This window comes from Paenibacillus polymyxa (assembly GCF_015710975.1).
GTDB classification, from domain to species: domain Bacteria; phylum Bacillota; class Bacilli; order Paenibacillales; family Paenibacillaceae; genus Paenibacillus; species Paenibacillus polymyxa.
Map to the genome: position 1 here is coordinate 1107844 of NZ_CP049783.1, position 230686 is coordinate 1338529.

199 protein-coding genes, 3 tRNA genes, 3 rRNA genes and 6 pseudogenes (1 of these 211 cut by a window edge) are annotated in these 230686 nt (G+C 45.3%); 63 read left to right on the top strand and 148 right to left on the bottom strand.

Going from position 1 to position 230686, the window contains the following annotated elements:
* The 5 genes from G7035_RS05045 to G7035_RS05065 all read right to left on the bottom strand — a co-directional run.
* On the bottom strand, positions 1-57 hold the 5' end (the start) of the coding sequence (locus G7035_RS05045) for an ABC transporter substrate-binding protein (RefSeq protein WP_019686098.1). The gene continues 1224 nt to the left of window position 1, outside the view; 57 of the gene's 1281 nt are visible here — the first part of the coding sequence; the start codon lies at positions 55-57; its stop codon lies beyond the left edge, outside the window.
* 110 nt (positions 58-167) lie between these two features.
* A complete protein-coding gene (locus tag G7035_RS05050) occupies positions 168-1235 on the bottom strand; it encodes a response regulator transcription factor (RefSeq protein WP_019686097.1) in 1068 nt (355 codons plus the stop codon).
* Positions 1232-3031 (bottom strand): sensor histidine kinase, encoded by a 1800-nt coding sequence (locus G7035_RS05055; RefSeq protein WP_019686096.1) that lies wholly within the window; start codon positions 3029-3031, stop codon positions 1232-1234. The genes G7035_RS05050 and G7035_RS05055 overlap by 4 nt, the downstream gene beginning before the upstream one ends.
* Before the next feature lie 132 nt (positions 3032-3163).
* Positions 3164-5170, bottom strand: coding sequence for a beta-galactosidase (locus G7035_RS05060; protein WP_019686095.1), 2007 nt, complete (start codon positions 5168-5170; stop codon positions 3164-3166).
* A 100-nt stretch (positions 5171-5270) separates the two neighbouring features.
* A complete protein-coding gene (locus G7035_RS05065) occupies positions 5271-6665 on the bottom strand; it encodes an MFS transporter (RefSeq protein WP_019686094.1) in 1395 nt (464 codons plus the stop codon).
* Between the two features lie 173 nt (positions 6666-6838).
* Between G7035_RS05065 and G7035_RS05070 the strand changes: the two genes are divergently transcribed.
* On the top strand, positions 6839-7753 hold the full coding sequence (locus G7035_RS05070; protein ID WP_016819399.1) for an AraC family transcriptional regulator: 915 nt from the start codon (positions 6839-6841) through the stop codon (positions 7751-7753).
* Between the two features lie 153 nt (positions 7754-7906).
* On the opposite strand, the gene G7035_RS05075 is transcribed toward G7035_RS05070, so the two are convergent.
* Positions 7907-8995, bottom strand: coding sequence for a site-2 protease family protein (locus G7035_RS05075; RefSeq protein ID WP_019686093.1), 1089 nt, complete (start codon positions 8993-8995; stop codon positions 7907-7909).
* 333 nt (positions 8996-9328) lie between these two features.
* On the opposite strand from G7035_RS05075, the gene G7035_RS05080 reads away from it, so the two are divergent.
* Positions 9329-10279, top strand: coding sequence for a macrolide 2'-phosphotransferase (locus G7035_RS05080; RefSeq protein ID WP_019686092.1), 951 nt, complete (start codon positions 9329-9331; stop codon positions 10277-10279).
* A gap of 165 nt (positions 10280-10444) precedes the next feature.
* A complete protein-coding gene (locus G7035_RS05085; RefSeq protein WP_019686091.1) occupies positions 10445-13813 on the top strand; it encodes a DEAD/DEAH box helicase in 3369 nt (1122 codons plus the stop codon).
* A gap of 114 nt (positions 13814-13927) precedes the next feature.
* Here the strand turns inward: G7035_RS05085 and G7035_RS05090 are convergent, their stop codons facing one another.
* From G7035_RS05090 to G7035_RS05100, 3 genes are all read right to left on the bottom strand, one after another.
* Positions 13928-14887 carry a ring-cleaving dioxygenase gene (locus tag G7035_RS05090; protein ID WP_019686090.1) on the bottom strand — a complete coding sequence of 320 codons (960 nt, stop codon included), beginning with the start codon at positions 14885-14887 and terminating at the stop codon, positions 13928-13930.
* Positions 14888-14925: 38 nt separating this feature from the next.
* Positions 14926-15552, bottom strand: a complete 627-nt coding sequence (locus G7035_RS05095) for a nitroreductase family protein (RefSeq protein ID WP_019686089.1) — start codon at positions 15550-15552, stop codon at positions 14926-14928.
* A gap of 119 nt (positions 15553-15671) precedes the next feature.
* A complete protein-coding gene (locus G7035_RS05100; RefSeq protein WP_019686088.1) occupies positions 15672-16043 on the bottom strand; it encodes an MmcQ/YjbR family DNA-binding protein in 372 nt (123 codons plus the stop codon).
* A 477-nt stretch (positions 16044-16520) separates the two neighbouring features.
* Between G7035_RS05100 and G7035_RS05105 the strand changes: the two genes are divergently transcribed.
* The gene (locus G7035_RS05105) at positions 16521-17450 is read left to right on the top strand and encodes a ketopantoate reductase family protein (protein ID WP_029514822.1); all 930 of its coding nucleotides are present in this window, start codon (positions 16521-16523) and stop codon (positions 17448-17450) included.
* A gap of 91 nt (positions 17451-17541) precedes the next feature.
* Here the strand turns inward: G7035_RS05105 and G7035_RS05110 are convergent, their stop codons facing one another.
* Positions 17542-18102 carry an NADPH-dependent FMN reductase gene (locus G7035_RS05110; RefSeq protein ID WP_019686086.1) on the bottom strand — a complete coding sequence of 187 codons (561 nt, stop codon included), beginning with the start codon at positions 18100-18102 and terminating at the stop codon, positions 17542-17544.
* Positions 18103-18436: 334 nt separating this feature from the next.
* On the opposite strand from G7035_RS05110, the gene G7035_RS05115 reads away from it, so the two are divergent.
* The gene (locus G7035_RS05115) at positions 18437-19324 is read left to right on the top strand and encodes an EamA family transporter (RefSeq protein WP_019686085.1); all 888 of its coding nucleotides are present in this window, start codon (positions 18437-18439) and stop codon (positions 19322-19324) included.
* A 177-nt stretch (positions 19325-19501) separates the two neighbouring features.
* Here the strand turns inward: G7035_RS05115 and G7035_RS05120 are convergent, their stop codons facing one another.
* The 6 genes from G7035_RS05120 to G7035_RS05145 form a co-directional block, all read right to left on the bottom strand.
* On the bottom strand, positions 19502-20509 hold the full coding sequence (locus tag G7035_RS05120) for an AI-2E family transporter (RefSeq protein ID WP_013369319.1): 1008 nt from the start codon (positions 20507-20509) through the stop codon (positions 19502-19504).
* Between the two features lie 55 nt (positions 20510-20564).
* Positions 20565-20981: a phosphate-starvation-inducible protein PsiE gene (gene psiE / locus G7035_RS05125; RefSeq protein WP_016819410.1), complete on the bottom strand. Its 417-nt coding sequence runs from the start codon at positions 20979-20981 to the stop codon at positions 20565-20567.
* An 88-nt stretch (positions 20982-21069) separates the two neighbouring features.
* Positions 21070-21564: a DedA family protein gene (locus tag G7035_RS05130; protein ID WP_016819411.1), complete on the bottom strand. Its 495-nt coding sequence runs from the start codon at positions 21562-21564 to the stop codon at positions 21070-21072.
* A gap of 22 nt (positions 21565-21586) precedes the next feature.
* Entirely contained in the window at positions 21587-22096 is a 510-nt protein-coding gene (gene pssA, locus G7035_RS05135) for a CDP-diacylglycerol--serine O-phosphatidyltransferase (protein ID WP_025363970.1), read from the bottom strand.
* 24 nt (positions 22097-22120) lie between these two features.
* Positions 22121-23890: a sensor histidine kinase gene (locus tag G7035_RS05140; RefSeq protein WP_017425751.1), complete on the bottom strand. Its 1770-nt coding sequence runs from the start codon at positions 23888-23890 to the stop codon at positions 22121-22123.
* The gene (locus G7035_RS05145; protein ID WP_016819414.1) at positions 23887-24567 is read right to left on the bottom strand and encodes a response regulator transcription factor; all 681 of its coding nucleotides are present in this window, start codon (positions 24565-24567) and stop codon (positions 23887-23889) included. The genes G7035_RS05140 and G7035_RS05145 overlap by 4 nt, the downstream gene beginning before the upstream one ends.
* 213 nt (positions 24568-24780) lie before the next feature.
* On the opposite strand from G7035_RS05145, the gene G7035_RS05150 reads away from it, so the two are divergent.
* From G7035_RS05150 to G7035_RS05160, 3 genes are all read left to right on the top strand, one after another.
* Entirely contained in the window at positions 24781-26124 is a 1344-nt protein-coding gene (locus G7035_RS05150) for a glycoside hydrolase family 30 protein (protein WP_017425752.1), read from the top strand.
* Positions 26125-26287: 163 nt separating this feature from the next.
* A complete protein-coding gene (locus G7035_RS05155) occupies positions 26288-26683 on the top strand; it encodes a winged helix-turn-helix transcriptional regulator (protein ID WP_016819416.1) in 396 nt (131 codons plus the stop codon).
* Positions 26684-26953: 270 nt separating this feature from the next.
* Positions 26954-27400 (top strand): hypothetical protein, encoded by a 447-nt coding sequence (locus tag G7035_RS05160; RefSeq protein WP_017425753.1) that lies wholly within the window; start codon positions 26954-26956, stop codon positions 27398-27400.
* 108 nt (positions 27401-27508) lie between these two features.
* On the opposite strand, the gene G7035_RS05165 is transcribed toward G7035_RS05160, so the two are convergent.
* Complete coding sequence (locus tag G7035_RS05165) at positions 27509-28000, bottom strand: phenolic acid decarboxylase (protein WP_019686084.1); 492 nt, start codon at positions 27998-28000, stop codon at positions 27509-27511.
* A 161-nt stretch (positions 28001-28161) separates the two neighbouring features.
* Between G7035_RS05165 and G7035_RS05170 the strand changes: the two genes are divergently transcribed.
* Complete coding sequence (locus G7035_RS05170) at positions 28162-28710, top strand: PadR family transcriptional regulator (RefSeq protein WP_016819419.1); 549 nt, start codon at positions 28162-28164, stop codon at positions 28708-28710.
* Positions 28711-28785: 75 nt separating this feature from the next.
* Here G7035_RS05170 and G7035_RS05175 read toward each other — a convergent pair whose 3' ends face one another.
* The 3 genes from G7035_RS05175 to G7035_RS05185 are packed head-to-tail and all read right to left on the bottom strand — an operon-like array spanning position 28786 to position 32799.
* Positions 28786-29985: a Ger(x)C family spore germination protein gene (locus tag G7035_RS05175; protein WP_017425754.1), complete on the bottom strand. Its 1200-nt coding sequence runs from the start codon at positions 29983-29985 to the stop codon at positions 28786-28788.
* The gene (locus G7035_RS05180) at positions 29982-31076 is read right to left on the bottom strand and encodes a GerAB/ArcD/ProY family transporter (RefSeq protein WP_196478892.1); all 1095 of its coding nucleotides are present in this window, start codon (positions 31074-31076) and stop codon (positions 29982-29984) included. The genes G7035_RS05175 and G7035_RS05180 overlap by 4 nt, the downstream gene beginning before the upstream one ends.
* A gap of 22 nt (positions 31077-31098) precedes the next feature.
* The gene (locus G7035_RS05185; RefSeq protein WP_019686083.1) at positions 31099-32799 is read right to left on the bottom strand and encodes a spore germination protein; all 1701 of its coding nucleotides are present in this window, start codon (positions 32797-32799) and stop codon (positions 31099-31101) included.
* Positions 32800-33044: 245 nt separating this feature from the next.
* Here G7035_RS05185 and G7035_RS05190 point away from each other — a divergent pair, with 245 nt between their 5' ends.
* From G7035_RS05190 to G7035_RS05200, 3 genes are all read left to right on the top strand, one after another.
* Positions 33045-33386: a phage tail protein gene (locus tag G7035_RS05190; RefSeq protein ID WP_016819423.1), complete on the top strand. Its 342-nt coding sequence runs from the start codon at positions 33045-33047 to the stop codon at positions 33384-33386.
* Positions 33387-33435: 49 nt separating this feature from the next.
* Positions 33436-37326, top strand: a complete 3891-nt coding sequence (locus G7035_RS05195; RefSeq protein WP_019686082.1) for an immunoglobulin-like domain-containing protein — start codon at positions 33436-33438, stop codon at positions 37324-37326.
* A 211-nt stretch (positions 37327-37537) separates the two neighbouring features.
* The gene (locus G7035_RS05200) at positions 37538-39238 is read left to right on the top strand and encodes an exosporium glycoprotein BclB-related protein (protein WP_019686081.1); all 1701 of its coding nucleotides are present in this window, start codon (positions 37538-37540) and stop codon (positions 39236-39238) included.
* A 68-nt stretch (positions 39239-39306) separates the two neighbouring features.
* On the opposite strand, the gene nirD is transcribed toward G7035_RS05200, so the two are convergent.
* Together nirD and nirB are read right to left on the bottom strand one after the other, a co-directional pair.
* A complete protein-coding gene (gene nirD, locus G7035_RS05205; protein ID WP_017428677.1) occupies positions 39307-39636 on the bottom strand; it encodes a nitrite reductase small subunit NirD in 330 nt (109 codons plus the stop codon).
* 39 nt (positions 39637-39675) lie between these two features.
* A complete protein-coding gene (nirB, locus tag G7035_RS05210) occupies positions 39676-42105 on the bottom strand; it encodes a nitrite reductase large subunit NirB (RefSeq protein WP_016818403.1) in 2430 nt (809 codons plus the stop codon).
* A gap of 318 nt (positions 42106-42423) precedes the next feature.
* Between nirB and G7035_RS05215 the strand changes: the two genes are divergently transcribed.
* The 3 genes from G7035_RS05215 to G7035_RS05225 are packed head-to-tail and all read left to right on the top strand — an operon-like array spanning position 42424 to position 46401.
* Complete coding sequence (locus G7035_RS05215) at positions 42424-44079, top strand: spore germination protein (RefSeq protein WP_019686080.1); 1656 nt, start codon at positions 42424-42426, stop codon at positions 44077-44079.
* Positions 44080-44105: 26 nt separating this feature from the next.
* Positions 44106-45209 carry a GerAB/ArcD/ProY family transporter gene (locus G7035_RS05220; protein WP_019686079.1) on the top strand — a complete coding sequence of 368 codons (1104 nt, stop codon included), beginning with the start codon at positions 44106-44108 and terminating at the stop codon, positions 45207-45209.
* Positions 45202-46401, top strand: a complete 1200-nt coding sequence (locus G7035_RS05225) for a Ger(x)C family spore germination protein (protein WP_017428680.1) — start codon at positions 45202-45204, stop codon at positions 46399-46401. Before G7035_RS05220 ends, G7035_RS05225 begins: the two co-directional genes overlap by 8 nt.
* A 121-nt stretch (positions 46402-46522) precedes the next feature.
* Here the strand turns inward: G7035_RS05225 and treR are convergent, their stop codons facing one another.
* The 4 genes from treR to G7035_RS05245 all read right to left on the bottom strand — a co-directional run bounded on the left by treR (position 46523) and on the right by G7035_RS05245 (position 52004).
* Positions 46523-47272, bottom strand: a complete 750-nt coding sequence (gene treR / locus G7035_RS05230) for a trehalose operon repressor (RefSeq protein WP_019686078.1) — start codon at positions 47270-47272, stop codon at positions 46523-46525.
* 75 nt (positions 47273-47347) lie between these two features.
* A complete protein-coding gene (treP, locus tag G7035_RS05235) occupies positions 47348-49312 on the bottom strand; it encodes a PTS system trehalose-specific EIIBC component (protein ID WP_019686077.1) in 1965 nt (654 codons plus the stop codon).
* Between the two features lie 105 nt (positions 49313-49417).
* Positions 49418-51145 carry an alpha,alpha-phosphotrehalase gene (treC, locus tag G7035_RS05240; RefSeq protein ID WP_019686076.1) on the bottom strand — a complete coding sequence of 576 codons (1728 nt, stop codon included), beginning with the start codon at positions 51143-51145 and terminating at the stop codon, positions 49418-49420.
* A 277-nt stretch (positions 51146-51422) separates the two neighbouring features.
* Positions 51423-52004, bottom strand: a complete 582-nt coding sequence (locus G7035_RS05245; protein ID WP_016818396.1) for a LysE family transporter — start codon at positions 52002-52004, stop codon at positions 51423-51425.
* A gap of 112 nt (positions 52005-52116) precedes the next feature.
* On the opposite strand from G7035_RS05245, the gene G7035_RS05250 reads away from it, so the two are divergent.
* Positions 52117-52671, top strand: coding sequence for a helix-turn-helix domain-containing protein (locus tag G7035_RS05250; RefSeq protein ID WP_019686075.1), 555 nt, complete (start codon positions 52117-52119; stop codon positions 52669-52671).
* A 121-nt stretch (positions 52672-52792) separates the two neighbouring features.
* On the opposite strand, the gene G7035_RS05255 is transcribed toward G7035_RS05250, so the two are convergent.
* From G7035_RS05255 to G7035_RS05270, 4 genes are all read right to left on the bottom strand, one after another.
* Positions 52793-53362, bottom strand: coding sequence for a sugar O-acetyltransferase (locus G7035_RS05255; protein WP_019686074.1), 570 nt, complete (start codon positions 53360-53362; stop codon positions 52793-52795).
* Between the two features lie 13 nt (positions 53363-53375).
* Positions 53376-54572 (bottom strand): MFS transporter, encoded by a 1197-nt coding sequence (locus tag G7035_RS05260; protein WP_019686073.1) that lies wholly within the window; start codon positions 54570-54572, stop codon positions 53376-53378.
* 297 nt (positions 54573-54869) lie between these two features.
* Positions 54870-56555, bottom strand: a complete 1686-nt coding sequence (gene lpdA, locus G7035_RS05265) for a dihydrolipoyl dehydrogenase (RefSeq protein WP_029514813.1) — start codon at positions 56553-56555, stop codon at positions 54870-54872.
* Positions 56556-56615: 60 nt separating this feature from the next.
* Entirely contained in the window at positions 56616-57056 is a 441-nt protein-coding gene (locus G7035_RS05270; protein ID WP_016818391.1) for an OsmC family protein, read from the bottom strand.
* A gap of 156 nt (positions 57057-57212) precedes the next feature.
* On the opposite strand from G7035_RS05270, the gene G7035_RS05275 reads away from it, so the two are divergent.
* Positions 57213-57680, top strand: a complete 468-nt coding sequence (locus G7035_RS05275; protein WP_230877829.1) for a MarR family winged helix-turn-helix transcriptional regulator — start codon at positions 57213-57215, stop codon at positions 57678-57680.
* Between the two features lie 257 nt (positions 57681-57937).
* Here G7035_RS05275 and rrf read toward each other — a convergent pair.
* The 8 genes from rrf to G7035_RS05315 all read right to left on the bottom strand — a co-directional run bounded on the left by rrf (position 57938) and on the right by G7035_RS05315 (position 69935).
* A 5S ribosomal RNA gene (gene rrf, locus G7035_RS05280) occupies positions 57938-58054 on the bottom strand.
* A gap of 151 nt (positions 58055-58205) precedes the next feature.
* Positions 58206-61131 (bottom strand): 23S ribosomal RNA (locus G7035_RS05285).
* Positions 61132-61524: 393 nt separating this feature from the next.
* Positions 61525-63078: ribosomal RNA gene (locus tag G7035_RS05290) — 16S ribosomal RNA — on the bottom strand.
* The 16S, 23S and 5S rRNA genes sit together here, the layout of an rRNA operon.
* A 723-nt stretch (positions 63079-63801) precedes the next feature.
* Entirely contained in the window at positions 63802-65085 is a 1284-nt protein-coding gene (locus tag G7035_RS05295) for an MFS transporter (RefSeq protein WP_019686070.1), read from the bottom strand.
* A gap of 121 nt (positions 65086-65206) precedes the next feature.
* Entirely contained in the window at positions 65207-65872 is a 666-nt protein-coding gene (locus tag G7035_RS05300; protein ID WP_019686069.1) for an ArsR/SmtB family transcription factor, read from the bottom strand.
* Positions 65873-66027: 155 nt separating this feature from the next.
* Complete coding sequence (locus G7035_RS05305; protein WP_182096034.1) at positions 66028-68370, bottom strand: glycoside hydrolase family 2 TIM barrel-domain containing protein; 2343 nt, start codon at positions 68368-68370, stop codon at positions 66028-66030.
* 81 nt (positions 68371-68451) lie between these two features.
* Entirely contained in the window at positions 68452-69246 is a 795-nt protein-coding gene (locus G7035_RS05310; protein WP_019686066.1) for a Nif3-like dinuclear metal center hexameric protein, read from the bottom strand.
* A gap of 125 nt (positions 69247-69371) precedes the next feature.
* Complete coding sequence (locus G7035_RS05315; RefSeq protein WP_019686065.1) at positions 69372-69935, bottom strand: 5' nucleotidase, NT5C type; 564 nt, start codon at positions 69933-69935, stop codon at positions 69372-69374.
* A gap of 496 nt (positions 69936-70431) precedes the next feature.
* On the opposite strand from G7035_RS05315, the gene G7035_RS05320 reads away from it, so the two are divergent.
* Positions 70432-71415 (top strand): glycoside hydrolase family 5 protein, encoded by a 984-nt coding sequence (locus tag G7035_RS05320; RefSeq protein ID WP_019686064.1) that lies wholly within the window; start codon positions 70432-70434, stop codon positions 71413-71415.
* 157 nt (positions 71416-71572) lie between these two features.
* On the opposite strand, the pseudogene G7035_RS27795 reads toward G7035_RS05320, so the two are convergent.
* Together G7035_RS27795 and G7035_RS05330 are read right to left on the bottom strand one after the other, a co-directional pair.
* Positions 71573-73928, bottom strand: a pseudogene (locus G7035_RS27795) (beta-galactosidase).
* Positions 73929-74006: 78 nt separating this feature from the next.
* Positions 74007-75293, bottom strand: coding sequence for a cellulase-like family protein (locus G7035_RS05330; RefSeq protein ID WP_029514811.1), 1287 nt, complete (start codon positions 75291-75293; stop codon positions 74007-74009).
* A gap of 249 nt (positions 75294-75542) precedes the next feature.
* On the opposite strand from G7035_RS05330, the gene G7035_RS05335 reads away from it, so the two are divergent.
* Together G7035_RS05335 and G7035_RS05340 are read left to right on the top strand one after the other, a co-directional pair.
* Positions 75543-76424, top strand: a complete 882-nt coding sequence (locus G7035_RS05335) for an AraC family transcriptional regulator (protein WP_019686061.1) — start codon at positions 75543-75545, stop codon at positions 76422-76424.
* Positions 76425-76508: 84 nt separating this feature from the next.
* On the top strand, positions 76509-77483 hold the full coding sequence (locus tag G7035_RS05340) for a bile acid:sodium symporter family protein (protein ID WP_019686060.1): 975 nt from the start codon (positions 76509-76511) through the stop codon (positions 77481-77483).
* Between the two features lie 69 nt (positions 77484-77552).
* Here the strand turns inward: G7035_RS05340 and G7035_RS05345 are convergent, their stop codons facing one another.
* The 4 genes from G7035_RS05345 to G7035_RS05360 form a co-directional block, all read right to left on the bottom strand.
* Complete coding sequence (locus G7035_RS05345) at positions 77553-77981, bottom strand: MarR family winged helix-turn-helix transcriptional regulator (protein WP_017427986.1); 429 nt, start codon at positions 77979-77981, stop codon at positions 77553-77555.
* 132 nt (positions 77982-78113) lie between these two features.
* Positions 78114-78848, bottom strand: a complete 735-nt coding sequence (locus tag G7035_RS05350; RefSeq protein WP_016819566.1) for an SDR family NAD(P)-dependent oxidoreductase — start codon at positions 78846-78848, stop codon at positions 78114-78116.
* A gap of 384 nt (positions 78849-79232) precedes the next feature.
* Positions 79233-79742 (bottom strand): hypothetical protein, encoded by a 510-nt coding sequence (locus tag G7035_RS05355; protein WP_019686059.1) that lies wholly within the window; start codon positions 79740-79742, stop codon positions 79233-79235.
* 343 nt (positions 79743-80085) lie between these two features.
* A complete protein-coding gene (locus tag G7035_RS05360) occupies positions 80086-81096 on the bottom strand; it encodes a quinone oxidoreductase family protein (protein WP_019686058.1) in 1011 nt (336 codons plus the stop codon).
* A 253-nt stretch (positions 81097-81349) separates the two neighbouring features.
* On the opposite strand from G7035_RS05360, the gene G7035_RS05365 reads away from it, so the two are divergent.
* On the top strand, positions 81350-81784 hold the full coding sequence (locus G7035_RS05365) for a MerR family transcriptional regulator (protein ID WP_016819563.1): 435 nt from the start codon (positions 81350-81352) through the stop codon (positions 81782-81784).
* 39 nt (positions 81785-81823) lie between these two features.
* Here the strand turns inward: G7035_RS05365 and G7035_RS05370 are convergent, their stop codons facing one another.
* The 7 genes from G7035_RS05370 to G7035_RS05400 all read right to left on the bottom strand — a co-directional run bounded on the left by G7035_RS05370 (position 81824) and on the right by G7035_RS05400 (position 89320).
* A complete protein-coding gene (locus tag G7035_RS05370; protein WP_017427991.1) occupies positions 81824-82675 on the bottom strand; it encodes an aldo/keto reductase in 852 nt (283 codons plus the stop codon).
* Positions 82676-82762: 87 nt separating this feature from the next.
* Positions 82763-83743 carry an aldo/keto reductase gene (locus tag G7035_RS05375; protein WP_019686057.1) on the bottom strand — a complete coding sequence of 327 codons (981 nt, stop codon included), beginning with the start codon at positions 83741-83743 and terminating at the stop codon, positions 82763-82765.
* A gap of 409 nt (positions 83744-84152) precedes the next feature.
* Positions 84153-85409: a nucleoside permease gene (locus G7035_RS05380; RefSeq protein ID WP_017427992.1), complete on the bottom strand. Its 1257-nt coding sequence runs from the start codon at positions 85407-85409 to the stop codon at positions 84153-84155.
* Positions 85410-85700: 291 nt separating this feature from the next.
* Positions 85701-86891, bottom strand: a complete 1191-nt coding sequence (gene deoB / locus G7035_RS05385) for a phosphopentomutase (protein ID WP_017427993.1) — start codon at positions 86889-86891, stop codon at positions 85701-85703.
* 154 nt (positions 86892-87045) lie between these two features.
* Positions 87046-87507, bottom strand: a complete 462-nt coding sequence (locus G7035_RS05390) for a nucleoside deaminase (protein WP_017427994.1) — start codon at positions 87505-87507, stop codon at positions 87046-87048.
* A gap of 54 nt (positions 87508-87561) precedes the next feature.
* Positions 87562-88464 carry an EamA family transporter gene (locus tag G7035_RS05395; RefSeq protein WP_102998372.1) on the bottom strand — a complete coding sequence of 301 codons (903 nt, stop codon included), beginning with the start codon at positions 88462-88464 and terminating at the stop codon, positions 87562-87564.
* 37 nt (positions 88465-88501) lie between these two features.
* Positions 88502-89320 carry a purine-nucleoside phosphorylase gene (locus G7035_RS05400; RefSeq protein ID WP_019686056.1) on the bottom strand — a complete coding sequence of 273 codons (819 nt, stop codon included), beginning with the start codon at positions 89318-89320 and terminating at the stop codon, positions 88502-88504.
* Between the two features lie 365 nt (positions 89321-89685).
* On the opposite strand from G7035_RS05400, the gene G7035_RS05405 reads away from it, so the two are divergent.
* The gene (locus G7035_RS05405; RefSeq protein WP_016819555.1) at positions 89686-90900 is read left to right on the top strand and encodes an ROK family protein; all 1215 of its coding nucleotides are present in this window, start codon (positions 89686-89688) and stop codon (positions 90898-90900) included.
* A 261-nt stretch (positions 90901-91161) separates the two neighbouring features.
* Here G7035_RS05405 and G7035_RS05410 read toward each other — a convergent pair whose 3' ends face one another.
* Both G7035_RS05410 and G7035_RS05415 read right to left on the bottom strand, forming a co-directional pair.
* Positions 91162-91980, bottom strand: a complete 819-nt coding sequence (locus G7035_RS05410; RefSeq protein ID WP_017427996.1) for an alpha/beta fold hydrolase — start codon at positions 91978-91980, stop codon at positions 91162-91164.
* 1029 nt (positions 91981-93009) lie between these two features.
* Positions 93010-94032 carry an MBL fold metallo-hydrolase gene (locus G7035_RS05415; protein WP_017427997.1) on the bottom strand — a complete coding sequence of 341 codons (1023 nt, stop codon included), beginning with the start codon at positions 94030-94032 and terminating at the stop codon, positions 93010-93012.
* A gap of 165 nt (positions 94033-94197) precedes the next feature.
* Here G7035_RS05415 and G7035_RS05420 point away from each other — a divergent pair, with 165 nt between their 5' ends.
* Entirely contained in the window at positions 94198-95208 is a 1011-nt protein-coding gene (locus G7035_RS05420; protein ID WP_019686055.1) for a fumarylacetoacetate hydrolase family protein, read from the top strand.
* A gap of 93 nt (positions 95209-95301) precedes the next feature.
* Positions 95302-95883 carry a TetR/AcrR family transcriptional regulator gene (locus tag G7035_RS05425; RefSeq protein ID WP_019686054.1) on the top strand — a complete coding sequence of 194 codons (582 nt, stop codon included), beginning with the start codon at positions 95302-95304 and terminating at the stop codon, positions 95881-95883.
* A 219-nt stretch (positions 95884-96102) separates the two neighbouring features.
* On the opposite strand, the gene G7035_RS05430 is transcribed toward G7035_RS05425, so the two are convergent.
* From G7035_RS05430 to G7035_RS05450, 5 genes are read right to left on the bottom strand one after another with little or no spacing between them, the layout of a single operon-like run.
* The gene (locus G7035_RS05430; protein ID WP_019686053.1) at positions 96103-97422 is read right to left on the bottom strand and encodes an ABC transporter permease; all 1320 of its coding nucleotides are present in this window, start codon (positions 97420-97422) and stop codon (positions 96103-96105) included.
* On the bottom strand, positions 97415-98317 hold the full coding sequence (locus G7035_RS05435) for an ABC transporter ATP-binding protein (RefSeq protein ID WP_019686052.1): 903 nt from the start codon (positions 98315-98317) through the stop codon (positions 97415-97417). Before G7035_RS05435 ends, G7035_RS05430 begins: the two co-directional genes overlap by 8 nt.
* Positions 98314-99279, bottom strand: a complete 966-nt coding sequence (locus G7035_RS05440) for an ABC transporter ATP-binding protein (RefSeq protein WP_019686051.1) — start codon at positions 99277-99279, stop codon at positions 98314-98316. The genes G7035_RS05435 and G7035_RS05440 overlap by 4 nt, the downstream gene beginning before the upstream one ends.
* A 5-nt stretch (positions 99280-99284) precedes the next feature.
* A complete protein-coding gene (locus G7035_RS05445) occupies positions 99285-99686 on the bottom strand; it encodes a GntR family transcriptional regulator (protein ID WP_019686050.1) in 402 nt (133 codons plus the stop codon).
* 41 nt (positions 99687-99727) lie between these two features.
* Positions 99728-100447 carry a hypothetical protein gene (locus G7035_RS05450; RefSeq protein WP_019686049.1) on the bottom strand — a complete coding sequence of 240 codons (720 nt, stop codon included), beginning with the start codon at positions 100445-100447 and terminating at the stop codon, positions 99728-99730.
* Between the two features lie 238 nt (positions 100448-100685).
* Here G7035_RS05450 and G7035_RS05455 point away from each other — a divergent pair, with 238 nt between their 5' ends.
* Both G7035_RS05455 and G7035_RS05460 read left to right on the top strand, forming a co-directional pair.
* Positions 100686-100913 carry a DUF1858 domain-containing protein gene (locus tag G7035_RS05455; RefSeq protein ID WP_017428003.1) on the top strand — a complete coding sequence of 76 codons (228 nt, stop codon included), beginning with the start codon at positions 100686-100688 and terminating at the stop codon, positions 100911-100913.
* Between the two features lie 14 nt (positions 100914-100927).
* The gene (locus G7035_RS05460) at positions 100928-102193 is read left to right on the top strand and encodes a DUF438 domain-containing protein (protein ID WP_019686048.1); all 1266 of its coding nucleotides are present in this window, start codon (positions 100928-100930) and stop codon (positions 102191-102193) included.
* On the opposite strand, the gene G7035_RS05465 is transcribed toward G7035_RS05460, so the two are convergent.
* From G7035_RS05465 to G7035_RS05475, 3 genes are all read right to left on the bottom strand, one after another.
* Positions 102185-102694 (bottom strand): GNAT family N-acetyltransferase, encoded by a 510-nt coding sequence (locus G7035_RS05465; RefSeq protein ID WP_019686047.1) that lies wholly within the window; start codon positions 102692-102694, stop codon positions 102185-102187. The genes G7035_RS05460 and G7035_RS05465 overlap by 9 nt on opposite strands.
* A gap of 184 nt (positions 102695-102878) precedes the next feature.
* Positions 102879-103661: a type I methionyl aminopeptidase gene (gene map / locus G7035_RS05470; RefSeq protein WP_016819542.1), complete on the bottom strand. Its 783-nt coding sequence runs from the start codon at positions 103659-103661 to the stop codon at positions 102879-102881.
* 105 nt (positions 103662-103766) lie between these two features.
* Complete coding sequence (locus tag G7035_RS05475; protein ID WP_007428354.1) at positions 103767-103955, bottom strand: hypothetical protein; 189 nt, start codon at positions 103953-103955, stop codon at positions 103767-103769.
* Positions 103956-104318: 363 nt separating this feature from the next.
* Here G7035_RS05475 and G7035_RS05480 point away from each other — a divergent pair, with 363 nt between their 5' ends.
* From G7035_RS05480 to G7035_RS05500, 5 genes are all read left to right on the top strand, one after another.
* On the top strand, positions 104319-105356 hold the full coding sequence (locus G7035_RS05480; RefSeq protein WP_019686046.1) for a serine hydrolase domain-containing protein: 1038 nt from the start codon (positions 104319-104321) through the stop codon (positions 105354-105356).
* A gap of 43 nt (positions 105357-105399) precedes the next feature.
* On the top strand, positions 105400-106551 hold the full coding sequence (locus G7035_RS05485) for an MGDG synthase family glycosyltransferase (RefSeq protein ID WP_016819540.1): 1152 nt from the start codon (positions 105400-105402) through the stop codon (positions 106549-106551).
* Between the two features lie 29 nt (positions 106552-106580).
* Positions 106581-106862 carry a hypothetical protein gene (locus G7035_RS05490; protein WP_019686045.1) on the top strand — a complete coding sequence of 94 codons (282 nt, stop codon included), beginning with the start codon at positions 106581-106583 and terminating at the stop codon, positions 106860-106862.
* A 443-nt stretch (positions 106863-107305) separates the two neighbouring features.
* Positions 107306-107989: an MOSC domain-containing protein gene (locus G7035_RS05495; RefSeq protein ID WP_019686044.1), complete on the top strand. Its 684-nt coding sequence runs from the start codon at positions 107306-107308 to the stop codon at positions 107987-107989.
* 141 nt (positions 107990-108130) lie between these two features.
* Positions 108131-108469: a DUF4870 domain-containing protein gene (locus tag G7035_RS05500; protein ID WP_019686043.1), complete on the top strand. Its 339-nt coding sequence runs from the start codon at positions 108131-108133 to the stop codon at positions 108467-108469.
* A gap of 56 nt (positions 108470-108525) precedes the next feature.
* On the opposite strand, the gene G7035_RS05505 is transcribed toward G7035_RS05500, so the two are convergent.
* Together G7035_RS05505 and G7035_RS05510 are read right to left on the bottom strand one after the other, a co-directional pair.
* Complete coding sequence (locus tag G7035_RS05505; protein WP_019686042.1) at positions 108526-109482, bottom strand: sigma-70 family RNA polymerase sigma factor; 957 nt, start codon at positions 109480-109482, stop codon at positions 108526-108528.
* Positions 109483-109499: 17 nt separating this feature from the next.
* A complete protein-coding gene (locus G7035_RS05510) occupies positions 109500-109943 on the bottom strand; it encodes a carboxymuconolactone decarboxylase family protein (RefSeq protein ID WP_016819535.1) in 444 nt (147 codons plus the stop codon).
* 151 nt (positions 109944-110094) lie between these two features.
* Between G7035_RS05510 and mscL the strand changes: the two genes are divergently transcribed.
* On the top strand, positions 110095-110589 hold the full coding sequence (gene mscL / locus G7035_RS05515) for a large conductance mechanosensitive channel protein MscL (protein WP_013369231.1): 495 nt from the start codon (positions 110095-110097) through the stop codon (positions 110587-110589).
* An 84-nt stretch (positions 110590-110673) separates the two neighbouring features.
* On the opposite strand, the gene G7035_RS05520 is transcribed toward mscL, so the two are convergent.
* Together G7035_RS05520 and G7035_RS05525 are read right to left on the bottom strand one after the other, a co-directional pair.
* On the bottom strand, positions 110674-111375 hold the full coding sequence (locus tag G7035_RS05520) for a histidine phosphatase family protein (protein ID WP_013369230.1): 702 nt from the start codon (positions 111373-111375) through the stop codon (positions 110674-110676).
* Between the two features lie 76 nt (positions 111376-111451).
* Positions 111452-111745 (bottom strand): hypothetical protein, encoded by a 294-nt coding sequence (locus G7035_RS05525; protein WP_016819532.1) that lies wholly within the window; start codon positions 111743-111745, stop codon positions 111452-111454.
* A gap of 173 nt (positions 111746-111918) precedes the next feature.
* On the opposite strand from G7035_RS05525, the gene G7035_RS05530 reads away from it, so the two are divergent.
* Positions 111919-112551 (top strand): NUDIX hydrolase, encoded by a 633-nt coding sequence (locus tag G7035_RS05530; RefSeq protein WP_019686041.1) that lies wholly within the window; start codon positions 111919-111921, stop codon positions 112549-112551.
* Between the two features lie 8 nt (positions 112552-112559).
* On the opposite strand, the gene G7035_RS05535 is transcribed toward G7035_RS05530, so the two are convergent.
* Both G7035_RS05535 and G7035_RS05540 read right to left on the bottom strand, forming a co-directional pair.
* Positions 112560-113348, bottom strand: coding sequence for a TrmB family transcriptional regulator (locus tag G7035_RS05535; protein ID WP_029514808.1), 789 nt, complete (start codon positions 113346-113348; stop codon positions 112560-112562).
* Between the two features lie 65 nt (positions 113349-113413).
* Complete coding sequence (locus G7035_RS05540; protein ID WP_019686039.1) at positions 113414-114259, bottom strand: zinc ribbon domain-containing protein; 846 nt, start codon at positions 114257-114259, stop codon at positions 113414-113416.
* A 312-nt stretch (positions 114260-114571) separates the two neighbouring features.
* Here G7035_RS05540 and G7035_RS05545 point away from each other — a divergent pair, with 312 nt between their 5' ends.
* On the top strand, positions 114572-117007 hold the full coding sequence (locus tag G7035_RS05545; protein WP_019686038.1) for a UvrD-helicase domain-containing protein: 2436 nt from the start codon (positions 114572-114574) through the stop codon (positions 117005-117007).
* A 211-nt stretch (positions 117008-117218) separates the two neighbouring features.
* Positions 117219-117980, top strand: a complete 762-nt coding sequence (locus tag G7035_RS05550; protein WP_019686037.1) for an SDR family oxidoreductase — start codon at positions 117219-117221, stop codon at positions 117978-117980.
* Positions 117981-118093: 113 nt separating this feature from the next.
* On the opposite strand, the gene G7035_RS05555 is transcribed toward G7035_RS05550, so the two are convergent.
* The 3 genes from G7035_RS05555 to G7035_RS05565 all read right to left on the bottom strand — a co-directional run bounded on the left by G7035_RS05555 (position 118094) and on the right by G7035_RS05565 (position 120582).
* Positions 118094-119428 carry an SMI1/KNR4 family protein gene (locus G7035_RS05555; protein WP_019686036.1) on the bottom strand — a complete coding sequence of 445 codons (1335 nt, stop codon included), beginning with the start codon at positions 119426-119428 and terminating at the stop codon, positions 118094-118096.
* A 71-nt stretch (positions 119429-119499) separates the two neighbouring features.
* Positions 119500-119700 carry a hypothetical protein gene (locus G7035_RS05560; protein WP_230877408.1) on the bottom strand — a complete coding sequence of 67 codons (201 nt, stop codon included), beginning with the start codon at positions 119698-119700 and terminating at the stop codon, positions 119500-119502.
* An 87-nt stretch (positions 119701-119787) separates the two neighbouring features.
* Positions 119788-120582 (bottom strand): GNAT family N-acetyltransferase, encoded by a 795-nt coding sequence (locus tag G7035_RS05565; RefSeq protein WP_019686035.1) that lies wholly within the window; start codon positions 120580-120582, stop codon positions 119788-119790.
* A gap of 444 nt (positions 120583-121026) precedes the next feature.
* Between G7035_RS05565 and G7035_RS05570 the strand changes: the two genes are divergently transcribed.
* Complete coding sequence (locus G7035_RS05570; RefSeq protein ID WP_019686034.1) at positions 121027-122997, top strand: glycosyl hydrolase; 1971 nt, start codon at positions 121027-121029, stop codon at positions 122995-122997.
* 231 nt (positions 122998-123228) lie between these two features.
* On the opposite strand, the gene G7035_RS05575 is transcribed toward G7035_RS05570, so the two are convergent.
* From G7035_RS05575 to G7035_RS05600, 6 genes and pseudogenes are all read right to left on the bottom strand, one after another.
* On the bottom strand, positions 123229-124908 hold the full coding sequence (locus G7035_RS05575) for an ABC transporter substrate-binding protein (RefSeq protein WP_017428012.1): 1680 nt from the start codon (positions 124906-124908) through the stop codon (positions 123229-123231).
* Positions 124909-124950: 42 nt separating this feature from the next.
* Complete coding sequence (locus tag G7035_RS05580; RefSeq protein ID WP_016819521.1) at positions 124951-125889, bottom strand: carbohydrate ABC transporter permease; 939 nt, start codon at positions 125887-125889, stop codon at positions 124951-124953.
* 14 nt (positions 125890-125903) lie between these two features.
* Positions 125904-126860 carry an ABC transporter permease gene (locus G7035_RS05585; RefSeq protein ID WP_016819520.1) on the bottom strand — a complete coding sequence of 319 codons (957 nt, stop codon included), beginning with the start codon at positions 126858-126860 and terminating at the stop codon, positions 125904-125906.
* Between the two features lie 86 nt (positions 126861-126946).
* Complete coding sequence (locus G7035_RS05590) at positions 126947-128497, bottom strand: response regulator transcription factor (protein ID WP_016819519.1); 1551 nt, start codon at positions 128495-128497, stop codon at positions 126947-126949.
* The gene (locus G7035_RS05595; RefSeq protein ID WP_019686033.1) at positions 128494-130275 is read right to left on the bottom strand and encodes a cache domain-containing sensor histidine kinase; all 1782 of its coding nucleotides are present in this window, start codon (positions 130273-130275) and stop codon (positions 128494-128496) included. The genes G7035_RS05590 and G7035_RS05595 overlap by 4 nt, the downstream gene beginning before the upstream one ends.
* A gap of 131 nt (positions 130276-130406) precedes the next feature.
* Positions 130407-132589: pseudogene (locus G7035_RS05600) on the bottom strand (alpha-galactosidase).
* A gap of 239 nt (positions 132590-132828) precedes the next feature.
* Between G7035_RS05600 and G7035_RS05605 the strand changes: the two are divergent.
* Entirely contained in the window at positions 132829-133668 is an 840-nt protein-coding gene (locus G7035_RS05605) for an AraC family transcriptional regulator (RefSeq protein WP_019686031.1), read from the top strand.
* A gap of 67 nt (positions 133669-133735) precedes the next feature.
* Here G7035_RS05605 and G7035_RS05610 read toward each other — a convergent pair whose 3' ends face one another.
* The 3 genes from G7035_RS05610 to G7035_RS05620 are packed head-to-tail and all read right to left on the bottom strand — an operon-like array spanning position 133736 to position 135884.
* Positions 133736-134617 (bottom strand): MetQ/NlpA family ABC transporter substrate-binding protein, encoded by an 882-nt coding sequence (locus tag G7035_RS05610; protein WP_019686030.1) that lies wholly within the window; start codon positions 134615-134617, stop codon positions 133736-133738.
* 29 nt (positions 134618-134646) lie between these two features.
* Positions 134647-135417, bottom strand: coding sequence for an SDR family NAD(P)-dependent oxidoreductase (locus G7035_RS05615; protein ID WP_019686029.1), 771 nt, complete (start codon positions 135415-135417; stop codon positions 134647-134649).
* Positions 135418-135422: 5 nt separating this feature from the next.
* Positions 135423-135884, bottom strand: coding sequence for an S-ribosylhomocysteine lyase (locus tag G7035_RS05620; RefSeq protein ID WP_013369209.1), 462 nt, complete (start codon positions 135882-135884; stop codon positions 135423-135425).
* A 277-nt stretch (positions 135885-136161) separates the two neighbouring features.
* On the opposite strand from G7035_RS05620, the gene G7035_RS05625 reads away from it, so the two are divergent.
* Positions 136162-136962, top strand: a complete 801-nt coding sequence (locus G7035_RS05625; RefSeq protein WP_016819513.1) for a GTP pyrophosphokinase — start codon at positions 136162-136164, stop codon at positions 136960-136962.
* A gap of 156 nt (positions 136963-137118) precedes the next feature.
* Here the strand turns inward: G7035_RS05625 and thrS are convergent, their stop codons facing one another.
* A complete protein-coding gene (gene thrS / locus G7035_RS05630; protein WP_019686028.1) occupies positions 137119-139032 on the bottom strand; it encodes a threonine--tRNA ligase in 1914 nt (637 codons plus the stop codon).
* Between the two features lie 412 nt (positions 139033-139444).
* Here thrS and G7035_RS05635 point away from each other — a divergent pair, with 412 nt between their 5' ends.
* Complete coding sequence (locus G7035_RS05635) at positions 139445-140002, top strand: DUF3995 domain-containing protein (RefSeq protein WP_230877410.1); 558 nt, start codon at positions 139445-139447, stop codon at positions 140000-140002.
* A 14-nt stretch (positions 140003-140016) separates the two neighbouring features.
* Here G7035_RS05635 and G7035_RS05640 read toward each other — a convergent pair whose 3' ends face one another.
* A complete protein-coding gene (locus G7035_RS05640) occupies positions 140017-141240 on the bottom strand; it encodes an MFS transporter (RefSeq protein WP_019686026.1) in 1224 nt (407 codons plus the stop codon).
* Positions 141241-141430: 190 nt separating this feature from the next.
* Between G7035_RS05640 and G7035_RS05645 the strand changes: the two genes are divergently transcribed.
* A complete protein-coding gene (locus tag G7035_RS05645; RefSeq protein ID WP_017428022.1) occupies positions 141431-142009 on the top strand; it encodes a TetR/AcrR family transcriptional regulator in 579 nt (192 codons plus the stop codon).
* A 170-nt stretch (positions 142010-142179) separates the two neighbouring features.
* Here the strand turns inward: G7035_RS05645 and G7035_RS05650 are convergent, their stop codons facing one another.
* Positions 142180-142602, bottom strand: coding sequence for a MarR family winged helix-turn-helix transcriptional regulator (locus G7035_RS05650; RefSeq protein ID WP_017428023.1), 423 nt, complete (start codon positions 142600-142602; stop codon positions 142180-142182).
* A 164-nt stretch (positions 142603-142766) separates the two neighbouring features.
* Between G7035_RS05650 and G7035_RS05655 the strand changes: the two genes are divergently transcribed.
* Positions 142767-144236 (top strand): MFS transporter, encoded by a 1470-nt coding sequence (locus G7035_RS05655; RefSeq protein ID WP_019686025.1) that lies wholly within the window; start codon positions 142767-142769, stop codon positions 144234-144236.
* A 49-nt stretch (positions 144237-144285) separates the two neighbouring features.
* Here the strand turns inward: G7035_RS05655 and G7035_RS05660 are convergent, their stop codons facing one another.
* The 9 genes and pseudogenes from G7035_RS05660 to G7035_RS05700 form a co-directional block, all read right to left on the bottom strand.
* A complete protein-coding gene (locus tag G7035_RS05660; RefSeq protein ID WP_019686024.1) occupies positions 144286-145362 on the bottom strand; it encodes a Gfo/Idh/MocA family protein in 1077 nt (358 codons plus the stop codon).
* 199 nt (positions 145363-145561) lie between these two features.
* Positions 145562-145975 (bottom strand): DUF350 domain-containing protein, encoded by a 414-nt coding sequence (locus G7035_RS05665; RefSeq protein ID WP_016819503.1) that lies wholly within the window; start codon positions 145973-145975, stop codon positions 145562-145564.
* Positions 145976-146046: 71 nt separating this feature from the next.
* A complete protein-coding gene (locus tag G7035_RS05670) occupies positions 146047-147480 on the bottom strand; it encodes a glutathionylspermidine synthase family protein (RefSeq protein WP_019686023.1) in 1434 nt (477 codons plus the stop codon).
* A gap of 1 nt (position 147481) precedes the next feature.
* The gene (locus G7035_RS05675; protein WP_019686022.1) at positions 147482-147820 is read right to left on the bottom strand and encodes a hypothetical protein; all 339 of its coding nucleotides are present in this window, start codon (positions 147818-147820) and stop codon (positions 147482-147484) included.
* Positions 147820-148014 carry a hypothetical protein gene (locus G7035_RS05680; protein ID WP_016819501.1) on the bottom strand — a complete coding sequence of 65 codons (195 nt, stop codon included), beginning with the start codon at positions 148012-148014 and terminating at the stop codon, positions 147820-147822. Before G7035_RS05680 ends, G7035_RS05675 begins: the two co-directional genes overlap by 1 nt.
* Before the next feature lie 451 nt (positions 148015-148465).
* Positions 148466-149371, bottom strand: a complete 906-nt coding sequence (locus G7035_RS05685; RefSeq protein ID WP_016819500.1) for a M15 family metallopeptidase — start codon at positions 149369-149371, stop codon at positions 148466-148468.
* Between the two features lie 151 nt (positions 149372-149522).
* Positions 149523-150248, bottom strand: coding sequence for a hypothetical protein (locus tag G7035_RS05690; protein WP_017428028.1), 726 nt, complete (start codon positions 150246-150248; stop codon positions 149523-149525).
* A gap of 20 nt (positions 150249-150268) precedes the next feature.
* Positions 150269-153393, bottom strand: a pseudogene (locus tag G7035_RS05695) (DEAD/DEAH box helicase).
* Positions 153394-153534: 141 nt separating this feature from the next.
* Positions 153535-154479: a helix-turn-helix transcriptional regulator gene (locus tag G7035_RS05700; RefSeq protein ID WP_017428029.1), complete on the bottom strand. Its 945-nt coding sequence runs from the start codon at positions 154477-154479 to the stop codon at positions 153535-153537.
* A 103-nt stretch (positions 154480-154582) separates the two neighbouring features.
* Here G7035_RS05700 and G7035_RS05705 point away from each other — a divergent pair, with 103 nt between their 5' ends.
* Positions 154583-155122 carry a dihydrofolate reductase family protein gene (locus G7035_RS05705; RefSeq protein WP_017428030.1) on the top strand — a complete coding sequence of 180 codons (540 nt, stop codon included), beginning with the start codon at positions 154583-154585 and terminating at the stop codon, positions 155120-155122.
* 84 nt (positions 155123-155206) lie between these two features.
* On the opposite strand, the gene G7035_RS05710 is transcribed toward G7035_RS05705, so the two are convergent.
* Genes G7035_RS05710 through G7035_RS05720 form a run of 3 tightly spaced genes read right to left on the bottom strand, consistent with a single transcriptional unit; the run spans position 155207 to position 158268 of the window.
* Positions 155207-156502: an ABC transporter substrate-binding protein gene (locus G7035_RS05710; protein ID WP_017428031.1), complete on the bottom strand. Its 1296-nt coding sequence runs from the start codon at positions 156500-156502 to the stop codon at positions 155207-155209.
* A 47-nt stretch (positions 156503-156549) separates the two neighbouring features.
* Entirely contained in the window at positions 156550-157386 is an 837-nt protein-coding gene (locus tag G7035_RS05715; RefSeq protein ID WP_016819492.1) for a carbohydrate ABC transporter permease, read from the bottom strand.
* Positions 157387-158268: a carbohydrate ABC transporter permease gene (locus G7035_RS05720; protein WP_016819491.1), complete on the bottom strand. Its 882-nt coding sequence runs from the start codon at positions 158266-158268 to the stop codon at positions 157387-157389.
* Between the two features lie 208 nt (positions 158269-158476).
* On the opposite strand from G7035_RS05720, the gene G7035_RS05725 reads away from it, so the two are divergent.
* A complete protein-coding gene (locus G7035_RS05725; RefSeq protein WP_016819490.1) occupies positions 158477-160291 on the top strand; it encodes a sensor histidine kinase in 1815 nt (604 codons plus the stop codon).
* Between the two features lie 7 nt (positions 160292-160298).
* A complete protein-coding gene (locus tag G7035_RS05730) occupies positions 160299-161951 on the top strand; it encodes a response regulator (protein ID WP_019686020.1) in 1653 nt (550 codons plus the stop codon).
* On the opposite strand, the gene G7035_RS05735 is transcribed toward G7035_RS05730, so the two are convergent.
* From G7035_RS05735 to G7035_RS05745, 3 genes are all read right to left on the bottom strand, one after another.
* Positions 161881-162468 (bottom strand): GNAT family N-acetyltransferase, encoded by a 588-nt coding sequence (locus G7035_RS05735; protein ID WP_019686019.1) that lies wholly within the window; start codon positions 162466-162468, stop codon positions 161881-161883. The genes G7035_RS05730 and G7035_RS05735 overlap by 71 nt on opposite strands.
* Positions 162469-162577: 109 nt before the next feature.
* Positions 162578-163702 carry an NADH-dependent flavin oxidoreductase gene (locus G7035_RS05740; RefSeq protein ID WP_019686018.1) on the bottom strand — a complete coding sequence of 375 codons (1125 nt, stop codon included), beginning with the start codon at positions 163700-163702 and terminating at the stop codon, positions 162578-162580.
* 250 nt (positions 163703-163952) lie between these two features.
* Positions 163953-164903: a bile acid:sodium symporter family protein gene (locus tag G7035_RS05745; protein ID WP_019686017.1), complete on the bottom strand. Its 951-nt coding sequence runs from the start codon at positions 164901-164903 to the stop codon at positions 163953-163955.
* A gap of 296 nt (positions 164904-165199) precedes the next feature.
* On the opposite strand from G7035_RS05745, the gene G7035_RS05750 reads away from it, so the two are divergent.
* Positions 165200-165955, top strand: a complete 756-nt coding sequence (locus G7035_RS05750) for a tryptophan-rich sensory protein (protein ID WP_019686016.1) — start codon at positions 165200-165202, stop codon at positions 165953-165955.
* A gap of 95 nt (positions 165956-166050) precedes the next feature.
* Here the strand turns inward: G7035_RS05750 and G7035_RS05755 are convergent, their stop codons facing one another.
* Entirely contained in the window at positions 166051-167037 is a 987-nt protein-coding gene (locus tag G7035_RS05755) for an undecaprenyldiphospho-muramoylpentapeptide beta-N-acetylglucosaminyltransferase (protein ID WP_019686015.1), read from the bottom strand.
* Between the two features lie 84 nt (positions 167038-167121).
* Positions 167122-167502 carry a RidA family protein gene (locus G7035_RS05760; protein ID WP_013308546.1) on the bottom strand — a complete coding sequence of 127 codons (381 nt, stop codon included), beginning with the start codon at positions 167500-167502 and terminating at the stop codon, positions 167122-167124.
* Positions 167503-167771: 269 nt separating this feature from the next.
* On the opposite strand from G7035_RS05760, the gene G7035_RS05765 reads away from it, so the two are divergent.
* Together G7035_RS05765 and G7035_RS05770 are read left to right on the top strand one after the other, a co-directional pair.
* Positions 167772-168299 (top strand): sigma-70 family RNA polymerase sigma factor, encoded by a 528-nt coding sequence (locus tag G7035_RS05765; RefSeq protein WP_016819485.1) that lies wholly within the window; start codon positions 167772-167774, stop codon positions 168297-168299.
* Positions 168296-169561, top strand: a complete 1266-nt coding sequence (locus G7035_RS05770; RefSeq protein WP_016819484.1) for a DUF4179 domain-containing protein — start codon at positions 168296-168298, stop codon at positions 169559-169561. The genes G7035_RS05765 and G7035_RS05770 overlap by 4 nt, the downstream gene beginning before the upstream one ends.
* A gap of 77 nt (positions 169562-169638) precedes the next feature.
* On the opposite strand, the gene G7035_RS05775 is transcribed toward G7035_RS05770, so the two are convergent.
* The 8 genes from G7035_RS05775 to G7035_RS05805 all read right to left on the bottom strand — a co-directional run bounded on the left by G7035_RS05775 (position 169639) and on the right by G7035_RS05805 (position 177044).
* Entirely contained in the window at positions 169639-170358 is a 720-nt protein-coding gene (locus G7035_RS05775; RefSeq protein ID WP_016819483.1) for an NAD(P)H-binding protein, read from the bottom strand.
* A gap of 37 nt (positions 170359-170395) precedes the next feature.
* Positions 170396-171841: an ATP-binding protein gene (locus tag G7035_RS05780; protein WP_016819482.1), complete on the bottom strand. Its 1446-nt coding sequence runs from the start codon at positions 171839-171841 to the stop codon at positions 170396-170398.
* Positions 171842-172014: 173 nt separating this feature from the next.
* Positions 172015-173517, bottom strand: coding sequence for an HD-GYP domain-containing protein (locus G7035_RS05785; RefSeq protein WP_029514805.1), 1503 nt, complete (start codon positions 173515-173517; stop codon positions 172015-172017).
* Positions 173518-173638: 121 nt separating this feature from the next.
* On the bottom strand, positions 173639-174517 hold the full coding sequence (locus G7035_RS05790) for a (Fe-S)-binding protein (protein ID WP_019686013.1): 879 nt from the start codon (positions 174515-174517) through the stop codon (positions 173639-173641).
* 154 nt (positions 174518-174671) lie between these two features.
* Entirely contained in the window at positions 174672-175043 is a 372-nt protein-coding gene (locus G7035_RS05795) for a MarR family winged helix-turn-helix transcriptional regulator (protein ID WP_230877833.1), read from the bottom strand.
* 800 nt (positions 175044-175843) lie between these two features.
* Entirely contained in the window at positions 175844-176152 is a 309-nt protein-coding gene (locus tag G7035_RS05800) for a LexA family transcriptional regulator (RefSeq protein WP_019686010.1), read from the bottom strand.
* Between the two features lie 97 nt (positions 176153-176249).
* Entirely contained in the window at positions 176250-176372 is a 123-nt protein-coding gene (locus G7035_RS27645) for a hypothetical protein (RefSeq protein ID WP_016819476.1), read from the bottom strand.
* Positions 176373-176711: 339 nt separating this feature from the next.
* Positions 176712-177044 (bottom strand): hypothetical protein, encoded by a 333-nt coding sequence (locus G7035_RS05805; protein ID WP_016819475.1) that lies wholly within the window; start codon positions 177042-177044, stop codon positions 176712-176714.
* A gap of 141 nt (positions 177045-177185) precedes the next feature.
* Between G7035_RS05805 and G7035_RS05810 the strand changes: the two genes are divergently transcribed.
* Positions 177186-177554, top strand: coding sequence for a VOC family protein (locus G7035_RS05810; RefSeq protein WP_019686009.1), 369 nt, complete (start codon positions 177186-177188; stop codon positions 177552-177554).
* On the opposite strand, the gene G7035_RS05815 is transcribed toward G7035_RS05810, so the two are convergent.
* The 3 genes from G7035_RS05815 to G7035_RS05825 form a co-directional block, all read right to left on the bottom strand.
* Positions 177539-179203, bottom strand: coding sequence for a CoA-disulfide reductase (locus G7035_RS05815; protein ID WP_019686008.1), 1665 nt, complete (start codon positions 179201-179203; stop codon positions 177539-177541). The genes G7035_RS05810 and G7035_RS05815 overlap by 16 nt on opposite strands.
* Positions 179204-179397: 194 nt before the next feature.
* The gene (locus G7035_RS05820) at positions 179398-180690 is read right to left on the bottom strand and encodes a homocysteine synthase (RefSeq protein WP_019686007.1); all 1293 of its coding nucleotides are present in this window, start codon (positions 180688-180690) and stop codon (positions 179398-179400) included.
* Between the two features lie 152 nt (positions 180691-180842).
* Positions 180843-181481 carry a flavin reductase family protein gene (locus G7035_RS05825; protein ID WP_019686006.1) on the bottom strand — a complete coding sequence of 213 codons (639 nt, stop codon included), beginning with the start codon at positions 181479-181481 and terminating at the stop codon, positions 180843-180845.
* A 98-nt stretch (positions 181482-181579) separates the two neighbouring features.
* Here G7035_RS05825 and G7035_RS05830 point away from each other — a divergent pair, with 98 nt between their 5' ends.
* Positions 181580-182269, top strand: coding sequence for an ArsR/SmtB family transcription factor (locus tag G7035_RS05830; RefSeq protein WP_019686005.1), 690 nt, complete (start codon positions 181580-181582; stop codon positions 182267-182269).
* 12 nt (positions 182270-182281) lie between these two features.
* Here the strand turns inward: G7035_RS05830 and G7035_RS05835 are convergent, their stop codons facing one another.
* Together G7035_RS05835 and G7035_RS05840 are read right to left on the bottom strand one after the other, a co-directional pair.
* The gene (locus G7035_RS05835; protein ID WP_045245102.1) at positions 182282-183397 is read right to left on the bottom strand and encodes a hypothetical protein; all 1116 of its coding nucleotides are present in this window, start codon (positions 183395-183397) and stop codon (positions 182282-182284) included.
* Between the two features lie 109 nt (positions 183398-183506).
* Positions 183507-184106, bottom strand: coding sequence for a dienelactone hydrolase family protein (locus G7035_RS05840; protein ID WP_019686003.1), 600 nt, complete (start codon positions 184104-184106; stop codon positions 183507-183509).
* 468 nt (positions 184107-184574) lie between these two features.
* Between G7035_RS05840 and G7035_RS05845 the strand changes: the two genes are divergently transcribed.
* Positions 184575-185117 carry a GNAT family N-acetyltransferase gene (locus G7035_RS05845; protein ID WP_019686002.1) on the top strand — a complete coding sequence of 181 codons (543 nt, stop codon included), beginning with the start codon at positions 184575-184577 and terminating at the stop codon, positions 185115-185117.
* 202 nt (positions 185118-185319) lie between these two features.
* On the opposite strand, the gene G7035_RS05850 is transcribed toward G7035_RS05845, so the two are convergent.
* Both G7035_RS05850 and G7035_RS05855 read right to left on the bottom strand, forming a co-directional pair.
* Positions 185320-186135, bottom strand: a complete 816-nt coding sequence (locus G7035_RS05850; protein ID WP_019686001.1) for a DUF2935 domain-containing protein — start codon at positions 186133-186135, stop codon at positions 185320-185322.
* A 128-nt stretch (positions 186136-186263) separates the two neighbouring features.
* Positions 186264-186521, bottom strand: a complete 258-nt coding sequence (locus tag G7035_RS05855) for a hypothetical protein (protein ID WP_019686000.1) — start codon at positions 186519-186521, stop codon at positions 186264-186266.
* A gap of 184 nt (positions 186522-186705) precedes the next feature.
* Here G7035_RS05855 and G7035_RS05860 point away from each other — a divergent pair, with 184 nt between their 5' ends.
* On the top strand, positions 186706-187647 hold the full coding sequence (locus tag G7035_RS05860) for an SPRY domain-containing protein (protein WP_019685999.1): 942 nt from the start codon (positions 186706-186708) through the stop codon (positions 187645-187647).
* A 111-nt stretch (positions 187648-187758) separates the two neighbouring features.
* Here G7035_RS05860 and G7035_RS05865 read toward each other — a convergent pair whose 3' ends face one another.
* From G7035_RS05865 to G7035_RS05900, 8 genes are all read right to left on the bottom strand, one after another.
* Complete coding sequence (locus tag G7035_RS05865; protein ID WP_019685998.1) at positions 187759-188814, bottom strand: acyltransferase family protein; 1056 nt, start codon at positions 188812-188814, stop codon at positions 187759-187761.
* 272 nt (positions 188815-189086) lie between these two features.
* Complete coding sequence (locus G7035_RS05870; RefSeq protein ID WP_019685997.1) at positions 189087-189737, bottom strand: glycosyl transferase; 651 nt, start codon at positions 189735-189737, stop codon at positions 189087-189089.
* 275 nt (positions 189738-190012) lie between these two features.
* Positions 190013-190741, bottom strand: coding sequence for a GntR family transcriptional regulator (locus tag G7035_RS05875; RefSeq protein WP_016819462.1), 729 nt, complete (start codon positions 190739-190741; stop codon positions 190013-190015).
* A 63-nt stretch (positions 190742-190804) separates the two neighbouring features.
* Complete coding sequence (frlD, locus tag G7035_RS05880; RefSeq protein ID WP_019685996.1) at positions 190805-191587, bottom strand: fructoselysine 6-kinase; 783 nt, start codon at positions 191585-191587, stop codon at positions 190805-190807.
* Positions 191588-191682: 95 nt separating this feature from the next.
* Complete coding sequence (locus tag G7035_RS05885; RefSeq protein WP_019685995.1) at positions 191683-192696, bottom strand: SIS domain-containing protein; 1014 nt, start codon at positions 192694-192696, stop codon at positions 191683-191685.
* Positions 192697-192856: 160 nt separating this feature from the next.
* Positions 192857-194203, bottom strand: a complete 1347-nt coding sequence (locus G7035_RS05890; protein ID WP_019685994.1) for an amino acid permease — start codon at positions 194201-194203, stop codon at positions 192857-192859.
* A 16-nt stretch (positions 194204-194219) separates the two neighbouring features.
* Positions 194220-195047, bottom strand: coding sequence for a TIM barrel protein (locus G7035_RS05895; protein ID WP_019685993.1), 828 nt, complete (start codon positions 195045-195047; stop codon positions 194220-194222).
* 212 nt (positions 195048-195259) lie between these two features.
* Positions 195260-196021 carry an SDR family oxidoreductase gene (locus tag G7035_RS05900; RefSeq protein ID WP_019685992.1) on the bottom strand — a complete coding sequence of 254 codons (762 nt, stop codon included), beginning with the start codon at positions 196019-196021 and terminating at the stop codon, positions 195260-195262.
* Positions 196022-196183: 162 nt separating this feature from the next.
* Here G7035_RS05900 and G7035_RS05905 point away from each other — a divergent pair, with 162 nt between their 5' ends.
* The gene (locus G7035_RS05905) at positions 196184-197095 is read left to right on the top strand and encodes an AraC family transcriptional regulator (protein ID WP_019685991.1); all 912 of its coding nucleotides are present in this window, start codon (positions 196184-196186) and stop codon (positions 197093-197095) included.
* Positions 197096-197440: 345 nt separating this feature from the next.
* Here the strand turns inward: G7035_RS05905 and G7035_RS27265 are convergent, their stop codons facing one another.
* From G7035_RS27265 to G7035_RS05925, 5 genes and pseudogenes are all read right to left on the bottom strand, one after another.
* Positions 197441-197548 (bottom strand): hypothetical protein, encoded by a 108-nt coding sequence (locus tag G7035_RS27265; protein WP_016819455.1) that lies wholly within the window; start codon positions 197546-197548, stop codon positions 197441-197443.
* A 74-nt stretch (positions 197549-197622) separates the two neighbouring features.
* Positions 197623-197769: a phage terminase small subunit-related protein gene (locus tag G7035_RS27270; RefSeq protein ID WP_016819454.1), complete on the bottom strand. Its 147-nt coding sequence runs from the start codon at positions 197767-197769 to the stop codon at positions 197623-197625.
* A gap of 478 nt (positions 197770-198247) precedes the next feature.
* Positions 198248-198638: pseudogene (locus G7035_RS05915) on the bottom strand (YmaF family protein).
* A 951-nt stretch (positions 198639-199589) separates the two neighbouring features.
* Positions 199590-199676 (bottom strand) — tRNA-Thr (locus tag G7035_RS05920).
* A 54-nt stretch (positions 199677-199730) separates the two neighbouring features.
* Positions 199731-200120: a hypothetical protein gene (locus G7035_RS05925; protein WP_019685988.1), complete on the bottom strand. Its 390-nt coding sequence runs from the start codon at positions 200118-200120 to the stop codon at positions 199731-199733.
* On the opposite strand from G7035_RS05925, the pseudogene G7035_RS05930 reads away from it, so the two are divergent.
* Positions 200117-201122: pseudogene (locus G7035_RS05930) on the top strand (MFS transporter); the annotation flags it as partial. The gene G7035_RS05925 and the pseudogene G7035_RS05930 overlap by 4 nt on opposite strands.
* Before the next feature lie 266 nt (positions 201123-201388).
* Here the strand turns inward: G7035_RS05930 and G7035_RS05935 are convergent.
* Both G7035_RS05935 and G7035_RS05940 read right to left on the bottom strand, forming a co-directional pair.
* Positions 201389-202300 (bottom strand): arginase family protein, encoded by a 912-nt coding sequence (locus G7035_RS05935; protein ID WP_019685986.1) that lies wholly within the window; start codon positions 202298-202300, stop codon positions 201389-201391.
* A 15-nt stretch (positions 202301-202315) separates the two neighbouring features.
* The gene (locus G7035_RS05940; RefSeq protein ID WP_049789161.1) at positions 202316-203326 is read right to left on the bottom strand and encodes an NAD(P)H-dependent flavin oxidoreductase; all 1011 of its coding nucleotides are present in this window, start codon (positions 203324-203326) and stop codon (positions 202316-202318) included.
* A 235-nt stretch (positions 203327-203561) separates the two neighbouring features.
* On the opposite strand from G7035_RS05940, the gene G7035_RS05945 reads away from it, so the two are divergent.
* Positions 203562-204404, top strand: coding sequence for a MerR family transcriptional regulator (locus G7035_RS05945; RefSeq protein ID WP_019685984.1), 843 nt, complete (start codon positions 203562-203564; stop codon positions 204402-204404).
* A 246-nt stretch (positions 204405-204650) separates the two neighbouring features.
* Positions 204651-205112 carry an ester cyclase gene (locus tag G7035_RS05950; RefSeq protein WP_019685983.1) on the top strand — a complete coding sequence of 154 codons (462 nt, stop codon included), beginning with the start codon at positions 204651-204653 and terminating at the stop codon, positions 205110-205112.
* Between the two features lie 264 nt (positions 205113-205376).
* Here G7035_RS05950 and G7035_RS05955 read toward each other — a convergent pair whose 3' ends face one another.
* From G7035_RS05955 to G7035_RS05990, 10 genes are all read right to left on the bottom strand, one after another.
* Entirely contained in the window at positions 205377-206795 is a 1419-nt protein-coding gene (locus G7035_RS05955; protein WP_115293059.1) for a helix-turn-helix transcriptional regulator, read from the bottom strand.
* Positions 206796-206860: 65 nt separating this feature from the next.
* Positions 206861-207538: a terminase large subunit gene (locus G7035_RS05960; RefSeq protein ID WP_019685979.1), complete on the bottom strand. Its 678-nt coding sequence runs from the start codon at positions 207536-207538 to the stop codon at positions 206861-206863.
* The gene (locus tag G7035_RS27275; protein ID WP_019685978.1) at positions 207532-207786 is read right to left on the bottom strand and encodes a hypothetical protein; all 255 of its coding nucleotides are present in this window, start codon (positions 207784-207786) and stop codon (positions 207532-207534) included. The genes G7035_RS05960 and G7035_RS27275 overlap by 7 nt, the downstream gene beginning before the upstream one ends.
* 117 nt (positions 207787-207903) lie before the next feature.
* Positions 207904-208050, bottom strand: coding sequence for a complement resistance protein TraT (locus G7035_RS27280; protein WP_226888802.1), 147 nt, complete (start codon positions 208048-208050; stop codon positions 207904-207906).
* Entirely contained in the window at positions 208043-208378 is a 336-nt protein-coding gene (locus tag G7035_RS27285; RefSeq protein WP_029514800.1) for a phage terminase small subunit-related protein, read from the bottom strand. Before G7035_RS27285 ends, G7035_RS27280 begins: the two co-directional genes overlap by 8 nt.
* Positions 208379-208444: 66 nt before the next feature.
* On the bottom strand, positions 208445-208945 hold the full coding sequence (locus G7035_RS05970) for a hypothetical protein (RefSeq protein ID WP_019685977.1): 501 nt from the start codon (positions 208943-208945) through the stop codon (positions 208445-208447).
* 36 nt (positions 208946-208981) lie between these two features.
* Positions 208982-209821: a hypothetical protein gene (locus G7035_RS05975; RefSeq protein WP_019685976.1), complete on the bottom strand. Its 840-nt coding sequence runs from the start codon at positions 209819-209821 to the stop codon at positions 208982-208984.
* A gap of 158 nt (positions 209822-209979) precedes the next feature.
* Positions 209980-210480: a hypothetical protein gene (locus G7035_RS05980; RefSeq protein ID WP_019685975.1), complete on the bottom strand. Its 501-nt coding sequence runs from the start codon at positions 210478-210480 to the stop codon at positions 209980-209982.
* A 488-nt stretch (positions 210481-210968) separates the two neighbouring features.
* A tRNA-Thr gene (locus tag G7035_RS05985) sits at positions 210969-211055 on the bottom strand.
* A gap of 334 nt (positions 211056-211389) precedes the next feature.
* On the bottom strand, positions 211390-212598 hold the full coding sequence (locus G7035_RS05990) for an IS110 family RNA-guided transposase (RefSeq protein WP_115293090.1): 1209 nt from the start codon (positions 212596-212598) through the stop codon (positions 211390-211392).
* 493 nt (positions 212599-213091) lie between these two features.
* On the opposite strand from G7035_RS05990, the gene G7035_RS05995 reads away from it, so the two are divergent.
* Entirely contained in the window at positions 213092-213838 is a 747-nt protein-coding gene (locus G7035_RS05995; protein ID WP_013369142.1) for an SDR family NAD(P)-dependent oxidoreductase, read from the top strand.
* A gap of 160 nt (positions 213839-213998) precedes the next feature.
* Positions 213999-214345: pseudogene (locus G7035_RS06000) on the top strand (winged helix-turn-helix transcriptional regulator).
* A 565-nt stretch (positions 214346-214910) separates the two neighbouring features.
* Here G7035_RS06000 and G7035_RS06005 read toward each other — a convergent pair.
* Positions 214911-216329: a helix-turn-helix transcriptional regulator gene (locus tag G7035_RS06005; RefSeq protein ID WP_107734767.1), complete on the bottom strand. Its 1419-nt coding sequence runs from the start codon at positions 216327-216329 to the stop codon at positions 214911-214913.
* Positions 216330-216701: 372 nt separating this feature from the next.
* Between G7035_RS06005 and G7035_RS06010 the strand changes: the two genes are divergently transcribed.
* Positions 216702-217145, top strand: coding sequence for a ferritin-like domain-containing protein (locus G7035_RS06010; RefSeq protein WP_044788291.1), 444 nt, complete (start codon positions 216702-216704; stop codon positions 217143-217145).
* A 20-nt stretch (positions 217146-217165) separates the two neighbouring features.
* Here the strand turns inward: G7035_RS06010 and G7035_RS06015 are convergent, their stop codons facing one another.
* The 4 genes from G7035_RS06015 to G7035_RS06030 form a co-directional block, all read right to left on the bottom strand.
* Positions 217166-217873, bottom strand: coding sequence for a DUF421 domain-containing protein (locus G7035_RS06015; protein WP_019685973.1), 708 nt, complete (start codon positions 217871-217873; stop codon positions 217166-217168).
* Positions 217874-218051: 178 nt separating this feature from the next.
* The gene (locus tag G7035_RS06020) at positions 218052-218267 is read right to left on the bottom strand and encodes a hypothetical protein (RefSeq protein WP_019685972.1); all 216 of its coding nucleotides are present in this window, start codon (positions 218265-218267) and stop codon (positions 218052-218054) included.
* Between the two features lie 193 nt (positions 218268-218460).
* Positions 218461-218532: transfer RNA gene (locus G7035_RS06025), tRNA-Thr, on the bottom strand.
* A gap of 73 nt (positions 218533-218605) precedes the next feature.
* Positions 218606-218953: an MTH1187 family thiamine-binding protein gene (locus tag G7035_RS06030; protein WP_016819451.1), complete on the bottom strand. Its 348-nt coding sequence runs from the start codon at positions 218951-218953 to the stop codon at positions 218606-218608.
* Between the two features lie 521 nt (positions 218954-219474).
* Here G7035_RS06030 and G7035_RS06035 point away from each other — a divergent pair.
* From G7035_RS06035 to G7035_RS06045, 3 genes are all read left to right on the top strand, one after another.
* On the top strand, positions 219475-221808 hold the full coding sequence (locus tag G7035_RS06035) for a ribonucleoside-diphosphate reductase subunit alpha (protein WP_016819450.1): 2334 nt from the start codon (positions 219475-219477) through the stop codon (positions 221806-221808).
* A 20-nt stretch (positions 221809-221828) separates the two neighbouring features.
* Complete coding sequence (locus tag G7035_RS06040) at positions 221829-222860, top strand: ribonucleotide-diphosphate reductase subunit beta (RefSeq protein WP_019685970.1); 1032 nt, start codon at positions 221829-221831, stop codon at positions 222858-222860.
* A gap of 171 nt (positions 222861-223031) precedes the next feature.
* Positions 223032-224786 (top strand): methyl-accepting chemotaxis protein, encoded by a 1755-nt coding sequence (locus G7035_RS06045; RefSeq protein ID WP_019685969.1) that lies wholly within the window; start codon positions 223032-223034, stop codon positions 224784-224786.
* A 227-nt stretch (positions 224787-225013) separates the two neighbouring features.
* On the opposite strand, the gene G7035_RS06050 is transcribed toward G7035_RS06045, so the two are convergent.
* Positions 225014-225850 carry an HAD hydrolase-like protein gene (locus G7035_RS06050; protein ID WP_019685968.1) on the bottom strand — a complete coding sequence of 279 codons (837 nt, stop codon included), beginning with the start codon at positions 225848-225850 and terminating at the stop codon, positions 225014-225016.
* 170 nt (positions 225851-226020) lie between these two features.
* Between G7035_RS06050 and G7035_RS06055 the strand changes: the two genes are divergently transcribed.
* Positions 226021-226515 carry a hypothetical protein gene (locus G7035_RS06055; RefSeq protein WP_019685967.1) on the top strand — a complete coding sequence of 165 codons (495 nt, stop codon included), beginning with the start codon at positions 226021-226023 and terminating at the stop codon, positions 226513-226515.
* On the opposite strand, the gene G7035_RS06060 is transcribed toward G7035_RS06055, so the two are convergent.
* The 3 genes from G7035_RS06060 to G7035_RS06070 are packed head-to-tail and all read right to left on the bottom strand — an operon-like array spanning position 226499 to position 229370.
* A complete protein-coding gene (locus G7035_RS06060) occupies positions 226499-228145 on the bottom strand; it encodes a bifunctional ADP-dependent NAD(P)H-hydrate dehydratase/NAD(P)H-hydrate epimerase (protein ID WP_019685966.1) in 1647 nt (548 codons plus the stop codon). The genes G7035_RS06055 and G7035_RS06060 overlap by 17 nt on opposite strands.
* A 34-nt stretch (positions 228146-228179) precedes the next feature.
* Positions 228180-228812, bottom strand: coding sequence for an NAD(P)-dependent oxidoreductase (locus G7035_RS06065; RefSeq protein WP_016819444.1), 633 nt, complete (start codon positions 228810-228812; stop codon positions 228180-228182).
* Positions 228813-228863: 51 nt separating this feature from the next.
* Positions 228864-229370, bottom strand: coding sequence for a GNAT family N-acetyltransferase (locus tag G7035_RS06070; protein WP_196478893.1), 507 nt, complete (start codon positions 229368-229370; stop codon positions 228864-228866).
* Positions 229371-229513: 143 nt separating this feature from the next.
* Between G7035_RS06070 and G7035_RS06075 the strand changes: the two genes are divergently transcribed.
* The gene (locus tag G7035_RS06075; RefSeq protein ID WP_019685964.1) at positions 229514-230482 is read left to right on the top strand and encodes a hypothetical protein; all 969 of its coding nucleotides are present in this window, start codon (positions 229514-229516) and stop codon (positions 230480-230482) included.
* Positions 230483-230686: the final 204 nt, after the last annotated feature.

Here is a 230686-nt window from a genome sequence, read left to right on the forward strand (position 1 = left end):
TCCGGCCAACAACGTGCCAACCAGCATCGTACTCAATACACCTTTCCACATCTTCATGCAAAATGACCTCCCCTAAGTTGAAAATAACGATTTTGTATACGCTTTCATTATAGGATGGGAGACCACTTCTGCCATTGGACACCGTTAGCATATTGAATTGGATTTTTTTAAACTTCCTTTCTCATTTCACCGGGGGCCATGCCAAAATGCTTTTTAAATACCCGATAAAAATAAGACACATCCTCGTACCCAGCCATCTCTGCAACGGCTTTAATTGAAATCTGTTTATTGGCCAGCCATTCCCGCGCCTTTTCCATTCTCCGTTCTACAATGTAGTCCGTTACATTCTGACCGTACTCCTGCTTAAATACCTTGCTCATATACTCTTTGCTCACAAAAAAGTTTTTCGCCAACTGCTCCAGTGTGATCGGCCCTGCATAGTAACTATCGATATACCGCCGTACCTCCTCCAAATTCAGCTTGTTTTTGTATTTCCGCTGCCGAATCAGCTGATCCAGTTCCTGAACATAGCATGACGATACGAATTCCAGCGCATGTTCTACAGAAGATAGAACAGCCTGCGAAAGCGGAAATCCACCCTTTGCCGTAGAAGTATTCAGCCCGTTATCCGCTGACAGCTCTTTCAGCAGAGAAAGCAGCTCTTGCACCAGCCTGCCCAGCATATGTGGAGTTGGTGCTCCATAACTCTCCAACTCCTGCACAACCTGTCTGCATGTTAAGTTCACCCCATCACGATTCAGCTCATTAAAATAAAGACGCAGCAGTTGCTTATACCGGGTTAACTTGTGAAAAAACTCATAATCCAGTTCTGTTGCTTCTGGTTGCTGTTCGGCCAACTTGACCTCCAGATCGTTTTTGCATTTGAGCAGCACCACATTCAGCTCGACAGGATTGACAGGCTTCAGCAAATAATCAATAGCCTTGTAACGGATCGCATGTTTGGCATACGCGAAGTCATCATATCCGCTCACGACAATGATTTTCACATCAGGATATTGGTTATTTAGCGCTTGCAGCAGCTCCACTCCGTCCGCACCTGGCATGTGCATGTCCGTAATCACAATGTGGGGAGCTAACTCCCCGACCAGCCTGAATGCTTCATCTCCGTCCTCTGCCTCACCCACCACCACCATTCCAAGCTTTTCCCATGTGCCAAATGTCTTCAAAATATCGCGGTTCCACGGCTCATCGTCAACGATTAATACCTTGATCATACTTTGCCCTCCTCTGCTGAGGTGAATGGAATACGAATAGTGACACATGTACCGACTCCCTGCTCACTATCTATCGTCACTCCGTAATGCACTCCAAAATTCATCCGTATACGTGAAGACACATTGCTTAATCCAATATGACTGCCCTGCGCCCAAATTGGTTCCTCCGATGCATTTTCCAGCCTAGCTCGAACTTTTTCCAGCTTGTCGGGGGGCATACCGTTACCATTATCGCTGACCGTAATGCACACATCTTCTTTCATAATCTCCACGCGGATTGCCATTCGCCACGCCCCTGCCTTGCGATCAAGACCATGCTGAAATGCGTTTTCCAACAATGGTTGAAGCGATAGCTTCGGCAAACGAATATCCATTGCCTGCTCTTCTGTCTCCACCTGAAATACCAATCTTTGCGGAAAACGACGCTGCTGGATGCGCATATAATGTCCCACATGATCGAGCTCTGCACGCAGAGAGGCCATATCCTGAGGCTCCCTCACCACGTAACGGAACATCTCACTCAGCGAACGAATGACTTCATAGGTATCCTCCGGCTTTTGGGAAAACACCATACTTCCGATCATTTGCAGCGTATTTTGCAGAAAATGAGGATGAATCTGCGCCTGGAGCGCTTTCAATTCAGCCGTCTTTTTTTGCAAATTGATACTGTATTCTGTCTGGATATGTTCACGTATTCGGCCTGCCATCCCATGCAAACTTCTTTCCAGCAACCCAATCTCATCCGGTCGTATACTTGGTTCTCCAACCGGTCCCTTGATCATATCCAGTTCCTGCACCGAACGCGCCAAACGGACAATCGGGCGTGCGGTCCGCCATGCGATGAAAATAGCGATGCAGATGGAAACCATGATTGAAATCACGCCTACGACAATACCATACAGCATGGTTGAAAAGGCACTGTGGTTAATGGAGGAAGTCGGTATGATTTTGACCAGTTTCAGTCCAACCACATCCAGATCATTGTAGAACACATAATGATCGGCAGTTTGAAGCATCCCGGGACCCGGCTTAACGTCACGAAGAGCAGCCTGCACTCCTGCAGGAGAAGGCGATTGCCGAGCCTGCACTGGATACATAACTCTGCCATCCCTATCTGTAATCAACACTTGATGCTGATCCCATCGTCCCAGCAGACCCAGCGTCTGATCGAATTGTGACCACAGCACCTCCAATGAAATAGCCCCCGTCTGCTTCTGGTCTTCAAAACGCCGAATACTGCGTGTCAGTGTAAAGCGTTCCGGGTCAGCGGAGCTTGGTCGAATCGAATAATCCTTATTCGCTTGCCACATCTCAGCATACTGCGGGGGAATACCGCCCACTGTCGTAATTTCATTTTGCATACTATTGAAGGTGAACACGGTTTGCGATTGCTTCAAATATAGCTGAATACCGATGACATGACTCCCGGCTGAATAATACACATTCGCCAGCGTATTCAGCATTTTTCGCTGGGCATTAAATTGGCTAGAAAGATTGTCAGGCTCTCGTTCATTCAAATAATCGCTTAGATCAGGGCTGATCTGAATGCTGTAAATCAGATGATTCAGACGATCTAACTGGTCGCTGATATAAATGCCCGTCCATTTCATGTTGGACATGTTCGTCTCGACCACTTCGGTTTCCATAGACGATCTGCTTTTCTCCGCAGCCAGCACCGTGACAGCAATGACCGGCAGCACAGATAGAACAATCATCGTCAAGACTAGCTTGAGCTGAATGCTACGTCGATACGGGGCCATCAGCGCCCGAAACCAGCGGATTGCTCGGGTTGGCATAGCGATGCACTCCTCTATTCAGCCATATGCGAAAACGCCCCGCAATTCGCAGGGGCGCTTCACTTGCCGGATACTACCGGCCGATACTATATAAAATGATTCGTACGTCGGTTTCAGCTCACTATTCATCATTTACGCTTCTTCGATAATTATAACACCCCAAGGCTCCAATTGGAGCATTTGTCCTTGGGTAACCCTCTGCTCTCCGATCAGCTCCTTGCCGTCTCCGTGCGGATATATCACCGAGCCTGCTTGTTCGGAATAGTTAAAATAGTACCGGGTCGTTCGCCCCAAATCATTCGTACCGGATTTGACAATGATCGGATAAGAAGCTTCCTGATCTAGTCCCCATACGCCTGCCTTTTTGGCTACAGAGCTTAATAATTCGCGGATGACCGCCGAACTGACGATACAGCCTATGTAGGTCGCCGTGCCCTGACCATAGCGATTTTGCGTAATCGCGGCATATTTGCCCCAATGCGGGTGATTATAATAAGCCAATACTTCCGCAGTCGTTGGGGTAATCAGCTCCATCCACGTATCTACCTGATTGTCCTCTGCTGCCACTTTAAAAGGATTATCCTTAAGCGTCACGTTCTTTGGCTCCACAAACAAGCTGTAATGAATGCCGCAGGCTTCGCTAATCACACCCGGCTGCTGGGAAGTTCTTACCTGCACATGCTCATTCGTAAATCCGCTTCGGGATGTGTAAACTACATGACCGCCTTGTTCGACATAGCGGTTCAGCTTCTCCAGCAGTGTATCTGGCGCAGAATAGAGGCTCGGGACGATCAAGAGATCGTAGTCATCAAACGATTCCGTACCCGGATGGATAATATCTGTCCCGATATTCAGCTTGTACAGCTCGTCATACAAACGGCGTACGATATCGTTGTAATTCAATGGACTGTTCATATTAAACTTGAACCAGCTAATGGATGTCAACGCTTCGTTGCTGACCAGGATGGCTGTTTTATTTTTCTTTTTCAAATTGACCAGATGTGGGGATAATCTCGCAAAATCCTTCCCTATCGTCTGTGCTTCCTCATACACAGGATTCGGTTCAAAATCATGGCTGAGCAGACCTTTCCAGTAGGTTTCGAAGGAATTATGAATGGAATGCCAGTGCCAGTAAGCTACCATATTGGCCCCGGAAGCCAGATGGCTGAACGCTTGCAGTCGCAATTGTCCCGGATAAGGAACCCAGTGTGTAAACGCCTGCGCCTCCGTTTCCAGCACCAGGTAATTATTCTGTTTTGTTGAACGTGCCACATCACCACCAAAGGAAATCTCAATTCCAGTCAGATCATCCTGGGATGGATGGTAAATATCTACACCTGTCACATCAAACGCTTGAGATGCAGCAAAGTGATCCACATCCGGCTGAATCCCAAAGGAATGACCTCTCCACTCAAAATCAAAATTTTGCGTAACGAATTGGTCTGCCCGCTTATATTCATTGACAAGCGCAACCTGCCAGGCCAGGAAGTCCGTTACCAGCTTGCGCTGGAATTGGGAAAAGGCTGCGCCCAAGCTTCCATTAATCGTTCCGGCCACCGAAGGGAAGTCCTCCCAGCTATTAATGCGATTGCTCCAGTAATCCAAGCCAAATTTGCGGTTCAGCTCATCCAGTGATTCAAACCGCTCCCGCAAATACTTCACAAATTGTAATTGCACATTGGGACCGCTCGTATGGTAATGCTTCGTCTCATTGTCTGTCTGAAAGCCGATGACCGCCGGATGCTGACTCACCCGTCCAATCAGCTTGCGTATAATTCGCTCAGCATGGAACAGGTACACCGGATTCGTAATGTCCATAATCTGGCGAGCTCCGTATTTGCCCGGCCCCTGAGGCGTTGTCGCCAATACATCGGGATGCTCCTTCACCAGCCATGTGGGCACAGCATAGGTCGGCGTGCCCACTATGACCTCAATTCCTGCCTTATGCATGGCGTCCAGCACCCGATCCACAGAGGTGAAATCAAACACTCCGTTCTGTGGTTCATGCGTACTCCAAGTAGATTCGGCTATCCGCACCACGTTAATTCCCGCATCCTTCATCATTTGGATATCCTGGTCCAAACGGTCATAAGGCATATATTCATCATAATAGGCAACACCGTACAGCAGCTTTTTCATCGAGTCGTCCTCCTATAAGTTCATGGTAATTGTCATATCCCACTTCGCCTACTCCGTTTCCAATGGGATTTTTTTCGTGTTCAACTTATATAGCTTTGTTTCAAATACCGTGGCTGTTATGCGGCTTTTTCAGGGATGGAACAGATATCGTATTACCAGCAACATCCTGCTTCGTGAGATCCGCCTGCTGTTGATTTTTTTTGGCACTTGCTAGCCAGCCCTCTACGTCTTTTTCCTTAATCTTGTATAGCCATGCGAACAGGCCTGCCGTAATCAATGCTCCCACACCAGGCACTACCGCATAAAGCGCGAATATCCACGTAAGCACCTGTCCGGTCTGCGGTACATTCGGAATGTAGCCGGCAAAGGCAAGCGCATAGGCCACAATTCCACTGGCTGCTGCTCCCCCCAGTTTTCCTGCAAACGTTTGGGTAGCAAAGGCGGTTCCGCTGGCACGCACCCCTTTTTTGAATGCGCCATATTCCACGCAATCGGCGGTAAACATCGGCACCATAAGCTGCGGTGCGGAACTGAACAGGCCAAAAAGAACTGCAAATACGCATACTACAATGGGGTTGCTGTAACCGATCGCAAATAAGGACAGGCCTGTAGTAAACAATCCAAGCAAGCTGATGACATTCACTTTCCACTTGCCAAATCTTTTAATAATCGGCGGTAAAATTAATGCGGTGAGCAGCTGCACACCCAAGGAAATGAACATGAGAATTGAAATATAGATAGGATTTTTCAAGTTATATAAGGCAAAGTAGCTGACGACAATCCCTTGCAGATTGGTCATGGACAGTGTCATAAACGACATCAGGTAAAATAAAAGCTGCTTGTTTTGCATGGGATACGTCATAATCTGCTTGAGCGTAACCTTCTCTGCCTTGTTGGAATAACGCTCTTTGACATTAAAGCGAGTAAAGTTCATTAAAATCAAACCTGCTACAGCAACGATTAGCGCCAAAATTGGCCAAGATATCTGATTGGCTATAGCTACCGAAGACGAGGAGATGACCATAAAGGCCAAGAAGACCATCGTCCGGCCTCTGGACATTAATAGATCACGTTCATGCGTATTTTTCGTCATCAGTGTAGCCAAGCCAAAACCAGGCGCATCGCTGATCGTGTAACACATTTCCCATACCAGATACGTGACGGCAATATAAATCACCTTGACGGTGAGTGACGCGTCACTCGGAACGAGAAAAATAAGTACAGTAAGTATTGGCAAAATAATAGAAGCCAGATTCGTCCAGGGTTTGAACAAGCCACCCCTTAGGTTGGCCCGGTCTATGATCACACCGAAGATCGGAGCACTAAGCGCATCCCATATACGGGCTAGTACGAATAAAGTACCAATAATAGAAACAGATATGCCAACATAATCCGTATAAAATAGCATTGCAAAAGAGGCAACCAGACAGAGAATTGCGTTACTCCCCAAAAAGTAAACGTAATATGACACACGTTCTTTCGATGTTGTTTCCATAGCTCCTCCTAATTACAATATGGCATCGCTTTCAAAATCACTACATATAAGCGATTTTTTTATGTAAAGGCTTATACTAGAACACTTGTAAGCGCTCTTTTATTATAGATAAATGTTAGGTACAATGAGATTGTCTAAGCGGTGTAAAATTTGCCCTAATCGAAGGTGATCTGATGATATTAAATCCTGATGTTGATCCAGCGCTATTCCACGATTGCCAATGGCTACCTATTATTGATTGGAATGTGAAGTTTTTTGGTGCCCATATTCACCGGGTCAAAGCGGATTGGTGCATGCCTGAGGAGTCCCATATCGGTTTTGAAATTGCACTCATTCTAGAAGGTCGTCAGGAAACGATGATGGAGAATAACGTATACTCGGTGGGGGAAGGCGATATTTTAATTATTCCGCCGGGGTTCAAGCATGTGAGCCAGTGTGTATCCCCTGATGGAATGTATTATTTTAGCACCCATTTTAATGTCGATGATCCATTGTTCCGTCAAGAGATGATTAAAAGCAATCAGCTCTTTTTCCCGGCAGGCACTGAAACCAATACCAAGCTGCAGAAAGTTGTCCATAGCTGGATCAGCATGGTGCGGGAGAACGGAGAATATACGACAGCGGACCGCTTTCGCATGCAGATTGCTTTGTTTGAGCTATTCGGGATATTCTCGCAAATGATTTCTACGGGATTGGAGCCGAGAATTGCACCTTCATCCGTTCAATATGCCAAGGCCATTATGGAAGCTATTCAATCGAGGTTCAAACCTTATCGAGAGGATGAATCTGGCGAGCAGACGTTCCGGCTTGAAGATGTGGCGGCTTCCCTTGGAATCAGTCCAGGCTATGCCCAGGAAGTGTTCCGCAAGGTTTACGGCTATTCACCACGTCACTATCTATCGGAAACCAAGCTGCATGAGGCTAAGGTGCTGATCCAGCAGCCCAATCTACCGCTAAACAAGGTAGCTTCCCTACTGGGATACTCCAGTCTGGCTCATTTCAGCAGACAGTTCAAGCGCTGGACAGGCACCAGCCCACTTAAGTACCGCCAGACGTTAAAACCGATTACTGATGAGCAGAGGAGCTAGAATAAGGAAGGATAGCAATGGCTCCACTGCGTTAATCATATGAAAAAGAGCGCGACACCGTATATTCGGCTGTCGCGCTCTTTCTATTTTATTTTCTAATGAGTTTCATTGCCTTAATAATCTAAATTGATGGTGAAGTTCCTATCCTGCGAATCATAGCCTGATATCTCCTATGTGCTGGTGTACAACATACATCATCCCTATCAGGAATAAGGCCAAGCCCATATAACCGATACCGAATTTCCAGCGTGATGATGCGGGTACTTCGTAATATTTATCATTTTCAAATGGAATGTAGTCAATCCCACATAGCAATCTGAGCTGATACGCATCTGGGGTCGGTAGATGTTCTACACCGTTCAGCCATACATGCTGGACAAGACACTGCTGTGGCAGCAGAAGTGTATGCTCCACATCCAGACTCTCCATATATACCGTTACATATTGCTGCCCTTCCAGATCCGAGTAGGTATTAAAGGATAATCTGCGCGTATGCTCCGGTCCAGGCAGCGGGTATCCTTGCTCATATAAATGCTGTACGTTAACCAGCGGCTTCTGTAATAACGACTGAACTTTGACGCCTTCTTTATTGCGTTTGACATATTTTTTGTATAAATCATAGGCAAATAGTGCCCAAATAAAGAAAAATAAAATGGATTTCAAATACACGATCACTATAATCCCACCTAGTAGGCCTACCAGCCATAACCAGCGTGTCACTGCTGTAGAAATCCGTCCTCCATCAAGCGGATGAATCGGCAGCAAATTGATCAGGTTCAGGAAAAAACCGATATATGCTAGTGCATACAAAAGTGGACTGTCTGTTGCATACGCTCCTGCGTATACGGCCATAGCCCCAACCGTCCCCAATAACGGGCCACCCATGGCCACGTAAGCCTCTGTCTGGGCATCCAAAGGCTGTCGTTTCATGGTGATTAACGCACCGAGAAAAGGAATAAATAACGGTGTCGACACCGGAAGCCCCTTGCGTTTGGCAGCCAATACATGCCCCAACTCATGCACGAATAACAACAACACGAACCCAACCGCAAATCCCCACGGGTATATAATCGCATACGTGCCAATCGTAAACGCCATAGATATCAGCGCACCGCCAAATTTACTGAATTTTAAAAGGGCAAGTAACGATTTGCCTTTCAGCAGGAGCAATGCTGCTGCACTACCAAGATACCATTTGGATGAGCCGGATTTGGAATCGGTCTTATTGTCTTCTTTTTGCAAACGTATCCGTCTCCTTTCTCTAATACTTCCATTGTATCCTGCAATGTGCAGCTTGTAAAAACTTCTCTAGTCCACAGATAAGCGAACTGGGGAAGCTATGTACATTATCCCGTATATTGTAGACATCCTCGAATGTCGGATGGTATATTAGGGCTGGGTTAGATACCCTATTTTGTAAAAGGAGGTTTGCTCATTCGTGTGTACTCACTACATGCGTCTCAGATAAAAGGTTAGGCTTCTCAATGAAGCTCAACCCGTTTTTCACATGAAGGCTTGAAGCTTGTTTAAGTTACCTTTTTTAAGACCGAATCTGAACAATGAGGTGTGTTTCATATGACTGAAAAGCGTCCCTTGACTAACCCGAATGACGTTAGCGATATATTGGCCCTTGCCCAAAGCAATGGGCTTCACATACAACATGGAGGATTGGAACTCAATGAATCCGGGCTAGATTTCCGAGCCGTATTCGCCAAAGACATCCACGATACCCCTTGGGTTCTACGTACACCGCGACGAGCAGATGTGATTCAATCTGCCGCTTACGAGCATAAGGTGCTTCGGATGATTCGTGATACTCTTCCTATAGCGGTACCTGATTGGCAAATATATAGTCCGAAGCTCATCGCCTATCCTCAGTTGGGGGGAACTCCCGCTGCTACTATTGATATGGAAACAAAAAGCTATGTATGGTTCATCAACCCTGACGCTCTGACGGATAGATTCGTTGCTTCACTCGCTAAAGCCTTAGCCGCGTTGCACCGGATAGATTACCAACGGGCAGCTGATTTCGGTGTTCGCGTAAAGCAGCACGACGAAGTTCGGCAATTAATGGCTCAGCGAATGGAAGAAACACGGCGCGTCTTTGGTGTATCCGAGGAGCTGTGGCAACGATGGCAGACGTGGCTAGCTGACGATAGCTACTGGCCGGCATATTCCGCATTTGTGCACGGCGATCTGCACCCAGGTCATATTCTGGTCTCTTCGAATACAGAGGTTACTGGAATACTAGACTGGACTGAGGCCGAAGTAGCTGATCCGGCAATTGATTTTACGAGTTACTATACTTTATTCGGAGAAGTAGAGCTTGCTCGTTTATTGAAGCTTTATGAGACAGCAGGCGGACGTGTGTGGCCGCGTATGAGCGATCATATCGTCGAATTAACTTCAGCTTACCCTGTGCTTATCGCCGAATTCGCCCTTAAGTCTGGTCTGGAAGAGTATATGGATATGGCACGTAATGCGCTGGGAGTTCATGAGCAAGGAGAAGGGTTGCCCGACATATAATATAGCTGTAGCCACCTGGCAGACTTTGGTTCAATGACGGACCAAGGCCTGCTTTTTTTCTTCTCTTCTTTTTCCTAAAGCTACGTTCCGCACTCAAGTGTCCTTCACCCGGTCTGTTCTGTTATCATGTAGAAAACGGAATAACTCAGGAAAGGATTACGAACCATGAGTTTTGAACTTACCCGGCGAGCGATCAGACAACTATGCAGTCAATCTGCTTATGACGACGGGGATGCCTATTATCGGGCCAAAAAGGTGGCCTTTACACAAATAGATCATAATGAAGGTGTGTATGAAGCTACAGTCAAAGGAAACGGCTTTTATGCCGTTGCTGCGATGATCCGGCCCAACGGCAGTATCCGCGCGGAATGTACCTGTAGCTCATTTCAAACCACCGGACGTTATTGCAAACATATTGCTGCTGTTCTCCTTAACGCCTATGATATGCGACGTGGAAAAAGTCTATCCGTACGCTCCTATGTCTCCAGACTTCATCCCGGCACTGCTGCCCCAGATCCAGCGGGGAGCATGGGTTCAGACGGGATGTACACATCTACAGATGCCCCCAATGAACACACTGCTAGAATTTCACGATCCTCTGGCATCACACAAGGGGATCTCCAGTTGACCGACAGTATGTTAAAACTATTCGGCCGCAAGAGACCGCTTCGCAGCACTCCTACGCTGCTGGATACTCGTGCGATCTTGGATTTTCAATTCGTCATCCGGCCTTTTGCCTACGGTTACCAAAAATATATGTTTGGATTGGAAATGAAGGCTGGACCCAAACGATTATACATCGTTCAGAAAATCCGTCCGTTTCTGGACAGTATCGACCGTGGGAATAGCTACATGTTCACGAAGAGCTTCTCTTACGAGCCTGAGCTGTACCGCTTCCGAGCTGAACATGATGCGATCCTACAGCAATTATCCCAGGTATGCCATCAGGAGCGCATGATTCGGGAAACCTCTGGCACGTATTCAGCCTCCGGCAGTCATATGAGTGGCGAGCGAATGCTTCTCATCCCGCCTGCCGCTTGGGATAGGCTGTTCCCCTTGCTGACAGCAGCACAGGGCGTCTATTTTGAAATTCACGATAACATGAGCGAAGGTATTCCTCAGTCCGACCTGATGCTTCCGCTGCAATTTGAATTTGATGAGGCCGAATCCACAAGCGAAGGCTACCAGTTAAGCATTCAAGGATTAGATGACTTGACCATCATGGAGGACTACGGTGTCGTCATTGCCGATGGCAAGCTTGTCAAGCAGAAGGATGATTCCTTACGGCGTTTGTCCGAGCTAAAACGAATGGTCGAGGTACATCACAGACGAGCAGTCCAGATCGCACCAGAACAGATGGAAGCTTTTATGGATAAGGTCGTGCCCGGGTTAATGAAGCTCGGACGTGTCCATATGACCCGTTCTGTCTCAGAGCGGGTCGCCCAGCATCCGTTGAAGGCCAAGCTGTATCTGGACCGAATAAGAGACAAACTACTGGCAGGATTGGAATTCCAATATGGAGACATCATCATCAACCCATTGGAAACAGATGCACGAACGCCAGGTAACGACCGGATTCTGATACGTGATGGGGAACAGGAGCAACGGATTTTGGAACTGATGGAGCATAGCTCCTTTGCCAGAACAGACAGCGGATATTTTATGGAAGATGAAGATGCGGAGTATGACTTTTTGTACCATACGGTTCCACAACTGGAAAAGTTGCTGGACGTCTATGCCACAGGTGCAGTCAAATCGAAAATCAATAATACGCTGCCTGTCCCAAGAATACGGGCGGAGTGGGATGAACGTACGGATTGGCTTGAATTTAAATTTGATATTGAGGGTATACCGGAATCGGAAATTCGCAAGCTGCTCCAATCGTTGGAAGAAAAACAGAGATATCACCGTCTGCCGAATGGTGCCCTGCTGCCACTGGAAACAGAGGAGTACAAGGAATTAATTCGGTTCATGAACGAAACAGGTATCCGCAAAAGCGATCTGGATGCAGCGCAGATTCGAATCCCGGTCACGCAGGGTCTGTATTTAATTGATCCTCACGATCATGTGAAAAGCCTGACCTTGGGTAAAACCTTTCGCCAGCTGCTAGAAAATATACGCAATCCTGACCATCTCGACTTTCCAGTACCCGTCACGCTTGCCCCTATCTTGAGAGATTATCAGGTCTACGGTTTTCAATGGCTTAAGACCTTAGCACATTACCGTTTTGGAGGTATTTTGGCAGATGATATGGGGCTGGGCAAAACGCTGCAAAGCATTGCCTTCCTCGTGTCAGTATTGCCGGAAATTCGCAGTCAGCAGCTTCCAGCCATGATCGTGTCCCCTGCATCACTGGTGTACAATTGGCGGAATGAACTGGAGAAATTCGCCCCGCATATCCGCGTCACTATTGCAGATGGCAGCCCGGAGGAACGGAGCCGAATTATACGGGATGCCACCAGCTATGACGTTATTATTACTTCCTATCCGCTGCTGCGACGCGATGCGGATGTGTACAGCAAGCCATCGTTTCATACGCTCATTCTGGACGAAGCGCAGGCGTTCAAGAATCATGCTACCCAGACGGCACAGGCCGTTAAGGATGTACAAGCCCGTTACCGTTTTGCCCTGACAGGAACGCCAATCGAGAATACATTGGAAGAACTTTGGTCCATCTTCGACGTTGTATTTCCTGAGCTATTTCCCGGCGGAAAAAGAGCGTTTCACAACCTGCCTCGAAATGTGATTGCCAAGCGGGTTCGTCCGTTCCTGCTGCGCCGTCTGAAGAGCGATGTTCTTAAGGAACTGCCAGAGAAAATCGAATCCGTGCAGGTATCACGCCTCCTGCCAGAGCAAAAAAAGCTGTACACGGCTTATCTGGCCAAGCTCCAGCATGAAACGTTGAAGCATCTTAACGAAGAAGGATTTCAGAAAAACCGGATCAAAATTCTCGCAGGTCTGACCCGACTTCGGCAGCTCTGCTGTCATCCGGGCTTATTCATCGAAGGATATACGGGAAGCTCGGCCAAATTTGAACAACTGCTGGAGATTATTACGGAATGTCTCAGCTCCGGGAAGCGGATGCTCATTTTTTCACAGTTCACCACGATGCTTCAAATGGTCGGACGTGAGCTTTCTCGTGAGGGGGTCCCCTACTTTTACCTGGATGGACAAACTCCCGCCCCCGAACGAGTCGAGCTGTGCAGTCGCTTCAACGAAGGAGAACGCGAGCTGTTCCTGATTTCCCTCAAGGCAGGAGGTACGGGTCTGAACCTCACTGGTGCAGATACCGTCATTCTGTATGACCTGTGGTGGAATCCCGCTGTAGAGGAGCAGGCTACCAACCGCGCACACCGAATGGGCCAGAAAAAAGTAGTGCAAGTTATTCGGCTCGTAGCCCAAGGTACGGTAGAGGACAAAATGTATGAGCTACAGCAAAAAAAGAAAAATCTGATCGACCAGGTCATTCAGCCGGGGCAAGAAAGCCTTTCAGCACTGACTGAACTGGAAATTCGTGAGCTGCTCATGATCTAAACAGCTCTTCCACGCTTATTTTTACACTAATGACATTCAGATACCAAAAGGTCCAATGAGGATGGAAATCTTCCCGCATTGGACCTTTTGATGTTCCATATGTGATTGTCCAGCTTAAACCGATTCATCCTGTTGGAGTACTCTAGGTTCGATGGGAACCAGATTAGACTCAATCTCGGCGCGCTGAGGCTCATACCATTCAGGCAGCATCAGCTTGTGCCCCAACTCATTCAATTCCTCATCCACCGTAAATCCGGGCGGATCGGTTGCGATCTCGAATAGAATACCGCCTTGCTCGCGGAAGTATACGGCATTGAAGTATTGGCGATCTACAATGCCACTGGTCCCAAAACCATGCTGACGAACCCACTCGTCCCACGCCTGATGCTCAGTATCGTCCTGCGCGCGCCACGCAATATGGTGAACCGTACCGGCGCCGCCGTTCCCCCATGGTACATCTTTGACCGGAATGTCGATCAGGTTGCCTAGATCCCCAGTCGTCTGATAACGGATATAGCCTGCATCTGCGTCTTCTCCGATGGGAGTCATGCCCAGAACATTCTCCAGCACGCCTTGGGTGTGCTTGGAATCCGCACTGTAGAGCACTGCTCCTCCAAAGCCCTTGATCGCTTTATCTGTAGGCACGCCTCCGGCTGTCCACGTATTCACCGGACCTTCCTCGCGCTCCACCAGTTCCAGATGCAAGCCCTCATTGTCTCGGAACTGGATGAATGACTCGCCAAAACGAGTAGCCTTCGTGAAGGATACCTTTAAGCTGTGCAGACGGTTTTCCCAGTAATCCATTGAGCCCGGCGGCACAACATACGTCGTAATCCCGACCTGTCCGCCTCCAATTTTACCCTTGCGTGTACCCGGAGCCGGAAAAAAGGTAATGATCGTGCCCGGGCTGCCTTTTTCATTCCCAAAATACAAGTGATATACTTCTGGAGCGTCAAAGTTAATTGTCTTTTTGATCAATCTTAAACCAAGCACACCTGCGTAAAAGTCAACATTGCCCTGTGGATCGCCTGCAAAGGACGTAATATGGTGAATTCCAGCGGTTTTCAAAGACATCTCAATCACTCCTTAATGAACATGATGATTTACAAATTTCAAAATCCATTGTAGCTAACAAACTGTCCAACCGGCTTGCGATATCCTCTTGCCCGTTGCCCCGATTCGTCCTCTTTCCCCAAGGTGATCATCATCACAGGCACAAATTGCTCGGGGATATTCAATACTTCCTGCACCTTCGCCGGGTCAAAACCGATCATTGGGCAAGTATCCCAGCCTTTGTCCTTGGCAATCAACATAAATTGCATAGCCGACAGGCTGGCATTACGAATCGCTTCTTCCCTCTGGAAGACAGGTCCTCGCTCGCGATAAAACTGAGTTACTGATTCTACGGTGCTATCATATTCCTGCTTGCTCAGAACACCCAAATTCAGGAACCCTTCGTTGAGGTCAGCTACCTTGGTATAAGCCTCTGTATCACCCAGCACTACAATAGTGGCCGAAGCGGTTAATATTTTATACTGCTTACTTGCCTCATCATGCAGCCTTTGTTTGATCTCTGCATCCTGCACTACGATATAACGCGCATGCTGTAAATTAAAAGCCGATGGAGCAAACTTCACCAGCTGAAATATCTCTTCCAGTTCTTTTGCATCTATAGTAACATCAGGAATAAATTTAGAAGCCGATCTTCTCTCTTGAATAACATTCACCAGTTCGCTCATATTCAGGTCCACTCCTTGATATTATTTTCAAATAAATTATCTTTAAATTAAGAATATATCTTTAGTGGTTTTATGTCAAGTAAAACTATAAAAGTGTTACTAAGGGCTTCACCAGCCCTTTACAGATCCGTAGCCCGTATCCTCATCGTAATCGCTTCGCGTTGCGCTTTGGTTAAGCTTTTGAAGACCAGCTCATACGAATGGTCGATCATGCTGTACAAATCCTCCAACGGAAAGCTATTATCAACCTCTACCGTATTCCAATGCTTTTTATTCAAATGATAGCCTGGCTTAATTGCCTTGTTCTGCTGACGCAGGTTTTCTGCAATGACCGGATCACATTTCAGGGATACGTGGCTAATGCCATCTTTTGCAGTCAGGAGAGCAAACATCTTGCCCCCTACCTTTAGTACCAGGGGATCAGCTCCAAATGGATAATCCTTAACGGCCTCTTTTTGGCTCAGACCATACGCTACAATTTGCTCAAACACCAGCCTTCTCTCCTCTGCTCCAAGTTATCGGTCTATAAACTTATTTGCGCCCTATTATATCACCTTCATGCGCTTCATATATACTAGGTTCGTGCTTTATGGATACCATCGTATACACACTGTTCGGATTGGCTTTATATGGGACAGGAACCTGATATTCTGGTATACTTCCCTGAGAGGCTGTATCGATATATTCGAACGGTACTCTGGTAAGGTGTAATTTAATAAGTATAAGCGTGAGCCTATGGAGGTGAACTCGTTGGATTTTGCTCTGATCCGAAAGGACCGAGACAAAAGAACGGTCGCAAATTGACTCTTTTTTTGCCTTTCGGACCTTTTCAGCAATGTGCTGGAAGGTTTTTTGTTTTTCCAAAACCAAGGTAGGAAAGGATTTGAATGTATCATGACAAACTCGAAGGCGCTTAATGTTTTGCAACTAAAGGAAATGAAACAAAAAGTAAAGGCAGGTACCCTAGGATGCGGTTTCTAGTTGTGGGTGCAGGAGCTATTGGAGGATATTTTGGGGGACGCCTGGTTCAAAAGGGGGAAGATGTAACCTTTCTCGTGCGCCCTTCCAAAAAGCTTCATTTGGCAGAAAACGGTCTGACGATTCAAAGTGTGCACGGAGATTTTCAGACACCGATCCAGGCTATTACCTACGGTGAAGCTGCTGAGCCATTTGACTGTATTATTCTCGCGGTCAAAGCGTACCATCTGCCTCTATTGCAGCCCGACCTTGCGCCTTATGTCGGCAAAGATACCATGATTCTTCCTTTACTTAACGGTTATGAACATTTTAAATCTTTGCGCGAATATTTCGGAGCTGAAAAAGTGCTGGGTGGGCTTTGTTATATCGAAACGACGTTAAATCATAAAGGCTCTATCGTTCAGACAAGCCCGTTCCATCGCATTGTTTTTGGGGAATGGGATGGAGCAAATTCAGAGCGTACGCAACTATTATGTAGCCATCTTGATCATGCAGGCTTCACCGTCACACACAGTCATGACATTCAGCGTGAAATTTGGCAGAAGTATATATTTATTGCCAGCATGAGCGGAATCACAACCCTCATGGGTAGCTCCGTCGGAGCTATACTCGCCACGCCCGAATCGCGTGCAATCTATGAAAGGCTACTGCATGAGATCGTCACACTCGCACGCAACGCCGATATGCCTATTCATTCAGAAATGGAAGCACATACACTAAAAACGATGGATTCCTTAAAGCCTGAGATGATGTCTTCCATGCAACGTGATATGCAGAAAAATCTACCGGTTGAAGCAAGTCATCTGCACGGTGCACTTCTGGCATTGGCTTCTGGCAGTAATGTCTCATATCCGATACTTGAAACGGTGTATGCCCGATTAAAGGTCTATGAGAGCTTATTGAACACCTCTAACATTTAGATAACTGATGAATACCTGCTGCTGCATACGTAGTAGGTGGCCATCCGAAAAAGCAGATCCTTCTATGATGAAGGATCTGCTTTGAATTTTTCTATGCCTGTCCTCTGCATGCTTGCTCAAGCCCTTGAAGTAATGTTTCCAGCTCCTGTCTAGTATCAGCGTTTGTAATGATGCCCTCTTGATTCAGCTTCAATGTGATATGCGGAATAATGACCTTTCCATTTTCCACAATCTCTGCATTGATCATTTGCAATGTGAGCAGCAGCGAAGCATGAGCCAGGTTACCGCCCATAGGGGACGGCGAAGCGCTAATGACCGCTGTAGGCTTATTTACAAATTCACCTGAAGATACGAGCCAGTCCAAGGCATTTTTCAAAGCACCCGGCACACCATTCCCATATTCCGGCGTACAGATCAGCACTCCATCGGCTTGTTTCAATTGCTCCCGTAGCTCTCTTACGGAAGCTGGCCCCTCCTCTACATCCAAGTCAGGATTAAAATGGGGCAGATCCCCCAATCCATCATAAACTATGAATGATATATTTTTAGAAGACAATCCAATAGTAGCCTTCATAAGCGCGGTGTTGGAAGACTTTTGACGAAGGCTCCCCGATATAGCCAATACCTTAATCTTTTGTCTCATCCATCTCATCTCGTTTCCTTTAACAATATCTTATCTTGGATACTCAGTGTACTACAAAAGTTGGCCGGTATCATGAGATAACGGGTTAAACAATAGATATACTGCTACAAACAAGTATGTTGTGATTACTCCGTTTTTTATTGAAAGCGACCGCGAAAAAGTGTCGGACAAATATCTAGTAAATAAACTATTAAATTCGATTTAAATAAATTGGACTGGTTATTTGTGTCGGGATTGGTCCTTTAGGAAAGTCCAATGGATATTTATAATTTATGAAGTTAACAATTCATTACGTTTCATTTCAGTCATACATTTTTATTGAGTGTATTTGGAGGGACAAGCAATGTGGTTTGCATACGCAGTAGGGGCTGCTTTTTTCTTTGGCTTACGAGGCATTCTTTACCAATGGACTTCTCAACGAACAATTAATCGAGATCTAATGTTTATTGGTGTATATATCTCTAGTGCAATTTTAGTTTTAATCATAAACTTATTTGTTAATCAAATATGGAGTAACGAAGTTTGGTTTGGTGTTTTAATGGGCGTCTTCTCTTTTTTGGCCAACACATTTCTGTATAAGGGATATGCTGTGGGGAGGGCTTCAGTCATTGCATTTTTTTCTGGATTGACGCCTGTAATTGTTGTCCTTTTAGCTGCATTACTTTGGGCAGAAAAGCTGAGTCCCGTGCAATTGGTTGGATTCTGTATCATAATCCTTTCTCTGCTCATCATCAGATATAAAAGAGATCTACAGGAAGGTACGTATCAAGGCTGGCAGTTTGGTTTATTGGCGATCATTTTTTATAGCTTTACGGACTTATCATCAAAACAAGCTTTACTAAATGGTGTTTCTATCCTACCACTCCTAACATTGATGTTTGCAACAAGCAGTATATTATTTTCTGGAGCTTTCCTAATTAATTTTAGTGGACAAAGACCTTTTTCAATTCAAGTAGGAATTAATAAACAAAGAGAAATTGTGAACCGTTGGACCCTTTCTAAAACCTTATGCTTAGGAATAGGAGTTGGTCTTGTAAATGTTTTAGCCATGGTACTTAAACTTGCTGCTTTTAATAATGGGGTTACCGGGGTTGTTTCTGCAATTATCGCCTTGAGTGTTGTTGTAGTATTGCTATATGCTCGTTTCTATCTGAAAGAATCAATGAGTAGAACGGAAATGTGCGGTGTAATCATAGCTATAATCGGAATCATAGTTGTAAAATGGATGTGAAAATTTAAAGGAAGTAAAACGTACCGTTGGACTCCTCCTGAACGATGATGAGCGTCAGCCAGCTTTTCCATGAATAAAATGAGGAATACCAGGAAATCAAAAAATGCCTGCGGCTTCGCAGGCATTCGTCATGAAAAATCAATGGTCACTACTATGTTCGTATCTGTCGTAAATAGATTAGGTATCCTTCTCTTGCTTGCGTTGTACCCCGATCAGGTCAAGGAAGAAAACAAACAACGGAATACCTACAATCAAGCCCCACACCCCAATCAGATGCTCAGAGAAGATCAATACAACAAAGGTAAAGAAGATCGGTAAATTAGTTTTGGATGACATCAGCTTCGGGTTCAGGAAATAGGCTTCAATCGCATGAATAACTACGATTAGAATAACCAAGTAAATCACATAATTGATTCCCCCGACGCTAAAAGCAATCAGACCGAGCGGGATCAGGGAAATGAATACACCCGCCACTGGCACCAACCCCAACAAGAATATAATGAGCGCGAGACCAAGCAGATTGGGAAAACCCATAATCCAAAGAGCCGTCGTCGTCAATATACAGTTGATGAGTGAAATCAATAATTGGGCTTCCAGCACCTTCCCGAATGTACCCAGAAACATGCGTCCAAAATGGCCTACTTCCTTGAAGAACCAACCCAGCTTACTATCCACAAATGTAGCTGTAAAGCGTGTAATATAGGATTTTTCCATCAGGAAGAACAAGCTCAAAATAATTGATACCAGCAGTTGTGTTCCCAGTTGGCTAATTTTCATTACCGCATTCCAGCCAGGCTCAAATAACCGCTGAACATTGAGCGTGTCCATAAATTCAATAATCGTTTCGTTCCATTGGTTACGATCAGGATACATGTAGGCTTGCTGAATCATGAGATATACCTGCTTGACCTGTACGCTGATTAGCGGCACCATTCGGTAAACTCCCCACACGATAATCAGAATCAGCAACCCGTATACCAGTAGCAGCACGATCATAGGCGGTACATTGGCGAACCGCTTGATCAGCTTATTCACACCGTTATATATGCTGCCAATCAAAATCGTAAGCAGCAGTGTTAACAAAATAATATTCATCATGCTTCTTAACATGAAGAGCAGTAAAACGATTATCGCAAGGACGGCTGCCCGCCTGACGCCCGCATGATTCATCCAGTTTCTTACCATTCGTCTTTATTCCCTCTCTCCCACTTGACTGTCACCCTTGCAATCTTCCTTGGCATCAACTTTCTCTCTTTAACAACTTACTGTTAGCAATCAATAGAGAACCTACCATGACTAGGATAGCAATGGACCACCAGAATGTATTTTTAGCATCATCATGGTCCACAATAATGAGCCTGATGACGGCCGTAATCCCAATATAGATGAAATAACGTAATGGAAAATGAAAATTGGTTTTAAAGTACTTAACGATTAATGCAATGAATTCAAAATACAAAAAGAATACAAGCAGTTCTTCCGTGAATTCATAGTAATTTTTGTCGTCTTCTGTAGACAAGAACACATATGAAAATATGGCCCATGTTTCTTTTAGAAGTAAGAAGCTTAAAATCAGCCCGACCAGAAACAGCGAGATATTCAAGATCATTTGCAGAAAACCAGGTAACTTTTCAATATACTTCATTAATGCATTCAATACAGATCCCCTCACTGGTTGTACAGGTTCTTTTATTTATATTATCGGTGCAATACGTGAAAAATGCTACATTACTTTTGCGGTTACCTTAATGAAAGTTTATATTGGCCCCGGCAATGTAACCAATGGAGATAAAGATCAGTGTCCATACCAGAGAACCGGCGCTGGCCACCAGCATATATTTTCGTACAGGCATCGCGCTAATCCCCGACAAATAGCTTGTCGCATGTCTGACTCCTGGAATAAAATAGCCGAACAAAATGGTCCACAATCCAAAGCGCGCAAACCACCCTTTTACCTTTGCAAACCGCTTTGGTGTCAGTCCCACCCACTTGCCGTGCTTATCTACCAGCGGCTGACCCAGCTTTTTGCCTAACGTGTAGCTGATCATCATCCCTGTCATCGCCCCAATGAAACTGACTAATATAGACACGGAATAATTCAGTACCATGATAGAGGATAGGTAGCCGACAAACACCATAATAATTTCATCAGGAACGGGTAGCCCTATAATTCCAAGGGCAAGCAGTGCAAAAATAGCAATATATCCGTATTGTGTAATCATGCTGATGGCCCATTCCATAGAGGCGCCACCTCCTGACCGATTATTTTTTGAAGGACGGGAAGGGAATACGGCTAACCATCAGGAACGACAGCACCACCATGAGTGCCAGCAACAACCCCGGCTTCAAATGCTCACTCCATAAAAACATAAAGGACAAAACCACACCCGCAGCTGTAATGGGCATGCCCACAAAGCCTTTGCTAAAAGCCATCAGGTTGAATCTCGCCAACCTTACCGCACCGCATATCACAAACAACACGGCTACAAGCGGTCCTATCCAGTGGGTATCCCCCAGCTTGTACTGCAAGATTAGAAAAGCAGGAGCAACACCAAATGAGACCACATCCGCCAGTGAATCAAGTTGCTTGCCAAAATCACTGGAGCAATGCAGCAGCCTTGCCAGCAAACCGTCCAGTACATCCCATAAAGCAGCCACTACCACGAGGGTAAAGGCGGTCATATATTGCTCATGAATCGTGAAGTACAGGGATAACACCCCTGCCCCCAGGTTTGCAAGCGTGCAAAGTGAGGGCAACCAATTCCATTTCATACTTTTTAACTCCTTTGCCATAGCCTAGCCTCCGAATATAACGACAAAACGGACGCCGTCCTTGGTATTCTCCGCCATATAGCGGAATTCGTGTAAATCCAGAATTCGTTTAACGATCGATAGCCCGAGTCCTGTCCCACCTGTCTGGCGGCTGCGGGAGAGCTCGGCCCGGTAAAAACGATTCCATATCAGCTCCAACTGATCGTCTGGGATGGTCTCCCCCTTATTTTCAATGGAAAACGTATTGACTTCCCCAGAGCCTTCGATACGAATCGTGATCGAGCTTCCTTCCTCGGCATGCCGTATGGCGTTGACAACAAAGTTGATAATCACCTGTTCCATCCATCCTATATCGGCATGAATCGGCAGCTCATTGGCAGGAATAATGACCACTTCCAGCTGCTTCTCCTTCAACAGATGGAATAGCTTATCCACAACCTCCTCCACCAGCTCGCTCAAAATAAAGGTCGTTTTGCGAAGCTTGAGGGTTCCAGATTCCAATTTGGCAAGGTCCAGCATATCCTTGACCAATCGCTCCATTTTGTCCGCTTCCTCTACAATGACTTTCATATAATGGTCCTGCTTCCCGGCGCTGACTCCATCTTGCAGTCCTTCTGCAAACCCTTTGATAATACTTAGCGGGGTTTTCAGCTCATGAGAAGCATTGGCAAAAAAGTCTTGTTGTACAGCCTCCATTCTCTGCTTCTGTTCCATGTCCTCGACCAATTGCTGATTGGCCTCCTGAAGCTCACGCAAAGCTGTGTCCAGGTTCTGGGACAGGGTATACATGCTGTAGGACAGGCTACCCAGCTCATCATTCTGCCGGATTGGCGTATGGGCTGTAAAATCGAGCTTGGCCATCCGCTTGGCGGTATTATTCAAAGTAATAAGCGGGCGGGTTACCATTCGGGAATAGAACAGGGACAAAATCAGAATAAGTGCAAATCCGCCGATCCCCAGATACAGATAAAACCAGCGTAGAGCCTCATTCGTCTCACTGATTTCCTGCAACGATGTCACAGTGAACAAAAGGTCGATCTCGCCTGTGCTCTGACGAACAGGATGGACGATAACGGCATTTCGTACCCCTGTCCAAGGTTCCGTCCACTCTTCCTCCAAGACCTCGAAATTTTTAAGTTTCTCCAGATGATCCTGGGATAAAGGAAACCATTCCTCCAGCGCACTATACAGCAGACCTTGGCGCTGACTCCATGTTTTCAGATCCGGCAGCACAATCTCTGTCACCGTACCGGACAGTCTTACACTGTCATCTGTGCTTGTCTCATCTGAAATTGATCCTATATTTTTGAAACCAAGCTTCTGTATGCCTGATGGATAAATTAAATAGGCAGAGGAGATGCCGTCAGTTCCCAACACCTCACCTTCAACGGTCACCGTGTCACCAGGCTGAATCCGGGCAGCTCTCAGTTCATCTCCGTATTCGCTCATAAACAGAGACAACGATATTTTAACGATTTTACCATCTGCTTTTCTGAGATTGATATGAAACGCATCATCCAGCTTTACTTTGCCGTCCAGCGTTACAATCGCCAGCTGGTTTTTATTCTGGAGCATAAAACGAGCTGCCTCACGCGAAACCCTTCCCGATCCCCAAGCCTCCTGGACATAACTTTGACCGAAGCTTTGCAAACGGCTTTCCACACGCCCAATCTTCTGTTTCTGATAAAAATTTTCAAAAAACAGCAATTGACTTAAAATCACCATTCCGTAAAAACACAGGAAAAACACAACCGTCATAATGAACAACTTAAAGGTAACTCCCCGTTTGTTCATTCTTCCTCCTCGAACCTGTAGCCTGTACCAAAAACCGTGCGGATATGGCGTGATTCACGGCCCAGCTTACTTCTCAGCTTTTTGATATGCGTATCAACAACTCGTGTGTCCCCTTCAAAGTCGATACCCCACACCCGGTTCAGTATCGCCTCTCGTGAAACAACTATGCCTTTGTTATGTATAAGCAGCCGCAGCAGCTCATACTCCTTGGGCGTCAGCTCAACTTCCGCCTGATCCACTTCAAGCCGATGAGCCATCGTGTTGAGCATAGCACTGCCGAACCGCAAAATATGCGACTCGGGCTGCACATGTCCCTCTACCCGTTTCATCAGCGCGTTCGCGCGGGCAATCAGCACCTTGGGGCTGAAAGGCTTGGTCACGTAGTCATCTGCCCCCAGCTCAAAGCCCAATATTTTATCATCATCACCGGATTTGGCCGTCAGCAAAATAATCGGTACACCTGAATGGCTGCGTACCTGACGGCATACTTCCCAACCATCCAGCTCAGGCATCATAATATCGAGTATAATGAGTTCCGGCTGCACCGAATCAAACCAGAGGAGTGCATCTTTTCCATTGCCTGCTTCATAGACTTCCCAATTATTTTGTTTAAAATAATCCGCAATCACTTCACGAATACGTATTTCATCCTCCACGAGAAGAACTCTTTTATTCAAATCGACTTCCCTCTTTCGGTCATTCTAGGACAACAGCATATCAAAGAGATGTGTACTTTATGTGTTCTCGCCACTTCTTATTTACGGAAACTTCTCATCCGCAAATTTCACCTTGGATAAGGGCAAATTTGTCTTCGCTCAGACCATCTCTTCCCCTACGATCCTACCCTATAATAAGTAGAGATACAAAAAGATTGAACAGGAGGGGTACACATGAGCAATCAAACCATTCAGTGGTTTTCCACTTCCAAAGCTAATGCTTGGCAATCCCAAGCTCATCATTTGACCCAAACCCAAGAGAGTGCCAACCTAACCTTTACAGGAGAAACATATCAGCTTGTAGAAGGCTTTGGCGGCTGTTTTAATGAATTGGGTTATGTGGCCCTGAATCATTTGGACAGCGAAGAGCGGGATCAGGTGCTTCATGCTCTCTTTCACCCGGAGGGCGAGCACAAATTCACGATATGCCGACTTCCTATTGGAGCGAGTGACTACGCGCTGGAATGGTACAGCCATAATGAAACGGACGGCGACATAGAGATGAAGCACTTTTCCATTGAGCGCGATCAGCAATATCTCATTCCTTTTATTCGGGAAGCGTTACAACTCAATCCAGACTTGAAGCTGTTCGCCTCACCCTGGAGTCCGCCGACATGGATGAAATCACCGAAAGCCTACAATTACGGAACGCTGCGCTGGGAAAAGGATATCTTGAAAGCGTATGCATTGTACTTTGTCAAATTTGTTCAGGCATACCGCGAGGCAGGCATTACGATTCATCAGGTTCATGTTCAAAATGAAGTCATTGCTGATCAGAAATTCCCTTCCTGCGTATGGACCGGAGAACAACTACGTGAATTTATTCGCGACTATTTGGGGCCTGCTTTTGAAGAACACGGACTGGATACGGAAATTTGGCTGGGTACTATTAACGCCCCCGATCCGTGGGAGGAATTAATGAAGAAAACTTCAACTGGCTTCGATGAGTATGCCCATACCGTATTGAGTGACCCCGAGGCCTATAAATATATTAAAGGTGTAGGCTATCAGTGGGCAGGTAAAAATGCCATTCAGCGTACCGTAGCCAGCTATCCTGAGCTTCGTTATATGCAGACCGAAAATGAATGCGGAAACGGAGAAAACTCATGGGACTACGCCAAATATGTATATAATCTGTACCAACACTACTTCACCAATGGCGTGAATGCTTATATTTACTGGAATATGGTTTTGGAACCGCGAGGCAAGAGCACATGGGGCTGGGAGCAAAATTCGATGATCACCGTTGATCCAGCAGATCGAAAACCTATGCTGAACCCGGAATATTACGTTATGAAGCACTTTTCTCATTTTGTATTGCCAGGGGCCAGACGCATTGGAATTCAAGGTTCATGGGCTGGAAATGCGGTTGCTTTTCAAAATACAGACGGACAAAGGGCTTTGGTCATCGCCAACCCGTTCAAGGAATCTCGCGTGCTGAATCTGTCTGTCGGAGAAATAACACACCGTTTGGGGCTGGAGCCGGAGTCCTTTAACACCATCGTTATTCCTTCTTAAACGTCGTAGATTTCTGGAAGCTTCCAGCCTGGCACACATCATCAGATTGTGATTTCAGTCTATTCGTATCCCATCGTATGCATAGTTTCCAAAATGGATGTATCTCCTTTTGCGTACTGTAGTTATACATAGTATACTTGGAATAACTACGGACAGGAGGTCGATGAACATCACAACTGTAAAAGACCGGATTGATTTGAAGCTGATTAATTGTGATAAGGAATTGACTCTCGCGGTCATCGGTGGCAAATGGAAGCTGATTATTTTGTGGCATCTTGGTATGGAAGGCACCAAGCGGTTCGGTGAATTGAAGAAGCTGATCCCCCACATTACGCAAAAAATGCTGACCAACCAATTGCGCGAGCTGGAAGAAGATCAACTCATTCTGCGTAAAGTCTATCCTGTCGTCCCTCCACATGTGGAATATTCACTAACGGAGCATGGCGAAAGCCTGATTCCGGTACTGCGAGCGATGTACGATTGGGGATCTAACTATCGCGAGAACGTGATCTGGAAAGAGGAAAAAGAAGAAGCAATTCAGGATGTAACACCCGTGTGATTCAGCTAAACAAGCATTTTGCATAATGCAGATATATATTTCTCGTAAAGACGACCCTGGGGTGACCTGGGGTTGTTTTATGTAATATACAGACCATCGTCAAGATAATGAAAGAGACGGATACAAGTATCCGTTTCCATTGCCATTAAAATCCATTTTCCGCTACATATTCTTGTTTTACGCTTATATTCATGATTTACATTACATCCGCTGTGACGTATGATTCTTCCATCCCTATTACAATGATCCCGAGAAGGAGGCCTTTCCAGTATGAGCCTGACGCTTGCCCAGCCCTCAACGCTGCAAACGACGCAATTATGCATTGGTTCCATAGCAATTATCCAATACGACCATCGTCAATTTCCTGATTCTGAACAGTATCAACACCATTGCTGCGGCTTGCTTACTATATCGTGTAACGGCGCTCAAGGCCTGGCGGAATATAAGCTGCCTGAAATTAAAGGCACCTTTGATCTCGTCCGCTGGGCTTCCGTATTTACTTTGCTCAAAGGTCTCTCCTTGACCGAGGCTGAACAATATATTAAGCACCACGCTGATCACTGGGGACCTGTTAAAACAGAGCTGGCACTATCTGCCCTATCCGATCTGACTGCCCATGCGAATTCGTACATTCTCTCCCCAACAGCGACCATCCTCCCCCCTCGGATTAGTCGTTCATATCTTATCGAGCATGGACTGGTCTACTATTCATTCTAGATATCGTCCACCACTCCCATTAAGCAATCCACTCTCCAGTTTACGTAAAAAAGCCTGAGACTGCTTACCACAGGCTCAGGCTGCACAACTTCTATTAACCATGTTGGATTATGCTTGCAGCTTCCCTGCGCGAATGTCGTCTGTCATTCCAGCGTAAGGCGCTTGGGAGATTAATTGTTCGTTGTTCACACCTGCATTTTCGATGAACGTAATATCCGCAAATTCAGGAACCACATACTTCGGATAGGTTTCATACTTTTCACGCGATTCTTCCATCAGCGGAATAAAATCGTTTTGGTAGCGTACCGTGATTTCTGGATGCTCATGAACCCATTTAGGGAAGAAAATAATGCCATGCATCCGTTTTTCCTCAGGCATAAAGTTCAGGGAAACGTCTGTCCCTGTCGGTTCGGTCCACGATACTTTATACACATTCTCTACCAGCTTCACCAGATTGACCTTCTGATCACGTACCCAGCGTCCGCCTACCATACCACTATGAATGCGATAATCAATCGTATCCTCATTTTTAATATGTATTTCGTACTCCCAACCATTCTCATAGGTGTAAATCATGTGACTGCCGATAAACTTGTCCATCTTGCATCCTTCTTTCCTTATTATGAGTTTATGAATTGAACAAGACACCAAAATAATAAACAATCATTCAAACATGTAAATATAAACATGTTTTAAGATACATATAAATTGTAGCGCTGTGATATACTATTGTCAAATACCCCATTGCGAGGAGAGCTACGTTGAAACGCACATTAAAATATGCCATTTTGGGTCTGGTTCACAAAGAGGAAATGAGCGGCTACGATATTACGAGCCAATTCAAGCAGGAAATTGGACAATTTTGGAGTGCTAAGCACAGTCAGATTTATCCCGAGCTCAAAAGACTGACCGAAGAGGGACTCATTGAATATCGCACCTCCATTACAGGAGCCAAGCTGGAAAAGAAGCTGTACTGTATTACCCCCAAAGGGACCCAAGAGCTGACCGAATGGCTGCTAAGCGCCAAAGAGTTACCGGAAACAGAAAAGGATGAGTTTATGCTCATGCTGTATTTCTCAGCAGCCATCCCCAAGGAAGAAAGTAAGCGCTTGTTCGAGGATCAGATTGCCAAACGTGAAGAAAAGCTGGAATACCTGTACGAAAGTAAAAATTCTCTCCAGCGGCTGGACGAGAACTTTCAAGTACCCGGCTCTAGTCAATTCGGTCATTATTTGGTGCTGAGCCGTGCCATTAATCGGGAAGAAAGCTATATTACGTGGCTGAAAGAAACACTGTCTCTGTTTAAATAGACTAAAAAACCTTCAATTCCACTTAGGTTCGTGGTATTGAAGGTTTTTCTATAACAGATACAAACGAAATTCCTTTTAGTCTGCCGTCGTAATCGAAGAGCCGTAATCTTCAATATGAATATCTGTGCTGAACCGTACAGGAATGGTGCTAAAAGTGGTATCCCAATCCTTTTTGACCTTATGCCAAACTTTAGGATGTTGAATCCTCAAGGCTTCTCCGAAACCTCCGACATCAACCTTCAGCTTTTGCATCTTAGCTACGGTTTGTTCAGCTAATGAATTCACTTTCTCCTGAAAGAGACTCTCTTCCTGTCCAAGCACATTGTTGTTGCGCAAATCTTCATTCTTTATATGCACCTCCGAAACACGTCCCTCTGAGGTCATTTTTACCTGAAAGAAAATGTCGTCCCCCTGGACGATGGCCTTGATCTTGCTTTTACCCGCTTTGATCTCATATGCTATGTTTTTACCGCTTTTCGGATCGCGGCTTTTCAGCACGCCTCCCTTCAGCTCGCCTTTGATCCACATAAGACCCTCAACCTCTGACTCATTCAGATAACCACCGTATGTTTGCGTCTTTCCCTTGATGATTCCCGCACCTGCGAGCTTGATTTCATTCTCCGCCGTAATGACATTAGGTAATATAAAGCTTCTTCCCCCCTTCATGGGTCCGATCACTTTAACCAAGGCCATAGGCTTTATCAACCGTGCGTTCCGTTTCCGGTTTTGGAAAATATCCTTTAAAATATAGGCAGGAATCTGACCAGGGATTTTCTCCTGGAGTGTATTTCCCGCCTTTTCTGTACTAATCAGCAGCAGTACACTCGGCCGAATGTCATTATCCCCCAAGAAAAAGTCCAGCAGCTCATACAACGGAATCTTGCGAAGCAGACTGGAGCTGATAATAACCGTTTTCAAATGTTGCCCAATGGGAGGTCGATTGGTCCGCAATGAAATTTCTCTTATCATTTCAAAAACGGAATCGCCTGTTTCCGTAACATTAAAAAATTTCTTTGCTTGTGGAGAGGAGGTGTTGGAGCCGCCGCTTTCCTCTGGAATGACAAATTGAAAGGTTCCTGTAATTAACTCCTTTTTTGGATAATCTCCCCCTTCCTGATTAATTTCCTTTTCTTGCGAGGATTCTTCCGCTACATCTAAAGCAATGCCTGTCTCCAGATTTAGATCCTCTACTGGGGAGCTGCTCCAGCAACCTGAAAGTGTGCTGCATATCAGGAAAACCATCAATCCGAGTAATCCTGACTGGACTCTTTTCATGACCCCACCCCTCTCCAGCGAGAAATAAGCAGCAGGGGCAGTGGAAGTAGCACGAATAAAGCGAACGCTACATTTCCGATAACCGTTCCAAAAGAAAATAGCTCATTCAGGTTTTTCGGTATTTGGGATAAGAGGTAGATAAACGGAAGCAAAATGAACAACATCTTGGAATAAGAGCTATTCAAAATTTGAGATACTCCGAGCGAAGCACAATAAAAAGCAATACTGAATGTGGCAAAAATCTGCATGATCCAAATGGTCAGCAATAAGGACTCGAACCGTTCCAACAACAGATACTCCACTTCAAAGCTGCGGGCCAAATCTAAAAATGGCCAGGTTCTGCTCAACACCCCTTCCATTGAAAAGGCGCCAATGCACAGGATCAACGTAGCTGTATAAAAAACGACCGCGATCCCAATCGCCAATCCGATTGCCTTGGTTGCTTTCTCCGGTTTTTCCATCCGACAAAGAATAAACAGCAAGGACTCTGTCCCCGTTAATGTCAGGATTGTAGTCTTGAGCGTTCTAAGCACTGGCATTCCCCCCTCCGACAAGACAGGACGCAAGTTATTCAATTCAAAAATATTTAAACTCAGCAAGCAAATCAGCAAAAAGATAGCCGCCGAAACCGGAAATATCAGTTGACATATCTTTCCTAATGAACCCACTCCCCCCATGCATAGGTACAGAGAGAGCCACATAAAAGGTGCTGAAATCGCCCACGCCGGAGTGCCTTCAAGCAGAAAGAACGACGTGACTTCCTCCACAGATCGAATTTCAAATGCGGCTATACAAACAAAATAAATAACAATCAGCATACCAATCCCTTTGCCAATGAATTTGCCTGTTATTTGCTGAACATACTGGTAAAAGGTATTTTCTGGTAATCGTGAGCTTAGTTTGACTATAACCCATCCGAACAGAAAAGTGCCCACCCCTGCTAAAATGACAGATATCCACGCATCCGGTGTTTTTGCAGCTTCAGTTGCTACTCTTGGAAGGGTAAGCAACCCGGCAGCCAGCATAAAGCAAACCACAATTGCCGTTGTCTGTAACGTTGTAATCTTATCCGCTTTTTTCCCACGGGCCATCTTGCTCCCTCCTGTGTTGAGCTCATCCTTGTCGCTTAGGGTCTTTATGCTTCAAAAGAATGGGTCTGTTTTTCATAAATTGCAACGGTGCTCGTACGAAGTAATCTTTCCAGTCTTTGAACGAACGGGGAGTCGTTAGACTAAGAAACGGAACACCAAAGCTGTGTAATTTAACCATATGAATACTCAGCATCAGAAAAAACATGATCACGCCATACAAGCCGAAGATGGACGCCGTGAACATGGCACCGAAACGAAGAACACGCATGGATATGCCAGCGCTGTATACAGGGGCGGAAAAGGAAGAAATCGCTGTGACTGCCACCACAATGACGAGGATCGGGCTTACAATCCCGGCGTCAACAGCCGCCTGTCCAATAATCAAACCGCCGACGATACCCATCGCTGGACCGATGGGTTTGGGGAGCCGAAGTCCTGCCTCGCGTAAAATTTCAATGGAAATTTCCATAATCAGGGCCTCAATCAACGTCGAAAACGGCACTCCCTGTCTAGCACTGATAATGGAAATGACCAGCTTGGTTGGAATCAGTCCGGGATGAAACGAGATAAAGGAGATATAGAGCGCTGGAGCAAATAACGATATGAAAGTTGCCATAAACCGAAGAAATCGAATAAGCGACCCCGGTAGCCATCGCTCATAATAATCTTCGGGAGACTGGAGCATCATCCCATACGTTACAGGCATAAGAAGCGCAAAAGGTGTACCGTCCAGCAGAATCGCGACACGTCCCTCCAGCAATGCAGCCATGACCCGATCCGGTCTCTCCGTATTTTGAATTTGCAGAAATGGGCTAAGAAAATTATCCTCAATAAGCTGCTCTACATAGCCCGACTCCAGTACCTCATCCATATCAATGGTTTGGACCCGCCGCTTCACCTCATCTACAAGCTCCGGGTCGGCAATATCTCTGAAATACACTACCATCAGCTGTTTTTCCACTCTTTTGCCGACTTTGAAGGACGACATGGCCAGTTCTGTACTTTCTCCATGCCTGCGCAGCATCGCTGTATTGTCGCTGAGGGTCTCTGTAAAACCGACACGCGGTCCCCGCAGCACCGATTCCGATATAGGATCTTCCACCCCTCGTGTATTTCCTTTGGGTGTACCCAGCACAAAAGCACCCGGTATGCCCTGAATCACGAGTATGACTGAACCAAACAGCACCTTTTGCAAGGAGAACTGCACCTCTAACGTATACTCCGTCTCCGATACCAGCATGACCTGGTGAACAATCATATCCCGAAGCTCTTTTCCTCGCGGAAGCTCTCCCCTCTCTTGCCCGGAGCTGCCCCAATCCATTAGCGGCTTTAAAATATTCTGATCCATGCCAACCTTGTCCGTTAATCCATCCACAAAAAAAAGTGTGCTTACAGCGTTCAGATTTTCCAGAAAAATCGAGCGTTCGTTTACGTCTGCCATGTCTGCAACTGCTTGTCTGATTTTTGCTATATTGGCTTCATAATCTTCGGTAAAGGTCCCCTTTTCCTTCTCTGCCTCACTGACAGATGGATTATGATCTGCCTGCTCCGAACGATCTTCTTCTTCCATAAGCTTTAATCGTTCCATACGTCTGCTCTCTCGACCATCCAACGCTTTAAGTTGTCGTACTGTCAGAAAAATAATCAAAGGTATGATGAACAAAAAGAAGGCTTCCACCCACACATTCCATTTGGGCGCATGAGTTCCGATGACCTGCCACACGCTGTTCACTCCTTCACTTCCATAGGATTTGTATATAGATTTACCTGGATTAGAAAAAAGATGCATGAAGGATTGAGGCAGATGGAACAAATTTCTTTGCTCATAAAAGGAATAAAAAGGTGAATTTGATAGATGAGCTGTATTGCAAAAATGGAAATCCATGATAATATCTATTCATTCTATGACTAATGTCACAAATTTGTTGAATTCGTGGTCCATTATTCGAATCTAAAGGAGTTGTAGGTATGAAGAATCATTTTTGGAAGAAAGCCGCCGTATTGAGTCTGTTGGCGGTCATTTTGTTAGGAGGAACAGCGATTAGCCCCAAACAGGCACACGCAGGTTATGAGCCTTATATGGGGGAAATTACGATGTACCCATACACGTTCGCTCCTAAGGGCTGGCTAAAATGCGAAGGCCAGCTGTTGCCCATTGCTCAGTATTCAGCATTATACAGTCTGCTGGGCACTAATTTTGGCGGTGATGGAGTGCGTACATTTGCATTGCCTGACTTGCGTGGAGCTTCCCCGTTGCCGAATGTAAACTACTACATCGCAATCGAAGGGGATTACCCGTCCCGCCCATAATATGAACACGCTCAAGTGGTGTGCTATTTAATAAAGAAGAGGTGATAGCGTGCTCGAAGGAAATAACTTCACACGCAACAAGTTAAAACCCTACCGTGTGCTGATTCCACTGCTGCCATTTATCAGCGGTGCGGCTTTGCTCATAGGGACGAATGAAACCAATGCTGCCGGCTGGGAAAATGTAGTGTTTAACAAACCAGCCACATCAAGTGGCTATAGCCAGCCCTATGACCCCAGCAGAGCTGTCGACGGGTCAATTGAACCGACAAGCCGCTGGTATCAAGCGAGTGACGGTGAAAAGTGGATTCAGGTAGATTTGAGAGACTGGTATATCGTGGATCGATACGTTGTTACAGGTATGGGTGTCTTTAATGGGTGGCAAGATCAGCGTGACCCGTATAGTTTCCGACTGCAGACGAGCAGCAACGGAATTAATTGGGCGACTGTGGATACTGTGCAGAATAATGTGAGTTCTAATTTTCAAAAGAGCATTACTCCTGTAACCGCAAGATATTTGCGATTATATATTGATCAAGGAAATGCCAGAAACAATCAATGGGCTTCCATCATGGAATTCGCTGCTTATGGGGAGCAATTACCCGTTCCACAAGCTCCGGGTCATTTTACAGGTACTAAAAATGGAAATACCGTGGAGTTAAGCTGGGATGCCGTTCCTTATGCAGCCTCATACAAAGTCATGCGAGATAGCGTAACGCTCTATACAGGCAGCTTAACCCAATTCATAGACACTTCAGCATTGCCGCCAGGTGAAGCAGTTTACACGGTTCAGGCCGTGAATGCTAAAGGGGAGAGCACTCCTTCAGAGGTCAAAGTGACCATACTTACCGATGCCGAGAGAGTTGCACAGGCAAAAGCCGCCCTTACTTTAGGCTTCTCTCCTGGAGATACAGTGGATTCGGTATCCCAAAAGCTGACACTGCCACTCACTGGGTTAAATGATACGACGGTGAGCTGGAGTTCGGATACCCCTGACGTCATTACGAACGAAGGCGCTGTAATACGTCCGCGATACGATTTGGGTGACCAAAAAGTAAAACTGACAGCAACGATTGCGAAAGGAACCGCCTCGGATACCCAAACTTTCGAAGTTACCGTTTCGAAGATGACTGCTCAAGATACATTGAATCAAGCAGCAGATACTCTATCGCTTGGCGATTTGTCTGCGGTACAAGAAAATGTATCTCTCCCTCTCTCCGGTTATGGTGGAGTGCAGATTGAATGGTCCTCGTCTAAACCTCTTGTCATTGCAGCAGATGGAACACTTACCAGACCTTCCTATAGTAGTGGAGATACGGACGTTACCCTAACGGCTACCCTGCAACTTGCAGGCTTAACGAAAACAAAGGATTTTACTGCACACGTACTCCGTCTGCCGATGAGCGACACTGAAGCCGTGGACGCAGCATACAGAGCACTGGAACTACCGCTAACGACAGTAACCGGAGACGTATATTTGGCAAAGGATGCGCTGAATGGTGTTCAGGTGTCATGGTCGTCGAGTCAACCTGAGTTCCTGGATCATACTGGACATGTAACATTCCCAACCTATGTACAGGGCGATCAGACCATCACGCTGGAGGCGGTTGTGTCAAGAGGTGGGGTTGAGCTTCGAAAAACCTTCAGTCTGCTCGTACCTGCATTGCCCGTAAGCGCTGATGAAGCAGTGAATTTGGCGGCAAATACACTGAATCTGGATTACCCGCAAGGGATTAAGGATTCCATCGCCCTGCCTCGTACAGGGGCATTTGATACCCAGATCGACTGGTCCTCGGATCAACCGGATATCCTCAGTGATAGTGGTCAGGTAAATCGGCCTAAATATACAGACGGTGATATGAATGTACAGTTAATTGCTATGATTTCTAAAGGCATAGCTTCTGTCCAAAGAACATTCACGATCACCGTGCTGAAAGCATTGCCGAATACACCTTATGTACGACTGAACGGCAATAATCCAATTGTTTTGGAAACCGGCGACAGCTTCACGGATCCGGGAGCCAGTGTATTGGACAGTGTATACGGCAATATCCTGGTCCCCGATCTTTCAGGGATCGGCAATGTCGATACGAATGTACCTGGTGTATACGTATTGAACTATGCTTATAGCGACAATGGAAGTTGGACCGCAGAACCGGCAGAACGCCGTATAAACGTCTTGCCCCGTGCTGTTGTAGCCGCAGCAGGCGACGAGGATATCGCCTCTGTAATCGTCACAGGCGCTTTACCGAGCGCACGGCTTGAGCTGTATAATGCCCAGCAGGAGCTTATAGCGGAAGGAATCGCTTCGAGTGAGGGAAAATATACATTTACACCTGTACCCGAAGGAGCCAGCTTCTATGTGCTGCAGAACGTAAATGGCATGAAGGGCGCTCCCTCAGGGCTAGTGTATCCGCAAGGATTAACCGCGCAGCGTGTCGCGGATTCCATCACAAGCATACCTGCCCCTACAACAAGTGATACACTGCTTAGGTTGCCTGCCGTACCTAATGGCTTCCGTGTGACCATCAGCAGCAGTAGTCAGCCAGACATTGTGCGTACAGACGGAACTATTGTTCAAGCAGACACCCCTTCCGTTGTCACTGTCATGCTGAATGTCATGAAGGTAAGTGATGGTTCTCATGCTTTGACGCAGGCCATAGAAGTCATCGTCCCTGCCAAAGTAAGTGTTGACACAGGCAAGTCTAATAAAGATAAAAATGAGGATCAGGATCTGTCTGCTGGCATACAACAGATAGGATTTTTAGAGCAAGGGAAAACAGTCTCCCTCTTTGTTCCTCCTGCGGCATTCCTGGATGAACAGATCCAACAAGCACTTCGTGAAGGCAAGGCATACGCTGACATTCGTTTGGAGCAGGAAAAGCAAATGAGTCGTGTTCTCCTCACTCATTCTGTACTAAATAAATGGGATCAGCTCGGAGCTTCAGTGATATCCCAATATGGGACGCTGATGGTATCCAGTGACACACTAACCAGCATGGCCGCCTCAGGTCAGCAGGACGTCACCATGTCATTCCAGCAGGCAGATCAGCAATTTCGCGATTGGGCCGAGCAGCAACCCAACCTGAAGCTGATAGGACCGGCTGTAGAAATTAAAGCTAACGTGACAGGGAATTCGTCCATCGTTCTGCCGCTGGATAGCGTATCCTCAAGTGAATTGCAAAATGTTGAACCTCAATTCTCCATTCTTGTGATGTATGAAAATGGTGAACGTGAGATTCTAAAAGGTACTGCTGTGGTGAATTCACAAGGGATTTTGTCGGGTGTGAGTCTGAATACGTCTCGATTAGGTACCTTTGCCGCTGCCATCTCTACGAACGCGTCTCAGGTAGATCAGACCCGTGTACAAAATGACCCACTCCATTCGTCAGATTCACAAGAACCAGCTCAGGTATGGCCGGACCTACAAGGTCACTGGGCAGCGAAGTCCTTACAATCTCTTGCAGCCAAAGGCTGGATGCAGGGCTATAAAGACGGCAACATGCGCCCTGAGCGTGCGGTGAGCCGTGCAGAATTTGTAGCCACATTGATCAGGGCTTTAGGAACTACTGGAGACGAGAGCCTGTCTACCTCATTTACAGATATGAAGGGGCACTGGGCTGGATCGGCCGTGGATGCCGCTTACCGTCAGGGATGGATTCAAGGGCTAACTGCTCAGACGTTCGGACCTAATGAGAGCCTTACCCGTGAACAGGCGATGGTGATCCTGTCACACGCGATGCAGAATCAGACATCCGTTTCCAGCCCTACTGGACTGCAATCCTATAAGGATGATCAGCAGATTGCTTCCTGGGCTTCCACAGCATTCGAGAAAGCCATAGGCTCGGGTTGGATTAGCGGGTATCCTGATGGAACGCTCAAACCGAAAGCCGCCATTAGCAGAGGCGAGATGGCTGAACTGCTGGTACGAATTTTCAAATAAATCTGCCGAAGACATATAATCTAATAGACTACACACTAAAGCGCGGTCCCAGGCATTTGGGAACCGCGCTTTTGTTATCAATATTTTATTAAGCTTTGCTTGTGTATTCACCCTTTTCACTTCAATAAATATATTATGAATATCTGTAAAACGGGGCGATTAACCATCTGTCACCTCTACAGTAGGCAGAATGAGGAGGAGATACTTGAGCATGAAACATAAAAGACCGTTCAGGTTCAGTGGTGCTTCAAAAAAAGATGAGGACTGCAAACCATCAAGAGATATTAGAAGTATCGAAACGCTTCTCAAGCTTATTAATGAATTGACCTCGATCATCCCACTTGTATTCGCAAACCCTTCTGCGGCTAATGTATCTTTATTGCAACAGATTTTAAGACAATTACTGTCTCTGGCGAAAAGTTTAAGACTTAGAGGCGGGGCTAGGGCAGATTTACTGGCGGCGTTGGAGCTTGCTATAGTAGCGTTAGAAGCCACGCCTTTCTCTCCGATCAGCGTAGGTACTACATTACAGCAACTGTTGGATGCCCTATTGTCCATCGTTCTACAGGAATCCCTCAGTCCAACTCTTAAAGATAGTTTAATCCGTGCAATCAGAACTGCGGGAACGACGGTTAGCAACGCACTAAGTGAACCGTATTTGTCAGGGGAGCCCGGCCCACAAGGGCCTCCGGGACCTGTGGGGCCTGGTGGTGCGCCTGGTCCAGCAGGTGTGCCGGGCCCTCCAGGACCTCCCGGGTCTCCAGGACCTGTAGGTGCCGCTGGGCCTGTCGGAGCTGAAGGACCTGCTGGACCTGCTGGGCCTCCGGGAGCTGCTGGACCTGTAGGTGCCGCTGGACCTGCCGGGCCTGTCGGAGCCGCAGGGCCCATCGGGGCCGCCGGACCTGAAGGGCCTGCTGGACCTCCCGGAGGTGTAACAGGCCCTACGGGACCGACTGGCGCCGATGGGCTGCCGGGTGCAGTTGGCGCGGTCGGTCCTGCTGGAGCCACGGGACCTACCGGCGCTGATGGCCTGCCGGGCGCGGTGGGCGCGGTCGGACCCGCTGGACCCACTGGACCGACCGGGGCCGATGGGCTGCCGGGCGCGGTGGGTGCGGTCGGGCCTGCTGGAGCCACGGGACCGACTGGCGCCGATGGGCTGCCGGGCGCGGTGGGCGCGGTCGGTCCTGCTGGAGCTACGGGACCGACTGGCGCCGATGGGCTGCCGGGCGCAGTTGGCGCGGTCGGACCCGCTGGACCCACTGGACCGACCGGGGCCGATGGCCTGCCGGGCGCGGTGGGCACGGCAGGACTCGCCGGAGCCACGGGCGCAACAGGTGTTGGCGGAGCTACCGGAGCCACAGGGGTTACAGGCGTTACTGGAGCCACTGGTTCGGGGGCAATCATCCCATTTGCTTCGGGTGGACCAGCAATTTTGACAACCATTGCCGGCGGACTGGTTGGAACCACAAGTTTAATCGGCTTTGGAAGCTCAGCAACAGGCATTAGTCTCGTAGGCGGTATCATTGATCTCACAGGTACGCTTGTAGGATCAGTCATTAACTTTGCTTTCTCCGTTCCACGGGGTGGTGTAATCACATCCATTGCCGGATATTTCAGTACAACTGCTGCTCTAACCCTCTTGGGATCATCCGTTAGCATTACTGCCCAGTTGTTTAGTTCCCCGACACCTAATAACACCTTTATAGCCGTTCCCGGAGCTACCGTTACATTGACCCCCCCGCTAACTGACATCGTTGCATTAGGAACGACTTCTAGTGGTATTGCTACTGGGTTGGCAATACCCGTAACCGCACAAACCCGTCTGCTTATGGTTTTCTCTGCCACAGCTACAGGAATTTCTCTCGTTAATACCGTGGTGGGCTACGCAAGTGCAGGCGTTACCATTACCTAATCCAAAACGAAAAGGGCCCACAGGATTATTCCTGTCGAGCCCTTTTTATTTTCATTCCTTCAAATAAATTAAACCGTTTCGAGCGATATTTTCACTTCTTCTCCCTCTTCACAGACGGCGAACGTTTTAATTTGCCCGTGATCGGGCTCTTGAACGGTGCCCGTCCGCAAATCAATTTTCCAGTCATACAAAGGATCATAAATATAATGTCCCGATACTATCGCCTCTGTAAGAGGACCTCCTTTGGGATGAGGGTTGGTATTTTCAACAGCATAAAGCTCATTCTCCGAAGTGCGGAAAACAGCAATTTCAGTCCCTTTAATGTGGATGGTACGTCCTATTCTAGTCGGAAAATCCTTACTGTGACCGACGACAAGCCATTCGGCATTCTTGATCATTTGCTTGATTGCTCCCTTCCTCAGGCATTTTAGATACAATTACACAATAGATGGAGTGACAACTTCAAATAGATTTTTACGTGTATCCTCATCATTGATGATCTTTTTCCACGGGTCTTCGACCTGTTGTAGTGCAAATTCAATACGTTCTACTAAAGCTTGTCGATTAGCGGTATCGTGAACGACAACCTTCTGAATCTCTTCCAGACCGATCCGTTCCACCCACTCCGAAGTACGTTCCAGATATTGCCCTGTTTCCCGATAGAACTGCATCACGGCTCCTACAATATCAATCAGTTCAGCGTCCGTTTTTACTTTACAGAGTGAATCAGCCAACCGTGCTTTAATACCGCCGTTTCCACCGATAAAGATCTCCCAGCCCCCGTCATTGCCTACGATTCCGATATCTTTTGTACATGATTCCGCACAGTTGCGTGGACAGCCATTAACTGCTAATTTGAATTTTGCTGGGAAATCCAGTCGTTCAAATTTCCGTTCCAGCACTTCTCCCATTCCCATCGAATCCTGTGTACCAAAACGGCAAAATTGCGATCCAACACAGGTTTTAACCGTACGAAGTGATTTCGCGTAGGCATATCCTGAAGGCATATCGAGTTCTTCCCACACTTTAGGCAGATCTTCTTTACGGACACCAATCAAATCCAGCCGCTGTCCCCCAGTTACTTTAACGACTTTAACGTTGTATTTAAGAGAAACATCAGCTATTTTCTTCAGATCCTCTGGAGTCGTTACACCGCCGTACATTCTTGGCACCACTGTAAACGTTCCGTCTTTTTGAATGTTCGCATGCAATCGCTCATTTACAAAGCGGGAATCTCCCTCATTTTCATAGGTATCTGGGTTAATCATCCCTAAATAATAATTCAGCGCCGGACGGCATTTGGAGCATCCTTCATCATTATGCCAACCCAGTACATTCATCACTTCACGCGTAGTTGTCAGCCCTTTGGTTTTGATTGCTTCCACAATCTCATCTCGGCTCAATGTTGTGCAACCACAGATTCCTTGCTTGGCTGACGTCTTGAAGCTGTCTCCAAGAACATATTGCAAAATTTGCTCAACAACTGGCTTACATCCACCACAGGAACGCGTAGCTCCGGTGCATGCCTTAATTTCATCGACTGTGGTTAGTCCATTTTCATTAATTGCATCCACAATCGCCTTTTTAGTTACACCGTTACAGCCACACACAATTTCGTCATCGGCCATCGTTTCAGCGGATGATGTTTTCGCCCCGTGATTGCTGCATCCAGTACCCATGAGCTGTCCATATATTTCATCTGTCATTGGCGTTTGCTGACGCACATATTTTTGAAGACTAGCAGATTCGCTCACATCGCCGAACAGTACAGTCCCCACAATTTTATTATCACGAAGCAGCACTTTTTTGTATGTGCGCTTCCACTCATCCTTTGCTACAATCACCGTATGTTCAGGCTGGGTTATGAATTCACCAGCTGAGAAAACATCCACCCCTGAAATTTTGAGCTTGGTGGAAACTACCGATCCTGCATAACCTTCAGTATCCGCGCCTGCCAAATGTTTGGCAATTACACTTCCCTGTTCAAACAGCGGAGCTACCAGACCGTAGCAGACCCCACGGTGTTCAACACATTCCCCTACGGCATATACATCCGGCAAGGATGTTTTCATCAAATCATCGACCACAATCCCACGGTTCGTTTCCATACCACTTTCCACAGCTACCTGGATATTAGGCTTGATTCCGACGGCCATTACGACCAAATCCGCTTCCAGCTCACTTCCATCCGAGAAGCGCAATCCTTGTACCCGATCTTGACCGTACACCTCCGCAGTTTGCATTTGCATAGCAAACTTGATTCCCTGGCGTTCCAGTTCTGCTTTCAACATCGCAGACGCTTCCCGGTCCAGCTGACGTTCCATCAAATCTTCCATTAAGTGAACGACCGTAACATCCATTCCTAGGTTGACCAAGCCTTTAGCTGCCTCCAGCCCCAATAGACCTCCGCCAATGACAGCCGCCTTTTTATAGGTCTTTGCCGCTTCCAGCATGGCCGAGCAATCGGCGATATCCCGGAAACCAATAACGCCTGGTAATTCTTTACCCGGAATAGGCAGAATAAACGATTGTGAGCCGGTAGCTACCAAAGCCACGTCGTAGTCAATTTCCAGTCCGTCTTCGGTGCGAATCTTCTTGTGCTCACCGTCGATGCTTTTAACCATTTTTCCTGTATATAAAGTAATTCCTTGATCCGCATACCATTGCAAATCGTTCAGTATAATATCATCTATTGTTTTACTACCTTCCAACACATAAGAGAGCATGATCCTGTTATAGTTCGGATGCGGCTCACTTCCCAGGACTGTAATTTCATATTTATCTGTTAATTTTAAAATTTGTTCGACCGTATTGATACCAGCCATCCCGTTCCCTATAACCACAAGCTTCTTTTTACTGTTTATCATATACCGGTTCCTCCATTCATTCGACGATACTCCCTATCCGACGACATCTCCAACGTTCCTATGAAATTCTGTTTATGCTTCTATTTTAATACAGCAGATAGGTCTATATGTGATTTCAATCACAATGTAGTTAAAATTATGAATATTTAGGGATTTCCCTATTCTATTTCAAGGGATTAAGGTAAGGACCGGAAATCATAGCAGCGTCATCGAATGAATCTTTCCAATTCATGCGTAAATACAACCGTTATAAGGAATACTTTATGAACAACTTGTATCTTAAGGGAGAATGAATTGAATTGCTTGGAGGTAATCATCATGTGGTCTAAAATCATTTCTTATTTTCCTAGCTGGAGTACACTCTTTCAAGCCGGTCTCGCGTTGATTATTCCTTTAGGAATTTATTATATTAACACCTCGATTTATTCGTTTGTCGGCAGTAAAGGAGCCAAATCCAAACATAACGAAGGTCCCATGGATCAGCAGCATGAACCGAGCTCTAAAATTACAGGAAATTATGATTCCGACTTACAGGCAATTCGTGAAGCTATAGGCGAAAATAGTGATGTGCATTTTCGTGAGTTTATGGTGAAGAAATTTCATGCTCGGTCCATGTTAGTCTTCATAGATGGTATGCAGGATGAAAAGCTTATGAGCGAGCAGGTATTAGAGGTCTTGATGTTTGAGGGCCAGCAGGGTCAGGATCAACAGGAACAACCGGAAGGGTTAAGTAACTCTTTTATAAAAGAAAGCCTGATGCCACTTACGCAAATTAGTGAAGTTACCCGTATGGAGGAACTGTACGAGTTCATCCTTTTAGGTCATACCGCCCTATTAATTGAAGGAATGAAGGAAGCGCTACTGGTGGGCCCTCCTAATGGCACTATTCGCTCCGTCAATGAGCCAACTTCTGAAGCATTGCTTCGGGGTCCCAGAATCGGTTTTACGGAAGTATTGAGTGAAAACACTTCGATGCTTCGACGCCAAGGCTTAAATAAAAGTCTGGAAATGAAGAAATTCCAAGTGGGAAGCAGAATCAAAAAGGATCTGGTTATCGCGTATATAAAGGATATTGTGAATCCGGATCTGCTTGAAGAAATAAGCCGCAGAATATCAAAAATAGACATGGATTTTTTACCTGAATCTGGGTATGTGGAACAACTTATCGAAGACAATTATTTAAGTCCATTCCAACAGGCTCATAACACAGAGCGTCCCGATCGTGTCATTAATGCTTTGTTGGAAGGAAGAATTGCGATCTTACTGGATGGTACCCCCTTTGCACTTATTGTCCCGGTGACCTTCAGTATGCTGCTTCAATCTCCCGAGGATTATTATGAGCGATGGATTCCCGGGACACTATTACGTCTGCTACGATTTAGCGGGGCTTTTATAGCGCTTATGGGGCCTGCTCTGTACATTTCTTTTATATCGTTTCATCCCGGTTTAATTCCGACCAAGCTGGTCATTAGCATTATCGAAACCCGTGAAGGCGTCCCATTCCCATCCGTTATAGAGGTCATGATTTTGGAAATCTCTATCGAAATTCTACGAGAGGCCGGCATTCGCCTGCCCAAACCCATTGGCCCTGCGATGGGCATTGTGGGAGGCTTGGTCATCGGCGACGCAGCTGTAAATGCGGGCATCGTTAGTCCATTCCTAGTGATTGTGGTTGCGGTTACTGCCATTTCATCGTTTTCGATACCGACATACAGTGCGGGCATTACCTTGCGTCTTTTGCGTTTTGTCGGAATGCTCTTTGCAGCAATCCTCGGCATGTTTGGGACCATATTGTTCTTTCTGTTAATTTGTATCCATCTAACGAAGTTGAAAAGCTTTGGCGTGCCGTATGTAACTCCCTTTTCCCCTATGCGACCAAGCGATTGGAAGGATTTATACATCCGGGCTCCTATATCTCTGATGAAACGAAGACCTGTCATGATGAAAACGCAGCAACGCAAACGCAGATCATGATGCCCAATAACGAAGGAGGAGCTACTGTGTTTAAACGCTCTGATGATAAGATCACAACGAAGCAGGGGGCTGTATTCCTGACCAATACCGTATTGGGCGCAGGGATCTTGACACTGCCGAGAGGTGTAACTGAACAGGTACAGACTCCTGATGCATGGCTTTCTGTCCTCATCGGTGGAGGTATTGTCATATTCGTCGTCTGGATTATGGTGAAATTAAGTCAGCAGTTTCCCGGAAAAACCGTGTATCAATACTCCAGAAGAATCGTGGGCACAATTCCGGGTGGAATTTTAAGCGTGCTACTGATCCTATACTTTATAATCATAGCTGGCTTTGAGATTCGGGTTTTAGCTGAAGTGACCATGTTTTTCCTACTTGAAGGAACCCCCGTTTGGGCGATTGTGATTCCATTCATCTGGGTAGGGAGTTATTTGGTTTTTGGAGGCATTAATCCCATCGCGCGGCTGTACCAAATTGTACTTCCAATCAGTCTCTTCTTTCTGCTTTTCTGTTTTCTCTTTAGCTTAAGAATCTTCGAAATTGATCACCTTCGCCCCGTATTGAGTGACGGAATATTCCCCGTCATCAAGGGGCTAAAATCAACTATTCTTGTCTTCTCTGGATGTGAAGTTGTCATGACACTGGTCGCTTTTTTGCAGCACCCCGAAAAAGCATTTAAGGCCATGGTAGTGGGCATCAGTATCCCTTTAGTTTTGTATTTTTTGACTGTAGTTATGGTAATCGGCGGGCTATCAGTAGATTCTACTGTGACAAGTACTTGGCCTACCATTAATTTGATGCGCAGTTTTGAGATCCCCGGATTTCTTTTTGAACGTCTGGAGTTTCCACTGCTGGTAATCTGGGTGATGCAAATGTTTTGTAATTTCTGCAGTTTTTTCTTCAATGCTTCCTTAGGTGTCTCAGAGGTGTTTGGTCTTAAATATCGTTATGCGATTTTCGGTTTAATCCCGCTTATCTTTATTTCCACGATGACTCCTGTTCGTATGACTGAAGTGTTTAGTCTTGGCGATGAGATCGGATACATGGGAATCGTATTATTTTTTCTGATCCCTGTATTTCTCTCCATCGTGTTCATGATCAGGAAGAAGGGGTTGAAGCAAAATGTGTAGACAATCTACCCTATCCTTACTGCTTGCCTTCATTCTTCTGGTGACTCAAGTCGGCTGTTGGAGTAGCAAGGAAGTGGAGGAGCTTAGCATATATACAGGATTGGCTCTCGATCAGGGAGAGCTCAGTCCATTGGAACAGGATTTGGAGAAGAAAGGCAGCCGTTATTTCAAGAAAAACAAAATTACGGCCAGCGTACAAATCGTCCCCAAGAAATCATCTGGAAGCACAAACCAACAAGGCAGCGGCGGTGGACAAGAACTAAACTATGTAAATATAGCTAGTACTGGAGATTCTTTGCTTGAAATCTTCCGACAGCTCTCTCTTCGTTTGGATCGTCCCGTTATTGGTCACCACCTAAAAGTCATCGTGGTTTCCACCGAACTGGCAAAACAACAGACGATGCAGCAATTGATGGATTTTGTGCTACGTGATAATGATATTCGTCCGAGTTGTATGGTTTTCTTAAGTAAGGAACGAGCAGCCAAAACCTTAGTTACCAAATATACGGGCGAAATCCCATCCATTCATATTCTGAACATGCTTCGTAACCATTTCAGAACCAGCAAGGTAATGAAGGGAGTCAATCTGTCTGAATTGGATGGGTTAATGCACTCCAAAAAAAGCTACATACTGCAAAACATTATTGAGTCTGAGGGTGAATTAGAATTTTCAGGGGCTGGTATTATTAAAGGAGAAACTGGCCACTGGATCGGTACTTTGGGACAACAAGACGTGGAAAGTATTGGATGGATTAAGGGTGATGTTGAGGGCGGAGCTGTCAAAACGTATGACAAGCGAAATGAAGCCATAACTTATGAAATCAAATCGGTAAAGAGCAAAATAACAACTAAAGTGGCCGATGACGATGACATCTCTTTTCACGTAAAAATTGAATCCAAAGGACGTTTAATCGAAAACTGGGATGAGAAGGTAGACCCAACTGAGACGCGAAACATGAAAGAAGCTGAGCTAGAGTTTGAAAAACAAGTGACTAGAAGGGTTAAATCTCTTATGCACAAATTACAATCCGAATATAAAGTCGATGTTGCTGGTTTTGGTGATCACTTGAAAATTGAAGAACCACAGGTGTGGAAAAAAGTAAAAGATGATTGGGATTATAAATTCAGTAAAATCCCTGTAACCTTCGATGTTAAGCTAACCATTACGGATTTAGGTTCCTCAGCCGAATAGTCAACATCTACTCAAATTTGTCCTGGATTCAAAAAAGAACCCCTCTTCTTTAGAAGAGGGGCTTTCCACCACATTGAACTATTCCAATTTAATCACTCGTTCTTGGGTCAACTCTAATGGGTCAGCTTAAAAACTCAGATTTTCTCTCTTCACCATGAGAACGTCTGGCAAAATCGACGAATTGAAATTTATCCAGCCGATGCCTTGATTCGGTATACTGGAACAATGTGGTGTCTTCCAAATAAACATAGTTACGGACTACAACCACATGAGTATAGTTTTGGAGGTCCATCAGCTTACGGTCTTCTTCATCTGCATCTTCTACAGAAACGATCTTTTTAGCATAACTGATTGGAAGATGGAGCTCCCCTTCCAGGTACTCGTAGATAGATTCACGACTAATTTCCTCGGTAAGCACGGGGACAATGTCTGATCGAAAGTAGTCTTTATCCAGTATGACACATTCACCTTCTATTTCACGTGCACGAATGACTTTCCAGACCAAATACTTGTCTTTGTCAATCTCAAGATGAGTAGCTATGTCATCTGGAACGGGAATCAACTGATTTTCATGAACAATCGTTTGTGATTTACGCCCAATACGCTCAGACATTTCTTTGAAACTGACCAATCCCCCTATGGGAAAATCCATCCGTCCTATATCCAGAACAAAAGATCCTTTAGCCTTTATTTTATGGATATACCCATTTTGTGCAAGCAAGTGAAGTGCCTTACGCACGGTCTCACGAGAAGTGTCATACTCCCGGGCCAATTCATTTTCAGAGGGCATTTTCGAACCAGGAGCCAATTCGCCTGTCTGGATTCGTCCCGAGTACTCTTGATAAATTTGCAAAAATATATTCTTAGTCAATTTTCATCACCACGTTTATTGTAGCATTCTTTCACTGACCAGGTTACTAAAATAGGCTAGCAGGATGAATCTGACTTAATCCGTTTTGTTTGATGAAGAATTCAAATGAATTCTCATTAAGACATATTGCAAATCATTCGCCTCACCCGGCAATTCCTCAACTGATTCAATCATATTCTGCCCATCGGGGACAATAACCGGTGTAATGATGGGATATCCCGATTTCTGAATCAGCTCACGGTCAAATTCCATCAGTAGCTGGCCCTGCTCCACGGTTTGACCTGTCTCCACATGCATGGTGAATCCTTCTCCCTTCAATGACACCGTGTTGATTCCTACATGTACCAGTATCTGTACACCTGTCGGATGCTCCAAAATCAAGGCATGCTTGCTTTTCACCATGATGTGAATGACTTTTCCACTGAAAGGGGCAAGAATCCGACCATCCTTCGGTTCCACTGCAATTCCTTGCCCCATCTGCCGTTCGGCAAAAGCCGGATCAGGAACCTGTTCTAATGGCACAACATGTCCTAGTACCGGAGTCTTTACTTCAAGCACATCCAGTGCAGAATTTTGTTGGTCCAAATTTTTCCGTATGGAGTCATTAGCTGCTGTAGCTGGAGTCTGACGACGCTTATTGAGCAGCTTCCCATACATAAAGGTTAAAGCAAACGGCACAATCAATACGATCGCCATCCCGATGAAGAATACGCCCCAGTTGTTTGGGAAAATGGATAAGAAGCCTGGAATCCCTCCTACACCAATGGAAGAAGCCAACACATGATTTACGGTGAGCAGTATACCTGCGATACCGGAACCGATCATTCCAAATACAAACGGATATTTATACCGGATATTCACCCCGAATATGGCAGGTTCGGTCACACCCAGAAAAGCAGACACAGAAGAGGTAAGAGCCAATCCCTTTCCCTTTTGCTCCTTCAATACCAGCATCATGGCCAGTGCTCCGGCCCCCTGAGCGATATTGGACAGTGCCAGCATCGGCCATAGGAACGTGCCACCCTGCGTACCAATTAATTGCACGTCCACCGCCAGGAAAGTATGGTGCATTCCCGTAATGACCAGCAAGGAGTAAAAGCCTCCATAAATCAAGCCACCCAGCGCAGGAGCCAAATCGAAAACGTATACAAGACCAGTCGTAATCGCATTACCAATCATAAAAGTAACCGGACCGATCACTGTAAATGCAAGAAATCCTGTAATTAACAATGTAATCGGAGCTACGAGCAACAGCTTAAATGAATCCGCTATCTTCTTATTGAGGAATTTCTCAATTTGTGCGAGCACGTAAGCGGATACCAAAACGGGTAGAACCTGTCCCTGATAACCAATCTTGTTCACGTGCCAGCCAAACAAATCCCACACCGGAACGGTTCCTTTGGTAACGGCATCCGCATAACTGTATGCACTTAGCAGATCCGGATGAACCAGAATCAAGCCTAGTACAATCCCGAGTAAAGGACTACCGCCAAACCGGACAACAGCCGACCATCCAATCAAGGCAGGTAGAAATGTAAAAGCAGTGCTGGCAATGGTATTAATGATTGCTGCAAAGTCGGTCCATTGAGGGTAGACCTGAACCAGAGACATTCCTTCGAAAAAGACTCCATTTCCTGTCAAAATATTATTGATCCCAAGTAATAAACCTGCAGTCACGATCGCGGGCAAAATCGGAATAAAGATATCTGCCAGCGTCTTGATGGCACGCTGAATCGGGTTTTGTTTTTTACTAGCGGCGTTTTTAACATCGTCCTTAGAAGCCCGACTGCCTCCTGTAATGGAGATCATTTCGTCATATACCTTATCCACCAGACCTGGACCAATCACGACCTGATACTGTCCTTGTGAAGAAAATTGACCTTTGACCAGATCATTTTGTTCGAGTGCTTCTTTATCGACCAGCTTATCATCATACAGGGCAAATCGCAGACGAGTTACGCAATGCGTAGAGGCCTCTATGTTGTCTTTACCACCAACGGCTTTTATAATGTCTTCCACCTGTGCTCTTTCAATCGCCATCTAGTCCACTCCCTCGAAGTTTGCTCATTTTTAAAGCAGCACCCCGGCTTATAAATAAATGTACTACCGGGGTACTACTAGATGTTTCCATACTATTCACTAAGGTTAACGAACAATCCACATATAGGAAGCATACGGAGTCAAAGAGACCACCTGATTTAGATGCGGAGCGTGCTGGGTATTACCGATTAAAAGCTCAGCCGCAACCCCTGCTTGATTATCTAATGATGAATAAAATGAATCCGGTATACGGAATTGTACATCCTGCCCGCTAAAATTAGAGATGACGACCAAAGTCTCCTGTTCATTGCTGCGTTGATAGGCATAGACCTGAGGATGGGCTTCATCCAAGCGTTGATAATCGCCATCGGTGATGACCTGTACCGTCTTACGCAGATGAATCAGCTTACGATAATGATTGTAGATCGAGTCCGGGTCCTCTAACTGGGACTGAACGTTGATATGTGGATATCGTTCATCTACCTTAATCCAAGGCGTGCCTGTAGTGAAACCTGCATTGCGGGTGTTATCCCACTGCATCGGTGTCCTCGAATTATCACGGGACCGCTCTCGAATGATATCCAACGCTTCCTCTGCGCTTTTGCCTTGCTCCTGCAAGATACGATACATATTCAGCGATTCAACATCACGGAATTCTTCAATATCTGACCACTGCGGATTGGGCATTCCAATCTCTTCACCTTGAAATATATAAGGTGTTCCCTGAAGTCCATGTAGCGTGGTGGCCAGTAGCTTGGCGCTTTCCACATGGTATTCACCATCATCCAAAAAGCGAGAGATCGCTCTTGGCTGATCATGATTGTTAAAAAACAATGCACTCCAGCCGCCACCCTGTTGCATGCCAATCTGCCAATCCGAAAATAGCCTTTTCAGCATTTCAAAATCATAAGGCATGAGTTCCCACTTTTGCCCATTAGGATAATCCACCTTCAAATGATGAAAATTAAAGGTCATAGATAATTCTTTTCTGTCTGGATTGGAATAACGGATACAATGATCCAGTGAGGTGGAGGACATCTCCCCTACAGTGACGCTGTTATATGTTGAGAATACTTTCTCATGTAATTCATGAAGGTATTCATGCACATGCGGACCATCCGTATAATACTTACGCCCGTCCCCAGGAGCCGTGCTTCCATCATCGTCCGAGAATTGCCGATCCTTGGAGATCAAATTAATGACATCAAGTCGGAAGCCACTAACTCCCTTCTCAGCCCAAAACTCCAGCACATTAACAACTTCTTGGCGAACTTTGGGATTTTCCCAGTTTAAATCCGCCTGCGTCTTATCAAACAGTGTCAAGAAGTATTGGTTTGTCGCCTCGTCATACTGCCAAGCTGGTCCACCAAACTTGGAAATCCAGTTGTTCGGAGGTCCTCCATCGGGTGCTGGGTCACGCCAGATATAATAATCCCTGTACTCATTATCCTTAGAAAGCCGCGCCTGCTGAAACCAGACATGTTCTGTGGAAGAATGGTTAACCACGATGTCGATCATCAAGTGCATCCCACGCGCCCGAATTTCCTGGCTCAATTCTTCAAAATCCTGCATTGTTCCATAATCAGGATTAATCCGGCAATAATCGGCTACATCATACCCGTTATCGCGCTGTGGCGAGACATATACAGGCTGCAACCAGATAATATCAACACCCAGTCCTTGCAGATAATCCAGCTTTTGTGTCAGACCTCTTATATCACCGGTTCCTTTGCCCGTCGTATCGTTAAAGCTTTTGGGATAAACCTGATAGACGACCGATTTGCGCCACCAGTCTTGATCTTGAGGAATTAAAGCCTTGTTCATTGCTTCCATTCATGCTCATTCCTTTCTTACGAAATGAAGTAGCGTAAAAGAATTTAATATAACGCTTTCAACTTCTTGTATATACAAGATTAAATCATGTATATACAAGTTGTCAATATACTTTATGTATTAAGGTAATACCCGTTTTACAGCTAAATGACCAGGAAACCCATCCATTCTGTCCGATTGTATTTCATGACTCTTTCAATAAACTCTATTTCACACGAAAAAGGCTCCTGCTTATAAGTCAGGAACCCATCTTTTAAATCGTGAATACGGTATTTATTTAAATCCATATAGATAGTGCGCTATAAAGGAGCAATAAGGCCATTATGATATTGAAGGAGCGCTCATACTTATTCAAAAAGCGTTGAAACATGGCGCCGAAAATCGCCCAGCACATGACAGCTACAAAACCAATACAGGTCAGGATTAACGAGATCGTTATCATTGTCATATATGACACATCATACGGCATTACAAACGTTGAAATGACCGTAATACCATACAAAATGATTTTTAAATTGATAAATTGCAGCAGCAGTCCCGATTTGAAGGAATATCCTTCATTGTGGTCATTATCCTCCGAAGTAGATTTGCTCTTTGCTATTTTTACTGCCAGGTAAAGCATGTACAGACTACCAAGAACATTCATCCAGATTTTAACCCGAGGCAAGAAATGATATAAAGCTAGATTAAAATAGCAGGCTAACAGCATAATAGCGAAACAGCCTGCTGTTATTCCCAGTAAGAATGGAAAAGCTCTCTTCAAACCTAACCGCCTGGCACTGTCCAATGACATAATATTGTTGGGGCCTGGCGTAAAGCTAGTAACCAGTACATAAGATAAAAATGGAATAAACGGCATGCAACAATCAACTCCAGTGTGTTATAATTGAATAAAATGTACGTTGAAACGCACATTTGTACTTCATGATTGTACATCATGTTCTTTATATAGCACAATAGGGAGCGGAAAAATGATGGAGAATATTAATTTGATTTTAAGTAAAAATCTAAAGCATCTAAGAAATGAAAGAAAATTGAGTTTAGATAAATTAGCTGACCTGACGGGGATCAGTAAAACGATGCTCGGCCAGATTGAACGCGGAGAATCTAATCCTTCGATTACAACGGTATGGAAAATTGCGAACGGTCTGAAAATATCATTCACTGCTCTGATTAGCGAACCGCCTGCCGATGCCATAGTCGTTCCTAAAAGCAAAGTACAAGTGCTTGAAGAAAGCAATCACTATCGCTTGTATCCGTTTTTCCCCTATGAAGGAAATAGAAATTTTGAGATCTATACCGTAGAGATTGAACCAGGTGGGGAACTGAGTTCTGCCCCACACCGTGAGGGTACTGAAGAATTTATTACCGTATTTGAGGGTGAAATGGTGGTAAAAGTCAGCGAAGAAACGTACACGGTGAAAGCCGGAGATTCGATACGCTTTAAAGCAGACCGTCCGCACATATACTATAATTTAGGAGAAACCCTGGTAAGGATGAATATGATCATTTATTACTCTGTATAATAGTTCAATTCTTGAAGAGCATATATGTAAAAGTCCTTAAATATAAAAGATCCTATTAAAATAAGTGGCTCTTTTAATAGGATCTTTGGTACAAATCATAAATGATTAACCTGTTTGTTGTTTAGGAGATTTCAACTTGCTTGATTATTCGTGCCGGATTCCCAGCTACAATCATATGATCTGGAACATCTTTGGTTACGACTGCTCCTGATGCCACTACGACGTTATTACCTATCGTAACACCGGGATTAATAACTGCCCTGCCGCCAATCCATACATTATTGCCAATTGTTACAGGCTTTCCATACTCTGGACCAGCAATTCGTTCAAATGGATCAATGGGGTGAGTCGCTGTGTAAATATGGACTCCCGGAGCCAGAAAACAATTATCTCCAATACGCACCTCACATACATCCAAAATGGTACAGTCAAAGTTGGCATAGAAATTTTGCCCAACATGGATGTTGTATCCGTAGTCACAGCGTATGTTGGGTTCCATGCTTATATTTTCACCTGTGGAACCGAAAAGCTCCTTAAGTAACTTTTCACGGTACTCACTATCCGCCTCAGTCGTCTGATTAAAGAGACGTACACATCTTCTCGCATACTCTCTTTCACTCGTTAATTGAGGATCAGCTGCTACATACAGTTCCCCATCCAGCATCTTTTGTTTTTCCGTTTTCATAGACATGCGACAATCTCCTTTATATTTTAATCTCATTCTTTTCATTCGTCCCCACGGGCCGGGCAGCACCCGATATCAAACCAGCAACAATAACGCCAATGAGCACTACAATTAAAGCATGCAGGAGACCCACATGTTCACCTAAAAGCCCTAATCCCGGAGGTCCCACTAAAAAGGCAATATAACCTATTGTGGCTACGGCTCCTACCCGGACAGCTGCACCACAAGGATTATCTCCGGCAGCAGACAAGCCTACAGGAAAACCAAGTGAAGCTCCAAGCCCCCACAGCAAGATACCCAATCCAGCTAAGAGATCATGCTGCCCCCAGATCACTAGAGTAATACCCACAGCAGCCAGGACAGCACTTCCTTTCAACACAGGGACGCGGCCGTATTTATCCAGTATAAATCCACCCGTGAAACGTCCAATGGTCATCGCTGCCACAAATAGCCCATACATATAGGAGCCTGTTAAGGAGTCCACGCCATAACCATCTACCATCGTTAGCGGCAGCCAGTCATTCGCGGCCCCTTCTGCAAACGCCATCCCGAGCACGATGATACCAATCAGTAGGATTCGCCTTTCTTTCCAGACAGCAAGCTGAACCTTGATATTAGATCCAACCTTGTGCGTAGAAGTAACCTTTTCTTTACCTGTATCGTGGGGCAAATAACGATACAAATACAAAGTTACCGTGGCAATCATGGCAGCCATAGCTCCAAAATGAATCACAACAGGTATGTGTAGTGCAGCTGCTCCAGAACCGATGACAGCCCCTACAAGGGTCCCCAAACTAAACGAACCGTGAAAGGCGGGCAAGAGCGTTTTATTCAACTGATTTTCTACCGCAGAACCTTCGACGTTAAGAGCTACTTCTGCTGTGCCATAGCCACCACCAAAGATGACCAAACCAACAAACACGATGCTCGTGAGCGAAAATGCAGTTCCCAACCCTACAATGACAAAACCAATCACAATCAAAAGCGCACTTCCCAGAATGACCGACCGTCCACCTATACGAGAAATAACATTGCCCGCACTAAGTAATCCCAATAAGGAACCCGCGGCTAATCCAAAAATAATAATACCCATTTCGGCAGTCGAGACATGCAAAATATCCCGTATGACAGGCGTGCGGGACACCCAGGAAGCAAAAGCTACACCCGGTAGAGCGAATAACAAAAATAAAATATTACGAACTATCCTAGGATTCATGGAGGGTTCTCCTGTCATCAATGAGCTCCTTAGCAAGACTTTTTATAAATCTTTTAATAAGTAGTATTATAATATATTATTCTGATCGCATCCAGCACTTTTTTGTCAAAAATACCTGGGCAGTATGATAAGCTGAGGGCAGCGGCCTCCAGTTTTTAGTGCTTCATCATTACAAGCTTTTTCTCCATCCCCCAGGGCCAGTTTCGTATATGTACCTTACATGAACATCCAATAATAAAAAAGGAATGCTTCCTTGTCCGCTTACTCAGACTAGAAGTATTCCTTTTATTTTTGATATTACGCTTGATGGAGCGCTCCAATGCTAAGGCCAAACGCGGCTTCGTGAATCACTTCTCCTGTCGTTGGATGAGCAAAAACGGTTTGCATGATTTGCTGCTCCGTCAGTTCATTGGCAATCGCCAATGTCAGGCTACTGATTAAAGATGATGCATCTGGACCAATGATCGATCCACCCACAATTTTTTGTGACACATTATCCTTTATCAATTTAATAAAGCCTTCCGATTCATTCATCGTTAATGCTTTCCCATTGCTGGAGAACGAAACTTTGCTTACACGGAAATCCATTCCCTCTTGCTTGCATTGATCCTCTAATATACCAACACTTGCGATTTCGGGTGAAGTGAAGATGACATTGGGAATGGCAGCATAGTGCATACCTTCCGATCCACCCATGATGGCATCAATAGCCGTGATCCCCTGATGGGAGGCGACATGGGCAAGCTGCATAATATCCGTCACATCACCAATCGCATAGATATGTTCGACGTTTGTACGCATATATTCGTTAACAGTAATGCCTTTCCCACGCTCATTGCGCTGGATACCCGCTTGTTCAATATCCAGTCCGTCCAAATTGGGCTCACGTCCGATTGCAACAAGCACTTTCTCGCTAACTAACAAATGCTCACCTTGTTTGTTTTCATAGGTGACAATAGCCTGTCCATCGTCCGCTTGTTGGATTTTAGATACCTTGGATTGGGTATGGATATGAATCCCAGCATTTTCTGCCGAATGTTTAATTTCTTCTGAAATATCACTGTCAACCATGGTCAACAAACGATCCATAAATTCTACCACGTGAACCTCTACGCCGAAATTACGATAAATGAAGGCAAACTCCATACCAATCACACCACCGCCAATAATCGTAATACTTTTTGGTAGTTCAGTAGAGGCAAGGGCATCGGTGCTATTCATTACAAAAGGAAGATTGATGCCGGGAATATTCACTTTGGTAATTTTGGAGCCTGTCGCAATAATGATATCTTTTGCTGTAACCTGGTAATGTCGTTGTCCTTTGACGCTTACTTGTGTGGCAGATAAAAAGGCAGCTTGACCGCGAATAATTTCAATATTATTTTTTTCCATTAAATAATCAATACCCGAAATCAACTTTCCTTTGATCTCATCTTTACGACGAATGACTTGTTTCATATCGACTTGAAGATCTGTTCCCGCATGAATACCAAACAAAGACGATTCCTTGATGTGGTGACAAATCTCAGAAGACTTCACCAAGGATTTAGTTGGAATACAACCTACATTAAGGCAGGTGCCACCCAATTCCTCTTTTTCCACCAAGGCCACCTTTATTCCTTTTTTAGCGGCATAAATTGCTGCCACATACCCTCCAGGTCCGGCTCCAATAATTAGCAAATCCACGTTCTTATCCACTGTAGGTTGTTCCACCTTGATAGCCTGTGATTCTACTGTAGACGTCCCCTCTTCGGTAGCAGCTTCAATTGTAAATAAGGCCTGATTAGAGGATACTTCGTCGCCTTCTTCAAAGTGGATTTTACTGATACTTCCTTCAACATTTGCTGTAATTTCTCGAACACCTTTGCCTGTCTCAACCTCAAGAAGTACATCCCCAAAGGAAACGTTCTGTCCGAGCTGGACGTGATTTTTGCTAGCTTTCCCTTTTTTTCCTCCAGGGATCATTGACATTTTAACTTCCATAATTTTTTCAAACCCCTTCACGACCAAAAGAGAATTCATTGAGCCCTTTTAGCGAAAAATTTAATGTCTGACTACGCCTGCTTGTACCAATTTAACCCCATTAGCCAAACAATCCCCAACCGGACAGGTCTTTTCGACAAACGCTGCAAAAGCTTCTGCTTTTTCTTGGCTCTCTGTCGTTTTAAAGTGCATGGCAAAACGTATTTCCTGAAATCCACATCGAACATCCGCTAACCCCATGAACCCATCCGGGTCCAAATCTCCTTCCAGCTCTACATGGAATTCTTCATATGAGAACCCAAAGCCTTCGGCAAAAGCAGCAACAACGATCGACTGACATGCACCAAGCGCACACAGAAGTGCTTCAACCGGATTCATCGCTTTGTCGGTTCCACCAAAATCTTCAGGCTCATCCATCACAATTTTGAACCCTCTGGATTGAGCTTCCACTTGCAACCCTTCAGGTAATTTTTTTGCAGTAGCTTTAAATGTAGTTAACATAAATATAACCTCCCGTTTACTTTGTGAAATAAATAACTTTCTTCAGGGAAATTGTAGCACTCTTAGTTTCAAAAATCAATAGTTAGCTAAGTAATTTATTTTAGTTGTTAGTATCTGATATGATGAAAAGTACAAAGGTCTGTTATACTTAAGTTGATGTATAAGAAATATAGTTCAGTTGAATGGGTTGGTGTGGCCATGTTTAACTTAGAGGATTGTCTTGCTTTTATTACCAATCGTAGTGGAAAAATCTTTTCGGAAGCCTTGGAGAAAGAATTTCGACCTTATAACATTACTAGGAGTCAATGGATTGCGATGTATTATATCAATACACACAAATCCATGACTCAACGGGAACTCGCAGAAGAATTGTCGATTAAGGAGCCAAGTGTCGTGCGGCTGCTACAAAAACTAGAAGCCGAAGGATATTTACTTCGCAGTATTGATGATGCAGATAAACGAATGAAACAAATTCAATTATCCGATCTTGGTACGCAGGTTTGCCTTAAGCTTCTGCCGATTGCTGAGAAGTTTAAGCAAGACACCATTGCTGGGATCTCTCAGGACGATCTTCATATCTTTGAGAGTGTGCTTCAGAGAATGGTTGATAACACAAGGAAATAACAAGTATAGAAAAACGACCAGGAAGGTACCTCCCTTGGTCGTTTTTCTTATAAAGCACGCATGTAATTGCTGGTTTACACTTCTATACTTACTGGAAAAGTAGAAGTAAATGGTTAAGTAAGCACAGGAGTAGTGGCACATGAATATCTTACTGTTTTTTTCATAAAAAAGTGCGTAAATGAAATCGCATTTCTAAGATCGGCTTAATTCCAAAAAAAAAAAGGCACACCCCTTAATGGGATGTGCCTTTTTTTCTTGCATGGCAACGTCCTACTCTCCCAGGATCCTGCGGTCCAAGTACCATCGGCGCTGGAGGGCTTAACGGTCGTGTTCGGGATGGGTACGTGTGGAACCCCTCCGCTATCGCCACCAAACATGAATTTGCCTTGCAAATTCTTCCGTAAGCTTATTCGGTTCATCACAGATTCTGTGAATGAATCGCCATACGCTTGTCGTATGTACTTCTACATACCTTCAAGGTGTTACACCCTGAAAACTGGATCCGAAACTCATTGCGTCTTATCTTAGGATAAGCCCTCGACCGATTAGTATTGGTCAGCTCCATGCATTACTGCACTTCCACCCCCAACCTATCTACCTCGTCGTCTTCAAGGGGTCTTACATACTGGGAAATCTCATCTTGAGGGGGGCTTCACGCTTAGATGCTTTCAGCGCTTATCCCTTCCGTACATAGCTACCCAGCGGTGCTCCTGGCGGAACAACTGGTACACCAGCGGTACGTCCATCCCGGTCCTCTCGTACTAAGGACAGCTCCTCTCAAATTTCCTACGCCCACGACAGATAGGGACCGAACTGTCTCACGACGTTCTGAACCCAGCTCGCGTACCGCTTTAATGGGCGAACAGCCCAACCCTTGGGACCTACTTCAGCCCCAGGATGCGATGAGCCGACATCGAGGTGCCAAACCTCCCCGTCGATGTGGACTCTTGGGGGAGATAAGCCTGTTATCCCCAGGGTAGCTTTTATCCGTTGAGCGATGGCCCTTCCATGCGGTACCACCGGATCACTAAGCCCGACTTTCGTCCCTGCTCGACTTGTAGGTCTCGCAGTCAAGCTCCCTTCTGCCTTTGCACTCTTCGAATGATTTCCAACCATTCTGAGGGAACCTTGGGGCGCCTCCGTTACTCTTTAGGAGGCGACCGCCCCAGTCAAACTGCCCACCTGACACTGTCCTCGTACCGGATCACGATACCAAGTTAGAACCTAGATACGATCAGGGTGGTATCCCAAGGATGCCTCCCCTCAAGCTGGCGCTCAAGGTTCAACGGCTCCCACCTATCCTGTACAGATCGTACCCAAATTCAATATCAAGCTGCAGTAAAGCTCCATGGGGTCTTTCCGTCTTGTCGCGGGTAACCTGCATCTTCACAGGTATTAAAATTTCACCGGATCTCTCGTTGAGACAGCGCCCAAGTCGTTACGCCATTCGTGCGGGTCAGAATTTACCTGACAAGGAATTTCGCTACCTTAGGACCGTTATAGTTACGGCCGCCGTTTACTGGGGCTTCGGTTCATAGCTTCGCCCGAAGGCTTACCACTCCCCTTAACCTTCCAGCACCGGGCAGGCGTCAGCCCGTATACTTCGCCTTGCGGCTTCGCACAGACCTGTGTTTTTGCTAAACAGTCGCTTGGGCCTTTTCACTGCGGCCCCCTCGGGCTATTCACCCTACCGAGGCACCCCTTCTCCCGAAGTTACGGGGTCATTTTGCCGAGTTCCTTAACGAGAGTTCTTCCGCGCGCCTTAGAATTCTCTTCTCGCCTACCTGTGTCGGTTTGCGGTACGGGCACCTTCTCCTGGCTAGAGGCTTTTCTTGGCAGTCTGAGATCATGACCTTCGCTACTATAGTTTTCGCTCCCCATCACAGCCCAGCCTTACGATGTGCGGATTTGCCTACACATCAGCCTCACTGCTTAGACGGACATCCATCAGTCCGCGTCACTACCCTACTGCGTCACCCCATCGCTCATAACGGATTACGGTGGTACAGGAATTTCGACCTGTTGTCCTTCGACTACGCCTATCGGCCTCGCCTTAGGTCCCGACTTACCCTGAGCGGACGAACCTTCCTCAGGAACCCTTAGGCTTTCGGCGGATCTGATTCTCACAGATCTTTTCGTTACTCATACCGGCATTCTCACTTGAATGCAGTCCAGCGCTCCTTCCGGTACACCTTCAACCCGCATTCAACGCTCCCCTACCCCTGATGCAAGCATCAAGCCATAGCTTCGGTGGTGTGTTTAGCCCCGTTACATTTTCGGCGCAGAGTCACTCGACCAGTGAGCTATTACGCACTCTTTCAATGGTGGCTGCTTCTAAGCCAACATCCTGGTTGTCTGTGCAACTCCACATCCTTTCCCACTTAACACACACTTGGGGACCTTAGCTGATGGTCTGGGCTGTTTCCCTTTCGACAATGGATCTTAGCACTCACTGTCTGACTCCCGGAACTAAATCTATGGCATTCGGAGTTTGACTGAGCTTGGTAACCCTTGCGGGCCCCGCACCCAATCAGTGCTCTACCTCCACGATTCTTCTTTCCGAGGCTAGCCCTAAAGCTATTTCGGGGAGAACCAGCTATCTCCGGGTTCGATTGGAATTTCTCCGCTACCCCCACCTCATCCCCGCATTTTTCAACATGCGTGGGTTCGGGCCTCCAGTGCGTGTTACCGCACCTTCACCCTGGACAGGGGTAGATCACCCGGTTTCGGGTCTACGTCCACGTACTCAAGTCGCCCTATTCAGACTCGCTTTCGCTGCGGCTTCAGCTCTTCACCTTAACCTTGCACGGGAACGTAACTCGCCGGTTCATTCTACAAAAGGCACGCCATCACCCATAGATCGGGCTCTGACTTCTTGTAAGCACACGGTTTCAGGATCTATTTCACTCCCCTTCCGGGGTGCTTTTCACCTTTCCCTCACGGTACTGCTTCACTATCGGTCGCCAGGGAGTATTTAGCCTTGGCAGATGGTCCTGCCGGATTCATACGGGGTTTCACGTGCCCCGCACTACTCGGGATCCGTCTCGGAGGGAACAAGTTTTGAACTACAGGGCTTTTACCTTCTCTGGCGGGCCTTTCCAGACCTCTTCATCTAACCGGTTCCTTTGTAACTCCATGTGAGACGTCCCACAACCCCAAGGAGCAAGCTCCTTGGTTTGGGCTAATCCGCGTTCGCTCGCCGCTACTGACGGAATCACTATTGTTTTCTCTTCCTCAGGGTACTTAGATGTTTCAGTTCCCCTGGTCTGCCTCTCTTCTGCCTATGTATTCAGCAGAAAGTGACTGTCGATGAAGACAGCCGGGTTTCCCCATTCGGACATCCCCGGATCAAAGCTTGCTTACAGCTCCCCGAGGCTTTATCGTTGTTCGCCACGTCCTTCGTCGGCTCCTGGCGCCTAGGCATCCTCCGTGTGCTCTTTGTAGCTTAACCTAGTATCTACATTGTAAATACGATTTGCTTTGAATTTCGGTTCAACACTCACGTGTGAATGAAATTCAAGGCAGCTACCTTTATTTCACTTGTTTACACAAGATCAGCTTAAAGGAATATTCTAAAACGCAATTTCGTTTCGGTATCCAGTTTTCAAGGTGCAATTCGCTTCGTCGAAGCGAAGCCTGATGAATATTTCGGTTCCACACGATGTGTGAATGAAATATTCGTCGAAACTTGAGAGTTTGAACTCTCAAAACTGAGCAACGAGTGAGTAAGTTCAGGATATCCATTTCATTCACACGAACGTGATGAACCGAATTGAATATCCGGTCGCAGGTATATACACCTGCTGATTTGAATGTTTCCGTTGCAGGAAACGATTCTCCATAGAAAGGAGGTGATCCAGCCGCACCTTCCGATACGGCTACCTTGTTACGACTTCACCCCAATCATCTACCCCACCTTCGGCGGCTGGCTCCTTGCGGTTACCTCACCGACTTCGGGTGTTGTAAACTCTCGTGGTGTGACGGGCGGTGTGTACAAGACCCGGGAACGTATTCACCGCGGCATGCTGATCCGCGATTACTAGCAATTCCGACTTCATGTAGGCGAGTTGCAGCCTACAATCCGAACTGAGACCGGCTTTTCTAGGATTGGCTCCAGATCGCTCCTTCGCTTCCCGTTGTACCGGCCATTGTAGTACGTGTGTAGCCCAGGTCATAAGGGGCATGATGATTTGACGTCATCCCCACCTTCCTCCGGTTTGTCACCGGCAGTCTGCTTAGAGTGCCCAGCTTGACCTGCTGGCAACTAAGCATAAGGGTTGCGCTCGTTGCGGGACTTAACCCAACATCTCACGACACGAGCTGACGACAACCATGCACCACCTGTCTCCTCTGTCCCGAAGGAAAGGTCTATCTCTAGACCGATCAAAGGGATGTCAAGACCTGGTAAGGTTCTTCGCGTTGCTTCGAATTAAACCACATACTCCACTGCTTGTGCGGGTCCCCGTCAATTCCTTTGAGTTTCAGTCTTGCGACCGTACTCCCCAGGCGGAATGCTTAATGTGTTAACTTCGGCACCAAGGGTATCGAAACCCCTAACACCTAGCATTCATCGTTTACGGCGTGGACTACCAGGGTATCTAATCCTGTTTGCTCCCCACGCTTTCGCGCCTCAGCGTCAGTTACAGCCCAGAGAGTCGCCTTCGCCACTGGTGTTCCTCCACATCTCTACGCATTTCACCGCTACACGTGGAATTCCACTCTCCTCTTCTGCACTCAAGCTCTCCAGTTTCCAGTGCGACCCGAAGTTGAGCCTCGGGATTAAACACCAGACTTAAAGAGCCGCCTGCGCGCGCTTTACGCCCAATAATTCCGGACAACGCTTGCCCCCTACGTATTACCGCGGCTGCTGGCACGTAGTTAGCCGGGGCTTTCTTCTCAGGTACCGTCACTCTTGTAGCAGTTACTCTACAAGACGTTCTTCCCTGGCAACAGAGCTTTACGATCCGAAAACCTTCATCACTCACGCGGCGTTGCTCCGTCAGGCTTTCGCCCATTGCGGAAGATTCCCTACTGCTGCCTCCCGTAGGAGTCTGGGCCGTGTCTCAGTCCCAGTGTGGCCGATCACCCTCTCAGGTCGGCTACGCATCGTCGCCTTGGTAGGCCTTTACCCCACCAACTAGCTAATGCGCCGCAGGCCCATCCACAAGCGACAGATTGCTCCGCCTTTCCTCCTTCTCCCATGCAGGAAAAGGATGTATCGGGTATTAGCTACCGTTTCCGGTAGTTATCCCTGTCTTGTGGGCAGGTTGCCTACGTGTTACTCACCCGTCCGCCGCTAGGTTAATTAGAAGCAAGCTTCTAATTAACCCCGCTCGACTTGCATGTATTAGGCACGCCGCCAGCGTTCGTCCTGAGCCAGGATCAAACTCTCCATTAAAGACGTTACAAAGTAACGTCAACCTGTTTCGTCTTCATCCGCTCCAAGGAGAAGAACCGAAGATGAAACAATATAGAAAGAGCGATTAGCTCATGTTGAAACTGACGAGATAAAATATCTCATTTTTGCTTCCATTTCATACAGCCAGATGGCATGTACCAAAATTTCAGCATTGGATTTTATAAATAAAATCCGTACTCACTCGTTGTTCAGTTTTCAAAGATCAAATTCTTTTTCGCTGCGTTTTTCAGCAGCTATAAGATCATATCATGTTCATTTCAAAAATGCAAGGGTTATTTTATTCTTTTTTATGAAAATCATTTCACCCTAATTATTCTTTTTTTGAAACGGCTGTTTTGTTGTCAGCTCAAACAATATACCATTTTGCTTTACTGATTACCACAGGTAAATTATGCAACGTTAGCATTTCGGTGTATAGCTATGGTGTATTTGGGCATCTAGATAGATCGCCAGACCCGATCTAGTTTTGGTAGATGCTTTTGCCTGCTCTAGCTTGTGCACCACTTGTTCCTAGTAGCGCCTCACCGTTCCTACAAAAATATATTAATAGTAGAAAGGGCAATTAAACTGTGTAGTTTTAAGATAGAAGCCTGTGCAAATTATGAAAATGAGGACTTTCTCTATTCGATTTTCATGCAAGCTCCTTCCCCCTGACAGTTAGATAAACACAAAAAAACGACCAAATGGTCGTTTTTTGCTAGTCTATGCTCTCTTTGGACGCATCCATAACATGATAGGAAGTAATGCCAGTGCCAGAATTCCTCCCGCATAAGAAAGTATGGAATAGCTTGAATTTGCTACAATCATCCCGGACAGTGCTCCTCCCGAAGCTCCTGCCAAAGCAATAAGTACGTCCACCGATCCCTGTACCTTAGCTTGATTAGATGTTGTTGTCGAATCTACAATCAAAGCGGTTCCGCTAATCAGTCCAAAATTCCACCCTATCCCTAAAAGAGAAAGCGCCACAATAAGCATAACCATTGAATCAGTGGGAGCCAGCGCAGCTACTACGCCAGCAAGAAGTAGCGTTACAGCTGAAGCCATCGCCATCGCTATACGACCAACCTTATCGACAAGAATACCCGTAACCAGGGACGGAAGATACATAGCGCCAATATGAAAACCGATGACTAATCCTACTTCGCCGAGTCCATGTCCATGGTGCTTCATATGTACGGGAGTCATCGTCATAATCGCAACCATGACAATTTGAGTTATTATCATGATTAAAGCGCCAAGAGTAATTCCTTTTCTGCCATCACGAGTAGCCTCAGAATCAGAATTCGACTGGCTTCCTGGTGCTGTCTGATTCGCAACTGCTTTGGCTACCAATAAAGGATCTGGATGAAGAAGTAGCAATAATATTATGCCTGCTAATGTATAGGCTACAGCCGCTAAAAGAAAAGGTCCCGCTAAACTGGGAACTCCAATGGATAACGCAAACTCTCCCGTAACGTTAACTAAGTTGGGACCGGCTACCGCTCCGATCGTTGTAAAGACCATAGCCATACTCGCAGCTGTTGCTCGCTGCTTTGAATTAGCGAGATCTGTACCGGCATAGCGAGCCTGCAAGTTTGTAGCCGTTCCCGATCCATAAACAAGAAGGGAGATTAAAAGCAGGGTAATACTGTTCATAAGAGCTGCTACAACGACACCAACCGCCCCAACTCCCCCTGCAATAAAACCGAGTCCTAACCCCATTCGTCGGCCAAATCTTTGGGAAAACCGACCGACGAGGAGTGCTGCAACCGCTGATCCAAGTGTAAATAGTGCTGTAGGAATCCCCGTGAACTTATCCGTACCCAGCATATCTTGCGCCAACAACGCACCAACGGTTACTCCGGCAGCCAGTCCAGCTCCTCCAAAAATTTGAGAGAAAATAACGGTGATAAGCGTACGACGATACAGTTTTCTTTGCTTATCTGAAGATTCCACATAGGAATTGATAAGCGCTTGCTTCTTCTGCGAAGCATTCGTCAAATTCATTAAGGCTAACATCCTCCCCTGATTTCCTACAGAACAGTTATCTATTTTTTTCATCAAAAAGCGACGGTCTTATCGGCCCACTCGACAAGCTACATTTGCAGAACGAAAAGCATTCCAAGCTTCATGATCCTGTCACTTCGTTAAGAATAAAGTCGTTCCAATCGTGAACACTCTTATCCAAGTGTCTAGCTTTGAAGCCATGAGCTTGCAACAATTCAATAGCCCTAACCGCCATTAAGCAATACGGGCCTCTGCAATAAGCCACAATCTTCGAGTCGGCTGGCAACAGAGATAACTGCTCCGCTAATTCTTCAATTGGAACGGAAACAGCTCCCGGTATATGAGCAGTTTCATATTCATCTCGCGGCCGTACATCAAGAAGTGTGACCTCCCCTTTTTCCATCCGCATTGCCAATTCTTCCATTGTGACTCCTTCAACATCTGGGAATTGACCCAAAAATTGCTCTTTAATGTGTTGAACTTCAATTAACTGCTTTTCAGACAGATCATACAATGAATTTAAAAAGTGCAAAACAGATGAGTCAGAAAGTTCATAATAGACAAAGTTTCCTTGCTTTTTGGATTGAACCAACTTAGCCTGATATAGAGTTTGTAGATGCTGAGAAACATTGGCAACGGACATCGAAGTCATTTTAGAAAGAACTTCAACTGATTTGGGTCCTTGTATGAGAATATCAAGAATTTCCAACCTTTTCGGGCTGGACAAGCATTTTCCGATCCGTGCGTATTCGGTGAAAAGTCCATCTTTGAAATCTCGTTCGTTCACTATTAAACACCCCATTCACTAAACTATTCAATTAATTACTTTAATATTAACAACGAAATTATAAATCTTCCTTTTTTTCATGTCAATTCTGAAATATATTCAGTTTTCACGCAAAAAAGCCAGCTGCAAGAGCTGGCAAAAATTCATTTTCTCCTTTATTCCACTTTCAAGCTGATTTCTCCCTGTAATTCCCCATCTGCTGAGGCTTGTAGCAACAGTTCACCAGCTACATCCCCGGATTGTACGATTACAAGACACCTTCCTCTGTGTGTTCGTCTTCCTTTTCCCTTGAAAGGTTCATCACTGGTGAGATCCCCATTGTCTATTCCAAGGATACGGCCATCACCATGCAGCTCAAAGCTCAAATCAAAATCCCGGTTAGGTACAACGATCCCGTGTTGATCTATAACGGTTACTTCCACATGAGATATCTCATGCCCATCAGCAGGTAGAGTCGCCCGATCAGCCTCCATTTTTAGAGCATAAGGAAGCTCGGCGGTAGTCAGTTCATGTTCACAAACCTGCTGATTCCCATTGCGGCCTATAGCCCGAATTTTGCCTGGTGTATAGGGGAGTTCCCATAGGATTAAATGATTAGGGTAATCAGCCAACTTTCTCTCACCGTATGATTCCTCGTTCACGATCAATTCTACGCTCTCGCAGTTGGTAAAGGTAACCAACCGTATCAGTTTTCCTGCGTATTCAGGAAATGTCCAATGATCTTCCATAGCTGGCGATTTCCAGTGCATTGTCCATGTTGGATTATACTCCGATTTCATATGCTCATTAAATACGGCTATGTTCACAACTGGCTGATCAGACCAAAGACTCTGCTGGAGATAAGATACAGGTTTGCGAAACCCACACGTGTCAATCAGGCCGGAGGACCACCCTTTGGAGGGGTAGCTTGTTTCTCCCAAATAGTCGATTCCACTCCAAACAAATTGACCAATCACATAATCATGATTAGCGACATCAAACCAGGGGTTCAGGGGCAAATAACCTTTAACCCGGTTATCTTTACCCCGATAATATGGGAACGTCTCTGTTCCAAGGATAAGCGTATCCGGCATGGCCGCTCTATAGTGCTCGTACCACTGTTCTTGATAGTTCAGCCCCAGTACATCCACTCGTTGGGCCAGTAGCTTGGTATGCTCCACCTTGGCCTCAATCGAACCATCACGCAAGCTGATCGGTGTATTATGCGGCTCAAGCGCGCAGGTAACAGGCCGGGTCGGATCTTTTTCATGGCAAAAGGCAACGAGCTGCTCCAACATGTTTAGCATGGACGGTTGACCTTGGTTCTCCACTTCATTACCAACGCTCCACATAAAAACACTAGGATGATTTCTGTCTCTAACAAGCATGGCCTCCAGATCCTTTGCCCACCATTCATCATATACATGCTCATAGGAAAGAGATTTCCATTTGTCAAAAGCCTCATCCACCACCAAGAAACCCATATGGTCACATAAGTCTAATAATTCGGGCGCCATAGGATTATGCGCAAAACGGATTGAGTTGCAGCCCATTTCCTTCAGCTTCTCCAGCCTTCTCTTCATGGCTGTATCATGGTAAGCAGCCCCTAGGCAGCCTAAATCATGGTGAATGCACACTCCCTTCAGCTTCAAGCTGCTTCCATTTAGCAATAATCCTTTTTGAGAATCGAGGATCACTTCTCTTATGCCAAAAGGGATACGATAACGATCCACCTCAGTATTGTCGCAATAGATCGTCGTTTGGGCTTCATAGAGCACTGGGTTGTCCGGTGACCATAATTCTGGTTCTATAACTTTCGTTTTCTGCTCAATTTCCTCTGTTTCAAAGCCCGCAAGAGCTACTCGGTTTTCAATTTTTCCTTTTAGTTGTCCCTGTGAATCCAGTATTTCAGTCTTAATCGTACACTCTACGGCATGCTCATGGTGATTGCTGATCTTGATTCTGGCACTCACCTTGGCTTCATCTGGCGAAATTTCAGGTGTGGTAATAGTAGTTCCCCATTCGGTTACGTGAAGATAATCCGTATAAATCAGCCACACATTACGATAAATACCGGCCCCCGAATACCATCTGTCAGGCGGAAGAAGCGTATTGTCCACTTTGACGGCAATTACGTTATCCTCGTCCCACCGAATATATGGAGTCAAATCATATTGAAAGCTAACATACCCATAGGGCCGCTTGCCCACAAAATGCCCATTGAGCCAAACCTCACTATTACTGTGAATGCCATCGAATTGTATGTATACGCGCTGTTTTGGAGAGGAGGGCTTCACATTAAAATGCTTTCTGTACCACCCAACAGACCACCTGGGCAAATAAGCTTGATTGCCGCCATACAGCATATGTGGATCAAAGGACTTTTCAATACTCCAATCATGAGGGATATGAAGGTCCTGCCAATGCCCATCGTTATAGTCTGTCTTCTCAGCGCCCGTGTAATTCCCTTCTATAAATTTCCAGTCCGTTCTGAACGGCATAATCACTCTGCTTCCCATTATCTTGCCTCCATTTCATAAAGTAGATGAACGGATATAAACAACAGTGCGGGATGATCATCAGCATAGGTATGTTCTCTCTTACAATATTTCAAACACGGGGCGATCCTCAACAAAGTAGACGGGGAGCGTTGGAAATTGGACGGAAAGTGTTTCAGCAAGATACTTCATACCAGGTGCTTCACTTTCAGCATGTCCCAGCATGATCAGTGCTTTATTTTGCCCTTGATAGACAGCGTCTTTCACATATTCCGGTGTTTCCCATTCGGGCCCTTCACCAGCAATGATCAGGTCTACATTTTCATGTAGAAATAATGGTATGGCTAGTTCACCACCTCCCCTATATCCGACTAAGATTCCCACTCGTTCACACGGCATAGATACCTCGCCAGCTACTCGTACATAACGAATCTGAAGTTTGGCTTTCATATATTCAGCGATCTCCTTAACTTCCATAGCCGGAATAGCCAAAATGGCGGAAGAAGGCTGCTGCTTCACAACGTAGGGGTGCCAGTTAAGCGCCTGAAGAAGTCCAACCATCACTCCATCCGGTTGATAACGATGTATGGTGTCATGAAAGCGATAAATGCCTACGCCTGAATCGGCGACCAGGCGAGATTTGTGCAAATAGACGGGATCATGTAGTAAACATTCCTGCATCCCGTGATGGCTATAATAAATACTTTCATGCGTAATGATAAAATTCGCGCCAAGCGAAATAGCTTGTTCTATCACATATTGCGATGCACAGAAAGCGGTTACAATTCCTTGAATCTCAGTATCCCTGAGCTCTGGGTTAAGCAGATCTACGGTCGTATTGGGTATGTCTATTCCCTTTGTCAGATGATTCACCATCTGCCCCATAGTCATGGTCATACACGTATCCCTCCCCATAAAAAATATGTATCAATTGTACCATTTTATTCTATTATGGGGTCTATTATTTCTAGCAAAATAGCCAGCTCCAAGTGAGCCAGCTGTTTTGCAAAAGCATCTATTTTTTACTTCAGAACTCCCAAAATAGAGTCGATTCGTTCTTTGGCTCCTTGCCAAGATACCATGACCGGGAACTCATATTGCTCTCTTGCTCTCAAATTCCATGGATGAGGAATACAAAGCACCTTCTTCCCCTCCTGTAGTGCAGGCACCAAATTGTGGGGACCATCATCAATTAGAAGGTCATAGTTAATCAGATTCTTTCGTTTACATGAAAAAAAGTTCTCGATCGGAATGAATGGCATATGCCTTTGAAGCCAATTCCATTTCTCCACGACGGTTTTCGGTTCTGCCGCTGTCACAATAATGACATCAAAAGCATTGCAAAGCTTCTCCATTTCTTCTACGACATACTCGTCATACAGTTCAAGTTCCTCAAACAAACCCGGTCGTCCATAAAATACATCATGTGTGCTTTTGGGATGACGTAGATGATCGGTGTTCCAATCTAACATTTCTTCATAACGAAGCGGATGAGTGGGAAATTCACTATTGTTATGGTATATAGCCCGTTTGACGAGATGACAGATCGTATCGTCCATATCGACTGCTATGATTGGTTTTCTCATCATCTGCCCCTATCTATTCTGTTAAAAGTATTACGGGAATATCATACAACAATTTAATACTGGGGTGAAGCTGGGTATCGACTATATCATTGGTGCTCACATGACTCCTGATAACTCCCCAAACATATTGTTAGGCATTTTACATAAAACAAATCTATTATAATAAAATGTTAGGTTTTATTTTATTATTTTTAGCTAACTTATCAATAAAAACCATCAAGAAAACATGTCATATTAGAGAGAATAATCATAATATAACCTTTGAAAACACTATTTTAATAAGAAATTCGTACATAAAATATTTCGAAAACAAAAATAAACTAAAAAAAATCAATTGAATAACAAATGCACAAATGATAGAATAACGAAAAATAACTATTTCAAAAATGGAAGCGCTTTATATTGTGTTTAGCTTACTGCTATTTACATACTTACATACCTACTCCACCTCTACATAGCAGGAAGTTGAATAATATATTTTAGGGAGGAAATAAAAGTGAAAGCATTGTTAAGAAAAGCATTATTGTCTGGACTCGCTGGTCTGCTTATCATGATTGGTTTGGGGGGATTCTTCTCCAAGGCGCAAGCTGCTTCAGGGTTTTATGTAAGCGGTACCAAATTGTATGACTCTACAGGCAAGCCGTTCGTTATGAGAGGCGTCAATCATGCTCACACTTGGTACAAAAACGATCTTTATACTGCCATCCCAGCCATTGCCAAGACAGGTGCTAATACCGTTCGGATTGTCCTTTCTAACGGAAACCAATACACCAAAGATGACATAAATTCCGTGAAAAATATTATCTCCCTGGTCACAAGTTATAAAATGATTCCTGTACTTGAGGTTCATGACGCTACGGGTAAGGACGATTATGCGTCTTTGGATGCGGCTGTGAATTACTGGATTAGTATAAAAGATGCCCTGATCGGCAAGGAAGATCGGGTCATCGTGAACATTGCGAACGAATGGTATGGCTCCTGGAATGGAGGCGGTTGGGCAGATGGGTATAAGCAAGCGATTCCCAAGCTGAGAAACGCAGGTATCAAAAATACGCTCATCGTCGATTGTGCTGGTTGGGGGCAATATCCTCAATCTATCAATGACTTCGGTAAATCTGTATTTGCAGCTGATTCTTTGAAGAATACGGTATTCTCCATTCATATGTATGAGTTCGCTGGTAAAGATGTTCAAACTGTTCGAACCAATATTGATAACGTTCTGAATCAAGGACTTCCATTGATTATTGGTGAATTTGGCGGTTACCACAAAGGAGCTGACGTCGACGAGACAGAAATCATGAGATACGGCCAATCCAAAGGCATAGGCTGGTTAGCCTGGTCCTGGTACGGCAATAGCTCCGACCTTTCTTATCTTGATCTTGTTACAGGACCTAACGGCAATCTGACCGATTGGGGCCGCACTGTGGTAGAAGGAACCAACGGTATCAAAGAAACATCGAAAAAAGCCGGTATCTACTAAAAAGACAATGAGAATATAAAAAGGCTCATGGATTGATTCGTGCAAAAGGGTGCATTGTTGCGCCATTTTAGAAAAAAGAATCAATCTATGAGCTATTCATTTTTAATACTTTGCACTAAAGTATTCGCTGAGCGCCTCTGCTCTTGCACTCCCTAATTTATACGGTGATTTGGATTTCATACACAGGCACAATACTGACCGTGCCAATGTCCGCAATTCGTTCCTCCGTTGTCTCTTTCCAGCCAGCCATGGTCGTATTGCTATTAAGAACCTTGCCCTTTCGAATTGGAGAAACATATACGTACATCCCTCGCTCGATAAGCCGATGTTTAAATGATTTTAAACCTATTTCCCAGGTCGTATGGTTGCAGAAGTTATCGTGAATCAGTTCACCATCAATAAATGCATAACCGATATCTCCCGTATAATCGATACGCAGCAGAGCCTCCTTGACCCCATCAAGGGCATTTGTTTCAAAATCAAGGACGAATTTATCATGATTCACCCTTTTCAGATTAAAGTGTATTTCCTTCTTAGGAACTCTGAACCGATACGTTGTAAATAATTCACTTTCTGTTGTTGCAAGCAACTCTCCACCGGATATGGATGTGATTGAGTCGTCAAAATCCGGGAATACACTCAGTGTTACAATCTCCTGATCTGTTGATTCCAGTTTCACCTCAGCTCCGGATACAAGTAAATTGGCACTTGTCAGGATAACTCTGTCTCGACCTTGCAGGTTGACCTTCCAAAACTCCAAGCTTTGTCCATCAGTCATCGTGTAAATGACAACTTTTTGGCCACTTTCAGATACCAGGCGGATGAGACTCTCTTCCTCTTCAGCAACCTGAATGATCATATTCTCATCCAATTGCTCTATCGAACCTTTGTCGATTGTGGCACGGATGATATGTTTTGATTCCAATGCATACGTTCCTTTTATCCCGTCTGGTACAAAGAAAAAATAATATATTTCTCCATCCTCTTCTATCCTTGTTATCAGCTGTACTGTTGCATATTTGAGCTTTATTCCATCCAAATTGAGGTTAAAAGGCAAAATAGCGAAGCTATCCCGTCCTAATGTCAGTTCACCTTGACTAGGGATTACAATCGTTTCCTCAGGCAGCTCAATGCTTACATTGAAATTGCACAGGTCGTAATTTTCAACATGGTCCTGAAAATTATTTAGAAACAGGTACCCCGCCCCGGCACTGGAGCGAATCGCATATCGTAAGGTATCCACATCATATGGGTTCATTGGGGACGTGTCCTCTGGCAAAATAGTCTTCGTCAGAGAGAATTGCTTTTGAAACGTTGAAAGAAAATAATGCTGTAGCTTTGTTCTTCGGTATGACTCCCTTATTTGACCGAATTCTCCAATCATGGCATTGAAATCATAGGATATTTTAGGTGTAGCCATATCGTTTGTGAACGGGTTAACCTTACCTCGCGGATTGGAACCCCCATGATACATATAGTATCCGATCAGTTACAGCCTTCTGCAACCTTCATGACAGTCATCGCTGGAACACTGCGATAGGGAAAGGCAAACCGGTATTTATAAAACTGAACCATACCGCCACCCATTTCGCAGCAAGCGTACGGATAGTCTTCCGGGGCGTATAGGGGCTCAAAATTGTAGCTTTTCGGAATCTTGTTATTATGCTTGTCTCGGAAAATGTATTCCGGTGTCGCAGGATGCTCATCCTTCCCCTTCAACCGTTCCTCTTCATAATAGATCCACGGCCAGTAGGCATATCCGCCCCATAATGGCAGCATATCAGGAACAGGCGTTGTCGCTCCTCCCCATCCTGTGCATGTATAGATCGGAGTATCAATCCCCGCTTTCAGAGCTATTTCTTTAAGTTTTAACATATGCGAATTACCGTCACTTCCAGAGTTTAACCACATATCATTAATTCCTACAGTCAATCCCCACTGAGCAGAGGAATGATGATGCTCGTTTTCGATTTGGGTGCCGATAATCGGCCCCCCTCCTTATATAACAGCCCTTTAACCTGAAGACCGATTTCGTTATACATTCTTCTCGTATAAAACAAATATCCCTCATCATTAGAACGAACCTCAAATGGGCGGCCAAATAGCCAATCCGGTATACCGCCGTTTCGGATTTCGCCATGATTGAAGGGTCCGATTCGGATAATGACATAGAGCTGATGTTTGCCACATAACTCAATAAAATAGCGGAGGTTTTTGTTCCCACTCCAATTAAAAACACCTTCAACTTCTTCATGTAGATTCCAAAAAACATAAGTCGCAATGATATTGACGCCACCCATTTTTACTTTAATAATTTCGTCTTCCCAACAGCGTTCATCATAGCGTGCATAATGGAATTCACCACAAATCCCGAAAAAAGGATCTCCATCCTTCTCCATAAAATAGTTGGTGAATCCGATTTGTTCTCCCTTTGGATTGGTGCCGCCAAGTTTGAGATGCCCTTTCACAATATGCTTGTGATCATCTTGGACCGTAATTCGATAGTTTTTCATGAAGTTCACTCCCCTCACTCGTTCATATTGAATGACACCAGCTATCTCAGAGACAATAGATTGTCTAGGAAGGAACCTCTAATCTGAATTTAGGATAAATTGGTTCCACTTGCGCTGCCAGGCTATATCATTCCAGAACGGATGATGCGGAGCACAGTTGGAGCAGAGGGTCATTCCCCAGAACCCCAGTGCCATTCCTTTTCGCAACACATATTCAGCTATATATTTACCGACTGGACCTTCTTCAAATTGGGCATGCAGGGGTGTATAGCCTACGTAACCTTCTCCTATGACAATTGGAATACCGGAATGACGGGTCCATTCATGAATCTCTTCCAACCGGGAGTCGGCCTTCTGCAACATGGCCATTTTATGATCTCCGTACCGATCGTACAAAAATAAATCCCATTGATCCGGATCTACCCAGTCGTGTAAATAAATAAGCCTCATGCCAACGGGATTGCCCTCCATCCGCCAATTTTGCTCTGGAGGCAGAGCCCATTCTGCAAATGGAGGGGCATCTTCCCTCAATAGGGATTGGACGAATGGATTGGGGAATGGCGCCAGCTCATTATCAAGCCCTGCCGCTTCCATCAGCTCATTCAGCACCCCTTTAATATAAAGATGAAAATGGGCCACCTGCATATTGCGCGCCACGTAAGCTTTGGGGTAGGCTTCATTTAGTGTATAGCTGGCTGTCATCATAATATCTGAATGGCTTTGGCGAAGATATTCAATCGCTTCTTCTACGTAGGGCTGCATTGCTTCAATAAGCGCTGGTATGTTTGTTTCCGCTATGCCTTCAGACGTTCCGACAGCGTTTAACTGCCCAAACTCCACTTCGTTATGTAACTCTGTATAGATAATCTGATCCCTATAGCCTGCTGCTGTAACAAAACGAATCAACTGATCCATTGATTTTGCAATCGTCATGAATCTTTCCTTAGGTGGGATCGCAGCTAATTCATCTCTAAGCTCAGCATGGGCCAGGAAGGTCGGACTCTGCTGATATTCCCAAGAGGATAATATAATGTGACAATTATGAGCCTTTGCCTGTCTAAACAGTTCGAGCAAATGAGCATGCCCATCCAGCACTGCACCGCCGCGACAGTTATACCAGCGCGTACGCTGGCCCACTTTCCCCAGACTCGCAAACTCCAATGGACCTGGGCGTTTGCCATCCACCGTAAACAACATAAAGGGCATAGCGCATATTCGGATCGTATTGTAGCCTCTTTCGACCGCTTCCTGAAAACGAGCTGCCAGGTCGCTGTAGGGCTCCCCCTCCTGTGTCATGGTATACCAAGAGAAGTCCCACATCGTGATCGTCAATTTACGCGGTACATTTCTCATCAGATTACTCATGTGATTTCCCCCCCAGCCCCAGTCCATAGGGTTCAATGCTCCTTAATCTACAAGCCTTCCGCAGCCCTTCTACAGCCTGTTCACTCTGACCGGTTACCTTCATTTTCAATTCATCACTCCCTCATAATCGCTCTTATATCAAAGCTTACAAGTAAGCGGTATCACAGACAATTGACAATCCACTGTTTATGATGGACTATATACGTATTTCATCATTAGAGCCACCTACGGCTGGGAGATAAATAGATTATGACTAAGAAAGCCGATGATTTTGAACGTAAAAAGGTATATGTCCTTCCTCCCTATATGCTGAGAAAATTAAAAATGAATCCGCTTACGAAAGATTTATATATTACGGATATAGGCTGCTTTAGCCATGCCCGTCATCATTTTCGTGAAAGAACAAATGGCTGCGACTCTCATATATTCATTTACTGTGCGAGTGGAAAGGGCTGGATACGAACCAAGGATAACCAAACCATTGTCCTGAAAGAGCGAAGCTTTGCGTACATTCCTAGGGACATGCCACATGCTTATGGGGCTGACGATGAAGATCCATGGACAATTTACTGGTTTCATCTTAAAGGGGATCAAATGGATGATTTTATGGATTTGTTTGAGCCGTTTAAAATGTATATTTCGCTGGCTGCCAGTGATGAAATCAAACTGCTGGAGCTATTTCATCAGTGTTACGACCTTTTACTGAACAAATCATACTCCATGATACATTTAGTTCAAGTATCGCAAACCATCCGCTATCTGCTGAGTTTTGTTGTATCCGTTGCAGCTCGCAAGGAAGACAGCACGTACCAGAGCCATGTCGATAAAGCCATACGTTATATGGGCGAACAATTGGAATCCACCGTTTCGCTTGATGAGCTTAGCCAGCATGTTCAGGTATCCAAGCAGCATTTAAACCTAATATTCAAGCAATCAACCGGGTATTCCCCTGTCGATTACTATTTAAGAATGAAAATTCAAAGAGCCAGTCAGCTTTTGGATTTAACGAATGCTTCTATTAAAGAAATTAGCATACAACTCGGTTTTAGGGACCCTTATTACTTCTCCAGGCTATTCAAAAAAATAATGGGCTGCTCTCCTCTGGCGTACCGAAATAATTTAAAGGGCTGATCCATAGATGATCTTCCCCCTACACGGATCATTTACGGATCAAGAGGCAAGGTCTATACTTAAGTACAAAAAAGGAAGTTTTGTATGCTCCTAACGTTGAATCGTAGACTCAATTCAGCTATGCCGCTAATCACACCCATCAGCATTCTAATCGGCGTCCTGATCGGTACGCCGTTGTCCCAATATACTGAGCTTTCTCCCTGGCTATTTGCCTTCATGACCTTCGCGGGCAGCATCAGCATGGGGTTCAAGGATTTTATCCATATAATCAAGCATCCGGGTCCGCTGATCGCCTGTCTGTTTATTCTTCACCTAGCCATGCCGCTTCTCGCCATGCTGCTTGGGCATCTGGCTTTCAGTGACGATCCTTATACGATTACTGGACTGATTCTTGGTGCAGCTATCCCTACTGGCATTTCCAGCTTCGTCTGGGTTAATATCTACAAAGGCAATACAGCCCTTACATTGGCGATCATTCTAATCGATACAATTTTGGCCCCGTTCGCTGTGCCCGGCATTATGTCCCTGCTGATCGGAGCGAATGTCCAGCTCGACACCTGGGCAATGATGCAAAGCCTGTTCTGGATGATTGTCGTTCCTTCATTAATTGGCATGGTGCTGAACGAATGGACCAAAGGAAAGATTAAGCAGGTGTGGGGGCCTCGGCTGGGCCCGTTCTCCAAGCTAGCTATGGCTCTGGTCGTCATGATTAACGGATCTGTCATCGCACCTTATCTGGTTGACTTTAATCTCAAGCTTGTCGGAGTATGCCTCTCCATCATTATCCTTGCCTCCACTGGATATGCGATTGGTTACCTCATATCATGGCTGATGCGGTGGAATAATGCAGACCGAACGGCGCTGGTCTTCAACGGCGGCATGCGCAATATTAGCGCGGGGGCTGTGCTAGCCATCACCTACTTCCCGGCTCCCGTAGCACTGCCCGTTGTACTCGGAATGATTTTTCAGCAATCCACAGCATCTCTGGTCGGATTTCTGCTGAGCCGCCGCGACCGCGCCAACGCTAAGAATAAGCGCAGTACGCTCTCTGCTTCCTAAAGTCGGAGCGGTTACAATTATTAATAAAAAGAAGCCGCCAACATGGCGGCTTTTTTATGATTACCTGTATCAATCCTCACTCATGACCTTATTTAGTTTTTCATAAACAGACAACAAGGCCTCTCTTTCTTCTTCAGTTAGGTTTTCAAATAGTTCTCTTCTAAGCTGTCGTCCGTCTTCCTGCGCTTTATTTAGCATTCCGACACCAGCGTCAGTTATTTGCAGGTACACAATCCGCCGGTCCTCCTCATCCGCCACTCGTACAGCCAACTCCTTTTTTACAAGCTTTCCAGATAGATGGGTTAATGTCGGAGGAGTTAGCCCCAATAACCTGGCCAGATCAGAAGGGCGGCACTTTCCGTAATTATTTAAGTACGAAAGAATAAGGATATGTGATACCCCTAGATTCTCATTAAACATTTTATTCCACTTAATTAATAGGTTATTGGTAACCTGGTCCATAGCATGAATCAGCGTAAATATATTTTGTTCTTTCATTAATACTCTTTAACCTGCTTTCTCAAATGAAGTAATAGCCCCCTATATTGTATAGGGGGCTTGTATAAAAGTCATTCTTTACTGAAAGAAGGTCAGGCATATATCCATTTCCCAGTAAAGTGAATTCTAATTTTATTGGGCAGAAAAACCGCCATCAATAACAAGCTCCGATCCCGTAATGTATGAAGACTCGTCAGAAGCCAAAAACAAAGCAGCGTTAGCTACATCATCAGGTCGACCAAGTCGCTGCAATGGAGTCGCTTGAATTAAGTGGGTAAGCATTTCTTTAGATGTGCTAAGGGCTTCAGTCATTGGTGTCTCAATAATGCCCGGAAAAAGCGTATTTACACGGACCCCAAACCGGCCGAACGTTGTTGCCGCAGCCTTCGACAAAGCACGTACAGCACCTTTTGAAGCGGAATAATGATTAAATCCCTGACCGATTTGAGCGGTGTAAGAAGAAATATTAATAATAGCGCCGCTCTTTTGGGCAGCCATATACGGGGCTACATGCTTAATACCTGCAAACGGTCCATACCCGTTAATCGACATTAATTTATGCCAGTCATTTAGGTCGATATCCTGATATCCTTTCTCAGAAGTTATTCCTGCATTGTTAACCAAAATGTCAATTTTACCGAATTTATTGTTCACTTCTGCGGAAAGAGCCTTCCAATCCTCGTCAGAAGAAACATCCAGTTTCATTCCGTACACATTCGTTTTATTACTAGCCCGTTCAAGAGCTTGATCATTGATGTCTGCAGCAATAACTACAGCTCCCTCCTCACTGAAGAGGTCGACCATCCGTTCTCCTATCCCTGATCCTCCGCCTGTGATAATAGCAATTTTACCTGCCAGTCTATTCATGTTGATATCTCCTTTTATCATTATCAATTTACTCAAAATTTATATATTTAGACATTTTATTTAGATATCTAAATATTAGATATCTAAATTATATTCCTTTTATACTCAACATACAACTGCTGCTTTATCCCAGCCATATGGTTAGTTGCTATGTAGAAAGGAGTAATATTATCGCTCTCGAATAATAAAAAGCACCGGAGATTTCTCCGGTGCTCAGAGTATCGAGAAACTTTCTCGACAGCTTTTTTATGTGTTTATATTCTTGTGTTCAGTGATCTTTTTAATTATATTATTTCGATTTTAAAACACTGTCCAATATTAGGAATCTAAAATATTATTTCTGAGTAGAGCGAAGCTTAGGCTCATATACTTAATTTTTTCCGATTAGAAGTTTGTTTTTTTCCAGTCAGTCTCACATTTTTTTTCGTATGTTATAAAACCTTCAGTCGAAAACCTTTTCTCAAGCGCCCTACTAGCCTCATATTTACTACAATCCTTTTCCACATAAATTTCATCTTGTGAAAATAATATAAATATAGAACTAGATACATCGTTATTCGCCAAATAGAAACCCAATAATTCGTTGTATTGAGTACTAAAAAACAAACCTATATATTCTACTCTGAGTTTAATATTCTCTTTAGATTCAATCAATCCTTCATAACTTGCAAATAAATTAAAATCATCCAAATCGTAAATTCTATTCACTGAGATCAACGGATTCATGCCTCTTATATATAAGCCTATAACATTACCATCACCTTTCTCAAGGAAAAGGACATGGTCTAATCTCTCATTATCATCCTCATCATGTAAATAAATAATATTTGAGATTTCTTTTTGCTCGAAAAAATAATCAAACTTTTTTGTAAAAGATATTATATAGTTATTCATAGTCGTCCTCACTCTCTAGTCAAATCTAATTCTGATTTTAACTTACTTGATAAACGATCACTTTCCCTATACGGCCATACTCTTTTTTAGAGCAAAACATGTGCTTTGTTTAGAAGTCGTTGAGTAGTCATGTTCAAATCATTAAGTCCACTGAAGCTTACAATATTGTGGATCAAGGAGCCGGTTGTATGGTGTTGGATTATTTCTTGTCCACGCCTGAGATGAGAACTTGAATCATCAAACAAAAAAGACGAGCCTATCGACTCATCTTTGGAAGTGACTGCTTATTTACGTACGACGTCATAGCCCTTATTCTTCAGCAATTGGTGACTCCATGCTCTCGTTAATCTTGTGGAATGGTCAAAACGATTTTCCCGAAATTTTCTCCCTTTTCCATTCTGAACAGTGCCTCGGTCACTTCCTCCAGCGGATAAATCTCGTCCAAAACAGGATCAATCTTGTGTTCTTCTATGAGTTTGACCATATCAGCAAAATCTTGCTGGCTTCCCATCGTTGAGCCTAACACCGAGATTTCTTTCACATACATATTGGGTAGAAGCAGATTCGGAGTCGGACCTCTCGTCGCCCCAAAGCTGACGATTCGACTTCCGATTTTGCCAAGTGACAGCAGTTTATTGAACACCTCGCCGCCAATACTGTCGACGGATAGATCAATGCCGCCAGTTAGTTTCTCCAATTTCTCCACCCAATCATCTGCTGTGTAGTTGACACCTCCGGTTGCACCCAATGTTTTTGCTTTTTCGATCTTTTCTTCTTTGCTGGATGTCACGTAAACCTCAGCTCCGAGTGCGGCTGCAAACTGAACGAGATAGGTAGCTACACCTCCACCAACGCCGGGGATCAGAACGGTTTCGCCTTTCTTTACCTTGCCTTTCGTCACGAGAGCACGGTAGGCGGTCAAACCGGCGAGCGGGAGCGCTGCTGCTGCTTCCCAAGATAAATGGGACGGCTTTGAATAGACACTTTCCGCTGGTACCTTTACATATTGGGCATACGTTCCGTTAGTAGGAACGCCGAGAATTGTGAATTCAGCCCTTTTTTTGTTCATATCGTTGCCCCAGTTCAAACCTAGATTGATGATCACTTCATCACCAATTGAGACATCGTAAACCTCATCTCCAACCGCAACAATTTCCCCTGCGCCGTCAGAGCCGGGAATAGCAGGTACCTTAGTCCCCGGATATCGGCCTTGTATGACTAGCAAATCCCGGCGATTAAGAGCTGCTGCTTTTAATCGCACGACAACCTCTTTCGAACCAGGTACAGGCGTTTCTACATCTTCCAGCTTCAGTTGGTTGAGTCCGCCAAATTCTCTTAACATCATTGCTTTCATATAATTTTACTCATCCCTTTTACCCTCGGCTTTTGTCATTCGTTTTTAAATATCAAATCATCTTAGCCCCAAACAATTAAAATCATACAACCTTCGAGTAACACGAAGTCAACAATGTTAAAAAGTTTTGTTCTGTATTCGGAATTTACAATTATCGAAGCTTAAAGTATTATTTAAACCATCACCTTCGAGTAACACGAAGGAAATAATAATTTAAATAGCTTCATTCAACATGAAATTGGGGAGGGGTAGCATGTATACTGTGAAAGAAGTTGCAGAACTACTTGACTTAACTGTACACACCATTCGCTTCTATACAGATAAAGGATTAGTTCCAGGTTTACAGCGTGATAAAAACAATAACCGTATTTTTAATGACGATTCCATACACTGGCTTACAGGTGCAAAAAACTTAAAAAAGTGTGGTATGTCCGTCGAAGACATCAAAAAATATGTAGACCTATGTTTGGAAGGCGATGCAACCATTGAGGAACGTTATGAAATAATACGCAAGCAAAAAGAAGCGGTTCTAGCTCAATTAGAAGAAGTAAAATTTATGGCAGAATTTATTACCAACAAAGAAGAGCACTACCGTGACATTATAAATCAAGTGATCCCGGATGATACCAATCCTGCCTATTGGTCAAAAGAAACGCCGATCACATCCTGCCCATTGAAGACTTGTTAGGAGATTTCTGCGTCGACTTTTTGTAATAGAATGATAGCATCAAATCTCAAATCGGGTCGTGCCAAGCGCTTTTGCGATTTCCGGATCATTGTGTGAGAAGAAGCTGCTTTGTTTCATATCTAGTGCAGCAATTGTCTCCATATCCTCTATGCTTAAATCAAAGTCAAAGATATTGAAGTTTTCAATAATTCTTTCTTTATGGACGGACTTTGGAATTACGACGACTTCTCTTTGTGTTAACCAGCGTAAAATCACCTGAGCCACGGATTTTTGATACTTTTCAGCCAGTGACACCAACACTCCATTATGGAACATATTATTTCTGCCTTCTGCAAAAGGCCCCCAAGACTCAATCTGTACATTGTATTCCTTCATAAGTGTGGCACCTTTAATTTGCTGGCAGAAAGGATGTGTTTCAACCTGGTTAACGGCCGGAGTGACTTCATTATGAAGAATCAAATCAACGAGACGGTCCATCTGAAAGTTACTCACACCGATCGATCTGATTTTTCCTTCATGGTACAATTCCTCCATCGCGCGCCAGGAACCATACACATCACCAAATGGCTGGTGAATCAGATACAGATCCAAATAATCCAACTGTAATTTTTCCAGTGACTTTGCAAATGCCTTCTTTGCACTCTCATACCCCGCATCTTGTACCCAGAGTTTTGTAGTAATAAATAATTCTTCTCTCGGTACGCCGCTCCGCTTGATAGCTCTGCCAACTGCTTCTTCGTTTTGATAAGCCGCAGCGGTATCGATTAGACGATAGCCTGCCATAAGAGCGTCATAAACGCTTTGTTCGCATTCTTTCGCATCTTTAATCTGATATACCCCAAAACCAATGATAGGCATTTCAACACCATTGTTCAGTATTACTTTTTGCATATAAACCTCCCGGAAAGTAGTTTTTCATCATTTCTATCAGGTATTTAAATTTTGCTATCCGAAACAGCAATTTTCAACCTATGTCAGTTAATTAAAACCAACAATAGAGTGCGGCACATACGGCTCTTCCAGGAATGCTACTTCTTCCGTTGTTAATTTCACAGTAAGTGCAGCTACAGCCTCTTTAAGATGAGATATTTTTGTAGCACCGATAATAGGAGCAGTTACCGGTGCTTTTTGCAACAACCAGGCAAGTGCAATTTGTACGCGGGGAACACCATGTTTTTCTGCAATGTTCGCAACCCTCTCCACAATCCATCGGTCGGCATTTGCTGTTGCATCATATTTTGATTTTTGAATATCATCGGTTTCAGATCGATAGGTTGTTTCCTCCGGATCACGGGTCAATCTTCCCGATGCAAGCGGGCTGTATGGAATTACACCGATTTTTTCTTCCCTGCACAATGGAAGCATTTCTCTCTCCTCTTCACGGTAAATGAGATTCAAGTGATTCTGCATGGATACAAACCGAGTCCATCCATTTTTCTCGGCAACATGCAATGCCTTCTGAAATTGCCAAGCATACATAGCGGATGCCCCAATGTATCTGGCCTTTCCTGCCTTCACTACATGGTGCAAGGCTTCCATCGTTTCCTCAATAGGCGTATTGTGATCCCAACGGTGAATTTGATACAGGTCTACATAATCAGTACCTAGCCGTTTCAGACTTTTATCGATCTCGCTCATGATGGCCTTGCGAGAAAGACCTGCGCCATTAGGTCCTTGATGCATACGTCCATGAACTTTCGTTGCGATTACAATTTCATCCCGGATGGCATACTCCTTAAGCGCGCGTCCCAAAATTTCTTCGCTTGATCCAAGAGAGTATACATTAGCCGTATCAAAAAAATTAATGCCAAGTTCAAGCGCTTTTTTAATAACCGGGCGACTACTCTCTTCATCAAGTACCCATTGATGAATCCAACGTTTCGCATCGCCAAACCCCATACAGCCGAGACAAAGCCGTGATACATCCAAACCGGTATTTCCAAGCTTCACAAATTCCATGGAATTGACCTCACTTTACAATAAAATGATGTTTTAATGAGTGCAGTATGTTGTTTATAAGTAGTAGCCTACCATCTTCGTGTAACTCGAAGTCAATACGTTTGAGTCAGTTTATTTAAAATTTTTGTCAGCAGGACTTATATGTATACAATGGCATGATGCAACCCAACGGCTTAATATGTTTGAACATACGGTGTGCTTTTATACAGATGGCGAGCCCCTCACTGTTCATAACAGATAAAGGCTCGCCATCTCACCAAGCTTTTCTTTTATTGTTGTATAAATATCTTGCCCTGATCTGAAGCCAATTTCACTTCATTCGATCTTTTGCTTCCTTTAAATATGAAATAAAGAGCTAAAATCATAAACAGCAATGCAGAAAAACATTAACCTTCTTTTATTCTTGATTTCAATGGCCTGCAGATACATCTTTCATAGCATTTCGATCATGTTTATATTTGAAGCTTACAGCAAAAATAATTGCAAGTACGAGTGTATATGCTCCAAAGGTCAACCAGATACTTTGCCAATCTTTCACACCATCTACCGTGAAATAATCTACGACCTTTCCACTTGCAATGGCGCCTACATACGCTCCGATTCCATCAACCATGGCTAAAAATAAGCCTTGCGCACTTGCGCGAATACGAGGATCGACTTCTTTTTCTACAAAAATGGCTCCAGAGACGTTAAAGAAATCAAATGCACAGCCGTACACAATCATGGATAACAGAAGGAAAGTGAATCCCATACCAGATGGGTTACCATATGCGAAAAATAAAAAGCGTAATGTCCAAGCCACCATACTAATGAGCATAACCTTTTTAATTCCAAAGTTACGTAAAAAGAATGGGATGGCAAGGATAAAACACACCTCAGCAATCTGTGATACCGATAATAAAATAGATGGATACTGTACGACCAGGCTATCTTTAAATTCAGGATTCAGTCCAAAATCATGCAAAAACGGATTACCAAATGTATTGGTTATTTGCAAGGCAACACCTAGAAGTGTTGAGAAAAGAAAGAATATAACCATTCTTTTCTGTTTGAACAGTACAAACGCATCCAAGCCTAAAAGACTAATCCATGACTTTTCTCTCTTCTCGTTAGAGGTTGGGCAATCAGGCAGCGTAAGTGAGTATAGGGCTAGCAAGAGCGAGATACTCGCAGCTATATATAACTGGATGTTGCTTAACTCAAATCCGCTAAGACTAACTACCCACATGGCAATAATGAACCCGATTGTTCCAAAAACGCGAATTGGTGGGAAATCCTTTACTGTATCCAATCCCGCTTTCTCAAGCGCAACGTATGATATAACATTTGTCAAAGCACTTGTTGGCATGTAAACCAACGAATTGAAAAATATTACCCAAAACATAGTCATTGGATCTGAAATGTGTGCTGCTATAAATAAAGAAATCGCACCTAGAACATGGAATATTCCATATAATCTGTTGGCTTTAATCCAACGATCCGCAATAATGCCTGCAAGACTAGGCATGATGATCGCAGCTAATCCTTTTGAGCTATAAACAATTCCAACTTGTGCGCCCGTAAAATGTAATGTATTGATCATATACGAGCCTAGCGTAACAAGCCATGATCCCCAAATGAAAAACTGAAAGAAATTCATTATTCTAAGCCGTGTTTTCATTGCCATTTTTCCTGTCCCCTTTTGAGCTTGAATATTCAAGTTGTTGTGTTACTACTCTTCCGTCGATTCTTCTGTCGGACACACTTGGAAAGGCTTACATTTTGTTATTCATAGTGTAATAGGTAAAGTCATTAAAGTAAAGAACTAAATATATATTTTATAAAAAGTAATGAATTATTCATAATAAATGACTCATAATATACATAATCATTTTATACTTTTTACATAAAATAATAAAAGTTTGTTTTTTCCAAACCAAATGACCTCCGTAGAAGCGGAAGTTATTTGGTTTAACGTTTATCTTTTTATCATTAATTCATGCATAAAACTGGTACTGTGGTCTGGCAATTTGACCCTAAAGTTGTCAGCAACGGATGCTCCAATGTCTGCAAACGTTTTGCGAAGAGGCAGCTCTCGGCCTTCCATAAACGCTTTGGAGTAGATGAGTAGCGGCACATATTCACGTGTATGATCGGTTCCGTGATGAACCGGGTCATTTCCATGGTCCGCAGTCAATATAAGCAAATCCTTCTCGGTAAGCTTTTCTAACAGTTCTGGCAACCGAGCATCAAATTCCTCCAGTGCATTGCCATACCCTTGCGGATCTCGGCGGTGACCAAAAAGGGCATCAAAGTCAACCAGGTTTAAAAAAGACAAGCCCGTAAAATCCTTCTGCGCAACTTGAATAAACTTGTCCATTCCATCCATGTTAGATACCGTTCGGATCGCCTCAGTAACGCCTTCCCCATCATAAATATCTGAAATTTTCCCTACAGCAATCACATCCAGATCAGCATCCTTTAATTCATTCATGACCGTCCGGGAAAAAGGCTTCAGTGCATAGTCATGCCGGTTAGCCGTTCGTTTAAACTGTCCCGGCTCCCCTACAAACGGCCTGGCTATGACACGGCCAACCATATAATCACTGTTTTTGGTCATTTCACGTGCCATTTCACAGACATGGTATAACTCATCCAGCGGTACAATCTCTTCGTGAGCAGCAATTTGCAGAACGGAATCAGCTGATGTGTAAACGATCAAAGCCCCCGTTTTCATATGCTCCTCCCCAAGCTCATCTAATATTTCAGTGCCGCTGGCAGGTTTATTTCCGATGATTTTTCTCCCTGATTTTATTTCAAGTTCTTCAATCAAAGCGGCAGGGAAACCATTCGGGAACACTTGAAAGGGGACGTCTATACGTAACCCCATGATCTCCCAATGCCCTGTCATCGTATCCTTCCCGTTAGAGGCTTCCTGCATTTTGGTCCAAAAAGCCATTGGATGATCGGCCTTAGGTACTCCTTGAATTTCTTTAATGTTGGACAATCCAAGTGCAGCCATGTTAGGCATATACAGTCCATTCATTTTTTCTGCGATATGCCCCAACGTATCAGCCCCCTCATCTCCAAAAGCCGCAGCATCCGGTGCTTCTCCAATACCGACTGAATCTAGGACAATTAAATGAATTCGTTGAAATCGTTTATTCATATATCAATCTCTCCTCTCAACACGCACCTTTGTTTTATCTGAAGCATTATTTTTTAGATTTCAAGCAGTAAAACGATACATAAAAGAGGACAGCTTCACTATCCAGTGAAGTTGCCCAATGAATTCATAGATTCTCATATTTTTAAAAAGTTATTTAATGAGAAAATTTGTATCCATCAAATACTTTTAAACCTTCTTCGTTGAGTACTTGTTCAACCAGTTCAGGTCTTTGAGGGCTTTTCTCAAACACTTCATTGCAAGCAATCATGATGTTGCTCCCGGCGATTTCAGCTAACTGATCATGTGATACGCTGTATACTATTTTGCCCAGATTAGACCACACCATGGCCCCCGAACACATAACGCAAGGTTCACAACTTGTATACAAAGTGTATTCGCTCAAATTAAATATATTGTTTTCAGAACAAAACTTCCGGATTAAACCGATTTCTGCATGATGCGTTGGATCACAAAACGTATTAATTTTATTTTCCCCAACCATTACGACTTCCTCCCCTTTGACCAATATCGCACCAAAGGGCTCATTTCCTTCATTTCGGGATTGTAGAGCAACCTCAATTGCCTTTTTCATAAAGATTTCATCTTTGTTCTTCATTCCATATTCCTCCCTAATCTATGATTATTATCCATCTAAGGACGTTTCAAATGGTTAAGATGTCCTTTTTACTTTTTTCAGTAATTTTGGTAATGATATTCCAATTAAGATAAGAACGATCCCTACATATTGCGGAACACCAATGTGCTCATTCAGGACAAAGACAGACATTAATAAGGCTGTTGGAAGCTCCATTGCACCTAATATTGATGCTATTCCTGATCCCACTAACGGAACACCTTTAGAGAAAAGCAGTGTGGATAGGAAGGGACCGACAAAAGCTAAAACAAACCCGTATTGTACAGCCAGTTGTAATAAAAGCTTTCCGTCTGTTAAAAACGTTGGAGGTAAAATGATCGAACAAACGATGAGGCCTCCGGTAGTCATGAAAGCTGTCTTCATCATCGGATTTGCTTGAACGGCGACCCTACCACTAACGATCATAAAAATAGAATAAGATAATGCTGCAAGCAGACCATACAAAAAGCCAAGCCAATGAACGGCTGAAATTCCAGTTGAATAAATATTAGTTGCGCTTATCGTTCCGATAAGTAAAGGAATGATGGATAGTAACTTTCCTTTTTCAGGAATTCTTCTATTGAAAATTGCCTCTAGCAACACACCGATCCATGTAAACTGAAAAAGGAGTACAATCGCCAAAGAAGCTGAAATATATTGAAGTGAAAGATAATAAAACATTCCTGTAAGCCCCGTTGTAGCCCCTACGGTAACTAATAATATTATTTCCCTTTTACCTGGCGTTACGAACTTCTTCTGTTTTGTACTCTTCGTGCCTTTAGTAACCAGCACTCCGCCCCATAATAATATCGATCCTAAGAGGAGCTGTATTCCAACAACATCATTCACGATATAACCATCTTTATAGGCTAATTTCACAAAAGTCGATAATAAACCATAACAAATTGCACCTAATATGACATATATATACCCTTTCATAACCTCGCCTTTTTCTTCATCGGATTTTATATAATTACTAAACCTTCTCTACAATTCCCTTAACTAAAGCAATGAAATTCTCTCTTACCAAGGCAGCTACCTCAATTACTTCGTCATGACTTAGAGGCTGATCTAGAATTCCACAAGCCATGTTGGTTAAACAGGAGATTCCAAGAACCTTCATATTCGCGTGAACAGCTACGATGGCTTCTGGTACGGTTGACATTCCAACAGCATCTGCGCCTAATGTACGAATCATGCGAATTTCAGCTGGGGTTTCATAAGCTGGACCACTCCACCAGGAATATACGCCTTCGCGTAAAGTTGTATTTTGTGCTTTTGCAACTTCCGTAGCAATTTGTCGCAATTCAGCATTGTACACTTGAGAAAGATCAGGAAAACGAGTACCCAAATCGTTATTATTCGGTCCAATCAATGGATTCGTACCTACCAAATTGAGGTGATCCGTAATCAACATTAACTCACCCGGTTTAAAGTCTTTATTAACGGCGCCGCAAGCATTAGTGATGAGCAAGTTTTCTACACCCAGGGCCTTCATCAAACGCACCGGAAAAGTCACTTCATCCAAAGAATAGCCTTCATAGTAATGAAAACGTCCTTTCATTGCGACTACAGTTTTCCCCTTTAATTCGCCAATGACCAATTCGTTGGCATGACCTACCGCTTCAGATTTTGCAAAGTGAGGAATTTCGCTGTAAGGTATTGTGAAAGGGTTTTCAATTTCGTCAGCCAGTGTTCCTAAGCCAGACCCCAAAATCATTCCGATCGTCGGACGATATGATGTTTTACTCATGATAAAGTCTCTGGTTTCCAAAATATCTTGCATGTTATGCATGTTTGTATTCCTCCTAAAATAGTTTGCTGTAAGCTATCTGTATCAATCACTTCAAATTGCTGCTCCAACAGCTTTCATTGATTAGTGTAATAGCTTAACTACCTTTTGTAAATAACTATTTATCATTTATATAAAAAGACTAACTAAACGTTAAATAATTAGTCATTATATCCAGTTCTTTTTATACTAATTATCAAAAGTTAATTCATGTTTTCTTCATTAGCTCAACGTGTATCTAAAACATCCAAAATTGTACAGATTTAATAATCAGAGTAGATATATCATCAAAAAAGCCCGATAATAATTGTAACTATATATTTATGTCTGAAAACAACATCTTGTATTAAAGATCAAGGGGAAGTTATATGTTAAATAAATTTGAAGAGTTATCATCACCCAAAGCGAAAAACTTAAAACTGTTATATAGCTTAGTTCGTAAATTAGGTCCTGTAACCATTAACACGTTAGCTGAACACACTGGTTTTAAGCATGTAACATGTGGGCGTTTACTTGACGAACTTGTTGCAGAAGATCTTATCTATGATAGTGGGATTGGAAAATCAAGTGGTGGACGTAAACCTCTGGCCTATGTGATCAAACCGGATGCTTACAACTTGATTGGGGTTGAGATTACAAGCTTATACACAACTGTCTTGCTGCTTGATTTAAAGCTAAATATTATAGGCGTCAAAAAATTAAAGATGACCACCGAATGTACTGGAGAGTACACATTAAATTATGTAGCAAAGTGCGTTGAGGATTTACTGGCTGAGCATAACGTTCCTAGGGAGAAATTGTTGGGCATCGGCATTGGGGTTCTCGATTCGTTTGATCCGGCAATGGGAGTCATTTCACATCCCCAACTTTTTCCTGCAGGTGGATGGGATATAAATATAATTGAATATTTAAAACATAAAACCAACACTCCTGTATTTCTGGAGAATGGGACCAACTTGGCTGCGCTAGCTGAATATCGTATGAACTTTTGGAAAGAAACAGATAATTTAGTCTTTGTATCCAGTGATATTGGAATTCGATGCGGTACTATTTTTCAAGGCAGATTGGTTAGCAGAAAAAGAGATATGGATGATACCTTTGGGCACATCATCATTGATATTCATGGTCGACGTTGTTCTTGTGGCTCATATGGGTGTCTCCAAGCATACAGTAGTTTGCCTGCTATTCGTGACGAAATGGTTAGGCTCATGAAGCGTGGCAAGCCTTCAATGCTTACGACCGAAGTTAACGATTTCGAAGAGATCAATTTACACCACATTTTATATGCTTTAGAGCAAAACGATGCGCTCTGTTTAGAAGTTGTTGAGGATGCAGCTTATTATTTTGGTGTGGGTCTCAGTAATCTGATTTTTCTGTTACGTCCTGAGATCGTGATTTTCGGAGGAACTCTAGTACCAAAACCGCGTTTTTTTGAGGTAGCAGCTAAAACAGCACAAGATCGACTAAAATTTTATCCTGATAGTCATGTCCAAATCATTAAGTCCACTGAAGCCTACAATATTGTGGCTCAAGGAGCTGGTTGTATGGTGTTGGATTATTTCACTGAAGAGGTACCTGTTTAGCATTTAGTCATCGATTCAAGTTCTTATCCACACCTGAGATGAGAACTTGAATCATTCAAAACAAAAAAAGACGAGCCAAGCGACTCATCTTTTTGAAGCGACTATTTATTTATGTACGACGGCATAGCCTTTATTCTTCAGTAGATGTCCAGTTGAGATTCGAACGATTCCAGCTCCAAGATCGGTAGCTTACGCTTCAGAGCTTTCTGAATAAAGTACAGATTAATTCCCTGCCCGTTAGTTCAATGGATTCATATACAACTAAAATCCAAACTCTGTTACTCTTTCAAGCCACTCACGAATAAGTGACTCAAATAATAGAACCTGTTCAATTTGAAGATTATGGCCTGCTCGATCTAGAACGGCAAAGGTTGCTCTAGGATAATTGTCTAAAATTTTAAAAGCGTCTATGTAACCAACGACTGCATCTTGTCGTCCAAGAGTAAATACTGTTGGTTTATCGAATACTAATTCATCTATATTGGTGGAAAATCCATAGTTTCTTTGAATCTTGCTAAGAAAATCGTAGTCAGCGATCTTACAACCTGCCACGATCTCTTCTGAATACCTCTTCCAATTATATTCATCGAGAACGACTTGATTTGCGCTAAAATCACTTATTTGCTCTTCACTTAAGGTGCCCATAAACTCGCGATCACGATGAACAACAAAATGCTCGGGAAGTATTCTTCTTTTGTGTTCAGGAATAATTAATGGACAAATCAGTGCAGCTCCACCAATACGATCTTTATGTCTATTAATTATTCCTCTTGTAATATAACCACCGTATGATTCGCCTGCTATGAGATAATCTTGGTTTGGGACAAGAGTTTCAATAAAATTTATAACTGCTTCTAGCATATCATTTGAATTACATATTTGATCGTAATCCATTGTTTGTCCCATTCCAGGCAAATCAAGATAGATACGACGCCAACCGGGGATATCTTCAAATATCGGTTCCATACACCCACTCATTAACCGATGGTCTGGTGTAAAACCATGGATCATTATAATCGGTTTGCCTGTACCAATTTCCTCGTAATATATATTGGCATTCTTGACTTTACAATATGGCATACAGACTCCTCCAATTGATATATTTATAATGTGCTTATACTAAAGAAAAATCTACATTGCTTTATCTAGCACACCAGATCTCCGTTTCGTTTTGATTATATACTCATACATAATATATGTAAAGAACACTTGTTCGCCATAATTGTTTCTGGGGTTAAACTAAATTGCTGTTTTATTATTCATCACCATATAAAGTAGGAAGACCTTGATTCATCAGTGCTTCTGACGAATCAAGGTCCCTACTTTGTCTCAACTATAATGGTTACTCACAATGTGCGGTGTCATAATTAGTGAGAAAATTATCTCTATCCAACTCATGTAAGCCATAAAAATCATAATTAATGAGAATATCCTCATTACTGTAATGGATAAGTATACATCTACTTGTATAGGTTTCATATTATCTTTATTAGCTCAAAGACATCAAAAAAAGCTTGCCAGCGACAAGCTTTTTCAATGTTTAATTTCAACTTAAAATAGCGACTTTCAGCGGGACAATGTTATCGTGGTTTTAGAATTGCTTTCTTGTAAAAAATATGAATTTAGAAGAATCACTTCGGGCGGGGCTTTGCCATGACAGAGCTGCGCGAACCCAACATATAGAACATTCAAAGCAGATACAACGCCATTCCAGCCGCGACTTTGGTGCTGTTTATTTACATTTAACATTGTTACATCACTTCTACTTGGCAATTTATACATCGTTATTTTCTAAAAAATGTTACAAACGCCTTCTATAAACTGCTCCTTACTCTTCGGCTGCTGCGGTGTGTACTGCGGCGAATCCGGGACCCGTATCCGAATGGGTGGAAAACTTCCAAGCTCAGACACTGCCTTGACTTACCACTCTCTGTTTTTTCTCCCATGATTGAGCTGCGAAAGTTAAGTTAGTCATAAGTCCATCTCCATTTCTTTATAATAAGTTCTAAACGCCGATTTAAATTCCGTGGAACAATAAAAAAAACGGCCGCTGTTCGCATCGTTTGCGACAAGGCCGTTTTTTGTTTTTCGTACGCTAGCTTCAACTTGCTATTCTTGCCAAACACTCATAGGGTCCCATGGCTTGATCTGATCGCCATATTTTCCGGCCAAAAAAGCTTTCATGTCTTCCAGCTTAGCAGGCACCTCGTTCCAAATTGGAAGGGGTGGTAACCCTCGTTTGCTTTTCAATAGGATATCCACTGTAACATACAACCGTTCTGGCTGAATCCAATGAAGGAAGCGGGAAATATCAATTTGCTTGGTCAGGGACAAGGTATCAATTTCGTCATTGTAATGCTTGTTAAACTCGCTAATCAGGTTCAGGAGGTAGTCTCTTTGCTCCTTCACGAAGTCCAGGCCGCAGATGGCGCCATGTCCTGGAACAACGATTTCGGGTTTAATTTCATCAATAATGCGATCAAGCACTTTAACCCAATTGAGGGTTCCCTCTTCGCTGTATGCCGTACAACCGTTAAACACGACATCGCCGGCGAACAGCACCTTTTCTTTTGGCATCCACAGCAGCAAGTCACTGTCAGAGTGGGCCGGAGCTACGTTGTAAATCATAACTTCCATATCGCCAAGACGGATGTTGATATCGTCCTTTATCTCAATATTCGGAAGCACCCATTCTACGCCTTCTAGGTCGAATCCTTCAAATTCCGCTGCAAAAAACCGCTCGCCCGAAGTCGATTCCGGAGAATTCTTTCCTCTTCTGATGACGCTATCCATCCAGGCGATATTTTCGGTGAGACGCTCTCTGGACGCTTCCTTGTGCATAATAATGCAAGCATCTTCAAACACTTTGTTTCCCCAGGCATGGTCACTGTTATAGTGCGAATTCACCACATATGCGGGAGAGCCGCCGTTGCTTACTTCCTTAAAAGCCTCCCGCATTTCCCGCGCATGGAACAAATCGAAGAACGTGTCATACACCAGCCCTCCGCCCTTGTTGATGAACCCGGCATTGGCCCAACTGATGCCGCGATACGGCGAAATACCGGCAAAGACGCCATTTGCGACTTCAAAAAATTTAACGCGAGGTTTTTGGATAATACGTCCATACTTCATGGAAATTCTCCTTTGCGTATATGTTTTTGGGGTAAAGCACACTGATTATGTCTTTAATATAGAGAATCGAAAACATAAATGCAAGCAAGCACTTGCATTCATTTATGTTATGCAATATGATAGTAACAGAACAACATCAAACAACATGGATGGTGGCGCTGCAACATGAAGCTAGTAACCTTTCAAACCAAGACATCTCAGGAACCTTTATTTGGGCTTGTAATTAACGAGAAATTTGTCGTGTCTTTTGCCGCAATCATGAAAAAGCAGGGAACATTCGTTGACAGTCTTGAAAGTATGGACAGCTATCTTCATTATTTGCCGGCAAGTTATGATGCCGCTAAGGAATTGATGCAATATGCTGTCGAACTGTCGCATCAATTCAATGAAAATGAAGTCTGCCCGATTGCAGCGGTAAAATTGCTGCCGCCGGTTCCACATCCGGCTGCGCTTATCGATTTCGGGCTGACGCCAAGACATCTGAGAAATGCTGGCGTAAATCTGCTGCAAAGAGAATACACAGGACCGGAAAGAGAAGAACTTAAACGAAAAATTGCTGAAAAATTCCAGCGAGATACGAATAAAGTAATTTTCAGTTATTACAAGTGTAACCATAACGCATTAATTGGCGATGGGGATACGATACATTGGCCTTCGTACTCTTCCTACCTGGATATCGAGCCGGAGCTGGCCTTTGTTACAGGGAAGGGGAACTGCATTGCAGGTTATGTTATTTTTAACGACAGTACTGTTCGCGATGTGCAGTGGCCTGATTTCCTGGCGCTGACTGGACCGACGCGCTGCAAAGATTTTGATCGCAGCAAAGGAATTGGACCATTTCTGGCTACGCCGGATGAAATCGGCAACCCGCTGGCACTGGATGTGGATGTACGGATCGGGGAGAGACTGCATTGGAAGGGAAGCACATCCGAGTATTCTGTACACCCTGCAAAAGTGATGGAGGAGATTCTCAAAGTTTTCACGCCGCTCCCAGGCACGATTATAGGAATGGGGACGATACCGGATTGTTGCGCAATCGAGACCGAACAATGGCTGTTGCCCTCTGACCGAATCCAGATTACATTTGATAAATTAGGCTCGCTCACGCAATTGGTGCCTGATCATGTCAAGATTACTGAACCAAGCCGCTGGGAAAAAAGAAGCGATTTGCCTTAAATAAACGTTTATGAAAATGATGAACCCCGACCCTGCTGCATATGCAAAATCTTGTAGTAGAATAGGTTTAACATATGTAAAAGGAGAAATGCAATGCAAACTTCAGACAGAATCATTGAAGCCGCGACACGGCTCATCAAAAAGAAGGGCTATCGGGGAGTAAGCACCAAAGCCATTGCAACGGAAGCTAAAGTCAATGAATCTACGATTTTCCGGCAATTTGGAAGCAAGCAAGGCATATTGGAAGCCATTATTGAAAGACATTCGGATATCCCGCAATTTGAGAAGCTGTTAAAAGAGGATGCGACCGATAATCCGGAAGTAGATCTGCTGAATGTAAGTCAGCAGTACCGTTTGTTTTTCCATAAAAATGCGGACATCATTTTGATTGGCATCCGTGACAAAGGAATGCTTCCCGAATTGGACAGAGTGCTGGCCGATCCGCCGGTGAAGCTGCACTCCTTGCTAGTTGAATATTTTGAACGCCTGCAGAAGAAAAAAGTTATAGCCAGACAGGATGAGCGTCTTGCCGCCATGACTTTCCTCTCGATGTGCTACGGATTTCAGATGAGCGAGCTGATTCACCGGCAATATCAGTCCCAACTCGTCACCGAGGAAGAGTTCTACAAGCACAGTATCTCATTGTTTGTTAAAGGAATCTTGTCTCAGTCATAAGCTTTATTGATTTATTTAATGATAAGTCTAACTTCTCCTCTCAAACATCACCAATTATTAATCATCACCATATAAAGTAGAAAAGCCTTGATCCATCGGTACTTCTGATGAATCAAGGCTCTCACTTTGTCTCAAACATATATTGAAAAAATCTCATTTATTAATACATTTGTCTCAACTATAATGGTTACTCACAATGTTCTCCTACACCTAAATTTATTAAATCTTGTAAGCCTTCATCGCTTTTCTTAGCTCTTTGAACGAAGGTCGTTTGCCATACATTAAGACACCCGTACGGTAGATCTTGGCGGCCAGCCAGCCAAATAATAGGATAGAAGCAACTAGAATGGCTAGTGACAGCCAAATTTCCAGCAGACTCGCCCGTTCCAACCCGATGCGTAGCAGCATGACGGTCGGAGAAAAGAACGGAATGTATCCGGCCACCTTAATGAAAATCGTATCAGGTGCGGCAATATTGAAGATCCCGATGTAAAAGGCTGCGAGTGACAGCACGGTAATCGGCATGATTGCCTGCCCCAACTCTTCGGTACGACTAACAATGGAGCCCACCGCGGCGAACAATACCGCGTACAGAAAGTAGCCGAGAATGTAAAATATGAGACCATAGCCGAGCACCGCAATATTCAGTTGAGACAAATCCAGCCCGGCCGAGCTAAGAATGACATTATTATGCGGCAGCATGAGGTTGGCGCACATAACAGCTGCGAAAACGGCAATTTGCAGCAGACCTACCAGGAAGATGCCAATAATCTTCCCAAACATTTGGGTCAACGGCGACACGCTTGTGATGAGAATCTCCATGATCCGTGAGCTTTTTTCCGATGTTACCTCTGCGGCGATCATATTCCCCGTCATCATGGAAGAGGTGAAGAATAAAATCATCAATACATAGACCAAACCATAGTTAATCATGGAGGTCGCTTTTTCCTCTTTCCCCGCAGCTCCCCCTGCCTCAGACGGACTGTCTACTTCCCTGCTATCCACCAATACAGGTGCACTAATTTCACGTATTTGGTCGCTGGTCAGCGACTTGTCGCCCATAATAGCCTTGACCTTTGCTTCCTGAAGTCCCGTTTGCACCAATGTAATGACAGCCGGAGATGGCTCTTTTTCTACAGAGACGTATTCCACTTTAGGAAACGTGTCTCCCTTGGCGGCAGGCTCCGTGAACTGCACGTAACCTTGCAGCTTTCCGTTGTTCAAGGCTTGCTGCATTGTCGGCGCTTGTACGCTGTCATAACGTACCCAGATGGCTGCCGGATTGGACTGCTCCTTGGTAAATCGCTCCAGCTGATTTGCCACTTCTGTCTGGTTCCCGGCAATCAGACCCAAGCGTTGATGTGCGGCTGCAGTTGTGTCGGAACCTCCGGCCCCTTCTCCTTTAAACAAAGAAATCAAATACGGTAGATTCATGCCCAGCGTAATGAGCAAGGCCAATACCAGTGTCGTAATGATAAAGGATTTGGTCCTCGCCTTCTGACGAAACGTAAACCCGATCACCGTACCCAGTCTATTCATGGGAATCCCCCACCTCTCTTATGAAAATTTCGTTGAGCGTAGGTTCCTTGATCTCAAAATGCTCCACATCCGTTTGTCCCAACGCTGTTTGCAAAATTAACTTCGCCGCATCCGGCTGCTCAATATGCAGCATCCAGCCACGATCCATATGCTCTACACGGCGTACGCCCGGCAGCTGTTCCAGTCCGTTCACTTCACCTGTAGTGATGAGGCGAACTTTTTCACGTGGGTAACGGCCCTTAATCTCTTGCACACTTCCCTGCAATACGGTATTCGAGCGGTGCAAAATCGTAATATGTCGGCACAGTTCCTCTACATGCTCCATACGGTGGGTTGAAAATAAAATCGCAGCACCCTCATCCCGTAGTTCCTTCACCGTATCCTTGAGCAATTCGACGTTCACCGGGTCCAGCCCACTGAAGGCCTCATCCAAAATGAGCAGCGTCGGACGATGCACAACAGCCGCAATAAAGCCCATTTTTTGCTGATTTCCCTTGGATAGCTCCTCAATCCGCTTGTCGTAATATTCCGGCACTCCAAAGCGCTCTAGCCAGTAGCGTAGACTTTTGTCTGCCTCCTTGGCCGACATTCCCCGCAGCCTGCCCAAGTAATTAATCTGCTCGCTCACCTTCACCTTGGGGTACAGTCCACGCTCCTCGGGCAAATAGCCCATTGTCCGCTGAAGCTCCTTGCTGTAGGGCTTGCCTTCATATTGAATGCTTCCCCCGTCAGGGTAAATCAGGCCGAGCACCATGCGCATCGTTGTCGTTTTACCTGCTCCATTGCCCCCCAGCAGTCCGTAAATCTCGCCACCGTTCACATTCAGGGATATTCCGTTTACCGCCGTATGATTCCCATATTGCTTCACGACCTTTTCCAATTGCAGCATGCTCATGATTGCTTTACCCCTTCCTTCTTCATGAATGTCTCTGTATCCGTCGATAGTTGTCCCGCAGACCAATGTACTAAAATATCATCCAGCTCCAGACGGCGCACACGGATGGGGCGAATACCCGCTTGTTCCAATATGGCACTGGTCTCTCCAGCTGCCAGCGTTATAATTCGCTGTAAATTCCCATCACTCTCCGTCTCTACAACTCCCGGAAGCTCCGATGCCTCCTCTGGTGTACCTTCAAACCACATTTCCTTGCCATTTTCGAGCAGATGGTCTTTTTCCAGCTTGCCAAGCAGCCTGCCATCGTGCATCAAGACAATATAATCCGCCAAACGCTTGATCTCGTCCATGATATGGGTAGCAATAATGATCGTCGTTTTACCGTTCTTCATACAATCCCGCAGTTCCTCCAGCATGATCTTCCAGGCAAAAGGGTCTAGACCCGATGAAGGCTCATCCAGTAGCAACACACGGGGGTGCGGCGCCAAGGCAGCAGCCAGTTCGAATTTCCGGCGCTGTCCCTTGGACATACTCGATAATTTCGTATGTGCTGGAACCTGAAAGCGGTCCATTAGACGCTGAAAACGTGTTTCATCCCAGCCGGGATACCACAATGCTCGAAAAGCCGCTGCTGCTTCTGCAGTTAGTCGATCCTCCTCGCGAACCGGCTGCTCCGGTATATACCCAACCCATTGTCGTGTATCTGCCGGCATGCCGTCGGGGTATGCTTGACCGAACCAACGAATCTCACCGGAATCCGGATGAACAAGCTGAGTCAGCAAATGAATCAATGTGCTTTTCCCTGATCCGTTATGTCCAGCCAAAGCGACCACATATCCTGGTTCAACCGTTAAATTAATCGGTCCAATTTTCCGGTCACCCCGGGTTTTATAGACCTGGCTCATCTCAATAATTGGTGCTTTCATCTGTATTTCCGTAGGAACTCCCACATGATTATTCACGGCTGTCACTCCCTCACCTGGACTTCATACCTTCTTTTCACCATTTCTGCAAAAAGCTCCAATAACTCCCGCTCTTTCATCTGTACAGCGATGCCTGTGGCAATCGCCGTTTCCAATGCCTCAGTCACCGCTTTAAGACGGTAACCTGTGCGCATATCATCCTCGACCAGAGCGACGAAGGTGCCCGTTCCCTGCCGAGTACGAAGCAAGCCTTCGTTCTCCAAATCCTGATAGACTCGCCGGACGGTGATTACACTGCAACGAAGCGTCCCTGCGAACTCACGAATGGAGGGAAGCAGCGTTCCCGCTGCAATCTGTCCGGTTACAATGAGTGAACGAAGCTGCTTTTCAATCTGCGCATACAGCGGTTCCGCGCTATTCTCATCAATTTGCACTGGAATATTCACCTGCTTTCCCCCCCTTTTTAGTTATTTTTGTACACATACTACTAAGTTAAGTTCCGTTTCATGAGCTTACGCTGTGTCACCCGATAGGACACTGACATAGCCAGAACTCCTGCTAACAATGCTCCCCACATCACCGGGGACAACAGCAACCATTCCTTACTATAAGAAGCCGTTATCGATACCAGGTTGGCCCCACATACTCGAGCTATAATCGTAACCATCCCGCACATTAGCATGATCACAATAGATAGCCAGAAGTACTCTTTTCCTCTTTTCAAAAATTCCAAGTGAATATAAATGGCTTGAATGAGCATTCCGTAGCCTATCCAGGTCAGAGCAAACGATACATAGAATCCTGTGCTGGCATATATCCGAAGCGTACCTGACAATGTAAACAAAAGAGCAAAAAATATCACACTATTCGCAACAAACGCCAACACCGCCTGTTGAATTCGACTCATAATTACTGCTTTCATCGGTATAGGCAAGGTGCGGAAAAAGGCTAGCATGTGCGTATAAGAATCTTCCTGTAAATATTTGAACGCTCGACGGTTATAAATGAACCCTAAAAACGGAATCAACGTCAGCATGATGAAATCAGCTACTGGACTCAAGGCTGCATGCTCACCCCATTGCACACTTACCGCAAAACTCATGGTAAATCCCAAATACGCAATAAACAGCAACGTCCATAGTCCTGCATATGGATTCTTGCGAAAATCCTGACGGGTAATCATCCATGCCTGCTTCATGATTGTCATTTTCTTATCCTGATCCCTTCTGCACTGCTTGTGTAATAACAAATTCGTTCGCTCTTCATTTCAAAGGTGTTACCACAGTATTCAGTGTTATTACTGTATATATCTTTATACACAGTATATAAACCAAGATTTACCGTTGTCAACTACCTGAACAATATTGTGCGTACAATCACAATAGCTCGTTTGGACCTATGCTACTCTGTAAATGAAAAACGTTCTCAATTGAGGGGATGAACAAATGGATAAAATACTGCATTGGGATGAGTCCATATTTAACCTTGTTAATCGTTATCCTGAAGTGAAGGACATTATGGTAGAACTGGGTTTTCACGATATTGCCAAGCCCGGCATGCTCCAAACCGCAGGACGTTTTATGACACTGTCCAAGGGAATTGCGTTGAAGAAAATAAGTATGGAAACTGTGCAGCAGACATTTATGCAACATGGTTTTACCATTCAAAAATAAAGGGGTTAACGATCATGAGCGAGCTAATTAACAACCGTGAACATACAGCACAGGAATTAACGGAGCGTCAGCGAACATTGAAGGAAATTATTAAAGAACTACATGCCGGGAAAAGCGTGGAGGAAGTTAAAGCGCGTTTTGCAGAGGCTGTTGGTGGGGTAAGCGTGGCGGAAATTTCAGCGATGGAGCATGCCTTGATGACCGAAGAGGGAATTCCGGTGTCGGAAGTCCAACGTCTCTGTTCCGTTCATACATCGATATTCAAGGGCTCTATTGAGGATATTCATCGTCCTTCGGGACCGGAGGAACAACCAGGACATCCTGTTCACACCTTCAAGCTGGAAAATCGTGAGATCGAACGTCTGGTCAACTTTAAGCTGGCCCTCCATGCAGAGCAGTTTCAAAAGGACGACAGCCCCAAGGTTATTTACAAGCTGCTTGAAGATTTAAGTCTGCTGATGGATGTCGACAAACACTATAGCCGCAAAGAAAATCTAGTATTTCCTTATCTAGAACGCTATGGAATCTTTGGTCCAACCAAAGTGATGTGGGGGGTGGACGACGGCATTCGCGCCGCAATCAAGGATGCGAAGAAGCTGCTTACCGAATATAACGGAGATCGTGATCAGATTGGGAAGGCGCTTGCTCATATCATGAGTGAAGTGAATGAAATGATATTCAAGGAAGAGAATATTTTGCTGCCGATGGCACTCAGTAAGCTGACCGAGGATGAATGGCTGAAAATAGCCCGGGAAAGCGAGGAAATCGGGTTCTGCCTGACCGCTCCTGAGCGTGAATGGATACCTGAACGGGCAGAGGAACCTGTAGAAGCCCTTGAGCAAACGGAAGACACTTCCACTTCTGGTACTCCGCAAGGGTTCATACGATTCGAGACAGGGATTGTATCCGTACAACAATTGGAGCTACTGTTGAATCACCTGCCTGTGGATCTGACCTTTATCGATGAAAATGATGTTGTTCGCTATTTCTCTCACGGTAAAGAACGTATCTTTGCCCGCACAAAGGCCGTCATTGGTCGTACCGTGCAAAATTGCCATCCGCCGCAAAGCGTGCATGTCGTTGAAAAACTGCTGGAAGATTTTAAGGCCGGACGCAAGGATGTTGAAGATTTTTGGATTCCAATCAAGGACAAATTTGTCTACATCCGTTATTTTGCCGTTCGTGATTCCGAAGGACGCTATTTGGGAACACTGGAATTCACGCAAAATATCGCGCCTATTCGCGCCTTGGAAGGACAAAAGCGTATTCTATCAGAATAGCAGCCAGCCATAAGCCACCATGTTCAGGTTTTTGCCGCCCATATTAATAATATGCTGTTCGACTACAGGCTTGGCCCCTAGCTTTTCGTAAAAAGTACACGCTGGATTATCTGCCAGCACCCACACCATGACAGAGTGAATATCCATACTATTAAAGTGTTGAAGCAACCGCAGAAATAGTCTCTTGCCGAGCCCTAAACTATGGTATTCACTCAAAACATAAAGAGCCGTTATCTCTCCCCCGTACGGGGGATATTCCCCTGACTTTTCTGGACCTCCACTCACAAATCCGATCATTTCCCCCTTCTCATTTTCAGCCACATATGCGAGATGACCGTCTTCAGTAGATAGATTCGCATTCCATAATTCTGTTCTTTGTTCATAGGAGAGCCGTTCCAGAACCTCGGCAGGCATGATATCTTTGTATGTCGTTCTCCAGCATTCTACGTGCACCTTGGCGATGTCTTCGGCATCTGATATCATCGCTTCCCTAATCATCATGTGGGTTCCACTCCTAGTTTCCAATATTATGCCTCCTATTATACCGACGATCCGAATCGCGATCTATGATCTATAACAAGTAGCTCATTGTTTGGTGAAGCGGATATGCCATCCTAAAAAAACTTACCAAGAGAGTCTTATGCACACAACCCGCACATTGGACTCCCTATGGCACAATACTCTTTTATGAGGTCAAAATATAAGGACCGTTCTTTGTAATCGCAATGGTGTGCTCATATTGAGCGCCCCAACTGCCGTCTGCTGTGCTGATGGTCCAACCATCATCTCCCCAGAGCACCGCGCCTTCGGGTCCGAGGGTAAATACCGGCTCAATGGTAATCACCATCCCTTCGCGCAGCGGCAATCCCGTTCTAGCACGGCCGTAGTGGAGAACGTCCGGCGGTTCATGTATTTGGCGGCCGATCCCATGCCCGATCAGAGATTTGACGTTACCGTACCGTCGCCAGCCTGCCGCTTTTTCGACCGCATGCCCAATATCCCCTAATGTCCGGCCGGGGCGGGCAACCTCGATGCCGCGCATCAGCGCCTTATGGGTCTGCCGCAACAGCCTTGCTACCGGACGACTGATGTCACCCACTGCGTAGGTCCATCCCCGGTCAGCTAGCCATCCGTCCTTGTTAACCACCATGTCGATGGTTACAATATCCCCATCATGAAGCACCCGCTCCGAGGGAAAGCCGTGACATACCACCTCATTGACCGAAGCGCAGGTCGCATAAGGGAACCCCTTGTAGCCCTTTTGTTCAGGCGTAGCTCCACGCTTGCATAGAAATTGCTCCACCCAAGCATCGATTTCAAGCGTTGTGATTCCCGGAAGAATACGACTTTCCAGCGCACGATGGCAATCTGCCAAAATACGTCCGGCCTCCCTGATGTAGCCGATTTCCTCCGGTGTTCGTATCGCTATTTCTATTGGAATCCGCCTCCTTTGAGCATACAAATTCACTAAACCTATCCCATTGTATGCAGGACGGACACAAAAAAACCGTCTCCTCTAGGGAAAGACGGTTTATAAAAGTCGTGTTTCTAGTTGTTCGGGTAAGCGAACCCTTTAAGATACTGAAGAATTGATGCGGCCGAGTTCGTTTTCCACCACCATGGTCAACTCTTCCTCATACCCTCCTGTTATCCGGTATTTTCGCACATATTCCTTTACAAATTTTTTGGGATCCTTAGGCCGGAAAATTCGAGTCATTTCCCGCAGACTTTCCTTAACTTCATTGTGACCTTTCGTTGCCATGTAACTCCCTCCCAAAACGTTGAAAATAAGTGCTCCGTTGAAGAGAATGCCGAAAAGTATTGATGTCCTTATGCAGTGAAGTAGTATGTCTAGTGCAGCTTAGGTCGGGAATGCCTTACGTGAGGCATGTACCTGACACTATTATTAACCGATTTTCTATTGGCTGAATCACTACCCCATTATACCATATTCAGATACAGCTTTCAGCTTTCCAGTAAATTTACATTGATTTTACCTATCTTTTACGCTTCATAGCATTTGGAGTTCTCAATTAGCTGCTGCATAGAGGTATACCTTATTTATCGGCTTTTGGAGCGTATGTGTTTGGGGTAAAATAAATAAACATAAAAAGGGGGGAAAGGGATGAGCCGTTATGCTCCACTGTTCACTGCACCTGTTGCCCGTCTGTCTGCACTGAACCTCGGAACTTGTGAAGAGGAAGGCATCGATGCCTCCCTACTTGATCAGGCAGATCATGAAATCCGAGCTAAATTTCCGAAAATGCACAGCTTTCTCCTGCTTCGCCACGGCAAGCTGATCTGGGAGCGCTATTACAACGGTCATGAAGCAAGCGCTCTGAACGATTTGCGTTCCGCGACCAAAAGCTTCACTTCCACGCTCGTCGGCATGGCTATGGCACGTGGGGATATGCCTGGACCAGATACGTCTGTGCATAAGCTGTTGCCTGAGTACTTGCCCCGGCGGAAGGAAACACTGCTAGAACGGATTACGATTCGTCATCTGTTAACCATGACATCCGGCTTGTATTGGCAGACGGGCAAAAAGCTCGGTGAAGCCTTTATCCACCGTTTTCATCGCAGCAAGAGCTGGCCGTCCTTTGCCCTCCGCTTACCTGTACAGGAGGATCAAATCGGGGTATTCCAATATCGCAGTGTTGATTCGCATCTGTTGTCCGTGCTGCTGACCCGTTGCTGTGGCATGGACGGATATACGTACGCGCTCCAGCATTTATTCGAACCATTAGGCTTCGGGAGAAGTGGTTGGGCACAAGATCCAGAGGGCTACACCATGGGCCACATCGGACTATATTTGACGTCGCGAGACATGGCTAAATTCGGCGATTGCTGCCTTCATCAAGGCATCTGGAATGGAAGAGAATTGATTCCAGCCGATTGGCTGCATCAGGCGACGCAGCGACAGATTGAAGGCTATCCAGAATTCGGAGATTACGGATTCCAATGGTGGACTGGACGACTCCACGGCATTGACTATGCGTGTGCACACGGACATGGAGGACAGCAAATATATCTGATACCGGAAGCGAATGCAGTCGTGGTATTTACAGCAGACAGCAAGGTGAGCCGTTGGAAAAACCCACGAACACTGCTAGAGCGTTTCGTCTTGCCAGCCGTATCCTCCCTCAACTTGGAACGTTCCTAAAATGAGCTACATGTGCTTATTGAATATAGGGGGCTAAACAATCATGAAAGTCTCAGCACCGAAAATTCTAATTTTATACGCCAGCTACGGGGAAGGCCATGTGCAGGCCGCTCGGGCAATCATGGATAGTCTGCGAAGACTCGGACATTGCGAGGTACAACTACTCGACCTGATGGCTGAATCTCATCCATGGTTGAATGGGCTGACCAAATTTGTATATATGCAAAGTTTCAAAACCATTCCACAACTTTACGGCTGGGTCTATAACATCACGCGCGGTATGCAGGCTAAATCAGCCTTTGGCCATGTGTTGCATTCATTCGGAATGCGTCAACTTGCTCTCACACTGAAAAAGGAGTTGCCGGACCTCGTGATCCATACGTTCCCGCAGCTCGCTCTCCCAGCGTTACGCCGCAAAATGGGAATGAATTTGCCTATTGTCAACGTGGTTACAGACTTTGACCTGCATGGGCGCTGGCTACATCCCGATATTGACCGCTACTATGTAGCTACTGAGGATCTGCAGCAGGAGGCCGCACAGCGGGGAATACCTATCGAACGTATTGCCGCGACTGGAATTCCGATTCACGCTTCTTTTTATAACCTATCTGTCAACGAACCCCCTGATCAGCAACAGGTAATCCCACCGTTACAGGCTGAGACGACCACGCTGCTCATTATGGCAGGTGCGTATGGTGTGTTATCCGGCATACTGGATATCTGTCATCATTTAAGCCAGCTGCCGCAGCTTCGACTGCTGATCGTCTGCGGACGCAATCAGCAGCTGAAAGCAGAATTGGATGCGCTGTATGCAGACCACCCCGACATCTACACCTACGGATTTGTGGACTACGTTCCAGCACTTATGCGAGCAAGCAGTCTGGTGATTACAAAGCCCGGCGGTATCACACTCTCGGAAAGCATCGCATCGGGTTTGCCTATCCTGGTGTTCAAACCCGTACCCGGTCAGGAACTAAATAATGCTCTGTATCTGCAGCAAAAAGGAGCTGCCCGCATTGCTCGCACAACGGAGGAACTGATTCAACATTGTCTGGATCTGATCTCCACTCCCTCTCTTGCTAAGGAAATGAAGCAGGCGATTGAGTTACTTCGCAAACCTCATCCCGCAGACCAGATTGCCGAGGATATTTTACAGCAGCTTGTGGATAAAAGAACCTCCGTCCGGACAAATTAACGAAGAATAACCAGACGGAGGGGATACCAATGGAACACAAAGGAAAGGATTTACTCCCACTAACGGGTGAAAAGGTAGAAGTGGATGGTATTTATGTGGATGAGGATGGACATGAGCAGCATTTGCACAGAGGCCAGCACTTTCCCGCTGATGTTGTTTTGGGTACTTCTGAGTGGAAAATGACCGAATATGCCTTTGATAACCATCACGAAGGACGTACCGATGAACGACTTATCCCCAAAGAGGATGACAAGAATAAAATGGGTAAAATCACACACCCGCGCCGTCATTTAAAAACTGGTGACCGATAATTACGGAAGTATATCCACAGTTACTAATAATATGTTGATAGTTTGTGGACAAACTGTGCGCAAACTATGAATTATTGTAATATTGTCTACAGTTTGTGCACAAGTTGTGTATAAACCACGTTGTTTTTGTGGATAAACACTATTATTCGGTGGATAAAGTGCGTACAACATGGGCAAAACATGTGTATAACCGTTTAAAAGGCTGAACGAATCTTTTTCGTTCAGCCTTTTTCGTATTTTTATACACATTCTCTAATTCGCAAATAGCACATGGAGAAGTGTAAAATGGAAATGGGGACAAACAGAGTCACAAGAGGAATTACCGAAATGAAAAAAGCGGAGTAAGCATGGACGTGATGAAAGCGGAACAGGAATGCAGGAACGCGAATATAGAAGCATCTAGCGAAACTCGTTGACCAAAATTTGGAGTAGAGGTGATCCGAATGGCATCTATTAAAATCCTTTCTCTTAATGTCGGCATGCCCAAGCAGATCCGGTTTAATCAGAAGGACGTTTCTACGGGGATATTCAAGTCGGCCACAGATGAATATCTGTATTTATCTTATCTAAACTTCGAAGGGGATGGGCAGGGCGATCTAGTTCATCACGGAGGGCACGAGAAAGCTGTATGCGTCTATCCCTACGAGCACTACCCCTTCTGGGAAAATGAATTGCGGAGGCCGCTCGATTACGGCGCATTCGGTGAAAATTTAACGATAAAGGGTTTGCTAGAATCCGACGTTTGCATTGGAGACGTCTTTAAGCTTGGCAAAGCTATCGTTCAAGTTAGCCAGCCGAGACAGCCTTGCTACAAGTTGTCCCTCAAGTACGGCGTACCCGACATGCCCCTGAAGGTACAGCAAACAGGCTACACGGGATTCTACTTCCGCGTTCTGGAAGAGGGAGTTGTCTCTAAAGCCGACGGACTATCCCTCCTTCATCGCCATCCGAAAGCAATTACGGTTTCATTTGCCAATCGAATTATGCATCAAGAGAAGGATCATATCGAGGGTATTAAACAAATTCTCGAAGTGGAAGAATTGTCCGTAAACTGGAGAAATACGTTTCTAAAACGTTTGGCGGGAACAGAAACGGATTCTCGGGAAAGACTATCAGGCAATTCGTAAGGAAGTAGTTCAATGAGTTAGTATGTTTTGTGTAGAGTGAACTTTTTTACCGAGATCGGGCATATCCTTCAATCCTGTCCTCATAGCTTGTATAGTACGGAGACTTAGCTTGAATCATTTATAAAGGAGGATATGCCTGACATGTCAGTCTATAAGTCTTCCACAGGACTGGATGAAAATATAGCAGCTGTCCTGTGCTATTTGTTCGCATTTATTGGAGCGCTGGCCTTTGTCATGCTGGAAAAGAAAAGCCGATTCGTATTATTTCACGCACTGCAATCCATACTTCTTTTTGTAGCCCTCATGATCGGGCATGTGCTAGTCGGATTCATTCCGCTACTCGGTCCTTTGCTCGCTTCCCTGCTAACGCTGGCAAGCCTTGCCATGTGGATTATCTTGTTAATTCGTGCGGGACAAGGAAAGTGGCTCAAGCTTCCCTGGATAGGCGATCTAGCTCTTCATCAAGCCCGGCAGTTATAAAACAGAAAAAAACCTTGATCCTAAACAAGGATTCAAGGTTTTTCCGTTTGGGCAGCTCATTCTTTTACGCTTACTTCTTCTGTCCTTATATGAATGTGTCTCAGCTTATCTGGATTAACCATTAAATAAAAATTCTGAATATGCTCCCCGTTCGGTGCCAGTCTGAGACACAAGGTTTCTCTCACTTCACCGTCTTTCAGAAATGCCAGCTGAACCTCACCATTGATGACCGTGTGGACCACATCTCTTTCTCGTAAAACGGTTAATACCCGACGAGAGGTCAACAGGGCGAGAACGCCTTTGCGTACAACCATCGGTCTCATCACCGTATGCACATTACCTCCACCATCTGACACGAATACAGGTTGTTCAGCCAGTAGTTCCAGCATAGCAGTCACATCGTAGGCGAGAAAAGCAGTTGTAAAACGTTCCAGCAGTTTTACCCGGGAAGAGTTATTTATATTAGGACTGATTGGAGCTTCAGGAGCAGATTCTCCGGAAGATAGAATACGGCGGGAGCGACTGAACAACTGACGACAGTTGCTCTCGGACTTGCCCAGTAATTCCGCAATATCTTTATAATCATATTGAAAAGCTTCTCTCAGCACAAAAACAGCCCGCTCTATCGGCTTTAGTTGCTCCAGCAGAACCAGAAATGCGTAAGATATCATATCTTTGCGTTCTAACCAATCGGCAGGAAGATCCGCGCTCTCACCCAGCGGCTCCGGCAGCCACTGTCCTACATACGTCTCTCTTTGCTTGCGCGCAGAATTCAGCAGATTCAAGCACCGATTCATCGTCATTTTGGCTACATAGGCTTTGGGGTTCTGTATGTCATTCAGGGGCTTATGCTCCAGCTCGACAAAGCAGTCTTGAACAACATCCTCGGCATCCGTCACCGTTCCAAGCATGCGATAAGCAATGGCAAAAGAATATTTGCGATATTTCTGATACAGCTCCTCCAGACTTACATCCACCGATTCTTGTTCAATTCCGTATTCTTTGCCAGACAAAACATAGCCCCCATTCATTAAAGACTGCCTGGATACATTCCGGTCGCTATGGCAATCCGGTTCCAGCTGTTGATCACATTAATTGCGGTAATCAAATCTACGTACTCTTCCTCTGTAAAATGTTCTCTGACCCGATTATACAAGTCTGTAGGTACCCCTTGCTCTGAGATATGAGTGACCGCTTCGGCTAATTCAAGCATAGCACGTTCTTTTTCTGTGAACAAAGGAACCTCCCGCCATAAAGCAAGCTGCAAAATGTGGTCAGCATAATCCCCTAGTTTTAGCAAATCCTTTGCATGCATATCAAGACAATAGGAACAGCCATTGATTTGGGATACTCTAATTTTCAGCAGTTCGTACAATACTTTGTCTGTAAAACGACCGGAAATATATTTTTCCATCTCCATCATTGCCTTGAATGTACTAGGACTCACTGCTCTGTGGTTAAATCTTAAACTCACGATACATCGCCTCCATTATTGGTTTACATACAGAAGACAAATGAACATGTGATTTTGTGACAAAGTGCAATACATCAATTTGGAATTGCCCTCAATTGACATAGCATGTATTATAGATAAATGATTTTATGCAAAGAAGGTGTGCACTCACATGAGTGGAAAAGGTTTTATTAAAGAATTTAAAGAATTCGCTGTACGGGGTAACGTGATTGACCTCGCAGTCGGTGTTATCATTGGTGGAGCGTTTGGCAAGATTGTTACTTCTGTGGTAAACGATATTATTATGCCTCCGATTGGTAAACTTCTGGGCGGTATGAATTTTCCAGACTTATATGTAGCTTTACAAGCTGCCGACCCTCTAAATGCTGACGGTACACGCAAGACTTTGGCACAAGCCAAGGAAGCAGGGATTGCGGTCCTTGCCTATGGTCAGTTTATTAATGTCCTGCTAGATTTCCTCATCGTGGCCTTCTGTGTGTTCATGCTGGTCAAAGGGATTAACATGCTGAAGCGCAAAGAGGAAGAAAAACCTCCTCAGGAAAAAACAATTAAGGAATGTCCACATTGCCTGTCCGAAATCCCTATAGCTGCTACCCGCTGTGCACATTGCACTTCCAAGCTAGAGGGATTCGTTGAAGCACGCTGACTCGAACTACATTCCTATGAATACAACAAACGGCTTAAGACGGTGCATCGTCTTAAGCCGTTTTTAGCATGGCTCTAAAAATCATTAATTGAAGTTGGTGATAATACCCCGAGGTCTGACTGGCAAACCTTCTGCGTACAGATGGGAGACATCACCGAAGCCAATGCAACGGGGAACTGCCCATTCCTTGGAGCGTTCATCAAACAAGATGGTGGTTACGGAGCTAGGCGGCATCCAAAAACCGGACCAGACCAAAGCCAACGGTAGTTCCAACAGATGTGCAAGCCAGGTTAGCCCGAAGCCGCCATGACAAAATACGGCTACCCTGTCTTCCGTGTGCTTCAGAATTCGGTACCTGCCCTCGACCCGCTCAAAGCCTTGCCGCTTCAAAAATTCATCAGAATGAACTTTCAGTCGCTCGAAGGTTTCAGGACTTTGTGTCCCCTGATAATAGGAAATGTCCTTCCAAGAATCATGAGTCGGCAGAGGCGACCCGGAACGAATCACTTCACCAGGCAAATCCCAATGGGAAAGACGACCGTATGGAGTATCCTCCAGCTTTAGAGCCAGCTCCTGCGTCCAGTCCTCCACTTCATAAGTCATACCGAGAGAGTCGGCGGTGTACCGCATCGTATCCAAGGCCCGTCCCAAAGGAGAGACGTAAATACGGTCCAATCCGTGACTGGACAGTCGTTTGGCCAGTGCCTTGGCTTCCAAATGTCCCTCCGGCGTGATGGTGTTGTTAGGGTAATCAGGGTCTGCATGTCGGATAATATACAATCTCATCATTGGTTCTCCGTTCCTAAGAATGGCGACAGGATCGCTTGATCTCATTCCATTGGTTTGCTCTCCTGATCTTTAATTAATGTTTATTGAGCAAATTTTCCAAAATCGCGCGCAAATCTCTGTCTTCTTGGTAAACTTCCTCACCCGTATCCAGCTCAATAACCCGGATATATGTATAGTTCGCTCTGGCATCGACTGGTTTAAAAATCAATTCCTCCGGGTTGTCTGGACGCACATCATAGCCCATATTTTTGAACATATCTGTTATTTGGTCAATCCCCGGCTTGCCTCCGCTTTCCAGCATAATCAGCCCGCGCAGTTCTTTGGGCTCCTCTGGATGCATCACTCGGAAATGTACAATACATTCCATGTAAAATCGCTCCTTTCAATCATAAACCTATGTTATGGCGCAAATCTCCATGTTCCCAGCATACCCCAAAAGCTACTCCACATTCCACATCGACCATCATATCGTCAGGATGGAAAACACGTTATACTGTAAAGTAAGACTTTGATTTTCTGCTGATTATAGGAGGAACCACGATGACTAGCGAGCTTCTGGATATCTATGACGATGAAGACAACCCCCTTGGCACAGCCTCTCGACAGGAAGCACATGCCAAGGGATACTGGCACCATACCTTTCACTGCTGGCTGGCACGAGACACTTCGACAGGCCGCCGCTTGCTATTCCAACAGCGTCAGGATACAAAGGACACCTTCCCCGGATGCTACGATATTACAGCAGCTGGGCATTTGACTTCAGGCGAAGATATGTCCCAGGCAGCTCGCGAGCTGGAGGAAGAACTGGGCATTCATGTTCCCTTTACCTACTTAACACCGCTGATGACCGTTCGGTATGAAAGTAAAGGCACCGCACAGGGCACCTCTTTTTGGGATCGGGAGGTCAGCTCGGTGTTTGGACTGCTGTCCAACCAGCCCCTGGAAGCCTATTGTCTCCAGCAGGAAGAAGTAGCTGGACTGTACGAAGCAGACCTTGAGCAAGCACTGGCCCTGTTTGAAGGCCATATTCCATTTATCGAAGCCCAAGGTATTACGTCGGGGCCGAACCCGGAAAAAACTCGCCGCCTGATTACACCGGATCAATTTGTGCCTCATCAAGCGGGCTATATTACATCTGTATGCCGGGCTCTGATGGAACTTCCCTCCCAGTAGTCCTTAACCTATTCTCCGGCTGACATATATTTGCCGACAATGCCTTCATACCGCCAGCCATATCGGGTCGACAGCTCGCTGCCCATATCATGCTCCAGTTCATACAAAATAAGATCCTGAGCAAAATGATCAAGCAGCAAACCTGTCATCACCGGATGCTCGGTAATAAGCGCCTGTGTCGGGCAATTCTCTCCCCGCATTCCCAGCATGCACCAACGCCGGTCAATAACAAAGGAAAACTTGCGCCCTGACGGTTCCTGGCCGTTTGTACCAGATGCACGCGGTAGCCACGGCCCCAACATGCTATCTCCGTTGTCGCAGGACCATAGGAGTCGCACACCCCGACTCTCGGCTTTTTTCAACTCTTCCCGCAGCAGTTCGGCTTCCTCACGCCACAAATCCAGCACAATCTCATGCTTAGCCCGTTCCAGCTCGCGTGTCAGGCTTTCCAGCACCTTCCGGTCACCTTCCACATTATAAAAGGTCGGCTTGGCTGGTTCTGTTCGTGGCATCTCCTTCTCCACCGCCAGCAGGGATTCCCGCATCTGCCCTTCAATCATCCGGGTCAGCTCACCCGGCGGCAGCATGCTGTAGCGTACAGGTTCTCCTGCACTCGCTCTGAGATATCCCTGTCCGGCCAAACGCTGCAAAGCTGCGTACACGTTGGAGCGCGATGCCCCCAAACGCTTAGCAACTTCATAGCCGGAAGCCGCATTTTGTCTCGAAAGCTCGACCATCACCTTGGCTTCCATCTCCGTAAAACCCAGATTCCGCAGATGTTGCAGCAAACGCTCCATATGTTCTGTTCCCCCTATGCTGCCTGGCGTTATGTCTGTGTCCTGCGGCAGCCTGTTCGGCTGCGTCAAATCTGTTCAGCTCCACAGCGCGGGCACCATTTGGAGCCTTTGGGTAATTCCGCTGTGCAGATTTGACATTTTACATTTTCGCGTATTTGCGTTGACGGTGTTGCCGGCTTCTCTGCTCCCGAATTGTTAGCCTTCCAATATCGAATGCGCTCGTCCAGCTCCTCCTGACGCTCCCGTTCACGTTCCAGTTCTTCAAGACGATGGTGTTCTTTCTCCAGTTCTTCCTGACGACGGCGCTCCCACTCTTCATCGAATGCCGCTTTTTCTTCCGGAGTAAAATCAGACACCGTGTAATTGCGGTCTGATTCCGTTGGATCGTGCGTTTCATACCGCTCATCCTGTTCATGCCGATCGATTACTTCATCTTCTGCATACTCCATGTAGGCAGGCACAGCATCCTTCGCTGCCTCAGGCTTGCGCAGATCAAAAGAATAAGCGTCTGTTGGCACCTCTTCCCGCACAGCCGCTACTTGCTTGGAGGCAGCCTGCCCTCCATTTAACTTGCGTCCGCATTTGGGACAAAAGTTCGCATCCAGCGGCACAACTGCACCACAGGTACATAAATGGGCGTTTTTCAATTCTGCAATTCTACTGCGCAGCTCATCAATTTCATCCTGAAGCTCATCACAAGCAGTAGACAACTGTGTCATCTCGGTTTCAGCCACTGACATATCGGATGCCCGGTAGCCTTCGTAAAAGATTTGACCCATTCGTAAGAAATGAACATCCATTTCCTGCTGAATCGTTGTAATTTGCGAATTAATCTTACTAATCTCGACAGCATGCTGCGCCTTTTCTGTTGCGCGATTAGCGCCTTCCTTTATACGTTGAATCAGCTTCATCGTCATTTCCTCCCCATATCCAGCCGGATTTCACTGTACCGTCCGTATATCCCAAAGTTTTTTTCTGTTGGCAAGCCTCGAACTCCTGTATAATGGAATGCGGTCATATCGCCTGTTTGAGGCTATAGGCATTGGCGTCAACCTATTAACGTTCTGACGCTCCTGCTCTAGATCCGCATGAATTCAGCATCATTTTTAGTCCATTCGCCTTGTTCTTATCATCAACTAAAGCTGACTAGAACTCTATCATACCAAAAACTACCCCCATTTGTGAAAATGGAAGATTTTAAGAACGAAAGGGGTTTCAGGATCATGAACCCAAATCCTGCATTTTACCCCCGACCTATCGGGGTTCCTTATTCAACGACGAGCCCTCAGGCACGTCGAGCTTCTATGGATACCAGTATAACGCTGGTACCCGACACCGACCAAGACGCGGCTTATTTTCGTGCTATAGAGAACGTGGGCATTCATCTGAACCGCCCGCAGATTCAGGCTGTACGCCATGGTAAAGGCCCCCTTCTAACCCTGGCAGGGGCTGGCTGCGGTAAAACTACGGTGCTGGCTGCCCGTGCAGGCTACCTCATGGCGATGCGGGATGTCCCTGCATCGTCCATCCTGCTGGTGACCTTCACCAGCAAAGCAGCTGCCGAAATGAAGCTGCGCATCGCGGGACTACCCGGTGTGCGACCTGCCGCTGCACGCGCAGTACAGGCGCGTACCTTCCACTCATTCGCTTTGGCGATGCTGCGACATCGCGGTGTGCAAGATGAAGTGTTCGGTGAAACACAGGCCCAGCATACCGTTATGAAAATGATGCTGCGCCAGCTTGGACTGAGTGAGGCTTTCCAGCCGGAAAGCCTGCTGTCCGCCCTCTCCGCCTGGAAAGCGGAAGGCCGTAGCGCAGATGAGCTGCCGGAAACCATACGCGAGGAAGCGGATGCCAAACGTGCCATGCTCGCCTATGAAGCGTGGAAACAGGAACGGAGCAAAATGGATTTTGACGATATTCTGCTGCGTGCCTCCGTTCTCCTGCGTGATCCGGATGTGCTTCAGCCGCTTCAACGACGTTTTTCCTATATCATGGTCGATGAATTTCAGGATACGAATGCCCTGCAATACGAAATGGTGCAACGATTGGCTGCGAGGCATCGCAATCTGATGGTCGTCGGAGATGATGACCAGACGATCTATACCTTTAATGGAGCCCGCCAGGAATCCATTCTGGAGTTTGATAAGGTCTATAAAGATGCAAAGGTCATTACTCTTGATATTAATTATCGCAGTGATGCACGCATTTTGGGGCTGGGCTCCAACATCGTCGCCAAAAATGTTCATCGACGCTCCAAACGTCTTGCGGCTGCCGGACGTGAGGGCTTGCCGCCACAGTTTGCCACCCCATCTGGGCCTGAGGAAGAGGCGGGACATATTGTTACTCATCTGCTCGGGCAGGTAGAAGAAGGTCGTCTTCGCTATCGGGATATCGCTATTTTACATCGGACAGCCAGCGGAAGCCGATCTATTTTTGAGCAATTAATTATGCGGGATGTCCCATTTATTCAGTACGGAGCAGGAGCCGTATTTTACGATCAGTCTCTGATTCGTCCCTTAATGGATCACTTGCGCTTGTCGCTGAATCCCCGCCGAATGGAATCCATTCCAAGTACCCTTGGACCGCTGTATGTCTCCCGTGAGGCTGGGATGGAATGGATTATGCGCGAAGAGAAACAGCAGGCTAAAAAATACCCGCTAATCCACCTCAGCCGCTGGGATCGACTACGTGATTTTCAGCGTGAACAGGTGAAAGAACGCATTCGGTTGATTCGCAGTCTCACTACCATGAAGCCTGCCTATGCCATTCAAGAAATGCGGCGCGTCTTTTATGACAAGTATTTGGAAAGCGGAGATACGGGCGCGTGGACACATTATAAGGAAACGATGCAAGAAAGTCTGGAGGAGCTTGAAACGGCAGCCAAGCGCTTTGACACAGTAGAGGCATTCGTCAACTTTGCGGACGAGCTTTCAGAGCGCCACCGCCAGATGGAATCTCTGCGCAGAGAGGAAGACAGCGATGCTGTTCGGCTCATGACGATCCACCGTGCCAAGGGACTGGAGTTCCCTTGCGTATATTGGATCGGAGCAAGTGAAGGCATCCTTCCGCATAGCTCGGCTCTACACAGCGAGCTGCCAGAGGATCGTCGGGCAGGCGCCGCCCCCGCAACGGCTGTGGATAACGATGCTGCGCTGGAGGAAGAGCGCCGCCTCGCTTACGTGGCCGTCACCCGGGCGAAGGAGCTGTTGTACATCACCTCCCCCGCCTCCAATCACGGCAAGCCTGCCGCCGTGTCTCGCTTCTTGCTGGAAGCCTATGGGGTCACTCCCCCTGAGGCTTCCAAGCCGGACACGCGTCGCAGCAGCTTTGGCCAACCAAAGGGTACTTCGGGTTATGGCAGCCGTGCCAGTGGTGGTTCGCCAGCGTCTGGCACGGCAACCCGCGTGAGCAGCAGACCGGGGTCAACCCCAGCCGCCACTACAGCACGGACGGCCTCGGCGGCGGCTAGGTCACAGACAGAGCCACGCGTCGATGTGCCTGTGTGGAAATGCACGGACGCCGCCTGCAAGGCGTGGATGCGGCGCGACACAGTAGGTGGACGCCGCACAACTACGGCTAGTGCAGGCACGCCACCGGTGTGTCCGCTTTGCTCCTCCCCGATGACGGAGGGAACGCGCAACATCCCGGCCAGATAAGTGCGAGGCGTGTATAGCCGGATGGAACTGTTCTTTGCGAAAATAAGTTTTGGACAGACTAAATAAAATAAATAACGGCAGACTAGGATGTGAGAATAAAATCCTAGTCTGCCGTTTTTTTATATATAATTTTATCTAAGTTAAAGTTACAGTTTAGGCACAGCGCATTCAGGAAACAAGAACGAAAACTAATGAAAGGGGAGAACATATAATGAAACTTTCAGGAAATACAATACTAATTACCGGTGGAAGTACTGGAATAGGCTTAGCCTTTGCAGAACGATTTTTAAAAGCTGGAAATAAAGTCATTGTTTCTGGACGGCGTGAACATGTACTTCAAAAAGCGAAAGAGAAATTGCCTAGCCTTATTACTCATGTAAGTGATTTGAATATGGAATCCGAGCGTATAGCTTTATCGGATTGGGTAACAGCCAACTATCCAGAAGTAAATGTGTTAGTTAACAACGCCGGTATCCAACAACGCTTTAACGTTCTAAAAACGGATGCAAAAAGCAATTGGGATTATTTCAGTAAAGAAATCACCACTAACATTGAAGCACCCTTCCATCTATCCATGTTGTTCGCTCCCTATTTTGCAACAAAAGAAGAGGCGACTATCATTAACGTCACTTCTGGGTTAGCTTTTACGCCGTTTGTGATTGCTCCGATTTATTCAGCAACGAAAGCGGCACTTCATTCCTTTACAATCAGCCTAAGACACCAGCTTTCTGATACGTCTGTAGAGGTAATTGAGGTTGTCCCGCCAGCAGTAAATACAGATTTAGGTGGAGCAGGGTTGCATACGCATGGAGAGCCGTTAGATGCCTTCGCAGATGGAATTTTCAAAGGATTAGAAGAGGGGAAAATAGAAATCGGATATGGTACTTCTGTGGCTCGCTTACGAATGTCACGAGATGAAGTCGACGAACACGTAGAAAATATGTATAAGGCAACGATAAATTCAATAAAATAGCTCGCTTATGGGGCTGTCCTTTTGCGGGATTGCCCTTTTTTCAATTCGCTTTTTATTGATTTACCTTGTAGATTGACTAGCACGTTATCATCGTCATTTCCAAATCTCATTTCTCACGATTCGCCCTTGTCAAAATAATCATCTGGCAAATGCAGTTCTTGCAAACAACCGATAAATTTTTCTTTGAAATTCGGATTCCTTTTATATTCAGGCCATACCGCCTTATAGTAAGGCAGCAACTTCTCATGTGGAATAACGCCCCAATATAAAATTGAGTTTTTCAGAACATGCGGGTCGTCGCCCACCAACATCTGTTCAATGATCTGCCAGCTTCCCAGCTTGTTTTCGCAACTGCGTGCGGCATAGATGGCAGTGGTTTGCATTTTCGGATCGGCGTCACACAAGAAAGGCGCAAAGTTCTGGAGCGTAATCGCACCGTAATCCTCCAGGATATATCCTGCATAACGCAACGTTTCCGGGTCGTGAATCCTATCAAGACTGTGCAAAATCACTGGAATAAATTCCTTTAAATTTACTGTTTTACTGGAAGCGTGCAGAATCATTAAAGCTTGCAGAAAATCCTCATGTTCATCTGATTGCAATAGCTCCAGAAGATATTTTCTTCCCGTGTCAAAAGAAGTTTTGCAGATTAGCCGAACAGCTGTGGCTCGATTTTTTGGGCTTTGCTCCGCAATTTTTTTCAAAAAAATAAGAGTTGGCTGAGAAACTGCTTTAAATTTGAATATTCCATCAAGCGCTTTTGCTTGGATTTCTTCGTTTGGAGCGCTCTGATAAATCTGGATCAGTGCATTCTCATCACCCGGCATTCGACTGCCGAACCACCCAATATCATAATCCAGAATAATTTCATCCAGCCAGCGTTCGTACCAGTCCAGAAAGCTGTCTTCATAGACAAAGAAAAAGGGATGATCGGGATGAAAATCGGAGGTGTACACAATTCTCCCCCTGTATTTCCCTTCAAGTACGATATACATGTCGTATTCGCAGCCTTGGGTGCCTATGCACAACATGCCGCCCAGCACCTTATTACGGGCGTCATCGTATTCCTCGTCGGGGATGTCCTCATCCTTGGTCAGGGGCTCAATCAGATGGTTCCATTCCTCTTTGGTCATCTCGGGGTGCAGAACGGATTTTGCAAGGAGTGCCTGGTGCTCGGTATAGGAAGTTGTCTTTTCAATCGGATAAATTCCATAATAGGGTCCGGCGCCTCCGTTGCCGACGTTCGTTAAAAACTGGGCGTAAGGCTCAGGAAGTGTGACCTGATTATGGGCTTGCCAGTCCGCCAGCGCTTTTGCTGTAAGCTTCTCATTAACCTTATATTGATGTGAGGATGCTCCAAACACCAAGAAATCCTTGTCCTTGCTCATAGCCTGATTCAGTTTGTTTTGTATTCGATCCAGTTGCGTTTCTTTCTTCCTAAACCACATATTTTGTACCCTCCTGTTGACTATATGATATGTACCTTTAAGTAAGTTTTATATAATCCAGTGGATACTGTTTAATTAAAGTATGAAAAGTGATCGCGCATAAAATGAGTTAACGCATCCTTCAAATTTTGACGCCGTTTCAGATATTGGAACAAGATGGCCGAGGTGAGTACGATTTCAGAATCCTCGATACTAATAATCCAAGATGGTAGTTCCTCAGGATTATAACTAAATTCGCTAACGATGCCGTATGCTATACCTAGTTTATCCATTCTCTTGTGTAAAATTTGACGGATCTCGCCAGCCAGTTGATGAACATTAATATCATTCTGTTCCAGGGCCTTCTCCCTCCTCGTTCGTCAATCAATAGATAGTTTAAAATCAACAATCGTTTGCTCAGCCGTAACCTCATATCCTAATCCTTTGTAAAGTTGTACAGCAGCCTGGTTCTCCTCCATTACTCCCAGATAGACATCTGATGATAGTGTTCTACCCAGTTTTGTAAGTTGGCTCGTCAAGTGCTTTGCTAGTCCTTTCCACCTGTGAGCAGGGCTTGTATATATGTTTCCGATCTCCACGAGCTTAGAATCATAAAAGTGGAAGCCGCCTGCGGCAATAAAATGGCCACATTCCTTGATCCCAAGGAAAGGATATTGTTCAAGTTCGCTGCTCGTAAAAAATTTCATGCCCCCATTTCGCAATAAATCCACTATATCTGAAATGTCATTTTCCTTAACTAGCTCAGCCACGTTTGAATCGAGCAGTTTCGATTGATCCCTATGCTTCATTGTTAAGAAACGTTGTGGGTTACCCGTTATGAGCCCATGAGACTGAAAAAGTTGTAGGTCACAATCACACAGGATTGTACCACAAACGGTATTTTTCTTAAGTTGAATGAGTTCCTCTGTAAAAGCAATAAGAGCTGAAAAGTTAAGTTTCTCTCGGTTTATGCAGTGGAAAGAAAACGCAGGGAAGGAGAGCCCACAAAAGTATGCTAAGACCCCTGTCAGCTTGTCATCTACATATTGACCAACAAATTTAGCCTGCTCCTTACGTTGAGTTAAATAGCTATAGAATAACAAGTGTTGATCCCTATGAATCTGGTCCGTTAATTGATAAATAGTTTCGTAGGTAAGCAGTCGATGAGAAATCATGTATTAGTCCCTTTCATTTCCATGTGGGTAATCTTCTTATTGGCATGATACCACAAATTGAAACTATCCTTCCCGCTTACCCCATATAGCCTTAATAATCTTGTGTTATACATCTCAAAGAATATATGAAGATTGCTTGTCACCGGAGTATAAAAATCCATAATTTAAGGATGATTTTCTCCGAAATTCATTGTATGGTTCCTGCCTCGCCTCTAATTTATGATGAAATTAAAGAGAGGTGAGGTGCCAAAAAATGAATACCAAATATTGAAAACGTATACAAATGAAGAAAAAATGCTTACAAGTGCAAGCTGGTCCTTAATCACCTGTCATCGATTACTTCAAAGCGTACTTCATATGTACACAATAATGAAAGCGTTTTCTGTAATGCATGTTGCAGGTCAATTGAGGCGGTATCATCTACTAATTCAAGGAGTGAGTCATATGCCAGATCATTGGAAACAAAGGTTTTTCGGTATTCTCAGTTTTGTTCTCTTATCCTTTTTGTTGGTATCTCTTGATTTAATTCCAAGCTTAGCTAAAGCAGAATCAGCTCACTTGGTCACCGATGTTGAAGGGCGAACGTTGATGAATGCAAGTCAAGATTCATCCACTAATGACAATTCCTCTTCTATCGTCGTCAGCTCCAAAGATGCAATTCTTCAAGGTTACGGTGTAGAAAAACGGGATACACCTTATACCGGCGATACGCTTTATAAAGGCGATGGCTATGTATCCTTCTTTTATGACTACGACCCGAATTCCGGCAAGTCCGACGGGACGGCCACGTTTAAAGTGAACGTGCCTACAGCAGGTCTTTATAGACTGAGCCTCGGCTACTACATTCCGGCGGGCACTGGCTCCAAGGATACCAGCATCGAGGTCAATGGCACAATGTCTGAGAACATAACGCTGGCTGCTCCTCCGAAAGGTGCGGCAGTGAACGAGAAAATATTAACCAAGATCATGCTGAATGCCGGCACAAACGAGCTTACTTTTGAAAGAGGCTGGGGATATTATGGGATCGAATACGTGAAGGTGGAATTCGCCAATCTGCCTGCCCCAATTAGCAAAATTGAAGCCGAAGACGGAGTCATTACTGGCGAGGTCAGCATAGAAGCTGCTGATACAGGCTATTCTGGTAGCGGTTATGCGGCCTTTAAAAGCACAGGGTCACTAAGCCTTGCCTATAACGCAACTTCAAGCGGGCTTTACAATCTTGCAATCGGTTACAGTAACCCCAATGGAGACAAAAAGACCCAATTGGTGGTCAATGGCCAGACAAGCGAAATATCACTGCCGACAACAGCAAGCTACACAGAGGTATCCGGCGGTAAACTGATGCTGAATTCGGGAAACAATATCTTACAGTTCAATGTCGACTCGGACCAATATCATATCGACTACGTCAAGCTATCAGCAGTGTCCCCCCCGAAACTGCATCAAATTGAGAAAAAGCCAGTAAACCCGAATGCGACTGCGGAAACCAAGGCACTCATGGGTTATCTCGTGGATAGTTACGGCAGCCACATTCTTTCCGGTCAGCACACTTTGGAGGATGCACAGTGGATTAAAGACCAAACTGGTAAGTATCCTGCCATGTTATCAATGGACATGATGGATTATTCCCCCTCTCGCATCGAGCATGGCGCCACCTCAACTGAGGTGGAAAAGGCAATTCAATGGGCCCAAGAAGGTGGACTTGTCACATTCGCATGGCACTGGAATGCTCCTAAGGGACTGTATGATATTCCCGGTAAAGAATGGTGGCGCGGGTTTTACACGGACGCTACTACATTCGACGTTCAATATGCACTTAGTCATCCCGAGTCGGAAGAGTATCAGCTTGTCCTAAGAGATATCGATGCCATTGCTGCTCAGTTGAAACGCCTCCAAGACGCTCACGTTCCGGTGCTGTGGAGACCGCTGCACGAGGCGGAGGGCAAATGGTTCTGGTGGGGCGCCCAAGGTCCAGACTCCGCCAAGCAGCTGTACCGTATCATGTACGACCGCCTAACACACTACCATCACCTGAACAACCTGATCTGGGTATGGAACTCCGAGAGTCCCGACTGGTATCCAGGGGACGATGTCGTCGATATTGTAAGTGTGGATATCTACAACCAGGCGGCTAATTATAGCCCAAGTATTGGCAAGTACGACAGTTTGGTAAATCTCGTGCAGGGTAAGAAGCTGGTTGGTCTGTCTGAAAACGGCCCGATTAGCGATCCCGAATTGCTTCAAACATATTCAGCGCATTGGCTCTTTTTCACTACGTGGACGGGCGACTTCATCCGCAATGGACAATATAACTCCCTGGATCATCTCATAAAAGTGTTCAACAGCGATTACGTGATCACGAGGGATGAGCTTCCTCAAGACCTGCTTACTTTATCCAAAAATAAAGCGGAGTAAGGCGCTTTTATGAGAATTACCGTATCCGTAACTATACCGTCCCGTCAGCGTCATGAAGTAACGAAGTAGTCTACTTTAAACAAACAGCGGCCACCTCTAAAAATAACCGGGGTAGCCGCTGTTTGTTTGTGCCTTGAGCAAAAGTCGTCTATGGCAAACCATTATGAAAAAAGGACCGTCTCCTTTCCGGCAGGAAAGTGGAAACGGTCCCGTTCTTTTATGTGAATCAAGTTAGTTAGTGGACCACAGCTTAATTCGGTCTTGGATATGCTTGGTAAAAGATTCTTCCATTTCTTGTACTCCGGCTTTCTCCAGTTCTGCCATATAGGCATCCCAAACCTTGTCGAAGTTTTCCGGCTTGGTCATGACAGCTTCGGGAATTCGTTTCCATGTAATATCCTTCATCTTGGCTCCGAGAATAACAGCCGGATCGTCATTGGGAAGAGGCATCGTGTAAGCTGCTCCGTATGCTCTCGGTTGGAATTCATCTTCCTTCGGGAATAGATCCTTCCAGTGCTCAATCTTATAGCCCTTCAGAACTTCCTTCTCCGACTTGTTATAAGTCGCCGTCAGCAGTTCCGGATAACTACGAGTAAAATAGTTGCCAGTTGAGTCCTTGATGCCATCACCATAATGGACCATCAAGTTCCAATATAGACCGATTCCGGACTCTTTTTGGAAAGCCGCATTGTCATTGTTCATCCGTTCAAGTACAGCCGGAATAATCGTCCGTTTGCCGTCTTTAACCGTGTAATGCTTGCCTTCAATTCCCCAGTTATTCAGGACTTGACCCTCTTCCGATGCCAGAAAATCGAGGAACTTAATAGCGCGTACCGGGTCCTTGCACTTGCTTGAGATCGAAATTCCGTATCCCCCATCAAAACCAGGCAGCCAGAAGTTGGTATCCTTGTACTCCTTGCTCATGGTGACTGGGTAATGACCGTAAGTCTGGTCGAATTTGCCTTCCGCCTTCAGTGCATTTTGTCCATCGCCATAGTCCCATTCTGGATCGGCTAGACCCAGTACGCGGCCAGAAGCCACTTTTGCCTTAAACTGATCGGTCTTCTGCACGAAGCTTTCCGAATCAAGCAATCCAATGGCATTCATGTGATTTAACCAACGGAAATATTCCTTTTCTTCCGGTCGGCGGAAATGATAAGTCGCTTGGTGAGTTTTTTGATCAATGTAGTATTCGCCGTCGTCTGGTCCCCCGGTCGTTTGGAAGCCTGAGTTGGTTACCTGGTACATATGCCAATCGTCGGCATTTAGGGACAGTCCGATATTTTTGTTGCCATTTTCGTCCGTCGGATGCTTGGTTATATAGTCCTTAATGACTTTTTCGAAATCCTGTACTGTACGAATGTCCGGGAATCCCGCTTCCTTGACGACACGGTGCTGGAGTTTAAATCCTACGTCGGGTTTGATTTTTTCTTCTTCGACAGCGGACCAGGTCGGAATAACATAGATGGATTGGTCATCTAAACTGTACTTCGCCCGAACAAGCTTGTCTCCTAGCATTTTTTTGATGTTTGGTGCATGCTTATCGATCAAATCCGTCAAATCAATGATTGCGCCAGCATCGACAAGTTTGCCGACATCCGCCTTAGCAGCGATTAAATCAGGATAGTTTCCTGTGGCTGCAATCAAGGAAATCTTTTGGACCGGGTCACCGACAGCGAATTCAGCATCTAGAGTTACTCCGGTTTTTTCCGCGATGACCTTGCCGACTTCATCCTTCATATTATTCCAATTCGTGCTGGAGTCTTCCGAAAAATAAGTAAGCGTGATGTCCCCTGTAGTTACGGCCTTGGTAGCCTCAGACGGATTATTACCGCTGCACCCTGCTAGGGTAGCCACTAAAGTCAGTGACATTACGAAAGATACGATCATTCTGTTTTTTCTTGACTTCATGGAGCGAACCCTCCCTGTATAATGAATGTTTGCTGCTTCGTTTTAGCTTTTTACCGCTCCAAGCGTCATACCTTTAACAAAATATTTTTGTAAAAAAGGATAGACGATAAGAATCGGCACGGTAACAATGATGGTAATTGCCATTTTAACCGATTCCGGGGATACCTGTGCCATACGCTCCGCCATATTAGCAGCGTCCTGGGAATTGGTTGCGCTTGTTGTCGTACTTTGCAAAATTTTCATCAATTCATATTGCAGGGTCGTCAACGATTCATTGGACCCATTAAACAGATAAGTATCGAACCAAGAGTTCCATTGCCCAACCGCCAAGAAGAGCGCTACGGTCGCTAATGCTGGTTTGCAAAGAGGAAGTATAACGCGCCAGTAGATTGTGAAATCGTTGGCACCATCCAGCTTGGCTGATTCCTGTAACGCATAAGGCAGGCCGTCAATGAAGGAACGAATAATGAAGACGTTAAACGCACTTACAAGACCTGGTAAAATATAGACGGCAAATGTATCAATTAAATGCAGTTCCTTCATCAGGATAAAACCTGGAATTAACCCCCCGGAAACATACATAGTGACAGCAAGAAAGATGGAGATGAACCTTCTAGCTTGAAAATCACTTCGGGCAAGTGTATAGGCAAGCATCGAGCCGCTGACCAAACCCGCTACGGTGCCAATGATGGTCCGCAGAAAGGAGATCTTGAATCCAGTGATTAACCCCTCATAGGTGAAAATCAAATCGTAATTCTTCAACGTAAATTGCCTTGGCCAGATGGTGATTCCCCCTCTAATGGTGTCTACCGAATCGTTAAAAGAGATAGCCAGCACATTTAAGAACGGGTAGATCGTCAGAACGGTGACCACAATCATGAAAAGATAAACAACTACCCCCAGGATTCGGTCTTGTGGTGATTTCGCCTGAAGCTTGTTGTTTAATCCGCCGACCGGCGTAGTGCTTTTGACAGCCTCCATGTCCATTCTCCTCCTTACATAATGCTCTCGTTGGTATAGCGCTTAAAGATTCCGTTAGCCGCAAACAATAGGACTAGGCTGATCACCGAATTGAAAATATTAATGGCCGTTCCGAAAGAGTAACGTCCCATCGCCAGACCATAATTAAGCGCATACAAATCAAGTACTTCAGAGTAATCGATGACCAGGTGATTGCCCAGCAGAAATTGTTTCTCGAATCCCGTACCGAGCAGATGGCCAATAGACATAATCAGGAGAATGATAATGGTCGGCCGGATTCCCGGCAGCGTAATGTGCCACATTTGCTGGAATCGGCTAGCGCCGTCCACCCGCGCAGCCTCGTATAATTCAGGACCAATACCGGCGATGGCAGCCAGATAAATAATGGCGTTCCAACCCGTTTCCTTCCAGATGTCTCCGAAAGTTACAACCCACCAAAATAATTTACCTTGGGCCATAAACTGGACTGGCTGATCGATGATGCCTAGACCCATGAGCATATCGTTTACGACACCGCCATCCGCTGAAAGCATTTTGGTGACGATGCCTGCAGCAACCACCCATGAAACAAAGTGTGGCAGATAAGATACGGTCTGAACAAATCGTTTTATCACTTGTATGCGGACCTCGTTGAGCAATAGAGCAAAGACAACCGGTACAATAAAACCAGCGACCAGTCCCATAAGACTCATAGCCAACGTGTTCCGCAGTACTTGGTAGAAATGATCATCTTGGAACAAAGTACGAAAATGCTCCAAGCCCACCCACTTCTGTTCAAAAAAACTCAAACCGGGTCTGTATTTCTGAAATGCCATTGTCCAGCCCCATAGCGGCAAATACTGAAAGACGAAGACCCAAATAACAAACGGAATAGACATGTAGTAAAGATACCTTTGGCTTTTAAATACCTTCCAAGCATTCCTCTTCGGTTTTTTGTATACGTTTTCCGAATTTGCTGTTACCGCTTTCATTTTCTCATCCCCTCTCTTAAAATCCATCATAAAACAGAGGAGAGTCAGAGCCCAGATAACGGATTTCGGGAAAAATCATCCACAAATTATGGATTTCTATATTCCGACGGTGAACAGCCTTCGTACCTTTTGAATTTGCTATAAAAGTAGTTGACGCTTGTGTAGCCGACGCTTTCAGCGACTTCGTAAACTTTCATTCCCTGGTCCAGCAACTCCTTTGCCTTGTGGATACGGACTCTGTCCAGATAGGTGTTAAAGTACTCCCCTGTCTTGTTCTTAAAGAGCTGGCCCAAATAGGCGGTACTGTAGTTTAGTAGTCCGGCTAACGCTTCCAGCCTCAGGTTGTCTGCATAATGCTTGTGAATAAAGTCGATCATTTTTTTGAACTCCTGCTCCTTTCCACGAGGTTCGGAGTCTTTCGCCAAAGCTAGCAGGAAACGGTAGGTCTCTTCCAAAAGGTCATCTAGGTGTTCATGCTGGTATATCCCATTCAAAAAACGGGAAACTTCCTCCGTCTCTTTCAACTCGATACAGAACCCCGCGGTCAGCTTGTGAATGATCGCATTGGATAGAAAGAAGAATGACTCTTTGATCGACTTTTCATCTTGCCCCTGTTGGAGAAAAAATGCTGCCACCTCGTTCAACAATGGTAGTATGACATTCTGGTTTCCTACTTCCAGACTGTAATACAGGCGGAAGATGAATTCCTCCATCGTTTCTTCAGCTTTATCGACAGACAATCCGGGGGAAGCCAGCGAAGGAGAAAAGAAAGGATACGGATCTAGCAGTCGGTTCTTCTCGCTGAAAAAGGATCGTTTTACCGCTTCCTGGGCCTTTAAAAAAGATTTGCAAATATCTTCGGGAGCAGTTACTCCCCCTCCGGTTGCAGCGGCGAACCGGACCTTATCCGCAGCGTTACGAATCTCGTTGTACAGAGTTTCGCGTCGTTGTCTTCCACGCAGCGGCTCGTTGAGCAAAAGGACCGTATACGGCGGGATTACTGTGACAAGCCCCATCATCTGCCCCTCGATCGTTGCCTTCAATCCATTCGAAAGCTGGTATGCGACATCGGAACGGTCCACTTCGGAAACGCGCGGATACACGACCACAACTTCGTAGTGGGTCCACAACAAGTCTGCTTCTACTGCCTTACTTCTCAACTTGGTGGGATCTTCCGTCTTCTCTTGAGAGACGAGCAGGCTGTGCAGGTATAAATCCCGATTTATAACCTCCTTCTTACGCCACTCCCGTTGAAGGCGCTCCTCTTCGATCCGCTCGCGTACCTGCTTTAAACTGGCCGACATTTCAACAATGTCCACCGGTTTAAGGAGATAGCCGCACACCCCGTATTTGATCGCTTGTTTGGCATACTCGAAGTCGGCATATCCACTGAGGATCATAAAATGTAAATGATGACCGTCAGATCTCAAGTGCTCAATCAACTGTAAGCCATCCATAACCGGCATGCGGATATCGACGATTACGACATCGGGGGACTTTTCCTGGATGACTTCCAATGCTTCTTTTCCATTGGCTGCCGTAGCTGTAACGGTAAACCCAAGACTCTCCCATGGAATCAGAGTTTGAAGGCCTTGACGAAGCTTCGGCTCATCGTCAACGATAACTACCTTAATCATTTGGATTCACCCCCAGGTATGAAAAACTGAATACAAGTGCCTTTCCCCGGCTGGCTCTCAATGCTTAAGGCACTAGAGGTCCCATACAATAAGACAAGACGATCGTTTACATTTCGCAATCCAATTCGCTGGACCTCCTGCTCATGTACGGATGCAGCAAGCTCTTCTCGTACAAGGGCGAGACGATCACCTGTGAAACCGGCGCCGTTGTCACATACCATAACTCGGACCCCTTCTGGGATTTCCTTTACTTTCACTTCAATGACAGCTCCTTCTGCTTGATTATCCAGACCATGTACAATAGAATTTTCCACCAATGGTTGGATAATCAGAGGTGGAACCAACATTTCCTCCAAATCCGGATCAACCGTTAAGCGATACTCCAAACGCTCTTCATACCGGAACTTTTGAAGATCAAGATAACAGCACACCCGCTCAAGCTCTTTACGCAGCGGAATCTTGTCGTTACCGGCCTCCAGACTGCTGCGTAACAACGCGCTCAACTGCCATACTGCTTTGGCGATATCGTCCTGTTTGCGAATGTGGGCTTCCATTCTGATGGACTCCAAAGAATTGAAGAGAAAATGCGGATTAATCTGGCTTGCCAGCATTTTGAACTTGATCTCGTTTTGTCTTTGCTCCACCAGACTTTTCTGACGATTCGTTTCTTGAACCTCCTGGACCAAATGGTTTACGTTATTGACGAGCGCGTTAAATTCTCTCGATAGTAGACCAACTTCATCTTTTCCGTCGATATGGAGATAGGTTTGCCATGAGCCCGCCCCTACTTGGGTCATATGCTTGCTCAAGCGGAGAATCCTTCTGGATAATAGCGAAGCAGAAGCATAGATAAGTAAGGCTGCAAATATCAGGCTGGCCGTGATCACGACTCCACCGAGCCATATCACTTGATTAGCATCTCGGGTAATCTCGGAAACGGAAAAAACGGAAATAATGCGAAGTCCATTCCAGCTGTTCTGTGGCGTTAGATTTGCGATCACCACTTTTGACGCTTTTCCATTAATGAGTGTGTTGTAACTTCCTTCCTGTTGGTAAAGTATATTCTCGTCGACATGAATTTCAGATAGATTCTTCCCGAACAACTCTGCTTCATTGGACGCGACGATCTGATTCCGGTTATCCACGATCAAGGTAGGGAACGACTCCTGATCCAGGATTGAATTTAATTGGCGCTTACTAACATTGATGACCAAAACCCCTTTTTGCCCTAGTGAATTCACTGCGAATGAACGAATCAGGCTGAGATAATCGGCATCGTCCCTCTCATCCTTGATTAAGTTCCAGCCAGCCAATCCTTTCTGCTCTATAGCCTCCTTGTACCAATCTGCGGTTGTGATTCTTTCGTCCGGCTGAATAAATTCCCAGTTGTTCAATGCTCCAGGATTAGAGACATAGACTCGGATGCCGGATATCTCTTTGTACAATTGGAGGTAGTCACGAATACCTGTATACTCCCGGTAAGCCTGAATGACTTCAATGTAGCTGTCATACTTCTGGCTAGCCACCATTTTCATCCGGTTATCATTGGTTAGCCGATACGAGATGTCCAGTGGTACTTTAATCAATTCTTCTGTACGATTTCGGACCCGCTCGACATTGTTGGATACTTGCATAAAAGCGTCCCTAATGACGGCCTCTCGGAGCTTTCCCGTCAGAAACAAGCCACATAACAGCAAGGGAAGAACAGCTACCGAAATGAATGTAAGTGTCATCTTCTTCCTTAGTTTCATATCATTCATCATTCGTATAAAAAACATGGCTTGCCCTCCCCGATCAGTACGGCTGCTGCGCGCAAAATGCCCCTTTTCATATAAAAAGGGGCATGCATAACTCAATCAATTGTTTTCTATCTTTCGCCATTTGTACTGTTGTACTGATCCTTTAAGCCCTAAGCCTTGCTGGACCTTATGGCCCGAAGCCTGAACCATCCACTTTCATAGTCTTTCTGTCTGTAGACAAGAGGGAGGCCCAACTTCATAAGCCTATCCCCCCATGGATAGACTTTTCCCCGCTATTTCCAGACTGAACTTCATATTCGAGTTCTGGATTCAGTCCGTCAAGGCGCAGGGCTCGCCAAGGTGCATTCGGAACAGCCATCACTTGGAAATAGTAGACGATGGCATCCTCTTGGTCTTCGGAAACAAACATCCAAGCCGACTCGTTATTTTCAAACGGACTCTTTAGGCGATACAAGTCACCCTTCTGTACTAAGCCACGAATCTGCTTGTATGCTGTGACTTGACGTTTAACCGTCTCTTTTTCCTCATCGGTGAATTTCGTGAGATCAAGCTCATATCCAAAATTTCCAGACATGGCAACATCACCTCGAAAATCAAGGGGCGTTATGCGTCCAACTTGATGGTTCGGAACGGCCGACACATGGGCTCCGATGGCGCTTACAGGATAGACAAGGCTAGTTCCATATTGAATCTTCAGGCGTTCCACCGCATCGGTATTATCACTAGTCCAGACTTGAGGCATGTAGTAAAGCATGCCTGGATCAAAACGTCCTCCACCACTTGAGCAACTCTCAAAAAGAATATGCGGAAATTCGGTGGTGACGCGCTCTAACAGCTCATACAATCCAAGAACATAGCGATGGGCAGTCTCGGATTGGCGTTCCGGCGGCAGATCAGCGGAACCAATTTCCGTCAGGCACCGATTCATATCCCACTTCACGTAAGAGACTGGAGCACTGGAGAAAATGGCAGCCAGCGAATCGTAGATGTAATCGCGCACTTCCTTGCGAGTATAGTCCAGTACCAACTGCCATCTGGCTTCGCTACGTCGCCGTCCTGGAACGTGAAGACACCAGTCTGGATGCTTGCGGTACAATTCGCTGTCTGGAGAGATCATTTCCGGCTCGAACCAGAGTCCGAATTTAAGCCCCAGCTGATTGATACGTTTGGCAACATCGGCCAGTCCGTCTGGCAGCTTCCGGCGATCTTCGTACCAATCACCGAGAGACGAATTGTCAGAATCCCGTTTTCCGAACCAACCGTCATCCAGGACAAAGAGTTCGATGCCTAGCTCAGCCCCCTCTTTCGCTATCGATACCAACTTATCCGCATCGAAGTCAAAATAGGTAGCTTCCCAGTTATTGACCAGAATAGGGCGTTCTTCATCCCTATATGTCCCTCGGCAAAGCCGAGTCCGATACAAGCGATGATATGTACGCGACATTTCTCCCAGTCCTTGACCGGAATAAACCATAACGGCTTCTGGCGTTTGGAAGCTCTCCCCTGGATTCAGTAACCATGAAAAGTCAAACGAGTTTACGCCAATGCTAAACCGTGTAGAGCCAAATGAATCTAATTCTGCTCCCGCCTCAAAGCCTCCGCTGTACACAAGGCTAAAGCCGAATGCCTCACCCTGGCTTTCCGTGGTCTCCTGCGTGACTAATGCAGTAAAAGGATTAAGCTGATGGCTGCTCATGCCTCTTTTACTATCAATTCGGGTTTCGCCTTGAAGAATCGGTTTGCGGGTAATATTCCCTTCCCGAGCCCATGCTCCCGAAAGATACATGAACTCTAAATCGCTTTTCCCCGCGAAATCGACACTGGCGCTTAGTGCACGGAGGAGCCGAAGATTTTGTCCCCCCGCATTACTCAAACGAGCCGAACGAGCGATTACATTTCGATCCGCGAAGACGGTGTAAAGAAGAACCACTTTAAGACCTGAAAAGGCATCCTTTAATTCCAGTTCCAACGTATCCGCTTCGGCTTCATTCTCGGTATAAACGGCCGGAAGCCCGGGTAAAGATGGCTTTCCCTTAATGATCCGGTAACCATCGTACTTTAACTCCGTGATGCGTGTTCCATCCTCAAGCTCTACTTGATACGCCGGTGTACGGAAGTCTCCACTCCCATACTGCGGGTATTCTTGCGGCAGCCGATCTAATCCAGCCGTCGCGGGAGTGTGAAGCAATAGATCAGCCATGGGTTCGCGGTGCTTCAACCTGTCTCCCCAGTATACATGCACAGGAAATCCATCGACAATCTGAATAATATAACTCATGCCCGACGACTGCAAATGAAACAGCCCCGGTTGCTCTTGAACAATGATACCCATTGGGAAAATAACCCCTCTCTTAGATAATAATCATCGGAGATCCACACCTAAAATGGCACTTAGAACAACCCTTTTGTAACAGCCATCAACTAAGTCCATATGGTGTAAAGCTTGATAAGATTCAATGATATAGCAATAGGTTCTATAGAAATCATATATTAATTTTAGATATGAAGTACATGGCATGGTACTCACTATTTATGTTATAATGCTTGATAATTTACATAAGGAGATATACCGTGATTGAGTATTTGCCACGTAGTAAACAGCACTCTGAATTGTATCTAACTCAGTTTGGCATAGAGGAATGCATACCCGGTCACTTTTTTGGACCTGCTATAAGAGATCACTATCTGCTCCATTATATTTTGGACGGGGAGGGTACCTTCGAGGTCGGTGGGTTCAGTTATCGCTTACGGAAAGGACAATGGTTCCTAATCTGCCCGCAAGTCATCACTTATTATCAAGCCGATGTAGTGAATCCTTGGTCTTATTGCTGGTTTGGTTTTAACGGGTCACTGGCAGAAACACTCCTCAAGCAGGCAGGCCTGACGATGATGTCCCCAATCCTCTACTTTGAAGGAGAGCATTTGATTTATCAGTATTTGCAACAAATGAACGAATCAAGTGGGTATCATAAAGCTCGGGAAACCAGATTGGCCGGGCTGCTTTACTCAATGTTATCGGAGCTAATTGAGTTCAGTCCGGCAACGTTCTCTGGACAAAAGGAAGGTCGGGCGGAAATTTACGTTGAAAAAGTGAAGGATTTTATCGAAATGAATTATGCTCAGAAAATTACCATTGAGCATATTGCAAATTTTATCGGACTCAATCGGAGTTATTTATGTTCGTTATTTAAACAACGAGTAAGCACAAGCATTCAGGACTATCTGATTCGCTACAGGATCAACAAAGCTTGTGAAATGATGGGTAACGCTGAACTTTCGATAGGCGATATTTCCCGTTCAGTCGGCTATAATGACCCTTTACTCTTCTCAAAAATTTTTAAAAAGGTAAAGGGATTCTCTCCCAAACATTATCGAGCCGAAACCCATGCTCAAATGCAAAACGACTACTGAAATTACCAGTAGAAGCCTCTAACGAATAAAAGAGGTCAACCAGAAAACTGGCTGACCTCTTTTATGTTTATTTTGCAGTTTGTCCTTCCAAATAAGAAACAGGTTCTTTAACCTCTACTTTGGTACCGCCAAATTCATCCTTAATGTACTTTTGAGTATCCTCGTTATGATAGAGATCCGCTAATTTTTGTAGTCCCTTATCGTTTGCCTTATCCGCTGAAGTTACCAGAACGTTAATATTGTTCTTTGTCGCCTGACTGATCTCTTCGTGGAACAAGGAATCCTTCAGTACGTTCAGACCGCCTTCTAAAGCAATCGTGTTCCCGATCAACACCAAGCCTACATCTTGAATCACGCGCGGACCTGTTTTGTCGTCGATGAGTTCAAATTTCAAGTTTTTTGGGTTACTCGTAATATCATTGACTGTACCTAAAGCATCATTAAAGTCAGCTTTAAGTTTAATCAAACCGGATGCTTCCAACAGCTTCAAACCTCTTGCTGTATTCGCCGGATTGTCCGCCAAAGCCACCAACGCTCCGTCGGTCACTTCATCAATACTTTTGAACTTTTGCGAATAAATCCCCATCGGCTCCAGATAGGTGGTGGCTATCGCCTTCAAATCGGCTTTGCTCTCTTTGTTATAGCTCACCAGATACGCCCACGATTGGAATGCATTCACGTCCACATCGCCTTGTCTAGTCGCATTGTTCGTTTCGATTCCACCGTTAATTTCCTTTACTTCAATATCCAGCTTGGCATCCTTGGCGGCCTGGGATTGAGCAATATGCTTCCAAATCTGCGCGTCAGACCCCATGGAGCCAATGACTACCTTTTGCGTTTCCGCACCGGAAGCGGAGCTGGAGCCATTACTGTCTGTACTTTTATTGCCGCATCCTGCAGCTACGAGTAATAAACTAATCCCTAATAGTAAAACGAACGATTTCTTCATGTTGTTTTCCCCCAGATCATGCTAGTATGCTAGTGCATCGTCATTCCACCTGTAACATTAATCGCTTGTCCTGTCATATATGCGGAGAGCGGACTTGCCAAAAACAGCACCACATTGGCGACATCCTCTACCTCGGCGGTTCTCCCCAATGGTACCTGCGAACAATCTTCTTCATATATCTCCTGGGCGGACATTCCGCGAATGACGCCCCCTTCAATCCGCTCACGATGCTTCATCGGCGTTTCTACGATACCTGGACAAACCGCATTCACCAAAATTTGATGCGGAGCAAGCTCAATGGCCATCACCTTGGTCAAGCCGAGAACCGCATGTTTGGATGCACAATATCCGCCCATAGCCCGATATCCATTTTTTCCAGCCTGTGAAGCAATTTGGATAATTCGCCCCGGTTTACGCGCGTCCACCATTTCCTTGGCAAACCGTTTGGACGCTACATATAGCCCGGTTGAATTGATTGAAAATACTTTCTCCCAATCAGCCAACTCACTATCAATGACATAATCCATCGTAGAAGTACCTGCGCAGTTCACCAATATGTCAGGAACTCCCGTTTCGCTGATTAGCAGATTGCACCATCTTTCGATATCATCCGGCTTGGATATGTCCAATTGAGTTTCAACCAACTGTGAATTGACCACTCTATACGGTTCTTCATATGAAATATCAGCAGAAATCACCTTAGCTCCACTTTGAATGAAAAGCTCTACAATCCCCTTGCCTATACCCGACTTACCGCCTGTCACTACTGCTGTCTGATGAGATAGGTCTATTGAAATCATAGATTTTAAAATACTCTTTTGAAAGGATCGCGGCTAATGCCAGCCTCCAACACAATCTTCACATATTCCTGCGCAGAGAAAAGAGAATGGTCCTTATAGTTCCCGCATTCCAAAGCAGTAACAGCCGGGACTTCTGTCGTTTCCAGAATTCTTTTCAACGTTTTTTCCAAAGCAAGTGCAATTTCCTCAGGCTCGTGTTCATTCCATAAAATCAAGTAGAATCCCGTTCTGCAGCCCATAGGAGAAATATCAATAATTCCCTTGATTTCGTCTCTCAGATACGTCGCCAATAAATGCTCCAGCGTATGTACAGCAGCTGTTGGCAATGCGTCTTCATTCGGTTGTAGAAATCTCAAGTCATACTTTTGTACCGTGCTTCCTTTTTCATCATGCTCTACTCCCGCTGCTCTTACATAAGGAGCCTTTACAATCGTGTGGTCTAATTGAAAGCTTTCTACTTTTGCCATTTTGCTCATCCTCATTTTCTGTAATTTATATTTTTGATCTAATAACGACTACTCAACATTTGTGCTATTTTCGAAAAAATTTAATGCTTTAAATCAGCATTTTTGCAATTATACATCGGATTACTCGGTTTTACCACTATAATTATTATTTTATTTCTTATTTCTTTGTCCGTCTCTCCTTTGCCTGTACGTTTTGACATAGTGTACAATATATACGGTAATCCATTTTTACGAAATAGATCGAGGACATCGTAAGCCTCATTTAGGAGAATGCTCTGTGAATGAACCGGATTGGAAGCACTTGAATGCTGTCCCTTTGCCCTTGCAGGAATTTCAGCTACAGCTGGACCAGAACAGTGTTGACGCCAAGCAACTAGAGGAATGGAGAAAGATTCCCGTCCTTTATCAACTCGCTCTGGAGGAGTTAAAGAATAAAATTAAGCTGATCCAGACGGAATGGAAACTGATAGATGGTTTTAGCCCGATTGAGCACATTAAAACCCGGATCAAAGAACCCCACAGCATTGTGGAAAAGGTTCGGCGCAAAGGGCATGAGGTCACCCTGGACAATATATTGCGTGAAATTCATGATATCGCAGGCATGCGCGTGGTATGTGCTTTTGTCAAAGATATCTATCGTCTGATGGATCACCTCCGCACACGGGAAGACATTCGGATTCTAGAGGTCAAGGACTATATTGCCCATCCTAAGCCCAACGGCTATCAGAGCCTACATGTCATTGTGGAGATTCCATTGATTCTGTTTGAGGGCACACGCTGGATTAAGGTCGAAATTCAATTGCGCACATTGGCTATGGATTTCTGGGCCAGTATGGAGCATATTTTGTACTATAAGTTTGATAAGAAAGTGCCCGAACACGTGGTTAACGGGTTGACCGAAGCTGCACGTGCAACCTACGAACTGGATCAGAAAATGCTCAAATTGCGTGGCGAAATTTTATCGCTTAGCGAGGAACAGGATGTGGAAGAGGCCTCGGTCAAACGAGCCGAGGAGTCAGCTTTGAAGGCACTTTCCCTCCCCGCAGATCACGCCACTTCTCGGTCGCAGACGTGCTAGGCATACAGGCACAGGATAACTAAAGCATTCAATCGAGGCTGTTCCCTCTCTCGTGCTGGAGCTTAGGAACTTATGTATGATGTATAAATAAAGAGCCGTCAAAACCACTATGATCATGGTTTTGACGGCTCTTTTGCACATTTTTCTAATCAAATATTACTGCTTCTCGTGAATCTCTGTGCTGATTTTCTCTACGATGTCCGCAATACTGAATGATCCCAGATCGCCTTCGCCGCGTTTGCGCACGGCTACAGTACCGGTTGTTTTTTCATTTTCTCCGATAACGAACATGTATGGAACCTTCTCCAATTGCGCTTCACGGATTTTATAACCAAGCTTCTCATTCCGAGTATCCACTTCGACGCGCAGACCCGCTTTCAGCAACGCTTCCTGCACCTCATTGGCAGTCTCGATATAGTTCTCGGATACAGGCAACAGCTTCGCATGAACAGGAGCCAACCACAATGGGAATGCACCTGTAAAATGCTCAGTCAGAATGCCCATGAAGCGGTCAATCGAACCGTAGATGGCACGGTGAATAACGACTGGACGGTGCTTCTGGTTATCCTCGCCCACATAAGTGAGGTCGAACTTCTCAGGCATTTGGAAGTCCAATTGGATTGTTCCGCACTGCCAGCTGCGTTTGAGCGCATCGAGAATGTGGAAGTCAATTTTTGGACCATAAAATGCTCCATCTCCCGCATTAATACGGTAGTTCATGCCCAGATGTTCCAGTACGTTTTGCAAAGCTTGTTCCGCTTGATCCCACAGCGCTGGTTCGCCCATAAAGTCGTCCGGACGTGTGGACAATTCCACTGTGAATTCAAAGCCAAACACACTGTACATTTCGTTAATCAGCTTGATTACGTCTGTAATCTCTTTTTCAATCTGTTCTGGTGTCACGAAAATATGCGCATCATCCTGACAGAATGTACGAACACGCATCATACCGTTCAACGCACCGGACAGCTCATGACGATGCACTTGTCCAAATTCGGATATACGAATCGGCAGATCGCGGTAAGAATGAAGTTCATTTTTAAACACAAGCATATGCCCCGGGCAGTTCATCGGTTTCAGAGCAAATGTAGTTTCATCTACTTCGGAGAAGTACATGTTTTCTTTGTAATGGTCATAGTGTCCTGATTGTTCCCACAGACGGTTGTTCATCATCAGCGGTGTACGTACTTCCTCATAGCCATGCAAACGTTGAATGTCACGGGAGTAATCTTCCAGCGCAGTACGGACAACCATACCTTTAGGCAGGTAGAACGGCATGCCCGGTGCTTCTTCGGAGAACATGAACAGTTCCAGTTCTTTACCCAGCTTGCGATGGTCGCGTTTTTTCGCTTCCTCCAGCAAGTGCAGATGCTCATCCAGTTGCGCTTTCTTCGGGAATGCTGTTCCGTAGATACGTTGCAGCATCTTGTTGTTGGAATCGCCTCTCCAGTATGCGCCCGCTACACTTAACAGTTTAAACGCTTTGATACGGCCAGTTGATGGCAAATGCGGACCACGACACAGGTCAAAAAATTCGCCTTGATCATAAATCGTAATTTCCGCTTCTTCCGGCAAATCACGGATCAGTTCCAGCTTCAATGGATCTTCCAGTTCACCAAAAATGCGAGTGGCTTCCTCACGGCTGACCACACGACGTGTAATCGGCAGATTTTCCTGCGCGATCTTCGTCATTTCCTTTTCGATCTTCGCCAGATCGTCAACGGACAATGGGTTTTCGATATCAATGTCATAGTAGAAGCCGCTGTCGATGACCGGACCAATACCCAGCTTCACGTTTTTCTCACCGTAAATGCGTTTGAGCGCCTGTGCCAGCAAATGCGCTGTACTGTGACGATAAATTTCCAGACCATCTGTACTGTCCAGCGTAATAATTTCAAGGTCAACGTTCTGATCCAAAACGGTGTTCAGATCTACAGCCTTCCCGTTCACTTTACCTGCTACTGCATTCTTTTTCAGACCGGAGCTGATCGAACCCGCCACGTCGGCGATGGATACACCCTGCTCGTACTCGCGTACGGCTCCATCCGGCAATTTCACTTGAATACTCACGATTAAAGCCTCCATTTCAAATTGTGTGCTATATCAAAATTGAACGCAAAAAAACGCCTCTCTCCCTCAAGGGACGAGTGCGTTCAGCTCGTGGTTCCACCCTAGTTCGGCTCGCTGCTGTACGTACATTCATGTTCATCGGAACATGCTCATGCACGACCTGCGTGGCCCTCCATTGGTATCCGTTAACGGGGATAAATCGGTGGGCGCTTACTGATGTCACTGCCAGCTTGCACAGTTACACGTTCAACGTCACAGCTACAAAGGGGTAACTTCACATGCGGTTGCCGGAAAAGCTCTCAGCCTCGTCTTTTCTCTCTGAACGGCCCTTCAAGGAAATCATGTCTTTGGTCAATGCCTTGAATATTACTATATGCTACAGCATTATAGATCAAATTCGCAGGTATTTCAAGTGGACGTTTATGTAACTTTACAGAAGAACAATGTTATTGCCGCGTCCATCATTCATGCGGCAGCAGATGAACGGATCAGAGAGGTGCTAACCCAGATGTTCGGCAAGACAAAACGGGGAGATTTTATGTTTTATCTGCGCAAGCTGTCATTGAAGGATGATAGTTACCGAGCCTTACTCGATGAAGTTGAACAGATGAGAATGGAGTTTATGAAAGAGATTTTAATCCAGAAGGGAATGCAGCAAACAGTTTTGCTCTTTAAACCCTCCAAAATAGGGACATCAATTGTTGCCTTTTTACTAGCTTTAGCCGCTTGGTTCGTCCTGCAGCTAGGGGGAGTTGCACCATTTCGGTTTTTTCATTCCTTCTATTCCTACGGTGCAGGCTTGTTGTCGAGCTTATTTATTTTACGTTCAATAGGAGATTTCAAATGGGTGGGGTTCTTCAAGAGAAAAAAAGGAACTGTTTTTGCAAAATGGGACACCGTGCTCTACTCGCCCCTTTGTTTTCTCTTGGGAACAGCCATTTTAATGATCATGCTTTTGCGTACGGCATAGCCTAAAGATGATCTTTACCCGTTTTGTTTCTTTCGTACGTCTCCACTCGTTTCTTTCTCAGTGAAAAAGTACAGTAAAGCCAGCACAGGCAAGATGACTCCAATCAGAGCACTTAAATTCCAACCACCTAATGCGTAAGACCAACCACCTAATGATGATCCAATCGCTCCACCTATGAAAAAGATAGACATGAATAATCCGTTCAGACGCCCTCTCGCTTCACTTCCCAAGGAGTAAATAACACGCTGTCCAAGCACAAGATTTCCCGATACAGCCATATCCAGTGTAATCGCTGAAATAAAGAGAAGTATGAGCGCAACCGTCGAATGACTTTGAAAAATATAGATGACCAAAAAGGACAAGGCGGCAATGACCATAGCTAGCCCGGTTAATACTTTGCTCCAGCCTTTGTCAGCCAATCTCCCGGCAATCGGAGCAGCTATTGCGCCGCCTACACCTACTAAAGCAAACAGTGCAATCCCTTGCTGAGACATGCCGAAATCATCCGCCAAGCGTAGAGGAACAACCGTCCAAAACAGGCTGAAGGCACCAAATAAGCAGGCTTGATATAGGGCACGCCGGCGCAATGCAGGCGTTTGTTTGAACAGAATACCTAGTGAGAAAATCAGTTTACTGTAAGATACCGTAGGCACAGGCTTGCGCTCCGGAAGTGCTTTCGACAGGAGAATCGTCAACAACGTCAACACAATGGCTGACATAATAAATACGGCTTGCCATCCCCAGATGCTGGTTATGAAGCTTGCCAATGGACGTGCGAACATAATCCCTAGCAGGAGTCCGCTCATAACATTCCCTACAACCCGGCCGCGCTGCTCTTCGGATGCTAAATAGGTAGCATACGGCACCAGTATTTGGGCAACTACAGATCCAACTCCAATGAACAAGGATGCAGTAAGGAACAACGTGGCATTGGGAGCGAAGGCAGCAACGAGCAATGCACAGACTGTAATGATGAGCGATACGATCATTAGACGTCGATTTTCAATAATGTCACTAATCGGTACGATAAACAGCAATCCCACAACATAACCGATTTGAGTTAAGGTGACAATGAAGCCCGCTGTTGTGGAAGAAAGACCCAGCGCCACATGAATAGGCCCTACCAGAGTTTGAGCATAGTAAAGGTTGGCAACAATAAGGCCACATGCTGCTGCCAACAGAAACATCATCCAATTTGAAATACGGTTACCTTCTACGGCTTGTTGTTCTCTTTGCATGATAATCCTCCTCAAGAATTTAAATACTGAACGTATAGTTCGTTAATTCGATAATCAAATAATATACTGAACGTTTCGTTTTGTAAATAGGCAAATTCAAATTTTTATTCTTACCCGATATTTGATATACTGAACGTATAGTTTACTTTTCTATGTTTTCTTATATCTATGTAAGAAGGTGAGCATTCCAGTGCAGAGTAAAAGAGGACGTCCGCGTAATGTTGAGTCGCAAAAATCTATCCTTACCGCTTCTTATGAACTACTGTTGGAGCAAGGATTTGGGGCTGTTACGGTAGAAAAAATTGCTGAGCGAGCGAAAGTGAGCAAAGCCACCATTTATAAATGGTGGCCTAACAAAGCTGCCGTAGTAATGGATGGTTTCTTGTCAGCTACCATGGCAAGATTGCCCGTACCCGACACAGGTCGTGTATTGGACGATATTCTTATTCATGCTACGAATTTAGTACGGTTTCTAACCAGTCGAGAAGGTAAAATCATTACGGAGTTAATTGGTGAAGGGCAACTTGATCCAGGATTAGCAGAGGCATACCGAACACGATATTTCCATCCTCGAAGACTTGAAGCCAGGCATCTAATTGAGCGGGGAATTGAGCGCGGGGAATTGAAGGAGCATCTCGATGTTGAATTATGTATCGATCTCATTTATGGGCCGATTTTTTATCGATTGCTGGTAACTGGTTATCCATTAGACGATGCCTATGTGCGACAATTAGTCATGAATGCGTTTGAAGGGATTAGCTTGGACTGAATTGCGAATGCCATATAAGTGGCGACCGTTCTCCCGTGCAATAAACCCTCAGACTGCACCAAGCAGCCACCACTGGGTATTCTCTGTGATAGCTGCTTTTTTCTTTTTTCCTTTTTCTTTTTTTCCTTTTTCTTTTACCCGCCGATCCTCTATGCTAACTCCTGATTTATTTATTCGTCAGGATCTGTACTAATCTTTTGCAGTAAGTCGATTAGAAGGTCCTCTTCCTCTTCGGATAAATTGCGGGCAAGACCGGCATTGAGCTCGTCCAATATCCCTTGTAAGACAGGAGCGAATTCTAACGCCTTGGCCGTAGGAGACACAAGTTGGGAACGACGATCATTGGGGTCCGTTTTACGTTCAATGTAGCCTGATTCCTCTAATTGTTTTACAGAGCGCGTCGTGGTTGCCTTGTCAAATTTAAGTTCATTCGTCAGCTGCTCCTGTGTAATGCCCGGCCGCTGCAAAATCAGCTTTAGGAAACTGTGTTGTCCCCCACTGCCGATTCCATAAGGAGCCAGTTTTTTGGACAGTATTTTTTGATTTCGACGGTACAGGTGGGAAATTAGCTTTCCAATCGGTTTTTTTCTCATCAAATACACCTCATTGGCTTGAAAATGGCAATCCCCAGCTGGGACCAAAACAAAGTTTACAATACTATTGTTGCGCACGCAACTAATTTGCTGTACACTAGAACCGTTCATTTAGTTGCGTATGCAACTAAAGAGGAACTGTCAACGATAAAGAGGTGTTAATGATGAGTTCAACTGCTACAACTGCTGCAACCTATCAAGAGAATATCGAAGTTCAGAAGAAACGTTGGATGATTTTGATTGTTTTAAATCTGTTTACGTTTATGTCCACCTTGGATGGAAGTATTGTTAATATTGCTCTTCCTGTGTTGTCTCGCACGTTACATTTACCTGTGGCACAGATTGAATGGGTGACAACCGCCTATTTAATGGCGATATGTACCGCTATTTTATTTTTTGGCAAGCTAGGGGATATGGTCGGTAAAATCAAAATATTCAAAATCGGCACCATCATATTCATTCTTGGCTCCCTATTGTGCGGTCTTAGCTCTTCACTCTCCCTATTGCTGATCTCGCGCATCATTCAGGCAATTGGAGCATCCATGACCATGGCGAACAGCCAAGGGATCGTAACAGATATCTTCCCGTCTACTGAACGGGGCAAAGCGCTTGGCCTCATCGGAACCTTCGTTTCTTTGGGTAGTATCGCCGGGCCGAGCTTGGGCGGTATTATTGTCTCCTCGCTGGGTTGGCAATACATTTTCTGGGTCAATGTACCGATAGGCCTGATCGCTGTCTTTCTGGGCTGGAGGCTTCTGCCTAAGGATCTGATCAAGGTGAAGGATAAGATCGACGTTCCTGGCAGCCTGGTGTTTGCTATTTTTATTCTCACTTTATTCGTCGGATTGTTGCTGGGACAGCAGGTCGGGTATGGAGACGCACGCATTATTGCTTCGCTGGTGGTGGCCGTAGTTGCTTTTGCCACATTTATTCGATTGGAATTTCGTCGTCCACAGCCGCTGTTACAGCTCACATTATTCAAAAATCCATTGTTTTCACTTAGTATTTTGTGCGCTTTTCTGGTGTTCGTCGCTAACTTCTGCTTTAACATCATATCGCCTTTCTATGCACAGAATATGCTGAACTTGTCGCCTTTTTATGCCGGATTTTTGCTGATGCTGTTCCCCATCTCTATGGTTATCGTAGCCCCGCTCAGCGGTGCGCTGTCCGATAAAATCGGATCTGAACTACTCACCTTCGCCGGGCTGGTCGTTATGGTCGTTGCCCAAATTGGATTAGCGGAGCTGCATGCAGGTAGCTCCATCCCGCTCGTCGGTCTGTGGATTGCCATGCTGGGTATTGGCAGTGGTTTATTCCAATCGCCGAACAATTCGCTGATTATGTCCAAGGTACCCCGTACACAGCTTGGCTCAGCCGGAAGTGTTAATTCACTGGTGCGCAACGTCGGGATGGTTGTAGGGATCACGCTGGCCACAACCATTCTCTTTTATATTATGAGTAAAGAGGCTGGTTATCGGGTCACTGGATTGGTGCCAGGTCACCCTGAAATTTTTCTGTCAGGCATGCATGTAGTCTTTATGACATCTGCTTCCATCTGTCTTGTAGCGGCATTGTTAACAGGCTGGAGGCTGATCGGGGCTAGACGGGCAAGAGTGCAGCAAGAAAAGAGATAGGATCATCAGGAAGCCAAACAGGCTATTGTAATAAGGATTACGTATCTTCTTACACTTCTACTAAACGCCCGTTCTCTCTCCAGGATTGCAGAATTTTCTCAAGTACCCATTGATTCTTGTATCCGTCATCGAACAAGGGTGCTCGGTCTACGAACTCCCCTCTTGCCAGCTTAATAAAGTCTCCATCGGCTGTATGATTATAGATTGCAGGAACACCCCAAGTCTCGTATTCGGCATCCGGGTGTTCCAGGTCACGCAGCACGATGCGAATACTTTCCGGATTATTGAGACTAGCGTGCAGCGTACCGAGCTCGCCGTAGATATCCACTTCGATATCGTGACGTTTGCCGATGGCATTTTTGTGAGTGATGAAGGTACCCACGGTATTATCGCCAATGATACCATGAAAGGCGGCGAGATCTTCCACATCCACTTTTACAGGCAGACCCGTGACCGGATCGGGCCGCTCAGGTGTAATGATATGTAGCAGCGCCGCGACGCTTTTAAATTCACCAATCAGAAAACGGGCCAGATCAATAATATGTGAGGCAGTATCCCCCACGACTCCAGAGCCGGCCTTGGCTAAATTGTGTCGCCATGTATACGGATGCTGACGATACGGTGAAAATGAATCCATTAGATAGCGGAATTGAATATTGTAGATTTTACCCAGCTTATGCTCTTCCAGCAGTTGCTTGACATATTGGAAGGCCGCTCCGTAGCGATGCTTGTAGTGAACCAGCAAAGGCACTGGATTCGCAGTATACAGCTTTTTCAATTCACCTGCCTCAGACCACGTGAGCGTCAATGGTTTTTCTGCCAGTACAGCTTTGTGTTCTTCCAGCGCAATCCTAATAATGTCAAAATGCACATCATTGGGTGTCAGCGACAGAATCGCATCTACCTCTGGGTCACGGATCAATGCTTCATAATGGGAGTACCGCTTGGAAGCAGGCAGTTGCAATTGCTCTCCGATGACTTGAAGGCGGTTCGCGTTTACATCACTAACGGCCACAATCGATACCCCCGACATGCTGTGTAATGATCTGATATGATATTCAGCGATCAAGCCCAAGCCGATGATCCCCACCCGAATGGGTAGGATTGGGGAGGTAAAGGTACTCATATGTTCAGAATTCCCTTCTTTGCAATTTGATTTGATCTCTGGAGCACATTTCTTTTTGCTATGCAGTATCACCCTTACCTTTGTAGAATAGTCCCCACCAAGTAAATACAATTCCCCGTAAAAAAAAGAATCTGCAGCTCCGTTGTTCGGTTTTGCAGATTCTTTGTACCTCTTCTCTATATTAACTACATCATTTCGACTACATCAAAAATGTACCTACGACAAAAGATACCCCGATGATGATTGAGCGTAGCAGTTGTGCCAGAGCCACATTGCCTTTAGCAATTTCCTCGCACACCTTGGTACGCGGCGTTACCAGATCAAAAATCACATAGACCAGGCACAGCACTACAATGCCTACGGCCGACCAGGTCAGCATATCGAGCCATGAATGGCTGCTATACGACACCATTCCCACGATAATACACAGACCTAGCAGCTTTGCCCCCATGTAGATACCTGCCGCTTCATTGCCGCGTGCGATTTCCTGATTATCGTTATAACGTGTCAGCAAGCTGAACACAAAATAACCTACGATTAAGATGGCAAACAAGATAAGCAGGCCGATACCTACATTGCCCAATGCGTTGCCCAAACTGATATGAGAGTCCAATTTTTTTCCTCCTTATGATACTTATGAATAGGAACAGATCTGTTCGAATAGTGTACATTGTGCAATTCAGCTTATACAGCGGGTGGATTAGAAGGTTCGTTGGCAACGGCGGCAGCGCAATAATAGGCCATATCCCCTGTTACCTTTTCACCGATTCGCGGCAGGACCCCCGCAAAACGCCCCCCGATCACGAATATGCCTGTCAGCACGTAGCCGTGAAATAGCCCTTCCTCGGTCTGCACCTCTGCGCTCTGCATGGGCCACAGCCGCTGATAAATCTTAGGCTGTTCCTCGTAATAAGCGGCAATATGTGCGGCTTCCTCCTGTTCAGGCGTTAGTGGAGCATCAGCTTGATGCAGCAGATCAGGCTGGTCAGCCTTCGCATTTTGGGCCACTCCCGAGACGCATTCCAGTCTCTCCTCGGATTCAGGATGTTCAATCAAGTGCGTCCCTTTACCCTCTCGGCCCCATATGCCTTTGGCCACATAAGGCTCTTTATTTTGCATAAACACGGATGGCTCAAAATATGTAGGTAGCAGATAGGTTCGTATAACCTCCAGCTCCCGGTCGTCAAACAAACGAAAACCACAGAACGCCGGTGTCTGCTCATTGCGCTCGTACAGCGACCATACGGTTGCGGTGAACCCTTTGCTCTGGGTAATGATATGCTGCGGCGGATTAATGAGTCCTATTTTCCCGTCTGCCACCATATCCATTAGCGCCTGCCCCACCTCAAGCCCTGTGTCCTCCTCCCGATCTTCAATCAGATATTCCAGCGGATACAGGCGATAGAGGATGTGAATCTGCTCTCCCCGGTGATACAATCCTTCAGTCGGGATGATTTCTAGTTCTTCCAATGGCGCATAAACCACTTCAAACCCGGCTTGTTCACATAAATGCATAATATATTTGGTATTTGTCTGATCCTCGACATGCCAATCATAGCAAGTGAAATACACCTTTGTCCCCAAACCCTTACGGCTATAAAAATGAATGAGCTCCGTCAAGGCAGACTGAATCGCCTCATCCATTCCAGAGGAAGGTCCATATAAAGCAATGTCATCCTCTGACATTCCCTCACTACGCAGCGCTTCCAGCAGCTTTCCTTCGAGATAAGCCACTTCGGGAATTCCGGTTGGAGTATCGGTGTTATTCTCAATGCATTTGATCCCCGCTTCCCCCACAATCCAGTCCTGACGGGTTATGCCATCCGGCGCGGCCTCCATCCGTACAGCACGCAGCAAGCCCGGATGAATCCCCAATCGCTCCACCAGATATTCATCTGGCATATAGCGCTGGATGAATTGCTGGACCTTGCGATAAATACGATGTACCGCCTCGGAAGCAGCTTGAAGCTCTGCCAGCTCGCTGTCCTGATACACTGTTAAGGCTGGCACGCAATAGGACTTGCCGTACATGCGATGATACGGAATCATACGGCTGATTTCACCCTTAAAAAGCTCGTCATGTTCATAAGGTAATTGCTGAATCGTACGCTTGCTCATCTTAACCCCCAGAAAAAAAGCCGCTGTGTGAGCCGCTGCTGCCAAAACCACTGTGTGAGCTGGAAGATGAAGACGAGCTTTTGCGATAAGAGCTGGAAGACGAACGACTATTATGATATGAGGAGCCTCCATTATAATAGGTCGATCCGCCATAATAATACCCGCTGCTGCCTGAATCCCGACAGGCCGTTTGCTCCGATACAGGAAGCTCGTCGCAGTCATAATACTCGTCGTCACCGCAACCCGTCAGAGCGGCCGGGACAGCCAGCATCAGGGCAAAGGCCGCCATCCGTGCACGAGAGCCGGGCTTGGATTTCATGGTTTCCCAAGAATGCTCCATCACAGATCGACCTCCTTCACAAACAAATGCACCTTTTTCAGCTGAGGGTCCAATACTGAATAGATAAATTCGTATGTTTTGCCACCCAAAACCGTATAGTGATCCAATAGCCGCTGGGCTAGCTCCAAGGTAAATACCGAACCTTCCCGCTGATCCATGCTACGGAACGCAGGCTCATGCCATACCCAGTACATGGCGCTGAATGTGGAGCTGTAGCCTCCCTCACTAGCCAGGACGAGGTCTGTGATCGACGCGCCGTAAGGCTTCGCACGTTCCCCCGTAAATTCGGTTACATAGACGGAATGATCCGTATGCTCCTCACTTTCATTCGAGATATGCGCCCACAGCTTGTCATGGAGACGCGTAGCGTCTACAAGCTTGCGCAGGAACAGCTCATCTCCCGATACGGACTCCCGTGTCAGGCTGCGCAGTTCCTTTTGAGTGTCTTCTGACCATTCGCGATACGTTAATGAATAATAAATGATGATTCCCTTCCCTTCCTGTACGCTTCTGTCATGAGGTTTACTACAAATTCAAGCATCTGTCGTCGTTCACTATACGAGATTCTACCTTGAAAAGGTTCAATTTGGAAGAAAAATACGACAAAAAGCCGCAATCCCCAGGATTACGGCTTGGTTGTAGCGGTTATAGTTTGATATTGCTTTCGTCGAAATACTCCTCAAGTGTCAGCCCCTGCTTGGCTACATCCTCTGCAATGTCTACTCCCACATAACGGATATGCCAAGGCTCGTACACATAGCCGGTCACATCTTCTTTACCCTTCATATAACGAATAATAAATCCGTATTCCGGTGCATGTTGTTCCAGCCATTCACCTTCCTTAGAAGCACCGAAGGATTGCTCCAGCTCATTGCCTACGCTGGGGCTGGATACGTCAATGGACAATCCCGTCTGATGCTCACTCGTACCTGGTACGGCGCTGACTTTAGAGGCATATTCCTGCCCCTTTGTCTTTACATTGTTGTTGAAAATAGACACCTGACGCTTATAGGAACGGTATCCCGATACCGCACGCAGCTCAATGCCGTCCTTTTTCGCACCGTCGAACAGCTTCTCCAGTGCCTCTGCCGCTTCCTTACGCAAATGCCGCTTCTCATGCGGTCCCTCGAAGGAAAAAGGCACCTGCGGCTCCACCAGATCATCCGGGACATAGCCCACAGGCAAGCTGCGCTTTTTGTTCACAACGACTGTATCTGAAGTCGCATTGGTAACAACCGCTGTTCCATCCTCTTCCTTAACCGTAGCTTGCAGCGCACTCTGGCTCCGCAACGCCATTACAGGGTCAGCTTGTCCGCTTCCAGTACCCGCGGTGGCTTGTCCAGCGCTAGCGCTGCCATTCCCCGCATCCGGCTGGGTGGAAGGCTGTACATTCTCCTGTACCGCTGTAGACGATTTTAATGGCTCACTTTCCTGTCCACCTGATCCTCCTTGCTGGCACGCTGCTAGCAATAGGCCCGGCAGGATCAGCCCCGGAATAAGCGCTTTAGTCCATCGCTGAGATGTGCGCGTCTGTTGTATATGTCGTTTCATGCTGGTATCTCCTCCAATATTGCAATTGATACATGACTTGCAGTGACTTTTCCGTTTCCCCATTGTAACTGAACTTTGGACACACTTCGAAGCTGTTATCCTATCCAATGAAGGTGAACAGTCTCGAAAAAGGAAGCATATCCCCGAATTGTTACGGATTATGACGTTTTTGCGGGATTGCAGCCCGAGCTCGCTCGGCTACCCGTTCACGTATGAGTTTCAATGCTTCTTCAGCACGGGGTAACCTCGGCAGCAAAGACGTAATATCAGTTTCCTTCTTGAAAGCAAGTTTCTGTGGCAGATGGATTTCAATGGCATGAAAGCCTGCTCCGGGACGATGCAATGCTCCTTCAGCTGCGGATTCTGCAATCCATTCGCTAATTGCTGCCGATCCGCTGCGTCCGCCCTCCGCGCGTGAGGTAGGCTCAAGCGCGGGGGAGGTTCTCTGCACATGGGATAACTCTCCAGCCCAAGCACTAAACACGTACTCCAGCAGCTCTTCCGGCGTCATTCCGATCAACGCCGGACAGTGTTGGGGCTCGTTTTTCAGTCCAGCCTGAAGAGCTTCCTTCACGTCTTCGACTGCACCCACTCCATTCTCTCTGCTGGAAACGGCGGTCTCAGCTGCGAGTTGAACAATTTCATCCAGCGACAGGCAGGCTTCTCCTTTCAGGAGACGGTAGATGTCCAAAGGCTCCGCTTTTAGCTGCTCCAGCCATGCCCCTCGCTCTTCCAGGTTCAGTACAGGCACTGGGCCAGTCCATTGGACGGGTTGTGCGGAAGGTACACCCGTCGATTCACCTTCCGGCCCATTTCCGTCAAATCCCACGATCCATCGACCGTCAGTTACGTCCAGCTTCACTCGCGGTCTCGTCATCGCCTTCATCCTTTCTCTGCTCACTCGATCCATACATCATTTTGCAACGCAATCAGACCACGCAGTTCATCATCAGACATTTCGGTGAGCCAATGTTCACCCGAGCCGACAACCTGTTCGGACAGTGCCTTTTTGCTCTCGATCAGCTCATCGATTCTTTCCTCCAGTGTCCCCTGACAAATCAACTTGTGCACTTGTACATTGCGACTTTGACCAATACGGAATACCCGGTCTGTCGCCTGATTTTCCACCGCAGGATTCCACCAGCGATCATAGTGAATGACATGGCTGGCACGCGTCAGGTTCAGACCCACGCCACCTGCACGCAAGGAAAGTACGAATATATTCGGTCCTTTTCCCTGCTGGAAGTTGTGAACCATTTCGTCCCGTCTGGTTTTCGCCAGTCCCCCATGCAGGAAATATGGCTCTTCTCCCAAAATTTTGGCCAAACGGGAAACCAATAGTTCTCCCATCGACACATATTGGGTGAAAATCAGCGCCGATTCATCGTTCTCGCGAATGGTTTCTACCAATTCCAGCAGTCGCTCCATTTTGCCCGAGTTTTCGGCTTTACTGCTGTCAGCACGGCCTGGAATAATTAAACCCGGATGGTCACAGATTTGCTTCAACTTGGTCAGCGACGACAGGACAAGCCCTTTGCGGGCCATACCGACTTGTCCATCCAGTGTTCCCAATAATTGATCCACCACGCCGCGGTATAATCCGGCCTGCTCTGGTGTCAGTACGCAATAGGACTTCAACTCCAGCTTCTCTGGCAAATCCTTGCGGATATCCGGATCGCTTTTGAGCCGACGCAGCATGAACGGGGAGACGAGACGATGAAGCTCACGCAACGCGGACCCCCGTTCCTCTCCTGCCAGACTGTACCGCTGGCGGAATGAAGACGCTGTACCAAGATACCCTGGATTCAGGAATTGGAAAATAGACCACAGTTCGCTCAAGCGATTCTCTACCGGAGTACCTGTCATGGCAATCCGATGTGGGGCGGACAACTTCATGACGCTTTGTGCCTGCTTAGTGCGTGCATTTTTTATATATTGCGCCTCATCCAACACGATGGAAGACCAGTAGACCGCAGATAAATCGCTGCCGTCCCGGCCCGCCAAATGATAGGTAGTGAGGACGATATCATACTCGCGTACATTTTCCTGAAACTGCTCCCCGTGGAGTCGCTGGTTGCCATGGTGAATATAAAGCGACAAATCCGGTGAAAAGCGCTTCAATTCCCGCTGCCAGTTGCCAAGCAAGGACGTCGGACAGATGATTAACGCCGGACGCTGATCCTCTGCTCCGATGCCACCATCGAGCAGACAGGTAATAACCTGAATCGTTTTACCCAGCCCCATGTCGTCCGCCAGGCACACACCAAAGCCCAATCCGCGCATCGCAGCCAACCATTGAAAACCCCGCTCTTGATACGGCCGTAGTGCACCATGCAGCGTCTCCGGCACAGGACGCGGCTCTACGGAACGGAGTACCCCTCCCTCAGCCAACGACGCAAGCAATCCGGCGGATTCCGCGCCAAAGATAGACAAGCCCTTCCATGAGGCCTCGCCTGCACTTTCATTTTCCGCAGCCAAATGCATCCATTCGGACAAGCTCATTTCACCGTTTTCTCCGCGCTTGATAAAGCGCAGCACCTGACGAATTTCCTTGGGGTCTACCTCGATCCATTCCCCTCCGAGACGTACGTATGGCAAATTGGCCGCGACGATGCTTTCCAGTTCCTCCATCGTCAAGGCCGTATCCCCAGCACAGCCTCGGCATCAAACGAAATCATGCGGTTAATGCCAACGGCCGATGTATCGGCGATCACACCATCTGGCTTGGCCCCCTGCTCTGTCGAGCGCATTTTAAGCCGCAAGCCTGCACGTCTTCGTCCCTCTCGGCTCCAGCGTGAAGGCATTTGCACAGTGATACCGTTCTTTTGTAAAGAAGGTACGGCTTCCGTCAGGAAGCGGAAGAACATCTCCGGCTCCAGGGTCAACCCCTCGGGATAAGGGCGGTTTAATGCTTCCTGCAATATAGGTGCCGCTTCAGCCGCCTGTCCGAGCCTCGTCAGCAGTTGCGCCTGCACTTGACGGTACACAATTTCACCGCGAACCAGATCACGTTCAGGATATGCCCACAATGCCAGAGCAGGCAGTCGTAATCCGGGCTCTGCATCGCTTTCTGCCCAAAAGGTAATGCGCCATTCCTGGATACTCTCTTCCAAAGAAGGCTCCAAACGAAGGCACAGACGCAATTGCCCTTCAATGGGTTCCTTGGCTTCCCGTTCGGTGACAGGCATCGTGCTTCCCTCAAGAGAGGACGCCTGAAGAACCAGCTCCTCCATCTCAGCAGGCGTTCCCTGAATCGCAACCTGACGCGAACCCGTCAACAGACTGTTCCACCACAGCTCCGCCAGCGGTGATCCTCCGCGCCGATAATCTGCCCGATATCGTCCCAGCTCACGATCTGACGCAGCCAGCACCGCGGTCGTTTCTGCATGAACGACCGCACACAAGAAGGAATACAGCACCATTCCAGCTGCATCCTCACGTGTTTCTGGCTCCTTGCCCGCAAAAACGGCCGGAGCTGCCATACAAACAGCCGGCATCGCAGCTGCCAGCTCATGAAAGCGGCGGATGTCCTCCTCTTCGCGAAGCCGAGGAATCCACACCCCTACCGCCGCATCCGGACCGCGTCGTCGCGGTCCAGAGGGACGCGCCTCTGTAAGTGATGGCACGATTTCGCCCCGCTGCATCAGCTCCAGTGCAAAATAAGCAGCCTTTTGCCAATACTGCATTTCCTCGCCAAGCGTAATGCCCGAAGCCGCACAGCCCTTCTCGTCCAAGCGAGTCAGCAGAGCCATCGTCTCGCGAGGTTCCAGTGCCAGACCCTCCAGCGTACGCCCCAGCATGGAACGTCTTTTGCCACCTCTGCCCGCGGTTTCCACGCGAGCATTGTTAGGTATCCGCACCTCGGCAAGACGCAACGCAGCCTGCCGAAACGGCCGAAGGTCTCCCTTCAGCGTCAGCCTGCGGATCACACTGCTCCACGCATCAATACGTGGTTCCGACGTCTCACCAGAAAAGCAAAAAAACACATCTCCGAGCCATATTCCATAAAGCGGTTGATTCATATCTGTCTCCCGTCCAGCCTTTTGAATTATTACTCTTCATCATATACGAAAACGGGCTCTTTTCAAAACTTTATCACAAAAATAATTGGAAAGTCATACGTTAATAACCTTAAATATTCATGTAATTAACAATTAAGAGACTTATCCTTCCTGATCGGCCTCATCATCCTTCAGATAAGGATTCAGGCTGTCTTGCAGCAGCCGTTTGACTTGCATGCGCAGCTCTTTCGGATATATAACCTCGGCCTCCGGCCCGTATTTTAACAGAAGTCTGGATACATATTTAAACTCTTCGACCGGGATATGTCCGTACCATTCCTGACCCCGCGATTTCTCATGAGAAACATTTTGGAAGAGGGGGTCTGATTCCGCCAGCCGAGCACCTAATGGTGTAAATTCTATTTTTGACGGAATTCCCGTACGCGAATCCTCCGCAGTCAACCATTCCTTAAGGGTGGGAAGGCCGGATAAGGTGTCTTCCAGTATGGTCATTGTCATCACTCTGTCTGAGCGGTACAAAATGATCCGATCTCCGCTTTGCGCAGGCATGTACCAATATCCGTGATCAAAATAGAGCCCCACCGGATATACTTTCGTCCACTTGTCCCCAGAAGCGGAGCGGTAAAGCATGTTCAACCGACGTTTATTCAACGCAGCCTCCAAAATGAGCGAGGTGTAGGGTGATTCTGCGTGAGTCGGCATCATCCGAAAAGCGATATAGTCCTTGAATTGATCGATGCTATCCCGCACATCCTGAGGAAGCTCGGCATAATAGTGCTCGGATAAATGCTCCCGCACCGACCCGAAGGGGATGTCCGGGATATTTTCCAGCAGCTGCAGCATGAGAAAAAGACCAAAAGCCTCATCGCGAGCAAGATGAAGGGGAGGAAGAAGTCGATTGGGAAGTGCCCGATAGCCGCCATGAGGTCCGGTTTCGGTATACAGGGGTAACCCGGTCTGCTGCAAATAGTCGAGATCTCTTTGAATCGTCCTGACGGAGACACCAAACCGCTCGGCCAGCTCACGTGCCGTATATTTTTTTCGGGAATCCAGTATCCTCATAAGTGCGATTCTGCGTTCGTTCATAAGGTACTCCTCTAATAAAAATAAAGTTTAAACGATTATTTTACTACGACAAAGTATGTCATAAATAGATTGTAACATAGGTGATAGAAAGGAGTGATGAACCATGGATGCTATAAAATCCAACAAAGTCGTATTGTATATTGCCGTGAGTCTTGACGGGTATATTGCACTGCCGGATGGCTCGGTGGACTGGCTGTTTGATGTCAAAGGGGATGGTGGCGACAATGGATATGCCGACTTTTACGACACTGTAGGCACGCTACTGATGGGCAGGCTGACGTATGAAGAGGTATTGAAGCTTTCCGATGATTTCCCCTATGCTGGCAAGCCTTGTTATATACTCACCCGGTCTTTAGCGAAGCATGAGCAAGCACCGCATGTTACATTTACGGACGAGGCTCTGTCTGAGCTAGTTCCGCGTCTGCAAAAACAATCGGAAGGTTTGGTATGGCTAGTAGGTGGAGGTCAGTTAGTTCAGGCCTTCATGCAGGCTGGACTGCTGGAAAAGGCGATCATTGCGATCATTCCTAAAGTGCTTGGACAAGGAATACCGTTATTTCCAGAAGGAACACTGCCAAGTACATTTGAACTCCAAGAAATAGAACGCCGCGGGGATATTGTACTGCTTTATTATAATGTATAATTATGTTAACAAAAAAAGCCTTCGGATGTTCAGGATCATGCAATCTCCCTGACATACGAAGGCTCTTCTGCGTATTTTATTTAATTATTTGGTCTTCAAATTATCCCATGTTCTCTGGAAATCCTCGAACAGCTTCCCAGCATCCGATTTACCTGCCACATAAGCTTGCATCTGACTTCCGAATTCTTGCTGCGCTCCTTCAGGATAACGGCTAAAGAACCAGCCCAGCAGTTTATTTTCCTGACTGTATTTCACCACTTCGGCACCCAGTTGGCCCATATCGGCCTCTTCTCCTTTGATGCTCTTGAACGCTGGAATGAACTTAAATTCCTTGGTGATATACTTTTTCCCTTGCTCGGATGTCACCATCCAATTTAAGAACTCTTTGGCCTCAGCTTTGACAGACGAATTTTTATTAACCACCCAGTTATTGGCGACACCTACAAACAGCTTATCTCCGGCTGTTGCATCTTCACCAATCGGCATAGGCAGAATACCCAGATTCAGTTTCGGATTAATTCCGTCAATTTGGACCTGAGTCCAGTTCCCTTGCTGCATCATGGCAGCCTTGCCAGTGGCAAAGTTCGTTACCTGCGTATTGTAATCAGTCGTGAGCGGCTTCGAATTGCCATACTTGAGCGTCAGATCGAGCAGCTTGATCCACTCGGCGAATACAGCATTGCCCGGAATTTTGGCTGTGCCATCATTCAGTCCCTTGACGAAGCCCGACGGGTCTGGCTGATTAGCAAATGCCACGTTCAGCAAATGATTGCCCAGCACCCAAAACTCCTGGTATCCATTGGAGAAAGGTGTAATCCCTGCGGCTTGCAGCTTTTGCGCAGCAACCTCCAGCTCAGACAGCGTTTTAGGAGGCTCGGTGATTCCAGCCTTTTTGAACAAATCCTTGTTATAAATAAAGCCGTATCCTTCCAGATTCATTGGCTGACCGTACAGCTTGCCATCCTTGGTCATCGGTTCTTTGGCGACATCGACCACATCACCAACCCAAGGTTGGTCGGATAGGTCCTCCAAATATTCCATCCACGTATCCAGCTCACGATATCCGCCGACATTAAAAATATCCGGCTGTTCACCAGAAGCAAACTTGGCCTTCAACGCCGCCCCATAGTCACTACCCCCACCTACGGTCTGAATGTCGAGCTTAATCCCGGGGTGAGTCGCTTCATACTCCCCCTTCATGCGATTTAGTGCTTCTGCAATCTCTACTTTAAACTGAAAAATGTGAATGGTTTTCTCCTTAACTTCCTCATTGCTTGCATTTTGCCCCCCACTGCTGTTACACCCCGCCAAAACCAGAGCAAAAGCTGCAAAAAGCAAAATCAGTGCTTGGGCTTTCTTTTTAAAAGTATGCGTTTTCATATTTATGTTCCTTTCTATTCTAGGTTTCATAGCACCATAATCAACACTCAACCTTTAACCGAACCTGCCATAATCCCTTGTATAATATATTTTTGCATGGCCAGAAAGAACGCGATGACCGGCAAGATACCCAGCACCAGAGCAGGTAATGCCAAATCCCACTGCTTCGTATATTGTCCGAAAAAGGCATAGGTTGCAATCGGAATGGTGCGCAATTCAGCCTTTTGCAGCACGAGAGAAGGCAGTAGATAGTCATTCCAAATCCAGAGTGTATTCAAAATAATAACTGTTACCATCATGGGCAGCATCAACGGATATACAATCCGGAAAAACACCCCGTAAGGCGTGCAACCGTCTACTGTAGCTGCTTCTTCCACCTCGACTGGCACACCTTTGACGAATCCGTGAAAGAGAAAGATGGACATAGGAGCCCCAAATCCCAGATAACAGATTACCAGACCACTAATACTGTTCATTAAATCCAGCGTACTTACAACCTTGACCAAAGGGATCATCACCGATTGAAAAGGAATGACCATCGCGGCCACGAACAGGCTGAACAGCACCCGATTGTAACGTGTTGGATGCCGAACCATTCGATAAGCAGCCATTGAGCTGATCAGTACGAGCAGCAGATTGCTGACCACCGTAACCACGAATGAGTTCCATAACGCTTCAGGAAAACGCGTAATGCTCCAAGCTCTAGCATAGTTGCTCCATACAAATGTTTGTGGCCAGGCCGCAGAATCCGTGAGCAGGTCACCAAAGCTTTTGACCGAATTCACGAACAAAAAGTAAAACGGGACGAGGAATACCAATGCGACGAGGATCATCACCAACTCAGTCGCCCAGGTTCCAACGCGGTAGCGATTGTTTGTTTCCATCTACGATTCCACCTCCCGACTTTTCGTCAGGCGTACCTGAAGGCTCGTAACGAGAGCAACAATGATAAAGAAAATAAGTGCTTTAGCCGTTCCCAACCCATAACGATTATTGACAAACGCTTCATTGTATATATTGAGCGCCACTGACTCTGTTGAACCAAAAGGACCACCCTTCGTCAATGACAGGTTGAGATCGAACATTTTAAACGACCATGATATCGCCAGGAAGAGACATACCGTAATGGCGGGCATGATCAAAGGCAGTATAATCGACCGCAAGATTTGCATCCGGCTCGCTCCGTCAATCTCGGCTGCCTCCAGCATATCCCGGGGCACGTTGGTCAGGGAAGAGATATAAATCACCATTAAATAACCGGCTGTTTGCCAGATAAACACGATCACAATGCCCCAGAAGGCCGTAATCTCATCTCCCAGCCAGGACAGGTTGAAGAAGGATAACCCCGTACTCTCGCCGATCGCTGCAAATCCCTTGACGAAAATAAACTGCCAGATAAAACCGAGCAACAGACCTCCGATCACATTAGGCATGAAAAAAATAGTTCGAAGCACATTTTTTGTTTTTAGCGGCTTGGTTAGAAAATACGCCAGCAGAAAACCAAAGATATTGGCTGCCACCACTCCAATCACCGTAAAACGGACGGTAAACCAGAACGCTGTCCCGAATTTGTCGTCATTTAATAAAATGTGACTGAAATTATCCAGCCCGACCCACTTTGCCTGATTGGCTACCCCATTCCACTCTGTAAAAGAATAGTACATTCCTAGCATGAAAGGGATTACAATAATGATAACGAAAAATAACGTCGATGGCCCTACAAAAATCCATTGCTGGAGCCATTGCGACGACTTGGCGCGATTCAAACCGATCCCCCCTTTGTTCTCTTTGGTGTCTGGAACGCTCCTCTACGGCATCCTTGCAAGCAGTGTGGACGTTGAATCCGTATGGATATGCAATTCACATGTTCATTATGTCGAATTAGCGCTCTGGAGAACACGCAAGATCGTGAACCATTAAGGGGGAAAATATTGACCTCAGGCCTGCCTTGAATTGTGAAAGGAGCTTACCTGCATGAAATTTCATAGCATTCGTTCTCGCCTAATCTGGTTTCTACTCATTGCGGTCACCATTCCGTTGCTGCTTTCAATGACCATGACCTTCATCCTCACCAAGCAATCCTTACGGGAGCAGGCCACCCAAGAAAATGAGCGGCTTATTTTTCAGGGAATTACGAATCTGGATAACTATTTACAGGGATTAAATCGCGCATCGATCGGAGTCTATAATGACCCTCATTTTCTGCGCAACCTGGCTAAAATTCCAGATGATTACCGGGCCGTTGCCGAGATTTACACCACGCTGCAAACGATGATGAATGCTTCCTCAGGTATTGACCAGGTGTACTTGCATTCGTTTGAGGCTGGGCAATCTACGCTGATTACCAGCACGGTTCCTTTACGGGAGTTCCGGCTGGAGCCCTTTACCGGTTCTATCCATTACGGCCCTTCCGGACTGTTCATACAACCCTCGCATATAAAGCATTTGTACGGCTTTTCGGCGGTTTCCTATGCGGAGCACAGCACAGAGCGGCAGGTATTTACACTCCACCGGGCGATTCGGAACATTCCGTCTTCAGAAACGCTTGGGGTACTGGCTATAGACGTTGATCTGGAGGCACTGCGCAGTATTTGCCGTCAATTGTATGATGCAGATACAGAGGAGCTGTTTTTAATTGATCGGAACGGAACGATCATCTATAGTGGAAAAGAATCATCCATTGGAACACACTGGAAGGAATCTGGCCTACTCAAGCGAATTTCTAAAGAAGACGAGCACGGTGTAATTGAAGATGATACAGCACTGCACGTATATGGCAAACTGGATGCCAACCTGTCAGGCTGGACACTCGTCAAGAAAATCCCTCATCGGACGCTTTATATGCGAGCTACCCAACTGACCCAGATCAATGCGGTCATTACAGGCGCCGCATTGCTGCTCGTTATTGTCGCCACGTTATGGATTTCAATAAAAATTACGGAACCGATTAAGCGGCTGACTCGCTACATAAACCAGATTCAGTCTGGTCAACTGGATGTAGACATCCGGGCCATGAGCAACGATGAGATTGGAGTGCTCTCGCGTCGTTTTAGACAGATGATGGATACCATCAACAACCTCATTTTGCGGGAATACAAGCTGGAACTGGCAAACAAGACACACCAATTGAAAGCGCTTCAGGCACAGATTAATCCTCATTTTTTATATAATACGCTACAGTCTATTGGAACACTGGCTCTACAGCATGAGGTGCCGCGAATCTATTCGCTGCTCTCTTCCCTTGCCAAAATGCTCCGCTATAACATGCGGGACCATACGATTGTTACACTCAAGGAAGAGGCTGAGCATGTAAAACAATATCTTGATTTGCAAAAGGAACGCTTCGGTGAGCAATTAGAAGTCACCTATCAATGGGATGATCAAGTTCTGAATGATCGGGTGCCTAAAATGATTCTCCAGCCGTTGGTGGAAAACTACTTTAAACACGGTGCCGATCCCCGGCTGGGACCCGGTAAGATTCGTATTACAGCCTGCCGAATCCGGGAAGGCATTGTGAGGATTGAAGTGGAAAATAACGGCGCTTCGATTCCACCAACCGAGTTGGAGCAGCTTCAGCATATGCTGCAACGTCCGCTGAAAGCCCATGAAGAATCAGACACTGATGAGCAAAACTCTATTGGTCTTCGTAATGTTCTATTACGTATCCAGCTTCACTCGGATGATGGTTCTAATACCCTGTGTGTAGACAATATTCTGCCTCATGGCGTTCGTTTCACACTTGAAATTCGCACCGAGCCCCATACAGAAATTCATATTAAGGGAGAGTGATCTGTCAATGAAGGTCCTGATTGTGGATGATGAAAGGCATGTACGTCACGCCATTCGGATGCTTGTACATTGGGAAGCTTACGGTGTGACCGAGGTGATCGAGGCTGAATCAGGCGATCAGGCGATTGAGGTCATTACCGCATTTTCCCCACCCGTGGTACTCACGGATATGCGAATGCCTGGTAGAGATGGAGTAGCCTTGATGGAGTGGATTCAAGCCAATTCTCCAGCTACCAGAGTCGTGGTGGTCAGCGGCTATGATGATTTTGAATTGGTTCGGCAGGCCATTCGCCGGGGAGGCATGGACTATATCCTTAAGCCCGTAGATCCGGTAGAGATCAATGAGGCGCTCAGTAAAGCCACTCAAGCTTGGCGGACAGCGGAGCAAGACCGGAACAGGCAGACCATGCAGGCTATGGAGGTCAACCGGATGAGGCCGCACTATGCTGATAAACTCCTGACCGAACTCATTTCCGGTACGGCGCTATCCATCACTCCCTTACGTGAGGAGCTACGTCTTCCCACAGCTATTCAGATCTGTAATGCAGCAGTGATGAGTACCACTCAACTGGATGCCGATATACTGGACAAATATAAAACGCGCCGCGCGCTTCTAGGCTTTTCCCTCATTAACATTTGCAACGAATTTCTGGGTACTTCTCAAACCGGAATTGCATTCCGTCATCTGGAGCGTACGGACGAAATTATTCTGCTGTATTGGGCCGAGCCGGCTCGTTGGCCAGTGCTCTTGCAGGAGATTCACACAGGGATTAGAACGGCGCTGCGCTGCTATATGCACATCGGGGTTGGTTCTTTCGGAACCTTTCCGATGGGGGCAGCCACAGCCTACCAAGAAGCACGGCAAGCGCTCTGGAAACGGGATATGTTGCAGGCCACCGACTGGATACATGAGAGTTCTCCGGCCCGGCAGACCGTTCGTCTTCCCCAGTTGTCTGAAATGGAAGAGGAACTACGGCTTAGTGCGCTCAGCTGTAATGCCAGTCGCGTATCTACAGCGGTAGGCGACTGGGTGGCAGCCGTAGCCGTGCTGCCTTCGGTTACAGCAGAGCAGCTCGCTGGCTGGAATCAAGAGCTGGATTGGATGCTGGCTCGCTGGCTGAATGACAGACCTGGAGATGCCGAAGGCGAGGAGCTGACAGATGAGTCCAACTCCATACCTGCCTTGCCAGTCGACAACCGTGGGGTGCTTTCCTTACCTTTATGGACAAAACAGATCGAAAATCGATTGCTGGCAGCCGGTCAGGCACTTACACCAAGCCATAGCCCAAACAACCCGACGATCCGTGATATTGCCCGCTATCTGGATGCTCACTATGACAAGGATATTTCCCTACAGGATATAGCGAGCCGCTTTTACCTCAGCCGGGAATACATTTCTCGTAAATTCAAGCAGGAGTACGGGGTTAATCTGTCCGATTATTTGTGCCAGATCCGGATGAGCAAGGCAAAGCTGTTACTGCTGAATGACAAGCTGCGCCTTCACCATATTGCCGGTATGGTCGGATATCAGGATGAGAAATACTTTGGCAAGGTGTTCAAAAAACTTGAGGGAGTTACGCCTGGCGAATTCAGAAGGCGCCATTCTGCAAATCCTCAGCCGTTATCGCATATAACACATGATCTTCCCACACACCATTAATCTTCAAATAGTTGAGAGCCAGCCCCTCGCGGCGAAATCCCGCCTTTTCCATCACTCGATGGGAAGGCGAATTTCTTGGCATGACTCCAGCTTGAATACGGTGTAATTCCAACTCATTCAGGGCGTAGCGGACAATATCCTTCACTGCGGAGGTAGCATAGCCTTGTCCATGATATGCAGGATCTACGAAGTAGCCCAGATTGGCATTTTGGAAGGGACCTCTAGCGACACCAGACAGCTCCATTCTGCCGATCAGCTTATCATTTTTCGGTAAAAAAAGTCCAAACGTATATCCCTGTCCGGCTTGTGCAGCTTCCAAGCCGTTGGAAATCAGACGCACCTGTTCTTCCAGGGTAAAGTAATGTTCAGGTCGTTCTGGCTCGAATGGTTTGAAAAACTCAAAATGTTGGCGTCTAATTTCTAATAAACGTTCTGCATCCTTTACTTGTAAAAGCCGAATCTGTAGACCTGGATGGGTGGACTTCATCGAAATCACACTATTCGTTTCATGGGACATTATCATTACCTTCTCTCTGTGTTATTCCTACGTAATTGTAATTCACAGTCACGAGACAAGAAAATACCCCAGGCGCATAAAAGCAGCCTAGGGTATTATTATTCAAAATTTAGTCCGTAACAGGCATCCAGCCAGGAATAGTCGTCAGCGCACCCCACAAGTAGTCAGGAATGACAAGCTCCTGCTGGGCTTGCTTGGACAATGTCGTGCGAATGGTATCCTCTGTACCGTTCTGCACTTTCTGAACCCATTGCGGCTCCATCAGCAACGGACGTCCCAGTGAAACAAGCGGTACACCTGTCTCCAGTGCTGCAAGCGCCTCGTCTGGTGTATTCAGGGAACCCACTCCCATGACTGGTACACGGTTCCCAACCTTCTCATGAATCAGAACCGTACGTGACCGTTCGTCACTACGGTCGCGGAACGAACCGCCGAAGAAATGATTTACGGAAATGTGCAGGTAATCCAGCCCTTCATCCGCCAGACGGTCTACAAGCACCATCGTATCATCCAGCGTGATGCCTGGCGTGTGTCCTTCCTCAGGAGACAAGCGGTATCCGAAGATAAATGGACGCTTCGCATGCTCTGCGATTACTTTCTTCACTTCGTGAACAATTGCCAGCGGAAAGGTCAAGCGTTTCTCAAGACTTCCTCCCCATTCATCGGTACGAATGTTGGAGTGCGGAGAGAAGAATTGCTGCACGAGGTAACCGTTCGCTCCGTGAAGCTCTACACCATCATAGCCTGCTTCAATCGCGCGGCGAGTTGCTTCGCCATAGGCGCGGATGACGCGGTGGATATCGTCAGATGTCATTTCACGCGGCACAGGTGCGCCTTCTTTTTCCTCAGCTACTGCGCTTGCACTGATCGGTTGTCCGTCTGGAATCTGATCCGGTGGGCACAGGCGGCCACCATGATAAATTTGCAGAATCGCTTTCGCGCCCTCCTGATGAATCGTATCCGCCAGACGACGCAGGCTAGGAATCATTTCATCCTTGTCCGCACCAAACTCATTAACAAATCCTTTGCCATCTGGAGTTACATACACACAAGCGGTAATAACCGCGCCCACACCACCGGAGCGTTCACGGTAGTATGCCAGTTCCTGGTCACTGACTTCGCCATTTTCGTGGGAAGCAAAGTTAGTCATAGGGGCCATCGTAATGCGGTTCTTCAATGTAACACCGGATGGCAGGGTATAAGCTTCAAATAAAGGATTATATTTCGGGTTCATTCGTTCTCTCTCCTTCAGTTTAAGTCAGATCAGATCATATAGGGCTATTGAGCATGAAACGAATACGAATTCAATGTCATTTTCCTTCCATGACGAAGCCTCTTTGCTGTTGCTTACTTAAATACAGTGGTTATAATAACCACAGTATAATGATCCGCCCCTATAAAGTCAAATCCAACCTTTTTGACCTCCCTTAAACTGTCCGAAAAGTCCGAAATTTAGCCACTTTACATCAGCTATTGACAGTCGCTTATCTGCTTCCGGCTATGCTATCTTTCTCCTCCCGGCGGGAAAACCAGGTCGCGAGCAACGAGCCGGAAATATTATGCCACACGCTAAAAATCGCACTCGGTACAGCAGCAATCGGATTAAAATGAGCCGCTGCCAGCGCAGCGCCCAGCCCGGAATTCTGCATTCCTGTTTCCAGCGTAACGGCTTTACGCTTGGAAAGATCCATGCCGAATAGCTTGGCAAACCAATATCCGAGCAGAAAGCCGATACCGTTATGCAAAATAACCACAGCAAAAATAATCGGACCTGTCTCCAAAATCTTGCCTCTGCTGCCTGCAACCACAATAGCCACGATAAGTACAATCGCCATGGTTGAAATGAGCGGCAGCGCCTTGACACTGGCTTCCGCTTGTCTGCGGAATAGCGATTTGACGATTACACCCAGCACAATAGGGACAATAACCACGATGAGAATATCCATGATCAGCGACTTCGCATCAATATTCATCCAGCGTCCGGCAAGCAGACTAATCATCGCTGGGGTTGCCAGTGGAGCAACCAGCGTCGACACTGAAGCGATCGATACGCCAAGCGCCACGTCTCCTTTGGATAAGAGCGTCATTACGTTGGATGCAGTTCCACTTGGACAACAGCCGACCAAAATGACACCCACCGCAATATCCGGTGGAAGCTGCAATACTAATGCCAATACAAAGGCGAGAAACGGCATGATCAGATAGTGCCCTACCACTCCTATAGCCACATCCACTGGACGCCGGAACACTTCACGAAAGTCGGCCGCAGATAAAGTCAGCCCCATCCCGAACATGACAATGCCCAGAAATAACTGTATGTATCCTTTCAACCCTGTAAACGCCGTAGGAAAGAAAAATCCCAAACATGCAAATAAAAGCACCCAGATGGAAAAGGTCCCACCTACAAATTTTCCTACTTTCTCTAATCCTCTCATTCTACTGATCCCCTTACTTCTATATAAGCTGATTTGAGAAAATGCACATCGGAAGCATCTTCTGGCTGCATAGTTGGCACGCCATGTGAACTTTTCCTTCAGCTTATATAGTGCTTAAAATTTTTACCATTGTACTACATATGAATGCATATACATACTACTTTTTATGATTTTATTGGGATCAAGAAACTTTTCCCCGTTCGGACATATTTGAAAGCAAAGTGGGTATATTCATAGTAGAAGATAGTGACCAGTCGGTCATTTTGAATATCATTCGTTGAGGAGGAGTTATTCCTATGTCACGAAGCCATCCGTATAAATGGTGGAATATTATTGCATTCATCGCTGTCGTTCTCGTTAATATTTTGGCTTCTACACTTCCTATTGGCGGAAGAAGCACCGCTGCTGTATCCAACATGTACCCTACCTTAATTACGCCAGCAGGTTACGCTTTTTCCATCTGGTCGGTCATCTACGTGCTGCTCGCCTGTTTTGCCGTGTACCAATCTACATCTACAGGGCAAGCCAGGACAAGCGTTCAATCTATCGGTATTTTCTTTATTTTGAGCTGTCTCTTCAACATCATCTGGATTTTCCTATGGCAGTATGTATACGTAGAACTATGCGTGATCGTCATTATTTTATACTTGCTCTCCCTATTCGTCGTATATACACGTACTCGTACACCGCAGCCAACTCGCGGAGAAATGTGGTTCGTCAAGCTTCCTTTCAGTCTGAATCTCGGTTGGGTATCTGTGGCTACCATCATCAACATTGCAGTAGCATTGGAAAAGAATGAATGGAGTGGCTGGGGTCTCAGCGATACGCTATGGGCGATCATCATCCTGTTTATTGGCACCGTATTGGCCATCTTGGTCAGCTTTCCTTATCGTGACAGCATCTACCCACTTGTATTTGTATGGGCCTATGTCGCCATCGCCATCGAGCATCCAAACAATGAAAATGTACGGCTGGCTGCATGGGTCTTGTCGGCAATCATCCTGGTGTACGCGCTATGGCTATTCTTTGCCCGTAATCGAGACCGGGATTAAAGGAAACGAATATCATCTCCTAGCACAAGCACAAGCGAGCATGGGTCTGAATCATTTAGCCCAAGCTCGCTTGCTTTGTTTTTTCTAAAATATGATCAGGCATAGACTTTAATCAAATCTAAAAGCTTGCTTGTCGATTGATCCGTATTAATTTTCTCCATATTGTGAATGTAATCCAACCTTTTTTCATACAAACGAAGAATCATATCGACAAAGCGTTCAGATTCCAGCTCTTCTTCTTCTAAAATTTCACACAAGCCTTGTGCTTTAAATGATTTTGCATTTAGAATCTGATCCCCCCTGCTGACTGCTTTTGAAAGAGGTATCAACAGCATAGGCTTACGCAACGTCAAGAATTCAAAAATGGAATTTGAACCTGCCCTGGAAACAACCATATCTGCCATCGCCATTACATCCGCCAGTTCATCGTTTATGTATTCAAATTGCTGATAACCATTCGTACGAATAGAATCATTCACTTGGTTCTTACCACAAATATGCACGATTTGAAATTGAGCGAGCAAAGCCTCTAAATTCAGCCAAACCAGCTCATTGATCTTCTTGGAGCCTAAACTCCCACCCATGATGAGCATGATGGGCTTATTTCGAGTAAAACCGCAGTAGGCTAACCCTTTGGCCGCCTTCCCCTCTTTTAGCTCATCTCTCACAACAGCACCAATATATCGGGTATTCTTTGAGCGAAAATATTCAGCTGTTTCAGGAAAAGTAGTACAAATTTCGGTAGCAAACATGCTGGAAATTTTATTCGCTAATCCAGGGGTAAGATCGGATTCGTGGATGATGACGGGGACTCTGTTCAACCACCCAGCCAATACCACAGGAACGGAAACAAACCCGCCTTTTGAAAAAATAATATTCGGTTTTTCTTTCTTTATAATTCGGTATGCTTGAGAAATTCCCTTAAGCACTTTAAAAGGGTCCTTAACATTATTCCAGTCAAAATATCTGCGTAATTTCCCGGTTGCGACACTAAAATAACACACATCTTCTAATCCAGAGATCAGTTTTCTTTCAATCCCTTGTTCAGAGCCTATGTATTGGACACTCCGAACAACACGCATTACATTCAAAACAACCGGATGCCACTATAGTAGTGACACCCGGTTCCATGCAGACTTTGTATTTAATAAACGAACCCTGGTAACTTATTCGCCCTTCAATGCAATGACTTCAATCTCCACCAGTGCGTCCTTAGGCAGACGAGCTACCTCCACCGCACTCCGTGCTGGGTATGGTTGCTCGAAGAAGGAACTGTACACCTCATTGACACTGACAAAATCGTTCATATCCTTCAGGAATACAGTCGCTTTCACAACCTGGTTCATGTTGCTGCCTGCCGCTTCCAGAATGGCTTGTACATTGCTCAAGGACAGGCGAGCCTGCTCCTGTACATCCTTGCCGAACTCACCTGTTGCTGGATTCAGCCCAAGCTGTCCTGATGTGTAAATAAACCCGCCTGCCTCTACCGCTTGGCTATAGGGCCCGATCGCGCCGGGGGCTTTTTCAGTAGCAATTGTTTTTTTCATAGGGGTTGGATTCTCCTTCCTGATACTGGTTCACCGTATTATAGCATGTGAAGTCCAAAGCCACTATTCCGTGCGACGGTTTGACACGTTAGGTTTCTCTAAAGAAACCTTATTGCGATGGTGCTACATAATTTTATTTCCGCTGTAACCTTTAGCGCCCATGTATCATCTAATTCTTGTAACCTGCTACACAATAGATTGTACAAATTCAAATACAGGTACAATTACATTGATCATAGCTAGTATAGACGGGAAAGGAGCACCATCCTTTGAATCTCGAAACAAACGTATACCAAGCAAGGCACGGGGATCGCAAGGCGTTCGTCGCCTTGATGAAACAGATGGAATCCGATATGTATGGCATGGCGCGTTCCATTCTTCGCAGCAATGAGGATTGCGCGGACGCAATACAAGAAGCGATGCTCAAAGCATACAAGTCTCTGGGTGAGCTGCGTGAACCTCGCTATTTTAAAACATGGCTGCTTCGTATTCTCATTAATGAATGCCATCTCATGATCCGCAAGCAAAAACGGGTTGTACCCGTCGCGGAATTTATAAAGGAACCGTCCACCTCGGGCGGATACGAAAAAATCGAGCTGCGCGAGGCCATCGACCACTTGGAGGAATCCATGCGAACCGTGATTTCCCTGCACTATTTGCGTGATATGCCGATCAGGGAAATTTCAGAGCTACTGGACCTATCAGAGGGTGCCGTCAAAACACGATTGCACCGTGCTCGCAGAACATTAATGGATCTGCTACAAAATCGCGGAGAAAGGAAGGTGACCTTTCAATGAATCCTTCAGAGTATGAGAATCAGGAACAAAAGCTGGATGAGAAATTACAATTGGAAAAAGAAAACTTGGAAGCAGATATGGCAGACATCCCTGATTTGGTAAGGCAACGCCTAGACGCATTTTATGCACAAATGGAATCAGATTCTGACCTGCTACCCGACCGTTCATCCTCTCATCGACCCGTTAAAAGGTTTCTTCGGAGAACTGCAATTACCGCTGCTTCTGCAGCGCTCATTGGCGTTATGATCATTGGCAGCGCCTATGTTTCGCCTACAATGGCGGAATCATTGAAACAGGTCCCCCTTGTCGATAGCGTCTTCAAGCTCGCTGGGGATCTGGGGCTGCAAACCGCTGATCAGAAAGGATTGGCCACTTCATCGAATCTCAGCGTTACCCATGGCGGTATTACATTGGAAGTACCTCAAATCATATTTGACGGGACACGCTTGGTCGTAGCGTTGGAAAAAAGCGGTGGGGATTCACAACATGAACCCCTGTATCCCACTACCAATACGCAAGGGCAGGAAGAGGATATAGTGGAGAAAATAGACCTGTTCATCAATGGGACGTCGGTCGACAGCAACAGTAGCGCCTTTAATCTCATGTATGGTCGTCCGGGCAAAGACAATAATTCTATGCTGATTGCGTATATGCGTGACCCTGCCAGTGGTAAAGCCGCCTTACCAGATCAGTTTGAGCTAGAGGTATATGCAAAGTTAAAAGGTGTATCCGAGCCGTTCCGCATACAAACCACGGTTCACAAAACTAAAATAAACAACAAGATACTTCAGCCGCAAATGAGCAAATCTAATCCGTATCTTGCATTTACGGTAGAAAAGTTAGAAATGACCCCTATCACGACCAAGATTACAACATCGTTCAAAATGCTGACTGATATTGCACATATGCCGGATGAGTACACCGTGGAACGAGAGTACAATAACATGAAGAATGGACACACGAACCAGTACACCAAAAAGGAATTGGATATACTCGATTATGCTGTATTCGACGAGCAGGGAAGAGAACTTCAATTGCTGAGCGGTTCTGGAGTTCCCCATACCCAAGAACGTGACAGCAAAATGATCACACTGTTTACTCCTTTTGTGGACACTCCCCAGAAGATCATTTTCAAGCCATATATCTTGCCAACCCAATCAGGAGGTAGCGCCCTACTCGATGCTAAAGGTAACTGGACACGCCATTACATCGATGAATTAGAAATTACGATCGATGTGCCACAAAATACAAACCACCCATAAAACACGAATAACGCCGCTGCTGTCCGAATGATCGGGCAACAGCGGCGTTATTATCATTTCTAATCCTAAGCGTGGTTTTAGACATTGTCATCAGGAGTCGTTCCTGTACCAGGTTCCTCATCATCGGAGGTTAGTTCTGCACCGATGACCCGAATGATGTCATTCGGATAAATATGTACACCGCTCGCCTGCGCGAGAGCAATTCGTACCATAGCTCGTGCGATGAACGAAGCGGGAATGGCGCGATAGGAAGCGAACCTGCCCGTCATTAGGCCATCTAGCGCTTTCATGACAATCGTGGCAGCGGCTTCGCCAAATCGTCGTTCAGATCTCGCTCCCAAAATAAGCGACGGACGGAACAAATGCAGTGCAGGCAATCCGATCGCGGCAAGCGCCTCTTCAGCCTCACCCTTAGTACGGTTATAAAACACACGTGAATCCGGGTCAGCGCCCATCGCAGAGATCGCAAGCATCTGTACTGCTCCAGCCTCTTTGCCCAACTGGGCTGTCAGAACCGGATAGTCCAGATCCACCTGTCGAAACTGCTCCTTAGAGCCAGCCTTTTTCATCGTTGTCCCAAGGCAGCAAAACACATCATCCACCCCTTCGAGGGCGAAGGCCGACTTCTGTGGTTGTTCCCAGTCGATGAGCGCCTGCTCTAGCTTGGGATGCTTGATGTCCAATGGACGCCTGCCCAAAACCATGACGCGGGTGTATTCTTTTTGCACCAGTAGCTCCCGTACAACATAACCCCCGACAAGCCCTGTGCCACCCACAACGACCGCTTTACGTTCCATGATATACCTCCTAACGCTCCTTGTCCCATGATTGTGATCAGGTTAATTTAAACGGCTGTTCGTCCGCCTCCTTGCTGTCGGACGGACACATAGGCAGGTACAGGGAAAAAGTACTTCCCTTGCCTTCTTCACTCTCCAGACGGATAAATCCGCCTAACAAGCGGGAAAAATCACGGCTGATGGACAACCCCAGCCCAGTTCCACCATATTTACGATTAATCGAACCGTTCGCCTGCTGGAATGCCTCAAAAATAACATGCTGCTGAAGCTTGGATATACCGATGCCTGTATCTTTTACAGCAAATACAACCCAGTCTCCCTCCTGACCCTTTCGATCCAGATGCTGTGTGCTGATTTCCAGCAATACACGCCCTTCATGAGTAAACTTAAAGGCATTGGACAATAGATTGCGTAAAATTTGCTGTACTCGTTTGGAATCGGATCGGATTTCATCCGGTACATGTTCATGCACGTTCAGGCTGAATTCCAGGTTTTTATCCTTCGCTGTGACATCAAAATGCATCATCATCCCATGCGCAATTTCACGCACACTGACTGGCTCACTTACGATTTCCATGTGCCCAGCCTCGACCTTGGATAAGTCCAGAATGTCATTAATCAGTTGGAGCAAATCATGGCCCGAGGCATAAATTAGATCACTGTACTGGTATAGCTCGTCCTCATCTAGCTCTTTTCCCTGCTCATTGATAATCTGTGCCAGGTTAATGATGCTGTTAAGAGGTGTACGTAACTCATGCGACATCGTTGCCATAAAATCCGATTTATACTGGGAAGCCATCATCAGCTGCTTGGCGCGTTCCTCTAAAATAATCTTTGCCTTTTGCAGCTGATCACGCTGCTCTGACAACAACTCATTCGCCTGCTGAATCTGATAGTTTCGCTGCTGCTCCATCTGAAAATCACGTAATATCAGTGCAAATAAAAAGCTAAGGATAACGCCGATAGGCAGTGTAAGAGGAACGACCTCTGCTACATAATAGCGCCAGGGAATGACGCCCAGGAAGGCAATATTTAACGTATTTACAATATTAACCGCTAAAATGGTTACAGATGCCTTAATAATCAAGCGCCAAGTGGAGCGGCGCATCCAGTAGTTCAAACCGGCGCATAATATGCCCAAAATGCTCATATTCAGAAAGCCGACCCACGCCGCCATATTCAGACCGAAGGTAAATCTTGTAAGACCGATTGCTACCCCAATAATAATCAGCGTGTAGGAACGGGGATACACCAATGCTGCGATAATGAGCGGAACAAAACGCAGATCGAAAATAACCGTTTCATTGAAATTAAAGCCAAAGCAAGAACTGACCCATCCGCCAAATACCACCAGCAACACTGAGCTGACATATTTGAACCGCGTAGACGTACGACTCAAACCATATTTATAAATCACGTTCGCCACATAGGCAACGGCAATCAGCATCCCCAAATTCATTATAAACATCGTTGAAAATTGCATGGATTCACACTCCCATTGCGCGAGAAATTGGATGCCAGGCCTATGCTAGCCGATTTTGCCTTACTCGTACATCATAACATGAAGCCCCATCTTTCGACATATCCAAGAGGCTTGCGTGTGTGTATAAAAAAAGCGAACCGCAACGGCTCGCCCTAGTGGGAGTATCTATAGAGTCAGCTTGGAATGCCTTTGTTCCGGCGCCACTCCTTGACAAATAATTCGGCAAAGTAAGGATCCCACTGGGTTCCTTTACCCTCTTCCAATATCATAACCGCCTTCTCTTCCTTCATACCTTTCCGATAGGGACGATCCGACGTCATCGCATCATAGGCATCTGCTACGGCTATGATGCGCCCAAATAGTGGGATGTCTTCCCCGGAGAGCTGGTCAGGGTATCCCTTGCCATCGTAACGCTCATGGTGCGAGCGCACGCCGGGTAGATAAGGGGCCATAGCATAAGCAGGCTCCACTTGCCGAAGAATACTCTCCCCCATAACCGGGTGCATTTTAATCTGGTCAAACTCCTCGTCCGTCAGCTTGCCATCCTTAAACAGCACAGCGTCAGCCACACCGATTTTACCGATATCATGCAGCAAGGCTGTTTTACGCAGCAAGTCGAGGTCCGTCTCGCCCAAACCGCCCTTTCGCCCAATGAGTACAGAGTATTCAGCCACGCGCAACGAATGTCCTGCGGTATAGGCATCCCGCGCATCCAACGCTGCAGCCAAAGTGGCAAAGTAACTGTCTAATAGCTGACCGTTTTTTTCCTCTCGTTCCTTCAGGCCCTCGATCATCATGTTAAATCCTTCGACCAGCTCCGCAAATTCGTCCGAATACAAGTCACTGGCGTTACTGTTCAGGCGGCCTTCCTTCACTTCATTCATTTTTTCCAACAAGTGATGGATCGGCTGTTCGATCTCACGGGTTAGCAGCCTGCCTCCCAAATAAGCAAAGGCTACACCAGATATTAAAATCGTACCCGCCCATGCCCAATAGGAGCCGGAATCCGTCGCCTCCAAATGTTCCAGCCGAATCTGCGTAGCTAAACAAAACAGAAATAGAGGAAAAGCACCAATTAACGTTGCACTTAACTGAAATTTATGCCGAAGTGACAGCAAAACTCGACCTCGCAGGGACAGGTTCAATCCATATTGCTGATAGGTTCGATCCCGAATCTCCTCCAGCAGCGGTTTGATTGCTCTCATGGTCAGAAAAAATTCAACCAGTGCATGCATGGAAGCGACCAAACAAGCTCCTATACAGGCGATTCCTACATAATAAAAGGGAAAGGTAAGTTGTCCAGTATGTATCATCCATAATGCAATGACGGCTGCCGGGATAGAGAAGCCTAGCAAATGCGGTCCGACAATACGTAAAACTGACAAATTAGGCAGATGATGAACCCGGATATACACCGCTTCTACATCCTTGAGTGTCTCCTGATTGCCTTGGAAAAAACGATGAACGGGTCTTAAGTGCATTCGAAACACTATGGTTTCACAGACAATCATAATGACGCTGGAAAATGCAACAATTTTGACAAGACCCAAAAGCTCATAGTGGGCTACATTTAACGTGGAAAATACAAAAATCATACATACCAGTAGTACAGCAATAAATGAACCTATAATATAGTTCAGGATAACATGCTGAATAAAGCGCTTATAGATCGGCAAAATGCTACCCCTCTTTTCATCCGTACGCTCATAAAATATCTTTGTATTCAATATCGGAGTCCAGCCGTCAAAAGTTAACCTTCTTCTATGAGCAATTTGCATGAATCCTAGGAAAATAACACTAGCGAGCGGTCCGCATCGGATTCCGGCTTTCGCAGGGCACCTTGGTCTGGCAAAGTCCGCAACCGGCACCCGATTCAGCCTCACCGCCGTTTAACACTGCCCACTTTCGAGATTCCTCGCCGTACACAAATTTCATGCAGGCGATTTTGTCATGACCGCCTTCCTTGCTGATGGCCTGTACAGGACAGCGGGTAATGCACACACCGCAAATGCCTTTGCTGCACAGCAGACAGTTACCGGTATGGCTCAGGTTCGAGGATACTCTGACATCAGGCGGCACCTGCAGATCCGTTACTACAGACAGCAGGCGGATGGCAATTCCTTTTTCGGTGATGAAGCCATCGTTGATACTGAAGGTGCCGAGACCGGCTGCATACGCGATATGCCGTTCTGACCAATTAGAGACCGGACCACCTGTGGCACCGTGGATGTTGTACCAATCCGTATCCAGCGGCCCCACAGCTCGATAGCCAAGTCCAGTCAGATATCCCGCCAAATGGTACCTTGCCGACCGCACAAAATATTCATCGCCAAAGGTCCGCAGCAGCGCCCACTCTCTGGAGGCTCTTGCTTTTTGCGCACGATTGGCCTTGCGAATCGTCTCACTGATCGGCAGCACAACACTGACAACGGTGCCTCCACCAAAACTTCCTGTGCCGAAGGTCCGTTCGAAGGCTTCCTGCGGCGTAGCATGGTCGGGGCCCACCACTCTTTTATAATCCTCAAACAAAGGATCATTGGCCTCTGCAAATTGAATAATCGGTTCCTCGTAGTAAGGGCTCTGTAATTCTTCGCAGAAATTGCCCTTGTCTTCGCTCACATAGGCCTTCATCTCGGCTGCGATAAGTTCTTTCATGTCTGGTACGGGCGTTACCATCCTATCCACATCCCTCTTCTTAAGTTATTGTGATTCTCTCGAATTCCTGGCGGATACCCGGTTACCGATGAATGGCTGCGTTACATATCTGAATCCCTATTCGTGTATATACACGAATAGGTCAGCATGACCTCCCTTATTAGGCGAAGGCTAATCACAGTCTCAATTTTTCAATTTTGGATAACAGTGCGGTCAATATCTGCAAATCGGCGCTTCCCAGTGACTTCTGTAAAAATAACTGCGCCTCCTCCCAGAGCTCTGCTGCATCGTTATATAACGCTTTTCCTCTCTCTGTCAGGGTAAGGCAGCGGTTCCGGCTTCCCTCAGCGGATGTATCCTCCACATACCCACTTTGCTCCAGGGCCTTCAAATTGCGCACAAGCGTGGTTCGGTCGAGTCGCATCTCCGATGCTAATTCGCTTACGCTTACCGGTCCCAGTACCGTTAAGTGCTTGAGCAGCGAAAACTGGCTGATATGGAGTCCACTTGGAGCCAGATACTGGTCATACAGCCCTGTTACAGCCATCGAGGCACGACGCAGATTAATGCATGTGCAGACTGAGGGCGAGTTATTCTGTGATGTTTTTTTGTCTTTCCTTGAGGCAGTCATAGTTCTTGTTTCCTTCCATCTTTCGTGTAACTACACTATTCCAAAATTCGTACGCTCTGTCAGGGCAATTTATCACAGCCTCTATTCTCTGCAAATGAAAATAAGTCTAATCCATTGCAGAAAGTGCATTATTTCCAGTCTACAATCAAAAAAACCAAAAATCCCTTGTGTTTTAGAATCATTATTGTTATACTGTATTAGTATGTATTAACCCCATAGGATTCCACGCAAGAAGCTATACTCCTATCACCGCATGGAGCTTCTCCAAATTTTATGTATAACCCTAATGTAGAATTTTGAGCTTTTGCCGAAGATTTTCACATTCACACTGGCGCGGTCATCGGAGCCGCAAGGACGAAAGAGAGGTAGGGCTTTTGTCGTTTGGAAAATAAACAGAGGAATCAGACTGCCCCTTATGAACATGCTGACCATATAATACAAGGTAGCAGGGGTTAAATATATATTATGCCGTCAAACGATGAAGTTTGAGCAGGCCGTGCAGTATACGCAAGCTGCGCAGATCCTCCGGATGATCCCCGGGGGATTTTTCATATACGGAAAACGCATCTATGAACAAAAAAGTGACCCTGCCGATACATCGACAGGGCCTATAGCTTGATCAAAAAGGGGTTAATAGGGTCATTATAGTCTTGCTTTCTTAAAACAAAATGATATGCACCTTAAAAACTCATTAATTTTCCAGCTTTATATGGCTACTAATAATTCGTCCAATATTCCATACTACCGGACTGTACCTTTTGAGTAGTAGGGCGTCCAGCTTCCACTTGGGCAGACTTGTAGCTGGAAGGACGCTCCCATCCTTCCAGTAAAACAATATGCTGGGTACCTGTGTTAGTTTCCCATGTGATATAGCGCTCTTGTTCCATATGTCGCAATGCAGCTGTAATTTCAGGGTCTCGCTTACCCGTTTTTGCTGACAATTCAGCCATTGTAGGCATATGGCGATGCTGAGCAAAATAATTATACAAAATACGTAGTAGCTTCCGTTCCAAATCCGGCAACATCGTTACCCCTCCTAAAGAACATATGTTCCCATTATAACACATAAAAATGCACCCTCCTACTGGAAGATGCATACGGGCTTGTATGCCCATGCTGAATTTAGTTTTTTTCCTTTTCCTGACGACCGATAGAGCGCAACCACCAAGAGATTCCTCCAACGCTTCCAAGCGCCAAAACCGTCAAGAAAATAATATAAAACAAATGAAATGTACGATCACTCATGGCAATCGCCTCCTTACTTTATGTATACACTTTCCAGCTAAGCCTGTAAACCTCTTTTTGATCCCACAATCACATTTTCGCCAAACATTTGACAATAGATACTTGCTTAGGATGCATCGGTGCACACTTATCAAAAATGGTTAATATCAAATAGGAGACAGATCAAGGAGGTTATCGAATATGAAGTTTCTATTGATCGTAATCATCATTGCGCTGATCGTTGTTTTGCTCATGAGAAGACGCAGATGAACGAAGACATCCTCTATGGTTAACTGAGAATACAAAAAGGGCTTTCGGTACATCACCGAAAGCCTTTGTTCATCTGAGGTTAAGGCTGAACTACGCCTTGTTCTTTTTGCTATATTTAATAAAAGCAATCACAAGCGCTATAGCAAACAATATTCCGCTGACTACCCATGTGGTCAGAAACGCCATACCCAAGCCGACATTAGCCCCCATGGTCGGATGCTTCATAGCAGTAAACACCGAGCCCTGCATCATAAATATGGTACAGAACAAAACAACGGGTGCCAAAATAATTGTGCTTGCGGTCTTACGACTACCAGATACTGCAATTACACACAGAGCAGAAATCACCAAGATCACCCAATAGATAACTGCTTCCCAAATCGCTGAAGTGCCCACCTGTTCGACCTCTTTTCTATCCATCATATATACCTCTTCTATTGTAACAGACGTCACACAGTGAACCAAGCCATAATTTGATTAGAAAAGGGCTAAACCCTGCCGACAATGTAAATAATGTATAGTAGCAGACAACCCTACATAGAAGAAATGAAAGGAATTGATCTTATGAGAAGTGCAAGTCCTTTTGTCATTGTGAACGATGTGCAGCAGTCGGTTGACTACTACCAATCTGTTTTAGGCGGGAAAATCAAAGTACTGAACAAGCAGGACGGCAGGCTCTTACATGCCGAACTGCACCTGGGCAGCAGCCATATCCATTTTTCCGATTCCTACGGTAAACCACTGAAAGCACAGCATGTCCAAATCATTCTCGACTGTGAGAGTGAGGAGGAGCTTAAACAGGCTTACCATGTACTATCCGAAAAAGGCACCATCACTGTAGAGCTACAAGATACCTTCTTTGGTGCGCTGCACGGCGAAGTAACGGATCATCTTAATCAAATTGGATGGGTGATGAACTATTTTAAAAGATGATCACGTTTAGCCATAACTGAGTACGTCTTGTAGCCGCCATCAACGTTCCTCACCCGATATCCGAATTGGGTCAGAATTCTGGCCGCTAGATAGCCGCGCAACCCGACTTGGCAGGATACCGCGATCTCCAGATCACGAGGAATTTCCGACATCCGCTCTCTGATCTCGGCCAGTGGAATATGAATAGAACCTGGAATCGCTCCTCCCTGTAGCTCCATCGCATCCCGGACATCAATAACAAGACCACCATTGCGGTGAAAATCGTCAACTTCATGCCACTGTATCGTCTGGACCAGCCCATCCATGATGTTCGAAGCTACGTAACCCGCCATATTCACTGGATCTTTAGCTGAAGAATAAGGAGGTGCATAAGCAAGCTCGATATCTGCCAGCTCACGGACGGTTAAATGGCCGCGAATCGCCGTCGCAATAACATCAATCCTTTTGTCGGCTCCGTCAGCCCCAACAGCCTGCGCTCCGTAGATCATCCCGGTCTTCGGATGAAAGAGCAGCTTCATAGAAATGGGTGACGCGCCAGGATAATAACCGGCATGTGAACCAGGATGAATATGAATAGTCTGATAAGGAACAGCCAGCCGCTGCAATGTTTTTTCATTGTTACCTGTAGAAGCTGCGGTCAATGCAAATGTCTTAATTACGGATGTTCCGAGCGCACCATCATAGGAAATCGGCTGACCATTAATATGATCCGCTGCCAAACGCCCCTGCCGATTGGCTCCCCAGGCCAGCGATACCATCGTTACAAACCCATGATTGCGGTCTTTGACCTGGATGGCATCACCTACCGCATAAATGGACGGATCACTGGTTTGCAGCTGTGCATTCACCTGAATAGCGCCGCGAAAACCTAGTTCCAATCCGCATTGCTTGGCCAACTCATTTTCAGGTACCACGCCAATCGCCAAAATAACCATATCCGTCTGAAGCGTCTCCTCAGAGGTCAAACGTAACCGTGTACCCTGTTCTTCAAAAGCTGCGACTCCTTCCTCTAAACGCACCTCCACCCCGTTCAGCTGCATATGCTGTTCCACCAGTTTGGCCATTTCAGGGTCAAGCGGATTCAACACTTGTTGTCCTTTATCCATAACGGTTACTGCAAGTCCACGCTCCCGCAAATTTTCAGCCATCTCCAGCCCAACAAATCCAGCACCAATTATCGTGGCATGCTTGGGTTGCCTTTCATCTACATATGCCTTAATAAGGTCGGTGTCATGAATGTTTCTTAACGTAAATACATTTGTAGCTTCATGTAGTCCGGGAATGTCTGGTATCATCGGTTTGGCTCCCGGCGACAATACCACAATATCGTACGCCTGCTCATCCATCTCTCCTGTGATCATATCGCGGTAACGGACAAGCTTATGCTCGCGGTCTATTTGTATTACTTCTTTCAGCACCCGAACATCTATATTAAATCGGTCTCTAATGCCTTGAGGCGTCTGGAGAAACAGCTTCTCCCGTGCCTGAATTGTCCCCCCAATATAGTAGGGAAGACCACAGTTTGCAAAAGAAACATGCTCACCGCGTTCAAACAGAATAATCTCGTCTTCCTCATTCCATCTACGCAATCTCGCCGCAGCAGAAGCTCCACCTGCTACCCCGCCAATAATAACTATCCTCTTACCCATTTCTTCCCCCTCCTCATATACCCTATGGGGTATAATATATACCTATGGGGGTATGATGTCAACAAACAAAAAAGGCAGAGGTTACCCCCGCCTGCTCAAACCCTAAACAAAACCCGATTGGAATCACAAATCACTTGCGACTGCTGCAAAAATGCCCTATCTCACTGGGCTAACTAGCCGCCAACTACTGTTTATTACTGTTGACTGGCCGCGATTGCCTGCTCCAGATCATACAAAATATCGTCTATCGCTTCGGTCCCGACAGATAAACGTAACAGCTCCGGTTTGACTCCAGCAGCCACCTGTTCTTCTGCGCTCAGCTGCTGATGGGTTGTGCTTGCCGGATGAATAATCAAAGACTTGGAATCGCCCACATTCGCCAGATGAGAAAACAGCTTTACATTCGCAATCAGCTTGCTTCCCGCCTGACTCCCGCCTTTGATACCAAAGGTCAAGATTGCCCCTTGTCCTTTTGGCAAATATTTTTGGGCCAACTCATAGGATGGATGGCTCGGCAATCCAGAGTAGCTGACCCACTCCACATCCTTGTGACTTTCGAGGTATTGCGCTACTTTCAGGGCATTCTGACTATGTCTTTCCAGCCGCAGATGCAATGTTTCCAAGCCTTGAAGCAGTAGCCATGAATTGAACGGAGAAATGGCTGCTCCCAAGTCACGCAGCAATTGCACCCGTGCCTTGATAATGTACGCGATAGGTCCCACCGCCTCGGTGTATACAACTCCATGGTAGCTTGGGTCCGGCTCAGTCAGTCCGGGGAAACGACCACTCGCTTTCCAGTCAAACTTGCCACTGTCCACGATTACCCCGCCAAGAGACGTACCGTGTCCGCCAATAAACTTGGTTGCCGAATGCACAACAATGTCCGCTCCATGTTCGATAGGGCGTAATAAATAGGGGCTTGGGAACGTGTTGTCCACAATCAGCGGAATACCATATTCGTGTGCAATCGCCGCTACAGCTTCCACATCTAGCACATTGCCCTGTGGATTGCCAATCGTTTCGGCAAATATGGCCTTCGTTTTATCCGTGATGGCTTGGCGGAAATTCTCCGGATCATCCGAATCGACAAAATGCACCTTAATACCCAATTTCGGCAGTGTAGTAGAAAACAGATTATATGTACCGCCATACAGACTGGAGGCCGATACAATTTCATCTCCAGCTCCGGCAATGTTCAGAATGGAGAAGGAAATCGCCGCCATTCCCGAAGCTGTGGCCAACGCGCCAGCTCCGCCTTCCAGTGCGGCAATTCGTTGCTCGAATACATCCGTAGTCGGATTCATCAGACGCGTATAAATGTTGCCGAATTCTTTCAGCGAGAACAAATCAGCCGCATGCTCGGCATCCCGAAATCCATATGAAGTGGTCTGGTACAACGGAACGGCGCGGGCAAAGGTATTAGGATCAATCTCTTGTCCGGCATGGACAGCGAGGGTTTCGAATGACAGCTTGCGTTCTTCTGACATGATTATTGCCTCCCTTGTTATACGTGCTGTATGAATCGTCTCTTCCTGTATGCGTAGTCTTGGATGATTTTTCAACTATTCTCGCACAAAAAGAACGATTTGGGAAGATAATTCTCATTATTCAGGTATGATATTATTGTTTTATTGAAACATCAAGTTTCGGATCGGAAGGTTTTGCCCAAATGCTCACCCAGACCAAAATAATGGCGGAAATTATAGATGAGCGGACTCCACTTTGCTGGATCAATATGATTCTCTCCGAGGATGATATCCTGATGAACATGCACCTGTATGGCTTGGGTTTCGACGATCGCAAAATAAGGAGAATGGTCAGGAATCCGCATCTCCTTCACCTTGGCTTCAATTTGAATAGGGCACTCCCTGATTCGGGTGGGCTTGACTCTATTCGATTCAATCGCAGCCAGTCCGCTGATCTCATACTTATCTTTTTGATATGAAAATCCATTTTTCTCTTTTTCCGCTGGAACGGGATTCTTGCCTGTAAAAGGAGCCAAACGCTCTACATTTTCCCACATGGAAGGCCCAGGAACATTGATTACACATTCGGGATGACGCTCCATATTTTCTAATGCTTTGCCACCTGTTCCAATACCTAACACCACACAATCTCCTAATGCCCACGAGGAGGAAATAGGGCTAATATTGGTCGTTCCATCCTCATTCAGCGTGTTGAGTAAAATCACAGGGGTTCCGTAATATAAAATGCTAGGGTTTATCGTTTTTATGCTTGGGGTACGATTCATCTGATTTATTGGATTCATTGGGTCCATGTTTTATTCTCCTTCTGTTCAGATCTGCCTCCTTATTGTAAAATGTAAACATTTCAACCTTCATCGAAGTATGGATTACAAAGGGGGATAACCGTGCCATGAGCACCCAATCGAATGTAGCCATGATTGCTTCTCTTGTCAGCGAGCCTTCCCGTGCAGCCATTCTCACCGCTCTATTAGACGGCAGATTCCACACGGCAAGTGAACTGGCCCATATGGCAGGCATCAAACCGCAAACCGCCAGTTTCCATCTGGCTAAAATGACCGAAGCACAAGTCATTACTGTAGAAAAACAAGGGCGGCACCGTTACTATGGCATTCAAGACCCCGAGGTTGCCCAGGTGATGGAGTCACTTTTGTCCATAGCTCCACCTGTTCCAATCAAGTCATTCAAGCAAGCCTCCGAAAACGAGGCCATACGGTTGGCAAGAACTTGCTACGACCATGTTGCGGGTCATTTAGGCGTACAGCTCATGAGTTTTTTCATGCAAAAGGGGATTCTTTCCGAGGATCAGGACGGACTTCATATCACCCAACAAGGAGAGATTTTCTTTGCTGACTTTCAGATCAACCTCAAGAACACAAGACAAAAGCGTCGCTCCTTCTCACATAAATGCCTGGATTGGAGTGAACGACGCCATCATCTTGCCGGTGCTTTAGGAAGTGCTCTTCTAGACAGATTATTCGAATTACATTGGGTCGAGCATCTGCCCACAACCCGAGCGATACGCATTACAGCCGAGGGTAAAAGAGGTTTTAAAGAGGTATTTTCGATAGAGATCGGCTAAGTAATCATAGTTCTAATGCTTTTCTTGTTTCGCATTGGATGTTATGACTGGAGACAAGGACCTTTGTTTTCTCGTCAATGGCCGGACATAGGCATAATTGTTTTTTGGAGCCTTTCCTTTTGCCACACCTGCTTTATATCCTCCAGCAGCAGCCGGAATGGCAACCAAGGTTCCATAGGTTCTCATCGCCCGTTCAATTGGGAAAGATACAGAACGCATTCCATCGGTAGATCCGGCAAAATGAACTGCGGCTGCATAATTGTTCAGCCGATCGTTACTGTCATTCAGCCATACGGAACCCGAATCTCCAGGTCCAGTTCGTCCCTGGGTAAAACGAATGACGGTTTGATCACGGAAAATCTCGATTCCCGAATCGCCCCTCACTCTTTGTTCCACGCCAATCGCCTCCACGACTCCTCTGGCGAAGCCGTTTGTTTTAGCCATTCTTTTAAACGTCATTCCCAGACGATAGCTCAATAAGTGCCCAGGCACGGTAATAAGACCACCACTTTGGTTAATCAGATACCTCGGATTAAGCAGACTATTTGAATTGGCAATAGCTATGGCAGAGTCCTGAAAGTTAACACCTGTCGTAGTAAGCGGGACAAATTGAAAAGCTCTCCCGATCTGATCCGCCGTTCTGCCTCCATCTGCCGGAGAAGGCTGAATGGTATTGTGAAATTGGTTTGTATTCGTTGGGACTAGGACATGGGCATTACTCAAAATAAACAAAGTATTATTCTTAATAACAATGAGTCCTCCGGTTCCTCCTGCAGTGGTGGGAACCGTTGTTCCTACACTGACCGCACCGGGCACGGGGCGCCATCTTTGGCGTGGGTTCGTTTGGGTAGGAGTCGCCGCTTCCCTTTTGAAAGAACCCACACCTAAAATTCGGATAGGTACCGCAGAAGCCTGACTTATATTATGGGTTACTGCCTGCAATTTGGTTTGCGTCACAGCCGAAAGATTTCTCAAGGTGTATACCACAATCGCCGCGCCCTTTGCCGGTCTATTGGGATCAGCATAACCTACTCCAATCCCTGTTACTCCGTTCCGTTTGAGCATCGTTCGCCATATCCGACTCTTCAGCTTGAAAGCTTGATAAAAGGTAGCCACAGCCACATACATCTCCTTTTCATAGTCAATGATGTATATACATATGACTAATCCACACATTATGACTGTGCGTTTCCCCAGAACAGTGAAAAAGGTGTGGGCTGGAAGCAAACGACTGCTTTTATTGATCAGTCTTCCTAAAGAACTCTACCATTTCGATAAATGATTGCTGAGCTGAATGTACGTGATATCGGGGAGAGTACGGATCACTGAATCCATGCTGTCCGCTGAATTTATGTATTTGGATATTATGGTTGTCTAAAGCTGAAATGAGCTCATCCACATTAAATGATATTTCTTCCTGTGGGAAAAAAAGCAGTGTTGGACAATGTGGAGTTATTTCCAAATAATTTCGAATACGAGAGCCATAGTATCCTACGATTCCATCAACATATTTTTCTTTGCTACACAGCCAGGCAATCGTTGCCCCGATGCTAAACCCGACGATAAATACCTTTTTATAGCGAGCTTGAATACTTAACAATAAACTTTCAATATGATAGGAAGCACGTTTGAATCCTATATTTTTTATGAAATGGGCATAGGCAGCTTCCTCTTGCGAATAGTCAAAAGGCGTTTCTTTGCCTATTAAATTTGGACAAATCACGTCATAACCCTCATCTGATAATAAGCTGCAATAATTTTGTATATGCTGGTTAATTCCATAAATCTCATGCAGCACAACAATGAGGGTGTCCGACTTCTTATCTATGCTTATCATGTTGCCCCCCCCTAGGTTTGAATATGGGAAAAAACAATCCAACCGGATACGTATATTTATACTCTTATATTAACAACCTGTAGATAAGCCTCTTCAGATATCGGAGGAGTACCTGGGATTATTGTGGTTTGAGGGATGATGTGGTTTCCATTTCCCGTCTTATCGAGTCAGAAAACTCATCAAAGGGCTTATTCTCTCTTGCCCGGGACCCTACGATATAAATCGCTATATTTCATCATTAGAAGTTCCCCATTCGAATATTCGCTCTTCGAGCACTTCGTAAGCATTATTCATACTTCCTAACCTCCCTTTTTTAGAAAATATTATATCCAATATGATCATTTCGCTATATGTTTTTAGTTAAAATCCAGAGACTGCTACCTGACATACACCACTCATCCAATCAATTTTGCATCTTCATCCTGTGATATAATTCCTTCAATATCATTGTATGGAAGGATGGTGCAGATGTCGGAGCAACAAGTATACGTCCGGTTCCCAGAAGAGGTGGACGTTGCAGAATTGACAGCAATGTACAGACGCAATCGGGAGTTCTTTGATATGTTTTCGCCAAACCACCAAGAAGAGCACTATACGGAGGAGCACCATCTCCAAACGATTATTAAGAGTAAGGCTGACATGGTAGAGGATCGGAAATATTCCTTCGTGGTGTGCCACAAGGAAGACAATCAGATTATAGGCAGCATAGGTCTATCTTTTGTAGTAAGGGGACCACTTCAGAGCTGTATGATCGGATACAGCCTAGACCAAGCCTATAACGGCAAGGGTTATATGACGGAGGCGGTGAAGCAGGTGGTTCGCTACGCTTTCGATGAACTAAAATTTCATCGGATCGTCGGAGAAGCCTCTCCTCGGAATCCAGGGTCCATCCGTGTGCTTGAGAAGGCTGGCTTTCACAAAGAAGGCATTTCTCGAAGCAACGTAAAAATTAATGGAAAGTGGGAGGACCATCAGGTTCTGGCGATTATCAATCCATCAGAGGATATCTAAGTTTAGTGAATATTGGTCTCGAAAGTTAATGGAAAAGAAAAGTTATGACAACCTATTAGAATGCGTTAGTTGAATAACAACAGCGGCAGTCTAAGACTTTATTTATTAAGTCTTGTTCTGCCGCTGTTTGAATTTTTGCTCAATCTAAAACTTTATTTCCAATGCACATTTTACAGAAACTATATTCGTTTTGCTGGGAATCTCAGTGCATGATTTCTTTCTTATTCACCTTAACGCCGGATAAGGACTGATCAAACATTTCGAGAATAAAGAGGAAGCGCTCAGCTTCACGAAATACATGATCAGCTAATAGAGGATGGATAATGCTTTTTATTCGGCACTCGTCGATCAAATCACGCGCTGTTTTCTTAAAATCTCGCAAGGACTTAACAGAGACACGATTTTCATCCACAAATTGACTCAGAAGTGGAACGGTCTGCGACTGTGGACGCATATAACTTAAATCAATCGCTTGGAACATCAGTGTATCAAAGTCATTACTAAACTCCCTAGCTTGTTCAACCAATTTGCGTTCGGATGGATCCAGCAAATGGCCTATGAATTTTGCGTGATCGGCCATGATCTTTAAGAAAAAAATATTTTCATCAATAATAGCATCGGGTAATGGTTCAAGCGTTCCTGAATTGAGTTCCCCTAAACGATTTCTGAAATAATTCGCTTCCCGGCTTACATGGTCTACCAGTAAGGGAAAATTGGTTTGTCCAGGAAGTTTGCATTGTAATATAAGCCCCAATACCATCCTCTTAAATGCCCAAATATTTGTCGCCGCATTCTGTACTTCCGTATTAAACTCTTTGATTGTATAAGGATCTGTATTGATATTAAATTCATACGATCTTTTCTCAATATCCTCAAAAATAGCGTAAAACCGATTGGCTTCTGTTTTAAGTTGAGTATCTTCCGCTCTAAAGCCTAACCCCAGAAAAAAGGAATGCTCCTTCATAATCCTGGACCAAAAACGTATTTCATCTAATGAGCGTGAAACAAATGCATCCAATGATATCCCTCCTCTAAATGAGCAAAAAAGCACTTACTTAGTCATATGGGATATGACAGGTCATTATGAATATCGAAGTTCAACGTCTCATACGAATCCAATTTCGAAATTGAGCCGGAGTTATTAAATCATTCAGGGTTTTCTTCCGCTACCAAGTCTACCCGAAACTCAAGCTGGTCTCTCATAAAAATTTTACCTGCAATCTTGACCGATTCTGGCTTAATCTCCTCTACTATTCCCCCATAATCCTCAAACGTCATGCGTAATTCCTCATCAACGGATACCACATATACATGCGCCTGGACCAAAGCGGCTCCGAACAGTTCCATATCTGTCTTCAATACTTTATATGTACGTTTCACAACGATCACCTCAAATATTTTCATTCGGTAGATTATATATAGATTCCTTCTGCAACAAGCATTTCTGCGTTTATTATCCCATGATCCTCACTAAAAATTAAATTCCATAATATAACTCATATTTGAATATATATCATTTAATGTTTGGACAATTATCCCAATCCAGTTTTATAATTCACCTGTTAATACATATATTTAGGAGGTACTCATGAAAAATATTTATAAAAAACTAGGAACAATAGCGCTAGCCCTTCTTATTGGAGTTTCGGTGTTCTCATTGTTCCCTACAGTTACAAAAGCTGAGACTACAAATGTAACTTGGACAAATGGTTCTTTAGTAACTTCTCTTGATGGTTCAGGAACAAGAGACAGAGCAACAGTTGGGAAAACAAATGGAAAATGGTACTGGGAAATAAAAGTAACTAATGTTGCATCATTCGTAGGAATAACAGGTGAATTAGATCAACAGGCTCAAACTATTTATGGAAACAATGGTTCGATTTATAACAGCATCAAATCACCTGTTATTATAGGTTACAGTCCTGGCTTTGGAACAGGTGACGTTATCGGCATTGCATTGGATTTAGATAACGATAAAATTACCTGGTACAAAAATGGAGTCTCCCTTGGAGTTAATTCAATAAAACCATCTGAATTAGAAGGGACACAGATTTTCCCTGCGGTTTTAAGTGGAACTGGTGAGAAGATAAATTTTGCAGCTAATTTTGGAGCAAGTGAGTTTAAATATCCAATCCCTGAAGGGTTTTTACCTTATCAAGCTACAGGTGGATCTACAACACCCGATCCATCTACAACGCCTGATCCATCAACAAAACCCGACCCATCTACAACACCTGATCCATCTACAACACCTGACCCATCGGATACAGATGGATCATCGCAACCAACTGGTGATCGCGCCATTCTAACTGTAACGATGGACAATGGATTTGATAAAGAATTCGATCTGAGTAAAAAAGAATTGAATGCCTTCATCGCTTGGTACGACGCAAAAGATGCGGGCAGAGGTGCTTCATTCTTTGCCATTGATAAGCATAATAATAACAAAGGCCCATTCAGCAATCGCAAAGATTATGTAATCTTCAACAAAATTCTCACATTTGAAGTAAGTGAGTATTCAACCAAATAAATATAGGGTTTGCAACCTGCTCATTTCAATAAAAAAGCGCAGCTTCCAAAAAGCATGGACGCTGCGCTTGTATTTAACTAAACTGCTCTTGAATGAGTGCAAAAAAACAACCTAGACTTGGCTTCCAACTTGGTTTGGATTAAGATCCATATTTTTAGTGTACACCTTGCTATTAATGAGACTGATGATGCTGTTAACAATAATTGAGGTAAGTATCGTTAACAGAATTAACCACAACAAAATCAAGATAGATACCTTGGGGAAGAAAACAATGCTCTGAAAATAATAATAACAAAAAAAGGTATGGGTTAACCAAATATTCATTGAATTTTTACCTAGGTAAGCGAAAGGTTTGGTTAGTTTTAATTTATTCATTAAATGAATACTAACGAGGATAACTATAGGGGCTATTATCATATCAATCGTTGTCTTCTCAAACCATTGACTCGTAGTACGAAAACGGAATAATAGCACAAGAACAATAACATCAAATAGTATATTATTGAAAATAATGGAATCATAAATCTTACTCATCCATGAGTACAATTTATATTTTGCAAAGAACAGCCCTATCATAAAAGGCAGCTGCCAATACATAATACTGTAATAGTTTCCTTGTGAATATGAATTATAAAAAACTAGGCCAGCAATTAGAAGAGTTACCCATGCGTTACGTTGGAAGGCTTGGAAGGTGACCGGAAAAATTAATAGCAGCAGAATATAGTCATATAAAAACCACCACTCACCATTATATGAACTGGACAGCGCTATAAAATTCCGCAAAAAATCCATTATTGAATTATGTTGAAATCTATCGGAAGTTCCAAAGAAGTATAAACCCACCGGAATAAAAAGCAAAAAAACAACCCAGTAGTTTATCATGATTTTGCTTAATCTTGTAAAGCTTTTCTGCATTAAATGCTGTGGATTCTGAACATTGCTCTTATATAAGCCATAGCCACTTAAAAATAGAAAAATAGATATTGCGATCTGGCCAAAATGCCCTAAATAGAACTCCCCTCTTTCATGAAATAAACTAAATAATGAAACATAGTCGTACTTTAGTCTGTCAGGAAAAGCAAAAAGATGATGAATCAAAAGTAGTACTACAGCAATCCCTTTCGCAATATTTGTTTCTACAAGCTTTAATTCCTTGTCATGGTGCACACAATATCCTCATTTCTAGTTGTAATGGAATAGAGATATATTAGCACAAACAAATAATATAAAATATTTATTTTTTTTAGCACCATATTACGTCCCAATTTTATACAAAAAATGCGATCTTCAAAAAGTTTGGAGCCTCGCTGTTAGCTAGATGGGCTTTCTTCCTTTGTCCGTATTTCGGTAGAGAATTGGATAGAAAAAAAAGCTTTCCATAGCCACCTTTGGGGTGATTATAAAAAGCTAATCTGCTTTGCAGCGTCTATAATGCTCGCTTAAAATTTTTCTGGAAACTGTTTGACAATTCCTTCTGTCAGGATATCCGCTAAATGAATCATATGGATCTCATTTTTATCGGTTGCGGCAATATCTGCTTTCCAGTCTCCTTTGATACAGTTAAGGACTATTTCCGTAATCAACTGAAGGTGCATATACAGCATATCTTGTAGCGTTTTGAACTGCCAGTTCGGATTCGCTTCACTTAAAAATTTAGCAATATCGTCGGCGTTTGTATGCCAATCCGCCTCTAGCTTTTTCACGTCCGCCTGATTGCCCGCTTTGGCAGCCGCTACGATTTTCCCTGCGATCAAAATATGCTCTCTCAGAAGATCAGCCAGCTTATTCCCAGCAGCTTCCCCATAATAAGGCTTAATCACGTTGCCTATATCCTGTTGGTTCCGTAAAAGTCGGTCCAATATATCCTTTTGGTCTGGACGATTAGATATGGCGCTGACAATATAGCTTCTCGTCCATATCGTATGATCGATCCATACCTTCTGCATATCGACTTTCAGTTGCACCATTTTGGGACTTAGGCAAATGTTCCCCTTATCCTCCCCCGCCTTCGCTTGCACGACAACTAGTAGATTCATGCTAAAAACGAGCGCCAAGGTTAACGACAATGCCAGTAACCATTTATTTTTCACATTCTTCTGCTCCTCTTACGTTTGGATTAAACAGGCTGTCTTATTATGGTTGAAATATCTAATTCTATACCACTCCTGCAATCATCTTACAAAAACATAATTTCGTATTTCAACACACAAAAAAGGCCTGCCGGTGCTAAGCCAGCAGAGCCTATGACTCCATGGTCCAAGTAAAAGAAGCAATTCTGATGAATAAAGCTACGTCCTGGAGTACCCGTATAATTGTTTCGAAGCTAAATCCTTTTTGGAAAATAAGCCATGCTGATGGGCATAACCTATTTTGCCCGGTGGACCGTCAGGTTGACCCGATTCGTCTCACACATAAATGTAGAGAGATGAACAGGCTCATCGTTTGCATCAAAAGCAATTTTCAATATCCGGAATAAGTTCGCCCCGATATCACATTCCAGAAATTTCGCATAATCTTTAGTCGCACCGATCACATCAATGATCTTGTCATTGCTCACGATCTCGGTGTTATAATCCTCCGCCAGAATCTTGTAAGTCGATTCTTTCATTGCGATCTTTTTTTCCAAATCTGGAAACCGGGTGAGTGAATAATGGGCTATATCATAGAAAAGCGGGCGGTCATCTACATACATCAAGCGTTCAAGCTCCAACACAGGGCTGCCTTCTTCAATAAGAAGATGTCCAGCCACCTCTTCAGATGCCGGGATTACTTCGCTTCTTAATATCCGTGAGTTTGGAATCATGCCCAGCTGGTGGCTGAACTCTGAGAAACCGCTTACGGATAACAGTTCATTATGAAATTTGTTGGAGGCTACAAAGGTGCCTCTACGAGGAATTCGCGTCAGGGTTCCTTCCCGCACGAGCTCCTCAATTGCTTTCCGTATAGTGATTCGGCTTACACTATAAGTATCACAGAGTTCTGCTTCGGTTGGAATCTGTTCATCCGGTTTGTATCGTCCGTCCTGGATATCGTTCTTCAACATTTGCCTGATCTGCATGTACAGCGGCTGCGGGGTTGAAGGATTCAAATTCATGGTAAATTCATCCTTATCCATCAATGATTATAATAAGTATTATACATTGATGATCATCTCCAGTCACCATGCACCGAAATAACCTATCGTCTTCCCAGCTGTAATTGTCCCAAGCTCCAGGCAGTCCTCTGCTGAAAGCCCTTTCAATCGGCCGTAAAGGAACCCGGCAATGAAGGAATCCCCAGCTCCCATCGTATCCACGACGTTCACCTTACCCACGCCGTGCGGAAAGAATTGTTCCCCATCGTAAGCAAGCGAACCGTTCTCCCCCAAGGTAGCTACAGCAATCTGCGCTCCTCTTTGCTTGACCTTTACCAAAAGTTGGCGGATATAGTCATCATCCTGAGTGTACGAAAAGAATGGATAGTCTACGTAGGGCGTTAATGTCTGTATCCGATCATCCTGCAACTGATCCGAGAAATCAAAGGAAGTGATCAGGCCCTTTTCCTTAAAGAGAGGAAAGTACGGATCGGCATGGCCCCATATCCCTGAGTGGACAAGCTGATAATGGCCAGCAAAATCGATCTCTTCTGCTGTAAGGAAAAACTGTGCCATAACTCCCTCGTCGTATTCGCCGAGCCTCCGGTCATTCTCCACCATCTCCACGTAGGTTACCGCTGTTTTTCCGTCCTTTTTTAAAATTCGGGAAGTATCCACACCCTTGTCCTGAATAGCCTGGATCATGATCTCCCCATAAATGTCGGTGCCCACCCAGCCCAGATAGGCCGTCTTTGCACCCATTTCAGTTAAATAGACGGCCACATTCACCGGATTGCCTCCAGGATAGGCTTTGCCGCTTGCTTGATAGACATCCATGCAGTTATCCCCGACTGTAATGATTCTCATCTTGCTCCCGCCTTCCCTGCTATTAAAGAATGAGCACTACGAAGTAGTGCTCAAATCAAATGCATCAATATAGAATGAACTAAAGACTGCGTATCTTAATATTCCATTTGGCGATAGTATCTTCTAAGTGTTAATGGATGATTTCTCTCACGCTCCAGATAGGCGCTGATACGGCTTAGTACAGACCAGTTGATACTTACGGCAAAATGCTTTCTGAACTCCTCGCTAATGCCTTCCATGGCAAAGTCTTTGGTATCAATAATGGTCAGCTTCTTCGTAATCTTCTCAGCGAATCTTTCCACCCGATCCATCAGTGGTCTTGTCTCATCTTCGCCTTTCAGCAGAATAACACTGGTATCTTCAACCACAAGCTCAAGCGTGCCATGGAAGAATTCCGCCGCATGAATCGACTTCGCATGAATCCACTGCATTTCTTCCAGGATACACATCGCGTAGGAGTACGTGTTCCCCCACAGGTTGCCGGAGCCAACCATCATATGATAGTCAGTATCTTTATGTTCTTTTGCAAAAGCTTCCGCTTTAGGGTCAAAGGTTTTGACTGCGTCCAGAATCGCACGCGGCAATAAGGCAACTTCCTTCGTGAACTGTTCATATTGAGGGAACTCATTGTTGTTATACATGAACCGGAACACAACCATGTACAGGAGCATGAAGAATGTATCAAAGGAATGTTTCTCCGAGCCGGTTGTGATACAGTGATCTACAATTTTGGTTAATGGAGTATCCCTTTCTGCCACAAGTGCAATCGTAGTCGCTCCCCGTTCCTTACAGAACTCGGCTGCCGCAACGGTCTCCTGCGTGGTTCCCGACACAGATGTAAAAATACATACGGAATCCTTACTGAAATGTCTGTTGTTCATCACCATAAACTCAGCAGCAATCGCCGCATGCACATCGATGGTCGAGTTTGATTTCAGAATATACTCATAAGGATACATCATCGCAATTGTGCCACCCGCACCAATCAGAAAAATATTGCTGTACCCTTTCTTGGCAATCCCGTCTACAATCTCTTCAATTTGTCCTCTAAAGGCCAGGCCCTCTTGTTCCACAAGCTTAAGGAATAACTGTTCGTCAAAATTCAACATTTACGTTCCCTCCCTATACTGGATCGGTTCCCCTCCAATATCATCCATTTTTATTTATTATATATAGTATCATAACCAGACAATACAATTAAAACAACTATTTTTGTTAAATCTGAAGGAAATCAGCGAGTCAGCATCGGCCCCCTTCAGTTCATCCGGACTAAGTCACTATATTACTACTGTCATGACTGCTTTTAGATCCATACTTCTTCTCCCAGTAGTAATACACAGGCAACCCCGTTGCGATGACTATCGCCGCGGCAATCATGCCCTGCACTGGAGCCCACGTAAAGGTTCCCCAAGCCAGCCATCCTGCCCCAAGGATAGCCAGGATAGTAGTTACTCTCCACATTGGCATGCGGTAAATCGGGTTATAATCCTCTCTCTTACGGCATTTATAGACCGCGGCAAAGTCCAGAATGTTAATGACCAGCTGAATCAGCGTGAAATAACCCAGCAGTTCGGTTAAATTGCTGAAGAACACAAGAATACAGGCCAACGTAACCTGAGCAATAATCGAAAAGCTTGGTGTTTCGAATTTGGGATGAACTTTCGCAAAACGCTGAAAGAACAGCCCATCCTTCGCCATGGCATACTCCAGGCGAGGCTGAAACATAATGCAAGAACTCAAGGAACCCAGGATAACAATAATCGCGGTAACAGCTACAAAAGATGAGGCCATGCCGGATAATCCGGGAATGTACTTGACGGCGTCGGACACAGCGGAGCTGGAACCCATCAGTTTATCGAACGGCATTAGGCCGGTGACACATACCGCAAGCAGCGTATATAAACCCAATACAATCAGTACCGAACTAATTAAGGCCCGAGGGAGAACTTTCCCTGGATTTTTGAATTCTCCAGCCATAAAACAAATGGCGGCCATTCCCGTGTAAGCCCACGTCGTGGCAGATACGCCACCAATTAAGCTTGAACTTGTCGCTCCTGCGACGGGCGTGTAAGCAAAGTTGTCAAAGTTCATATACATGAGGCCCAGCACAATGACAATCAGGAAAGGGATGATTTTGATAGCCGTAATAATGACCTGAAAACTACCGCCTGCCTTAACACTACGGTAATGGATGGACGTGATGATCAGAATGATCGCTACTCCTAGCAGTTTACCGGTAATTCCAACGAAGAAAGGGAAGAAGCTCGCCAGGTATGCAACAATGGCCAGAGCCATAATTGAAATGGACGGAGGATCGAGGGCCCAGAAGGTTGCCCATCCGTATAGAAAGGCCAAGGGCCTCCATCCTGCTTTATTCAAGTATACGTAACCGCTTCCATTTTGCGGGTAGGCAGTCGCCAACTCGGCCAGCACCATGACCTGCGGAATCGCAATAACTCCACCAATAATCCAGGCTAGAATTGAGATCGAAGGCATACCCGCAGCTTTTGCGACATCACCGGAAGAGACGAAGATTCCGGAACCTACCGTAGTACCAACAGCGATGGCTAGGGCCGACCAAAAGCCCAGTTTTCGTGTAAGAGAGTCATTACTCATAACGAGTTCCTCCAAATCAAGGTGATAAGACTTCCATTCCCCTTATTTTCCTGACTGATTCCCTAAGTGCTTCCTGTGGATTCTGATAATAATTGAACCCCATAATCTCTAGTGTACAAGCTCCCTCGTAATGATGGCTCTGAAGACTGGTTAGATATTCCCGCCAATTCAGCACCCCATCATCCAGAGCAAGATGCGCATCAGACAAGCCGTCACCGTCAATCAGGTGGAAATGAACCATCTCCGCAAGTAGGGAGAAATAATCTTCGGGTGTCTCGTTAGCGAGCTGCATCGCTACGGTATCGATCATCCCTTTTAATGAGGGGGAACGAATCTCCTCCAGCATCCTCTTGATTCCCTTAGCATCGATAATTAGATTCGATTCGAATTGGGTCAGAGGTTCCAACGCTAAAGTCACCCCTTCCTTCTCCGCCACCCTGGATATCTGATAGATGGAGTCGCTTGCATATTTCCATGATTCCAATTGTGATACAGCGAAGTCCCCTATTCCTGAAGTCACAAGCATCATGTTGGTCTCCAGCTCCAGAGCCGCGTACAGATTATCTATGAAGTATACGATACTCTTCTGCCGCAGTTGGGAATCGGAAGCAGCAATATTGAAGGGATAGACACACTGTTCCGGCGTATAACAGACGACCTTCATGTCTCGGGATTTCAGTTGCTGCCTTATGTGCCTCAAGTTGCCAAGAACATTCCGATAGACGTATAAATGAGGCTCGCCCGCCCACAACTCGATGTGCTCGATCCCGAGTTCAGTCACGTGATCCAGGAAGTGCTCGAAAGGAAAATGCCTATACGTAATATTCATCCCCGCAATCTTCATTTGCTTCACCCCCCTCTCATGTAAGCGCTTTAATTTGTTATGTCTTGTATTATAACTAAGGGTTACAGTGATTTCAATGCCTTTTTAAAAATAAATAAAAGCCATTCAGCCGGTTCTTAATGTGGGTTGCTCAGCTCCTATAGGGGCAAAAAAAAAGCAAGCCTCAACGAGTACATTTGCTCGTTTGGCTTACTTATCATCCCCCTTATACCTTACATTTGAGATGTGGGGCGAATTACGATCTCGTTCACATCAACGTCAACCGGCTGCTCGATCGCGTACGCAATGGCACGGGCAATCGCCTCCGGTGGTAATGCGAACTGGTCACGAGACTCTTCGAGCCTGGCCTTCACCTCCAGATTCGTCACTCCTTCAGCGAAATTCGTCCGAACCAAACCGGGTGAAATGATCGTTACCCGCACCTTATCACCGGCTTCCTGTCGCAAACCCTCGGAGATGGCGCGGACAGCGAATTTCGTGGCAGAATACACAGACTGGTTCGGTACAGTTTTATGTCCCGCTGTAGAAGCAATATTGACGAAATGTCCGGAACCCAGCTTGCGAAAGACAGGCAGTGCTGCGGCGATGCCGTACAAAACACCTTTAATGTTGACGTCGATCATGTTCTCCCAATCCTCTACACGCAAGTCATCAAGGGGGGAAATCGGCATCACGCCGGCATTGTTCACGAGAACGTCAATCGTGCCGAATCGCTCACATGCCAAATGGATGAGCTTGTTTACGTCCTCCCGCCGTCTGACGTCTGTGCTAGCATACACGACTTCACCCCCAGCCTCCGCGATACGGACCGCAAGAGCTTCAAGACGATCAGGTCGTCGTGCCCCAAGTACGACTTTTGCCCCATGCTCAGCCAGTAAAAGCGTAGTCGCTTCACCAATCCCACTGCTTGCACCCGTAATAACAACAACTTTATCTTTGATTCCGGACAAGGTTGTATTCTGGATTAATCTCATAGCCGAATCCTTCTTTCATCTGGAAATTGTCTTTCGCCTTGAATTATAAGAAATATCAAAATAAAGCAGGTAGACGATTCATACGCGTTCCTTGCCTAATCCTGTCTAGTTTGAGTTACAATATTCATATCAGCTTAAATGAAAAAGGATTGGTGAATAAGTTTGAACCAACTCATTACGGAGTTAGCTAAGCAAATTGCACGGCATACGTCTACGGACGGTTTACACCAAACTGCGATTCCAGAGCTTTGTTTCAGGCGCACATCCGCGGAAACGGAACCGACGCATACCCTCAACATGCCCTCTCTTTACGTAATTGCCCAAGGCTCTAAAACCGTCACATTTGTTGGGGAAAGCTTCATATGCGATTCGTCCAGTTATATGGTCGCATCCGTACATCTACCAGTGATTGGGAAAATTACTCATGCTTCTCCGCAGTTGCCGTACCTAAGTTTACAATTAACACTTAGCCCTGATGTCATTATAGATATAAGCAAGAAATCTAGTTCGCAGAAAAAGGGAGACACGGGAAGGGGCATTTTGGTTAACCCGTCCACTTCCTTTCTGTTAGATGCGATTCTTCGCCTCGTCAATCTTTTAGATTCACCCACGGATATCGAGATACTAGCTCCACTCTACATCCGGGAGATATTTTATCGTGTGCTAGAGGGAGAGCAAGGAGCGCTCCTCAGGCAGTTCGCCGTGATCGGAAGCTATGCACAAGGTATTTCAAATGCAATACATGTAATCAATCGTGACTATTCTGAACAGTTAGTCATTGAAGAGTTAGCAAAAAAAGTGAACATGAACCCAACAACCTTTCACAAACATTTTAAAAGAGTAACGGGTATGAGCCCACTACAGTATCAAAAGATCATTCGATTGCAGAGCGCACGTCGGCTGATGCTCAAGGAAGGTTACGATGCTGCTACGGCAGGATTTCGCGTCGGTTACGAAAGCCCTTCCCAGTTCAACCGAGAATACGCCCGCTTATTCGGACGCCCACCGATGAGAGATATCAGTCACCTGCGTGACATAGAATTCAATATTGGTTCTGCCTTAAATAATAAATAGCCCATCGCCCTGTAATTTGGAAGTAAAGTACACCGTTAAACTAACCGGCAGTAATCCGTAACGGGTATCCTAGACCTCGGATTATAGGGTCTGTCCCGTAGATAATTCCCTAACTTGTCCTCTTTCAATTCTTGCCCTGTTCCCCGTTCTTTTCCATAAACACAGGGACCAACAAACGGCGCCTACGAACCCAGGTGAACTAAAATTCTCCGTAACGTAAGCAATTTCTTTAATTAAAAAGCTCTGCCAACCATAAGGTTAGCAGAGCTCTCTATCTAATTTAATTTCGGGCAAATCTCGGAAGAAACTTGATGAATGCGGGATGTATACAATCTTTTCAAAAAGTTACACCCAACATGATTTAAGGATGATAACTAAAAGGATATAAAGAACCAAGATTGCTGTTGTAGAAGTCCACGTACCGCAAACAGCTGGACCTGCGCATCCACTCATAGCTGTAGCCCTCCTTTATTTATTCTCACCTTAATATATGTGTGAATACACACTGTGACTGGGCATGCAGGTAATTAGAAAGAAAATATCCCACCACCAGTTAAGGTTAGCGAGGAGTTGCTTTGCTTATGTTTAAGCTCCTCCAACGGTAACTTCGCTCCGTCACTCTCTAGCCACATCTGTTTTGCCTTGTCCCGCTCAGGACTCCGTTCTCTCGCCATGTTACACAATCACCACCCCCACGAATGTAAATGCAATTATTTTAATTTATTTAATAATATGATGTGACCTTTGGGCAAAACAAAGAAAGCCCCGAACCAGAAAAGGTTGGAGCTTTCTTCCTTTGTTTGATAGCTTGGTTTAATTAAAGTTCATCTGGGGCACAGCAATAGCGGAAGTCCGCAAAAATGCCACGCGTGGCGGGCCGCTATCCAACCGGAGGATACGCTGATAATCAGGGGGACGTTACAGTATAGCGGCCGCAGCTTCACCATATTTGGGCATTACTTCAACAATTGTTTGCTGGTTCGTACCTGCCTCTACTACAGGAGCTAATATACACTCATTTCATCAATAAGTCCTTATAGTTAAAATTCTAGTGCTTTCTAAATTGAAATTCCCATCCAAATTGCTATCTAAGCATCAGCACCAACTCCATCAGTCCCACTATTTGTATGGGGTTGAGTTTCAAATTGATTACTATCGATATTCTTTCTCATCTCCAGTATTTCCACTGTACCTATGGGCATGAGGAATTCTACCGTTTACTGTTGTATACCCTTCAAAATGATGGTAATGCCCACCACCAGTCAAGGGAATGGCTGGTCCTGTAGTTCCTCTAATTAAATGCGTATGTTGATCGTTAAATGATGTTTCTGCATAATAATTATGAACATGCGGAACACCACTTGGAGCTGGTTCTGTTAACCCAGCGTAATGATGGTAGTGTCCCACATCAAGTGATGTATTCCCTTTAAAAGGATGTACGTGAACATTAACTGGTCTACCATCCCACGAACTAATAAAAAGCATATGCGAATGAATTAGAGCCGGAATCACCGGAATGAACAACAAAACCTGTTATTGGTATTCCATCAGTAGCCTCCTCTCTTTATCAACTGCCATAAACTATGAAAGAGGTAGTGTAAATGTTCAAAAGGCTATTGGAGTTGATTTCCACTATTCGAGTGGGTGGCTAATAGGCTGTCAGAGCGTGTGCATGCCCTCTCTCTGTTCTCTTCTGCACTCCTTCCGGCATTCCCATGTAACGGAAAGAGCACTCAAAATGGCTTACATCCTGTCGTATAAATGCAAAAGAAAAAGCACTCCGTTTAGAGTGCTCACTTTATTTTACATACAAATCGAACCGGCCAATCCTATTTGTGAGATGTTAGCTGCATTATTTGATATCATATAGAACTTCCCATTTTGGAAAACTAGATAAGTGAAGTCTCCATAAGTTGAGTTTTGAGGGTTAGTCTCGGGTGATACAGAATGTATAAAGACTCTACAAACTCTTTGCCCACTATTAAGTGTAAAGTCAACCGTTTGATTTATAAACGAGGCCACTTGATTTGGATTTAGTAGATACGTCGGTCCTCCTAACCCACGTTTCCCACTTTGTCTATTCTGATTTGCATTCTTCATTTTACCCACTCCCTCAGGAATTTTTTCGTTACGGTGTATGCTATTCAATTTTCCCTTAGGCGTTAATGCATAGTTAATATTTGTGTTTTAGCCCAGCTTTGGAATCCTTATCTGGCCGCTGCTCAAACCGATGCTTATCTGCATCCATGTCTTTCCTTCATCGCGACACCGTCGTCATGTTGTTGTCTTCTTGCTGGCCGTTTACTGGCTCCCCATCTTTCGGCGGTACCTTATTGACTTTGCTTTTGCGCTATTCATTCCACTTGGCAGCCATTGGTGCGACCCGCTTTCGGTATTCATCCACCATAAGAGAATGTTAGAGAAATGCTCGTTCCAACAAAAAAGCGCGACCTCCGAAATCCTGGAATCCGCGCTGTACTTGAATTTCATAAGATGCTGGTGAAGGGATTTGAACCCCCGGCCTACGCGTTACGAGTGCGTTGGAATAGAGTTTTGATAGGTTTTACAATGCTCCTATAGCCTATCCAACAATAAATAAGGTTCCGTCAGGTATTACAGATATCCGTATCTTTTGTTAATCTATTTTTATTTGGAGTTCTGTCATAAAGTCCTTATCATTTGAAGCAGCATAATTATTTGGCACTGAAACTTCATATACATTATTTTCTTTTGAAAGGCCTAATAAATCATAGGCTTTTTTTAGTTTACAGAAATACTTGTAATATTCGGTGACAGACCACTTAAAGGCGATGCACATATATGTGCCTTTTGGAATCGAATCAACATGAACATCTGATGGTAAGGAAGTTAAATCCATTTTAGTAGTAGAAGTATAGAGGCTACTGTAGTGGATTTTTTCTATCGAATTATAATTTTTTAGCAGATATATATATCCACATAGAGGAGCCAATATTGTATCTTCGTTTTCAAGTGTTTTAGACAATATCCTGAAATATATACCCATTCCTGACTTTACTTACTTCCAGCATTAATCGTAAAGTCATCTTATTAACTGCTATCTTAGTGTTTGCAATTTCTAATATTGTCTATGCATTTACAACCAAATTTGAAGTCATGTTAGCTTTCCGGATTATTCCTGCTATTATTCACCCTGTCTATTTATCAATAGCTCTTGTGACCGCAGCTCAGCTTGTTCCTGCCGAGAAAAGCAGTAAAGCCGTGAGCAGAGTTTTTGCCGGATTATCAGCTGGATTGCTTTTGGTGTGCCGCTGACTTCTTATTTCGCCAACAAAATTTCTCTGGAAGTTGCTTTTCTATTTGGAGCGGTTATAAGCTTTATAACTTTTATCGGGATCCTTGTCTGGCTTCCTTCCATGCCTGTTAAGGATAAAATGTCTATTGGCAATCAGCTCAGCATACTGCGCAAACCTCGATTATGGATAGCAAACATGGCTAATATTTTCATCTTTGCAGCTATGTTTGCTGTATACAGTTACTTTGCCGAATATGTTGGACAAATCACCCGTATGAACGGATCGTGGATCAGTATGATGTTGTTGGTCTTTGGTGTCACCATGATTGTTGGGAACTTTTTGTTCGAGGGTTTTTTGCATAAAAATATGACAAAAACTGTAGTCCTGTTTCCCTTGTTGTATATGGCTATCTACTTATTCATTTACTGTTTCGGTTCTTATTTCCTTCCGATGATATTGATCGTATTTATTTGGGGGGTAGCGCATTCCGGGGGATTATTGTCGGCCAAAGCTTGTTAATGGCTGAGGCAAAAGAAGCACCCGAATTCGGGAACAGCTTATTTGTCTCATTTTCCAATGTTGGCATTGCGATAGGGACTTTGGTCGGCAGCTGGTTTATTTCTCACTTCGGCATACATCAGTTCATCTGGTCCGGCATCATGTTTGCATTGCTTACGTTCTTGTCGGTCATCCTAATAACGGCGATTTCCAGGGCATCACATGTCAGAAATGCTATCGGTAATCAGGATTAATTCATGGAAAGCATTTCTTTTTTACAAGGAGTTTTTTTCACATCTACTCTAGATTCAAACCGATTGCTCATAAACAGCTTCTGTTTGACTCCGGTGTAATCTTCACCATTGCGCCGCCGTATAAAATAGCCCCGGAGCAATCCGGGGCTTTAATATTCTGGTTAATGGACTCATGCTGCCCGTGTCCGAAACCACTAAAGAATTTACAGGTACTGTTTTTCACTAAATGTACTCATAGATTGATGTTTGTGCGTGATATAAACATTCTATAGCGTCCAGTTAACAATGGGTTTGTCTTTTTTATTTATATCCCCTATTAATGGTAAGCGTTGTAGCATATTTTGCAATGCCATTGCATCCCAAGGGAAATGTTCGGTTATACCCAAACCTACAATTTGATGAGCTTTCGCTACGTCCTGAAGTACTCGTATAATCGTTTCGATGCTAGATCCTTTTGGAGTATGCCCCAACATTTTATCGTAAGTATCAGGATTAGCAACTAAAAGAGAACGGAATTCCCTCAAATCCAGTACATCTAAATCTAAATGAACAATAACTTTAGAAGGTTTTCGTAATTCTAGCCATTGAAGCACCTTGGAACTGTCCTCATTAATATCATCTGGAGTTACAATGTCCATTTTCATATCTCGTAAAGGCTTAGAATGAAGTGCCTCAATCATATCGTTTAGACCTACAAATAATACCTGCTCTGGTTTAAATGGTCGTGGCACTTCTGCAACAAATTCTTTATCTCCCACACTTAACAAATTAGCAAGCACATGGGCATGATGGTTGGGCCAATCCTCAGGAATGGAAACGTCGGGGTGTGAATCAACCCATAGCAAAGCAGTATCTCCATCGTATTTTTCATTTAAGTAAGCAAAAGGAGCAAGCTCTACACCGCAATCGCCACCAAGTACAATAATACTATCGGGGTTATGCTTATGAATTAATCTTTTAGCTGAACGAGCTTGATTCAGTAATGTACTCTTAGCAACAATCCCCTGCTCTTTTTCAAGGCTTGCATCTAGATCGACGGGTACTTCTTCAAAAGGACCATCCGTTTTAGGCGCTAGCCAGTTTAACAAATGGGCTCCAAGAACGTACGGTGGATTGTTTCCACCTTGCCATTGTGGCATGAGTAATCGAAGCGTCTTGCTCTTTTCCATTTCTAGCATGTAACATCCATCCCTTCAACATTCATTTTTAAAGTCAGCCATCAATTCCTTGACGATGTCTTCACATGTCTTTACTTCCGTAATGAGATCTATAGCCGTATTTACTGAAACAATTCCCTCATCCATCTTTCCTTCCAGCATTCCTGTGCGAAGACCACCATTCTCACTTATCTTTTTATCTACTTGGTCAGAAGGCATTCCATTTCTGTACAAACCCTCATATTCTTGAGCTGCTTTATTAGGTATGGAGCGTTGAGTTGACGATACTGAAAGCAGGTCAGTCCCTTTGGAATAAATGATTTGTTGTTTTGTAACATCTGAAGCAGGACATTCATCCGAAACAATAAAACGAGTCCCTACATAAACTCCTTCAGCACCGAGAGCAAATGCCGCTCTCACACCACGGATATCATTAATTCCACCTGTAGCTATTACCGGTATATCCACTGCATCTACTATTGTGGGAACAATTGAAAACGTTCCAATTGAGCGCTGAGGAATAACTCCACCTTCATCATAACCAGTGGCAATAATGATATCTGCACCTGCCTCCTCTGCCCTTTTTGCAGCTTCTGTAGTAGGATTTAATTCACGATGGATCAAAATACCACCCTGGTCCTTAATCTCTTTAAATACCTGTCGATTTACTTTACCAACAGTTACAAAATGTTTTACCCCTTCCTCAAAAGAAACATTGAGAGTGGTCCGAACGTAAAATCCGTTATCGTCCACTCCTTCTTCTGGTAGGATTATGTTCACAGCAAAGGGCTTATCCGTCAGTGATTTAATTTTACGTAGTTCATTGCGGATTCTTTCTTCAGTATTAATTCGTTTAGACCCCACCATTTTTGGACCAGCGTTGGGACCTAACACTCCCATTCCCCCTGCATTTGATACAGCAGCAACCATGTTTGCATCTGTAATCCAGTTCATGGCAGCTTGTACAATGGGATATGTTATACCAAGTATCCCGCATACTCTATTATTGTTTATCAGTATAATCACCTTACCTTCTTTATTATTCATATCTAAGTTATGTATCAGATCATAAACCCTATAGTAAGAATAGGGTCAATCAATAAATTAGTAAGTAATAAAAACAAGATTGTATGGAAAATCTATTTATTGACTTTCTAAACTGTTGTACCTATATTACAAAAAAGAACAATACACTCCTAACATGAGCTTGAAAAATGGATTTTAGATGAGTTTGGGCAGTTGAATTGGTTTGCTTTTAAAGCGATTAGAAAGGAATATTTAAATGAACGAACATTTTTCAATTGGGGAAACTGCGAAGTTGAACAACATTTCTATTCAAACATTGCGATATTATGATAAGTTAGGTATTTTCAAACCGGATTATACTGATCCAGGTAATGGTTATAGATACTATCATATTAGTCAATTTTTTTATCTAGATATTATTAAATACTTAAAAAGCATACAAACTCCATTAGAAGAAATTAAGCGGATTATCCTAAATACCCCACAAGATATGTGGAACTTTTTGCAGCAGCAAGAGGCTGTAATTGAAAATGAGTTTAAAAAAATGCAGGATGCAAAGTGCATATTGGAGAAGAAAAAACGTCAACTAAACGAACAGCTGGAAATATGCGGGAAAGAAAGAGGAGAAGTTTATTTTCGTAGTATAAAAGAAGAGAAGATTTTGATGATGCCTACACCATCTCTCACTCCTTTTAATGGTCGTCCAGGTCTATATGTTCGAAAGTTGGCTAACGTGTTAGAGGATAAAGGATGTATAATTGACAATCAGTATGGATATATATTTAATTTGAAACCCTATAAAGATACTGACATTAATTATGAGTATATTTATACATCAGTATCTGAAGAAAGTTTAAACATAGAAGAACCAATGACCATAGGTACTATTACCTCAGGTGATTATGTTTGTATTGCGTTCGATTCGTCAGAGAATAATAATGACTATAACCATTATTATCAAAAGCTCTATCATTATATTGTTTCAAATCATATTCAAATCGATGGAAAAGTATATGAAGTTTCTCTTCCTACAAACTATAGTTCATTAAAAGAAGAGACATTTCTTATAGAGTTGAGAGCAAAGAGAATAGACCAGTAAAAAAGATCCTATAGTATATATAGGGTCTTTTTTCTTGCGTTCTTTTTCATGAAGAAAAGTGAATAAGGAAAGAACTTTTTCGTTTATAAAGGTCTAATGTTGTATAATATCGCACAAATTAGAGGGACAATTTAACTTTTAAAATTCAAACAAAAATTATTTGACCCTATTCTTACTATAGGGTTTATGATTTGTTTCGTAGAGCGCTACTACTAAATTTGCAAAAAAATATTAGGAGGAACTATTTTGAATACACTAGAGAATAACAAAGAGATTGTTCGAAAATTTATTACGGAGGCTTTACCAACTAACGATGTAGATTACGTTCGTCAAGTAGTCTCGAAAGATGCTGTTACACATAGAGCTGGTTTTGCGGCTCTTTATGAAGCTACTGGCGATGCAATTCCGAAAAAAGGGAATTTTTTAGAGTGGATGAAGGAAGGCTGGGCTGTACTTCACGGTGCATTAAGTGACCAAAAAGTTGAAATGAAATATGTTGTTGCAGAAGGAAATAAGGTAATTGCACAGTTTCATTACTATGTAACACACAAAGGTACATTTGTTGGAATGCCTGCTACCAATAATCGTGTGGAGTGGGATGAAGTTGGTATCTTTGAATTTAATGATGATGGACAAATTACGGATATGTGGTACATGTGTGAAGAAATCAAATTGGCAATGGAAGTAGGATTTAAACTAGACAAATAAAAAGTAATTCTGTTGTGTTATATTTTCGAAAATTCCCTGCTCTTAGTTCATTAATAAAAGGATCCTTTTCTTGTGTGACAAACGGAATGAGCTTTAATTTGAAGCCACTGTCAATCTTTTGTATAACAAATAACCCCGCCGACCAGTTAAGGTTAGCGGGGGATTTGTTTTACTTAGATTTAAGCTCCTCCAATGGTAACTTGAGGCTGGATACTATGGTGGTTAAAGGCTTGATCCGGCACAGTAACAATAAATAATAAAAAGCTAGCCGCAATGATCAGCAGTACCGTTTTTTTCAACATTAGTCATCCACACCTTTTCAATAAGATTTAAAAAACTAGCTTTGGTTTCATGAGATGCATATTCCCGAAAATGCGAAAATAGCCCCATACAATTTATAAAGTAAGTCTCATTATTCAGTATATGATAACTTACCATTGAATACATCAAATGTTTAAAACCATCATTGTAGGAGCCTCGATGTAAATAATAATAAGCTAACTCGTAACCAAACCACGCAATATAGTCCGGTATCACTTGTTGTGTATACATATCATCGGATAGCGGATGTTCAGAAAACGAATTAATCTCCGATTCAAATCGTTTGAGTATATCGTCTACATCTATGCTATATTGGTTTGCGGCAATTATAACATTGAGCAGTTTTGATATCTTCTCGTTTTCGTTAGTCGCTGATGTCGCTACAATATATTCAACATAATCATGCAGCACATTTATATCACCTGATAAAAGTTTATATACGTAAGTATTACCTTCTGCCCAACTTTTGAACAAGCTAATCCAGTGCCGGGTATCTTCGTCAGTCTCCATTACCCAATCTAAATTAGCGTAGGTGTATGTATAGTCTAGAGCTTGTTGATAATCGTCTTGGGCTTCACAGACGCTTGCACACAACAGGTCAGCATAGGAAATGTATACAAACAATGGACGGCTTAGCTTATCAGTAAATTCAGTGTGTTCTCGACTGTTCTGTTGATGTTTCAGTGTATATTGGATTTCGGCTTTAGCTCTCATTTTCTTCGCCATTTCGTCAACCTTGTCCCATTTACGCAAAGACCTGTACACGTTAGCTAAATCCTTCAATGCGTCAAGCTGGTCTATTTCATCAAGGCGCTCAACAAAAGCTTCAAACACTGCTGCTGCCCTGATATTACGGCTTTGGTCGTCTCCAACTTGAATCGTGAATATACGATATTGGCAGACTGCCAAACGTTCAGAATGTTGATATTTCTCCGCTTCAGCTACCCCCTCATACAGCAACAATGCAGCCGCATGTCTTTCCTGCGACAACAATTCCTCTGCAATTTCAAATAGCTTGGGTGAATACAGTAGATTATCCATGATAGCTCCCACTACTCGGCGGATCGCCTCCAGCTTGTCCAACTCCGCACATCGAAACAAAAGCGGCTCGATTCGCCTCATATTGGGTGGATGATCGATGATGTAGTTTTCTATAAATAGATCATAAAAGTGACCTTCTGGTAAGCCCATAGCCTCAGTGATTAAATCAAGCTGGTTAACAGACATGGACTTATTCCCTGTCACAATGGCGCTTACGATTCCCCTATTCATGCCTGCTACATGCCCAAACTGCGTTAGACTCATGCCCTCTTGTTGTAAATATCTATCTAATTCCGCTCGAATCGTAGGTGTATGCTTCATGACATAGCCACCCTTCGCATAGAAATCCCAGTATTTTATAATAATTTACTATTTTTGCCCATCAATTAACCAGTTGTCAATATCTTTTTTTGCGAATTATGTATAGCTGCCAGTAGGGACAATAGATGCCTCTTTTTCTTCTTGGCAGGCCAGAATGCCACTTCTGAAGCATGCAGGTAATGGATGGTGTCCGAACGGGCAAGCACCCGGCTTTCTGCAGTCTGTACAGTGATCTTCGATTTGAGCCCCGGATTCATCCGGCGGTCCGCTGTCCGAATCGTTGGATTTTCAAAGGTGAGTTTTTTAGCATTGTTCTTTCGGCTCATTGGTTTGATGATTGCCGGCACCTTTTCATAATAGAACTGGAACATATCGTACAAGTTGCTGGAGGCATCAGAAGACTGCGCAACGATAAATGCGTTCTTGGCTTCTTGGAGTGAAGTGAAATAATAGATCAGCGCTTCCGTGACAGTGGAAAAACCCATCTGCCGGGCTTTAAGAATGATAATACGGACAGGCTTGCCAGCTTCGATCTGCCTAAATACTTCACGTACAAATGTCCGTTGAGCATCATTGAGCGTCAGCGGCATAATGCGGCCGCTCTTCGTCTTGATCTTGAGCATGCGCCAGCAGAATTGTTCAAAGTCGGCTAGGATTCCCTTTAGCTCGTCGAGTTTTTCAGGCCGATCCCTTAGCCGCCGCTTGGCTCGTTTTCGATGCTCCTTAGCAAGAGTAATTACCATTCGTCGTCATCTTCCTCATCGTCTTCATCGCCTTCATTCCCTTCCGCGCCCCCATAGCCTAACAACTTGCGTTTATCCAATTCCAGCCGTTCACGAGCAATCTCCAGCTTTTCTTCCACCTGCTGCAAGCTGGCAATAAGGTTAATAACCCGAAGCTTTTTATCACAGGTTTTAACCAATGCCTCTTCCTGTTTCAAAATCTTATCCAGCTTGGAAGTAGTGACGGTCGTAATTTCCGCGACCTTCATCCCTTCAGTTTCAACAGACAGATTGATCTGCTTCCCTGTTTTCGGGCTAGTGTAAGGAACCTTGTCTTTACGCTGGTGTAACTCCTGTTTGATCTTCTTTTCCTCGTCGGTCAGACCTTACTTAACCCGGCGCATGTGCCGTCGCTCTTGGATAGACAGCATAATAAGCTGCTCGTTGAGTTGCACCAAAGGAGAAGTATCAATTTGAACAAACATGTCCTGTTCTTCTGGCTCCAACGTGTCCAGAAATATGGTTTCATACATCCCTGTCTTGAGGGCCTTCTGTTGCGATATGGACCGCCCGGCCCACCACTATTCCATTTTGCGTTTTGGTTACCTGGGGAGCACCGCCACGATTGCCGACAGCGTTTTTGTTCCCTTTGGGCGCTCCTCGTTTGGTAACGTTACTTTTGGATTCATTGGTAACGTTACTATTCAGATCGTCTGCCCATTTGTCCTGTGACTTCCATTTCCGGACCTGAGTCTCTCCAACAGAAAGAGCGGCGGCGATGTCTTTTAGCTTCATCGCTCCGCCGCTCTCCAGCCGCATCTGTTTTGCCTTTTTCCGCTCAGGACTTCGCTCTCTTGCCATGCTACACAATCACCACCCCCAACAAAAAAAGCGAGCCTCATTGGCTCGCTCTCCCAGCAATTATATTTAAAAATCCGTATTAGTACTAGTCCGAACTCCAAGCTTTCCAGACATGGGACCAGAACCACTACTTAAACTAACATAAAATTTCCCTGCGGACCACGCCTTGCTTGAATTTAATAGTTCATCGAATGTTTTACCCGGTTTTACCGTTCCACTGTACTTTTCCGCACCAGACGCACTTCCCTGATTTACGGTAAAGGATATAGTAGTGTTTCCTGTATTTCTCAAGTACAATCTTACATATCCATATCCTGGTTTAATATCAAAATCAGCAGAATCATTAAATCCAGCTACTGGACGATCGACAATTTGTCCATCAGTAGCTTGTGGAGTAATGACATGGTCGCCAGTAGTTGATTTGCCAGCATTTTTGGTCGCAATACTGGATGTATTCGCAGAATCAGGCGCATCTGATCTTGCAAAGATCGCACTCGGCACGACAACAGCCCCCAACAAACTAATAGATAAGGCTAATGGAAAAAATATTTTTTTCTTTTTTACCAATTTCATTACTCCTTTGAGTTAAAAATAATTCACAAGCTATTGTACATCCGCAGGCTGTGTACCAACGACTCCCCAAACATGTCCATCTACTTTATAATCGGCACCACGCCATTGAAGTATGTAATGTCCAGAACGCATACCAGATGAGTAGCCTTCATCTGTGCTTCTCCAAATAACTGTGTCATGAGGAGCAATTGGTAAAGCACTGATGTATTCTTTGTTCGAACCGTCGTGTGTCAAACTAACTTTGACTGGATGATCTGAATAGTTCTTTATACTGAGTTTGACATGTCCATGCCCCTTAGGGATATCAAAGGAAGTTGCTACGGTAGCACCTCCGCTTATTCTGACATCAATAACACCAATACCCCTTTGAGACGTTACTTTGGCAGAATTAGTTCCTGACACACCCCATGCTGTGACATGCACAATATCGCCGTTAGCTCTCCATTGTATTTCATAATTTCCTGAGCGCAGCCCTTGTGGAAAAGAATTTACACTATCCCAGAGCAATTTTTTATGAGCGCCAATAGTCTTAACAATATATTGTTTTCCACTGTCTGTATGCACCAGGCTAAAGGTGATGGTTGAATCGCCTCTATTTTTAGCAAAAATTTTAAGATGCCCGTATCGCGGATCTAATACAAAACGTGATACGGGGTCCTTTTTGTCGAAAATGTCATCAAAAACATCTCTTGATTTTTGAGGAGTTATGACTTGGTCACTAATAGCAGATTTATCATTTTTGATCGCAATACTGGATGTATTTGCAGAATCAGATGCATCTGAACTTGCACAAAACACACTCGGCACAACAACAGCCCCCAACAAACTAATAGATAAGGCTGATGAAAAAAATATTTTATTCTTTTTCACAAATATCATTTCCCCTTTGAGTTATAAACGAAGCAAGGAAAGCTTCAAACCGAATGGCCTGAAGCTCTCCTCGCTTCGTTCCAGTATAATTAAAAACTTCTCCAATCAAGCTAGCTACCAGTTAGCTTTTTTATACAAAACTTTATAGCTTGGTTTAATTAAAGTTCATCTGGGCTGTTGGCTGATATACCCCATGCTGTGGCGTCTACATAAGCTCCGCCTGCACGCCACTGTATTTCATAGTCTCCTGAGCGCATTCCGTTTGAAAAGCTATCCTTGCTATACCAAGTAAATGGTTCACCAGCACCCACATACTTGGTAAGTAAATAATCTCCACTATTGACATGCTTTAAGGTAAACGTAAGCGTCGCCTTGGTGCTGTTTTTTACACGAATCTTAACATGACCATATCCAGGAGATACGGAGAACTCTGTTAATGGTGACTTGCCGTCAAGGACCACATTAAAAAGGTCTTTTGTTCTAAAAAGACCTATATCATGATTGCCAGGTGTTTTTACCTCATCTTTGGTCCCGTAAGTCGACGTATTTGCGGAAGTACTTACAGCATTGGAATCCGCAAAAATTGCATTGGGTACGGCAACAGCCCCGCCAATAATACCTAAAGCTAGGGCTGATGCAATTAAATGTTTCTTCTTCAAAGCTTATTCCTCCTATATTTGTATATTTAACTACCTCCTCATCCTACTAAAAGATTCCATGTTTTTAATTCTTCTTACAATATAATCATATTATTGTTTAATAAATCCATATTTATGAACCAACTAGCAAGACTATTATGTGCTTTTACAGCTCATCCTTTTGAAGCTTTATATCCAACTCAATCAGACGATCTAAGTCCTGGACCGTCTGCATTTTCATATTTCCAGCCTACAGATCTTTGACCCACTGGGTGATAGCTGCGCTAATCTTAGCGCCGCAGCAAGTATGCTGCTCGCATCAGTGATTGCATTTTCACCACTAGTTATTTTTACGATTGTTGCACTTGTGTATTTATTAGCAATAATGCTTGGTGCGACACACTTTCGGTATTCATCCCATAAGAGAATGTTAGAAGAATGCTCGCTCCAACAAAAAAGCGCGACCTCCAAAAAGCTTGGAGGCCGCGCTGTGCTTGAGTTTTATAAGATGCTGGTGAAGGGAATTGAACCCCCGGCCTACGCATTACGAGTGCGTTGAAATAAAGTTTTGATGGGTTTTACAAAGCTCCTATAGCCTGTCCAACAATAAATAGGGTTCCGTCAGGTATTACAGATATCCGTATTTCGGTAGAAGATTTGGTAGAAGTAAATAATTGAGGCAACAAGTACAAGGCAGATGCCTTAATGGTCTCAAGTCCCTCCGTCTCATCTCCAGATCCTTCATAGCAGCATCCTACGGTCGCCTGCTGAAAACTGTAGACTGAACCGCGACGTTAAGCTATACCAGCTAATAGCTTGTCAAGATTACCAGTAAAGTGATTCTAAATCATGTGGTATAGTTAAAATGAGCATGCCAAATAACCCTCCAATTTCCGTTGTGTCTTGGAAGGTTATGCCAATGATAATCTTTTAAATTGGACGAAATTCCTTTTTGTTTTTCAAGATTGCATAAAGCCAATGGATGAGCTTATTTGCACATGCGATTAGAGCTACTTTATGTGGTTTTCCTTCTGCTCTCTTGCGATCATAGAACGCTTTGAGTCGCATATTTCGGGAGCGTATAAGCCCACACTGGACAGCCATTACCAGTGCGTAACGCAACTGCCTGGAACCACGTTTTGTGATTCGATTTCGAGTTGCTGTAAATTTTCCGGAAGCAAAGACACTCGGGTCAATGCCTGCAAAAGCCACTAGCTTTTTAGGATGATCAAATCGGTCGACTTCTCCAATTTCAGATAAAATTGTTGCAGCAATTTTATGCCCAATACCGGGAATCGACTGAATTAATTCATGCTCTTCAATTTCTTCAGCCAGAGCATCTATGTTCTGTTCCAGTTCAGCAAGATGCTCTTGGTACTGAAGAATGAGGGTAATAAGAACTTTCAAATTGATTAAGTGGCTTGCATACATGGTTTGCTGAAATGGGTTTTGCTTTGCCGCGTCTAGCAGTCGCTGAACCCGTTGGTTAATCCAGCCCTCTGAACGCCCCCGTTTCGAAGAAAGTAGTTCTTTCATCTTAGCTTTGAGTGTAATTTCATCCGTCTGCAAAACTGAATATGAGGTTGGAAATTTACTTAAAAACCGTAGTGAAATACGGGAATACATAGCTTCAAAGACGCCTTTGTAAGCTGGGAAAACCTGATCTAAAACGGCTTGGAATTGCAGCTTCGTCTGTACACACATCTTTGAAAGGGACTCATACTGTCTTGTAAGATAGCGCAGATTGAGAAGTTGCACACCTCTTTTCTTAAAAGGTTCAAACTCTTCCTTGTAGTACAACTCTCCCAATAGGTAAGCGTCCACAGCATCCGTCTTTACTTTACGAAGATGAGACTTTCTAAGCCGATTTGAGATGAGCGGATTAATGACAATGTAAATGTAGTGATGTTCTTCTAGGAACTGAACAACCGGACTTTGGTAATGGCCGGTTGCTTCTAGAATAAGTAGAGGACGTAGTCTGGATGCAGTCTCAACATCCTTCAAAACTTGATGTAAATTTGCTAGGCCATCACGAGTGTGCTCGAAGTGGAATGTCCCTCTGAAGGGCTTTCCGCGCGCTAAAAAGGCTTGTCCATGACTTTCTTCTTTTGAAATATCTAGACCGACAACTGGATTCATTTCATCTCTCCCTTTAAGTTTAGATTCCCCGGCATCCCTAAGGTTCTTCTTGTCGCTCCATAGCATCGCTTGTTATACGGGATCTTACGTCCCAACCAGCCTCAATCATGGTCATGACAAGTAGGGGTGAACACTATAGCGCTCGGGTTCAAGTCCCACGGGCAGGTACGTTCGACCAGGCTACCTTAATCCTCTATGCAAATGAAAAAAGGATCAACCAGAAAGAACTGGTTGATCTCATAATACGAACGGGCAGGATAGTTCAAATACGTGGTATCATGTGGTGAGTAATTAATGGAGCTCACTTCCATCTGTTAGGCTGTAAAAACAAGCGCTTGTGCCGCCTCAATTATCACTTTTTGGTGACTATATCACAAAAAAGTGGGTACTGTTTTTCTTGTAACTTTTCCCCCATACTATCGTTCATAGGAGGTTCATGAAGCAGACAGAGCATTCTATACCATATAAATCATTATAAAAGGAGTGTAATAGAATGGGGAAATTTGACGGGAAGGTAGCAGTTGTAACCGGAGGTACAAGCGGCATCGGTCTCGCGTCGGCACAACAGTTCGTAAAAGAAGGGGCTTACGTTTTTATCACGGGACGCAGACAACGTGAACTGGATGAAGCAGTAAAGCAGATCGGAAAGAATGTTACAGGTGTCCGAGGTGACATATCTAAATCGGAAGATCTAGATATATTATTCGAAACAGTTAAGCGAGAAAAGGGACACTTGGACATTCTCTTTGCAAATGCCGGACTAGGGTCATTTCTTCCATTAGGAGAAATTACAGAAGCACAATACTACAAGACTTTCGATGTCAACGTGAAAGGAACCATCTTTACAGTACAAAAGGCATTAGCTTTGTTTCCAAATAAAAGAGGTTCGATTATTCTAACGGGATCCACTGCTGGCTCGACGGGGATGCCAGCGTTTAGTATCTATGGTGCATCCAAGGCAGCGATCAGACAGCTCGTCCGCAGCTGGATTCTTGATATGAGAGGGACCGAAATTCGTATAAACATCCTTAGTCCGGGAACAATCGTAACGCCGGCGTACGATGAGTTATTTGGCTCTGAACTAGATCATTTACTGGAACAGGCAAAAAATGATATTCCGCTCGGCAGAGTGGGGCAGGTTGAAGAGATCTCCAATGCTGTCATGTTCCTAGCCTCTAATGAAAGCAGCTATATGAACGGCGTTGAATTATTCGTAGATGGCGGAGTAGCTCAAGTTTAACCAGGACATAATAATTTTCAAACGACAAAGATTTTTAAATCAACTTAAATGCGATTGTATTATCCCCTCCATGTAACGTTCAATTTTTCCTTCAGTGATCTTTGAAGGATCAAGCGATACATGAAGGGGATATTCTTAGATCGGGAGATGGTGCATTGATATGAAAACATTTTTCTGTGAACTGGAAGTTACACTAGAGGTTATCGGAGGAAAGTGGAAGGGGCTTGTTCTGTACTATTTAATAAAAGGACCTAAACGGACGGGAGAGCTCAAGCGACTCGTTCATAATATATCGCAAAAGATGCTGATTCAAACTCTTCGGGAACTGGAAACAGACGGATTAATTCGCAGAAAGATGTACAATCAGGTACCGCCTAAGGTGGAATATTCAACGACGGAACTGGGTCAATCACTTGAACCCATTTTGAGATCGCTTTGTGATTGGGGGGGAATTACGCAGAGCAATCCTTCGCTCCGGGCGAGATTGAGATTTTGTATCTGGATTAACTGTCGGGGGACAAGAGCATAGTCCCATTTGAAGTCGCTATTTTAGCGGCCTTTTTGTTTTATCGTTTTACGTTGATGTTTTCGAGTGATGAGCAATATTCTAGTACAGGTTACTTCGTAATTAACAAGGTGCACTACAAAACTAAGGACACAAAACTTGTCTCAGAGATTAATAAATACGTCTTGGATTATGGCAAAAGCATCATGCCCCAGCTGTTGCCAGGAGTCTGAGCAAACAGGTAAGCGGTTGAGGCTAATGACAATGAACCCATTACGCTAACGGGAAACGTTAGTTCAATGAAACAGATGAAGCAGCGACAGTCTAGGGCATATTTTCTCGTCCTAGCCTACCGTTGTTTCTTTTATTGTAGTTATCAAAACTTTATTTTCAACATACAATTAAAGTTGATTCATATCAGTTCCGCCTTAAATGTCCGTCTGTAAGCAATTTTTCAACTAAAAAGCTCTGCCGACCATAAGGTTAGCAGAGCTTTTTAATGACGTTTAAGAACCTCCAACCTGTACAAGAATCTGGATACCAGGTACAGTCATGAAAACTAAAAAGCTACTCGCAACAATTAACAGTCCTATTTTTCTCAACATTACCTACCCACACCTTTTCAATTAGATTGGAGAACTCTGTTTTGATTTCAGGAGTCGCATAGACTTGGAAACGCATAAACAAGCCAATACAATTTATAAAGTAAGTCTCATTATTTATTATATGTGACTTTACCATTGCAAATAACAATTGTTTAAAACCATCACTGTACCTTTCTCTGTTTAAATAATAGTAGGCCAGTTCGTAACCAAACCATGCAATGTAGTCGGGTACTACTTGTTGGCTGTACATATCAGTAGATGTCGGGAGTTGAGTAAAGGCATCAATGTCTTTTTTAAACCTTGAAAGTACATCATCAACATCCAAATTATATTGATTAGCAGCTATCATAACGTTTAACAGCTTTGAAAGTTTCTCACCTTCCATGGTATCTGCTGTTTCGGCTATGTATTCGACATAATCTGAGAGCACGCTGACATCTCCAGACAAGAGCTTATTTACATAAATATTGCATCGTGCCCAATCTTGATACATTTCTACCCAATAGAGGGTATCATCATCAGTCTCTCTAACCCAATCCAAGTCCGCATAGGCGTATGTATATTGTAGAGCTTGTTGGTAATCGCCTCGGGCATCACAGACACTCGCACATAGTAAGTCGGCATACGTGATGTACACGAACATCGGACGACTTAATTTCTTAGCAGCCTCATTGCGTTCTTGGTTCTTCTGTTGATGTTTCCAATTGTATTGGATTTCAGCCTTAGCTCTCATCACCCTCGCTATTTCATCAACCTTGTCCCATTTACGCAATGACCTGTACACATTAGCCAGATCCTTTAACGCATCAAGTTGTTCTAAATCATCTAGGCGCTCGACATAAGGCTCGAATAGTATAGCTGCTTTGTGGTTGCGGCTTTGGTCGTCTCCAACTTGAATCGTGAATATACGATATTGGCAGACTGCCAAACGTTCAGAATGTTGATATTTCTCCGCTTCAGCTACCCCCTCATACAGCAACAATGCAGCCGCATGTCTTCCCTGCGACAACAATTCCTCTGCAATTTCAAATAGCTTGGGCGAATACAGTAGATTATCCATGATAGCTCCCACTACTCGGCGGATCGCCTCCAGCTTGTCCAACTCCGCACATCGAAACAAAAGCGGCTCGATTCGCCTCATATTGGGTGGATGATCGATGATGTAGTTTTCTATAAATAGATCATAAAAGTGACCTTCTGGTAAGCCCATAGCCTCAGTGATTAAATCAAGCTGGTTAACAGACATGGACTTATTCCCTGTCACAATGGCGCTTACGATTCCCCTATTCATGCCTGCTACATGCCCAAACTGCGTTAGACTCATGCCCTCTTGTTGTAAATATCTATCTAATTCCGCTCGAATCGTAGGTGTATGCTTCATGACATAGCCACCCTTCGCATAAAAATCCCAGTATTTTATAATTATTTACTATTTTTACCCATCAATTAACCAGTTGTCAATATCTTTTTTTTGCGAATTATGTAGAAATACTACGTTTGTCATAAGAGCATTCCTACAAACAAATTCTTCCCCGGTGTTAGCTACCATCAGTATAATCAACCCAGTATGTTGGTAAGTCAAATAGCCGCCAGCATTTCTTCACAAGAAAAGGGCGATTAGGAGTATGAGGAACAATCATTTTCCTAATGTTAGGAACCGACATGGGCAGATGCGCATATACTTTCTAAAAACTAGCATTGGGAGGGAATAAACTTGTATCAAGTACCTTCTTACTGGGGAAATTCATATTATATGCGGGCCGATTTTGTACCGATCTGGAACACAGGATTTCCAAAAGCAGTACAAATGATAAAGGAAGCGGTACAAGGGGAGCGTAACGATGAGTTGTTCTACGATGAATTGATCAATTTGGCTCCCTCACAGGAGCAGGTGGCTATTATTGAAAGCATCCGTAACGATGAACGCGGCCACAACAAAATGTTCAGAGAGATGTATCGGGCTTTGACAGGACAGGAGATTACAGGCATCAGTAGTGAGAAATATGAGAAAGTGCACTCCTATGCAGAAGGTCTGCAGCGCGCCTTGATGGGAGAGTTAGGTGCGGTAGAACGATACCGCAACATCTGGTTTGGATTGCCTACTGGCATCTATAAGGACACGGTGTACGGTATCATCTTGGATGAGCTTAAGCACGCTGCCAAATACAATTATCTGATTACGTTGAATCTCAAGTAACTTTTGACCAAAAGTTAATACTATTCCACATCAATTGGTTGCTGGATTTTATCCTTATATTCATCCACATAGAGCTGGCCGTTGCTGCCTTTAACGGCGTAGAATACGTCCTCTAACTTTTTGCCGCGTGCTTTGAGTTGGGAGTTCATCCAGGATTCGGAAATATGGTTGGAGTCTAAATTGCCATGCAAAAGCTGTCCGTCGATTATAAGCTCAATTGGGAACTGTGAGGTATTGCCTGCATTCAACTGCAAATCTTTTAATGTCACGGCTTGCAGTTCCTTTTTCTTTTGGGCAGATAGTTTTCCGTTAATCTCAAGTAGGGCGTACTCCACTTCTTCTATATTAAAAATATCTTTCTCGCGAAGCTGCTGGTTTAAAGAATCCAATGTCATATTATTTTTTTTTAAGTTATCTTCGAGAATGAGCCCTCCTTCGATGAGAACGGTGGGGGTTCCTTCTGTCCACATCTTAAAGTTTCTGAATTTCAAAAAAATCTTGGCTAAAACATAAGAAGTAATTGTAAAAACGGACAGCGCTATTAATAGGTGGATAACTTCTATTTTTTCGTTAAATGCAAAGTTAGCAGCCATAGCTCCTAATATAACCGCCGTTACGAATTCATGGAAGTTCATATTGGAAAGGGTTTGCTTTCCTAATATTCTCCCAATTATCATTAGGATAAAAAATGCTGAAAAACTTCTGATTAAAATAATGAGATGGTCCACGCAAAAAGCCCTCCTTGTTTAAAAATTGTAGATAATTAGTATATAGACTCCCCGCTATACTAGAGTAATATACCTATTGACTTAATTTATAAATGGCTTTGGAACTGCTAATCCTATCAAAACACCCTCACGGGCACTATACCAGCAGGGTATTTCGTATTTCCAAACACTTGTAGATTTACAGATCGTCAGTGGCTGACGTTTCTGCCGACTTACCACCTACATAAGCCTCAGCCAGAATGTAAGCAATTACTGCACCGAAAGCACCAATAACGCCGGTCACTTGAATAACTGTGGCATTGTTTTCTCCAAAAGCAGTAAGCAAGCTCGTGATCAATGCGGTCAGTAACGCCCAGAACTTATGGCTGGACAATTTACGTTTCCAGTCTGTCACTATACAACGCCTGAATCTCCAAGAAGCAGTGTTAAAAAACATTGGCGATTCAATTACAGGAGAGAGCATTAGCACTGAAGAATCTACTTTACTATACTAAAGGGTAGAAAAATGGTAGAAGATTGTCCAAAATCACAAAAAAGCGCAGCCTCCAAAAAGCTTGGAAGCCGCGCTGTGCTTGAGTTTTATAGAATGCTGGTGAAGGGAATTGAACCCCCGGCCTACGCATTACGAGTGCGTTGCTCTACCCCTGAGCTACACCAGCAGGTCAGTGTGACTGACAACAAAAACTATTATACTCTTAGTTACATAAAAATCAATCACTTACATCAACTTTATCAACTAAGATTTGGATTTAATTCTGTAACATTCCCTGCCGTGGTTCCGGATAGCTTATCTGCGACGGATCGCAGCTTTTGGCGACTGGAGGAAGGCTTGTCACGGCGATCATCAATTTTGACTGAGGTGGAAACGCGTTTGGCTCCTGCTAGGAATGGCGCTTCGTGTAGCGCAGCAATAGCGGTGAACACATCGTCCAACGAACCTTCAATAATCGTACTCATAGAGGTAAGTTCATAGGTAATTCCCTTTTGCGTCTTCAACACTTTTTGCATTTGAGCAACGTAGTCGCTCAGGCTCGTACTCCCCGTTCCAATCGGGATTACTGTCACTTCTGCAATGGCCATCACCAAGTTCCTCCTTTAAATTGAAAAAATCATCTTTTTTAAAATTCTAAAAACTCAGTCGATAAAGCAACCTTGTTCTTCAAAAAAGTTCCATATGTATACGGCTTATTTTAGTAGGAAACATCTTTATCATTTATTGTACCGTTCACTCCGTCTCAATTCAAATACAGCCCGCGACTTCTCTGCATATTTTGATTTTCCATTCCTTTTCCTTTACGTATGGCTTCGAATGTTGCTATAATACTCCTTGCACTTATTTGAAATTTTAAGTTTATATACACAATATGTTGGGTTAAATATTCATAACACCTCTAAATATAGTGATGTAGCCGATGATTCCTACGGAAACCATCTTTTTTCCTTCATTGGCAGGCGCATCGCTATTTCTATGTTATTGGATTACATACAGCCCCAAAATGCTGTCTGACCATCGCTTTTTTCACCAGTTTCTTTTCTCAGATCATTTTCATGCCTATTCCCTAAGTATGAATTCCAAATCAAGAAAGCGAGGAATTAATCCTATGCCACAACTCGTAACCAAACCAAACAATCGCCAGTTGGCTTTTGATGAAATACGTATATCCGTATATGCTGACCGTGTACTCAGCGGGCTGGACAAGCTGGATAAAGATCGACTCATTCGCGGTGTAACTAGTAAGCTCCGCCGGGACGAAGTCACTGGAGATGAGATTAGCAACGCATTTGCAATGGCTGCTCTAGAACTGGTTAGCAAGGAAGAACCGGACTGGAAATTTGCCGCTGCGCGTGCTTTGCTCACTTCCCTATATAAAAAAGCGGCTACTCACCGCCGTTACAAATCCTATGCAGACGAACCTTACGGCGCTTTTTATCCACTGATCACCGATCTAGTGCAAAAAGGAATCTACCGTCAGGAACTGCTTGACTGCTACACCAAGGAGCAGATTGATGAGCTCGGCGATTCCATAATGCCGCAGAATGACCTGCTGTTCGACTATATTGGACTGTTGACGCTGTCTGAGCGCTATTTGGCCAATGATTTTGACGGACGCGTAATGGAGCTTCCACAAGAACGCTACATGATTATCGCAATGTACCTGATGCATCAAGAGCCGGCCGACAAGCGTATGGAGCTGGTCAAGGAAGCATACTGGGCGATGAGCAACATGTACATGACGGCAGCTACACCAACCATGTCCAATGCCGGAAAAAAGGTAGCCGGACAGCTCTCGAGTTGCTTTATCGACACCGTAGACGACTCATTGGAAGGTATTTTCGATTCCAATACCGATGTAGCCCGTCTTAGCAAAATGGGTGGCGGTATCGGCGTATACCTCGGTAAAGTGCGTGCGCGCGGCTCCGATATCCGTGGACATAAAAATACAAGCTCTGGCGTTATCCCTTGGATTCGCCAGCTAAACAATACAGCTGTTAGCGTAGACCAGTTGGGTACACGCAAAGGTGCAATCGCCGTTTACTTGGACGTATTCCACAAAGACATTCTGGCGTTCCTGGACCTGAAGCTGAACAACGGTGACGAGCGGATGCGTGCACATGACGTGTTCCACGGCGTATGTCTGCCCGATCTGTTCATGGAGCGGGTCGAAGCACGGGGCGAATGGAATCTGTTCTGTCCGCATGAAGTGAAGAAGGTGATGGGCTGGAAGGATGACAAGGGTCGTCCACTGGGACTGGAGGATTTTTATGATGAAGCCTTCGGTTCAGGCTCCTTCCGCGAGAAGTATGAGGAGGCATCACAGCATCCGATTCTTTCCCGTATTACGGTCCCTGCCATTGACATCATGAAGCGTCTGATGAAATCGCAGCTGGAAACAGGTACGCCGTACATGTTCTACCGTGATACAGTAAACCGTGCTAATCCAAACCGCGCCCATGGTATGGTGTATTCCTCCAACCTGTGTACGGAAATTATGCAAAATCAATCTGCAACGGTAGTAGAAAAAGAAGAATTGGTCACCAAGGACGGACAAACACGCATTGTTATCTCCAAAATTCCTGGCGACTTTGTTGTGTGCAACCTGAACTCCATCCATCTGGCTCGTGCCGTTCCAGCAGGTGTGCTGGATCGTCTCGTACCGATTCAGGTACGTATGCTGGATAATGTTATTGATATCAACAACATTGAGGTGCTGCAAGCACAATACACGAACAGCCAATATCGTGCAGTCGGCCTGGGTACATTTGGGCTGCATCATCTGCTCGCACTTGAGGGCATCCGCTGGGAGTCCGATGAAGCGGTAACCTATAATGATCATTTGTATGAAAAAATTAACTACCTGGCCGTAAAATCCAGCATGGAGCTGGCGAAAGAAAAAGGCCGTTATGCCAAATTCGAGGGTTCTGACTGGTCGACCGGGCATTATTTCACTTCCCGTGGCTATACAGACGGTACACGTGAAGGCAAATTCGTCACTACGTCCGAGTGGAGCGAGCTTGCGGAAGAAGTCCAACAAAACGGTGTCCGTAACGCATGGCTGTTCGCCATTGCGCCTAACGGTTCTACGTCCATTATCGCAGGCTCTACCGCTAGTATTGATCCACTGTATGAGTTGCTTTCCTATGAAGAGAAAACAACCTACAAGATCGCTAACCCTGCACCAGATTTGAATGAAAAAACCATCTGGTACTACAAAACAGCTTTCTTGCTGGATCAACACGCTTCGATCAACATGGCTTCTGCACGTCAGCGTCATATTGACCAAGGTCAAAGCTTTAATCTGTATGTACGCCCAGATATTAAAGCTACCGAATTTTTAGCGCTGCATATTCATGCCTGGAAATCGGGTATGAAGTCGACCTATTATGTACGCAGCCGCGCACTGACGATTGAAGAATGCGAAAGCTGCGCATCCTAAACTAAAGGAGAGAGGCTCTCATGCAGTTACAAAAGATTTTTAACACGGAAGCGCCTAACCGCTCTACCCGTATTATTGAAGGCGAAAACTCCGGTATCCTGAACTGGAACGATATTCGGATGCCGCATATGTACAAACTATATAAGGTGCTGCTGCTAAACCACTGGATTCCGGATGAAATTCCGATGTCCAAGGATGCGTCCCAGTTCCCTATGCTGGATGCCGAAGAACAGCGCACATTCAAAATTAATATCGGCCTGCTGGCTGTGCTGGATTCCATGCAAACCATGTTTGTCGGAGATGTAAAACGATATTTTACCGATTCCTCGCTGGAAGCTATTTCGGCCATTATCGGACAACAGGAAGTCGTGCATAACCAGTCCTACTCTTACGTGCTGTCTTCCCTGGTATCAGAGCAGGAGCAGAAGGAAATTTTTGAATACTGGAAAAATGATCCTGTCCTGCTGGAGCGTAACACATTCATCTCGGACATTTATCAAGAGTTCCGCGATGAGCAGAACCCGCAAACCTTTTTCCAAGCCATGGTAGCGGATTTGATTCTGGAAGGCATATTCTTTTACAGTACATTTGCTTTCTTTTACAATTTGGCCCGTGACCAAAAAATGATGGCCACCAGCCAGATGATCTCGTATATTCAGCGCGACGAAAATCAGCATTGCTACTTCTTTGCCGAAGTGTTCAAGCAGCTTTTGGCTGATTTCCCTGAGTTGGATACCAAGGAAAATACGGACTATGTCTATCGTATGATCAACCGCGCTGTGGAACTGGAAACGAATTGGGCGCATTACACGCTCAAAGAGGTTCGCGGCATTGACTTGAACGAGCTGAGCGATTATATCAAATACATGGCAAACATGCGCCTAAGACTTCTGGGTATGGACAAAGCATACGAAGGGGTAGATGTAAACTGTATGCCTTGGATCAAGCCATTTTCCGATGAAGCGCTGAATGCAACAAAAACGGACTTTTTTGAAGCAAAATCACGCAATTATGGCAAGGTCGGAGATGACAATGGATTTGACGATTTGTAAATCATAAGCTACAAGCCTTAACTCGGTATTGCTGAGCTAAGGCTTTTTTCTATGGGGATGAAACTTGCGTAAATATGCAAAAAATTCATGAAACATATTAATTACTATTCATATTTTCCTACTTGAACACGATATTATATGAAGGCGAAATAATACAGTAAGGAGCATATTATGAAAAGCAAAGTCAAAAAAAGAATGGGATTACAAACCAAACTCTACTTCATCTTGCTCATTCCTTTAGTTGTGATTGGCGTCATGATTCTGTGGACGACCAAACTATCTATTCAGAATGCTTCTCTATCAACCATGCAGCTAAACAATGAAGCGTTGGCGGTGAATACGGCTAAGCTACTGGACAAATCAACCGTCAAAAGCTTAAACACGAATCCATCCGAGCAGAGCAATGAGTATAAAAAACTTCGGAACGAGTTAAATACGCTCAGGCTGCAAAGCGGAGTCCTGTATATGTATATGTACAATCGTGTTGGCGATGAGTGGAAGCTTACAGTGGACGGAGCTGCTTGGGACGACAAAGACTACAGTCCTTTTGGAAGCCCTGTAAGTTTTACCCGTAAAGAAACGGCAGATAGATTGAAACAAGGGGAGACGGTAACCACAGATATCACAACGGACCCTGATTGGGGAACGATGTTTTCTTCCTTTACACCCATTAAAGATACAGATGGAACCATCATAGGCTATCTGGGAATCGACAGATCTCTAGCCTCTGTAACTGAAGTATACGAGAAAACATTGCCTGAGGCCTATCGGCTAGTTATCCCTGTGGTCTCCATCATTCTGATCATTTCCATTGCGGCAATGATGCTGGTAACACGTCGAATACTACGTCAAGTGCGGTTTATTAAAGATACACTGGAGCAAGTAGCTGATGGCAATCTTACGGCTACATCGCAGCAAGTTACGTATGATCAGCTAGGTGAAATCAGCGGCTTGACGAACCGGATGGTAGAAGCCATGTCCAATATGATTGTGGACATTCAAAGCAGTTCAAGTACACTTCAGCAAGCATCCGAGAATATCGTCGTGACATCAGAAGGAACCCTTCACCAAACCGAGGAACTGTCCCGCACACTCCAACAAATTGCCGATGTATCTACAAACCAAGCAGATCAAACGATAGAGTCGGTTCAGCAATCTGACCGCTTAGGACAAACGCTGGATGAAGTCGGAAGCCATGTGCACCAGTTTACGGATACGGCGCGCCATCTCAATGAAGTCCGTAATCAGGTAGCCAATGAACATGAACTGCTGTTGGAGAAGGGACGAGAAAGCGCTCTGCGAATCAAGCAAATGCAGCGTATGTCACACGCGCTAACTGAAAAGTCCCGCGAAGCAGCTAACATTGGACAGCAGGTACAGGGCATCGTAAAGCAGACGCAGATTTTATCCTTTAATGCCTCGATTGAAGCTTCGCGTGCAGGGGAAGCTGGTAAAGGTTTTTCTGTCGTAGCTCATGAAATGGGACAACTTGCCCAACAATCTGCCATATCTATTCGTGAAATTGACGAAATCTTAAGTAGTTTTGTCGAGCAAATTGAGCAAATGGGCGATCAATTTGATGAAAATATAAACACTGTCAATGAACAAGAAAAACAAATTGCATTATGTCTACAGTCTGTTGATAAAGTCACCCAGGTATCAGAGGAAGTTGAGGAACTGGCTGCACATCTGGCCCAATTGACTACAGAAATGCAGGAGGTACGTCACAGCGTAGATCAACATCTGAAGCACACAGCCAGCGCGGCGCAGCAAACTGCCGGAATGACAGAAGATGTATCCGCAAGCGCACAGAAGCAGGCCCTAGCAGTAAAAGAACTATCCGAAGTAGCCCGTAATCTGACCACACTCTCCAACAATCTACAGCGCCATGCTGATCAGTTCCGGGTGAAAAATTCCGACCAGTAATGATTTCGGTGAACTGTGACCCGTAAGATGGACACTTTCAATCAAGTGTCCATCTTACGGGTCATTTTACAGACGAAAAGGAGTACACTCAAAAGGAGCATTCGCTAACATAGCGAATGCTCCTTTTGAGGTTAGAAAGCCGAGCTGAGTACACCTTTATCCAGGTAGATGCATACATATATAACCTAAAGGTCTATATAAGCACTTAGGAGTTATAGCCGTTATGCTCACGATGGGGGAGTCGCAGCTGTTTTCTTCGGCTTCATATAAGAAGGATAGCCTCCCGTATGCTGGAGCATTTCAATTTCACGCAAAATACGCGGCAAGTCAGCGACCGAGTTCATCACGATGTGGGCCCCTGCCCTTTTCAAACCATATATACTTTGTCTGCGTCGTTCCTCGGCTACCCTATCGTCCACTTCACAGCTTGTAGTGTGGTTCGCGGCCAAAGCACTCTCGTTATGGTTCAACACACCAATCGTCCAAACGCCGGCATTCCGTCCTTCTTGCATATCGGCTGCTGTGTCTCCTACCTTCACAATATCGCTAAGCGGGAATACCTGCAGGCGATGTGCAATTTCATAGATCATCCACGGATAAGGCCTCCCCTGCGAAACTTCACATGGGGCTACCATACAATCCAGCGTATAGGGTGACTGTGCAGGCGTGAATACATGACTCAGCATTTCCATCGGGCAGGATGCAGTAGCGCCTGACTGAATGCGGCGATCTTGAAGCTCCTGCAACGCCCTATCTATACCGACAGCAGTCTCAGCCCCTTGGATCAAAGAGCGAAGAACAGGGACAAGCTCAAGATAAATATGCTCAATATCCACTCTGCCAGGATGCGCACCAAAGCACTCCAACCATTTTCTACGAACCTCTGAAAGTCCGAGCACATTCGCAATATGATCCCGGATGGGCAGTCCCCGTCCATGAGATACCTGCTCTTCAGTTACCTGTATACCCTTCCATCTGAAGATGTCGCACATTCCCTGGATTAAGCCCCGACCTCCGGGGTCTGACAATGTACTTTCCAGATTAAAAATAACCGCCTGTATCATGCAATCCCCGCCTTTCCGTACCGCGGCTATCCGCAATCTTTATTTTGCTTAGGAACATGATACACAGCTAACGTAAACTTAAATGTCGCAAACGGTAAGCGGATTGTAATTGAGAATAAATTCCTTGAATGGTTTTGATTTACCGATTGAAATGAGGAGGGAGTCGCAATATGAGACAGCCTTGGAATGAATTTAATTCTAAAATGCCTTGGCGGATGGAGCTTGGTTGTTATGCTCTGAATAAGCTTGCCTGTGGAGGATTGGTTTTTGGTCTGTTATGGGTCTACTGCTATCTGACAGAGGAAATAACGGGATTGCCTGTGAGTATAGCAGGCAATAGCGGTGAACTGACCGCGCAGTTATGGGCCTATGGCTTTGCCCTTCCGGCGGCTCTTGCCGCTGATGCACTACGTGATCTTTTACCCTGGCTTCGCAAGCCTGAGCAGTTCACGCTATATCTTGCCGTAGGGTTCAGTGTCTTTCTTCTGCTAGGATCTTTGATGTCGCCTGCTGGAACGGGCATCTCGTGGAGCAACGGCATGGCAGGTGCAGGGATTACACTGCTCTATTATGGCGGAAGGCACTGGCTGAACCGTGAATATGGAGTACAGATCATGCTGGCCTTCCTCCTGCCACTGCTGCTATGGATTATAGGGCTTCAATGATGTCGCCAGCTACCACTGAGGCGGGATGCTGGCGATGGCGCGCGGCCGTTTCTCCAGCCGCACCATGCAGATACACGCCAAAGGCTGCTGCCTGTGAAGCGTTCAAGCCTTGGGCCAACAACCCTGCGATGATGCCTGTCAGCACATCGCCCGCACCGCCTGTCGCCATCCCGGCGTGGCCTGTGGTATTGACGTAGGTCGCTCCGTCGGGACACGCAATGACCGTGCGTGCTCCCTTGAGCACCAGCGTGACTCCATGTGTCCGGGCGTACTCCCGGGCATGGGTGATACGGTCACGCTGCACCTCCGCTGTCGATATTCCCAGCAGACGTGCCATTTCACCGGGATGCGGCGTTAACACGATTGCCGCATCTCTCGACTTCCAAGCATCCAGCTCAGGCCCCGCCGAGGCGAGGATGTTCAAGGCGTCCGCATCAAGCACGAGCGGACCGCTGTATTCCTCCCACAGGCGGCGCAGCCAGCCAGTGTCCCCTGCGAAGCGGCCGAGGCCAGGCCCGACGGCCAGCACATCGCGCGCCTGCGCGAGCTGTAGCAGCTCATCTGCGGAGTCGGCGTTCCATTCGCCGTCGCTGCCTGTTGCTGCGGCAGCGAGCATCAGCTCTGGTGCGGCGCCAATGACGCGCGGAAGCAGCGCCTCAGGCACCGCCCACGTCACAAGGCCGCTGCCGATGCGCAAGGCGGCACGTGCGGCCAGCAGGCCCGCACCGCTCATACGCAGGCTTCCGCCTGCGACCAGAACGTGGCCGTAGGTGCCCTTGTGCCCGTCCGGCACACGGCTGCGGCTGACGTCCACGTCCAGCGCGTCACGCAGCGTATCGCTGGTCAGGAGCAGCAGCTGCACGCCACGCTCACGGGCAAGGCCGGGCGGGATACCGATGTAGCGTACCACCACATCACCAGCGTTTCCGGCGCCCGGATATTGGGCGAGCCCACACTTCAAGTAGGCAAGGCATACGGTGACACGCGCATGAATGCACGGCTCGTGCAGCGCACCTGTGTCGGCGTCGAGTCCGCTAGGCACGTCTACCGACACGATCGGCGCGCCGCTGGCATTAGCCTCGCAAATCAGCGAGGCGTAAGGTTCGCGCGGTGGACCTTGCGTGCCTGTGCCCAGCAGGGCATCGACGATCCCAGAGGCACCGCGCAGGTCGAGGTTATCCCGACCATAGAGGATAACCGGGATATCCAGCGCCGCGATGATATCGCGCTGGGCAGCCGCTTCACCGCGCAGCGTTGCAGGCGGCTCGGCATACACAACGGTGACGCGCAGACCTGCATCGGTCAGATGGCGGGCTGCCACCAGTCCGTCACCGCCGTTGTTGCCTTTACCTACGAGGATATACCAGTGTGCTCGTTCACGTACGTCATATTGCCCACCGCTCGATGAATCCGTCCGTATAACACCGCCATGTCCTGGTACATCCCCCGGTCCTGTGTGTGTGACCTCATTTATGCCATCGCTTGTTCCACGTCTCTCCGCACAAAGCTTCAGTACCTCGTCAGCTACTGCTCGCCCGGCATTTTCCATCAAGATCAGGGCCGGGATTCCCAGCTTGTCAATCGTGTACCGATCCAGTTGCCGCATTTGTTCGGCGGTCACCATATACATGCTTTTTCGCCTCCCATATAGCCATCCCTGTTGATTAATATCCGACTGTAAAGCGGGAATTGACAAATTCCCCTTCTACTAACTCATCAATCAGGGCTACCGCATAATCCTCGACAGAGATGCGACTATGACCTAATTCATCAACCACCAAATGATCCAAGCCAATACGGAACTGTCCTGTACGTTTACCTGGTTCAATAATTCCGGCAGGACTGCAATAGGTCCAGTCTACATCCGCAGCACGGTACAGCTCCAGGGCATCAGCGTGCGCAGCCGCCAGCGGCTTCACTTCCTCCGGAAACTCAGCGGTATCCATGAGACGCTCACCGGATTCTGTTTTCAGACTGCCCGCTCCGCCAACGACAAGTATGCGCTCCGCGCCGGAACGCCGTGTTCCTTCCAGTAAAGAACGAGTTGCTTCGAGCAGTTCCTCCTCAGCTCCAAACTTGGGACCATAGGCGCTAATGATAGCATCGTGCCCTTTGGCTACCTCTGTAACGGAATTCGGGTTTAGAATATCCGCCTGAACCACCGTCAAATATTCACTTTGCTCCGTCACTCGTTGCGGATCGCGCACTGCCGCCGTCACCTCATACTTACGCTTGATCGCTTCCTTTACTAACGCTTTGCCAATTGTTCCTGTCGCTCCAAAAATAATTACTTTCATATTAAGTTGCCTTCTTCCTATCTATAATTTTCTTACTGTTAATTATCCGTTTTATAACCAGCTCAAACTCGTACAGGATTTCAGCTTACAGTCCCCCGGCTGGCGCCAGTACATCCCTTCTGACCCCGGACTGACCAGTTGGAAGCCGAACTGCGCATATAACCGGTCGGCTGGCTTATCCGCAATCAGCGTTGCAAAGCTGCCCGCCGGAACCTCCCGTCTCAAATACTCCATAATCTCTTCCATAAGCTTACGCCCATAGCCCTTCCCCTGATGGGAAGGCTTGACTGCAATATCCGTAACCAGAAAAAACACACCGCCATCACCGCTCACCCGGCCCATCCCGATCAATTCCTGTCCAAGACGTAGCGTTACAGCAAATAGGCTGTTCGGCAGGCCCTTAGCTGCCGCTTCTTCCGTAATTTGCGATAAACCAGCCTCCTTGCGTAAAGCCCGATATTCCTCGACGGCTGGAATGGCGTAATCTACGCGAAGCAGCTCGTACGGTTGATTCGATGTCTCATGATGTTCTGTTGCAAATTCAATTTTTTTATTCATGCCGAATCTTCCTTCCTGCTGTAATCTTGTCTATTTTACCAAAAAATACTTCATAGTTCTTGGTTTAGAGATATACAAGCCCTTGAAATGCCTGTGTGGTCTGTGCAATAGTGTAGAAAGAACAATGGAAGGAGGGATTGCGGGTGTCCCCGACGGACTTCGCGGCATTAGCCGCATATATCTCACCCGGTCTGATCGCCTTCCTGCTGGCGTTATCCTTATTGGTATGGCTGTATGTTCACAGTGCAGCCCAGCTTCGCAATTCGCGTCAGCAGCGGCTCGAAGAATTACAGGAATCACTGCGTATCTATGGCCGGTTAGCTGGTTATCTCCAAACGGCTACCCAGAACGCGATCAACAACAGTGAAAAGCAGCAGCACCAGAATGGACTAATCCATGCTCTTCAGGAGGCTAAGGCCGCCCCCTATTTGACCCCTCACCTTCAAGAGCAGGTTCAAGCATCCCTTCGGGAATGTGATCCATTCCGCCGGGAATTGCTTCTCAAATCACTGGAGCGTGAAATGAACAAACTGATCGAGGAACGACGACTTGTTCTACTGGAATCCCATGCTCCAGGCTGGGGAACAGCATTATGGAAACTATTGCGCCCAGCGGCCGGTCCGCTGGCGCTGGCGGGAATGGTCTGGTTAATCTCAAGATTGGTTATAGAACTGATAACCTACAGTCATGTCGATGTTAGTCTACCCGACACCACACAATCTGCCTCATGGCTTATAGGGTATGCATGGATAAGGTTCGTTTCTGGCTTAATCGCCTTGCTGTATGTCTATCGGCTGATGACCCTGCGTAGACAAAATGATCTGGACGTGACGGCATCCCATTTCCCAACAAGTCTGTTGTGCATGGTCATCGCCGTTGTCGCCCTGTTTCAGTGGCTCGGGCCAGAAGCATCTCCCTACATACTGACTGTACAGCTTGTGCTGTTCTTGATTGGCTTCCGACTTACCCGAGGCCGCTCGCGAAGTGATCGTCCTTATGTGGGTCATCCCGGCTTGATGAAGTCCGATGGTTCGCAGCACCAGGAATTACACACAACTGACAAAGATACAACCGCTGATTCTTCTGTGGCTGATGAACATATGCGGTCCTAAACACCAGGTGCGCCTGAAATAGATCCCGTATACATCCCGCAAATCACATACCATCACAGGACATCCCAACACACAAAGAAAGAGTTCATGGGGTGTCCTGTTTTTTGAACAATTTTTGGCTTTTTGCCGGGTTAGGCTTGTGCCAGCGATCAAGGAAAGGGTATATTGTTTATATAAATGTAAATCATATCGTTTTATATGTAT

Excerpts from the sequence above, each read along its gene's own strand:
- lpdA (WP_029514813.1), bottom strand. The coding sequence starts at position 56,555 with ATGGAAGTTAAAATGTCAATGATCCCTGGAGGAAAAAAAGGGAAAGCT.
- G7035_RS05245 (WP_016818396.1), bottom strand. The coding sequence starts at position 52,004 with ATGCCGTTTATTCCATTTTTATCTTATGTACTGGTTACTAGCTTTACG.
- G7035_RS05370 (WP_017427991.1), bottom strand. The coding sequence starts at position 82,675 with ATGCAAAAAGTAATACTGAACAATGGTGTTGAAATGCCTATCATTGGT.
- G7035_RS05710 (WP_017428031.1), bottom strand. The coding sequence starts at position 156,502 with ATGAAAACGCATACTTTTAAAAAGAAAGCCCAAGCACTGATTTTGCTT.
- G7035_RS05670 (WP_019686023.1), bottom strand. The coding sequence starts at position 147,480 with ATGAGCAAGCGTACGATTCAGCAATTACCTTATGAACATGACGAGCTT.
- G7035_RS05775 (WP_016819483.1), bottom strand. The coding sequence starts at position 170,358 with ATGGAACGTAAAGCGGTCGTTGTGGGTGGCACAGGGCTTGTCGGGGGT.
- G7035_RS05070 (WP_016819399.1), top strand. The coding sequence starts at position 6,839 with ATGATATTAAATCCTGATGTTGATCCAGCGCTATTCCACGATTGCCAA.
- G7035_RS05085 (WP_019686091.1), top strand. The coding sequence starts at position 10,445 with ATGAGTTTTGAACTTACCCGGCGAGCGATCAGACAACTATGCAGTCAA.
- G7035_RS05895 (WP_019685993.1), bottom strand. The coding sequence starts at position 195,047 with ATGAAGATTGCGGGGATGAATATTACGTATAGGCATTTTCCTTTCGAG.
- G7035_RS05160 (WP_017425753.1), top strand. The coding sequence starts at position 26,954 with ATGAGCCTGACGCTTGCCCAGCCCTCAACGCTGCAAACGACGCAATTA.
- G7035_RS05420 (WP_019686055.1), top strand. The coding sequence starts at position 94,198 with ATGAAGCTAGTAACCTTTCAAACCAAGACATCTCAGGAACCTTTATTT.
- G7035_RS06035 (WP_016819450.1), top strand. The coding sequence starts at position 219,475 with ATGCCACAACTCGTAACCAAACCAAACAATCGCCAGTTGGCTTTTGAT.
- G7035_RS05400 (WP_019686056.1), bottom strand. The coding sequence starts at position 89,320 with ATGCATAACATGCAAGATATTTTGGAAACCAGAGACTTTATCATGAGT.
- G7035_RS05410 (WP_017427996.1), bottom strand. The coding sequence starts at position 91,980 with ATGCCATATTGTAAAGTCAAGAATGCCAATATATATTACGAGGAAATT.
- G7035_RS05260 (WP_019686073.1), bottom strand. The coding sequence starts at position 54,572 with ATGAATCCTAGGATAGTTCGTAATATTTTATTTTTGTTATTCGCTCTA.
- G7035_RS05310 (WP_019686066.1), bottom strand. The coding sequence starts at position 69,246 with ATGACCATGACTATGGGGCAGATGGTGAATCATCTGACAAAGGGAATA.
- G7035_RS06040 (WP_019685970.1), top strand. The coding sequence starts at position 221,829 with ATGCAGTTACAAAAGATTTTTAACACGGAAGCGCCTAACCGCTCTACC.
- G7035_RS05155 (WP_016819416.1), top strand. The coding sequence starts at position 26,288 with ATGAACATCACAACTGTAAAAGACCGGATTGATTTGAAGCTGATTAAT.
- G7035_RS05890 (WP_019685994.1), bottom strand. The coding sequence starts at position 194,203 with ATGAGTAATGACTCTCTTACACGAAAACTGGGCTTTTGGTCGGCCCTA.
- G7035_RS05110 (WP_019686086.1), bottom strand. The coding sequence starts at position 18,102 with ATGAGATGGATGAGACAAAAGATTAAGGTATTGGCTATATCGGGGAGC.
- G7035_RS05945 (WP_019685984.1), top strand. The coding sequence starts at position 203,562 with ATGAACGAACATTTTTCAATTGGGGAAACTGCGAAGTTGAACAACATT.
- G7035_RS05815 (WP_019686008.1), bottom strand. The coding sequence starts at position 179,203 with ATGGGTAAGAGGATAGTTATTATTGGCGGGGTAGCAGGTGGAGCTTCT.
- G7035_RS05250 (WP_019686075.1), top strand. The coding sequence starts at position 52,117 with ATGATGGAGAATATTAATTTGATTTTAAGTAAAAATCTAAAGCATCTA.
- nirD (WP_017428677.1), bottom strand. The coding sequence starts at position 39,636 with ATGATCAAGAATGCCGAATGGCTTGTCGTCGGTCACAGTAAGGATTTT.
- G7035_RS05065 (WP_019686094.1), bottom strand. The coding sequence starts at position 6,665 with ATGGAAACAACATCGAAAGAACGTGTGTCATATTACGTTTACTTTTTG.
- G7035_RS05955 (WP_115293059.1), bottom strand. The coding sequence starts at position 206,795 with ATGAAGCATACACCTACGATTCGAGCGGAATTAGATAGATATTTACAA.
- G7035_RS05350 (WP_016819566.1), bottom strand. The coding sequence starts at position 78,848 with ATGAATAGACTGGCAGGTAAAATTGCTATTATCACAGGCGGAGGATCA.
- G7035_RS05120 (WP_013369319.1), bottom strand. The coding sequence starts at position 20,509 with ATGGTAAGAAACTGGATGAATCATGCGGGCGTCAGGCGGGCAGCCGTC.
- G7035_RS05900 (WP_019685992.1), bottom strand. The coding sequence starts at position 196,021 with ATGAGATTAATCCAGAATACAACCTTGTCCGGAATCAAAGATAAAGTT.
- G7035_RS05845 (WP_019686002.1), top strand. The coding sequence starts at position 184,575 with ATGTCGGAGCAACAAGTATACGTCCGGTTCCCAGAAGAGGTGGACGTT.
- G7035_RS05550 (WP_019686037.1), top strand. The coding sequence starts at position 117,219 with ATGAAACTTTCAGGAAATACAATACTAATTACCGGTGGAAGTACTGGA.
- G7035_RS05885 (WP_019685995.1), bottom strand. The coding sequence starts at position 192,696 with ATGTTGAATTTTGACGAACAGTTATTCCTTAAGCTTGTGGAACAAGAG.
- G7035_RS05835 (WP_045245102.1), bottom strand. The coding sequence starts at position 183,397 with ATGTATGTGGCTGTGGCTACCTTTTATCAAGCTTTCAAGCTGAAGAGT.
- G7035_RS05725 (WP_016819490.1), top strand. The coding sequence starts at position 158,477 with ATGAAATTTCATAGCATTCGTTCTCGCCTAATCTGGTTTCTACTCATT.
- G7035_RS05575 (WP_017428012.1), bottom strand. The coding sequence starts at position 124,908 with ATGAAGTCAAGAAAAAACAGAATGATCGTATCTTTCGTAATGTCACTG.
- G7035_RS05495 (WP_019686044.1), top strand. The coding sequence starts at position 107,306 with ATGGCATCTATTAAAATCCTTTCTCTTAATGTCGGCATGCCCAAGCAG.
- G7035_RS05460 (WP_019686048.1), top strand. The coding sequence starts at position 100,928 with ATGAGCGAGCTAATTAACAACCGTGAACATACAGCACAGGAATTAACG.
- G7035_RS05700 (WP_017428029.1), bottom strand. The coding sequence starts at position 154,479 with ATGAACGAACGCAGAATCGCACTTATGAGGATACTGGATTCCCGAAAA.
- G7035_RS05365 (WP_016819563.1), top strand. The coding sequence starts at position 81,350 with ATGTATACTGTGAAAGAAGTTGCAGAACTACTTGACTTAACTGTACAC.
- G7035_RS05335 (WP_019686061.1), top strand. The coding sequence starts at position 75,543 with ATGACTAAGAAAGCCGATGATTTTGAACGTAAAAAGGTATATGTCCTT.
- G7035_RS05650 (WP_017428023.1), bottom strand. The coding sequence starts at position 142,602 with ATGAGAAAAAAACCGATTGGAAAGCTAATTTCCCACCTGTACCGTCGA.
- G7035_RS27280 (WP_226888802.1), bottom strand. The coding sequence starts at position 208,050 with ATGTATGAAACCATATTTCTGGACACGTTGGAGCCAGAAGAACAGGAC.
- G7035_RS05255 (WP_019686074.1), bottom strand. The coding sequence starts at position 53,362 with ATGTCTATGAAAACGGAAAAACAAAAGATGCTGGATGGGGAACTGTAT.
- G7035_RS05540 (WP_019686039.1), bottom strand. The coding sequence starts at position 114,259 with ATGAAGCTGATTCAACGTATAAAGGAAGGCGCTAATCGCGCAACAGAA.
- G7035_RS05270 (WP_016818391.1), bottom strand. The coding sequence starts at position 57,056 with ATGTTAACTACATTTAAAGCTACTGCAAAAAAATTACCTGAAGGGTTG.
- G7035_RS05530 (WP_019686041.1), top strand. The coding sequence starts at position 111,919 with ATGACTAGCGAGCTTCTGGATATCTATGACGATGAAGACAACCCCCTT.
- G7035_RS05780 (WP_016819482.1), bottom strand. The coding sequence starts at position 171,841 with ATGCAATTTTCAACGATGTTTATAATGAATTTGGGGATGCTGATTGCC.
- G7035_RS05860 (WP_019685999.1), top strand. The coding sequence starts at position 186,706 with ATGAAAAATATTTATAAAAAACTAGGAACAATAGCGCTAGCCCTTCTT.
- G7035_RS05755 (WP_019686015.1), bottom strand. The coding sequence starts at position 167,037 with ATGCGTGTTGTTCGGAGTGTCCAATACATAGGCTCTGAACAAGGGATT.
- G7035_RS05590 (WP_016819519.1), bottom strand. The coding sequence starts at position 128,497 with ATGATTAAGGTAGTTATCGTTGACGATGAGCCGAAGCTTCGTCAAGGC.
- G7035_RS05305 (WP_182096034.1), bottom strand. The coding sequence starts at position 68,370 with ATGGGAAGCAGAGTGATTATGCCGTTCAGAACGGACTGGAAATTTATA.
- G7035_RS05570 (WP_019686034.1), top strand. The coding sequence starts at position 121,027 with ATGCCAGATCATTGGAAACAAAGGTTTTTCGGTATTCTCAGTTTTGTT.
- G7035_RS06045 (WP_019685969.1), top strand. The coding sequence starts at position 223,032 with ATGAAAAGCAAAGTCAAAAAAAGAATGGGATTACAAACCAAACTCTAC.
- G7035_RS05640 (WP_019686026.1), bottom strand. The coding sequence starts at position 141,240 with ATGCAAAGAGAACAACAAGCCGTAGAAGGTAACCGTATTTCAAATTGG.
- G7035_RS05940 (WP_049789161.1), bottom strand. The coding sequence starts at position 203,326 with ATGAATAATAAAGAAGGTAAGGTGATTATACTGATAAACAATAATAGA.
- G7035_RS27275 (WP_019685978.1), bottom strand. The coding sequence starts at position 207,786 with ATGAAGGTCGCGGAAATTACGACCGTCACTACTTCCAAGCTGGATAAG.
- G7035_RS05105 (WP_029514822.1), top strand. The coding sequence starts at position 16,521 with ATGCGGTTTCTAGTTGTGGGTGCAGGAGCTATTGGAGGATATTTTGGG.
- G7035_RS05715 (WP_016819492.1), bottom strand. The coding sequence starts at position 157,386 with ATGGAAACAAACAATCGCTACCGCGTTGGAACCTGGGCGACTGAGTTG.
- G7035_RS05805 (WP_016819475.1), bottom strand. The coding sequence starts at position 177,044 with ATGATGGATAGAAAAGAGGTCGAACAGGTGGGCACTTCAGCGATTTGG.
- G7035_RS05225 (WP_017428680.1), top strand. The coding sequence starts at position 45,202 with ATGTGTAGACAATCTACCCTATCCTTACTGCTTGCCTTCATTCTTCTG.
- treC (WP_019686076.1), bottom strand. The coding sequence starts at position 51,145 with ATGGAAGCAATGAACAAGGCTTTAATTCCTCAAGATCAAGACTGGTGG.
- G7035_RS06010 (WP_044788291.1), top strand. The coding sequence starts at position 216,702 with ATGCGGGCCGATTTTGTACCGATCTGGAACACAGGATTTCCAAAAGCA.
- G7035_RS05315 (WP_019686065.1), bottom strand. The coding sequence starts at position 69,935 with ATGAGAAAACCAATCATAGCAGTCGATATGGACGATACGATCTGTCAT.
- G7035_RS05190 (WP_016819423.1), top strand. The coding sequence starts at position 33,045 with ATGAAGAATCATTTTTGGAAGAAAGCCGCCGTATTGAGTCTGTTGGCG.
- G7035_RS05555 (WP_019686036.1), bottom strand. The coding sequence starts at position 119,428 with ATGTGGTTTAGGAAGAAAGAAACGCAACTGGATCGAATACAAAACAAA.
- nirB (WP_016818403.1), bottom strand. The coding sequence starts at position 42,105 with ATGATAAACAGTAAAAAGAAGCTTGTGGTTATAGGGAACGGGATGGCT.
- G7035_RS05760 (WP_013308546.1), bottom strand. The coding sequence starts at position 167,502 with ATGAAAAAAACAATTGCTACTGAAAAAGCCCCCGGCGCGATCGGGCCC.
- G7035_RS05615 (WP_019686029.1), bottom strand. The coding sequence starts at position 135,417 with ATGATTTCAATAGACCTATCTCATCAGACAGCAGTAGTGACAGGCGGT.
- G7035_RS05405 (WP_016819555.1), top strand. The coding sequence starts at position 89,686 with ATGTTAAATAAATTTGAAGAGTTATCATCACCCAAAGCGAAAAACTTA.
- G7035_RS05395 (WP_102998372.1), bottom strand. The coding sequence starts at position 88,464 with ATGAAAGGGTATATATATGTCATATTAGGTGCAATTTGTTATGGTTTA.
- G7035_RS05825 (WP_019686006.1), bottom strand. The coding sequence starts at position 181,481 with ATGGACCCAATGAATCCAATAAATCAGATGAATCGTACCCCAAGCATA.
- G7035_RS05080 (WP_019686092.1), top strand. The coding sequence starts at position 9,329 with ATGACTGAAAAGCGTCCCTTGACTAACCCGAATGACGTTAGCGATATA.
- G7035_RS05500 (WP_019686043.1), top strand. The coding sequence starts at position 108,131 with ATGTCAGTCTATAAGTCTTCCACAGGACTGGATGAAAATATAGCAGCT.
- G7035_RS05830 (WP_019686005.1), top strand. The coding sequence starts at position 181,580 with ATGAGCACCCAATCGAATGTAGCCATGATTGCTTCTCTTGTCAGCGAG.
- deoB (WP_017427993.1), bottom strand. The coding sequence starts at position 86,891 with ATGAATAAACGATTTCAACGAATTCATTTAATTGTCCTAGATTCAGTC.
- G7035_RS05935 (WP_019685986.1), bottom strand. The coding sequence starts at position 202,300 with ATGCTAGAAATGGAAAAGAGCAAGACGCTTCGATTACTCATGCCACAA.
- G7035_RS27285 (WP_029514800.1), bottom strand. The coding sequence starts at position 208,378 with ATGGCAAGAGAGCGAAGTCCTGAGCGGAAAAAGGCAAAACAGATGCGG.
- G7035_RS06065 (WP_016819444.1), bottom strand. The coding sequence starts at position 228,812 with ATGAAAGTAATTATTTTTGGAGCGACAGGAACAATTGGCAAAGCGTTA.
- G7035_RS06005 (WP_107734767.1), bottom strand. The coding sequence starts at position 216,329 with ATGAAGCATACACCTACGATTCGAGCGGAATTAGATAGATATTTACAA.
- G7035_RS05175 (WP_017425754.1), bottom strand. The coding sequence starts at position 29,985 with ATGAAAAGAGTCCAGTCAGGATTACTCGGATTGATGGTTTTCCTGATA.
- G7035_RS05745 (WP_019686017.1), bottom strand. The coding sequence starts at position 164,903 with ATGAGAGGATTAGAGAAAGTAGGAAAATTTGTAGGTGGGACCTTTTCC.
- G7035_RS05435 (WP_019686052.1), bottom strand. The coding sequence starts at position 98,317 with ATGAGCATGCTGCAATTGGAAAAGGTCGTGAAGCAATATGGGAATCAT.
- G7035_RS05855 (WP_019686000.1), bottom strand. The coding sequence starts at position 186,521 with ATGAAAATATTTGAGGTGATCGTTGTGAAACGTACATATAAAGTATTG.
- G7035_RS05840 (WP_019686003.1), bottom strand. The coding sequence starts at position 184,106 with ATGATAAGCATAGATAAGAAGTCGGACACCCTCATTGTTGTGCTGCAT.
- G7035_RS05595 (WP_019686033.1), bottom strand. The coding sequence starts at position 130,275 with ATGTTTTTTATACGAATGATGAATGATATGAAACTAAGGAAGAAGATG.
- G7035_RS05450 (WP_019686049.1), bottom strand. The coding sequence starts at position 100,447 with ATGACAATCATGAAGCAGGCATGGATGATTACCCGTCAGGATTTTCGC.
- G7035_RS06055 (WP_019685967.1), top strand. The coding sequence starts at position 226,021 with ATGAGACAGCCTTGGAATGAATTTAATTCTAAAATGCCTTGGCGGATG.
- G7035_RS05990 (WP_115293090.1), bottom strand. The coding sequence starts at position 212,598 with ATGAATCCAGTTGTCGGTCTAGATATTTCAAAAGAAGAAAGTCATGGA.
- G7035_RS05215 (WP_019686080.1), top strand. The coding sequence starts at position 42,424 with ATGTGGTCTAAAATCATTTCTTATTTTCCTAGCTGGAGTACACTCTTT.
- G7035_RS05340 (WP_019686060.1), top strand. The coding sequence starts at position 76,509 with ATGCTCCTAACGTTGAATCGTAGACTCAATTCAGCTATGCCGCTAATC.
- G7035_RS06060 (WP_019685966.1), bottom strand. The coding sequence starts at position 228,145 with ATGTATATGGTGACCGCCGAACAAATGCGGCAACTGGATCGGTACACG.
- frlD (WP_019685996.1), bottom strand. The coding sequence starts at position 191,587 with ATGAGAATCATTACAGTCGGGGATAACTGCATGGATGTCTATCAAGCA.
- G7035_RS05465 (WP_019686047.1), bottom strand. The coding sequence starts at position 102,694 with ATGATGATTAGGGAAGCGATGATATCAGATGCCGAAGACATCGCCAAG.
- G7035_RS05140 (WP_017425751.1), bottom strand. The coding sequence starts at position 23,890 with ATGAACAAACGGGGAGTTACCTTTAAGTTGTTCATTATGACGGTTGTG.
- G7035_RS05750 (WP_019686016.1), top strand. The coding sequence starts at position 165,200 with ATGTCACGAAGCCATCCGTATAAATGGTGGAATATTATTGCATTCATC.
- G7035_RS05360 (WP_019686058.1), bottom strand. The coding sequence starts at position 81,096 with ATGAAAGCAATGATGTTAAGAGAATTTGGCGGACTCAACCAACTGAAG.
- G7035_RS05355 (WP_019686059.1), bottom strand. The coding sequence starts at position 79,742 with ATGAATAACTATATAATATCTTTTACAAAAAAGTTTGATTATTTTTTC.
- pssA (WP_025363970.1), bottom strand. The coding sequence starts at position 22,096 with ATGAAATGGAATTGGTTGCCCTCACTTTGCACGCTTGCAAACCTGGGG.
- G7035_RS05730 (WP_019686020.1), top strand. The coding sequence starts at position 160,299 with ATGAAGGTCCTGATTGTGGATGATGAAAGGCATGTACGTCACGCCATT.
- G7035_RS05925 (WP_019685988.1), bottom strand. The coding sequence starts at position 200,120 with ATGGGTATATATTTCAGGATATTGTCTAAAACACTTGAAAACGAAGAT.
- G7035_RS05620 (WP_013369209.1), bottom strand. The coding sequence starts at position 135,884 with ATGGCAAAAGTAGAAAGCTTTCAATTAGACCACACGATTGTAAAGGCT.
- G7035_RS05565 (WP_019686035.1), bottom strand. The coding sequence starts at position 120,582 with ATGATTTCTCATCGACTGCTTACCTACGAAACTATTTATCAATTAACG.
- G7035_RS05545 (WP_019686038.1), top strand. The coding sequence starts at position 114,572 with ATGAACCCAAATCCTGCATTTTACCCCCGACCTATCGGGGTTCCTTAT.
- G7035_RS06050 (WP_019685968.1), bottom strand. The coding sequence starts at position 225,850 with ATGATACAGGCGGTTATTTTTAATCTGGAAAGTACATTGTCAGACCCC.
- G7035_RS27270 (WP_016819454.1), bottom strand. The coding sequence starts at position 197,769 with ATGGCGAGAGAACGGAGTCCTGAGCGGGACAAGGCAAAACAGATGTGG.
- G7035_RS05295 (WP_019686070.1), bottom strand. The coding sequence starts at position 65,085 with ATGAATTTGACGAATGCTTCGCAGAAGAAGCAAGCGCTTATCAATTCC.
- G7035_RS05875 (WP_016819462.1), bottom strand. The coding sequence starts at position 190,741 with ATGAATTTGAATCCTTCAACCCCGCAGCCGCTGTACATGCAGATCAGG.
- treP (WP_019686077.1), bottom strand. The coding sequence starts at position 49,312 with ATGGCGATTGAAAGAGCACAGGTGGAAGACATTATAAAAGCCGTTGGT.
- G7035_RS05560 (WP_230877408.1), bottom strand. The coding sequence starts at position 119,700 with ATGGATAAACTAGGTATAGCATACGGCATCGTTAGCGAATTTAGTTAT.
- G7035_RS05050 (WP_019686097.1), bottom strand. The coding sequence starts at position 1,235 with ATGATCAAGGTATTAATCGTTGACGATGAGCCGTGGAACCGCGATATT.
- G7035_RS05275 (WP_230877829.1), top strand. The coding sequence starts at position 57,213 with ATGTATAAGAAATATAGTTCAGTTGAATGGGTTGGTGTGGCCATGTTT.
- G7035_RS05680 (WP_016819501.1), bottom strand. The coding sequence starts at position 148,014 with ATGTACTGGGTATGGCATGAGCCTGCGTTCCGTAGCATGGATCAGCGG.
- G7035_RS05690 (WP_017428028.1), bottom strand. The coding sequence starts at position 150,248 with ATGACGAGACCGCGAGTGAAGCTGGACGTAACTGACGGTCGATGGATC.
- G7035_RS05655 (WP_019686025.1), top strand. The coding sequence starts at position 142,767 with ATGAGTTCAACTGCTACAACTGCTGCAACCTATCAAGAGAATATCGAA.
- G7035_RS05390 (WP_017427994.1), bottom strand. The coding sequence starts at position 87,507 with ATGAAGAACAAAGATGAAATCTTTATGAAAAAGGCAATTGAGGTTGCT.
- G7035_RS05485 (WP_016819540.1), top strand. The coding sequence starts at position 105,400 with ATGAAAGTCTCAGCACCGAAAATTCTAATTTTATACGCCAGCTACGGG.
- G7035_RS05685 (WP_016819500.1), bottom strand. The coding sequence starts at position 149,371 with ATGAAACGACATATACAACAGACGCGCACATCTCAGCGATGGACTAAA.
- G7035_RS05345 (WP_017427986.1), bottom strand. The coding sequence starts at position 77,981 with ATGAAAGAACAAAATATATTTACGCTGATTCATGCTATGGACCAGGTT.
- G7035_RS05380 (WP_017427992.1), bottom strand. The coding sequence starts at position 85,409 with ATGGCAATGAAAACACGGCTTAGAATAATGAATTTCTTTCAGTTTTTC.
- G7035_RS05790 (WP_019686013.1), bottom strand. The coding sequence starts at position 174,517 with ATGGTAACGCCCGTACCAGACATGAAAGAACTTATCGCAGCCGAGATG.
- G7035_RS05425 (WP_019686054.1), top strand. The coding sequence starts at position 95,302 with ATGCAAACTTCAGACAGAATCATTGAAGCCGCGACACGGCTCATCAAA.
- G7035_RS05675 (WP_019686022.1), bottom strand. The coding sequence starts at position 147,820 with ATGGAGCATTCTTGGGAAACCATGAAATCCAAGCCCGGCTCTCGTGCA.
- G7035_RS05810 (WP_019686009.1), top strand. The coding sequence starts at position 177,186 with ATGAGAAGTGCAAGTCCTTTTGTCATTGTGAACGATGTGCAGCAGTCG.
- G7035_RS05740 (WP_019686018.1), bottom strand. The coding sequence starts at position 163,702 with ATGAACCCGAAATATAATCCTTTATTTGAAGCTTATACCCTGCCATCC.
- G7035_RS05455 (WP_017428003.1), top strand. The coding sequence starts at position 100,686 with ATGGATAAAATACTGCATTGGGATGAGTCCATATTTAACCTTGTTAAT.
- G7035_RS05090 (WP_019686090.1), bottom strand. The coding sequence starts at position 14,887 with ATGTCTTTGAAAACCGCTGGAATTCACCATATTACGTCCTTTGCAGGC.
- G7035_RS05770 (WP_016819484.1), top strand. The coding sequence starts at position 168,296 with ATGAATCCTTCAGAGTATGAGAATCAGGAACAAAAGCTGGATGAGAAA.
- G7035_RS05660 (WP_019686024.1), bottom strand. The coding sequence starts at position 145,362 with ATGAGTACCTTTACCTCCCCAATCCTACCCATTCGGGTGGGGATCATC.
- G7035_RS05820 (WP_019686007.1), bottom strand. The coding sequence starts at position 180,690 with ATGTCAGAAGAACGCAAGCTGTCATTCGAAACCCTCGCTGTCCATGCC.
- G7035_RS05960 (WP_019685979.1), bottom strand. The coding sequence starts at position 207,538 with ATGGTAATTACTCTTGCTAAGGAGCATCGAAAACGAGCCAAGCGGCGG.
- G7035_RS05130 (WP_016819411.1), bottom strand. The coding sequence starts at position 21,564 with ATGGAATGGGCCATCAGCATGATTACACAATACGGATATATTGCTATT.
- G7035_RS05060 (WP_019686095.1), bottom strand. The coding sequence starts at position 5,170 with ATGAAAAAGCTGCTGTACGGTGTTGCCTATTATGATGAATATATGCCT.
- G7035_RS05525 (WP_016819532.1), bottom strand. The coding sequence starts at position 111,745 with ATGGAATGTATTGTACATTTCCGAGTGATGCATCCAGAGGAGCCCAAA.
- G7035_RS05735 (WP_019686019.1), bottom strand. The coding sequence starts at position 162,468 with ATGTCCCATGAAACGAATAGTGTGATTTCGATGAAGTCCACCCATCCA.
- G7035_RS05165 (WP_019686084.1), bottom strand. The coding sequence starts at position 28,000 with ATGGACAAGTTTATCGGCAGTCACATGATTTACACCTATGAGAATGGT.
- G7035_RS05375 (WP_019686057.1), bottom strand. The coding sequence starts at position 83,743 with ATGGAATTTGTGAAGCTTGGAAATACCGGTTTGGATGTATCACGGCTT.
- G7035_RS05330 (WP_029514811.1), bottom strand. The coding sequence starts at position 75,293 with ATGAGTAATCTGATGAGAAATGTACCGCGTAAATTGACGATCACGATG.
- G7035_RS05585 (WP_016819520.1), bottom strand. The coding sequence starts at position 126,860 with ATGAAAGCGGTAACAGCAAATTCGGAAAACGTATACAAAAAACCGAAG.
- G7035_RS05430 (WP_019686053.1), bottom strand. The coding sequence starts at position 97,422 with ATGAATAGACTGGGTACGGTGATCGGGTTTACGTTTCGTCAGAAGGCG.
- G7035_RS05475 (WP_007428354.1), bottom strand. The coding sequence starts at position 103,955 with ATGGCAACGAAAGGTCACAATGAAGTTAAGGAAAGTCTGCGGGAAATG.
- G7035_RS05115 (WP_019686085.1), top strand. The coding sequence starts at position 18,437 with ATGTGGTTTGCATACGCAGTAGGGGCTGCTTTTTTCTTTGGCTTACGA.
- G7035_RS05995 (WP_013369142.1), top strand. The coding sequence starts at position 213,092 with ATGGGGAAATTTGACGGGAAGGTAGCAGTTGTAACCGGAGGTACAAGC.
- G7035_RS05520 (WP_013369230.1), bottom strand. The coding sequence starts at position 111,375 with ATGAGATTGTATATTATCCGACATGCAGACCCTGATTACCCTAACAAC.
- G7035_RS05610 (WP_019686030.1), bottom strand. The coding sequence starts at position 134,617 with ATGAAGAAATCGTTCGTTTTACTATTAGGGATTAGTTTATTACTCGTA.
- G7035_RS05200 (WP_019686081.1), top strand. The coding sequence starts at position 37,538 with ATGAAACATAAAAGACCGTTCAGGTTCAGTGGTGCTTCAAAAAAAGAT.
- G7035_RS27645 (WP_016819476.1), bottom strand. The coding sequence starts at position 176,372 with ATGAGTGATCGTACATTTCATTTGTTTTATATTATTTTCTTGACGGTT.
- G7035_RS05580 (WP_016819521.1), bottom strand. The coding sequence starts at position 125,889 with ATGGAGGCTGTCAAAAGCACTACGCCGGTCGGCGGATTAAACAACAAG.
- G7035_RS05055 (WP_019686096.1), bottom strand. The coding sequence starts at position 3,031 with ATGCCAACCCGAGCAATCCGCTGGTTTCGGGCGCTGATGGCCCCGTAT.
- G7035_RS05415 (WP_017427997.1), bottom strand. The coding sequence starts at position 94,032 with ATGAAGTATGGACGTATTATCCAAAAACCTCGCGTTAAATTTTTTGAA.
- G7035_RS05535 (WP_029514808.1), bottom strand. The coding sequence starts at position 113,348 with ATGGAGCGTTTGCTGCAACATCTGCGGAATCTGGGTTTTACGGAGATG.
- G7035_RS05150 (WP_017425752.1), top strand. The coding sequence starts at position 24,781 with ATGAGCAATCAAACCATTCAGTGGTTTTCCACTTCCAAAGCTAATGCT.
- G7035_RS05800 (WP_019686010.1), bottom strand. The coding sequence starts at position 176,152 with ATGTTGCCGGATTTGGAACGGAAGCTACTACGTATTTTGTATAATTAT.
- G7035_RS05480 (WP_019686046.1), top strand. The coding sequence starts at position 104,319 with ATGAGCCGTTATGCTCCACTGTTCACTGCACCTGTTGCCCGTCTGTCT.
- G7035_RS05490 (WP_019686045.1), top strand. The coding sequence starts at position 106,581 with ATGGAACACAAAGGAAAGGATTTACTCCCACTAACGGGTGAAAAGGTA.
- G7035_RS05705 (WP_017428030.1), top strand. The coding sequence starts at position 154,583 with ATGGATGCTATAAAATCCAACAAAGTCGTATTGTATATTGCCGTGAGT.
- G7035_RS05795 (WP_230877833.1), bottom strand. The coding sequence starts at position 175,043 with ATGGCTGTAACAGGGCTGTATGACCAGTATCTGGCTCCAAGTGGACTC.
- G7035_RS06070 (WP_196478893.1), bottom strand. The coding sequence starts at position 229,370 with ATGAATAAAAAAATTGAATTTGCAACAGAACATCATGAGACATCGAAT.
- mscL (WP_013369231.1), top strand. The coding sequence starts at position 110,095 with ATGAGTGGAAAAGGTTTTATTAAAGAATTTAAAGAATTCGCTGTACGG.
- G7035_RS06030 (WP_016819451.1), bottom strand. The coding sequence starts at position 218,953 with ATGGCCATTGCAGAAGTGACAGTAATCCCGATTGGAACGGGGAGTACG.
- G7035_RS05095 (WP_019686089.1), bottom strand. The coding sequence starts at position 15,552 with ATGAGCGAACTGGTGAATGTTATTCAAGAGAGAAGATCGGCTTCTAAA.
- G7035_RS27265 (WP_016819455.1), bottom strand. The coding sequence starts at position 197,548 with ATGAGTGGATGCGCAGGTCCAGCTGTTTGCGGTACGTGGACTTCTACA.
- G7035_RS05180 (WP_196478892.1), bottom strand. The coding sequence starts at position 31,076 with ATGGCCCGTGGGAAAAAAGCGGATAAGATTACAACGTTACAGACAACG.